The following is a 230118-nucleotide window of genomic DNA, read 5'->3' as shown; positions in this document are numbered from 1 at the left end:
TAGGTAAAACAAAAGTCTGCCCGTGCGATAACATGTTGATAAGACGCTGACTTTGCATACTAGGTTAGCTGATACCGGTCGCCGGAATAGACCATTCTGACCATCGAGACAATCTTGTTGCCCGACCAGGTTTTCCGGTTGACCTGAAAACAGGGGACGGTGCTCGCCAGCTCCAGAAAATGGCTGGTTTCAGGGGTGGAAAGGACGGCGCGAATTGTCTGTTCATGGGACAACATGGACAGGCTGTCCTGAATATATCGGCTGGTGGTCAGTCTGGAGAAATCCTGCTTGAGATAGTCCGGCAGCAGGGCCGGATTGACAAAGCGGTCCTCAAGCATGAGCGGATGGCCGTTTTCCCGGTGTACAATGTAGGATCGGAACACCTCGTCCCCTTCGTGAAGGCCAAGGGGCAGGGCGTCTTCGGCGCTGAGCGGTTCTGCCTGATGAAAATGAACCTGTGCCTGATGCAGGCGGCCTTCATCCCGGATTGCCTGATCGATATCCTTCATTTCAACGGTAATCCTGCCCTGGGGCGGTTTGGCGACGAAGGTGCCAACACCCTGTATGCGATCGAGAACCCCCTCCTGTGTCAGTTCCCGCAAGGCCCGGTGAATGGTCATGCGCGAGATTCCCATCTCTCGGACCAGGGTATGTTCCGACGGAATCTGGCTGTGACAGGGCCAGTCGCCGTTTTTGATCCGTGATTTCACATAAATCTTGACCTGTTCATACAGCGGCTTGGGCGAATGCCCCGGATTGATGCCGGTTTTCCCTGTGGTTTCGATGATCATTCTTCATACCCCTTTTTGAGCGTGTTCCGGGTAAGAACGACCATCGCGTGTAATTTGTGAAAAGTTGTGCAGGCTGGATAATTCTCAACAGGGGATAAATTTTGCTTGAACGATCATTCCAAATAGGGCTAAGCTTAAATTTGATCAAAGCCATTTACACACATCGGTTGATGATCACACAAGGCCCACTCCGAATTTTTGCGCCCCTCGGAGTGGGTCTTATTTTTCCCCTCCCCTGAACTTTTCCGGCCCCTCGCCACAGAAATACTTGATCGCCCGGGTGTCACTCTTCATATAAGGGGCAGCGTAATTCAAAGTATGTGAGATTGGAAAAGATGACGGAAAAAACGCATGAGTTTCAGGCTGAGGTTGCTAAACTTCTGCATATTGTCGCCCATTCCCTCTACAGCCAGAAAGAGATTTTTCTGCGCGAGCTTGTCTCGAACTCCTCGGATGCTTGCGACCGCTTGAGATACGCGGCCCTGACGGCCCCGGACCTGATCGAGGATGATCCTGATTTCAAGGTTGTGCTGGAGATCGACAAGGAAGCGCGGACCCTGACCATTTCCGATAATGGTATCGGCATGACTGAACAGGAGATGATCGACAATCTGGGCACCATTGCCCGGTCGGGCACCTCCAACTTCGTCAAGGACCTGAACGAGGACGCGGCGAAGGATGTAAGCGTGATCGGCCAGTTCGGCGTTGGCTTCTATTCATCCTTCATGGTTGCCGACAAGGTTACGGTGACAAGCCGCAAGGCCGGTTCAGACACGGCCCATACATGGTCTTCCGACGGGCACGGGTCCTTCACCATTGATACAGCGGAGCGTGCGGGCCGGGGCACCACCATTGTCCTGCATATGAAGGAGGATGCGGCGGAATATCTGGATCCGCATCGGGTTCGGTCCGTCGTCAAGACCTACGCCGATCATATCGCCCTGCCGGTGATCCTGAAAGCCACCGAAGAAGACGGCGAGGATGAAACCCTGAATACGGCCAGCGCCTTGTGGACCCGCCCGAAATCAGAGATCAGCGACGAACAATATACCGAATTCTATCACCATGTGGCCCATGCCTTCGATACACCATGGATCACCCTGCACAGCAAGGTGGAAGGGGTTATTGAATACAGCCTGCTTCTGTTTATCCCGGAACAGCGGCCGTTCGACCTGTTCAATCCGGAGCGCAGCTCCAAGCTGCAACTTTATGTGAAGCGGGTCTTTATCACGGATGAATGCGAGGAATTGATCCCGCCTTACCTTCGCTTCCTGCGGGGGATCGTGGATTCCGAGGATCTTCCCCTCAATGTCAGCCGGGAAATGCTTCAGAACAACCCGGTTCTTCGCAAGATCCGGTCCGGGCTGGTCAAGAAGGTGCTGGGCGAACTGGAAAAGCGGGCCAGCAAGGATACGGACGGATATCTGGCCTTCTGGTCCAACTTTGGGGCCGTCCTGAAAGAGGGTATCTATGAGGATATGGAAAACAGCGACCGGATTTTGAAGCTGGCGCGGTTCCACAGCACCGCATCCGACACCCCGATCAGCCTTGCCGATTATGTCTCCCGCATGAAGGACGGGCAGGAAGCCCTGTACTATATTTCCGGGGATGACCTGAATGCCCTTCGCAAAAGCCCGCAGATCGAGGGTTTCAAGGCCAAGGGGATCGAGGTCCTGCTGCTGGACGATGCGGTCGATAATTTCTGGCTGAGCCGCCAGTCCGAGTTTGATGGCAAGCCGTTCAAGTCCGTCACCCGCGGGTCCGCTGATCTGGACAAGGTCAAGAGCGCCGAGGAAGACGACAAGGAGGACACGCAGGAGGAGAGCCGCAACCTGTCCACCCTGATTGCCTGTTTCAAGACAGCGCTGGAAGGGCAGGTCAAGGATGTGCGCGAATCCGTTCGCCTGACCGACAGCCCGGTCTGTCTGGTGGCCGATGACGGCGATATGGATATCCATCTTGAGAAGATGCTGAAGGCCCACAACCAGTTCGACGGGGCCGCATCACAGCGCATCATGGAAATCAATCCCAAGCATGAACTGATCCTGAAACTGGCCGAAAAGCTGGATCAGGATAGCAATCAGTCCGATGTGGCGGAGGATGCCGCCCTGTTGTTGCTGGATCAGGCCCATATCGTTGAAGGCGACCCGATTTCCGATCCGGTTGCGTTTTCCCAGCGGATGGCCCGGTTCATGACATCCGGTCTGTAAAACGCGTCTTTTCAAAATCCGTTTTATCGGTAAGAGCGGCTTTCGGGCCGCTCTTTTTTTGTGCGAATAAAAAAGATATTCAATTTAAAATTGTATTTCCTATATATGGACTTCCAATAACGGGTAAACGAAACGGGAGCCATATAATGTTCATCCGTGTGAGAGGGGGGCTTGCTGTCCTACTGGTGGTCTTGCTGGGAGGATGTACGGCCCAGACAGTGTCCGGTGTTGTGACGGAGTTTGACGGCTTCGCCGGGGGGATTGGCCGCCTGACGGCGCTTGTGGAACAGCATTATGAGCGGGCGGAACAGCTCAACCGGCAGGCCCTGCGTCATAATATTGATTTCCAGATGGAACTGGGGTCCGACCCGGAAGTGACCACGCCGCCCCTGCTGGGCAAGGAAGACCGGAATGCCCGGCGCGCCGTTTTGCAGGCCCTGAATGAATATGCGAAAGCTGTTCAGACAAGCGGCGGGGCCGTGGGGACGCCCCCTGCCTTTCCCGATCTTGTCGCGGATATGAGCGAAATTTCCCGGATCAGTCCTGAAAATTTCTCCGTGGAGCAGACATTGGGACGGGTGCAGGAGCGCGATCTGCTGGCCACGGTATCGGGCCTTTCCATGGCCTTGACCGGTGACACGGCGCTGGAAAAGATACGGGATGTTCTGGTGACCTATCATCCACTTGTGGAAAAGGCGGGGCTGTTGCTGGTGTATGACCTTGGGTCCAGTCAGGATGAAAGTCTGGAATGTGAGTTGGGGACGATTGCCCTGATGGAGACGCCGACCCTTGAAACCCTGCAACTTTGCCGGGGGGGCTTGCGGGGCCTGACGGAACGGGCGGTAAAGTTTGATCTGTCCACGAGGCGGTCGCGGCTTGCCTTGATGGATGAAAGTGACGCTCGGCAGAAGCGCCGCAAGCCGGCGATCGTGGAGCGCATTCTGGAACTGGAGGAGGCGGGCCGTCAACAGGATGAGGCGCTGCGCCTTGCCCAGATGGCCCTGATGAAAATGATCGAGACCCACGGCCAGATGAAAGCGGTGCTGGAGGAGGAGGGCGGTAATCCAGCCCTTGCAGGGCGGGGCCCGGTCAATGGGGCGGGGGCGAATGCTTTCCTCTCTCTGGTGGCGAGGGCCGAGGACCAGAGCCGCAAGGCGGCGCCATTGCTGATGTCACCAACAACGGAGTAACCCATGAGCGAAACCGATAACGGAACGGCCTTGCACAGATTGCTGGCCCTGCAACAGGAATTCGAGGATGTGGATATTGGCAAGATGCCCCGGGAAAAGGCGGCCAATCTTCTTAATCTTCGGCGAATTGTCTATCTGGAGGTGCAGGCCCTTCAGGCCCGGGCCATGACCGGTACAACGGACCGCTATACGGCCCTGACCAGTGAGTTCAAGGCCAGTGAAGGATCGTTGCGTGCCCTTCGGGACTGGGCCGAGGAGGCCCGCAAGACCGATGCAATGGTCGGCAACCTGTTCAAGGGGCTGACCTTTGCACTCGGCCTGTTATAGGGATTGGGGTGTTGGCCTATTTCTTGTCCATGATCGGGTCGATAGGCCGCCGGGTCACGCTGTAACCGGCCTCGGCGGGGATGTTCAGGAACTTCCCTTCCGGGGTGACCTCCAGTTTTGGCAGAACGGAAACCGTTTTTGATGTGTCGGACTGGTGCAGGGCTTCTTCCGCAGAGCCAAACCGGCCCAGATGCTCCAAATTCATCAGGGTCGGGAAAATGATGGTGTATTTACCGTCTTGAGCCCCTTCGCGGGCCTCATTGGGGCCGATCCAGACGGAATCAACGGATTCCTCCCCATCGTGAACCGCCAGTTGTTCCGGCGGGGCAATGGCGACGAAGAAATGGGTGTCAAAGCGTTTCGGCATGAAGGTCGGCGTCAGCCAGTGGGAATAGTGGGCCAGCGTATCCGTGGCCAGCTCAAGATTTTCCGCCTTTGCCATGGTCAGGATATCGATGGCACCGGCCTGCATGTCCTTGCGGTACTGGTCGACCAGTGTTTCCAACCGGTCCGGCCCGATCAGCGAGGAGGACCCGATTTCGCGGGCCAGCAGGACGTTGCATTCCTCAAACGCTTCGCGGATCGAGGCGACCTTGAACGATAGTAGCGGATCGTCCGCGGGCTGGTCTTTCGGCAGGTGACGGACAAGATCGGGGTGGGAATCGCCGCGGTCCACCTTGCCGCCGGGAAAAACCAGGGCGCCAGAGGCGAAATCGATCTGATGGTGGCGGACCACCATGAAAACCTCAAGGGAATCGGATTGTTTCTTGCAGTCCCGAACTAGCAGGACAGTCGCAGCGGGCTTCAGGGGGGCGGGATCTTTTGTCATCATACCTTGCCATTCTTGTTTATTATTGTCTTTTTATACGCTGGTTGTCGGGGCCAAGGCAAGGCGGCTTGGGCGGTGGTCAGTCCAGCCGGATATCAAGGGCCGCCAGAATGGGGCCATGACCGTCTTTCTGGATCAGGATGGCACAGCCGTCGCGTTTTTTCAGGCGAAGCGTTGCGAGGTCGATTTCCACCGTCCCGGCAGTGCCGTCCCAGTCCCGAAGCGCGCGGAAATCATGCACCACGTTGTGATAGGTGATGGTGCGCCCGGCATTCTCGCCCCGCCGGATGGAAACGGTGCCGGTGTTGTCCAGTTCCGCCATCCAGATAACCGCCGAAATATCCCGCGCCGGCAGGCGAATATGCAGGCGGTCGCTGTCCATGTCCCACACAAGGGGCATGTCTTTGCCGTGGCCAGCGTGGGTTTGCAGGCTGTTTTCAAGGGCGGCCCTGTCAGAGCCGACAAAGTGATCCCGTCCGGCGATGATCATCTGCGGCGTATAGACATAGCGGGCGTTCAGGCGCTGCCGATAGGCGGTTTGCCGCTGATCGTTCCGGGGGTCGGCAAAGCTGTCCTTCCAGCCGATATAATCCCAGTAGGTGACCGCGAAGGACAGGCCCAGAATGCCGGGTCGGGAAGACACCTCGCCCAGCAACGCATCGGCAGGCGGGCAGGAGGAACACCCCTGCGAGGTATAGAGTTCCAGCACCGTATCCACCTGCTTGACGGTATCGGCCCCGGCGGTGCGGGATAACGGCAGGCCGAGGGCAACAGCAAGGACGAGGGCAATGGCAAGGGAGCAACGGAAAAACTTGGTCATGATGCGAGCATAGGGGCATTGCCCCTCACAGACAATTCACCCTTCGGTGAACGAAAAACGGCGGCCCGAAGGCCGCCGTTTCAATCAGGTCCTGATCCTGCACTCGGTTAGGAGGCGGACAGGTTTCTCAGAACATACTGCAGGATACCTTCGTGACGGTAGTATTCCACTTCGTCGAGGGTGTCGATCCGGCACAGCAGGTCGACATTGACGGTGGAACCGTCCGCACGGGTGATCGCGCAGGGAACGGTCATGCGAGGCTTGATACCGCCTTCGATGCCGGTGATATCAACGGTTTCCGTACCATCCAGTTTCAGGGTCTGGCGGGTGACGCCTTCCGGGAACTGGAGGGGCAGGATGCCCATACCGACCAGATTGGACCGGTGGATACGCTCGAAGCTTTCCGCGACAACGGCCTTGATGCCCAGCAGGCGAGTGCCCTTGGCAGCCCAGTCACGGCTGGAGCCGGTACCGTATTCCTTGCCAGCGAAGACCACCAGCGGAACACCGTCTTTCTGGTACTGCATGGATGCATCATAGATCCACTGCTGTTCCCCATCCGGCATGTGGCGGGTAACGCCGCCCTCTGTGCCCGGTGCAACTTCGTTGCGAAGACGGATGTTGGCAAAGGTGCCGCGCATCATGACTTCGTGGTTACCACGGCGAGAGCCATAGGAGTTGAAGTCTTTTTCCGGAACATTGTGGTCACGCAGATATTCACCTGCCGGGCTGTCTGCCTTGATGGCACCGGCCGGAGAGATATGGTCGGTGGTGACAGAGTCGCCAAGCAGGGCCAGAACACGGGCGCCCTGAATGTCGCTGAAACCGCCTGCGTCTTTCTGCATGCCTTCGAAATACGGAGGATGCTGGACATAGGTGGAAGCGGCGTCCCAGGTGTAGGTCTGACCTTCTGCAGTTTCAATGCTCTGCCATGCGGCGTCGCCGGCGAACACATCGCTGTAACGCTTTGCGAACATGTCCCGGTTCAGGGAGTCGCGAACAACGTCATGGACTTCCTGATTGGTCGGCCAGATGTCTTTCAGGTAAACCGGGTTGCCGTCCTGATCTTCACCGAGGGCATCCTTGGTGATGTCGATGTTCAGGGAGCCGGCAATGGCGTAGGCAACAACCAGTGGCGGTGAGGCCAGATAGTTGGCTTTTGCCTGCGGGCTGACGCGGCCTTCGAAGTTCCGGTTACCGGACAGAACGGAACAGGCAACCAGTTCGCCTTCGGCAATGGCGTTGGCGATCGGTTCTGCGACCGGGCCAGAGTTACCGATACAGGTTGTACAGCCGTAACCGACAAGGTTAAAGCCGAGCGCGTCCAGATCGTCCTGCAGGCCAGCTTCGACCAGATAGTCGGTCACAACCTTGGAACCCGGTGCCAGCGAGGTCTTGACCCACGGCTTGACTTTCAGGCCCTTGGCGCGGGCGTTGCGGGCAACCAGACCGGCGGCCAGCATCACACCCGGGTTGGACGTGTTTGTACAGGAGGTGATGGCCGCGATGATCACATCGCCGCTGCCAATGCTGTAATCGGTGCCAGCAACGGCAACCTTCTTTTCGATGCCGTCGTTGTTGCCGGACAGGGTCGGCAGGGCTTTCTGGAATTCAGAAGTGGCCTCGGACAGCAGAACACGGTCCTGCGGACGCTTCGGTCCGGCCAGGCTCGGCTCAACAGAGCTGATATCCAGTTCCAGCGTGTCGGTGAAGACCGGGTCCGGTGTATCGGCATCGCGCCACATGCCCTGTGCCTTGGCATAGGCTTCCACCAGCTTGACACGGTCTGCATCACGTGCGGTGAAGTTCAGGAAGTTGATGGTTTCCTCATCGATCGGGAAGAAGCCGCAAGTTGCGCCATATTCCGGTGCCATGTTGGAAATGGTTGCACGGTCGGCGAGGGACAGTTCGTCCAGACCCGGACCGAAGAATTCAACAAACTTGCCAACAACACCCTTGGCACGCAGCATCTGGGTGATGGTCAGCACCAGATCGGTTGCGGTGGTGCCTTCTTTCAGCTTGCCGGTCAGCTTGAAGCCGACAACTTCGGGGATCAGCATGGAGATCGGCTGGCCCAGCATGACAGCTTCGGCCTCAATACCACCAACACCCCAACCCAGAACGGCCATGCCGTTCACCATGGTGGTGTGGCTGTCTGTGCCGACGAGGGTATCCGGGTAGGCAACCTCGGAACCGTTCTGGTCTTCTGTGGTCCAGACGGTCTGCGCGAGATATTCAAGGTTTACCTGGTGACAGATGCCGGTTCCCGGAGGAACAACGCGGAAGTTGTTGAAGGCTTTCTGACCCCAGCGCAGGAAGGCATAGCGTTCGCCGTTGCGTTCCATTTCAAGGTCGACGTTTTCAGCAAAGGCGGAGGCGGAACCGGCCTTGTCAACCATCACGGAGTGGTCGATGACCAGATCGCACTGTGCCAGCGGGTTGATCTTTTTCGGATCACCACCAAGGTTCACCATTGCATCGCGCATGGCGGCAAGGTCAACAACCGCGGGAACGCCGGTAAAGTCCTGCATCAGGACGCGGGCCGGGCGGTACGCGATTTCGCGGTCGGCTTTCTTGTCTTTCAGCCAGCCTGCCAGGGCGTTTACATCGTCGGATGTGACGGTACGTCCATCTTCGTGGCGAAGCAGGTTTTCCAGCAGGACCTTCAGGGAAAACGGCAGACGGGATACGTCGCCAAGGCCGGCTTCTTGGGCGGCCGGAATGCTGTAGTAGTCGTATTTCTTTCCGTCAATCTCGAGTGATCGACGTGTCTTCAGGCTGTCGTGACCAGTTGTTGTCAACGCTTCGCTCCTTGCTCAGAATGGGAACGGGGTGGTGCCGGGGTTATTATGACACCAATGAATTATCGGCCCGTATGTGCCCCATTTTTCCAACTTTCTCAAGACTAAAGGTAAGATTCTCCCTGAAAGGGGCAAAAAATTGACAGGGAAAATGCCGGGGAAGGGCTGGCCGCTTACTCAACCCGAATGAGTGGCCGGGGGCCGGGCGCCGTGATTCCCGGCTGGAATATTTTTCATTTTGCCCAAAACTTGGCCAAAACGGCCGCCGCTGATCCGGGTTTGACGGGGGAGGGCCCGCCGCCGCACCGGTAAAATGCCGTCTTTTCTGCCCTTGAACAGTCGCGCCGTTTCAGTCCGGCGCGGGATGAGTGAAATTATTGCGGTAACCGGGGGAGCAAAACCCAGTTTATATTAACTAAACAAAAAATGACAAAAGACATCTAGTAATATTAATATTATGAAAATCTAAAAAATCAAGAACAGCGTGATATTATTCGTTTTATAAATCTTATATATATACTATTTGTTTATTTGAATAAATATATGGTTAGTATTTTTACTATTAATACAAACGCTTGTTCTTTTTATTTATTGTATATAGTTGTTTAATTAGGAAGTTTTTTTATTAAATAAGCAAATAATTGAAAATTTTCTCTTGACCTTTAGTGGCAATATTCGAATAGTGCAATTTAGAAGGCCTGAAAATATAAGCAGGTCTGGAAGACGGTGAAAAGCCGCACGTTTTGGGAGAGACGTCGACTAGGTGCACCTTTTCAGGGGAAGGTGCCGTCAAGGATATACACGGGAAGCGCAGTGTGTGCCTTCGCGCCCGTAGACCGACCGTTTCCTGGAATGTGGTGGCATTTTGTAACGCCTATGATGGGGAACAGGGAACCTATGAAAAGCGAAGTACAGGAGTGCGATACCTTCCCGAAATTGTTGCTGAGGAATGCCCGGCAACGACCTGACGCACCCGCTTTCAGAGAGAAGGAATTCGGCATCTGGCAGACCTATAGCTGGAAGGATGTCTATGAAAACGCCCGCGCCCTCGCGCTTGGTTTTTCAGAATTGGGGGTCAAGCGGGGGGATGCCATTGCCATTATTGGCTCAAACCGTCCGCAATTATACTGGGTGTTTGCCGCGGCTCAGGCCGTTGGTGCCTTGCCGGTGCCGATCTATCAGGATGGCGTGGCCGAGGAAGTCCAGTATGTTCTGGACCATGCCGAGGCCAAAGTCGTCGTGGCAGAGGATCAGGAGCAGGTGGACAAGGTTCTGTCCATCATGGATCAATGTCCGACCATCACCCACCTGATTTACAAGGAACCACGCGGGATGCGGCATTACACCCAGCCGTTCATCCTGTCGTATGAGGCCGTACAGGAAAAGGGCCGGGCCTTTGATGCCGCCCATCCGGGTTTCTATGAGGCGGAAGTGGACAAGGCGAAGGGCAGCGATATTGCCACGATCCTGTATACATCCGGGACAACCGGTCGCCCCAAGGGGGTCATGCTCAGTTTCGATAACATGGTGACCTGCGGCCGTTTGTCGGTTGAGTTCGAAAACCTGACCGAAAAGGACAAGGTTCTGTCCTATCTGCCCATGGCGTGGGTCGGGGACCACCTGTTTTCCTATTCACAGGCCTCACAGGCCGGCTTTTCCGTGAATTGCCCGGAAAGTGCGGAAACGGTTCTGACCGACCTTCGGGAAATCGGCCCGACCTATTATTTCGCGCCGCCCGCGATCTTCGAGAACATGCTGACACAGATGATGATCCGCATCGAGGATGCCAGCAAGATCAAGCAGAAGATGTTCCACTATTTCATCGATGTGGCAAAACGCTGCGGGGTGCAGATCCTGGAAGGCAAGCCGGTCTCGTTTCTGGATCGGCTGCTCTATACCATCGGGGATTTTCTGGTTTACGGGCCGCTCAAGAATACGCTGGGGTTCAGTGAAATCCGGGTGGCCTATACGGCCGGTGCCCCCATGGGACCGGAGGTTTTCAAGTTTTACCGCTCGCTCGGCCTGAACCTGAAGCAGCTCTATGGCCAGACGGAATCCTGTGCCTATGTCTGCATCCAGAATGACAAGGATGTGCGCCCGGATACAGTCGGGCCGCCCGCTCCGGGATGCGAGGTCAAGCTGGATGAGACGACGGGTGAGGTGCTGTATCGCAGTCCCGGCAGCTTTGTCGGCTACTACAAGAACGATGAAGCCACGCAGGAAACCAAAACCACCGATGGCTGGGTTCACACAGGGGATGCCGGGATCATGACCGATGACGGCCAGTTGAAGATTATCGACCGGGCCAAGGATGTGGGCAAGCTGGAGGATGGAACCCTGTTCGCCCCCCAGTATATCGAGAACAAGCTGAAATTCTTCCCGTCCATTTCCGAAGCGGTCTGTCATGGCGCGGACAAGGATACGGTCACTGCCTTCATCAATATCGATCTTGAGGCCGTGGGCAACTGGGCGGAACGGCGGGGCATTTCCTATACCAGCTATCAGGACCTTGCCAATCGGGACGAGGTTTACAGTCTGGTCAAGGAAGGGGTGGAGCAGGTCAACAGGGACCTTGCCATCGACAGTGAGCTTGCCGGTGCCCAGATCAGCCGTTTCCTGATTTTGCCGAAGGCGCTGGATGCGGATGACGGGGAATTGACGCGAACCCGAAAGGTGCGCCGCCGTATCGTGGCGGAACGCTACGGGACGCTGATTGACGCGCTCTTCTCCAATGATGAAACCGCCTATATCGAGTCTCAGATGACATTCGAGGATGGCCGGACTGGCGTTCTCAAGGCCACCGTCAAGGTCTGGGATGCTGAAACCTATCCGGCCGTTCGTGCCGCGTCTTAAATTGCAGGGATCGTAAAGTCATGGGAGTACATGAAATCAAACCCGGCGATGTCCTTCTGGCCGTGGAGGATATCAGCCTGTCTTTTGGCGCGGTTCGGGCAATTTCTGATGTCAGTTTCGATATCAGGAAAGGCGAGGTGCGGGCCATCATTGGGCCTAACGGTGCGGGCAAGACGTCGATGTTGAACTGTATCAACGGCTTCTATCATCCGCAGCAGGGAACCATCACCTACAAGGGACAAAAACGAAGCGCCATGAAGCCCTATGAAGCGGCGGCGCAAGGAATTGCGCGGACCTTCCAGAATGTGGCGCTTTTCAAGGGCATGTCGACGCTGGACAACATCATGACCGGCCGCAATCTGAAGATGAAATCCAACCTGCTGACCTCCATGATCTGGTGGGGCAAGGCCGAGAAAGAGGAACTGGAACATCGCCGCTTCGTCGAGGACATCATCGACTTTCTGGAAATCGAGGCCATTCGCAAGACCCCGGTGGGCCGCTTGCCCTATGGCCTGCAAAAGCGGGTTGAGCTTGGCCGCGCCCTGGCGGCAGAGCCGGAGCTTCTGCTGCTGGACGAGCCCATGGCCGGCATGAACCTTGAAGAAAAGGAAGACATGTGCCGCTTCATTCTGGATGTGAATGACGAGTTCGGAACAACCATCTGCCTGATTGAACATGACATGGGGGTGGTGATGGATATCTCCGACCGGGTCATGGTTCTGGATTATGGCGGGAAAATCGGGGACGGGGTGCCGGAAGAGGTGCGGACCAACCAGAACGTTATCGATGCCTATCTGGGCGGCGGTCATTAATCCGGTAGCGGGAGCGTGTAATGGAAGATTTTGTCATTGAATTCATGTTTTTCCTTGAGGTTCTGTTTAGCGGATTGTTGACCGGAACCCTGTATTCCCTCGTCGCACTGGGATTTGTCCTGATTTTCAAGGCCTCCGGGGTGTTCAACTTTGCGCAAGGGGCGATGATGCTTTTTGCCGCCCTCAGCCTTGTGGGCTTTCAGGAGATGCTGGGCGTTCACTGGACGGTGGCGTTCCTCCTGACGGTTGTTGTGATGATCCTGCTGGCCTGGTGTGTCGAGAAATTCGTGCTCGGCAAACTGGTCAATCAGGAACCGATCATCCTGTTCATGGCGACCATCGGGATCACCTTTTTCCTCGACGGTTTCGGCCAGACCCTCTGGGGCAGCGATATCAAGCCGCTTGATATCGGCCTGCCGACCGGGTCTCTCGATTTCGGGGGCATTTTCGTGGACCAGCTTGAACTGGTGGCCGGGGCGACCGCCGGGGGACTTGTTCTCGGTCTGGCGATTTTTTTCAACAAGACAAAGATCGGCCGGGCGCTCCGGGCGGTGGCTGACGATCATCAGGCGGCCATGTCCGTGGGGATTTCCCTTCGCAATATCTGGATCATCGTCTGGTCCGTGGCCGGTCTGGTCGGGCTGGTGGCCGGGATCATGTGGGGCTCCAAGCTGGGCGTCCAGTTCAGCCTGTCCCTGCTGGCGCTGAAAGCCCTGCCGGTTCTGATGCTGGGCGGGTTCACGTCGATCCCGGGTGCGATTATTGGCGGGCTGATCATTGGTGCAGGCGAAAAGCTGGCGGAAATCTATCTTGGCCCCTTTGTGGGCGGGGCGATTGAAAACTGGTTCGCCTACATGCTGGCGATGGTCTTCCTGCTGTTCCGGCCGCAGGGTCTCTTTGGCGAAAAGATTATTGAGAGGGTTTAGGGTAGATGTTTTATCGTGAAGCAGGACAGTTCAAGTCCTCCTACAAGGAAGATCAGGCCGTTTTCCCCATCCTTCAGGACCGGATCGGTATTGCCATTCTGTTGCTGGTTGCCTTCATCGGTATTCCCCTGTTTGCCGGGGACTACTTTGTCGGCGCGATCATGACGCCGTTCCTTATTCTGGCACTGGCGGCGGTGGGCCTCAATATCCTGACGGGCTATGCCGGGCAGATTTCCCTTGGGACCGGGGCGTTCATGGCGGTGGGGGCCTTCTCGGCCTACAAGCTGGCCACCTTCTCCATTGCTCTTGGCGGGGCCGAGGCAACCTTGCCGCTGATCCTGACGATCCTGCTGGCGGGTGTCGTGGCTGCGCTGGTCGGCGTGATGTTCGGTATCCCCAGCCTGCGCATCAAGGGTTTCTATCTGGCGGTGGCGACCCTCGCCGCGCAGTTTTTTATCGAATGGCTTCTGGTCAAGGTGGGCTGGTTCACAAACTACAGCCCGTCCGGTGTGATCACCGCCCCGCCGCTTGTGGTGCTGGGCTATGAATTCCATACACCGGCGGAAAAATACCTGTTCACCCTGACCTTTGTCGTGGTGATGGCCATGGCCGCCAAAAATCTCGTGCGCAGCCATATCGGCCGGGGCTGGATGGCCATCCGGGATATGGATATCGCCGCCGAGATCATCGGGTTCAGGCCGCTGCAGACCAAACTGACCGCCTTTGCCGTCAGTTCCTTCTTCTGCGGGGTGGCCGGGGCGCTGTGGGCTTTCGTTCATCTGGGCACGGTGGAGCCGGAAGCCTTTGGTATCAATCGGTCCTTCTCGATCCTGTTCATGGTCATCATTGGCGGCATGGGCAGTATCCTCGGTGCCTTTATCGGGGCCGCCTTCATTACCCTGCTGCCGATTTTCCTGAACAACGTTCCGCCCATGATCGGCTGGAATATCGGGGTGGATATGGTGGCCCATCTGGAGTTCATGATCTTCGGGGTGTTGATCATCTTTTTCTTGATTGTGGAGCCTCACGGGCTTGCAAGACTATGGACCATCGGCAAGGAGAAACTGAGGACCTGGCCGTTTCCATACTGACCCGTCTGGAGGCAGACGGATTTCGATTGCCCGGTGGTGCTATGCCGCATCCGGGGGAACAGTCTAACTGGGAGGAAAGACATGAGTTTGAAGAAATTTGTACTGGGTGCCGTTGGTGCTGCCGTTCTGGCGGCCCCGCTGGCCGCACCGGCCCCGGCACTGGCCGAGGATACGCTGTATCTGCCGAAGCTGGTTTATCGGACCGGTCCATTTGCACCGGGCGGCATTCCCACGGCCAATGGCGCATCCGATTACTGGGCCATGATCAACGAGCGGGACGGCGGTGTGAACGGCGCCCGTGTGATCTATGAGGAATGCGAGTTCGGCTACAACACCGACCGCGGGGTTGAATGCTATGAGCGGACAAAGACCAATCATGGCGGGGCCCTGATCTATCAACCGTACAGCACGGGTGTCACCTATGCGCTGACTGACCGGACGCGGACCGACAAGATTCCGCTTCTGACCATGGGATATGGTCGTTCGGATGCGGGTGTGGGAACCGCGTTCCCGTGGGTGTTCCCGCTGATGACCAACTATTGGGGTCAGGCCACCGGTATCTTCAAGTATATCAGCGAGCAGGAAGGCGGCATTGACGCCATGAAGGACAAGACCATTGCGCTGGTCTATCTGGATATCGCCTATGGTAAGGAATCCATTCCGATTTTCCGGACCATGTCCGAAAAGTTCGGCTTCACGCTGAAGGAATATCCGGTCACCTTCCCGGGGCTGGAGCAGAAAGCCACCTGGCTGCAGGTTCGCCGTGCCCGTCCGGACTATATCGTGATGTGGGGCTGGGGCGCCATGAACCAGACCGCGATCAAGGAAGCCGCCGGTATCCGCTTCCCGGCTGAGAAGTTCATCGGCAACTGGTGGGCCGGTGCCGAGCAGGACACGGTTCCGGCTGGCGATGCCGCCATCGGGTATAAAAGCGCGACCTTCAACGTGGCCGGTAAGGAATTCCCGGTCATTCAGGAAATTGTCAAGCATGTCTACGGCAAGGGCAATGGCGCTGGCGAGGAAAATGTCGGACAGGTTCTTTATAACCGCTCCGTCGTGACCCAGACCTTCATCCATGCGGGTATTCTGGCCGCGCAGGAGAAATTCGGCGTGAAAGCCATCACCTCGGAGCAACTGCGCTGGGGCATGGAGAATATCAAGATCGACGACGCAACAGCCGCCAAGATGGGCATTACAGGCATGGTGCCGAATATCGCACCGACCTGCGAGGATCATATCGGTGGTGGTTCCTTCTTCATCCAGCAGTGGGATGGCAAGAAATGGAATCTGGTGTCCGAGCCGATCGAGCCCATGAACGACCTTGTCGTTCCGGCCATGCAGGAAACTGCGGACAAATACCTGAAGGAAAAAGGTCTGGAACCGGCCACTTGTGGCTAATCAATACCTGCTAACCTGAAAAAGAGTGAGTCTTGCCAATGAGTGCACCGAGTAATCCACTTCTGAAGGTCAATAACATCGAAGTCATTTATGACCACGTTATTCTTGTCTTGAAGGGGGTATCGCTGGAAGTCGAGAAGGGGTCGATTGTCTCCATTCTCGGGGCCAACGGTGCCGGCAAGACCACAACTTTGAAGGCCATTTCGAACCTCCTCCGCTCCGAGCGCGGGGAGGTTACGAAAGGCTCCATTGAATATAACGGCGCCGATATCACCGCCAAATCCCCCGCCGATCTTGTTATGGACGGGGTGGTTCAGGTGATGGAGGGCCGCCATTGTTTCGAACATCTGACAGTGGAAGAGAACCTGTTGACCGGTGCCTATACCCGCAAGGGCGGGCGCTCCGTGGTCAATGCGGAACTTGAAAAGGTGTATCACTATTTCCCCCGCCTGAAAGAGCGGCGCAATTCACAGGCCGGGTATGTGTCCGGCGGTGAACAGCAGATGGTGGCTGTTGGCCGGGCCCTGATGGCCAAGCCGAGCCTGATCCTGCTGGACGAGCCGTCCATGGGTCTGGCCCCGCAACTTGTCGAGGAAATCTTCGAGATTGTCCGGCGCCTCAATGTGGAAACCGGTGTGAGCTTTCTGGTGGCCGAGCAAAACGCAACCATCGCACTGAAATATGCCCATTATGGATATATCCTTGAAAACGGGCGTGTGGTGATGGATGGTGATGCAACCGATCTTGCCAATAACGAGGACGTGAAGGAATTCTATCTCGGCCTTGGCGGGGACGGGCGGAAAAGCTTCCGGGATGTGAAGCATTATCGCCGCCGCAAGCGTTGGCTGGCGTAACGGCTTTGGACAGATAGCAAGTGGGGTAGAGATGACAGGCGCCGGTAAATTTTATGACGAACTGGAAACACGGGATGCGGCCACGCGGGAGCGGGAGCAGATGCAGGCCCTGCAGCAGCAGATTGCCCATGCTCGCGAAAATTCCGAGTATTTCGGTCAATTGCTGGCCGATGTGGACCCGGCCTCCATCACCTCGCGGGAGGCGCTGGCGACCTTGCCGGTGACCCGCAAATCCGACCTGATCGAGACCCAGCGAAATACGCCGCCCCTGGGGGGGCTGAACGGTCTGGGGATGGCCCAGATTGCCAATATCTTCATGTCGCCGGGCCCGATTTTCGAGCCGGGGGATATTCAGGGGGACTATTTCCGGATGGGCCGGGCCATGTGGGCCGCGGGTTTCCGCCCCGGCGATCTGGTCTATAACACCTTCGCCTATCACATGACCCCTGCCGGTCACATGATGGAAAGCGGCGCCCGTGCCGTGGGCTGTACGGTATTCCCGGCCGGTATCGGAAACACGGAAATGCAGCTTGAGGCCATCAGCACCCTGAAACCCCGCGCCTATGTGGGGACGCCGTCCTTCCTGCGCATTCTTCTGGAAAAGGGCCGCGAGGCCGGCCTTGATATGAGTTCCATCAAGGTCGCCAGCGTGGGCGGTGAGGCCCTGCCCCCGTCCTTGCGCACGGCGCTGCAGGATCTGGGGGTCGACACGGTGATCCAGTCTTACGGTACGGCCGATCTGGGGCTGGTTGCCTATGAAACCGATGCCATGGAAGGCATGACCATTGACGAGGGCGTGATCGTCGAGATTGTCCGCCCCGGAACCGGCGATCCGGTCGCTCCGGGTGAGGTTGGCGAAGTGGTGGTGACCACCCTGAACAGGACCTATCCGCTGATCCGCTTTGCCACCGGCGACATGTCCGCCCTGATGGAAGGGGAAAGTGCCTGTGGGCGCACCGGTCCCCGGATCAAGGGCTGGATGGGCCGGGCCGACCAGACCGCCAAGGTCAAGGGAATGTTTGTCCATCCGGGACAGGTTGTTTCGGTTCAGAAACGACATTCTGAAATTCACAAGGTGCGGCTGGTTGTGACCAGCGAGGACAATGTGGACCAGATGACCCTGCAGTGTGAGGTTGAAACCGGCACAGCCGATCTGCAGGCTGCCATTGAGGACAGCATTCAGGCTCAGTGCAAGGTCCGTGGCAGCGTGGCTTTTGTTCCTGTTGGCAGCCTTGCCAATGATGGCATGGTCATCGAGGACGCCCGAACCTACGAATAGGGGAACGGTCAAGGCGGGGGCGGCTACCTTTGGTCGCAGCACAACCGGTTGCGGTGAAACGGACAATCCTGTACTCAGGATCGAACCGAATTGTTTGCGAGCGCACCACTGACCATGAGCCTGACCGCTACTGACTTGACCTGTATCCGCGGAGACCGTCTGGTTTTCGACAAGGCGGCCTTGTCCCTGTCAGCAGGGCAGGCGCTTTGGGTCAAGGGCAAGAACGGGGCGGGCAAGACATCCCTGCTGCGGGTGGTTGCCGGATTGCTGAAACCGGCCCGTGGATCGGTCTGCTGGAACGGGATCGATATCCGCGAGGACCCGGACGCCTATCAGGGCCATTGTCATTATATCGGGCATCAGGATGCCTTGAAGCCGGTTCTGACGGCCCGCGAAAACCTGACCTTCTGGTCGACATATGCCGGGGTATCCCGGGTGGCCGAGGCGCTGGAGATTTTTGAGCTGTCGCGGATTGCGGACATGCCGGCGGGCATTCTGTCAGCGGGGCAGAAAAAACGGACCAATCTGGCCCGGCTTGTGGCCTCGCCAGCCCCGCTCTGGATTTTGGACGAGCCGATCAGTTCCCTTGATACCCATTATATCCGCCTGTTCGCGGACTGCCTTGCCGCCCATCTGAAGGACGGCGGCATGGCCCTGTTCGCCACCCATCAGGACCTGCAGGTCGATGGTGTTGGCTATCTGGACCTGAACGGCGGGGGGACGCGGGAATGATGGCGGGATTTCTGGGATTGGTACGCCGGGAATTGCTGCTGGCCTTCCGGCAGGGCAGTGCCCTGACCCTGACGCTGGCGTTCTTTGTCATTGCGGTGACCCTGTTCCCGCTGGGGGTGGGGCCTGAACTGAACATCTTGCAACGGATCGGGCCGGGTGTGCTCTGGGTGGGGGCGCTTCTGTCCTGCCTGCTGACCCTTGATCGGATGTTTCAGGCGGATTTTGAGGATGGCTCGCTGGACCTGCTGATGATCGGACGGGTCCCCGTTGAACTGGTGGTGCTGGCCAAGGTGGTGTCCCACTGGCTGACCTCGATCCTGCCGTTGATCCTGATCACGCCCTTGCTGGCGGTGTCGCTCAACATGCCCTTTGACGGGATTGTGGCGATGGAATTTGCCCTGTTGCTGGGATCACCGGCCCTCAGCCTGATCGGTTCGGTCGGGGCGGGATTGACCGTTGGGCTTCGGCGGGGTGGCGTCCTGTTGTCGTTAATGGTATTGCCCTTATATATACCTGTGTTGATATTTGGTGTTGCGGCGGTCGAGGCCGCCATTGCCGTGTTGCCCATGGCGTCCCATCTGTCGTTGCTGGCCGCAATGTCGCTGGGGGCGCTGGTTGTGTGTCCGGTTGCTGCCGCTGCGGCGCTGCGTCTGGCGGTGGACTGAGCAGGGCGAAGAATTGACAAGTTTTGGAGTAAAAGACCCGAATGGCCATTGATTTCCACAAATATGCGAACCCTACCCGGTTTCTGAGACTGGCGTCGGCTGTCTTTCCGTGGGTGACGGGGGCGGCTGTTCTGCTGTTGGTGACGGGGCTGTATATGGGCCTGTTCGTTGCGCCGGAGGATTACCAGCAGGGAGAGACTGTTCGCATCATGTTTGTCCATGTTCCGGCGGCGTGGATGGGAATGTCTGTTTATACCATGATGGCGGTTTCAGCGGCTGCGGGCTTGATCTGGAAACACCCTGTTGCGGACCTGTCTGCCAAGGCGGCGGCGCCGATCGGGGCCTGTTTCACATTGCTGGCACTGGTAACCGGCGCGCTGTGGGGCCAGCCCATGTGGGGCACCTACTGGGTGTGGGATGCCCGCCTGACCAGCATGTTGATCCTGTTGTTCCTGTATCTGGGATATATGGCCCTGTGGGGCAGTTTCGATGATCACTCCAAGGCGGCGCGGGCGGCGGCCATTCTGGTGCTGGTCGGCGCGATCAATATACCGGTCATCAAGTTTTCCGTGGACTGGTGGAACACGCTGCATCAGCCAGCCAGTGTGGCCACGCTGGACGGGCCGAAAATTCACGGTTCCATCCTGACACCGCTGCTGGTGATGGGGGCGGCCTATATGATGCTGTTCCTGTCCGTCTTCATCATTCGCGTCAAGGCCGAGATCATGGATCGGCGTCTGCAAATCATGAAGATCAGCCAGTTGCAGGAATAGAGGCCGGAAGCGCGGCAGGAAGAGGCGGGGGCCGGGCAAACCTCGCGGCATTGTGACGCATTGGCACCGGTTTGTACTGGTACAATCCACGCGAACACATATATTGACGAAAACCTGATGATTTAGGTCGGATTTGGAAGCAGGACATGGCAGAGTTTAACGAGTTTCTGGAAATGGGTGGGTATGCGGCGTTCGTCTGGCCGTCCTATCTGGTTTCCGCCGTTGTACTGACCCTTCTGGTTGTTTTCAGTGTCCGGCGATTGAGACGAATTGAACGGGACCTGAAACCGTTTGAGGAGCGCCGACAGGCCCGGCGCAACCGGACACGGTCTTCCCGAACGGAGCCTTTGAATGACACGTAAGAAACGGCGCCTTTATACTCTTCTTGCCGGAATGGGCGTTTTGGGCGTTGCCGCCGCGCTGGTTCTCTATTCCTTTGAAGACAGTCTGGTCTTTTTCCACAGCCCTTCCGATCTGGCTGAAAAGCCCGTGCCCGCGGGCCGGAGCTTCCGTCTTGGCGGACTGGTCGAGGAAGGGTCCGTTGAAAAGGACGGCGTGATCATCCGCTTCCGGGTCACGGATCTGGCGGAATCGGTGCCGGTGACCTATCGTGGGTTGGTGCCGGACCTGTTCCGCGAGGGACAGGGCGTTGTCGCCGAAGGCAAGCTGGATGAAAATGGCCTGTTTGTGGCGTCCAACGTGCTGGCCAAGCATGACGAGAATTACATGCCGCCCGAAGTGGCGGAAAGCCTGAGGGATGCCGGTCACTGGCAGCCGGAAGGGAGTAACTGATGGTTGCCGAGATTGGTCAGTTTTCCCTTATTCTGGCGCTGATTGCGGCCCTGCTGCAAGGCACCTTGCCGCTGTATGGGGCGCATCGGCACAACATGCAGCTGATGAATTTCGGCGGTAATGCCTCGCTGGTGCAGTTCCTGTTCCTGACCGTGGCGTTTATTGCCCTGACCATCGGGTATGTGACCAGTGATTTTTCCATCCTGAACGTTGCCAGCAATTCCCATTCCCTGAAACCCATGCTGTACAAGATCAGCGGTGTCTGGGGGAACCATGAAGGCTCGCTTCTGCTGTGGGTGTGGATTTTGGCCCTGTTCGGCTTTGCGGTTGCCGCCTTTGGCAAGAACCTGCCGGGAAGCCTGAAAGCCCGTGTGATTGCGGTTCAGGGCCTGATCGGTGTCGGGTTTCTGCTGTTTGTCATTTTCACGTCCAACCCGTTCGAGCGGATTGACCCGGCCCCGTTTGATGGCCGTGGCCTGAACCCGCTGCTGCAGGATCCGGGCCTCGCCTTCCATCCGCCGTTCCTGTATCTGGGATATGTGGGGCTGTCGGTCACTTTTTCCTTCGCCATTGCCGCCCTGATCGAGGGCAAGGTTGATCCGGCGTGGGCCCGGTGGGTTCGCCCGTGGACCCTTGCCGCGTGGGGTTTCCTGACACTGGGGATCGCGCTTGGCTCATGGTGGGCCTATTACGAGCTTGGCTGGGGCGGCTGGTGGTTCTGGGACCCGGTTGAAAACGCGTCCTTCATGCCGTGGCTGGCCGCAACGGCTTTGCTGCATTCGGCGATCGTGGTCGAGAAACGGGATACCCTCAAGAACTGGACGATCCTGCTGGCCATTGTCTCGTTCAGCCTGTCGCTGCTCGGCACCTTCCTTGTGCGCTCCGGCGTGCTGAATTCCGTTCATGCCTTTGCGTCTGACCCGACACGGGGTGTGTTTATCCTGATCTTCCTTGTGGCGGTGGTCGGGGGATCGCTGTTGCTATATGCCTTGCGGGCACCAAAGATGAAGGGCGGCGGTCTGTTTGCACCGATCAGCCGTGAAGGGGCGCTTGTCCTGAATAACCTGCTGCTGTCCACGGCGACGGCCACGGTTTTGCTGGGCACCCTGTATCCGCTGTTTCTGGATGCCTTCACGGGCGCCAAGGTTTCCGTGGGGCCGCCTTTCTTCAATTCCACCTTCCTGCCGCTGGCCATTCCGCTGGTAATCGCGATTGGGGTCGGGCCGTTGCTGCCGTGGAAACGGGCGGACCTGCGCGGGGTTCTGTCCCGCCTCAAGCTGGCGGTGCTGTCGATTTTTGTCATTCTGGGCCTGACCTGGTGGCTGGCAGATGGGGGACCGTTCCTGTCCCTGGTGGGTATGGCCATTTTCGCCTGGCTGCTGGTTGGGGCGCTGGTTGAATGGGCCGAGCGGATCAAGCTGTTCCGCACCGGTTTCGGCAATAGCTGGCGGCGGATGGTCAACCTGCCCCGCAGTGCCCACGGCATGACCATTGCCCATGTGGGCGTGGCGCTGGTGGTGCTGGGGATTACGGCTGCGGAAACCTGGCAAAGTGAGCGGCTGGAAGTCATGAAGCCCGGCGAAAGTGCCGATGTGGGTGGGTATACCTACCTGTTCAAGGGCGCCGAGCAGATCAAGGGCCCCAACTATGACAGTTTGCAGGGAACCTTTGTGGTCTCGAAAGACGGGCGAGAGGTTGTCACCCTGTATCCGGAACAGCGGGTTTATGCCAACCCGCCCATGGAAACCACCGAGGCGGCCATCTATCCCATGCTGTCCGCCGATCTGTATGCGGTGATCGGTGAACAGGATGGCAAGGGCGGATACGCAACCCGTATCTATCACAAGCCGTTGATCTCGTGGATCTGGATCGGGTCCATCGTGATGTTCATTGGCGGCCTGTTCAGCCTGAGCGATCGCCGTTTCCGGATCGGGGCGGCCCGCCGCAAACAGGTTCCGTCCGGTTCCGCGGCTTGAGGAGTAGAGTAACATGCGTCTTGGATTTCTGGCCCCGGTACTGACATTTGCGGTTATCGCCGCGCTGATGCTGTATGCGCTGTTCTTTTTGAACCCGAAGGAAATTCCCTCGGAACTGGTCAGCAAGCCGGCCCCGGAATTCCAGTTGGAACCGGTGCCGGGATATGGCCCCGGCCTTGGGACCAGTGATCTGAAACAGGGCAAGGTGGTGCTACTGAACGTGTTCGCGTCATGGTGTGTGGCCTGTCTGGCAGAGCATCCGCTTCTGGTGAAGCTGAAACAGCAGGGCGTTGTGGATATCTATGGCCTGAATTACAAGGACAAGCCCGATGCCGCCGCCAAGTGGCTGACCCGGCATGGTACGGCCTATACCCGGACGGGCATGGACCTGAAGGGGCGTGTCGGGATTGATTTCGGCGTGTACGGGGTGCCGGAAACCTTCATTATCGATGGTGAGGGGCGGATTCTGGACAAGATTATCGGCCCGATCACCGAACATGATCTGGAGACCCGCATCCTGCCGCGCGTTTCGGGAGAGAACGGGTGAGAGCATTCTTCTTCAGTCTGATCGTCGGAGGGGTCCTGCTGGCGGGGAGCATGGCTGAGGCCGTGTTTGTGGATGAACGCCTTGCCGATCCGGCAGAGGAAACACGGGCGCGGGAAATTTCAGAAGGAATCCGGTGTCTGGTCTGCCAGAACCAGTCCATCATGGACAGCAATGCGGACCTTGCCCGCGATCTGCGCGGCGTTGTGCGCGAGCGGGTTGCCGCAGGGGATACGGATGATCAGGTGCGGGACTATCTTGTGGTCCGTTATGGTGACTGGGTGTTGCTGAACCCGCCGTTCAAGATGAAGACAGCCCTGCTTTGGGTCGGACCTGCGGTGATTTTCCTGTTGGGTGGATTGGCGGCGATCGCGTTCCTGCGGCGCCGGTCTTCTGCTGGCGGGGGCGAAGCGGTCCAGCGTCTCAGCCCGGAAGAACAGGAAGAACTGGACCGCTTGCTGCGGGACGGGAAAGAGGATGATCGCGGATGATTTGGGTTCTGTTGCTTGTCTTGACGGTCGTCGCCCTGATGATCCTGATCTATCCGTTGTTGAAAAAGGATACGGAAGGGACGGCCCGTGTTAAGGGCGGCCTGACGGTCTATAAACAACAGCTTCAGGAACTGGAGCAGGATGTGGCCCGCGGTATTCTGTCCGGCACCGAAGCGGATCAGGCCCGGCTGGAAATTCAGCGCCGCATCCTGAAAGCCTCCCGCGAGAGCGGTGCCGGGGATACGCTTCGGTCTGCCAGAATGATCGGGGTGGCCATTGCCCTGATTGTGGCCGTTCCGGCGGCGGCGCTCGGTCTTTATTACCAGCTCGGCTCGCCGACCCTGAAGGCCCTGCCCCTTGCCTCCCGCGATATTCAGGCGGAAAAGCAGGCCCTTGCGTCTCAGGATATGGGCGGACTGGTCGCCAAACTGGCCCAAAAACTTCAGGAACAGCCCGACAATCTGGACGGTTGGATTCTGCTGGCCCGGTCCCTGTCACGCATGGGCCGATATGAGGAAGCGGCGAATACCTATCTTCAGGCCTTGCGGATCGCGCCGGATGACGCCGACCTTCTGGTGGGGGCAGGCGAGAATTTCTATTTTCTGGCCGATGGTGTGATGTCCGATGCGGCGATTAACGCCTTTGAGCGGGCCTATCAGATGAGCCCGGACCATCCCGGCGCCCGGTATTATATGGCCCTTCGGGAGGCCCAAAGCGGCAACGAGGAAAAGGCCCTGCAGGACTGGATTGCCCTGTTTGAGGACAGTGAGCCGGACGCCCCCTTCATGGAAATTCTGCGAAGCCGGATTGCCGACATGGGCGCCACGCTGGACCGGGATGTGAGTGAGCTTCTGGCCAGCAAGGGGCCGGTTGACGCCCCCGCCGTTGGTGCAGGACCGACCCGCGAGGATATGGAGGCCGCGGCCTCCCTGTCCGAGGAAGACCGTCAGGACATGATCCTGTCCATGGTGGAACGACTGGCCACCCGCATGGCAGAGGCCCCGGAATTCGACGGCCTGATGCGGTTGGGACAGGTTTATTCCACATTAAAGCAATTTGAAAATGCGGCCGATGCCTATGGACGGGCCAGCGGGATGCAGCCGGACAATCCCGGTCCGCTGGTGATGCAGGCCTTTTCTCTTGTCAAGGCAGGCGAGACGGCCGGAGCCGTGGTTCCGGAGGATGCCCTTGCCCTTTATCGCAAGGCGCTAACGCTGGATGACGATATCCCCGAGGCCCTTTGGTATGTGGGCGTGGCCGAGGCCGCTGCCGGCAACCGGGAGGAGGCCCTTCGCCACTGGAGGAAGCTGCAATCCGTGGTGCCGGAAGACAGTGCCCTGCACGGGAATGTGGAGAAAGCCATAAACGCCCTTCCCCAATGATTCGTGACTTGCTAGATTAGGAAAGAGTGAAAATTCATCCGTCTGGAAAGGGCGGCGGTCCATGGTCAGAATTTCAGGTACGCTTACCAGCAATGTGTCCTTGTCCGGCCGAATGGCGGGGGGGCAGTCCCATGCGGATCAGGGGGCGGTGCAACCTGTCCAGAAAAAGGAAAAACCTGCGGCCCTGTCCCCGCGTGAACCCGACCTGACATTCGAGGGCATCGGCCGGAGACTGGATATTCGAGCCTGACAGGTTCGCGGGCAGCGGGGTTGAAGGAAAGGAAGGGTCTCATGTCATCCTCTACCAATCCGACAGATTTCGGGTTTGAAAAGAAAATTCCCGATGGCGATACCATGGAGCGGCAGGTCTGCACGGATTGCGGCTGGGTCCATTATGAAAATCCCAAGGTGGTCGTGGGCTCTGTGGTGACGTTTGAGGACCGGTTCCTGCTGTGCAAGCGGGCCATCCATCCCCGCAAGGGCTTCTGGACCCTGCCCGCCGGGTTTATGGAACAGCATGAAACCACAGAGGAAGGGGCGCGGCGCGAAGCCCGCGAGGAGGCCAATGCGGATATCCGCATCCGGGACCTTCTGGCCGTTTACAACGTGACCCATATCAGTCAGGTCCAGATCATGTACCGGGCCACGCTGGACCGGCCGGAATTTTCCGCCGGAGAGGAATCGCTGGATGTGCGCCTGTTTTCATGGGACGAAATCCCGTGGAACGATCTGGCCTTTCCAACCGTGTATTGGGCCCTGCACCAGTTCCGCGACACGGCGCATGAAGACCGTATCGTTCCGTTTACCAATGCAGAAGGGGATATGTTGAAACAATCCCTTGAAATGCTGAAGCGCTAGGCGCTAAACATCCGGTTCATTTTGTTAGAAAAGGGGCTCCCTCACCATGACCTACTCCCTCGTCAAGGGCGCATTGGTCGCCGTTCTTTTTGTTGGCACTGCCGGTTGTGCGCAAGCCGATCTTCTGCAGGGCCTGAAAAACACGCTCAATAATGCGGCGGGTACGTCTTCCTCCTCCGCCTCCTCGTCCAGCCTCAGCGTGGCGGATGTGACCCGGGGCCTTAAAGAGGCGCTGAAGGTGGGCAGCGAGCGGGTTGTCGGCCAGTTGGGCCGTCAGGGCGGGTTTGAAGCGGACCCGGCGGTTCATATCCCCCTTCCGGATACCCTGCAAAAGGCACAGGCATTATTACGCCGGTTTGGCCTGTCCGGGATGGCGGACGATCTGGAAAGCCGGTTGAACAAGGCGGCCGAGGCGGCGGTTCCCAAAACCAAGGAGCTGATCTGGAAAGCCATTTCAGAAATGACGCTGGAGGATGCCAACAGGATCTATAACGGTCCTGATGATGCCGCGACGCAGTATTTTCGGAAGGTGGCAACGCCGGACCTGAAAGAAACCGTTCGCCCGGTCATTGCCGATTCCCTGAACGATGTGGGGGCCATTCGCGCCTATGACAATCTGGTGGGTGAGTTCCGGCAATATCCCTTTACGCCGGATATCCGCTCTGACCTGACCGAGCATACAACCGATCTGGCCCTTGAGGGATTGTTCCACTATCTGGCGGCGGAAGAGGCGGCGATCCGCAACAATCCGGTCAAGCGAACCACCGAAATCCTGCAATCGGTTTTCGGGCGCTGATAGCGGCTGCCCGGCCGGACAGGTTGCCTATTCGGCCGGGTTGTCCGGGTCCGTGACACCGTGACGGGACAGCAGGGGGACTTGCGCCACAAAGAAGATGAACGTCGCGGCGGTGAAGCCAAAGACCTTGATATTGACCCAGATATCGGTTGAGAAATTCCGCCAGACCAGTTCGTTGGCAATGGCCATGACACCGAAAAAGGTGATCAGGCGCAGGGTCAGCTTTTTCCATCCCGCATCATCCAGCGTCCAGAAATTCTGGAACAGGGCCTGCACGAAGGATTTTCCCATGGCCAGCCCGGCAATCAGGGCCCCGGCGAACAGGGCGTAAATGATGGTCGGCTTCATCTTGATGAAGGTGTCATCATTGAGATACAGGGTCAGGCCACCAAACACCGTGACAACGACCGCCGTGACCAGCGGCATGGCCGGCAGGGTCCGCTCATAGTAATAGGAAACCCCGAGCGAGATCAGCGTGGTGATCATGATGGCCCCGGTCGCCACATACAGGTCATACAGGTAATAGGCGCCAAAAAAGAGCAGGATAGGACCCAGTTCTGTTGCCGTTTTCAGGGCCTGCGGCATTTTACGCTGTGACATGGGGTGTCCTTTACTCGATCTCTTTATGTGTCGCGGAAACGGTTACGGCTGTTCGCTGCCACTGAGGGCGCGGGCAAAATCCATGGCCGCAAACGGTTGCAGGTCGTCAATGCCCTCGCCAACGCCGATGGCGTGGACCGGCAGGCCGAACTTGTCGGCAATGGCAACCAGAACGCCGCCGCGGGCGGTGCCGTCCAGCTTGGTCATGACAAGGCCGGTTACATCGCAGACCTTGCCGAAAATCTCGGCCTGGTTGATGGCGTTCTGGCCGGTGGTGGCATCCAGCACCAGAATGGAGGAATGAGGCGCATCCGCATCCAGTTTCTTCAGGACCCGGATGATTTTTTCCAACTCCGCCATCAGGTGACCCTTGTTCTGAAGGCGCCCGGCCGTATCAATCAGCAGAAGGTCCGTCCCGTTCGCCTTTGCCTGTTCATAGGCGGAAAAGGCAAGGCCCGCGGCGTCGCCGCCAACCTTTGTGGTCATGACAGGGGCGCCGGTCCGCTCCCCCCAGATGGAGAGTTGCTCGATCGCGGCGGCGCGGAAGGTATCCCCGGCGGCCAGCATGACCTTTTTCCCGGCATCGGCATATTGCTTGGCCAATTTGCCAATGGTGGTGGTCTTGCCGGAGCCGTTCACGCCAACCACCAGCACCACATGGGGTTTCCGGCTTTCATCCAGAACGAAGGGGCGGGTGACCGGTTCCAGAATGGCGGCAACCTCTTCAGCCAGCGCCTCCTTGATTTCGTCCGGGGCGATTTCCTTGTTATAGCGGGTCCTGGCAATATTGGCGGTGATCTTGGCGGATGTGCTCACCCCGATATCGGAGGTGATGAGCAGCTCCTCCAGTTCTTCCAGAACATCGTCGTCCAGCTTGCGCTTGGTGAAAATGTCGGTAATGCCGGTGGACAGGGCATTGGAAGACCGCTTCAGGCCTTCTTTCAGGCGACGGAACCAGCCTTTTTTCTCTTTTTTCTCTGTGTCAGTCATGACCCCGATCATGCTCCCCGGCTTGCAAACAGTTTCTTTCCGTCCGTTCCTGTGATGCGGACGCGGGCGATGGTACCCGGTTCGCTTTCAAAGTCAAAGGTCACGGGGGCATATTGTTCGGTCCGCCCGGTTGTCTCGTTTTCAACCAGCACGTCAAGGTCCTGTCCGACCTGACTTTCCAGAAACCGTTTCAGGTTGGCATCGCCTGCCGCCCGAAGGGCCGCGGCCCGTTCCTTGCGCAGATTTCCCTGCACCTGCGGCATGCGGGCGGCCGGGGTGCCGGGCCGTTCCGAATAGGGAAAGACATGGGTATAGGTAATGTCGCATTCTTCGACCAGCCGGACGCTGTTGGCGGCCATCTCGTCGGTTTCTGTCGGGAAGCCGGCAATGATATCGGCGCCAAACACCACATCGGGGCGAAGGGCGCGGGCCTTTGCCACAAAGTCATAGACATCCTTGCGAAGATGCCGCCGTTTCATCCGCTTGAGAACCATGTCGTCCCCGGCCTGCAAGCTGATATGGAGGTGGGGCATCAGGCGGGGTTCTTTCTCGATCAGCCGCCACAGGTCGTCATCGATCTCGACCGGGTCCAGCGAGGACAGGCGCAACCGTTCGATATTGGGGACGGCGGCCAGAAGACGGCGGCACATCTGGCCCAGGGTCGGTGTGCCGGGCAGGTCCTCGCCATAGGCAGTGATATCCACGCCGGTCAGCACAAATTCCCGATACCCGTTCCGGGTCAGGCTTTCCGCCTGATCCACAATGGCCCCAAGGGGAACAGAGCGGCTGTTGCCGCGGCCATAGGGAATGATGCAGAAGGTACAGCGGTGGTTGCAGCCGTTCTGGATTTGCAGGAAGGCGCGGGCCCGTCCGTCAAAACCCTCGATCAGGTGGCTGGCGGTTTCGGTGGCGGACATGATGTCGTTGACCTGCACCCGCTCGGCCTGCTCAAGACCGAAGGAGGCCGGTTCCAGTTTTTCCAGATTGCCGAGAATCTGGTCCACCTCTTCCATTTCCCGGAACTGGTCCGGGTTGGTCTGGGCGGCGCAGCCGGTGACAACGATTTTCGCGTCCGGGTTGTCCCGCCGGGCCTTGCGGATGGCCTGCCGGGCCTGCCGTTCTGCCTCGTTGGTGACGGCACAGGTATTGATGATCACGGCATTGGTCAGGCCTGCGGCCATAGCATGACCGCGCATGACCTCGGATTCGTAGGTATTCAGGCGACACCCGAAGGTAATCACTTCCGGGGCTTCAAGCGGCTTGTCCTGTCCCATCACATGGTTCCTTCCAGCAGGGATGTGTCCAGAATGCCCGTAAAGGAATAGGCCACGGCGCCGCCCATCAGGACCTCTCCGTCCGGGGTCAGGGCCATGTCCAGCGGTCCGCCGTTCAGATGCAGGATCGCTGCACCATCCGCAAGACCGCGCCGGGTGGCGGCGACAATGGTGGCGCAGGCGGCAGACCCGCAGGCCAGCGTAATGCCGACACCGCGTTCCCACACCCTGAGGCGGATGTGGCCGTCCTTCATCAGGCTGGCGACACTGATATTGGCCTTGGCCGGCAGCAAGGCGTCATGTTCAAGAACGGGACCCCAAGTTTCCAGATCAATGGCGTCCGCATCCTCGACAAAAAAGACGATATGCGGGTTGCCCATATTGACGCCGACCGGATCGGACAGCGGTCCGGCTTCCATGCGGATATGCAGGGTATCTTCCTCGCGGGCAAGCGGGATGTCCTGCCAGCCTGTTTTCGGCGTTCCCATATTGATCATGACATTGCCGTTATCCATGCGGCTTCCTTTCAGAAGGCCGGCAACGGTTTCGATCACCACCGCATCCTGATCCAGTTCTGCCATCATCAGATGGGCGACGCAGCGGGTCGCGTTGCCGCAGGCTTCCGCCTCGGTGCCATCTGAATTATGGATGCGCATGAACACATCGGCCCGGTCTGTCGGTTCCAGAACCACAAGCTGGTCATAGCCGACGCCGCGATGACGGTCGCCAATGGCACGAAGGGCGGCCGGGGTCAGCCGGGGATTCTGTTCGCGGCCGTCAATGATGACAAAGTCATTACCAAGGCCATGCATCTTTATGAATGAAAGCTGTTCCATATGCCGCGATATAGGCGTTTCGGGGCTTTCGGTCCAGAATTAACTTGTCTTGGGGCCGTGTTGGTATTGACTTTCCGGAGAAACTGTGGCTATTTCAGGCCACTCAAGACACCTGAGTAACCCAATATGTCCCCTCAAAGGGACGCCGTCAGTCCGCGAGTTTCGCGCACTGGCGTTTTTTGCGTTGATTGCTATTGGTGGCTTTGAAAAAGAATTTTGGCTTTGTTTTGAACGGGTTGTTGACCATATGTTCGAAAATTTGACCGGCAGACTGGGTGATGTTCTTGGCAAATTGACCAAGAGGGGATCCCTGAAGGAATCGGACGTCGACGAGGTAATGCGCGAAGTACGCGTCGCCTTGCTTGAGGCCGATGTGGCGCTGCCTGTTGTCAAGAGCTTCATCAAGAAGGCCAAGGCGAAAGCCGTCGGGACAGAAGTCCTGAAATCCATCAATCCCGGCCAGATGGTCATCAAGGTGGTCCATGACCAGCTTGTCGAGACCCTGGGCTCCGAATCGCAGGAACTGAACCTGATCGCGGTGCCGCCGGTTGTTTATATGATGGTCGGTCTTCAAGGGTCGGGTAAGACGACCTCGACGGCGAAAATCGCCAAATACCTGACGGAAAAACAGAACAAGAAGGTGATGATGGCGTCTCTGGACGTCCGTCGTCCCGCTGCGCAGGAACAGCTTCGTGTCCTGGGTGAGCAGACGGGAATCACCACCCTGCCCATCGTCGAGGGTCAGCAGCCGGTCGAGATTGCCAAGCGCGCCTTGCAGTCCGCACGTCTGCAGGGCTTTGATGTGGTCATGCTGGATACTGCGGGCCGGTTGCATGTTGACGAGCAGCTTATGGTCGAGATGCAGGCGGTTCACAGCGAATCGGCCCCGACCGAGACATTGCTGGTCGTTGACAGCCTGACCGGTCAGGATGCCGTGAACGTGGCGCAGCAGTTCAAGGAACGGGTGGATGTGACGGGTATCGTCATGACCCGTATTGATGGTGACGGTCGCGGTGGTGCGGCCCTGTCCATGCGCGAGATTACCGGTTGCCCGATCAAGTTGCTGGGTACAGGCGAAAAGCTTGATGAACTGGAAGTCTTCCATCCTGATCGTATTGCCAACCGTATCCTCGGAATGGGCGATGTGGTGTCGCTGGTCGAAAAGGCCGCGGCCACCATTGAAAAGGATGAAGCGGAAAAACTCGCCCTCAAGATGCAGAAGGGTGTGTTCGATCTTGATGATCTGGCCAGTCAGTTGCGTCAGATGATGAAGATGGGCGGAATGGGCAGTCTTGTCGGGATGCTTCCGGGCGTTGGCAAGATGAAAAAACAGCTCGAAAACGCCAATCTGGATGACAAGCTGCTGAAACGCCAGCTTGCCATGATCGAGTCCATGACGCCGAAGGAACGGCGTAACCCCAAACTTATTGCCGCGTCTCGCAAGAAGCGTATTGCTGCGGGATCCGGCATGTCAGTACAGGATGTCAACCGCCTGCTGAAACAACACAAGCAGATGGCGGACATGATGAAAAAGGTGAAGAAACTTGGCAATAAGGGTATCGCCCGTGGCGGCCTGCAGAGCCTGCTTCCCCCTGGTATGAAATTCTAGTTTTAAAGTATTGAACTGAGAGAAAGAGCGTAAGCTATGGCACTTAAAATTCGCCTCGCCCGTCAGGGTGCTAAAAAACGTCCCTTCTACCGGATTGTAGTCGCGGATGTTCGCAGCCCTCGTGATGGCCGTTACATCGAGAAAGTGGGTACCTACAACCCGATGCTGGCAAAAGACGACGAAAACCGCATTTCGCTTGACGCAGAGCGGATCCAGCACTGGATCGGTGTTGGCGCACAGCCGACTGATCGTGTTGCCGGTTTCCTCGCGGCTGCCGGTCTGTCTGAAAAGGTAGAGCGCAACAACCCGAACAAGGGTAAGCCGAAAGCCAAGGCACAGGAACGCATTCGCGAAGCTGAAGAAGCTGCAAAAGCTGCTGCTGAAGAAGCTGCTGCTGCTGCGGAAGCCGAAGCGGCTCCCGCTGAAGAGGCTGCTGAAGCTTAAGGATAACTGGCATGCCACAATCAGGCAGGCTCCTTCTGGGGGTCATTGTTGGGCCGCGAGGCATCCGGGGTGAAGTGAAGGTCAAGACCTTTACCGAACATCCGGAAGATATCGTGGCCTACGGACCGCTGGAAGATGCGACAGGAAAGACATGTTTCAATCTGGAACTTGTCGGATTTGCAAAATCCACCCCTGTCGTTCGGATCAAGGGTGTTGCAGACCGCAATAAGGCCGAGGCCCTCAAGGGGACAGAGCTGTATGTATCGCGGGATGTGCTGCCCGAAACGGAAGATGCCGACGAATTCTACCACGCCGACCTGATCGGGTTGGATGCGGTATTTGAAGACGGCACACGGTATGGCAAAATTCTGCGTGTGTGTGATTTTGGCGCAGGAGACATGCTGGAAATCGTCCCGGAGGGGCAGCGGTCGAAGGCAGGTGTCTTCATTCCGTTCACCCGCGAGATGGTGCCCGTTATTGATCTGGAAGCTGGCCGTGTTGTGCTGGATTTGCCCGAGGATTTCTTTGCAGAGCCGGAAAAAGTTTCTGGTGCTGCCGGGGAAATGGGCGAAAAATGAACGGGCAGTCTGCTGACGACGATATGTGTGCTGCCGAATTGAGAGAGGATGGACCGGTTACCCCTTGGGGCGCCCACGTTCTGACCCTCTTTCCGGATATGTTTCCGGGACCGCTGGGATTTTCACTGGCGGGCCGGGGGCTGGAGGCCGGAGCCTGGACGCTTCGAACCTCGAACATCCGGGATTATTCGGTGGGCAAGCATCACGTTGTGGATGACAGTCCCTTTGGCGGCGGCGCCGGAATGGTGATGCGGCCAGATGTGTTGGCAAATGCCATTGATGACGCTGTGGCGACATCAGGTGCCGACAAAAAGCTGATTTACTTCAGCCCCCGTGGCCGGGTCATGGATCAGGCCTATGTACGGGAGCTGTCGGAAGGGTCGGGGGCCATTATGGTTTGCGGTCGGTTCGAGGGAGTTGATCAGCGGGTCCTTGATGCCCGGAATATCGAGGAGGTCTGCCTTGGCGACTTCATCCTGTCCGGCGGAGAGGTGGCGGCTTTGGCGTTGCTGGATGCAGTTGTCCGGCTTCTTCCGGGGGTAACCGGAAACCAGGCGTCGCTCAGTGAAGAAAGTTTTGAGACCGGGTTGCTGGAATATCCCCACTATACCCGGCCTCCGGTCTGGGAAGGCCGCGACGTTCCGGAAGTGCTGCTTTCGGGGCATCATGAGAAAATTCGGGAGTGGCGGCAGCGCCAGTCCGAGGCATTGACGAAACAACGACGGGTGGACCTTTGGGAACGCTGGTCAGGTGATAAACTGAAATGAAGGTGAAAGCTATGAATGTGATTCAAAAGCTAGAACAAGAGCAGATTGAGAAATTGACTGCCGATCGTCCGATCCCGGACTTTCGTGCGGGCGACACCCTTCGCGTCCACGTGAAGGTTGTTGAAGGAACACGGGAACGTGTCCAGGTCTTCGAAGGCGTTTGTATTGCCCGCAACTCTGGCGGCATCAATGCAAACTTCACCGTTCGCAAGATCTCCTACGGTGAAGGCGTGGAACGTGTATTCCCGCTGTATTCCCCGCGGATCGACAAGATCGAAGTTGTTCGTCAGGGTATCGTTCGCCGTGCGAAACTGTACTACCTGCGCGAACTGCGCGGTAAGAAGGCTCGTATCCGCGAGCGCCGCGAAGATCGCAACGCGAAAAAAGCCAACGGCTAAAAAATACTGCCTGAAAATTTGGGCGGACCGGGTCCGGTACGGCTTTTGCCGTGCCGGCCATCGGTGTATAATGACATAAAATAATCCTGCCTGGAGAGGAACGCGACGATGGGTGAAGCGAAAACCCTGTATGACAAGATTTGGGATAGCCATCTGGTTGATGTGCAAGACGATGGTGCCAGTCTGCTCTATATTGACAGACATCTGGTTCATGAGGTGACAAGCCCGCAAGCGTTCGAAGGACTGCGGGTTGCAGGACGCAAGGTACGCCGTCCTGACGCGACCTTTGCGGTTGCGGACCACAACGTCCCGACCAAGGATCTGGACAAGGGCATTACCGATCCGGAAAGCAAGCTTCAGATCGATACCCTTGAAGCCAACACCCGTGACTTTGGCGTCAACTACTTCTCCATGACGGATGATCGGCGCGGTATCGTGCATATCATCGGGCCGGAACAGGGACTGACCCTGCCGGGCATGACGATTGTGTGCGGCGACAGCCACACCTCCACGCACGGGGCGTTCGGCGCTCTGGCGCATGGTATCGGCACTTCCGAGGTTGAGCATGTGCTGGCCACCCAGACCCTGATTCAGAAAAAAGCCAAGAACATGCGTGTTCTGGTCAATGGCGATCTGCCGGTTGGTGTGACTGCCAAGGATCTGGCGCTGGCGATCATCGGCAAGATCGGAACGGCCGGTGGAACAGGCTGTGTCATTGAATATGCAGGTGAAGCGGTTCGCTCGCTTTCCATGGAAGGGCGTATGACCCTTTGCAACCTGACCATCGAGGCAGGCGCGCGCGCCGGTCTGGTGGCTCCGGATGAAACAACGTTTGACTATGTCAAGGGCCGCCCTTACGCACCGAAGGCCGGTGCGTTCGAACAGGCCGTTGCCTACTGGAAAACCCTGACAACAGACGAAGGCGCAACCTTCGACAAGGAAGTTGTCATCGATGCCTCCGAGATCGTTCCCTATGTAACTTGGGGAACCAGCCCGGAAGATGCGCTGCCGATCACCGCCAATGTGCCGGCCCCGACCGATTTCCCGGATCAGGGCAAGCAGATCGCGGCTGAACGGGCCCTGAAATATATGGGTCTGACCGCAGGCATGAAGCTGACCGATATCGAGGTGGATCACGTGTTTGTCGGTTCCTGCACCAACGGCCGGATCGAGGACCTTCGGGCCGTCGCCGACGTGGTCAAGGGCCGCAAGGTCAAGGACACCGTGAACGCCATTATCGTTCCGGGTTCCGGTCTTGTTAAAATTCAGGCCGAAGAGGAAGGTCTCGACAAGATTTTTGTCGAAGCCGGCTTCGAATGGCGTGAACCGGGTTGTTCCATGTGTCTTGCGATGAACGCGGACCGCCTTGACGAAGGGGACCGGTGTGCCTCTACATCCAACCGGAACTTCGAAGGGCGTCAGGGCCGCGGGGGCCGGACTCATCTGGTCAGCCCGGCCATGGCAGCAGCAGCGGCAATTACCGGCCGTCTGACTGATGTGCGTGAGTTGTCGTAAGGGGGATAAAAAGATGGAAAAATTCACGAAACTCACCGGTGTTGCGGCTCCCATGCCGCTGGTCAACATCGACACGGACATGATCATTCCCAAGCAGTACCTGAAAACCATTCAGCGTGCCGGTCTTGGCAAGAACCTGTTCGCCGAGATGCGCTATGAAGCGGATGGCAGTGAAAAGGATGATTTCGTCCTGAACCAGCCTGCCTATCGCGGCGCGGAAATTCTGGTTGCCGGTGACAACTTCGGTTGTGGCTCCAGCCGTGAGCATGCCCCTTGGGCGCTGTTGGACTTCGGTGTTCGCTGTGTGATCTCCACCAGCTTTGCCGATATCTTTTACAACAACTGCTTCAAGAACGGTATCCTGCCCATCGTCGTTTCCAAGGCGGACCTGGAAAAGCTGATGGATGATGCCGGACGCGGTGCCAACGCGACCCTGACCATTGATCTGGAAGCCCAGGAAATCCAGGGCCCGGACGGGGGAACCATTGCGTTCGATATCGATCCTTTCCGCAAGCATTGCCTGTTGAACGGTCTTGATGATATCGGTTTGACCATGCAGAAGGCGGAAAAGGTTGACAGCTTCGAGGAACAGCAGAAGCTGACCCAGCCTTGGCTGCAGAACTAGTACAGGGGTAGGCTCTACCACAGGTTACACGAGAAGTGCCTCCCCTGACCCGGTTAGGGGAGCTTTCTTTTTTGAGGCCCCCGGTTCGGGGAGCCTTCTTGTCCATAGAAAAGGGAAGTAAAGAATAATGGCGTCCAACAAATCTCTTTTGATCCTGCCGGGTGACGGTATCGGCCCCGAAGCAATGACGGAAGTCCGTCGTATCGTCAACTGGATGGAAACCAATCGTGCGGTCAAGTTTGACGTGGATGAAGATCTGGTCGGCGGTGCATCCATTGATGCCCACGGCATTCCGATCACCGATGAAGTGGTTGAGAAGGCCCAGAATGTGGACGCCGTTCTGCTGGGTGCCGTTGGTGGTCCGAAATGGGACAACCTCGACTTCTCCATCAAGCCGGAACGCGGTCTGCTGCGTCTGCGTAAAGATCTGGAACTGTATGCCAACCTGCGCCCGGCAATCTGCTTTGACGCGCTTGTGGATGCGTCCAGCCTGAAGCCGGAACTGGTGTCCGGTCTGGACATCATGATCGTTCGCGAACTGACAGGCGGCGTCTATTTCGGCGAGCCTCGCGGGATCGAGGATCTGGGCAATGGTATTCGCCGGGGGATCAACACCCAGGTTTACACCACACCTGAAATTCACCGGGTGGCCCGCGTTGCCTTTGAACTGGCCCAGAAACGCAGTGGTCGCGTTGTATCCAGTGAAAAAGCCAACGTGATGGAATCCGGCGTTCTGTGGCGCGAGGAAGTCATCAAGATTCACGAAAGTGAATTCCCGGATGTTGAACTGAGCCACATGTATGCGGACAATGCCGCCATGCAGCTTGTTCGGGCACCGAAGCAGTTCGACGTGATTGTTACGGACAACCTGTTCGGCGACATCCTGTCCGACTGTGCGGCCATGCTGACAGGCTCACTGGGCATGTTGCCGTCCGCTTCCCTCGGGGATGTGGACGCACAGGGCCGTCGCAAGGCCCTCTACGAGCCGGTACACGGTTCCGCACCGGACATTGCCGGGCAGAACGTGGCCAACCCGATTGCGACCATTCTCTCTTACGCTATGGCCCTGCGCTATAGCTTCGATATGCCGGAAGAAGCCGATCTGATCGAAAAAGCCGTTCAGAACGTTCTGGCAGGGGGCATGCGGACCGCCGATATCATGGCGGAAGGCATGGCCAAGGTATCAACCACAACAATGGGCGATGCCATTCTGCGTGAACTTGACAAGTTGAGTGCTTAAACTACGTGTTAGTTCACTAAATTTAATAGTAAACCATATTCCGGGCGGTGCTGGTGCATCGCCTGGGACCTAGAAAAGAGATCAAAATCATGGGATACAGAGTTGCTGTAGTCGGTGCCACGGGTAATGTGGGCCGCGAGATGCTGAACATTCTGGACGAACGACAATTTCCTGTCACAGAAGTTACCGCATTGGCCTCTAAACGGTCAGCGGGGAAACAGGTTTCCTTCGGTGACAAGACCCTGACCGTCAAGGAACTGGATGGTTTTGATTTCACCGGCTACGACTTTGCGCTGTTCTCCGCAGGGGGATCCATTTCCGCGAAATATGGACCGATTGCCGCGTCACAGGGCTGTATTGTGATCGACAACTCGTCTCACTACCGGATGGACCCGGACGTTCCGTTGATCGTCCCGGAAGTGAACCCCGAGGCCGCCGCCGGATACACAAAGAAAAACATCATTGCCAACCCGAACTGCTCAACAGCACAGATGGTTGTGGCGCTGAAGCCGCTGCATGATGTTGCAAAGATCAAGCGTGTGGTTGTGTCCACCTATCAATCTGTTTCCGGTGCCGGGAACGACGCGATGGATGAACTGTTCAACCAGACGAAAGGCATGTTTGTGCATGACGAACCGTCACCGGAGAAATTCACAAAGCAGATCGCCTTCAACGTGATCCCGCATATCGATATGTTCATGGACGACCGCTATACCAAGGAAGAGTGGAAAATGGTGGTCGAGACCAAGAAGATCATCGATCCGGCCATCAAGCTGACAGCGACCTGTGTTCGTGTCCCGACATTTGTGGGGCACGCGGAAAGCATCAATATCGAGTTCGAAAACGAGCTGTCTGCGGATCAGGCCCGCGATATCCTGCGCGAAGCCCCGGGGATCATGGTGATCGATAACCCGGATGAAAACGGCTATGTCACACCTGTTGAATGTGTCGGCGATTATGCCACCTTCATTTCCCGGATCCGGGATGATGCCACCGTTGATAACGGCCTGAACCTGTGGTGTGTTTCCGACAACCTGCGTAAGGGTGCGGCCCTGAATACAGTTCAGATCGCTGAACTGGTTGGCCGCGAATACCTGAAAAAAGCCGCCTGACCTTTTCAGGCATCTCAGGAATGTGAAAGCCGCCCGGCATGTCCGGGCGGCTTTTTTTATGGGCCGCTTCCCGCCGCGGGACCCAAGGCCTTCCGATAGCCCTGTCACAGAGAGGAGCATTGTCGCGTCACAGTCTATTTGGGAGTTTTTAGATGTATCCAGTTTTTACCGAGGGCGAAAACGGCGAGAGCCAGACCCGTTATCTCAAGCCGGATTTTGAGGTCTATCGCAGAAATTGTGAAAAGGGACCGGATACCGAAAGTCATGTGGCGCTCGAACAGGGGTTTGCGTATGTGGTGCAGACGTTTGCCGAAAAAGGCAGGAAAATAAAAGAAGTGGAACTTGAGCGATACAGGGATGACTTCATCAATATGGCTGACTTCTTCCCGAGAGAATACCACCAATACATGATGCAGGCGTATATTTTGACAATGACGGGCGAAGACAAGGCATATCGCTTGGGCCTGATCCGTCAGGTGCTAAAGAACACAAAGATCAAGGAAGGTTTTGCCGAGTTAATCCTCGGATTGGGCTTTCTGCATCCGGCCGATTCTTCGTCATTTTTTACGGATTCAATTGTGTTTGAACTGGTCAGTCAAATGGATAGGGCAGAGCATATGGACGATCCGGAACATGAAAAATGTGCTGTAAAGAAGTTGGTGGGGGAACAATTTTACACATACCTTCGTATACAGCAGCGTGCAAAAAAAATGCGCCTGGATCGACGGCTCCCCGGATTTTACTCAACCTCTCCAATCGGTCAGGGAAGGATGCTTTTCAGAGTCCTTGCCGGGGGATATAGGCTGCAGCAGATTGATCAATGTATGCAGTGGGGCGATACCCTCGACGACCTTGAGAAGTTGAGTCGTATTGTGGCAAAGAGCTTTCGCCGAAAGCTGGAAGAGTTCGGCAATCTTGAGTTCAAGGATGTATTGGGAAACTGGCCTTCCTTGGTCCTTCCCAGGATTATGGGTGATCTGCCGCTCCTTAAAGGTGATAACAAGTTCAAGAATCATCTTTCGTGGCTATGGAGCTTGTCAGAAAAAGATTTTCGAAACCTCCTCATGTTTCAGGCCAGACATCATCGGAAGTATTTATGTCGCGGTTGGTTGAAAGGGGAGTTGGCGCAGCAATATGCGGGAATTGCGTCTTCCACAACTCACATCCTCAACGGAGTATGCTGGGGATTTGACCGGTTTACTGAGGCAGATCAGCAGGATGCAGAGCGTTCCTATTTCGACAGGGCGTTCCGTCAGGCCAAAGACGTATCAGCATCGCAGCGGCTTGGCGAAGAAAAAGAAGACGAAAGGGTGAGGAGAGGCTTTCGGGGCGTTATCGGTGAGGAACTCAATGAGCTGACGCCTGAAAAGCTGGATGAACTGGTCAGAAAAATCGAGGGAGGTGATGGGGAACGGAAGCGAAAGCCTGCCCAAGAAATAAAGGGAAGAAAGGGAAAGCCGAGACCAAAGGCCGGACCGTCTTCCAGAAAACACGAAGTTCCTGAATACAAGGAAGCACCGACCGAAGAAGAGAAAGAGGAAATCCGAATGCTTCCGGCTCGGCAGCATAGCCTTGCCGAGAAACATTCGCTGATGATGATCGAGGCATTCCGGAAAAGCGGGATCAGCCGTCTGAAAGCGACAGCATCAGATTTACAGTTTTACTTGGGAGGCGAGACGGTTTCAGAGGATCGTCGGAAAGAGGTTGAGGCGACAATTGAGGAATTGGAGCGGCTAAGGCACCGATTTGAGACACTGGGGAATCCAAAGACCTTGAAAAGTGAAACGTTGGGCATGTTAAACCTTGCCTTGGAAACGGGGGTTGCCAAGGGGCAACGGCTGCTGGGGAAAATTGTTGAAGACTATAAGAAAAAAAATGCAGGTTTGTTGGCCTCGGAAAAGCATGGAAGAGCGCTTCGGAGATTTGCAAATAAAGTCCAGGCCCATCTGAAGGGGAGCCTGTTACGGGAGGCCTTCAATCAGGGGGGAGAAATCGAGGTTTCACTGAAGCACCTGTCGCCGGAGGATATCCGGGAGTATTTTCACGGCCGGGTCTATGATCACGGGGGTGCCGTGGAATTTATATATCCAAAAAGCCGGCTTGCCCATAATGAGAGGCTGGGGACCTATGTTACCAGTGGTGGAGGTACACATAAGAATGATCGGCTCTTCTGTATCACCGTGCATCTTTGGAGGACGCGCGACGACGGTGCGGCACCTTCCCGACCCTTTACCCATTTTGATGACAGGGTATGGAAAGATCGGGATGTTCAGGCCGGGAACTCTTTTTATGTGCTGCACGTAAAGGAAGCCTGATCGGGGGATTTTGGGGACAGCGGCGGGGCTGTTAAAGTTGCCCCGCCGTGGCTCTTTGCGCAACTATGTTGCGTCGCAGCAAATATCAGGTATGATGCTGCCAAAAAAGAGTGTTAGGTCACCAAATCGGAGAAAATCCATGTCACAGTCCCTTCGTCCCCGTCGTTCTGTTCTGTATATGCCGGGGTCCAATGCCCGTGCGCAGGAAAAAGCCAAAACCCTTGCCGCAGATGGCCTGATCCTTGATCTGGAAGATGCCGTGGCGCCCAATGCCAAGGCGGAAGCCCGTGACATTGTCTGCCGGAATGCGGCGGAAGGCGGCTATGGCAAGCGGGAGATTATTATCCGGGTCAATGGTCTTGATACCCCGTGGGGACGGGAGGATGTGATTGCTGCGGCGAAAGCCGGTCCCGATGCGATTTTGCTGCCAAAGGTTGAGTCTGCCGCGCAGGTTCATGAACTGGAAGCCCTGATGACGGAAAATGGGGCGCCGGAGAGCACGAAAATCTGGTGCATGATGGAAACCCCGCTGGGTATCCTGAAAGCAGAGGAAATTGCCGCTTCCAGCCCGCGGGTTGACTGTTTTGTCATGGGCACCTCCGATCTGGTCAAGGATCTTCGGGCCCACCATACAGCCATGCGCCTTCCGGTGATCACGTCCCTCGGGCTGTGTCTTCTGGCCGGCCGCGCCTATGGGCTGACGGTGCTGGACGGGGTGTCCCTTGATCTGGCGGATGAAGATGGCTTCCGGGCATCCTGTGTGCAGGGGCTGGAGCTTGGCTTTGATGGCAAGACCCTGATCCACCCGAAACAGCTGGCCCCGACCAACGAGGTTTTTGCCCCGTCCGAGGAAGAGGTTGAGTATTCCCGCCGGGTGATCGAAGCCTTTGAACAGGCCGAGAAGGAAGGCAAAGGTGTTGTCCTTGTGGATGGCAAGCTGGTCGAGAATTTGCATGTTGAACTTGCCAAGGCCAAGGTCGCCCTGGCGGAAGCCATTGCGGAAATGGCTGCTTGAGGGGAATGAGAATGACAAAAGCAAAAACGAATCCCGGAAATTACTTCGAGGATTTCAAGCTGGGGCAGGTTCTTCGCCATGCCACGCCGCGCACCATCACCGAAGGCGATGTGTCTCTGTATACAGCCCTGTATGGTGGGCGTTTTGCCATGCAGTCGGCGGACAGCTTTGCCCTTGATTGTGGTCTTGAGGCGGCGCCGGTGGATGACCTGCTGGTGTTCCATGTGGTGTTCGGGAAAACGGTTCCCGATGTATCCCTGAACGCGGTGGCGAATCTGGGATATGCCAATGTGCGCTTCCTCGCGCCCGTCTATCCGGGGGACAGCCTTCAGACCGTGTCCGAGGTGATCGGGCTGAAAGAAAATTCCAACGGCAAAACCGGCGTTGTCTATGTCCGCTCCATCGGGACCAATCAGGTAGGCGAGGTGGTTCTGGATTATGTTCGCTGGGTTATGGTGCGAAAAGCGGATGCCGCTGCCCCGGCCCCTGAAGCCGCTGTGCCGGACCTGCCGGCTGTGGTTGATCCGGCAGGCTTCGTGTTGCCGGCGTCCCTTGATTTCCGCGACTTTGACACGGTTCTGTCCGGTTCTCCCCACTTCTTTGAGGATTATGAAGTGGGCGAAAAGATCGACCATGTGGATGGCATGACCATCGAGGAGGCCGAGCATATGATGGCCACCCGGTTGTACCAGAACACCGCAAAGGTCCATTTCAACCAGCATATGATGCAGAATGACCGGTTCGGAAAGCGCCTGATCTATGGCGGTCATGTGATCAGTCTGGCCCGTGGCCTCAGCTTTAACGGACTTGGCAACGCCCAGTTCGTGGCGGCGGTCAATGCGGGCTCTCACACCAACCCGACATTCTCTGGCGATACGATTTATGCGTGGAGCGAGGTTTTGGACAAGGCCGATGTTCCGGGCCGTGAGGATGCGGGGGCGCTGCGTGTGAGAACGGTGGCAACCAAGAATTTGCCCTGTGTGGAATTCCCCTTCAAGGGCGAGGACGGCAAGTATCTTTCCGATGTTGTTCTTGATCTGGATTACTGGGTGATATTGCCAAAAGCCACAATTGCGGTATAAAAGCCCATGTGTAGCCATGGTAAAGTTGACTTCATCTTTTCCAGGACTACAATCCAACCGCAAAAAATCCGACGTATGTTCAGTTTAAAGACTGCCTAGCTAGAGAGATATCATGGCGAATGTAGAAAGACCCCTGTCGCCGCATCTGCAGATATATAAACCGCAGATCACGATGGTCACGTCCATTACACACCGTATTACCGGTGTGGCACTGGGCGCCGGAACCCTGCTTTTGACCTGGTGGCTGATTGCCGTTGCCGCTGGTCCGGAAGCTTATTCAACCGTAAACGCATTTCTGACGTCCTGGTTTGGACGGCTGGTGATGTTCGGGTTCAGCTGGGCCCTGTTCTATCACTTGTGCAACGGAATCCGGCACCTGTTCTGGGACGCGGGCAAGGGGTTTGAACTGCCGACCATGCGCAAGACAGGCATGCTTGCCATCGTCATGTCCGTGGTTCTGACACTGTTGACCTGGGTTGTTGCATACGGAATCGGAGGCTGACCATGAGCATGAGAACACCTCTTAAAAATGTCCGCAGTCTGGGGTCCGCAAAAGACGGCACCACACACTGGTGGCACCAGAAAGTCACGGCTGTTGCCCTGATTCCCCTGTTTGTCGTTGCTCTGGCCTATGTGATCTCGCTGGTTGGTGCGGATTACGAGCGGGTTCGCTATGTGCTGAGCCTGCCGTTCACATCCCTGATCCTGCTTCTGCTGATCGGTATCACCTTCTATCACCTGAAGCTGGGCCTGCAGGTTGTGATCGAGGATTACATCCATTCTGAAATCAAGAAAGTTGTTCTGCTGATGCTGAACAGCTTCTTCTGTGCAATTGTTGGTCTTGCCGCAGCGCTGGCCGTTTTGAAGCTGGCGTTTGGGGGTTAATTAGATGTCTGAAGCCTATCCAATTATCGAACATAAATATGATGTGGTTGTCGTCGGTGCCGGTGGTGCCGGACTGCGTGCCACCATGGGCATGGCCCAGGCTGGCCTGAAAACCGCAGCGGTGACCAAAGTGTTCCCGACCCGCTCCCACACGGTAGCGGCGCAGGGCGGTATTTCCGCCTCTCTCGGCAACATGGGCGAGGATAACTGGCAGTGGCACATGTATGACACCGTCAAGGGTTCCGACTGGCTCGGTGACCAGGACGCGATTGAGTATATGTGCCGTGAGGCCCCGGCGGCGGTTCTGGAACTGGAACAGTTCGGCATGCCGTTCAGCCGGACGGAAGAAGGCAAGATCTACCAGCGCGCCTTCGGTGGTATGACCACCCAGTTTGGTGAAGGCCCTGCGGCCCAGCGGACCTGTGCTGCTGCTGACCGTACAGGTCATGCCATGCTGCACACCCTGTACAGCCAGTCCCTGAAATACGACACCGATTTCTATATCGAGTATTTCGCTCTCGACCTGATCATGGACAAGGACGGCGCCTGTAAGGGTGTTCTGTGTCTGTGTCTGGAAGATGGTACACTGCACCTGTTCCGCTCCCATATGGTTGTTCTGGCAACCGGTGGTTTCGGCCGGGCCTACTTCTCCTGTACATCCGCCCACACCTGTACCGGTGACGGCGGTGGCATGGTTCTGCGCGCAGGCCTGCCGCTTCAGGACATGGAATTCACCCAGTTCCACCCGACCGGTATCTACGGCGCAGGCTGTCTGATCACCGAAGGTGTGCGCGGTGAAGGCGGGTATCTGGTCAACGGCGAAGGCGAACGGTTCATGGAACGGTATGCCCCAAGCGCCAAGGACCTTGCCAGCCGTGACGTTGTCAGCCGGTCCATGACCATGGAAATCCGCGAAGGCCGCGGCGTTGGCGCCCGTAAGGACCACATCTATCTGCATCTGGATCACCTTGATCCGGCCATGATCGAGGAACGCCTGCCGGGTATTTCTGAAAGCGCCCGCATCTTTGCCGGTGTTGACGTGAACAAGGAGCCGATCCCGGTTATCCCGACCGTTCACTACAACATGGGCGGTATTCCGACCAACTATCACGGTGAAGTTGTTGACCTGAAAAACGGCAACCCGGATGCGGTTGTACCGGGCCTGATGGCTGTTGGTGAAGCGGCATGTGTGTCTGTTCACGGGGCGAACCGTCTGGGGTCAAACTCCCTGATCGACCTTGTTGTGTTTGGCCGTGCTGCGGCACTTCGTGCCAAGGACGTGATCAAGCCGGGTACGGCTCATGCACCGCTGGCTGACGATGCCTGTGATGCGGCCCTGTCCCGTCTCGACAAGTTCCGCAATGCCAATGGCGGTCAGTCAACGGCTCAGATCCGCGATGACATGCAGCGCGTGATGCAGGACGACTGTGCGGTCTTCCGGACAGGCGAATCCCTGCAGGCCGGTGTGAAGAAGATTGGCGAAGTTGAAAAACAGATGGCCGATATCAAGACCACCGACCGGTCCCTCATCTGGAACTCCGATCTGGTTGAAACGCTGGAACTGGACAACCTGATCCGTCAGGCTGTTGTGTCCATGACCGCTGCTGAAAACCGGAAAGAAAGCCGCGGCGCCCATGCCCGCGAAGACTATCCGGAGCGGGATGACGAAAACTGGATGAAGCACACCCTCACCTATCACAGCGATGAGGAAGGTGTCCGTCTCGACTATCGCCCGGTTCACGATTACACGCTGACCGACGAGATCGAGTATATCAAGCCCAAAGCCCGCGTTTACTAAGAGTTAGGGAAGCATATTATGGTTGAACTGGCATTACCTAAAAATTCAAAAGTAGGCACCGGGAAGGCTCATCCGAAACCGGAAGGCGCCCAGAAAGTGAAGACCTTCAACGTCTATCGCTGGTCCCCGGATGATACGGAAAATCCCCGCATCGACACCTATTATGTCGATCTGGACACCTGCGGCCCGATGATTCTGGACGGTCTGATCAAGATCAAGAACGAGATCGATCCGACATTGACATTCCGGCGCTCCTGCCGTGAAGGTATTTGTGGCTCCTGTGCCATGAATATCAACGGCACGAACACACTGGCCTGCACCAAGGGCATGGACGAGGTGGACGGGGATATCAATATCTATCCGCTGCCGCACCAGCCGGTGGTGAAGGATCTGGTTCCGGACCTGACCAACTTCTACGCGCAGTATGCGTCCATCAAGCCGTGGATGCAGACCCAGACCCCTCCGCCACCGGATCGGGAACGGCTGCAGTCCAAGGAAGATCGTGAAAAGCTGGACGGCCTGTACGAGTGTATTCTCTGTGCCTGCTGTTCCACATCCTGCCCGAGCTACTGGTGGAACTCTGACCGGTTCCTGGGCCCGGCCATCCTGCTGCAGGCGTATCGCTGGATCGCTGACAGCCGGGATGAGTTCACAGGTGAGCGTCTCGACAATCTGGAAGATCCGTTCCGGCTCTACCGTTGTCACACCATCATGAACTGTGCAAACACCTGTCCGAAGGGTCTGAACCCGGCGAAGGCCATTGCAGAGATCAAGAAACTGATGGTGGAACGTCGCGGTTAATCCGGCGACCTGACACGACATCAGCGTGCCCCGATGGGGTGCGGCGTTATCAGAAAGGCGGAAGGACCGAAGGGTCTTTCCGCCTTTTCCTGTTTTCAGGCGCGCCCCGTGCCCTATCTATTATAGCTTGAGGAGATTTTGGGGCGGCGGTGAAGGCCGCTGCCGGCGGAAATCCGTCCCGAGGGGGAGGCCATGCTGGATTATGCGTTCCGAAAGCTGATTGATGGCATGTCCGTGCCGGGCCTGTTTCTGATCCTGTTGCCGTTGACCCTGATCTATTGGCTGTTGACCCGGCGGCGGGGTTTGTTCCTTACCAATATCCTGCTGTTGATCTTCCTCAGCATTCCCCTGACCGGGAAAATCATCCTGAAACCGCTGGAGGTTGGCACCCTGTATCAAGATCTGGATGCGGCGTCGCTGACGGGGCGGGTGGATGTGGTCGCGGTGATTTCATCGGGGGTTCATATCGACCGTTATCTTCGCGAAGGGGTGCCCACACCCACCACCTTCTCGCAAGTTCGGCGGGCAGTGAAACTGTCGGACAGGCTGGGGGTGCCGCTGATCATTTCGGGGGGCTCCATTCGGAATGGCGGCCTTCGCGAGAGTGACTACCTGACCGGCTTGGCGGCGGGGCGTCCGAACGTTTACGCCACCGACGGGGCGGCGGGCACCATTGGCCATGTGCAGGATATTGCCCGCCTTTGCAAGGAGAAGGACTTCCGTCATCCGCTGGTCTTTGTGGCCGGTCACCATGCCCTTCGTACCCGCCTTGCCCTGCAAAGTTATGGGGTCCGGGATCCGCTTCTGGTATCGACGTTTCGGGATTCGGCGCTGCGCCTGAAGGATGTGGTCCCGAATTTCTCCGGGTACTTGTATTGGCGTCAGGCGATCAAGGAATATGCGGGTCTGGTCTATCATATCGCCGGGGGCCAGATCACCCTGTAGGGAAATGGCCCCGCCCAAAATCAGGATTTGGCCCTGTTCCTTTGATAAATTCCCTTTAGAAACGGATATCCTTTATTGTCAGGATGTTGAGTTATGTATATTCCCGCACCTTTTGCGGCCCTGCCGGGGCCTTTGCTGCGGGCGATCTTGCCCGAGGCCAGTTTCGCCCTGCTGATCACCAGTGATGACGCAGGCTTGCCCGTTGCCACCCATCTGCCGGTTGCCTATGACGCTGATGGTGGCGGCGAAGGCGGCCTGATCCGGGGCCATGTGGCAAAATCCAACCCTCACGGTGCCCTGTTGGACGGTCGCCCGGCCCTGATTGTATTTTCCGGCCCGCACGGATATGTGTCCCCGACCGATTATGCCACGGGCAATCAGGTGCCCACATGGCACTATCTGGCGGTTCATGCCTACGGCCCTGCGGGGACGGTTGAGGATGCGGACAGGGTGCGGGACATGCTGTCCCGCCTGACTGCGGATAACGAGCAGGAGCGCACCGACCCCTGGTCCCCGGAGCAGATGGAGGCGGGGCGAATCGAGGCCATGATGAAGGGGATTGTGGCCTTCGAGATGCGGGTTGAGCGTCTGGAAGGGCAGGCAAAGCTGGGCCAGCATAAATCACTGGCGGACCGGCAGGCGCTGGCCAACGCCGCCCGGGGCGGCGAGCTGGAGGAATGGCAGGAAAGAGTCGCCAAAGAAGGCGGACTGATTTGGTAAGGCGTGCGCCTTAGCCGACCAGTCCTTTCAGATAGTCTTCCGAGCGCATTTCCATGAGGCGGGAGACGGTTCGGGCAAACTCGAAATGTCCATCCCCGGCTTCGTACAGGTTGGTGGCTTCCACATCGGCGGACAGAACCAGATTGGCGCCGTTCTCATAGAGAATATCCACCAGTGTCACAAACCGCTTGGCTTCGTTACGATTGTGGGGGCCCAGCTTGGGCACATTGTCCAGCAGCAGGGTATGGAAATTCTCTGTCAGGGTCAGGTAGTCCGATGCCCCAAGGGCCACCGCACAGAGTTCCTTGAACTGGAAACGGGCAACCCCCCGCGCCGTGGTATGGGCGGTCAGCTTCCGGCCCTGGGTTTCCAGAACCCGGCTTTCCACGTCGGAGCCTTCGGTCAGCAGGGCGAAGGTGCGATCCATCTCGCGGTCAGCTTCCGGCCCCAGCGGACAGAAATAGACCGGGCTTTTGGACAGCCGGTCAAGCCGGTAATCCACGCCGCCCGACAGATGCAAAATATCCAGTTCTTCCTTGATCAGGGCGATGAAGGGCAGGAACAACTCGCGGTTCAGGCCGTTCTTGTACAAATCATCCGGCACCCGGTTGGACGTGGCAATCACCACCACCCCGTGGGAGAACAGCAATTCGAACAGCCGGCCCAGCAACATGGCATCGGCCACATCGGTAACCTGAAACTCATCAAAACAGAGCAGCCACGCCGCGTCCGCAATCTGTTTCGCCAGCGGAACGATCGGGTCGTCCCCCTTGCGCTGCGGGTCCTGCCGCCAGCCATGGATAAAGGCATGAACCTCCAGCATGAAGGCATGGAAATGGACGCGCCGTTTTTGTGTCACCGGGGCGGTGTCGAAGAACAGGTCCATCAGCATGGATTTACCCCGTCCCACATCGCCGTACATGTAAATGCCTTGCGGTGGTTCCACACGGGGTTTGCGGGCGCCCAGACGGAAAATGTCCGTCCAGTGTGCACTGGTTTGCGGATTATAATGCAGCAGACGGTTATGCAGGGTCTGCAGTTTTTCAACGGCAAGTTCCTGAAGGGGGTCGTGCTGGATTTTTCCTGCCTGGCGCAGTTCGCGGTAGGCGTCGAGGGGCCCTGAAGAAGTCATGCAAGCCTTAAAGCAATCTTGGGCTGTTCTGTAAAGGTCTTTGTTGTCCGGCCCTAAAACAGGCCGCCCTTGACCAGTCGGTCACGGAGGTCCGGTCGGTCAACAGCGGGCAGGGCGGCCGTGTTGGCGTCTGCGATGACTTCGCTACTGGCAACCGTTTCTTCCCGGTCACGGCGGGGCTGATAGAAGGCGACTTCCCGTTCCAGTCGCTGCCATCGGTGTTCATTGGGAACAAAGGCCACGCTTTCGGTGCTGACGATCCGCCCGGTCAGGGCGCTCAGAACCTTGTCACTGTTGGCGCGGGCGCGGGGATTGATGGCGGGCAGGTCCGTCTTGTTCATGGGCAGGTCGGCCAGTTGGACTTCCTGTCCGGCCGGGGTATCCAGCAGGCTGACAAGCCCCTTGAAGTCGCTTTGGGTGGCGACCGAATCTTTTGGCTCGCAAATGGCGCGGTCCTGCCGGAACACGCCTTCAAGGATGCGGCAATCCTGTCCGGTGGTGGCATCCATGGCCAGTTCCCCAAGGCCCTTGCCGGTCAGCAGCGCCGAGCCGATGGACCCGGCGGTCAGGATTTCCCCAAGCGTCAGCCCGGCCACAACCACCCCGGAGCAGCCGGACAGAAGCACGGTCAGGGCGAGCGGGGCGACAAGGTTTTTCAGAACGGGACGCATCACGGGAATCATGGGGCCAATCATTTTCCATCTGTTCAGATTCCGGCGACTGTATCAGGATAATCTTACCAACAACTTACCCAAAGCAGCCAATTTTACCCAAATTTCTATTCTTGATGGTTTTTGCCCACTGCCGATCCGATATTTCCGCTTTTTTTGTGCGCCAGCCTAAAAAAATAGTGGAATTGTCGGTTGCCTGTCTTGCTCTTGGAAGGGAAACGGGGTAGTACCCGTTCGAGTAATATCAACAGAGGACGATCTGTTGTTGCAGAGAGCCCTCTCAATAAATCCGGAGAATAGAATGGCTCGCAAAAAAATAGCGCTGATTGGCGGCGGAAATATCGGCGGAACACTTGCTCACCTTGCTGGACTCAAGGAGTTGGGCGATGTTGTCCTTTTTGATATCGTCGATGGTTTGCCGCAGGGTAAGGCACTTGATATTGCATCTTCCTCTCCAGTTGACCGGTTCAACGCGTCTTACGTCGGTGCAAACGACTACAGCGCAATCGAGGGTGCGGATGTATGTATCGTGACTGCGGGTATCGCCCGTAAGCCCGGCATGAGCCGTGACGACCTTCTCGGAACCAACATCAAGGTCATGCAGTCTGTTGGTGAAGGTATCAAGAAATACGCGCCGAACGCGTTTGTTATCTGTATTACAAATCCGCTGGACGCCATGGTTTGGGTCCTGCGTGAGAAATGTGGCCTGCCGCACAACAAGGTTGTCGGCATGGCAGGTGTTCTGGACAGTGCACGGTTCCGTCACTTCCTGGCTGAAGAGTTCGATGTATCCGTTGAAGACGTGACAGCTTTCGTTCTTGGTGGCCACGGCGACACCATGGTTCCCCTGACCCGTTATTCAACCGTTGCCGGTATCCCGGTGCCGGATCTGATCGAAATGGGCTGGACCACACAAGAGAAAATCGACGCCATCGTCGATCGTACCCGGAATGGCGGCGCCGAGGTTGTCGCTCTTCTGAAAACCGGTTCTGCGTTCTATGCACCGGCTTCCAGTGCCATCACCATGGCGGAAGCCTACCTCAAGGACAAGAAGCGTGTCTTGCCATGCGCGGCCTATGTTGATGGTCAGTATGGTCTTGACGGCATGTATGTTGGTGTTCCCACCGTTATCGGTGAGGGCGGCATCGAGCGTGTTGTTGAAATTAACCTCAACGAAGACGAGAAGAAGATGTTTGAGCATTCAGTCGATGCGGTAAAGGGATTGGTGGAAGCCTGTAAGGGCATCGATCCGAGCCTCGGCTGATAAGAGAAACAGGGGCGCAACTAAACGGTTGTGCCCCTTTTTTTGAGTGATATAGTCGACTTTTCATCATATATCCGACCAGCCTCCTCTGTATGCGCGTTGGAAGCTGATCCAAACAGGCGAATAGCGGAAGAATATGAATATCCATGAATATCAGGCCAAAGGCCTACTAGGTAAATACGGTGTGACCGTGCCGAAGGGCGGGGTTGCCTATACTGCTGAAGAAGCAAAAACAGTCGCACAGGAACTCGGCGGTCCTGTCTGGGTTGTCAAAGCCCAGATCCATGCGGGTGGTCGCGGTTTGGGCGGCGGTGTGAAAGTTGTAAAATCCATTGAGGAAGTGGTTGAAACCGCCAAGTCAATGATCGGGATGCAGCTGGTAACACATCAGACCGGACCGGAAGGCAAAGAGGTCAAGCGGGTCTATGTCGAGGAAGGGTGCGACATCGCACGCGAACTCTATCTGGGCGCCATCATCGACCGCGCCAAGGACTGCGTGACATTCATGGCTTCCACCGAAGGCGGGATGGAAATCGAGGAAGTCGCTGAAAAGACTCCTGAAAAAATCCACATGGTCAGCATCGACCCGGCAACCGGCATCCAGGCATTCCATGCCCGCAAGATCGCCTTTGCCCTCGGTCTGGAAGGCAAGCAGGTCAGCGCTGCGGTGAAATTCATCATGGCCCTGTACAAGTCCATCATCGACACCGATGCCAGCCTTGTTGAAATCAACCCGCTGGTCGTGACCGGTTCCGGTGACGTGATTGCGCTGGATGCGAAGATGAACTTCGACGACAACGCGCTGTACCGTCAGAAGGATATCGCCGAACTGCGCGACCCGGACGAGGAAGACCCGGCCGAACTGGAAGCTGCCCAGTATGACCTGAACTACATCAAGCTGGATGGTAACATTGGCTGCATGGTGAACGGTGCCGGTCTTGCCATGGCAACCATGGACATCATCAAGCTGAACGGCGGCGAGCCGGCCAACTTCCTCGATGTTGGTGGCGGGGCGACCAAGGAAAAGGTAACCGAAGCATTCAAGATCATCCTGAAGGATGAGAATGTTGAAGGCATTCTGGTTAACATTTTCGGCGGCATCATGCGGTGTGACGTGATCGCGGAAGGCGTTGTCGCCGCTGCGAAGGAAGTCGCCCTCAGTGTTCCGCTGGTGGTTCGTCTTGAAGGGACCAACGTGGACCTTGGCAAGAAAATCCTGGCTGAATCCGGTCTGCCGATCCTGTCTGCAGATGATCTCGGAGATGCCGCAGCCAAAATCGTAAAAGCAGTTAAGGAGGCGTCATAATGGCCGTTCTCGTCAATAAAGACACCAAGGTCATTTGTCAGGGTTTCACAGGCTCTCAAGGGACCTTCCACTCCGAGCAGGCGATTGCATACGGCACCAAGATGGTTGGTGGTGTGACACCGGGCAAGGGCGGGGAAACCCATCTGGACCTGCCGATCTTCAACACCGTTGAAGAAGCCAAGCACGTCACCGAAGCCAACGCCAGCGTGATCTATGTTCCGCCGCCGTTCGCTGCGGACGCCATTCTGGAAGCCGTTGATGCCGGTATCGAACTGGTTGTCTGTATCACCGAAGGTATCCCGGTTCTCGACATGGTTCGCGTCAAGCGCGCCCTGAAGAACAGCGGCACCCGTCTGATCGGTCCGAACTGCCCGGGCGTCATCACACCGGACGAATGCAAGATCGGCATCATGCCGGGCCACATTCACCGTCGTGGTAACGTGGGTATCGTTTCCCGCTCCGGGACACTGACCTACGAAGCTGTTGCCCAGACAACTGCGGCTGGCCTTGGTCAGTCCACCTGTATCGGTATCGGTGGTGACCCGGTAAACGGCACCAACTTCATCGACTGTCTGGAAATGTTCCTGCAGGACGACGAAACCGAATCCATCATCATGATCGGTGAAATCGGTGGTTCCGCCGAAGAGGAAGCTGCAGACTTCCTGAAGCAGTCCAAGATCAAGAAACCTGTTGTCGGGTTCATCGCCGGTGTTACCGCACCTCCTGGCCGTCGCATGGGCCACGCGGGTGCAATCATCTCCGGTGGTAAAGGTGGCGCCGACGACAAAATGGAAGCCATGCGCAGCGCAGGTGTTACGGTCTCTGACAGCCCGTCAGCACTTGGTTCAACTTTGGTAAGAGTTTTGAAAGGGTAATGTTGTAAGAGACCCTTTACAGCGAAACTCGATTTTTTAGGGGGCGGGTATTGTACCCGCCCAATTGACCGGAAATGTCTCAAACATTGGATAATTCTTCCTTCCTCACCGGCTCTAACGCTGGATTCATTGAGGAGCTCTATGCTCGCTATCTAAACGATCCTTCCTCCGTGGATAGCAGCTGGCAGCAGTATTTTCAGACCCTCGGCGATGATGCCGAGACCATCGTTGCCCAGAATCAGGGCGCTCCCTGGACCCCGGTAAACGGCATTCAGCCGGAAGACGAGTACGGGATTCTGGGGGATGCCGCCTATCGTGCCATCGAGGTTGCGGAAACCAAGGGCCTGCCGCTGCAGGATGTCCGGGCCGCCGCCGTCGACACGATCAGGGCGCTCATGCTGATCCGGTCTTACCGGGTCCGGGGCCATCTGAAGGCGCATCTTGACCCGCTGGGACTGGAAATTCCAAAAGAGCATCCGGAACTTGATCCGGCCTCCTATGGCTTTGCCCCGGAAGACTGGGATCGGGAAATCTTTATCGATAACGTCCTTGGCCTTGAAACCGCGACGATCCGGGAAATCCTGGACATCGTCAAGCGGACCTATTGCGGCTCCATCGGTGTGGAATTCATGCACATCCAGGAACCCGACCAGAAGGCCTGGATTCAGGAACGCATTGAAGGCCGTCACAAGGAAGTGACCTTCACGCCGGAAGGCAAGATTGCGATCCTGCGCAAACTGATCGAAACCGAAGGCTTCGAACAGTTCCTCAACGTAAAATACACCGGCACAAAGCGCTTCGGCCTTGATGGCGGTGAAGCCATGGTTCCGGCCATGGAAGGCATTATCAAGCGCGGCGGACAGCTGGGCGTGAAGGAAATCGTTCTGGGCATGCCGCACCGTGGCCGCCTGAACGTTCTGACCAACGTCATGGCAAAACCGTTCCGGGCTGTTTTCTCTGAATTCCAGGGCAATCCGGCGAACCCGGAGGATGTTGAAGGCTCCGGTGACGTGAAATATCACCTCGGTACCTCATCCGACCGCGAATTCGACGGTAACAACGTCCACCTGTCCCTGACAGCCAACCCGTCCCATCTGGAAGCCGTGAACCCGGTTGTTCTGGGTAAGGCCCGTGCCAAGCAGGCCCAGATCGGCAGTGATGTGGGCGGTCAGGTCATGCCACTTCTGTTGCACGGTGACGCGGCCTTTGCCGGTCAGGGGATCGTGGCAGAATGTTTCGGTCTGTCCGAATTGAAAGGGTACCGGACTTCCGGCACCATCCATTTCGTGGTCAACAACCAGATCGGCTTTACGACCAGCCCGAAATATTCCCGGTCCAGCCCCTATCCGTCCGATGTGGGCAAGATGGTTCAGGCTCCGATCTTCCATGTGAACGGGGATGACCCGGAAGCGGTTTGCCATGTGGCAAAGATCGCAACCGAGTTCCGCCAGCAGTTCCAGATCGATGTGGTCATCGACATGTTCTGTTATCGCCGCCACGGCCATAACGAAGGGGACGAGCCGGCCTTCACACAGCCGCTGATGTACCGCACCATTGCGCAGCATCCGACCACCATGCAGATCTATGCCAAGAAGCTGATCGCCGAAGGCGTGGCCACCGAGCAGCAGATCGAGGGTTGGGTCAAGGAATTCCGCGACTATCTGGAAAAGCAGTTCGAGACAGCCAACAGCTTCAAGCCGAACAAGGCCGACTGGTTCGAAGGTCGCTGGCAGGGCTTCGAGCGGGCCGATCAGGGTGCCCGCCGCGGCGCGACTGCCGTCCCGATCGACGAACTGAAAGCCATTGGTGAAAAACTGACCAATGTGCCGGAAGGGCATAATGTTCACCGGACCCTGCAACGGGTTCTGAAGAACAAGAAGAAAATGTTCGATACCGGGGAAAACATCGACTGGGCCACTGCCGAGGCTCTGGCGTTTGGCTCCCTGCTGAAGGAAGAATACCCGGTTCGCCTGTCCGGTCAGGACTGTGGTCGTGGTACCTTCTCCCAGCGTCACTCCGTGATTGTGGATCAGGTTACCGAAGAACGGTATATCCCGCTCAACAACCTTGGTGAACAGCAGGCCCAGTACGAAGTGATCGACAGTCTGCTGTCAGAAGCGGCGGTTCTGGGTTACGAGTATGGTTACAGTCTGGCCGAACCGAAGGCGCTTGTCCTTTGGGAAGCCCAGTTCGGTGACTTCGCCAACGGTGCACAGGTCATCATCGACCAGTTCATTTCCAGTGGTGAAGCGAAATGGCTCCGCATGAGCGGTCTGGTCATGTTGCTGCCGCACGGTTATGAAGGGCAGGGACCGGAGCACTCCTCCGCCCGTCTGGAACGGTATCTGCAGATGTCTGCCGAAGACAACTGGCAGGTCGTCAACTGCACCACACCGGCCAACTACTTCCACGTTCTGCGTCGCCAGATTCACCGGAAGTTCCGTAAGCCGCTGGTGGTCATGACCCCGAAATCCCTGCTGCGTCACAAGATGGCTGTGTCCACTCTTGAGGAAATGGGTCCGGGTTCCTCCTTCCACCGTGTCCTGTATGACAACGACAAGGTGTGCGAGGACAAGGATGTCCGCCGGGTCGTTATCTGCTCTGGTAAGGTGTACTACGACCTGCGCCAGCGCCGCGACGAACTGGGCCTGACCGATACTTTCTTCCTGCGTCTGGAACAGCTTTATCCGTTCCCGGATGAAGCCCTGTCCGATGAACTGAAACGGTTCACCCACGTGGAAGAGGTTGTCTGGTGTCAGGAAGAGCCAAAGAACATGGGTGCCTGGACATTCGTTGAGCCCCATCTTGAAGAAGTCTTTGCGGCCATCGGGATGAAGAATGTCACCCGTGCCCGCTATGCCGGTCGGGCCGCTGCTGCGGCCACGGCAACGGGTCTTCTCAAGAAACACAATCAGCAACAGAGTGCACTTGTAGATGATGCCCTTGGCATCAAAGCCGAGTAGGAAAGAAGCAACATGACGGTCGAAATTCGCGTCCCCGTACTTGGGGAATCCGTAACGGAAGCTACTGTAGGTCAATGGTTCAAGCAGGTTGGCGACGCTGTTGCCAAGGATGAACCCATTCTTGAACTGGAAACCGACAAGGTCACCCTTGAGGTGAACGCCACCGAGGCGGGCCGACTGGAAGAAATCATCGCCGCAGAAGGCGAGGATGTCGAGGTTGGCGCGCTGCTGGGTCAGATTGCTGCCGGTGCTGCTGGTGCAACTTCCGCCCCGGCTCCGAAAGCGGCTGAAGCTCCGGCACCGGCGGCTGCACCTGCTGCTGCAGCCCCGGCGCCTGCCGCTCCTGCTGCGGCTCCGGCCCCGGCAGTTGCTGCCTCTACCGGTCCGGCGGAAGTTCTGCCGGCTGCACAGAAGCTGATTGATGAAAACAACCTTGACGTTGCCAGGATTCGCGGCACCGGCAAGGATGGTCGCATTACCAAGGGGGACGTTCTGGAAGCCCTTGAAAATGGCGGTGCATCTCCGGCGGCTCCGGCCCCGGTTGCAGCGGCGCCTGCTGCTGCGGCTGCTCCGACAGCACCGGCCGGTCCCCGGTCCGAGGCTGTCCGCGAAGAACGTGTCAAGATGACCCGCCTTCGCAAGAGCATTGCTGCCCGTCTGAAAGATGCCCAGAACACAGCGGCCATGCTGACCACCTATAACGAGGTGGACCTGACCAACCTGATGGCCCTGCGGGCGGAATACAAGGACCTGTTCCAGAAGAAACATGGCGTCAAGCTGGGCTTCATGTCCTTCTTCACAAAGGCCTGTATCGCTGCGCTTCAGGAACTGCCTGCGGTCAACGCCGAAATTGAAGGCGATTACATCGTCTACAAGAACTACTACCACATGGGTGTTGCCGTCGGGACACCGAACGGTCTGGTGGTTCCGGTTCTGCGCGATGCCGATCAGATGAGCTTTGCCGAAGTTGAAAAAGGCATTGCCGATCTTGGCCGCAAGGCCCGTGATGGCAAGCTGAGCATGGCTGATATGCAAGGCGGAACCTTTACCATCTCCAACGGTGGGGTTTATGGTTCGCTCATGTCATCGCCGATTCTCAACGCGCCGCAGTCTGGTGTTCTTGGCATGCACAAGATCCAGGAACGGCCGATGGTTGTCGATGGCGAGATCAAGATCCGCCCCATGATGTATCTGGCACTGTCCTATGACCACCGGATCATCGATGGCAAGGAAGCGGTTACCTTCCTCGTTCGGGTGAAAGACGCCCTTGAGGATCCGCAGCGCCTGCTGCTTGATCTCTAGACGTTAATTAGACACTCCCTGGAGGGGGGATAAATGAGCGAAGATATTTTTGATCTGATCGTCGTTGGTGGTGGTCCGGGCGGTTACACAGCCGCCATCCGGGCCTCACAGCTTGGTATGAAGACAGCCTGCGTTGAAAAGCGCGGTACCCTTGGCGGTACCTGCCTGAACGTTGGGTGTATTCCGTCAAAGGCGTTGCTGCGGTCTTCCGAACTGTTCGAGGAAGCCCAGCACGATTTTGAAAATCGCGGCATCAAGGTCGGTTCTGTTGAACTGGACCTGAAAACCATGCTGAACCAGAAGGACACCACGGTTGAAGGCCTGACGCAGGGGATCGAGTTCCTGTTCAAGAAGAACAAGGTCACCTACATCAAGGGTGCCGGCACCCTGCAGGGCGGCGGCCGTGTTGAAATCAGCGGCGATGAAGACAAGGTCATCAAGGGCAAGAACATCCTGATTGCCACCGGTTCTGAAGTGACACCGCTTCCCAACGTGGAAATCGATGAAAAACAGATCGTTTCTTCCACAGGCGCACTGGAACTGCCCAAGGTGCCGAAGAAACTGGTTGTCATCGGTGCCGGTGTGATCGGTCTTGAGCTTGGAACTGTCTGGCGCCGTCTGGGTGCCGAGGTAACTGTGGTCGAATTCCTTGATCGCATCCTGCCCGGCACAGACAACGAGGTTGCCAAGACCACCCAGCGTATCCTCAAGAAACAGGGGATCGAGTTCAAGCTGGGCAAGAAGGTCACCGGCGCCAAGAAGAGCAAGTCTTCCGTGACCCTGACCATGGAACCGTCCAAGGGCGGTGACGAGGAAACCCTGACCGCCGATGTGGTTCTGGTTGCCATTGGCCGCCGTCCCTACACCAAGGGTCTGGGGCTTGAGGATCTGGGCGTGGAAACCGACAAGGCAGGCCGCATCATCGTGGACAAGACCTTCAAATCCAGCGTCGATGGCGTGTATGCCATTGGCGATGTGATCGAAGGTCCCATGCTGGCGCACAAGGCAGAGGACGAAGGTGTTGTCTGTGTTGAAATGCTGGCCGGTCAGAAACCGCACATCAACTACGATACCATTCCGGGTGTGATCTACACCTGGCCGGAAGTGGCCACGGTTGGCAAGTCCGAAGAGGACCTGAAAGCTGCCGGGATCGAGTATAACGTGGGCAAGGTGCCGTTCATGGCCAACAGCCGGGCCCGGGCCAATGGCTTTACCGAAGGGTTTGCAAAAATCCTGGCGGACAAGAAAACCGACAAGGTTCTTGGTGTTCATATCGTCGGACCGGATGCCGGAACGGTTATCCATGAATGCGTTCTGGCCATGGAATTTGGTGCCTCCGCCGAGGATATCGCGCGCACCTGCCATGCTCACCCGACCCTGAACGAAGCGGTCAAGGAAGCAGCGCTTGCCGTTGCCGGACGTACATTGAACAGTTGACCTGATTCGGAATTATCAGGAAGATGACGGGGCCGGTCCAGTGGATCGGCCCTTTCCTGTTAACACCGGCATATCCGGCCCCTCAACGATAAGAAAAAGGAAATCCCATGAAACTTTGCCATAGCCCTACCTCCCCTTTTGTTCGGAAAGTGATGGTGACGGCCCATGAACTGGGGCTGGTTGATCGTCTTGATCTGGTAAAGCCTGACATTTCTGACATTTTCAAGGGTATCAACCCTGAAAACCCGCTGGGCAAGATCCCCAGCCTGCAGTTGGAAGACGGGTCCCTGATTTTTGATTCCATTGTGATTTGTGAGTATCTGGACAGCCTGTCCGACACCGCAACCCTGTTCCCTGCCGACCCGCTGGACCGGGCCCGTGTTATGACCCTGCATGCCATTGCCAACGGCATGACCGATGCCGCCTATCAGCGCCGCATGGACAGCAGCGCCATGCCCAAGGGCGAAGGGTCCCCAACCTGGAATGCCCGCCTTCAGGTCGCCATGGAGCGGTCTCTGGATGAGTTGGAGAACAAGATTGATACCTTCAAGGGTCGTCTGGATATCGGCACCATCGCCATCGGCTGCGCCCTCGGATATCACGATCTTCGCTTCAGCGCCGAAAACTGGCGGGAAGGACGCCCGGAACTGACCGCATGGTATAACGAGTTCAGCGCCCGTCCGTCCATGCAGGCGACCCAGCCGCCCGCCAGCTAAGCATTGATGCCCGCATGTCTCCCGTTTATCTGACAACCTTTCTGTGTCTCGCAGAGGTGCTGTCCATGTCTTCCTTTGCGACCTTCCCGGCCCTGATGCCCCATTTCTTTCAGGAATGGGGGCTGTCAGGGACCGAGGCCGGATGGATAAACGGGAGCTTTTTCGGCGGGTTCACCCTTTTTGGTGTGCTTGCAACCACCCTGACGGATCGCATCGATGCCAGACGGATCGTGATTGCGGGATGCCTTGTGGGGGTGGTCGGGGCCTTGGGGTTTGCCGTCTGGGCCGATGATTTCTGGTCTGCCCTGCCGTGGCGGTTCCTGTCAGGCGCCGGACTGGCCTGTACCTATATGCCCGGTCTTCGCATGTTGACCGATCGCCTGCCCGCAGGTGACCAGTCGCGGGCCATTGCCTTCTATACGGCTTGCTTTTCCACCGGATCGGCAGTTTCCTTCCTGCTGATCGGGCAGATGCAACGCTGGTTCAGCGCCGACATTGCCATGATGTCCGCGATTTTCGGGCCGCCCGCCGCGCTGGCGGTGATCCTGTCCGTGACGGGCGCCCGGCCCAACCACCAGCCAAGGGCTTGGCGTCAGTTGCTCAATTTCCGGCCGGTCGTCGGAAACCGCCAGACCATGGGATATGTGATCGGTTATTTCTGTCACACCTTCGAATTGATGGCCATGCGGTCTTTTCTGGTGGCCTTTTTGACCTTTGCCGCCTTTCTCGACAATACGCCGTCCTGGCTGGATATCAGTGTGATTGCCGCCCTGATTATTTTCCTTGGCCTGCCGTCCAGTGTCCTGGGCAATGAACTGGCCCTGAAAATCGGCCGCCAGAAAGCCATTACGGTGATCATGCTGCTGGCCCTTGCCACCTCGCTTGGGGTGGGCTTTACGGCGGGATTGCCCTTCTGGATCGTCATTGCGGTTTCGGCCCTCTACGGGTTTCTGGTGACCGCCGATTCGTCGTCCCTCACATCGGGGGCGGTGGCCAGTGCCCCGGCTGATCTGAAAGGGTCAACCATGGCCATGCACAGTTTCGTCGGGTTCAGCGGGGCGATGATCGGCCCGATCGTGGCCGGTTTTGTACTGGATGCCAGCGGGGGCCATGAAAGCACTGTGGCGTGGGGACTGACCTATGTTGCCATGGGGCTGGTTTCTGCCCTGGGGCCGTTTGCCATCCGTCTGGCAAGGCCATAGCCGGGCGTCTGTTCCCGTCACCTCCCGGTCGCCAGTCCGGGCCACCAGTCCCTGATCACCGGGTTTTCGGATGGGCACTGTTATAGACAGCCAGCAGGGTACCGTCATCAAGGTCGGTATAGCGCTGTGTGGTGGTCAGGGACTTGTGTCCCAGCAGTTCCTGAATGGCGCGAAGGTCGCCGCCGCCTGACAGAAGATGGGTGGCGAAACTGTGACGCAGGGCGTGGGGCGTTGCCGTTTCCGGCAGGCCCATCTGGCGGCGGAGTTCCTGCAGGCGCATCTGAACCGTCCGGGCGCCAAGCCGCCGTCCCTGCTTTCCAAAAAACAGCGGGCTGTCGGCATGAAAATCGAACGGGCAGGCAGCGGCATACTCATCGATGGCGCGCAGGACAATGGGCAGCACCGGGACAAGGCGTTCCTTGTTGCCCTTACCCACAACCCGAAGGACATCGCCGGTGGGCCGGGTCCGGTAATCCAGATCAAGGGCCTCGCTGATTCGCAATCCACATCCGTAAAGCAGGGTAAAGACCGCCGCATCCCGAAGATCAACCCATTCGGGCCGGTTGACGGTTCCGGGCTGACCGGCTTTCGCCAGCAGATCAAGCGTGTCCTTCTCGTTCAGGGGGCGGGGCAGGCGCTGCGGTTTCCGGGGCGGGCGGATGGTTTTCAGATACGGATTATGGATCAGGCCGCCGCGATCCAGATAGCGGAACAGGCTGCGAACCGAAGACAGCACGCGGGCAAGCGAGGAAGGGGACAGGCCCTCATCGCGGCGAAAACTGAGAAACGCCCGAAAGTCGGCGGCGCGCAGGGCTTCCAGATCCTTGAGTTCAGGCTCCCCCCCCAGATGGCCGGTGAGGAAGGCCAGAAAATCGCCCGTATCCCGTTCATAGGCTTCGAAGGTGTGGGGGCTGACCTTCTTTTCAAAGGCCAGCCAGTCTTTCCAGGATTGAACCGCCTTGGCAAGCGGGGGAAGGGCGGCCATCGGCGCTAGATCGCCGTGTGTTCAGCCCAGCTTTGCAGGCAGGCCTGAACACATCCTGCAAAAAAGCCGAGAAGCTCGGTGCCCTGTTCCTCGTGAAAATGCCCGGTCTCGCGGCTGCCAATGGCCAGCATGGCCGGGGCGTGCAGGGATGGGATATCCAGCAGAATTCTGGCATCGGATCGCACAAGGTCGGTGGCCGCGCCGAAGACGGCCGGGGATTTGGGGGCGTCGGCACGCATGATAATGCGCCGACCTTGCCAGTTGGCCTTGCCGATACTGCCGTTTTTCAGCCGTTGCAGTCCGGTCATGGCCGGCACGGGAATGGGGCTGTCCTCAACACAGAGGGTCATGACATCCACTTCCAGAATTTCCGGCAGGTCCTGTGTCAGGATATGAACGAAATGGCCGAAGCTGGTGGCGGACAGCAGCGTCTGAACGGCCGCGTGAACCATGCTCTGGGTATGGGCGTTCTGCCGGGCCGCGGCGACAAAGGCCTGTAGCTGGCTTTTGAGGGTTTTAACCTCGCGCTGCAAGCGATCCAGAAGAAAGGATTGCATATCCACCACCCCCTCGCCGGACACCCGGCTGGGCGGGGTCAGGCCGGCAAGAAGGTCGGCATTGTTTTCCAGAAAGTCCGGATGGGCGCTAAGCCAGTCCCGGACTTCCTGTTCGGTTGGGGTCGAGAGGGCATCCACCGGGGATGCTTCTTGTTCACCAGTGCTGTCTGACACCTTTTGTTTCCCTGATTAAGAGGTTCCTGTCAGCAAGTTGCAGGCTTAGCCGATGATCTTCTGACCGGTTTTTTCCCAGTCTGCCAGAAACGCGGCCAATCCCTTGTCGGTCAGCGGGTGTGAAACAAGCTGTTTCAGGACCTGCGGCGGCACCGTACAGACATCGGCACCCATCAGGGCGGCCTCGACGATGTGGGTTGGATTGCGGATGGAAGCCACCAGAACTTCTGTCTGCAGGGCGGGGTAGTTGCCATAGATCTGGACGATGTCCGAAATCAGGTGCATGCCGTTTTGCCCGATGTCATCAAGACGGCCCACAAAAGGCGAGACATAGGTTGCCCCGGCCTTGGCGGCCAGAATGGCCTGTGCAGCAGAGAAGCAGAGCGTGACATTGACCTGTGTTCCGGCGCGGGCCAGTTGTGAACAGGTTTTCAGGCCAGCCATGGTCAGCGGCACCTTGACCGCGATATTCTCGCCAAGGCCGGCAAGGCGCTTGCCTTCTTCCAGCATGGTTTCATAGTCGGTAGCGGCCACTTCGGCACTGACCGGGCCATCCACGATGGAGCAGATTTCCCCGATAACCTCGAAAAAGTCCCGGCCGGTCTTGGCGACCAGTGACGGATTGGTGGTGACGCCGTCCAGCAGCCCTGTATCGGCCAGTTCGCGAATTTCAGCAGTATCCGCCGTATCAACAAAGAATTTCATATGTATGTCTCGATCCTGAAAAATGACAGGGATGTTGGTTTCTCTTCGCCATTTATATCGGGTTTACGGATCAAGGACAATCGAAGGCTTGGAAGAAAAGCCCGGATTGATTAGGCTGGCCCCGAGTTAGCAATACTGCGCAGAGTTTCGGTTGCCGCCCTGTTATGAACGATTCCAGACAAAAAAGACGCGTCGAGGTCATGCTCCCCATGAGTATCGGGGAGGCGTATGACTATGAGGTGCCGGATCATCTGGGCGTGACGATGGGCCAGTTTGTGAAAGTCCCCTTTGGCCCCCGTGAGGTGACCGGGGTGGTCTGGGGCGAGGCGGTCAATTCCAAGGTTGCCGCCAACCGGATCAAGGCCGTTCAGGAATGTCTGCCTGTCTCTCCGCTGCCTGCGGAAAGCCGGGAGTTCGTGGACTGGGTGTCCCATTACACCATGCAGCGACCGGGCCGGGTTCTTCGCATGTGCATGAATGTGCCTGAGGCTCTGTATCCGAAAGCGCCCCGAACCGGCTACCGGCGGACGGGGGCGGCCGTGGACAAGATGACACCGGCCCGGCGCCGGGTTCTTGAGGTGCTGGAGGGGAGGGTCGCCAGAACCACCGCGGAAATTTCCGACATTGCCGGAGTCAGTTCCTCGGTCATCAAGGGGCTGGCCGACAAGGGGGTGCTGGAACCCGTTTCCCTGCCCGCGGAGGAAACCATACCCGTTCCGGATGCGGAACATCCCGGATTTGACCTGTCCGACGCCCAGCAGAATGCCGCCGACATTTTTCGGGCTCGTGTTCAGGCCGATGATTTTTCGGCCCTGTTGCTGGAAGGGGTGACCGGTTCGGGCAAGACGGAGGTCTATTTCGAGGCCATTGCCGAATGTTTGCGGCAGGGACGGCAGGCTTTGGTGCTGCTGCCGGAAATCGCCCTGTCATCCCAGTGGCTGTCCCGCTTTGAGGCGCGGTTCGGGGTCAAACCCGTCGAGTGGCATTCCGATCTTGGGCAGGGCAATCGCCGCCGCAACTGGCGCGCCGTCATTGAAGGCGAGGCAAAAGTGGTTGTCGGCGCACGCTCTGCGCTGTTTCTGCCCTTTGCATCCTTGGGACTGGTGGTAGTGGATGAGGAGCATGAGGCGTCCTTCAAGCAGGATGAAGGGGTTCCCTATAATGCGCGGGACATGGCCGTGGTTCGCGCCCGGATCGGCAAGTTCCCGGTCATTTTGGCGTCGGCCACGCCGTCCCTTGAAACCCTGACCAATGCAGAAATGGGACGGTATCAGCATATCCGGCTGGCCTCGCGCTTCGGGGTGGCGGTTCTGCCCGCTGTGGAACTGGTCGATTTGAAAGAACATCGTCCGGGGGCACAGCGCTGGATTTCGGAACCCTTGCGCCTTGCGGTCGAGGAAACCCTGAAAAGCGGCCAGCAGGCCATGCTGTTTCTCAACCGCCGGGGATATGCGCCCCTGACCTTGTGCGATACTTGCGGGCACCGGTTGCAATGTCCCCATTGCAGTGCGTGGCTGGTGGAGCACCGGATGCTGCGGAAGCTGCAATGTCACCATTGCGGTTTTTCCAGTCCGCTCCCGAAGGAGTGCCCGGAATGTCAGGACGAGGACAGCTTCAAGGCTTGCGGGCCGGGTATCGAAAGACTGGCCGAGGAAGCCGAGCTTCTGTTCCCGGACGCCAATATTGCCATGATCGCCAGTGATACCCTGAGCGGCCCCAAGGCGGCCGCCGAATTTGTCGAGGCCATGACGGAAGGGCAGATCAATCTACTGATTGGGACCCAGATCGTGGCCAAGGGATATCATTTCCCGGCCCTGACACTGGTTGGGGTTGTGGATGCGGATCTGGGACTTGCCGGCGGCGACCTTCGGGCTTCGGAGCGAACCTATCAGTTATTGTCGCAGGTTGCGGGTCGTGCTGGCCGGGCAGAGCATCCCGGCAAGGTGATCCTGCAATCCTATATTCCCGAACATCCGGTGATGGAGGCGCTGGTCCAGCAGGACGCGGCGGCCTTCTTTAATTCCGAGCGGCAATCCCGGGAAAGTGCCGCCATGCCTCCCTTTGGCCGGTTGGCGGCGCTGGTCCTGTCCAGTCCCGACCCCGAATCAGTTTTTTCCTTTGCAAAAAATTTGTCGCGAATCGCTCCCCACGGGGATCAGTTCCTGATCATGGGTCCGGCACCGGCACCCCTGTCGATGATCCGGGGCCGACACCGGTATCGTTTCCTTGTGAAAACCGCAAAAAATGTCCAGATTCAAAAATTGATCGGACAGTGGTTGAAAGGAATAAAAGTTCCATCCAACGTCCGGATGCAGATTGATATAGACCCTTATAACTTCATGTAAAAATGAACCAGAAAAGCCTCATTTGTGAAAAATTGGTGAATTTTGGCCAATAAACTGGTGCCGGGGATATTGCCACTCACAATTCACTGTGCTAAGAACCCGGTGCCTTTCTACAGGGGGCTTTGTAAAGGCAACCTGAAGATGTGGGTAAATCTAATTTTCGTTCGGCGCGATTTTGCGCTGCAATTTTCAGGCTTGGGGATCTTTCCTTGTCAGCTGAGAACACAAAAGTTTCCGGTATCGCTGGCCGATATGCGACAGCACTTTTCGATCTTGCTTCCGACGCGAAGCAGGTAGACGCCGTTGCTGCCGATCTGGCTACGATCAGAACATCATTGGAAGAGAGTGCGGATCTCGCCACTCTCGTCCGCAGTCCACTTATCGGTCGGGATGACCAGGCGCGCGCCATGACAGCTGTGCTTGAGAAACTCGGGGTAAGTGATTTGGTTCGTCGTTTCGTCGGGACAGTTGCGCAAAATCGTCGCTTGTTCGCCTTGGCGGATATGATTGAAGGCTTTGGTCGGCTCGTCGCCGCAGAGCGGGGTGAGGTTGTTGCCAAGGTGGTTTCTGCCAAGAAACTGACCGTGAAACAGACTGAAGCCCTTTCCAAAACACTGAAAGCCTCCATTGGCAGCGACGTCTCAATCGAGGCCGAGGTCGATGAGGGTCTGATTGGCGGATTGGTAGTTAAAGTCGGTTCACGAATGGTCGATACGTCGATTAGAACCAAGCTTCAAAATCTTAAGTTTGCGATGAAAGGGGTTGGGTGATGGACATCCGCGCCGCAGAAATTTCCGAAATTCTTAAGCAGCAGATTGCGGGTTTTGACACGCAAGCTGAAGTTTCAGAAGTTGGTCAGGTGCTGTCCGTAGGTGACGGTGTTGCTCGTATTTACGGTCTGGACAAAATTCAGGCTGGTGAAATGGTTGAGTTCCCGGGCGGCATTAAAGGCCTGGCACTGAACCTTGAATCCGACAACGTTGGTGCCGTGATCTTCGGTAGTGACCGTGACATTAAAGAAGGTGACACGGTTAAACGGACAGGCGCCATTGTTGAAACAACAGTGGGCAAGGGTCTTCTGGGGCGCGTTGTTGACGGACTGGGTAACCCGATTGACGGCAAAGGCCCGATCGAAGGTGGTGAAACCCGTCGTGTTGACGTGAAGGCACCGGGCATCATGCCGCGTAAATCCGTGCATGAGCCGATGATGACCGGCCTCAAATCTGTCGACAGTCTGGTTCCGATCGGACGTGGACAGCGTGAGCTGATCATTGGTGACCGTCAGACCGGTAAGACAGCCGTTGCTGTTGACGCCATCCTGAACCAGAAATCTGTCAACGCCTCCGGCGACGAGAGCAAGAAGCTCTACTGCGTATACGTAGTTGTCGGCCAGAAGCGTTCCACCGTTGCCCAGGTTGTGAAGACCTTGGAAGAAAACGGCGCCATGGAATACTCCATCGTTGTTGCCGCGACCGCTTCCGATCCGGCTCCGCTCCAGTATCTCGCACCGTTTACCGGTTGTGCGATGGCTGAATATTTCCGTGACAATGGCATGCACTCCCTGATCATTTACGATGATCTGTCCAAGCAGGCTGTTGCTTACCGTCAGATGTCCCTGCTGCTCCGTCGTCCGCCAGGACGTGAAGCATACCCGGGTGACGTTTTCTACCTCCACTCCCGTCTGCTGGAACGCTCTGCGAAGCTGAACGAGGACAATGGTCTCGGCTCCATGACCGCTCTGCCGGTTATTGAAACCCAGGCTGGTGACGTTTCCGCCTACATCCCGACCAACGTGATCTCCATCACCGACGGTCAGATCTTCCTGGAAACCGAACTGTTCTATCAGGGTATCCGTCCGGCGATTAACGTTGGTCTGTCCGTGTCCCGTGTGGGTTCTGCCGCGCAGACCAAAGCCATGAAACAGGTTGCCGGTACCATTAAGCTGGAACTGGCCCAGTATCGTGAAATGGCTGCCTTCGCCCAGTTCGGTTCCGACCTGGACGCAGCGACACAGAAACTGCTGGCCCGCGGTGCTCGTCTGACCGAGCTGCTGAAACAGCCGCAGTATTCACCGCTGACCATGGAAGAGCAGGTTGTTGTTATTTTCGCAGGTGTTAAAGGCTATCTGGACCGCATCGAAGTGTCCCAGATCGGCGACTACGAAAAACAGCTTCTGACAGAAATGCATGCAAAACATCAGGATCTCCTGGACACAATCCTTTCCGAAGGTGCCCTGTCTGGCGACTCTGAAGAGAAGCTGCACGGCATTCTGGAAAGCTTCACAACCACTTTTGCGTAACCTTTGAGCTGAAAAGGGGGTAGCCGGAAATGGCGAACCTTAAGGAACTCAAAAATCGGATCACCAGCGTCACGTCGACGCAGAAAATCACCAAGGCCATGAAGATGGTGGCCGCGGCGAAACTGCGTCACGCTGAAGAGGCTGCCAACTCCGCCCGGCCCTATGCCGAGCGGATGGAAAGCATGATGGTGTCCCTTGCGGCCGGTCTGGAAGGTCGCGAGGCGCCTCGCCTCCTTCAGGGCTCCGGTTCCGATCAGAAACATCTGCTTATCGTTGCGACGGGTGAGCGCGGACTGTGCGGGGGCTTCAACAGCTCCATCGCCAAGGCCGCCGCTCAGCGGGCTGAAAAACTGCTTGCCGAAGGCAAGGACGTTCAGATCCTGTGCGTTGGCAAGAAGGGCCGTGATGCTCTGAAACGCAGATATGGCCGTTTGATTATCGATTTTGTCGACCTGTCCGGTTCAAAGCGGATCGGGTTCAGTGACGCGCAGCCGATTGCGCAGCGGGCACTGTCCATGTTCGATAATGAAGAATTTGACGTTTGTACCCTGTTCTACGCCAAGTTCGTTTCCGTTCTGACACAGGAAGTAACCGCACAGCAGCTTATCCCTGCCTCCATCCCTGAAAAGGCTGAGGGCGAGGAAAGCGAAGTCGATTACGATTACGAACCGGAAGAAGGCGAAATTCTGGACGAACTGTTGCCCCGCAACGTGTCCGTTCAGGTCTATAAAGCCCTTCTGGAAAATTCAGCGTCCGAACAAGGCGCGCGGATGTCCGCTATGGACAACGCGACACGGAACGCCGGGGAAATGATCGACAAGTTGACCCTGCAATATAACCGTGAACGTCAAGCTGCTATTACCAGCGAGCTGATTGAGATTATTTCCGGTGCGGAAGCCCTCTAGGGCTTTCCATCGGGTGTTTTGAAGATTTAAGTGACCCTTTAGGGAGCATTGAAATGGCGAATAAGTCTGTCGGCAAAATTACCCAGGTGATGGGTGCCGTCGTGGACGTTCAGTTTGACGGTGAACTGCCGAAAATTCTGAACGCCCTTCATACTGATAACAACGGCCAGCGTCTTGTACTGGAAGTTGCCCAGCACCTTGGTGAGAACACAGTTCGTACCATTGCTATGGACGCGACTGAAGGTCTGGTCCGCGGTCAGGAAGTTTCCGACACTGGTGATGCGATCCAGATGCCGGTTGGTCCGGAAACACTGGGACGTATCCTGAACGTAGTGGGTGAGCCGGTTGACGAACGCGGTCCGGTCAATGCGAAATCTTCTGCACCGATCCACGCTTCTGCCCCTGACTTTGCCGACCAGTCCACAGAATCAGAAATTCTGGTAACCGGTATTAAGGTTGTTGACCTTCTGGCACCGTACGCCAAGGGCGGTAAGATTGGTCTGTTCGGTGGTGCCGGTGTTGGTAAAACCGTTCTGATCATGGAACTGATCAACAACGTTGCCATGGGCCACGGTGGTTACTCCGTGTTTGCCGGTGTTGGTGAACGTACTCGTGAAGGTAACGACCTTTACTACGAAATGATCGAAGGCGGCATTATCGACCTCGAAGGCGACAAGTCCAAAGTGGCCCTCGTATACGGTCAGATGAACGAGCCTCCAGGAGCCCGTGCCCGTGTTGCTCTGTCCGGTCTGACAATCGCGGAATATTTCCGTGATCAGGAAGGTCAGGACGTTCTGTTCTTCGTTGATAACATCTTCCGCTTCACACAGGCAGGTTCCGAAGTGTCCGCGCTTCTGGGTCGTATCCCGTCTGCTGTGGGTTACCAGCCGACACTGGCAACCGACATGGGCGCCCTGCAGGAACGTATTACCTCCACGAACAAGGGTTCCATTACCTCTGTTCAGGCAATTTACGTCCCGGCCGACGACTTGACTGACCCGGCCCCTGCAACATCCTTCGCCCACCTTGATGCGACAACCGTTCTGTCCCGTCAGATCGCCGAGCTTGGCATTTACCCGGCTGTGGATCCGCTGGACTCCACATCCCGTATGCTTGACCCGGCCGTCGTCGGTGACCGTCACTACCGTGTTGCCCGTCAGGTTCAGGAAACCCTGCAGACATACAAGTCCCTGCAAGACATCATCGCCATCCTGGGTATGGACGAACTGTCTGAAGAAGATAAGCTGGTCGTGGCCCGTGCCCGTAAGATCCAGCGTTTCCTCTCTCAGCCGTTCCACGTGGCCGAGGTCTTTACAGGCGCACCGGGTAAATTCGTGAAGCTTGAAGACACAATCGATGCCTTCGAAGCCATCGTTGCCGGTGAATATGACGATCTTCCGGAAGCCGCCTTCTACATGTGCGGTGGTATCGAGGAAGTTAAGGAAAAAGCCGCCAAACTTGCTGCGGAAGCAGCTTAAGTCTGACGGTTCGAAGGAGAGCGAATAATGGCTGAATTGGTATCCATGGATTTGGTTTCGCCTGAGAAGCTTTTGCTCTCGGATGCTTATGAAATGGTTGTTGTGCCGGGCGCAGAAGGAGACTTCTCCGTGATGGCCGGGCACACACCGATCACCGCAGTCTTGCGTCCCGGCGTGATCTCCATCTATGAGGGAGACACGGAAAAGGACCGCATTTTTGTCAACGGCGGGTTTGCGCAGGTCGCAGACGACAAGATCACCGTTCTGGCAGAAGAGGCAATTCACGTGGCTGATCTGGACCGCAAGGATCTGGAACAGCGCATCGCGAATGCGGCTGAAGATATTGAGGATGCAAAAGATGATGAAGTCCGGCGCAAGGCGCAGGAAAACAAGGATCATCTTGAACAGCTTCTTGAAGCACTGGGATAAGTTTCCTGCGAGAATGATTAAAAGGGGCCCTCGGGCCCCTTTTTTTGTGCCGAAATCCGGGGCGGATGAGGGCAGGCATGGCTTGGGGGTTGGCAGACCCTGCCGCCTGTGCCAGAATCGGGTAAACTGATGGGGGGAAAGCACGTGACTGGCGAAACAGCAGGCAAGGCCATTGTCATCGGGTCGGGGATTGCGGGCCTTCTTGCCGCACGGGTCCTGTCGGAGCGTTTTGCCGAGGTTCATGTCCTGGAGAAAGACGCGGAACCTGTGGCGCCAACGCCCCGCAAAGGGGTGCCGCAGGGACATCATGTGCATGTGCTGCTGAACCGGGGCGAAACCATCCTTGAAGACCTGTTTCCGGGTTTTCGCAAGGCCCTTCTGGACGGGGGATCGGTTCCGGCCACACTGGGCCGTGATGTGAACTGGCATGTGGCCGGTCGGTGGATGCCGAAATTCGATAAGGGCATGGAAACCTTTTTCCAGACCCGCCCGTTTCTGGAACAGGTCATCAGAACCTTTGTCTCGGCCATCCCGACCATCCATTTTCATTACAAGACGGCCGTCACAGGGTTTGACTATGCGGAAACGGGCTCTGTCCGGTCCGTGCGGGCCCGGACACAGGACGAGGAACAGGAAGTTGCATTGGAGGCCGACCTCTTTGTGGAGGCGGCGGGCCGGGGCACACGTCTTGACCAGGAATTGCAGGCCGCGGGATTTACGCCCGTTCCTGCCACCCGGGTGGAGGTGGATTTCGCCTATGCCAGTGGCCTGTTCCGGTTGCCCCCGTCAGAAAACCGGGACTGGCGGGCCATGCTTATCTATCCCAAGGCGCCCGAGGAAACACGGGCGGCGGCCATTGTCCCGGTGGAAGGGGACCAGTGGCTAGTAACTGCCGCGGGCTATAATGGCGATCATCCCCCGCTGGACGCGGCCGGCTTTATGGCCTTTATCGGCACCCTGTCCCAGCCCCATATCCACACCGTCCTGCAAGATGCGGAACTGCTGGGCCCCATTCGTCCGTTCAAATTCAAGGCCGGGGTGCGCCGTCATTTTGGTGGTTCAAACAGGACGCCGGGCAACCTTCTGGTTCTTGGGGATGCCATTTGCAGTGCCAATCCGTTCTTTGGACAGGGGATTGCCGTGGCCGCACAGGAAGCCATGGTTCTCCGCGATCTTGTTAAGACCCATGGTCATAGCCCGGCGGCATGGCCGGATCGGGCGCAGAAGTCTTTCTATCGGGATATTGACCGGATTCTGGATATATCCTGGGGCCTCGCGATTGGGGAGGATTTGAAATATCCGTCCACGTCGGGGAAAAAGCCGTTTGGATTTGCAATCAGCCGGTTTTTCAAGGATCGGGTCATGTCGTCCAATGACCCGGATGTGGCGCGGCAGTTTTATCGGGTCATGCATTTTGCCGAATCGCCCCTGACCCTGCTCCGGCCCCGGATTCTGAAGGCCCTTTTTCGGGGGGCATAGGCCGGATTTGGCAAGCCCTTGAAAGTGGAGTAAGTTGAAGATCGCTAGGATTAATGTAAAAATAAAGACACTTAAGAATGTATTTACCAATCCTAACGTAAGGTTTTAATGGGGCTTTATCAAAGTAGGGAAGTTACCAGGTTTTTGGTTTCGGGACGTAGCATGTTTGCTAACAAGATCGCCGAGTATTTCGGTGAGGGCAAATTCAGGATCAATGCACTAACCCTTCGGTTCGCGGACCGAAAGGAGGAAGCCTCCTACCATCATTCCGAGCTGCAGAAAGCTCTTCCGATCATGCGTCTCGCCCTGTTTGGGGCGATTATCATTTATGCGGCCTTCGCCATTCTGGATGCCTATATCATCCCGGAAGCCCTTGCGGCGGCGTGGTTTATCCGGTTCGCCATTGTGGTCCCCATTTTCTTTCTGGCGGCCATTGCGACCTATTCACCGGTTCTTGGAAAACATGCCCATCCTATCGGGGCCTTCTGCATGTTTGTGTCCGGGTGCGGCGTAATTGCCATGATCGGGCTGTCCGACCCTGTTGGCGGGGCCGGGTATTTTGCCGGACTGGTGCCGGTGCTGATCTATTGCTGCTGTATTCCGCCGGTTCGCTTCCTGTTTGCCCTTGTGGTCACGGTGCTGCTGGTCAGTTTGTATGAACTGACCGTACTGGTCTTCAACCCCGCGCCCTTGGAACTGGTCCTTGAGAACAGCTTCTTTCTGGTTTGTGCGGCGTTGATGAATATCTTTGCCAGCTATATTCAGGAACTGGCCCGGCGCCGGGACTATATCAACATGCGCCTGCTGGACGAAGAACGGCAGAAGAGCAATACACTGGCGGATACGGCCCAATCGGCCAACCATGCGAAATCGGAGTTTCTGGCCATCATGAGCCATGAATTGCGCACTCCGCTCAACGCCATTATCGGCTTTTCAGAAATTCTTGAGAAAGAGATGTTCGGTCCGCTCGGGACAGAACGGTACAAGGAATATTCCCGCGATATCAAGAGCAGCGGCAAGCACCTGCTGAGCATCATCAACGACATTCTGGACCTGTCCAAGGCCGAGGCGGGCAAACTGTCCCTGCAGGAGGCACCGCTGTCCCTTGTGGATGTGGTCAATTCATCCCTGCGGATCCTGCGGGACAAGGCAGCGGAGAACGGTATCCGCATTGCCTTTGATATCCCGGCAGAGGATCAGGTGGTGCTGGCGGATGCGCGCCTGATGTCGCAAGTGTTTCTGAACCTTTTGTCCAATGCAGTGAAATTCACCCCCAAGGGCGGATCGGTGACCATCAGCTTTGCCCGCACTTCCGAGGGCGGGATGGATGTGCAGATCCGCGATACAGGGATCGGGATCGATCCCCGCAATATCGAGAAGGTTTTTGCCCCCTTTGTGCAGATCGAAAGCAGCCTTGCCCGGTCTTATGAGGGGACGGGTCTGGGCCTGCCGCTCTCAAAGAATGTGATGACCCTACATGGCGGCGGCATCATTCTGGAAAGCGAGCTTGGCATTGGAACGACCGCCCATGTCCTGTTCCCGGCAGAGCGGTATATGATCAAGGCCAACGAGGAAAATCCGCTTCGGCAGGCCAACGGCTAGCCCGCGGATCTCCCCGGTGGTGATCGCCGGTTATTCCGGCTTTTTCACTTCCAGAATATGGCAATGACCTGTTGAATCCGGCAGGACCCGAAGGGTCGCGTCGGCGGGCAGGTTGACCGCCATGTTCAGCATTTCCTCTTCGGTGCGATATTCAAGCTGCCAGTCCGTGATGAACTCGACCTGCCATTCCAGACTGATGTCAGAGTCTTTCATGCTGCCGATCAGCAGGGTGCCGCCGGGACGCAGGCTGGCATACAGGTCATCCACCATTTTGCAGGCCCGTCTGTCGGTCAGATAATCCACCAGACCAACCGCATAGATCAGGTCCTGCTTGTCCAGTTTTTCGAACAGGGCACCGGTTGCCAGAAACTCAACGAAGGTGGCATGCAGGCAGTTCACCGAGGCCCGGCCATCCAGCCGAACCACTTCGGGATAGCTGTTCTTGTAGGCATAGGACAGGGCATCGTGATCCTGATCGATCAGGGTGAAATGAACGGGCAGGGGGATTTCCTGATTTTGCAGGAAGTTGGCAACCTCCTGCGCGGGGCCGCAGCCAAGGCTGGCGGCGCGGAATTCGGTCTGGCCCTCGGCGGCGGCCTGTGCGGCCAGTTCGGCGATTTTCTGTTTCACCATGGTCATGCGGGCGGCGATGAACTCGCCCGTACTGGTGCCAAGCCGGTGACACAGCTTGTCATAGGCCGTGTCCCCAAGCAGCGCCAGATTATAGGCATAGTTCATGACCTCGTAGTCGCCGGGATAGCCCAGCGGCTTTTCATAGGCCCGTCCCCAACTGGCGCCGGTGACAAGTTCCGGGGTCAGGGTTTTCTCCGTATAGGCCTTGGCGGCTTGCATGGCTTCCGGGTTACTGCGCATGCTGTTGACGGTGACCATGGCCCGTTTGGACAGCTCTTTCCAGCGGCTGTGAACATGCTGTTCGCATTCAATGATGACATCGTTGATCCGGGATTCCCGGCGCGGCGAGTCAGACTTGAATTCCTGTTCCACCTTTTGCAGGGTCTGCCGGGCAGAGCGTAGCAGATACAGTGCGTCAGCGACGATTTCCTTGTAATCCGCCGGTACCAGTGAGGACTGATCCAGCAACCCGGTGCGGATATGACGGTTCAGGGCCAGATCGTCATGGGTTTCAATGATCTTCTGGATATCAAGATAGCCGTTGGTCAGTTCAAGGGCGACCTTCTTGCGGTCACTGACATCGGCAATCCTTGAGATTTTGCCCGTGCCCTGAAACACCTCATCCGCGCCCAGTTTCAGGGACAGTGAGAAATCCTCCTCCTCGCCGGTTTGCCATTCACTGGTTGCCGGGGCAAGGAAGCTGAGGCCGCTCATGCTGAGGTCATAAATTTCAAAGGTCCGGTCCCGGAGCTCAATCACCGGGGAAATATCCCGGAGGATGGTCGAGGCCTTGAAGCGTTCAGCACGGTAAAAAACCCGGCGTCCTTCGCCGCCAGTCAGTTCTTCGTAATGTTTCATGTTATCCCCAACTCCAAATCACGACAGAAATCTACGAAACACAAGGGTCGGTATATTCGACTGTCGGGTTTTTGGGGCTTGTCGGCTCAACAAAAACGGACACTACAGTCACACCGTCTGATCATATGTTGAGCCTGTATTCTGTTTTAAAGGCTCTCTATTTCAATTCGTTAACAAAATACTAAGAAAGAGTTGCCGGTTATTGTCAATAAAAAACAAATACTTATTTGGATTTAGGGGGAGTGTGGTGCGGAAAGCACTATATATGGTGACTCTCAAGCACTTCCTGTTCAGGTAGAGGTAGTAATTTAAAATCCTCGCAACCCGATTATTAGTCCGATTGAATGTATGGTGTGAATCGTTCCACCAGAATTTCGTAGATGTCCTTCTTGAACGGAACGATGCGCTTTGGCAGTTCCGATACCTCCAGCCACCGCCATTCGGAAAATTCCTGATGCTCGGTAAAGATGTTGATGTCTTCATCCGCGCCTGTCAGTTGGAACAGGAACCATTTCTGCTTCTGGCCCCGGTATTTTCCTTTCCAGACCTTGCCGATCAGGTGGTCAGGAAGGTCATAGGTCAGCCAGTCCGGCAACTCGTAAATAAGCTCGATCTTGTCGGTCCCGATTTCCTCAAGCACTTCGCGTCTGGCGGCGGTCAGCGGGTCTTCGCCCGCGTCAATCCCGCCTTGTGGCATCTGCCAGTGGTCGGAGGCCATATCGATCCGCTTGCCGACAAAGACCTGCCCGTGCCTGTTGATCACCATCATTCCGGCACAGGGGCGATAGGGGAGGTCTTGTACGGGGGTCATTGGAATTCCTGTCTGTTGACGGCGGCGGAAACGGGCACGAGGGCAAATCCCTTTCGGGACAGGGTCTGGGCCCAAACCTGGAGGCGCTCCAGTGTCACCGGATAGGGATAGCCGATCCCGATCGCGGTACCGGTATAGCGGGCGATACGTTCCAGATCGGCAAGGCGGGCGTCAATGGTGGCCCGGTCAGCCTTGTGATCCAGAAAGCGGTTATTGATGGCGACGGGCAGGTTGAGGCTGGCAGCAAGGGGCCCAGCGACGCTTTTAGATGAGGTCCGGCCGTCAAGGAACAGCAGGCCGCGCTCCTTGAGGACTTCCAGAACGGGCTGGATATCCTCGGCCGAGGCGGTGAATTTTGACCCCATCTGGTTGGTCACGCCCGTATAGCCGGTAAAGCGGCCCAGCATCCATTCAAGGCGATTGATATTTTCCTGATCGGTCAGGCTGGTCAACAGGCTTTGCGGCCCGGGATCGTTGGCCGGATAGCCGAACGGTTCCATGGGCAGTTGCAGCAATACCTCGTGCCCCGCAGCGCGGGCCTCTTCAATCCAAGCCTGCAAATCCCGGGCATAGGGGTTGAAGGACAGGGTAACCGCCCCCGGCATGTTCTGGATGGTGGAGCGGGTCGCGGGCTGGCTCATGCCCATTTCACTGATCACGATGGCGATCCGCGGGCGTTCCATGGGATCGGCAAACGGTCGGGCATAGGTGCGCCACGGCAATTGCCCTGAGGGGCCGATCACAGGCAGCAGGCCGTGGGCCGATGGGCGGGTCAGGTCCGGGTGGGGGACGGGCGACAGAGAGAGGTCGATATCTCCCGGTATCGCTGATTGTTCAGTCTTTTCCGTCTTTCCGGCGTCTTCCCCCTGTTTCACGGCGTCGGCTGTTCCCGGCTTTTCCGCAGGCTCCTTGGGCGCTGCATCTTCGGCCTGTTGCGGGGCTGGTGCGGCTTCCGGCTTCGGTGTGGCCTCTGGTGCCGGAGCGGGTGTGGTCCCATCCGCAGGCTTGTTGGGGGTGGGTTCAGGGGCGGGTTCCGGCTCCGGCTCCGGGCTGACAGGCGCGGGTTGCGCGGCAGGGGCCTGTTCTGTAGCAGGGTCCGCACCGGGCTGTTCTTCGGTGGGGCTGTCCGGTGTCGGTGATGCCGGTTCGGATGCCGTGTCACCTGCGGCGGCGTCACCGGATGTGTCTTCGGGGGATGTGGCGGCGGGGGATGTGTCATCGGCGGGGGGCGCCGGGACAGGCGTTCCGATGACGGCGGTGGCAGGACTGCTGTCCGATGCCGGCGGTTGTTGTGACACAGACCAGTAAATCCAGCCCGCAGTACCGGCAAGCGCCAGAAACAACAGGATGTTCAAAACAGTCAAAACCGACATCCGTCTTGGGGATGCCGGTTCTGTCTGGTTATGGTTGTCCTTCCCACGCACGGTAAACTACATCACTCCGGGCTTATGGTTGTCGGGGACTTAAAATCCCTTTTTTGCAAACAGGGATACCCCGCGCAGCAGGTCTTTTGCCCGCAGCAGCTGGTAATCCTGCATGCCCTTGTCTTCTCCATCGGCTGCGTCGGCCTTGCCGTCGGAATCCAACTCTGTGCCATTGCTCAGGTGATTTCTGAGGTCGGCTTCAGAACGGCGTCCTTCCGGCTCCAGAATTTCAAGGCGCGACTGGCGGACCTCGATATCCGGTGTGATGCCCTTGGCCTGAATGGAAATACCGGAGGGGGTGAAATAGCGGGCTGTCGTCATGCGCATGGCCCCGTCCCCCTGCAGCGGCACGATGGTCTGCACAGACCCTTTGCCGAAGCTCTTGGTTCCCAGAATAACCGCCCGGCCATGATCCTGCAGGGCGCCGGCAACGATCTCGGAGGCGCTGGCGGAACCGCCATTGATCAGAACCACGATGGGCTTGCCATCCACGATATCATCGGATGTGGCGTTGTACCGCTGGGCATCGTTCGGGTCGCGGCCCCGGGTGGATACGATTTCCCCTTTTTGAAGGAAGGCGTCACTGACCGCGATGGCCTGATCCAGCAGTCCGCCGGGGTTGTTGCGAAGGTCAAGAACCAGACCCTTGAAGTCGTCCCCGGCCTGTTCCTTCAACTCACCAACAGATTTGCGAAGACCGTTGTCGGTCTGTTCGGTAAAGCTGGAAATCCGCACATAGGCAATGTCATCGTCAAGCAGCCGCCCGCGGACAGACTGAACGGTAATCACGGCCCGGGTGACGGTGATCTCGATCGGCTCTTTCACATTTTCACGGCGGATGGTGATGGCGATGTCGGTGTCCACCTCGCCGCGCATCCGTTCGACGGCTTCGGACAGGGACAGTCCCAGAACCGGTTCGCCGTCCAGATGTGTGATATAGTCACCGGCCTGAACGCCGGCCTTTGCGGCAGGGGTGTCATCGATGGGGGTCACGACCTTGACCAGGCCGTTTTCCATGGTCACCTCAATGCCAAGACCGCCGAACTTGCCGCGGGTCTGGACCTTCATGCCCTGATAGTTCTTGGGGTTCAGGTAGCTGGAATGGGGATCAAGGGAGGCAAGCATACCATTGATCGCAGCCTCAATCAGGGCAGCGTCATCCACTTCCTCAACATAATCCTCGCGGATCTTGGCGAACACATCCCCGAACAGATTAAGCTGACGATATGTTTCCGAACTGGCCTCGACCTCTCGTTCCGGGGTCGTCAGAATTGTCAGGGACAAGACGACAATTGCGACCGCCGTCAAGCTCGTAAACACGTATCTCATCATCCACTGACCTTTCTACTTCCTGCCATTAGCCAGGGCACCGGGTTGACCGGCGTTCCCTTATCTCTCAATTCCATATATAGGGTCGGATTTTCATCATTTCCGCTATTCATTTGTCCGACCGGCTCGCCCGCCAGAACAAGTTGTCCAACAGCACCTTCAATCGACCCCAATCCTGCCAGAAGGGTATGATACCCCTCCCCATGATCAATAATCAACAAAAGCCCGTAATGACGAAACGGTCCGGCAAAGGCAATTTGCCCATCATAGGGTGAAACTACCACAGCGTCGTTTCTTGTTTCTATCACAATCCCATTTTTTTTGTTCGCGGAACGCTTGTTTCCAAAGCTGGAAACGATCCGCCCGCCCACAGGCAGCGGCAGGCTGCCCTTGACCTTGGAAAACGGACGCCCGGACCCGAGGGCGGCGAGGGACTTGCTGGCCTCTGCCGGTGAGACCCGCTTTCCGGCAGGCGTCTCCTGACGGGGAGCTTCCGCTTTTCTGGACGGGACCGGCGTCGGGATTGAGGCGACCGACTGGCCACCCGTCTGCCGGTTTTTCGCGGCATCGGCGCGGCGTTTGGCCTCGGCTTCTGCCTCGGCCCGTTGGCGGGCGGCGGCTTCCTGCTGCAGTTTTTCCTGCCGGGCGATTTCCTTGGCGATGCGCTGGCGCTCCGCTGCAAGGCGCTGCTTTTTCTCTTCTTCCAGCCGCAGGATCAGGGCCTCGAAATCACGGGCTTCCTGACGCAACTGTTCCTGTTTGCGGGCTTCCCGCGTGCTTTGCTGGCGAAGGGAGCTTTGGGCCTCGTCCTTGGACTTGAACAGGGCGTTCAGGGTTTCCTGTTCTGACTGGCGGCTTTCCTTCAGATGCAGGAAGTTCTTTTTTTCTTCCAGATGCTGATCCCGAAGAGAGGCAAGGGTTTCCAGTTGCTGGCTAAGCTGGTCTGCCTCCCGTTTCAGTTCGGGCACCGCCGATTTCAGAAGCACCGAGGTGCGCAGGCTGTTGATCAGGCCTTCCGGGTTGCCGATCAGGGTGCCTTCGGGCTGACGGCTGAGCTGCAGGAGCGCGGACAGGGTCTCGCCCAGATTGTCATGTTGCTGGTTGAGGGCGGCAAGGGTCTGGTTTTCGATATCCCGGATATCCGCCAGCCGCTGTTCTGTGTCGATCAGGTCCCGGTCCAGCCGTGTCAGCTTGGTGGCAACGGAAACGGCTTTTTCCTTGATGGACCGGATTTCAGAAGACAGCAGGTCCAGCCGGGCGGACAGGTTTTCCTGCCGCTCGCTGGATTGTTCCATGGCTTTCTTGAGACGCGCCAGTTCCTCATCGGGGCTGGCCGCTTGGGCAACCCCGCCGGAAAAGAGCATGAAAAGGGTCAGGGCGGCGGTGATCAACCCCGCCCTGGCAGAAGCGGTATTTCCGGTCTCAGGAAACCGCACGGCGGGTCCGGTCCGTATCACCGGGGCTGGCCAGGTTCCGTCCGGTCATGTCTTCCGGGACCGGCAGGCCCATAAAGCCGAGAACGGTGGGCGCCACATCCGCAAGGGTGCCGTTTTCAAGGGACAGGTCGCTGTCGCCTGCGGCCAGCACAAAGGGAACCAGATTGGTTGTATGGGCCGTATGCGGTTTGTGGGTTGTCTGGTCTTTCATCAGTTCGATATTGCCATGATCCGCCGTGACCAGCATAACCCCGTTCGCCGCTGTGACGGCTTCGGACAACTGGCCGATGCAGGTATCAATGGTCTCCACGGCCTTGATGGCGGCTTCCATGACACCCGTATGGCCGACCATGTCGGGATTGGCGAAATTGACCACGATCAGGTCGAAACGGTCGCTGCGGATCGCGTCCAGCAGTTTTTCAAGAACCTCCGGCGCGGACATTTCCGGCTTCAGGTCATAGGTGGCGACCTTCGGGCTGGGCACCAGAATGCGTTCTTCCCCGTCAAAGACGGTTTCCTCGCCGCCGTTCAGGAAAAACGTCACATGGGCGTATTTTTCCGTTTCCGCAATGCGAAGCTGTTTGCGCCCGGCCATGGCCGTCACCTGACCCAGTGTGTTCTTGACCTCAACCGGTGGGAACAGGGCCGGAACGATGGGGGCAAGGGCGGCGGAATATTCCACCATGCCGACAATGGTGGCCAGCTTGGGCATGGTTCCGCGATCAAAGCCGTCAAACGGCTCGTCCGTAATGGCGTTCAGCATCTGGCGCGCCCGGTCGGCCCGGAAGTTGGCCATCAGGAAGGCATCGCCGTCCTGCATCCCGGCAAATCCGTCCAGAATGCGGGGTTTCAGGAATTCGTCGGTTTCCTCATGGTCGTAGGCGTCCTGAATTGCCGCGACCGGATCGGTTACGGCGGCACCGGTGCCGTGGAACATGGCGTTGTAGGACAGGATGACCCGATCCCAGTTCATGTCCCGGTCCATGGCGAAATAACGGCCACAAAGGGTGGCAATGCTGGCGCCCGGAATGGCGGCGAGAGCTTCGGCAACCTCTTTGACATAGTCGGCGCCGCTGGTGGGCGGGGTGTCGCGCCCGTCCATGAAGCCGTGCAGATACACGCGGATACCGGCATCGGCAACGATCCGGGCCAGGGCAACCATGTGATCCTGATGGGAGTGAACACCGCCGGGGGATAACAGCCCTGCAATGTGGCAGGCGCCGCCTGTTTTTTTCAGGGTGTCGATCAGCGTGTTCAGTTCTGCGTTTTTCGCAAGTTCGCCCGTATGGATGGCCCGGTTGATGCGCGGCAGGTCCTGCAGGATGACCCGGCCGCTTCCGATGGTCATGTGACCCACCTCGGAGTTGCCCATCTGCCCTTCGGGAAGACCCACATCCTCGCCGGACGTGCCCAGCAGGCTCATGGGGCGGGTGGCGACCATGCGGTCCCAGTTCGGGGTGTTGCCGCGAAGGATGGCATTGTCGGCGGCGTCGGTCCGATGTCCCCAACCGTCCAGAATGCAAAGAAGGACGGGGCGTTTTTCCTGTACGGGTGTCTGTGTGCTCATAATTCTGCAGTTATACCGGTTGCTGGTCTATAAGGCTAATATTTTCAAGGGGGTGCCGCCGGGCGTCATGCCCGGTGATAGGGATGGTTGGTCAGGATGGAATGGGCCCGGTAAAGCTGTTCCGCAAGCAGGCCCCGCACCATCAGGTGGGGCCATGTCATCTTGCCAAGGGACAAAAGATGATCCGCCGCGTTGAGGGTGCTTTTGGAATGACCGTCCGCCCCGCCGATCAGAAAGGCGACATCCTGTATGCCTTCATCGGCAAACCGCCCGAGAAGGGAGGAAAACTCGACGCTTCCATATTCTTTTCCGCGTTCGTGAAGGGCGATTATTCTGGCGCCTTTGGGAACCGCTTTCATGAGGAGTTCCGCCTCCCGTGTTTTCAACTGTTCCCCGGAGAGAGGTTTCTTTTCCTCTACTTCCTTCAGGTCCAGTTTCCAGGGAAGGCGTCCGGCATATTCGGAATAAAGCGATTCCAGAGGACCGCCGCGAAACCTGCCAACGCTGGCAATGGTAAGGCGCATCCGTTTCCTCCTGTATCATCAAGGTGGCCGAAGCCACCCGGATGTTAGTGTGTCATTTCCGCCGGGGCGTTCGGGGACCAGATTTTTTCGAGATTGTAGAAATCCCGGACTTCCGGCCTGAACAGGTGAATGATCACGTCTCCGGCATCGACAAGAACCCAGTCACAGTTGGCCTTACCCTCAATCTGGGGGGCACCGTAACCGGCTTCCTTGATGCGTTCTTTCAGGTGATCCGCCATGGCACCTACCTGACGGGAGGAGCGGCCATTGGCAATAACCATATAGTCTGCGAAGGAGGTTTTTCCTGAGAGGTCGATGGAAACAACATTTTCCGCCTTGTCGTCCGAGAGAATTTCATGGACCAGATCGCGGAGTTTCAGAACTACAGCTTGTTTAGCTTTCATAATAAGGGTTTATATATTCCAAAATGATTAAACCGGATACTTGTCCTTAATGTGGGGGTAATCAGCATCAAGAGCAAGACTTTCCTTAGTTTATCCGGTTTTTTCTTATATCCGTGCTACTTAATTTGAGCTTTGTCTGCGGCAGGAAGATCCAGCAGGGGGCCGTCCGGTTCGCAAATCGGGAATCGGGCTTGCGCGAGGCAGGGGGAAAGACCCGCACATGCCTGTAAAGGCTGGCCGCTTTTCCGGACAGGGCCCGGTAGGTATAGCCGGGCCGATCGAACACTGCTACCGGCACCTGTTCAAAGATTTCCTGCCATTTATACCAGCGGGTGATCTGGATCAGGTTATCCGCGCCCATCAGCCACACAAAGTGGTTCTGGGGATAACAGGCTTTCAGCCGGGCGAGGGTGTTGGCGGTATAGGTCTCGCCCAGCCGCTTCTCGAAATCCGATATTCGAATGGCGGGATGGCCAGCTACTTTCTGTTCGGCGGATTGCAGACGGGCTGCGTAATCGGCCATCCCTTCCGTTGATTTCAGCGGGTTCTGCGGAGAGACAAGCCACCATACCTGATCCAGCCCGAGAGAGCGCAGGGCCGTCAGGCTGATCTGGAGGTGACCATCATGGGCAGGATTGAACGAGCCGCCCAGTAATCCGACTTTCAGCCCCGCCATGCTGCCTCAGGGCCGGGTCTGGCCCGTGCCCCTTACCTGGTATTTATAGCTGGTCAGCTGTTCCACACCGACCGGGCCACGAGCGTGCATTTTCCCGGTGCTGATCCCGATTTCCGCACCCATGCCAAATTCGCCGCCATCGGCAAACTGGGTCGACGCATTGTGCAGGACAATGGCGCTGTCCACTTCGTTCAGGAAGCGGGCAGCCGCAGTGGCATCCTCGGTGATGATGCAGTCCGTATGGTGCGAACCATATTCAGCGATATGGGCCAGCGCCTGATCCATGCCGTCCACGATCCGGACGGACAGGATGGGTTCCAGATATTCCGTGGCCCAATCTGCCTCGGTCGCGGGGACGGCGGCGGGCATCCGGGCGCAAACGTCTTCGTCACCGCGAATCTCACATCCCAGTTCCACCAGTTTGTCGAGGATGGGCAGGAGGTGGGTGTCCGCGACGGCCCGGTTGACCAGCAGGGTTTCCGTGGCCCCGCAAATGCTGACCCGGCGCATCTTGGAATTGGCGACCAGACTGACGGCCTTTTCAAGATCGGCCTTTTCATCCACATAGACGTGTACCAGTCCATCCAGATGGGAAAAGACCGGAATGCGGCTTTCCTTCTGGACCCGTTCAATCAGGCTGCGGCCCCCGCGGGGGACAATCACATCGACGGTTTCTGACATGGTCAGCAACTTGCCAACCGCCGCCCGGTCCGTGGTCGGAATGATCTGGATGGAGGCTGCGGGCAGACCGGCTGCGGACAGACCATCCTGAAGACATTCCCAGATGGCGCGGGAGGAATGATAGCTTTCTGATCCGCCCCGCAGGATACAGGCATTGCCCGCCTTCAGGCTGAGGGCGCCGGCATCGGCGGTTACGTTGGGACGGGATTCGTAAATGATGCCAATCACACCGAGGGGCACGCGCACACGGGAAATTTCAAGGCCGTTGGGCCGATCCCATTCCGCAATCACATCGCCGATGGGATCGGGCAGGGCGGCAATAGCCTCAAGCCCCGTGGCAATGGCGTCGATCCGCTCTGCTGTCAGTTGCAGGCGGTCCAACATGGCCTCGGACAGGCCTTTGTCGCGGGCGGCGGCAAGGTCTTTTTCGTTGGCGGCAAGAATGTCGCCGGTGCGGCTTCGCAGGGCTTTCGCCCCTTCCAGAAGCGCGGTGTTCTTGGCGTCCGTCGGGGTCAGTGACAGTGTCTGGGCCGCATCTTTTGCGTTGCGTCCCAGTTCCTCCATCACGCTGTCAATTGACTGCCCTTCTGTAATGTTGGAAAAAACTGTCATAATCTCGTATCCGATCTACTTCTGTGTTCAGTTCAGTTCAGTTCAGTTCAAGGCAAGCTCGTCGCGATGAATCATTTCATCCCGGCCAGAATAGCCGAGTATCCGGGCGATCTCACCACTTTTATAGCCTTTGATTCGGGCGGCGTCCTCTGATGAGTAGGCCGATAGGCCGCGCCCAAGCTCCCGTCCATCCTTGGCATAGACGGTCAGGCAGTCGCCACGTTCAAACGTTCCGGTAACCTCCAGCACCCCGGCGGGGAGCAGACTTTTGCCGCGGCCAAGGGCGGCTTCCGCCCCTTCATCCACGACAAGGGTTCCAAGGCTGGTCAGGCTGCCGGCGATCCATTTCTTGCGGGCGCTGCGGGGGGTGTCCTGCGCCACAAAGCAGGTGGTGCGGGCCCCGTCCTCAATGGCCTTGAGGGGATGAGACCGCTTGCCGCTGGCGATAAACATGTGACAGCCGGCGGCGGTTGCGATTTGCGCCGCCTTCAGCTTGGTCACCATGCCGCCGCTGCCCACATTGGTTTGCACCCCGCCGGCCATGGCAAGGATCGCGTCATCCAGAACCGCCACTTCGGGAATATGGGCTGCGTTCGGGTTGGTGGTCGGGTCACTGTCATACAGGCCGTCCACGTCACTCAGCAGAACCAGACAATCGGCGCCGATCATCTGCGCCACACGGGCGGCCAGACGGTCATTGTCGCCATAGCGGATTTCACTGGTGGCCACCGTATCGTTCTCGTTGATCACGGGAATCGCCCCAAGGCTCAGCAGGGTTCCAAGCGTGCTGCGGGCGTTCAGGTACCGGCGCCGTATCTCGGTGTCGCTCAGGGTCAGCAGAATCTGGGCGATGTGGATATCGAAGGTGGCGAGGATTTCCTGATAGGCGTGGGCCAGTTGAATCTGACCCGTTGCCGCCGCCGCCTGCTTTTCCTCCAGCCGCAGGGCCCCGGTTTTCATACCCAGAACCCGACGCCCGATGGCGATGGAGCCGGAGGAGACCAGCAGGACTTCCTGTCCGCGGGCCCGCATTACGGAAATATCCTCGGCAAGGGCTGTCAGCCATTCGCGGCGAATCTCACCGCTTTCCTGTTCGACCAGCAAAGCGGATCCGATCTTGATCACGACCCGCTTTGCCTTGGTGAAACGTGAGGTCAGGGTTGCCATGTCTTGGGTTCTTCTCCGGCTTCTTTACGAGCAGCTTCTTCTTCTTCGGCTTTTTCTTCCTGTTTGTCCCGGTTGATGATTTCCAGCAGGGCAAACAGAACCTCGTCCACCTTGTCGCCTGTCACGGCGGAGATGGTCATCACTTTCTTCCCGGCGGCCTTTTCCAGTTCGGCCACCTTTTCCTCGATTTCCTCATCGAGAAGCGAATCAATCTTGTTCAGGACCAGAATCTCGTCCTTTGCCGCAAGGTCCTGGGCATAGGCTTCGAGTTCGGTGCGAATGGTTTTATAGGCACCGACCACATCTTCCTGAGTGCCGTCCACCAGATGCAGAAGAACGCGGCAGCGCTCCACATGACCCAGAAAACGGTGGCCAAGGCCGATTCCCTCGGATGCGCCCTCGATCAGGCCGGGGATGTCCGCCAGAACGAATTCCTTGCCGCCAACACCGACCACGCCCAGTTGGGGAACCAGTGTTGTAAAGGGATAGTCGGCAATTTTTGGCCGGGCCCGGCTTGTGGCGCTCAGGAAGGTGGACTTCCCGGCGTTGGGCAGGCCGACAAGACCGGCATCGGCGATCAGTTTCAGGCGCAACCAGACCCAGCGGTCCTCGCCGGGCCAGCCGGGTTCAAAACGCCGGGGCGCCCGGTTGGTGGAGGATTTGAACGCCGCGTTACCGCGTCCGCCATCGCCGCCCTTACACAGGACAAGGCTCTGGCCGATCTCAGTGAAGTCGGCAATCAGGGTTTCGTTATCCTCTTCAAGGACCTGCGTTCCAACGGGAACCTTCAGAATCACATCAGGTGCCGCAGGGCCGGTCCGGTTCCGGCCCATGCCGTGGCCGCCATTCTTGGCCTTGAAATGCTGCTGATAGCGGTAATCGATCAGGGTGTTCAGCCCCTCGACGCATTCCACAATCACGGAACCGCCGCGCCCGCCATCGCCCCCGTCGGGGCCGCCGAACTCGATATATTTCTCACGGCGGAAGCTGAGCGAACCGGGCCCGCCATTGCCGGATTTCAGATAAACTTTTGCCTGATCTAGAAACTTCATGGAACCAGTCGCCTGTCTGTAGATTGAGGAGGGGGGAAGGGGCAGCGGATATCGTAGCCGGAAACAACAAAAAGGGGAATGGTCGGACCATTCCCCTTCTTCAATCTCTAAAAATCCGTGATCGGTGGCTTATCCCTGGCCGTCTACGGATACATAGATTTTTCCGCCACTTTTCTTGGTGAATTTCACTTTACCTTCAGTAACGGCGAAGATGGTATGATCCTTGCCCATGCCGACATTCTCACCCGGGTGCCATTTGGTACCGCGCTGGCGCAGAATGATGTTGCCTGGGATTACGACTTCACCGCCGTATTTCTTGATGCCAAGGCGGCGACCTGCGGAGTCGCGACCGTTACGGGATGAACCGCCAGCTTTTTTATGTGCCATCTAGCTTACTCCTCGGTTTGGGCGTCAGCGTCCTGCTTGGGAGCTGATTTCTTTGCCGCTGCTTTTTTCGGTGCCGCTTTCTTGGCGCCGGACGCTGAAATGTCGGTAATGCGCAGAACAGAGATGTCCTGGCGATGACCGGCTTTACGGCGATAGTTTTGGCGACGCTTTTTCTTGAAAACAACGATCTTGTCAGCGCGAGCCTGCTCAAGAAGGGTTGCTGATACTGTCGCACCTTCGAGCACTGGTGAACCCAGAGACAAAGCACCGTCGTCACCGCTGATAGCCAGAACGTGGTCCAGCTCTACGTTATCGCCGGCTTCGCCTGCGAGGCGTTCTACCTTGATAACATCGTCTTTGGCGACTTTGTATTGCTTGCCGCCGGTTTTGATCACTGCAAACATGGCTGATCCGTTTCGAACATAATGAATGGCGCCGAGACGCTTGCCCAGCACACCGCAATTGAAGGGCGCAATATATCCATGACCTGTTGTAAGTCAATACGATTCAGTTACGGATATGAAGTTTTTGTTTCAAACCTCGTTTTCGGGGGTGAATCCGGGGAAAAGAGCGGGAAAAAACATGCCGGGGTTGTGGGGGGTGCCCTTGCGATACGCATATGAGGAAAAGGTGGGGTGGGGAAAAGGCCCGAAACCGGGCCGAAAAATTGAATCAGGCGGGGGTCTGGGGATTTACCTGATGCAAGTAATGTTATAATGTAACCCTTTCGATCCTGAACCAACTGGAAGAATCCCATGCATCTTTGTCATGAACATGAGGTGTGCGTTGAAACGGCGCTGGCCACCGCAGACCAGATCTGTGAGGAGCGGGGCGTGCGTTTTACGGATATTCGCCGCCGCGTGCTGGAACTTGTGTGGGAGAATCATGGCTCCGCCAAGGCCTATGACCTGCTGGAACGGCTGGGCGGGGAATATAGTGCCAAGCCGCCGACCGTCTACCGGGCGCTGGAATTTCTTCAGGAAAACGGACTGGTGCACAAGATCAACAGCCTTAACGCCTATGTAGGGTGCAGCCATCCGTTGCAGCATAAGGATTGTTTCTTCCTGATCTGTTCCCGCTGCAACGAGGTCCAGGAATGCTGTACAGAGCCGGTGGCCAATGCGGTCTGGCAGATGGCAGCCAAAAGACATTTCAAGCCGCGCCATACGACCCTTGAGATCGAGGGTCAGTGCCAACAATGCCAAGTGCAGAACTGAGTTGATGGAAAATCTGATTTCGGCCAAAAATGTGACGGTCATTCGCGACCGGCAAACCATTCTGGATGATGTAAGTGTGGATGTGGGGGCGCGAGACTTCCTGACCATTATCGGGCCCAATGGGGCGGGCAAGTCCATGTTGCTAAAATGCCTTATGGGCTTTTACGCCCCGGACAAGGGGCATGTGACAACCCGGCCGGGTCTGCGTGTGGGGTATGTACCGCAGCGTCTGGTGGCGGACCCGACCATCCCGATTACGGTCCGGCGGTTCCTGACCTTGCGGAAAAAGGTGAAACAGCAGGAGTTGGACCGGGTAATCGCCGAAACCGCGATCGAGCCCTCACTGAACAAGCCGCTGGCGGTGCTGTCGGGCGGCGAGTTGCAGCGGGTTCTGCTGGCACGGGCGTTGTTGAATGACCCGGAGCTTCTGGTTCTGGACGAACCGGCGCAGAATCTGGATATCACCGGGCAGTTGGCCTTCTACAAACTTCTGGAAACGGTTTATCGGGAACGTAATATCAGTGTCCTGATGGTGTCCCACGATTTGCATCTGGTGATGTCCTCCACCCGGAATGTGCTTTGCCTGTTCCACGAGGTCTGCTGTATTGGTGAGCCAAGGACCGTGACCCGAGACCCCGAGTTTATCTCGCTTTTCGGCCCGGACATGGCACAACTGATGGCGAGCTACCAGCATCATGACCATCATGCCCATTCTCATGGTCATTCCCACGATCATTCCCATGCCGACGCCTGTCGTCACCCTGAACCCTCCCCGCAAACGACCGGCGAGGAACAAACAGATATCCCTTCGGCGAAAACGGAAAGCTCCTCCCATGCCTGATCCTTTTGTATTGCGTGCCCTTGCTGCCGGTATCGGCATCGCGTTGATTGCAGGGCCATTGGGATGTTTCGTGGTGTGGCGGCGGATGGCCTATTTCGGGGATTCCCTTGCCCATAGTGCCCTGCTTGGGATTGCGTTGGGGCTGCTCACCGGTATCAGCAGCAATCTGGGGACGGTGCTTGTCTGCTCCGGCTTTGCGCTGATTCTTCTGTGGCTTCAACATACCCGGGTCTTTGCGACGGATACGTTGCTGGGGATTTTGGCCCATGCGGCCCTGTCCCTTGGTATGGTCGCCATCAGTTTCGCTGACAATCAGCGCTTTGACCTGCATTCCTATCTGTTCGGCGACATCCTGACCGTTCAGGTTCGGGACTTGTACTGGATTTACGGCGGGGGTGCGGTGGTTCTGGCCCTGCTGTGCCGCAACTGGCTGTCCCTGACCCTGATGACCATTCACGAGGATCTGGCACGGGCAGAAGGGGTTCGGACCTTCTGGGTCAATTTGATGCTGATGATGTTGATGACCATTGTGGTTGCGGTGTCGATCCGCATTGTGGGCATTCTTCTGATCACGGCGCTGTTGGCTATTCCAGCCGCAACGGCCCGGCAGTGGGTTCGCAGCCCCGAAGCCATGGCCATTCTGGCGGCGCTGTTTGGCTTGGTTGCCGTATTTGGGGGAATTTTCGGATCGGCCTATCTGGATACCCCGACAGGCCCGTCCATCGTGACGGCGGCAACGATCCTGTTTGCGGTGCTGTTGCCCCTGTCCGCCCTTCTGAAAAACAGGTTTTCCTTCTGACGGTTTTTGATACCCTGTCAAAAATATCTGATGGGGAGGAAGAAATGGGACATCCGGTAATTGACAGATGGCACGAGGTCATCAAATCCGGGGATATCAAGGCGCTGGAAGCACTGCTGGATGACGAGGCGGTCTTCCATTCGCCGGTGGTTTTCACGCCGCAGCGGGGACGCCGGATCACTACCCTATATCTGGCCGCCGCCTTTCAGGTGCTGGGGGGATCTTCCTTCAAATATTTGCGAGAAGTGATCGGGGAGACGGACGCCGTTCTTGAATTCCAGACGGAAATCGACGGTATCACGATTAATGGCATCGACATGATCCAATGGAACGACGCTGGCAAGATCACCGATTTCAAGGTGATGGTCCGGCCGCTTCAGGCCATCAACAAGGTGCATGAAAAGATGGGCGAGATGCTGGAGAAATACCAGAAGGCTGCGTCCTGATCGTAGCCGCCTGCTAGTCGGGGATGGAGAAGGTCAGGCGATCACTGACCGCCTCCATCACGATAAAGGTGCTGGTATGCTGTACCTGCGGCAATTGGGCGATGGTGGTGCCCAGAAACTGTCGGTATTCGGCCACATCCCGGGTTCGAACCTTGAGAAGATAATCAAAATTTCCGGCAATCATGTGACAGGCCTGAATTTGCGGAACCCGTTTGACCGCCTGATTGAATTCCTGAAGGGCGCTGGTGGTGGTGTCTTTCAAGGTGACCTGCACAAAGGCAATATGGCCCGCCTCCAGCCGGGTGGGGTCCAGATAGGCGCCATATCCCTGAATAACGCCCGAGGCCTCCAGACGCCGGACCCGTTCAATGCACGGGGTTTTGGACAATCCCACCCGGTTTGACAATTCGGTCATGGTGATTCGCCCGTCTGTCTGAAGTTCTTTCAGTATTTTCTTGTCTATCTTGTCCATTTGACCGTTTTCGTGCTGATTGACAGGAAAGTTGTCATGTTTCCCGATAGTATACAGTAATATCGTGTTTATATTATCAATTATTTGGTCATATTTACTGTTTTGATTGCCCTATCTTAGACTCTATACCCGCCGACACCGGCGGTTGTGGTCACCCGGTCGCTTACAAGAGGGCACTTTCATGACTGTTCCATCCGGCTCGCATTCCGCTTTACTGCGTTCCCGTATTAACGCGCATTTCATCTGCAACGAAGACAAGGCCCTTCAGGAACTGGAGCAGTATCTGGATCTGCCCGAGGAACATCGCCGCCGGATCGAGGATGAGGCGTCGGAACTGGTACGCCAGCTCAGGCGGGCGAAAAAGCCGGGAATGATGGAAACCTTTCTTGGGGAATATGGCCTGAGCACCGAGGAAGGCGTCGCCCTGATGTGTCTGGCGGAGGCCCTGCTGAGGGTGCCGGACGAGGATACCATCGATGCCCTGATCCAGGACAAGATCGCCCCGGCGGACTGGGCGCGTCATGTGGGGCATTCCAGTTCCCCCCTTGTCAATGCGTCCACATGGGCCCTGATGCTGACCGGCAAGGTGATCGCCCCGACCAAGGCTGAGGACTGGGACGTGGTACAGAATGTTCGGAGCGTGATCCGCCGGGTGGGGGAGCCGGTGATCCGCAAGGCGGTTGCCCAGGCCATGAAGATACTGGGGCACCAGTTCGTTCTGGGGCGCACCATTGCCGAGGCCGTGGAACGCGCCCGGGGCATGGAGCAGAAGGGGTATCAGTATTCCTACGATATGCTGGGAGAGGCAGCCCGGACGGGGCGGGATGCCAAGAAGTATTTTCTGGCCTATTCAAAGGCGATTACCGGATTGTCGGAACGGGCCGCCGACCCCGATATCCGCAATAATCCGGGCATTTCCGTGAAATTTTCCGCCCTGCATCCCCGCTATGAGTTTATGCAGTGGGACCGGGTCATGAAGGAACTGGTGCCCCGGGTTTCCAGTCTGGTGCAACAGGCAAAGAACGCCCAGATGGGGTTCAATGTGGACGCCGAGGAAGCGGACCGGCTGGATTTGTCACTGGATGTGATCGAGGCGGTCCTGTCCGACCCCGACCTTGCCGGATGGGACGGGTTCGGCGTGGTGGTGCAGGCCTACAGCCCGCGGGCCTTTTATGTGCTGGACTGGTTGTATGACCTGTCTGTCCGCCTTGATCGCCGGATCATGGTGCGGCTGGTCAAGGGGGCCTATTGGGATACGGAAATCAAGCTTGCACAGGTGGGCGGACTGGACGGGTATCCGGTATTTACCCGGAAGGCGGCAACGGATGTCAGCTATATGGCCTGCGCCCGGAAACTGCTGTCCATGACGGACCGCATCTATCCCCAGTTTGCAACCCACAATGCCCACAGTGTTTCCGCCATTCTGGAACTGGCGGGGAGCGATCTGGACGCGTTCGAGTTTCAGCGCCTGCACGGCATGGGGGAGGCCCTGCATGATCTGGTGCGCGCCAACAGGAAAACCCGTTGCCGGATCTATGCGCCGGTCGGGGTGCATGAAGATCTTCTGGCCTATCTGGTCCGGCGACTGCTTGAGAACGGGGCCAACAGCTCCTTCGTCAATCAGGTGCTGGACGAGAAGGTCCCGGCCCGGCATGTGGTCCGCGATCCGGTGACCCGCTTACAGGAAGAGCGGAAGAAACACCGGAGGACCCTGCCGGAGCCGGCCCATATCTATGATCACGGCCGGCAGAATTCCGCCGGGATCAACCTGCCGAACCCGGATGTGATGGCCGCCTACGAGGCGGGCCGCACCGCGTTCCGGGACACCGTCTGGCAGGCGGGCCCCATCGTCGGGGGGCAGATGACGGCCACGCCGGACAGGCCGGTTTACAATCCTGCACGTCTTGACGAACAGGTGGGCCTGACCGTCGATGCGAGCGAGGCCGATATCACGGCGGCGCTGGAACTGGCCGGAGGGGCCGGGCGGGACTGGGCCGCGACGCCGGTTTCAGAACGATCAGCCGCCTTGGGCCGGATTGCCGACCTGATGGAGGAAAACCGGATCGAACTGATGTCCCTTTTGATGCGGGAAGCGGGGAAATCCGTTTTCGATGCCATCAATGAACTGCGCGAAGCCGTCGATTTCTGCCGCTTTTACGAGCTGGAGGCAGGCCGGCTTTCCGAAGGGCCGGAGTTTGGCCCTTGCGGCACCTTTGTCTGTATTTCGCCGTGGAATTTCCCGCTGGCCATTTTTACAGGTCAGATCGTGGCGGCGCTGGTCACAGGCAACGCGGTGATCGCCAAACCGGCAGAGCAGACCCCGCTGGTGGCGGCCCGCCTTGTGGGCCTGATGCACCGGGCCGGAATTCCAGGTGATGTCCTGCATCTTCTGCCGGGGGACGGGGCCGTGGTTGGGGCGCGGCTTGTGTCTTCACCGGATATTGACGGCGTCTGTTTTACCGGGTCCACGGAAACGGCCCGGCTGATCAATCGCAGCATGGCCGCGCATGGGAACCCCTTTGCGCCGCTGATTGCGGAGACAGGCGGACTGAACGCCATGATTGTGGATTCAACCGCCCTGCCCGAGCAGGCCGTCCGCGATATTGTGGCTTCCGCCTTCCAGAGCGCAGGCCAGCGCTGTTCGGCGCTCAGGGTTCTGTATGTGCAGGAAGATGTCGCCCCCCGCATTCTTGAGATGCTGGAAGGGGCCATGGATGAATTATGTATGGAAAACCCGTGGAACCTGTCTGCCGATCTGGGGCCGGTGATTGATGCGGAAGCGCGGGACGGGATCGCCGATTATTGCCGCGAACAGGAAGCCGCAGGCCGCCTGATCAAAAAACTGCCGGTTCCGGCGCGGCTGCAGGGACAGGGGTATTTTGTACCCCCGACCGCCTTCCGGGTTACCGGGATCGCGGAGATGGAAAAAGAGGTTTTCGGGCCTGTTCTGCATGTGGCCACCTATAAGGCGGGGGAGATTGAACGGGTGGTTGAGGATGTGAACCGGGCCGGATACGGCCTGACCATGGGGCTTCACACCCGCGTCGATGGCCGGGTGCAGGATGTGGCCCGACTGGCGGCTGTGGGCAACCTCTATGTCAATCGCAACCAGATCGGCGCGGTGGTCGGGGTGCAACCCTTTGGCGGGGAAGGCCTGTCCGGCACCGGCCCCAAAGCGGGCGGCCCGCTTTACCTGCATCGGTTCCTGTGCCTTCGAAACGAAGGGGATGCACCGGTACAGGGCGGGTCAGAAGATCAGGCCGCAAACGCCCTTGAGGCACCTGAGGGTGCGGACCTGTCCCGTGTTCTGGATGCCTGCCGGACTGCCCGCTTGAAATGGGAAGGCACAGAGGATCGCCTGTCCCTGTTGGCGGGATATGCGGATCGGCTTTCCGGTGAGGCGGCCGGGGCCGTCAGGTCGGCCCTCACCCGGCAGCAGGAATACCGCCAGACAACCCGTGAATTGAACGGCCCGACCGGCGAGGCCAATACCCTTGATGTCATCGGGCGCGGGGTCTTTGCGGTTGTTGGGGCCGGGGATGATTGGGCTGATCTACTGATCCCGTTGTTGCTGGCTGGCAATGGCGCCCTTCTGGTGAATGCCTCACCGGAGGCTGAGGCCGGGCTTCAGGCGCTGGAAGGGGCGGGGCTGCCGTCCGGGATTGTGCGCCCCGTTCGGGTAGCCGATTGCGTTCGGGCAATGGGGACGCTGGAGAAACTGGCCGGGGTCGTCGCGGCGGGGATTCCCTTGGGCGAGGCGCGGAAAATCAGGCAGACGCTGGCGGACCGGGACGGACCGTTGCTGCCGCTTCTGCCGGGCGGGCGCGATTGGCGGGCGTTTGTCCATGAACGGGCCTTGTGCGTGGATACGACCGCATCCGGCGGTAATGCTGCCCTTCTGGCGTCTGTTGAGGGGTAGGCGCCGGTAGAGGAAAGGGGCGGCATACGCTTCGAGGGGGCTGGCAGGTAGGGCTCTAGCCCCCTCGGAGCAAGTCAGCCTTTTAACTTAATTATTTAGTTTCTTTTTCTTCCTAACTCATTATTTACCTTGCAGATGCTAGCGTGGCAAAATTGGTAGAGGTAATAAGGATATAGATTGGCGCGGAGCCTTGTCTGACAGGGCGAAAATGCTGATTCTGATGAGGAATGAAAAGACTTGTTGTGACATCGTCAGTCCTTCTGGGCCTGTTGGCCGGGGCGCTTTTGATACTGGAACAGTATCTGGAGCGAAAGGAACTGGAGAGTGAAAGGCGGATCTTCAAGGAAGACGTCCTCTTGGAGGCTCGGGATTTTCGCAACGGCCTTGCCTCCCACATCAGCGAGAGTTTTTTCCTGTTATTCGGCATGCAGGCCTATATCAACGCCAACCCTGATCTCAGTCAGGAAGAGTTTGAGAAGCTGGCTGCCTCGGTTCAGAATACCAAGCCGATTATTCGCAATATTGCCGCGGCCCCCAATCTGGTGGTTCGCTATATGTATCCCTTGAAGGGAAACGAGGCGGCGCTGGGGCTGGATTATCGGACGGCCCCCCTGGCCCAGCGGGAAGCCGCCTTTCGGACCATCAAGGAAGGCAAGGTCGTTCTGGCCGGGCCGGTTGAACTGGTTCAGGGCGGGCAGGCCTTTGTTACCCGCATCCCTGTTACCTTGAACAGCCCGACCGGCGGCACGGAAAGCTGGGGCTTTATCGCGGCACCGATTGATGTCAATGCCCTGTTCCGGGAGGTGGGTCTTGCCGACTTTACCCGAAAATACAAGCTGGCGATTCGGGGGGTGGATGGTCTTGGCGCCAAGGGGGCGGTCTTTTATGGGGAGCCGGCCCTGTTCGACGATACAGATAACAGCCTGTTTCTGGATGTGGGCCTGATCAACGGGTCTTGGCAAATGGCGGTTATCCCGCAAGCCGGGTGGCCGGTGAAATCAGAGCAGTATCTGACCTATCGATGGCTGACTTTCGCGGCCTTCGTCTTTTGCCTGATTATCTGGTTCTTTGCCATTCTGTATGTGCGGGAACAGATGCTGGCGCGGCAGCGGAAAGCCGCGGCCTTTCGGGAAAAGTCAGAGTTTCTGGAAATGCTGACCCATGAAATCCGCTCTCCTCTGCAAGGGGTGCTGGGGGCCCAGAAATATCTGCTGGATCAGGGCATTGAGGAACCCATGCGGTCGGTTGTCGGAACAGCGCATCAGTCGGGTGAATATATTATCAGTCTGATCAACGACTATCTTGACCTGCAGCGGGCCGAAAGCAAGACCATCGCCATTTACAAGGCGCCCGTCGATGTTCGGGAGATGTTGGCGAATGTGCGGAGCGTGGCGGAGACAGGCCGGAAAAACAATCCGGTGACCCTGCAGGTGAATGTGGCAAATCCTGTCCCGCGCTTTGTGTTGCTGGACCGGAAAAAAACGGAACAGATTCTGGTCAATCTGGTTGGAAACGGTCTGAAATTCACACAGGAAGGGTTTGTCTCGGTCATTGTGAACTGGGATGAAAACGGCGAGAATTCCTATCTGGTTCTGACGGTCGAGGATACCGGCGTCGGGATCAGCAGTGAGGATATCGAGACCCTGTATGACCGTTTTGTGCGGACCGAAGACGCCGAGAAACGCGTCGGGTCCGGGCTGGGGCTGTCCATTACCAAATCATTGGTGGAAGCCATGGGCGGCACCATCAATGTGACAAGCCAGCGGGGGTCCGGAACGGCCTTTACGGTTCGCCTGCCCTGTTGCAGGGCTGCAGAACCCGGGCCTGCCCCTGAGGCCGCGCCCTCTTCAGACAGGGGTCTGTTCGAGGTCAGGAACAGGCCTGTGACCGCCAGTGCAGGTTTCAAGTCCCTGAAGGTCTTGGCCGCAGACGATATCGTTGTAAACCGGATCCTTCTCAATGCCATGCTGTCGCCGCTGGTTCATTCCGTGGTGCTGGTGGAAAATGGCCAGCAGGTTCTTGATGCGCTGGACGAGGGAGACTTCGATCTGGTGATCATGGATGTGCACATGCCTGAAATGAACGGGATCGAGGCCACCCGGCTTATTCGGCAGGGAGAGCGATATCGGAACATTCCCGTTCTGGCACTGACCGGCGATGATACCGAGGAAAACGACCGGGAACTTATTGGGGCCGGCATGACGGCGGTGCTGAAAAAACCGATCAATCTGGAGGCGGTCCTTCAGGCCATGCGGCAGGCCGTTGGCCGGCAGGAGGGCGCGTTTGAGCAAGGGCATCCGCATCCACCGCAGACGGGAACCGCCTGACATTGCGGCCGCCGGCGGGCCTGAACGGATGTCAGGCCGCTGTCAGCGTCATCGGTATCGTCAGTTTTTATCGGTGCAATTGGCGTAAAAGGTGGTGGTTGCGGGCCAGTCGGAAAAGACCCCGATCACCCCGACATCCCGGGCCAGAATATCCAGAACTTTCAGCATGTCCCCATCAGACCGGATCGCCGGTTTGACGGTTTTATAGTACCAGCCCCCGCCATTTGTCAGCGGGCCGGACCGTTCCAGACTCCACGCGATGATATCAAGACCGGCCTCTCTGGCCTTGCGTGCATAAAGGGAGGGAATGATTTCCCCGGTATCGTCCAGCGATAACAGCATCCAGATCGGCGGAGCAATGATCTTCAGGCCCATATCCGCCAGCGCCTGCATGGAGGGGGAGAAGGAGTTGGGATCGTCCGGGCGAATCTGCTTTGACCGTCCGTCCAGATAGACTGCCTGCCGCCCGAAATCGGGTTCGGTTTCGATCCAGAAGCGAATATCTTCCAGATTGAAGGACTGAAGATAGACCCGGGAGGGGTCAATATTCCGGGCCTTGTAATCCTCAACCAGTTTGCGGGCGTAGTCCTGTTGGCTGAAATCCCCGTCAAACGGCATGGATATCTGGGGGGCTTTCAGTTCCGGTGTGAATTTGGCCCCGGCCCGATCGATCAGGTTCAGACTTTCCCCATGGGTCATCAGGGTTCCGGTCGCACTATACAGATCGGTGCGCCAGTCGGCTGTGCCGCGGACATACTCTTCCGGCGTGGTTGCCTGTTTGTTGACGCCGTCCATCTTGCCTTTCAGGGTGCGAAATTCGGCAAGGGTGATATCCGATGTGCAGCATTTGGCCGAGGCGGCAGCACCCGTCGCAGGGTCCGCAGGCTGAAACGGCTGGGTGCATTTTCCGGCCAGTTCAGGCTTGAGCAGGATATCCGTTGTCGCCTGCAAGTCGCACTGGGAATGACGGCAGACCAATTCCCGGTCCTGGGTAAAGGTCACATCGCATTCCACAATCCCGGCGCCCATGGTCAGGGCCGCCTGATAGGACTGGCGGGTATGTTCGGGGAACTGCAGCGGGGCGCCCCGATGGGCAATGGAGAAATCCGACCGATAGAAAGGCCCGGCCTTGCAGGCTTCCAGCCTGTCTTTGAGGGCCCCCGCCTCCAGTTGCTCCAGAAGATAGAAAGGGCGCGGTCCCAGTTGCGCCGGAATATCGGTTTCCGCCTGTGCGGGGGCGGGCAGCAGAAACAGAACGGCAAGGCCCGTCAGGCCGATGGCCTGTCGCACGCGACGGAAAAAGGACAGACGGCCCATAACGGTTCCTTTCAGATCGGGAAATACGTCACTCCGGTGTGACGCGGGAGAAGGACAGAACCAGATTACTGTAACGGGAATCCGCCGTGACGTCTTCTCCTATCCAGTCGGGAAGTTCAAAGCTGTCATCCTGATCGGTCAGTTCAATTTCCGCAATAATCAGGCCCTCATGGGCGCCCTTGAATTCATCGATTTCCCAGACGTGATCGTCGGGGGTGGCCACATAATGACGGATCTTTTCAATGACAAGGCCGGTTGCCTTGCCCATCTGGGCGTCCACATCCTCGGCCGGAATCTGGTATTCGTATTCCTCGCGGATCAGGGTATCCGTGGAGCAGGAGGAGTATTTGAGCGTGAGGTATCCCCGGTCGCCCTTTTTGCGAAGCCGGACCGTGGGTTCATGGTCCAGCCCGGTCAGGTAGAACTGGACAATATGGTCCGATTTGCTGGACAGCTCTCTCCACCGGTCGGAAGCCACCAGAAATTTTTTCTCGATTTCCATTACTTGATACATCCTTCAAGTGCATTTTCCCACATGCCGGCAAGAGACGTCAGACGGTCCGTCGGGTCAAGCCGCAGGCGGGTCGGTTCGATGGGGTGCGGGCCTGATCCGGCAAGTTCGGCAATTCGGAATGAAAACACGAAATCGGGCGGATAACCCATGCGCAAGTCTGTAATTGTCGCGTATTGCCCTTTGATGTCATAGGAAAAAAATCCATCCGTAAACCATTCAAGGCGCTGGACAGACGGCGGCGGCGTATATCCCGGCAGGCTTTTCAGGCGATCCCGACGGGATAAGGCCGTGATGGTGCAGCGGTCCAGCGGTCCGGTCAGGCCGGTTGTCACCGCAGTATCCGATACGCCCAGAACCTGCCAGACCAGTATGTTGAACGGGGTCGGCTGGACATGGACCTTCATGTCCTGAAAGCGGGGGTCAGCCTCGGCCCGGGCGGTGATGCTGGTATGCAGCACCACGCCAAGGCACAGATATGCCGTGCTGAGGGCAAGGGTCCCCCTGTTGATGGACAATCCTTTTGAACCCTTGTTTCTGGTCACAAATGCCGCCGCCACCCCGGCCAGTAACAGAAGGGTATAGAGCGGATCAATGATGAAAACGGCGGGGATGGCAAGGGGCGGTGCCACCTCGAACGGCCACAGAACCTGGGTGCCATAACTGGTCAGGCTGTCCAGCAGGCTGTGGGTGGTCAGGGTCAGCCAGACCGCCAGCAGGACAAGCCGTTTATGGTCGCGGGTCCGCCTGCTGACAAAGGCAATGAGCAGCATGATGACCGGGGCGACAAGGGTTTGCACCAGAAAGGAATGGGAAAATCCCCGATGGTGGGTCATCGCCTCAATGGGGTCGATAAAGGGAACAAAGGTGTCAAGGTCCGGCAGTGTGGCGACCGTGCCGCCAATCACAAGGGACCGTGCCACGCCCACCCGGGGGCCAAGAATCGCTCCTGTAATGCTGGCGCCCAGCAGGAATTGTGTCACCGAATCCATACGCTTCCTTTATTCCGGTGTGTCAGGTTCCGGGAAGTGTATGAAGAGGTTCGGTAAAATGCAATGCAACTGCCGTGTCTTGTGAGCCGACCCCCGGCGCGGATTACGGATAGGCCTGATTGGCTGCCTGTGGATGGGCCAGCGGAGCCTGCCGCCGAAGCATGGCGATTTGCTCCTGCAGGATGCCCGGTTGTTCAATCTCCAGACTTTCCAGCATGTCCTTTATCCGGTAGCGCCAATCGTGCCGTTGGCGCATCTGGCGGATATTTTCCTGCCCGATTCTATCCAGCTCCTCCGGGGCGCTAAGCATGCCGAGAATATAATCGACTGCCTTTGCCGGGTTTTCGGGAAGGTCAACGGTGGCGTTGTCCCAATCCAGAAGGGCCTTGGCCTCGTCTGTTTTCGGGGCCTGTCCGATGACAACGGTGCCGGTCGCAAGGCTTTCATACCACCTTGGCCCGACGAAGGAATGCTTGGCGCGGTTGCCGGGATTATAGAACAGGGCATCGAAGGTCAGCGACAGCCGTGACATGCGCAGCAGGTGCCAGAACTGTTCCCGGTACCGTTTCCAGTCCAGAAGCCCGGCGGACACCATGCTGTTGGTATGGAAGTAGACATGGGGGCTGCCAGGGCGGTTCATGGTGTCCGCCAGCAGGTTGTTGACGCCCGGCTCCTGACGGCCAAAGCCGTTGACGGATATCCATCTTTCCTGCCCTTCATGGGCCACGTTCAGGACATCGACGGCAATGGGGGAATAGTGAAACGGCCGGTCCAGCATGTTCGACAGGGCGGACAGGGTTTCCGGGATGGGGCCAAAGAAGTGATCGACCTTTTTCAGGGCCGTGTAGCGGGGCAGCAGATGCTTTGCCGCCGGCAGGTGAAAATATTGCAGGTCATGCACATAGGCCCCGAAGACATAGGCGGCGGTCTGTTTCGCCTGAATACCCAGTTTCTCCATCATCTGGATGGTGATGGCCAGTTTTCGGAAGTTGTTGGTGACAATGAAAACGGCGTCATATTCCTTGCGGTTGTTGAAACCGTTCTTGTTGAGATTGGTCGAGGATGGAGAGAAATGCTGTTTTCCCAGCAGCAGGAAATCCGCATCCAGCGCCTCGTGAATCGTATCCTCAAGTTCAAAGGCGCAGCAATCTGCAAAATCGGAGAAGACATCGCGTGCACTGACCATCAGTAGTTTTGACATTTTCTTCGTGCCCCCGGCATTCGGTTGTCGTTATCGGTTTCTTTCTTTCTAGATTGTCCTGATTTCCGGGGTCAGGCCCATGGCCTGTATGTCCCGTGTGATTTCAGGTTCGTATATGTCGTTCATGATGATGACCTGCTCCGGCTGAAGCTGTTTCAGGTCGTTCGGGTCGTGAATACGGACCCCGAGGCCGGGCGCATATTTGCCATGCCGATTGGGGTTGATATCCACCACCATATCGATCTGATCCACCATCCCGAGGGTGGTCAGAAAGGCGACGCATTTTGACCCGGACCCCCAGACGGCGATTTTCTCTCCCCGTTGGCGGGCGTCCTTGATCCGGGTCTTCCAGCCAGACAGTTTCCCCTCGATCCGGGACAGGAAGGTCTGGACCATCGCCTTGGTGGCGGCAACATCTTCCTCGATGGCCAGTGTCTTGCCGGATAACGGGCCCGGCCGGGCCTCCAGAACCAGATACTGGTTGTCATATTCCAGCCGCAGGTCAAGAAGGTCGAAGCCAACCTTGCGGGCCAGACGGGCAAGGGTTCCCGGCGTGAAATAGGAGCAATGCTCGTAATAGATATCCTCGAACGCGGCGGTTTCCAGAACCCGCATCATATCGGGTATTTCGATCATGACGGGCACGGGCGAGCCTTGCGTGGCTGCCTTGCGGATCAGGGCGGTGAAATCCCGCACCGGCTGGACATGCTCCAGCGTATGACGGGTATAGATGAAATCGGCGGGAATATCCGTGTGTTCGTCGCCGTAATAATCATTGATAAAGCGAAGCCGATCGGCCGCCGTGGTCTTGACCCGGCCTGCCACGGCGCTGGGGTCGATGCCGACCCCCCGGTTATTGCCAAGCTCACACATCAGCGCAAGGAAATCCCCTTTCGAGCATCCCACCTCGACCAGGGTCTTGTCATGAATGTCATACCGGTCGATCAACCCCCGCGCCAGATCCCCGGCAAAACCGTTGAAGGTGGGTGAAAAGCTTTGCTGGTCTTCATAATTGGGCGCATAGGTAGACCATTGGGGGTCAAACAGCAGATTGGTGATAAATCCGCAGTCTTCGCATTGGGCCAGTTTGACGTCCCCTCGCGGAAAGGCTTTCGCCTCCTCCGGGTTGTCCAGCATCAGGCAGCTATGGACAGGGACGTCAGCCACCTCGTAGAAGGCGGTCAGGGTGGTGCCCGCACAGGCCGGGCAGGATGTCAGTTCATTGGTCACGGTCGATCCCATCCTTGGTCTGAGTTACAGGGACTTGTTCTGGACAGGGCCATTGACGATACCGGGCGTGGGAACAGGCAGAATGAATTGTCCCCCCTGACCGGCAAACCGGCTTTGGTCCTTCATGATTTCATTGGCAAAGTTCCACGCCAGAATCATCACGTAATCCGGCGGGTTGTCCGCCAGCCAATCGGGATGGCGGATTTCCAGCGCGGTGCCCGGCATGAACCAGCCCTGCTTGTTTTCATTCCGATCCAGAACACAGTCCAGATACCCATCCTCGATATCCAGATAATGCAGCAGTGTCGTCGCCTTGGCCGCGGCCCCATATCCGGCAATCCGCGCATGGGTCGCCTTCAGGCCGTCCAGCAGGATATGCAGGTCTGTCTTGATGGTGGAAAGGCGGTCCTTGAAGGCGGTGAAATAGGCGGGACGGGTGATATGGCACGTCCGTTCCTCCGCCAGCATGTCCCGAAGGGTGCTGCTTTGTCCTTCCCCGCCTGAAATATAAAGCCGCAGGCTGCCGCCGTGGATGTCCGTATGATCCACATCATTCAGATGCAGTCCGTGCCGTTCAAACAGCGGGATCAGGCTGGACAGGGAAAAATAGCAAAGATGCTGGTGATAGATGGTGTCGAATTCGCAGTGGTCCACAAGGTCCTTCAGGTAGGGGGCCTCGATAACGGCTTGTCCGTCCGGCTTCAGGATCGTGGCAATGCCCGCCACAAAACCGTTCAGGTCAGGCACATGGGCCAGCACATTGTTGGCAAGAAACAGATCGGCCTGTTTCCCCTCGTCCGCCAGCTGGCGGGCCAGATCGGCGGTGAAGAAGGTATTCAGGGTGTGGATACCGTTGGCGTTCGCTACGGCTGCCGGGCCTGATGCCGGATCAATCCCCAGAACCGGAATGCCATGATCGGCAAAGACTTTCAGCATGTAGCCGTCATTGCTGGCGGCCTCCACCACAAGGCTGTTTCTGTCCAGCTTCCGCTTTGCGATCAGGTTTTCGGCGCTGCGCCCGAAATGACGGAGCAGGGCTGGCGAGACAGAGGAATAATAGGGGTAGTCGCCGCCGAACAGAATGTCGGGAGAGACGGTTTCCCGTATCTGGGCCAGCCCGCAATCCGTGCACTGGGTCAGTGTCAGCGGCGCCCGATATTGAGGATAGGCCAGTTGGTCGTGCCGCACCAGTTTGTCGGCAAGCGGTGTCTCGCCGAAATACTGGATGTCAGTCAGATGGTCGGACTGGCAGGACCGGCACCGGTCAATCACTGTGGTTTCGGGAAGCAGGGTCTGTCCGTTGAAGGTCATCTCGTTCATCTCACTGCTCCTGCCATCTTAATTCCGGGGACAATTTCCCGGATGCCAGCAGGGATTTCACATGGGCGATGCGCTGATAGGCGTCCCCCTCGAATTCCTCCAGCGTCAGGGGCGTATCCGTAAAGGCCTGATAGAGTTCCTCAACCCCTTTCTGGGCGGACCATCGGGGCTGGAAACCGGGCAGGGTTTTCAGAATCTTGCTGCAATCCACCCGGTAACAGCGCTTGTCCGGGCCAGCATCAGGGGCATAGGCCACCTCGCAACCGGGAACGGTGTCCTTGACGAACTGGGCCAGATCACGGATGCGGTAATTGTCCTCGTTGCGGCCCACATTGAAGGCCTCCCCATTCACAAGCGCGGGGTCCGCTTCCAGAACGGCGATGAAGGCGCGGGATATATCCTCGATATGCACAATCGGGCGCCAGGGGGTGCCGTCGCTCTTGATGTAAATCTGGCCGGTGGTGACAGCCCATGCCACCAGATTGTTGAGCACCAGATCAAACCGCAACCGGCAGGAAACCCCATAGGCCGTTGCATTTCTGAGGAAGGTGACGGTGAAGTCATCCCGTGCCAGTTTCGAGAGGGCCTGTTCCACCCGCACCTTGGAAACCCCGTAGGGTGTGACCGGATTGAAGGCGCTGTCCTCGTTCAGCCAGTTATCCCCGGACGCCCCGTAGTTGGAGCAGGAGGACGAGAAGATAAACCGTTTGACCCCGGCGTCGCGGGCAAGGCGGGCCAACCGTTCCGAGGCTTCGAAATTGATGCGTTCGGTCAGCGACGGGTTCAGGTCGCCAAGGGGATCATTGGACAGGCCCGCCAGATGGATGATGGCATCAAACCCTTCAAGATCCTCCTGTTCCGCATCCCGCACATCCTTGATGATTTCCGGTATCGGAACCGGGTGCCCCCCGTAATCGCAGGATCGGAAAAGATCGCTGTCAAAGCCGGTCACGTCATATCCGCGTTCCAGCAGCAGGGGAACCAGAATCACACCGATATACCCTTTATGTCCTGTGACGAGTACTCTCATAATCTGTGGCTCCATGAATTCCAGGGTGCCTGTCCTGACGCCCACATTTCTTCCAATCGTTTCTTGTCGCGGATCGTGTCCATGCACTGCCAGAAGGACTGGTGGCGATAGGCCATCAACTGTCCGTCCCGGGCCAGCCGTTCCAGCGGTTCCTTTTCAAACTGGGTGTCGTCGCCCTCGATATAGTCAAAGACCTCTGGCTCCAGCACAAAGAAGGCGCCGTTGATCCAGCCTTCGGATGTTTGCGGTTTCTCGGAAAATTCGACAATCTGGTTCCCTTGCAAATCCAGATGGCCAAAGCGGGCCGGGGGCCGCACGGCGGTCAGGGTGGCCAGCTTCCCGTGGGATCGGTGAAATTCAAGAAGCGTGTTCAGGTTCAGGTCGGAAACACCATCGCCCCATGTCAGCATGAAGGTTTCATTGCCCATATGGGGTTGCAGGCGCTTGATCCGCCCCCCTGTGTTGGTGTGCAGGCCCGTTTCGACAAGTTCAACGGTCCAGTCCGGGGCACTTCTGTGGCATTGACTGATTTTGCCGGATCGCACGGCCACGGTCAGGTCCCCGTCCAGTGCGGAATATTCAGTCATGAATTTCTTGATGATGTGGCTTTTATACCCTAAGGCAATGACGAACTGGTCATAGCCATAGGAATGATAATGCATCATGATGTGCCACAGGATGGGATGGCCGCCGACTTCCACCATTGGTTTAGGCTTGGAAACGGTTTCTTCTGAAAGTCTCGTTCCGAGTCCCCCGGCCAGAATACCTACTTTCATGGTACAGATTTCCCCTCAAGTTGGATCTGTTTTGGTCTTTTTCCTGATCGCCTCAGGAGTTATATCAAGAACATCTAAAATAATATTTCAGATAAACGTAATGTAAATAAGGGGGGCGGGAAAAAAATAGCGGGGTGGCCCGCTCCATTTCTGAAACTCCATATGGCTCAATGCCTTGTAGGATCGAGAAAAGATTCATGATCTTCTTCTCCCGATCAGGGACGGAGCAAAGGCAAGAGGGTGCTGGCCCGTTTTCTTGTCCGGTTTTCGCTAATGCGGTCAGGAATGGCGGTAAAAATCAGGCGGGAAAAATTTGGCCCGGCCCCCATTCTGTCGGTCCTTTTTTGTGCCAGTTCACCCTTGAAGAGTGAAGGAATTGGATCAACAATGGGGATCTCAAATATCGCCGAATGCCCTGACTTTCGGGGATTTTACAACCAAAGGGCGTCTTGATGGCACAGGGTATAAAGCGTTTTCTTGTTATTCATAATCCGACAGCGGGACAGGGCAACCGGAAACGTTTGCTGCGGGCGCTGGAGGTCATGAAGCGGGAAAACTGCGAGTTTGTTATACATCAAACGGAATTTCCGGACCATGCGGTTCAACTTTCCCGAGGGGCCGCAGAGGACGGGAACTGGACAGCCGTTGTGGCCGCTGGCGGGGATGGGACCATCACGGAAGTGGCGCGGGGATTACGGGGCAGCGGGGTGCCGCTGGGGGTTATTCCGCTCGGCACGGCGAATATTTTCGCGCGGGAAATCGGCGTTGGAACAAGTGTGGAAAAGGCTGTTCGGATCCTGTTGGCGGCAGAGCCGGTTGCGGTGACACCGGGCCTTGCCGGGGGGCGGCGGTTCCTGCTGATGATTGGCGCGGGATATGACAGCCTTGCCGTTCAGGCGCTGCGCTCGGACCAGAAACGGAAATGGGGGGCGGTGGCCTATCTTCTGGCGGCCTTGCGGGTGCGCAGCCGGTTCCATCAAATGGTGGTGGATATTGATATCGCCGGACAAAGACACTCGGCCGCTGCCGCGATCATCACGCGGGCGCGAACCTATGGGGGACCGTTCCTTTTGGCCCCGGATGCAGGGTTGCAGCAACCGGATCTGCAGGTGGTCTTGCTGAAACGGGGTGGGTTGCTGGCCGCCATCGGATATGGGCTGGCGCTGGTCACGGGGCGCCTGTCCCGCCTCAAGTCGGTCGAGATGCTGGCGACAAGGGGGCCTGTTTTGCTGACGTCCCCCGAAGAGATGCCCTGCCAGACGGATGGGGACAGTGACCGTTTCGCACCGCTGGAAATCATGCTGGATGACCAACCGCTGAATGTTTTGGGGGCGTTTGCACGGCCACTGAAACAACCGACGAATTGTCTGGTGCCGGGCAGGCGGTAGGGGTAAGTTCCGCACAGGTCATTCTTGGGGAAGGTGCTGATGCAAACTCCGTCCTATGGGTACCGGGCGGCTCATTGGCGCCTGTCCGGATATTATGTCGCTTTTTTCTCCGTCTATGCGATCACAATTCCGTTGTGGCCCCGTTGGCTGGAAGGGCAGCTTCCGCTTGAGTTTGTCGGGGTGGTTCTTGGCGGGGCATATTGGGGCAAGCTATTGTTTGTTCCTGCCACATCCTGGATTGCCGATCGGATCGGGCGACGGCGGCCCCTGTTGGTGGCGCTTGCGCTGATCCTTTTGGGGGGCGTGCTTCTTCTGCCCCTGTTTGACCACTGGATTTTCTATGCCCTGATCTGGGGGATTGCCGGGGCGGCGCTGTCGTCGGGGGTTCCCCTGTCCGATGGATTGACCATGCGCGCCAGTCAGCTTTTGGGGATCGAGTTCGGCAAGACCCGGAAATGGGGATCGATCAGCTTTATTGTCGCCACCCTGCTGGTTGGCTTTTGTGTGGATCGTTTTGGTCTGGACGCCATTTATGTGGCCCTTGTGGTGACCTCCTGCCAGTTGGTGGGCGCGGCCTTTTGGGTGCCCGGATTACAGACCCGCCCCAACAAGGCGGGTGTGCCCTTTTTCAAACCGCTGGTCCTGCCGAATTTTCCCCTGTTCGTATTGACGGTTTCCCTGCTGATGTCCAGTCATGCGGCCCTGTACGGGTTCAGTGCCATTCACTGGAAGGCGCTTGGTTATTCCAACACGACTATTACCCTGCTGTGGGTTTTGGGGGTGGTGGCGGAAATTTGCATGTTCAACCTGTCAGGCCGCCTGATTGGCCGGTTCGGGGCCATGCCCATGATCAGTCTTGCGGCCCTTGGCGGGGTTGTGCGCTGGACGTTGCTGGCATGGGGCACAAGCCTGCCGGTTCTGGGCCTTGCGCAGCTTCTGCACGCCTTTACCTTTGCGCTGCTTTATATGGCCCTGATCGGCTATATGACCAAGCGGGTGCCGCCCGATATTTCCGCCTCGGCGCAGGGGCTGTATGACAGCCTGTCGATGGGTATTTTCTTTGGCTTCCTGACCATGCTGGCCGGATACCTGTTCGGGATCGATCCGGCCTACAGTTTCCTGTTGATGACCGGGTGCAGTGTTATCGGCTTTGGCCTGTCCCTTGTTCTGCTGGTGCGGGTCCGCCGATTTGAACGGGAACAGTCGCCGGTCAGCGCGCCCAGTTGACGGGCGTTGAGACAAGGCTTTTGAAAATGTCCGCGGTGGGTTTGATGCTGTGGATACGGTCCAGTCCTTCCCCGGCAAAGACCCCCATGATGCGGGTATCACCGTGCTGGACGCTTTGCGTATAACCGGCGACCACGTCCGCTTTTTCCGCGTCAAGCGAAGCCTCATTGCCGTGCCATTTCCGGGTGAAGTCGTTGCGGATGGCCCGAACTGTATAGGGCGCGGGCCAGTCCAGATCGCGGGCCACATCGAATACGGTGGTGCGAAGGGTGTCATCGCCCCCGTTATCGATCAGGGCCTGCTTGGCATGGGGATGCCCGAGTGCTTCCGGGCTGGCGAAAAAGCGGGTGCCGATCAGGGCGCCGGAGGCCCCAAGGGCGGCCGCCGCCTGCAGGTCCGCATTGTCAGTCAGGCCCCCGGCGGCAAGAACCGGGATGTCCGGTAAAGCGTCCCGAATGGCGGGCAGCAGGCTGAACAGGCCACGGCTTCCCCCGTGGCCGCCGGCCTCACTCCCTTGGGCGACGAGGATATCCGCGCCCGCCTTGGCAGCATGCCGGGCATGGGCCACGGTCTGGACCTGACAGATGATTTTTGCACCGCTTTTGCGGATGGCCGGAACAAAGGGGGCCGGGTCGCCAAAGGACAGCATCACCGCAACAGGATTATGGGCCAGCACCCGGTCCAGCAAAGCCGGGTTTTGGGCCAGACGCCAGGTAATGAACCCGATGCCGGTTCGTGTATTGCCAGCGGCGGGGACTTCCTGCATCACCCAGTCATCCATGGCATATCCGCCCCCGATCAGGCCAAGGCCCCCGGCGGTTGAGACCGCGGCGGCAAGCGCGCCGCCGGATACGCCTGCCATGGGGGCAAGCAGGATGGGATGCTCAATATCCAGCAGGGTGCAGACGCTGTTTCGGGTTTTGGTCATCGGGTGGGTATCCTGTCGTTGACGGGTTTGTCGATCTTATCGGTGTCGGATCGATGCGTCCAGTGCGTCCAGTGCGTCCAGTATGGGGCCTTTCATCAGGAAAAGGGGCTGTCGGAAAATTCGGCGCCCGGCGCGTTCTGGACGAAACGAACCATATCCTTTTCAAAAATGGCGGCGGTGATCCGGCCTTTTTTCAGGTAACTGCCCGTATCGATGGCCAACCGATGGGGGTAGAGTTCCGGCTCGAAGCGGTTCGTGATGGAATGGCCATGAACCACAATCCGTTTTTGTCGGGGACCGGACCAGTCGAGGAAAGGCCCCCGGATCCACAACAGGTCCGCTTCCTTCTGGTCCTTCATCTTGCGCTCCATCCGAATACCGGCATGAACAAAAATGAACGGTCCCTGTTTCTGGAAAAGCTCAAGCGACTTGAAAAAATCCCGATGGGCAGGGGGGACCGCGGTCTGAAATTCATGGAGTGTCGCCTTCAGGTCGGTCCCTTTTGACGGGGTTTTGATGCCTCCGTTCAGATAGCTTGCAACGGTTTCCAGCCCGCCGTTTCTGATCCAGACCTTGGCATCGGCCTCGGGATCGGCAAGGGCGTTCAGCAGCAGCACCTCGTGATTGCCTTTCAGGAAATGAACACGGGCGCCAGCATTGGTTGCCTTCTCCCGAAACGCGATCAGGTAGTCGATAAGCTGTGCGGATTGCAGGCCCCGGTCCACATAATCCCCAAGAAAGATGATCGTTTCAAAGGCTGCCGGGTTCTTTTTCCGATAGGCGCGCAGGTTTTTAAGGACACTCTTGAGGCGGGGAAGTTGTCCATGCAGGTCGCCGATTGCAATGATGCGTTCGCCGTCGGGCAGGCGAACCGGCAACTGTTTTTTCTTGAGGGAGCCAAAGATCATGCGGTGCCAGAAAGATACATTAGGTCTAAAAACAATTCATGCCTTGCCTGTTCACCCTATCCTAGCATGGCGCCGGAACAAGATACAGGGGAAGGCTCATATGTGCATTTCCGACACGCTTGCAATCGTTCATGGGCAGGACTAGATAAAACTCCTGTTCAGGGGGCGACACTCGTGATAGTCCCGAAACAGCGATACCGTGACTGAATTGAGACGATCCGGAGAGTAATTTGTCAGAGACCGAGCCTTCGACGGTGAATGAAACCAGAAAGATGGACCTTTCTGCCCGTTATCTTTTTGGCCGTCTTCTGCGGGATTATGTGTTTCAGTATAAATGGCGGCTGGTGGCGGCCATTCTGTTCATGATCGTCAGTGCCATGACCACGGCGGCCACCGCCTTCATCATGAAGCCGATCGTGGATGAGGTTTTCTTCGAACAGAACGCCGATGTGATCTGGCAGACGACGCTGGCTGTTGTGGTGATCTTCGGTTTGCGGGGGGTGGCCACCTATGGGCAGGCCTTCTTCATGAACTGGGTTGGCACCCGTGTTGTCTCGGATATTCAGTTGGCCCTGTTCCGCAAGCTGGTCATGGCCGATCTGGCGTGGTTCCATGCCAACCCGACGGGGCAGCTTATCTCGCGGTTTGTTTATGATGTGAACCAGTTGCGACTGCGCACGACCCAGCTTCTTGTGGTCCTGACAAAAGACAGCCTGACGGCGATTTTCCTGATCGGGTCCCTGTTCTATTACGACTGGAAGATGGCCCTGATCATCTTTATTGCCCTGCCGCCGGGGGCGCTTGCCATCCGTCAGCTTGGCCGCCGCGCCCGCAAGGCCGCCCATAATGTGATGGACCAGACCGCCAGTTTCAGTTCCTTCCTTGAAGAGACCTTCCACGGCATTCGGGTCGTCAAGGCCTATGGTCAGGAAGAAGAGACGAAAGAGCAGGGCAAGGAGGTCATCCGCAGCCGCTTCCGGTATGAGTTCAAGTCCCTGCGCATTCAGGCAACCAGCAGCCCCATTGTGGAAGGACTGTCCGGGTTGATGATTGCCGGGGTGATCCTGTACGGGGCCAGCAATGTGGTGGCGGGGAACACCACACCGGGGACGTTTTTTGCCTTTATCACGGCGGCCATGCTGGCCTATCAGCCGATCAAGAGCGTGGCCAAGATTGCCCCGCAGATGCAAAACGGTCTGGCGGCGGCACAAAAGATTTTCGAACTGCTGGATGTGACGCACAAGGTTGTGGACAAGCCCGATGCGGCCCCGCTGGAGCTGCACAAGGGCGAGGTCGAGTTTCACAATGTGGCCTTTTCCTATGATGCGGATGAGCCGGTCCTGAAGGATATCTCCCTGAAAATGGGGGCCGGAAAGCGGATTGCGCTGGTGGGGCCTTCGGGGGGCGGAAAATCAACCATCCTGAACCTGATCCCGCGCTTTTATGATGTGACATCCGGGGATATCACCGTTGATGGCCAGAATGTGCGGGATGTGACCCTGAAATCCCTGCGCGAGAATATCTCCCTTGTCAGTCAGGATATCTTCCTGTTTGACGATACCATCCGGGCCAACATCGCCTATGGGTCACCGGATGCCACCGACGAGCAGGTGCAGGAAGCGGCCCGCTCTGCGGCGGTGCATGATTTCATTGTCTCTTTGCCGAACGGATACAACACCCGTGTGGGGTCGGACGGGGTGCGCCTGTCTGGCGGGCAGAAACAGCGGATCGCCATTGCCCGTGCCATGCTGAAGGATGCCCCGATCCTGTTGCTGGACGAGGCCACCTCGGCGCTGGATACGGAATCAGAAAGAAAAATCCAGACTGCCCTCGGTCATCTGATGGAAGGGCGCACATCGCTGGTGATCGCGCACCGCCTGTCCACCATTCTGGATGCGGATACCATTTATGTGATTGTGGATGGTCAGGTTGTCGAGGCAGGCAATCACCGCGACCTGCTGATCCATGGCGGGGTTTATGCCGACCTTTACAGCAAGCAATTCGCGCTGGACAGCAATGTACTGCCCCTGACGGACACGCCGTCTCAGGCCTGATCGGGCCGGGGCAGGCGCTTCCAGAAACGCTCCACTTCCTCCAGAACCCGATCCAGCGGCAGGACATCTTTCCCGGCATGGGGGTCGTTTTCCGGCATGTCCGCAATGGGAATGCCGGCAGGATCACCAATCAGGCACAGGGTCTTGTCCCCCACAGGGCCATAAACATCCGGCTGTCCGATCCCGAACAGACCAACGGTGGGGACGTTGACCGCAACGGCCGTATGCATCAGGCCGGAATCATTTCCAACAAACAGGGCAGCGCGGGACAGAAGACTGGCGGCCTCCATAGGGGTGGTTTTTCCAACAAGGTCGATCACCTGTTGGTCCGGCAGGCCCTCCACCACGGGCATGGCCTGCGCCTGCTCTCCGGGCGCGCCAAAGACCGCGATCCGGGCACCGGGAAGAATACCATCCGGGGCTGTCAGGGCCTCGGCAAGGGCGAGATATTTCCGGTGGGACCATTGCTTTTGATAGAAATTGGCCGTGGGGGCCAGCGCGATAATCGGGCGGGGGTCCTCCGGCCAGTTTAAAAGCCGGTCCGCCGCCGCCTGTTGGGCGGGTGTGGACAGGATTTTCGGCGGGACGGGCCGGTCAAGGCCGATCAGGCGGGCATTGGCCATGGTTTTGTGAACCCCTTCCATGCCGCCCGGCCAGATGTACCGGTGTTTTGCCGGCAGGAAGCCCAGCAGGCTGGCGCGGAAATCCACAATCCGGTGCCACCGCCGGAACCCCAGTTCCCACGCGGCCTTGGGCCAGTGCATGCTGTATTTCAATTTGCGGATGGGGATTACCCGTTCCACCCCCGGAATGGATTCGAAAATGTCTTTCGGGATGTGACCGCAGACGACGGTGACAGGAATATCGGGCTCTTCCGCAATCATGTGATGCAGGATTCCTGTGGTCAGAACCGCATCACCCAGACGGTTGGAGGTAACAAACAAACTGCGCTTCATTGCGGTTCCCGTAGTGGTCTTGTCCGGAAAAATCGATTAAAGAACTGCTTTTATACGATATTCGCCGGTTCACTCACGCTTTTTCTTTGGAAGGGGTTTTTGCTTGATGACATCCACACCCTGGTCCAGACAGGCCTTTTGGCTGGTCCGGCATGCGCCGGTGAACAGTTCCGTTCTTTATGGTCAGCAGGATGTGCCAGCGGACCTGAAGGACCCGGCACCCTTCCGCTGGCTGGCGGCGGCGCTGCCCCTGCAGGCCCGGTGGATCAGCAGTGATCTGTCCCGATGCCGCGAGACGGCACACCGCATTCTTTCCGAGCGGGATGCCCCCCCATCGGTGACGGAAGTAGCGAGTCTTCGGGAGCAGTCTTTCGGGGAGTGGGAAGGTTTGACCTATGATCAGGCCCGCGATCGGGACCGGGATTTCTATGACCGGTTCTGGGAAAGCCCGGCAACCAACAGGCCCCCCGGCGGAGAAAGTTTCACGGATATGCAGGCGCGGGTCCTGTGCGCCCGCGATGCCCTGCCGGAAGTCGGGGATCATGTGATGGTGGTCCATGCGGGAACCGTGCGGGCGATGGTCGCGGATGCCCTGTCCCTGTCGCCCGATCGGGCGCTTGCGCTGGGGATTGAGCCGTTATCCCTGACCCGGCTTGTCCGATACAGGGATGGCCAGTCCACCCAGTGGCAGGTGGACTGGATCAACAGAATACCGGGTTAGAGCGCGCCTTCGGTAACCCCGGCGTCGGCGAAGCTGGCCATGCCGTTATGGGTGGCAATGGCCCCTTTCAGGATGCCAAGGGCCAAACCGGCGCCGGAGCCTTCCCCAAGCCGCATCCGCAAGGTGAGAAGCGGCTCTTTCTTCAGCAGTTGCAGCAACCGGACATGGCCGGGTTCAGCCGACATGTGGCCGGCCACGCAATGGTCAAGGGCGGTGTCCTGAAGACGGGCGAGGACCGCCGCCGCTGCGCAACAAACGAACCCGTCCAGAATGACGGGGATTTGCTTGTGCCGGGCTGCCAGAATGGCCCCGGTCATGGCGGCCAGTTCCCGCCCGCCCACATGCTGCAGGGCGGCAAGGGGATCGGCCAGTTTGTCCCCGTGCAGGGCAAGCGCCCGGTCGATGGCCCCGGCCTTGACATTGATCCCTTCCGGCGACAACCCCGTTCCGGGTCCGGCCCAGTCGGCTCCGGTACCGCCGAAAAGCGCCGCCGCCAAAGCCGCCGCAGAGGTGGTATTGCCAATGCCCATTTCCCCGACAACAAGGGTGTCGGTTGTGTCGTCCACCGCATTCCATCCTGTCTCAAGTGCCTGGGCGCAGGCCTCCTCCGTCATGGCAGGGACCAGCGTGAAATCTTCTGTCGGGGTGTCCAGATCCATGGGAACAACCGAGAAACGGGCGCCGAACGCTGTTGCAAGCTGGTTGATGGCGGCACCGCCCTGCTCGAAGTTGGCAACCATCTGGTGGGTGACTTCCTGCGGGAAAGCCGAGACACCCTGCGCACAGACACCGTGGTTGCCCGCGAAGATGATAACCTGTGGGCGTGAAAAGCTGGGCGGGTGCTGCCCTTGCCAGCCTGCGGCCCAGACGGCCAGTTCCTCAAGCTTTCCAAGAGACCCGGCAGGCTTGGTCAGGGTGGCGTCATGACGGGCGGCGGCACTGGCGGCGTCCTTGTCAATTTCGGGAAGGGTTTCAATCCTGCTGCGAAAGGTTTCCAAAGAGAGGAGGGGCATCGCATGGTCCTTTGTTACTGAATACGGCAAACGAAAGAGGCTCATTCTAGACATGGACAGCCGAAGTGCAATGCGTTCGGTGATGGGCTTGAGAATGGGGGCAAGAGGCGCGGCTAGGTATTTCTTGGTAGTTTTGTGGCATAAATGTTACAAACGAATCATGCTTTGGAAAAACACTGCAGTTCGGAAAAGTCTGGATAATGAGTGATATAAGCTGCTTTTTTGTATGGATACACATCCAGTAGGGGTGTTTATTGATTTATTTAAACGCTTTTCGTGTAATATAGACTGTACAAGACATAAGTCTTTTGGGATAGATGTATTGAGTAGCTGTAATTTCTAATACACAATATTTTTTTATGTTTCAGGAAAGTATTTCCATCAGTCGATAAGGGTCTATGGATTGTCGAAAGAATATTCGTGATTTTCGAATAATGCCGGGGAAGCAGATTTTATGCTGGTAAAAGCCGAGAGCCGGTGAAAAAATGGATAAGCGGTAGGTACGCGTTGATTGGTGAAGTATAGGGACAGGGTAGAATGCAGAATGACAGTACCGATCAGTTAAGTGAAGAAATTCGTGACAGGATCGAATGTAAGGTAAAGTGGTTTAATACGGCAAAGGGCTTTGGTTTTGTTGAGCCTCTTGACGGTTCCGGGGATGCTTTTGTTCATATCTCTGTTTTACAGAGCAAGGGACTACAGGGACTTCCGGAAGGGGCGCCAATTGTTTGTGATCTGTCCAGGGGGGAACGGGGACAACAGGTACAGCGCATTTTGAATTTGGGGCCTGCACCGGCCCTGCAATTGAAGGATGGCGAAGGCTCCCTGATTGAGGGGACCGTCAAGTTCTTCAATTCTGAAAAAGGCTTCGGTTTTGTAACCCCCGATGATGCAAGCCGGGATATTTTCGTTCACATGAAGGCGTTGGAAAAATCCGGTCTGGGGATGCTGGAAGCGACCCAGCGGGTCCGGCTCAATGTGAAAGATGGTGAAAAAGGACCTCTGGCGGAAGGCGTTGAATTGCTCTGATCCGACCCTGACGGTCCAGTAAGAAAAGCGGGCTTCTACCGGTTGTGACCGGCAGAGGCCCGTTTTGCATTTGGCTTTCCGTCTTGGCGCGGGGCCGCAAATGGGTTGCGCTGGGGCCGCAAACAAGGCATTCTCCTGCCAAAAGGGTGAGCGTTAGGTCCCTGAAATTAATAACAAGAATCAATCAGGAGAAATGTCATGTCGGGTATTTTGTCGGGAATTCGTGTGCTGGATTTCGGTCGCTATATTGCCGGACCCTATTGCGCAACCATCTTGGGCCAGCTTGGGGCGGAAGTCATCCGGATCGAGAAGATCGACGGCAGTGAGGATCGCTTTGTCACACCGGTAACAGAGAACGGCGAAGGCGGTATTCTGCTTCAGGTCGGTCACGGTAAAAAGGGTATGACCCTGAACCCCATGAAGCCGGAAGGGCGCGAGGTCGTCAAGAAGCTGATTGCAACGGCGGACGTGGTTGTCGCCAACCTGCCGGTTCAGACGCTGGAGGCCATGGGCCTTGATTATGACAGCCTGAAAGCCATCAAGGAAGATATCATCCTGACCCATCCGTCCGCGTTCGGCGACGTGGGGCCATACAGCAACCGCGTCGGGTTCGACGGTGTCGGTCAGGCCATGTGCGGCGCCATGTATATGTCCAGTGACGGGGATGAGCCGCGGAAACTGTATGGTCCGTGGGTTGACTTCTCGACCGCCATGGCAAGTTGCATCGGGACCCTTGCGGCCATCATGCACCGTCAGGCCACAGGCGAGGGGCAGGTGGTCAACAGTTCCCTGTTCGGATCCTCCGTGCTGATTTCCAGTGTGGCCCTGCTGGAGCAGTCCTTAACTCAGATCAACCGTGTCGGGACCTCGAACCGGGGTCAGAATGCCGGACCCGCAGATACGTTCAAGACCAAGGATGGATGGGTGCTGGTGCAGGCGATTGGCTGGCCTTTGTTTGAACGCTGGGCCAAGCTGATGGGTGAAGAGCAATGGCTTGAGGATCCGCGTTTCAAAACCGATCAGGATCGCGGCGACAATGGTGCCATCCTGTCGGAACGCATGGCGAAGTGGTGCGCCGAACGGACCAGCGAGGAAGCCCTGTCCCAGTTGGAAGCGGCACGGGTTCCCTGTGCCCCGGTCCTGTCACCGCAGCAGGTGCTGGAAGACCCGCATCTCAAGGCCATGGGATTGCTGAAAGAAGTGGATTACCCCGGCGCCAGCGGCAAGGTGCCGGTGACGGATTTCCCGGTCAAGCTGTCTGCCTGCGATATTTCCGTTCGCAAGCGGGCCCCAACCCTGGGCGAGCATACAGACGACCTGATGAAGGAACTGGGATATTCCGAGGCGGATATCACCGACCTGAAATCCAAGCGGGTTATCTAGGAAGAACAGGGACGGGCCGTCACTCTGTCGGCCCGATCCACCCTTGCAGGAAATTATCCAGCCACAGACGCATGTCGTTATCGTAGGCCTGCCGGTCCGCCAGATGCTGATCGGCGGGTTTGGCACCCGGTTCCACCAGCATATGGGAGGCCTTTTTCAGCCACCGGCGGTTCATGGCCTCGGTGACCTCCGGGTGAAACTGGATGCCATAGGCTTTTTTGCCAAACCGGAAAGCCTGATTCGGAAACAGGTCCCCCGTCGCCAGCAAGGTGCAGTCCCGCGGTAAGTCGAACCCTTCCTTGTGCCACTGGAAGGCATTCAGGTGTTCCGTGAAATAGTGGGTTCCGGCCTCGGTTGGCTCAACCCGGTAATATCCAATTTCCATACATCCCGCCGGGTGCCGGGTGACATCGGCCCCAAGGCAACGCGCCATGATTTGGGCGCCCAAACAGATCCCGAAATAGGGGCGTTCTGCCGCCAGCAGTTTATCCACAAAGGCGGTTTCTTCCCGGATAAAATCCTCGTGGTCGTCGTTGGCGCTCATGGGGCCGCCAAAGATCACCGTTGCGGCATGTTCGTGTGGGTCGCTTGGAAGGGGGTCGCCGATTGCGGGGACCCGCATGTCAAGTTGGTAGCCAAGGGTCCGCAAGGCTTCCCCGACCCGGCCGGGGTCGGATGTGGCCTGATGCATGACAAGAAGGACTTTTTTATCGGGCATGAAATCAATCTGACAAATAAGCAAATGGGCGGATATCAATCCGCCCGATACAGGTTACATGGCGCTGATGCCGCCATCAAGGACCAGTTCCGCCCCGGTCATGAAGCGGGATTCGTCCGAGGCAAGATAGAGGATGCCATAGGCGATATCGTCCGGTTCACCTAGATGGCCGATGGGGATTTGCCGGGCCAGCTTGGCGTAGCCTTCCTCGCGTCCCGCCTGTTTCAGGATATCGTCCAGAATGGGTGTCTTGACGAAGGTGGGATGGACGGAATTGCAGCGAATGCCGTTCTTCTTGCGCGCGCAATGCAGGGCAACGGATTTGCTGAGATGCCGGACCCCGGCCTTGGCGGAATTATAGGCCGCCATGTTATGCCCCGCGATAATGCCGGCAATGGACGAAATATTGACGATGGAGCCAAGCCCCTCTGTCTCCTCCATATAGGAAATGGCATATTTACAGCCGAGGAAGACCGAGTCGAGATCAATGGCATGGACCCGTTTCCATGTGGCGAAATCAGTATGCTCCACGTCTGACCCGTCGCCAATTCCCGCGTTGTTGACAAGGATATTCAGGCCGCCAAAGGTGGCTTTTGTCTCCGCCAGCACGTCCTGCCAGCGCTGCTCGTCGGTCACATCATGCTGCAGGGCAAGGGCGCCCTCGCCGATCATGGCAGCTGTCTCTTGGGCGCCGGCCTCGTTGATATCTGTCACGACAACACGGGCGCCTTCACGGGCCAGCATGATGGATGTGGCCCGGCCAAGACCACTGCCCCCGCCGGTAACAAGTGCGACTTTTCCGCTTACTCTTCCCATAATTCCCCCTGTTCGCCTGCGCGCTGGGCTTGTCAGGCATTCTTGTTATTATTAAACAGTGTCAGTCTACTTCTCTCGAACTATGACTCAAGATAATATACAGAACCGGGCCTTTCTGGCCCCGTTTGCTGAATGGAATGGTTGATTACGCTGCTATGAACAAGACATCGTCCCACGAACTTCCGGCATGGCTGTGGCTGTGGCTGGTTCCCGTATTGTTGATCGTTCAGTTGATTGTTCGGGCGATTTCCCCTGAATTTGCCAACACTCATTTTAGCGGCGAACTGGGGATTGTTGAAAATATCACCGTGGTCATCCTGATCCCGGCAATTTTCCTGTCCCTCTATCTGGTTGCAAACCGCCGCTATCTGCCGGCGCGCTGGATGCCGTTCTGGTACGGGATGCTGGGGCTGGCCTGTCTTTATTTTGCGGGCGAGGAAGCAAGTTGGGGACAGCACTGGTTCGGTTGGGAAACGCCTGAAGGGTTCAAGGCGCTCAACGATCAGGGCGAAACCAACTTCCACAACATGTCCTCGTGGCTGGACCAGAAACCAAGGCTGATTGTGGAATTGTCCGCGATCATTGGCGGCGTGATTCTGCCGATCATCCGAAAGCGGAGGGGCATCGTCTATCCTGAGGGCAGTTGGCAGGCCCTGTTCTGGCCCACATGGATTTGTTTGCCGGTGTCGCTGTTCATCGGTCTGATCAAGCTGCCGGACCGGTTGATCGGGGGGCAGAATATCCCCTATCCTTTCAACCTGCGGGTCAGTGAAACCCAGGAGGCCTATGTGGCCATGGCGTTTTTCCTGTATTTTGCATCGGTGGCCATTCGCGTTTATCGCCAGAAAAAAGGATAGGATCATGAAAAAGACCCCGAAGAACGTTCTGTTGCTGATCGGGGTTCTTGTCATGGGGATGCCGGGGCCGGTTTGGGCGTCGGCATTGGCGACACGGGATACGGATGTGGTCGGGGCGGAAATCCGTATTTCGCCGGGCGACCTGCCGGCGCCTTATGAAACCCCCTCGGTTGCGAACAGTGTCAGAAAATATAAAGGCGGTGCCCATGGCACGCTGGACCTGCCGCCCGGGTTCCGGGTCAATGCCTTTCGGGACGATCTTGACCATGCCCGCTGGCTTGAGGTGCTGGAAAACGGTGATGTGCTGCTGGCCGAACCGAGGCGCGGGGCGATCCGCCTGCTGCGGGACGCGGACGGCGACGGACAGGCCGAGATAAAAGAGACCTTTCTTGCCAATCTGGACCGGCCCCACGGCATGGCAGTGGTGGGTGATTGGCTCTATATCGGCGAGGCCACGCAGGTCCGCCGGGTTCCCCTGAAACTTGGGGATATGGTGCCTGCAGGCCCCGTTGAAACGGTGACGCCGAAAGGCTCCCTTGGGGATGGCCGGGGGCACTGGACCCGCAATCTCGCCTTTAACAGGGCGGAAAACGCCCTTTATATTTCCGTCGGCAGTCGCGGCAATGTGGCCGAAGAGCCCTTGCCCCGTGCCTCAATCCAGAGGTTGGGCCTTGCCAGCGGAAACATGACCACCTTTGCCGAGGGGCTCCGGAACCCTGTAGGAATCGCCTTTTATCCGGGGACGGGGGATCTTTATACGGTTGTGAACGAGCGGGACGGGTTTGGCGATGAACTGGTGCCCGACTTCCTGACCCATGTGCGGCAAGGGGCATTCTATGGCTGGCCCTATGCCTATATCGGCGCGAATCCCGACCCGGATTACGGCGACCGGTCCCCGGACAAGGTGGCCCGGACGGTTATCCCCGATGTGCTGTTCCGGTCTCATTCCGCGCCGCTTGGGCTGGCCTTCGGGCCGGAGAGCGGCTTTCCCGAGGCGTACCGAAAAGATGCCTATGTCGCCCTGCACGGATCATGGAATGCGGCGGACCCGCGAGGCTACAAGATTGTACGGGTTCCGTTTGAGGATGGCCGCCCGAGCGGGGCCTATATCAATTTTGCGGTCGGGTTCCGGGTTGGGGAGGGCAGTCCGCCCAAAGCGTGGGGGCGTCCGGCGGGCTTGGCCTTCGGGCGGGACGGGGCCTTGCTGGTGGCGGATGATGTCAGCCAGACAATCTGGCGGATTTCCTATGATCCGTCGGCCCTCTGATTCGGATTGAGGTAGACTCTTGTTCCCGCTGGCGATATATGATGAAGCCATCGTCATTGCCCCGAAAGGGCGGTGAAAACAAAGACATTTTAGGATCATTCGCCTGGAAGAGACCAAATATGAGTTGGACCGAAGAACGCATCGAGAAATTGAGAAAACTCTGGGGAAGCGGGAAAACCGCTGCGGAGATTGCGGATGAACTGGGCGGCGTGACGCGGAATGCGGTGATTGGCAAGGCGAACCGTCTTGGTCTTTCCACCAAAACCACCACTGCGGCAGCAGCGCCAAAGCCAAAGAAGAAAGTGGTGCCGGCGCATCGGGCCTGCCAGTGGCCGATCGGGCATCCGGGGGAACAGGATTTCCATTTTTGTGGGGATGAAGCGGTTCCCAGCAAGCCCTATTGTCTGAAACACTGCAACATGGCCTATCAGTCGAAAGACAACAGCTAAGATCAGCAGACCTACCGGACCAGTGTTCCCAACTGGTCCGAGGCGCTGTCATATGTGTGACGCACAAATTCGCCAAGGCGTTTGATCTGCACGTTCATGCGTCCCCCCTGTCCGGGGGTATACAGATAGCCGATTTTCTCTGACCGGGTGGGGCGGCCCGCCGCATCCTTTTCCGTTACGATGGTTCCGAATCTTGTATAGGCGGCCGTCTGGCCCCCGGTGGTTCGGTCCCAGCCCAGTAATCTCCCCTGATCATCATAGCGATAGCGGTCCTGCCAGTTCCGGCGGGGAAACAGGCGTGGATCGGCATATGCCCCGGCCTGTCCCTTTTCCGTATGATCCAGCCACACAAGATTTCCCGATTCGTCATAGCGTCTGGTCTGCTCGGGCGGATAGAGAAACGTTATGAAGGATGGGGCGGAGATATGCTTTCCATTGTCAGCAAAAACCCCGATATCCACCCGGTTTGATCGGTCGAGCGGGCCGGACGCAGGCCGGATGCTGTCCTGCCATGAAACGGTGATGCGGGCGGATTGTCCTGCCTCGCCCTCCGGGGTGATGCGGATCAGGTTCGGGTTCCCTTGCAGAACAACCCAGCGATACCGGTAGGGGGCATCGCCGCCGGGCAGGGCGGGGGAGCGCGCCGTGACGTGAAGTGTCTTGTCCCGGTCCGTGTAGCGGATGACCCGTCCGATGGCGGCATGGCTGTCGAACAGTTTTTCGGTCAGGTCCGTGGTGAAACCATCGATGCCGGGGGCCGGCCGGTTTTCTGACAGGACCTCAAGCTGGACTGCGTGCGGAACGTCGCGGGCCTTCAGGCGATTGGCCAGCAGAATCATTTTCATGACATCCAGATTGGCAGCCTGAAAAACCGGGGGATGGGCCTTGCCGGTCAGGTAATCCTGTTCACCGACAACCGTGCGCTGGCCCAGGCGAAAGATCATCTGCACCGCAGGAATGAGGCGGGCCGTCCGGATCAGCTCTTGTTTCTCGGCGGGTTGGAAGGCGGCAAGGATGCTGACGATCGCTTTCAGGAAGGGCAGGTCCGAACCGGATTTCCCCTCGGTGGCCAGAAGGTAGGGCGTGTTCGCCGTCAGGATATCGCCGTATTTCCGGCTGTAATCCTGCACCGCAGGATAGATATACAGGTGATTGGCCAGATATTGGATGTTCAACAGGCGGGGAATGCCCTCGGTGGTGTAGGCAAGGCGCGGCAGGCTGCGCCAGACGCTGCCGCCCGTCACCGCAGTTGAGGAATTGCCGATGGTTGGCGCGTTGAACAGGATGGAAGTGTTCAGCCCGTAATCCATGTTGCGCTGTTGGATTGCAGGATCGTGGGACAGGAAGGACAGTTGCGGGAAGTCCTTTTGGGACAGGGTGGAATGCCCCCGGTCCCGGTTGTCATAAAGGTCCCCAATATTTCCGGCGGCCCTGCCCTCGGCAAACCATGTGTTAAGCGTTTGGGCGACCGGGCTGCCGTCGGTGCGGACCTCATGGGGAAAGCCAGATTTGTCCGCTTGCCGGAACACGGTGCGAAGCATCCCAAGCCGGGGGTCCCAATAGGTGTTCTTTGCCGTTACAGGGGCCCGTCCGCCGGCAAGGGGCAGGGCGTCTGTTGGTTTGCTGAACCGGGCGGCGGCCTTCTTGTCGGATGGTGTGGCCGCCAGCAGGGCCTGAAACCGTTCGTTCTTTTCAAGGGGGGCAAAGGCCGGGTCCTCCGGGATCAACTTTCCTGCCGGGAAACCGACCGCCACGGCCTGTTCCAAAGCGGCGAGGGCGTCCTCCATCCGTCCGTTCCGGGCATGGAGGGAGGCCAGCATGTAATGGCTTTCCCCATGCCACGGATACCGCCTGAGAAGATGCGTCAGGGCCGTTTCCGCCCGTGCATGATGTCCTGCCCTGATCAGGGGAACAATTTTTCGAAGCTGGGCCGAAATGGCGGGCAGGTCAAACAGCGCGTCCTCTTGCGGTTGGGATGGAGGGGCGGCCGATGTAAGAGAGGGCGCAACGAACAGCATCACGCCAAGGCAGGCGGGTGCGATCCTGAAACTGGAAAGGAACCGTTTGTCCTTATTCCCTGTTCCGGCGGCCATGGGACTATCGTCAGACCAGACGGGACAGGTCGAGGGGCTGTTTGTTGCCGAGCCACAGGGCGAAGTCTGAATGATCGGCGAGGTCGTTCCCGGTCAGTGGATGGATCAGGACATCCAGATCCTTGTGGTTCAGCATCAGCCACGGCACAAGCCGTTCAAATTCGGCGATGGAGAAGGCGACCTGATACATGGAAATCGGGTGAGGGCCGACCGGTTTGTCATGCCAGCGCCCCAGAATGACCTCGAATTTGCTGCCCATGATCTCGCGGATTTTCTCGGCCTGTCTGCGGGTTTCCGGGGTGTAGTAGATATGGGCGTGGTAGCCTTCGATATTGGAGATGGGGGTGCTCACGATACAGTCCTTGATTTCTGCGGGTCGGCTTTCTTCTGCTGATGCCTGACAAGTATAGGACGAGCAGGGGGGCTTTGTTAATCGTTGAAGGGTGACTTTTTCAGGTTTTGCTTCTACTCTTTTCCCACAGGTGAGGAAAAGGGCCTGTTTGGGATCAGGCCCTTCAGAACAAATAAGAAAAAAGGAGCGCCCTGATGTCCTATCAGCACATAACCTATGAAGTAGAAGACGGTATTCTGGTCATTACGTTGAACCGGCCGGACAATATGAACGCATTCACCTCGATCATGCGGGATGAATTGATTGATGCCTATGACCGGGCCGATGAGGACGATTCCGTTCGGGCCATCATCGTGACCGGCGCGGGCCGTGCCTTTTGCGCCGGAGCCGATCTTGGCAAGGGGAAGGAAACATTCGATTATGACGCCCAGGGCGTCACGGCCGAGACCAAAGTGCACCGCGATGGCGGCGGTCAGGTAACCTTGCGCATGTTCCAGTGCAAGAAACCCATTATTGGCGCCATCAACGGGGCCGCCGTCGGGATCGGAGCGACCATGACCCTGCCCATGGATGTGCGGATTGCCTCGACACAGGCGCGGATCGGGTTTGTTTTCTCCCGCCGGGGGATTGTACCCGAAGCCTGCAGTAGCTGGTTCCTGCCAAGGGTTGTCGGAATTTCACAGGCGCTGGAATGGGTTTATTCCGGTCGGGTGTTCCCCGCTTCCGAGGCGAAAGAGGGCGGACTGGTCAAGTCCCTGCATGAACCGGAAGACCTGATGGTGGCGGCTCGGGAGTTGGCGCGGAGCTTTATTTCAGAAACTTCTGCGGTTTCCGTGGCGCTCAGTCGTCAGATGATGTGGCGCATGCTGGGGGCGGATCACCCCATGGAGGCCCACAAGGTGGATAGCCGGGGCATTTACCATATGGGGCAAAGCCCGGATGTGAAGGAAGGGGTGACGGCCTTCCTTGAAAAACGCCCGGCCCGATTCACCATGAAGCCCTCCAGCGACATGCCGCCTTATTATCCGTGGTGGCAAGAGCCTGAATTCGAGTAGGGATCAGATGAAGGCGTCATATTATGTAATCAGCATGTGGTGTGGTTGTGTGATTTGGCGCCTTATGTCACATATTCGGAAAATGTCACAAAAAGATGACCGAGAATCCCCCGTTTTTCCCTAATATGCCCAATTAGCGCCATGTTTTTTTGGAGAATAGGCTGCGTCGAAAGGAACACACGGCATCGGCACAATAGCGAAAGAGCCGAGCGGTGTTCCCGGATGGCGCCCCGGATACGAAGTATTGTATGCGGGTCTATTTATTGCCCAATCAGATAGGAGAGGGGACTCTTCATAAAAACATGGTTTCAGCCAGCTAGTCGGATTAAGGCCGACCGGCAGATCGTCCACATCCATATTAGCACCTCTTGAATGTAAGAGGTAAGGAAAAGTAGCTCCCTTTAAATTAGGGGGTGCGAACAGTGCGCGGGTAATCTTTCTCTATTACTGTAGTGACGAAATAAAGCGTCAATAGTTTTAGAGTAAAGATTGCGATGCTAGCTTTTCGCGATGGTATAATTTTGCAATTTGTAAATTTTGGCATTCAAAAAGTTAATGTATTTTGTTTCCTTTTTGAGTGTGTACAACTTTTTGTAGTTTAATCAGTAGTTTGATTTCTTTTTTATTGCAATTTTATATTTAATATTTTTGTGGCTGGTAACCTTTTATTTATGAGTTGTTCCTAATTTCTTCTCCTTGCTAGTTGATGTACCTCGCGGGCCCGCAATTTCGGTGCCCGCAATCTGGAGAGAAAATCGAATGAGTTCTGCAATCTCGAATTCTGTTAATGAACTTTTTAATCAATCTGCCACCCATTTCGGAAAAGGTGTTGTAAATCTGGGCCGTGATGCCTCCCTGTTTGGAATGCAGGACTTCACCTTGAGTGTCACGTTCGAGCTGAACAGCTTGAACGGTGGAAATCAGGCTCTTCTCTGGAACCATATGCAATACAGCATTGAAGTTCAGAATGACGGTTTGAAAATCGCCATTCGGACGGCTGATGGTTCTTTGGACTATATTTCTGTTCCGGGTGTTTATACCGAAGCAGGCTGGCATGATGTTCAGATCATCAATGACGGTGCCAGCAACACCCTGAAAATTGTTGCCGATGGCGCCGTTGTCTATCAGGGCGATTCCAGCAACTATGAACTGAGCGCTCCCAGCCATTGGGATGTGACCGCTGGTGGTACGCCTTGGGGCGGTGAACTGGACGGCCAGATCGCGGACGTTTCCATTCTGGATGAAGCCGTTGAAATCGACGCGAATTCAACCATTGATGAGCGCATGTTTGCGCTGGATGAAACAGACACAGCGGCGAAGATTGACCCGTCTCTGGTTCCGGATACAGGCGATACCGGTACGGGTACAACCGACCCGACAGCGCCGACCCTGTCCGATGAGGAATATCTGGCCAACGCTGTGGCTGACTTTGGCGATGGCATGGTCAATCTGGGCCGCGACCCGTCCCTGTTCGGGTCTGACAAGCTGACCCTGAGCGCGACCTTCTCGCTGGACAGTCTGGACGGCGGCAAGCAGACCCTTCTGTGGAACCACATGCAGTATGGCATTGTTGTCAACGATGACGACCTGCAGATTGCCTTCCGCAAGGCCAATGGCCAGTTGCAGCGGATCACCGTTCGCGATGTTTTCCAGGAATCCGGCTGGCACGACGTGCAGGTGGTATTCGACAAGGAAGCCAATAGTCTCGAATTTTTCGTTGATGGCGAATCTGTGTATAGCGGCAGCGCGAAAGGTCTTGAACTGTCCGGCCCGAAACACTGGGATGTAACGGCGGGTTCAACCCTGTGGGGTGATGAATTCCACGGTGACATCGCCGATATTTCCATCATTCATGACGCTGTCGATGTGGATGGATCACAAAGCCTTGTCGAACGCATGTACGACATGGATGAAAAGGATACCAGCATCAAACTGGAAACACCTTTTGGTGGCACGGAAGAGCCGACCGACCCTGTGGACCCGGTTGATCCTGTCGATCCGGTTGACCCCGTCGACCCGGTTGATCCGGTTGATCCGGTTGAACCGACCGACCCGACGGACCCGTCCGGTCCGACCGAAAGCGAGATCGACCAGCTTGAAAAGGCTGCCGACCAGTTCGGTGCCGGTGTGGTCAATCTTGGCCGGGACCCGTCCATGTTTGGCATGAAGAATGCGACCTTGAGCGTGACCTTCTGCATGGACAGCCTGACAGGCCCCAAGCAGTCCCTGCTGTGGAACCACATGCAGTATGGCATCAACATCAATGGGAACGACCTTCAGGTGGCCCTGCGTCAGACGGACGGTACCCTGCGCTATATCAGTGTTGCCGATGTGTTTGACACAGCTGGCTGGCACGATGTGCAGGTTGTCCTGAACGGCGATGAAGGCACGGTTGAATTCTTTGTGGATGGACAGAGCGTCTATTCCGGCTCCAGCAATGGTCTTGATTTCTCCGATCCGTCCCATTGGGATGTGACCGCAGGCGGGACCCCGTGGGGACAGGAATTCCAGGGCGAGATTGCCGACGTGTCCATTCTGGATGACGCCGCCGATATTGATGGCAGCCAGTCACTGGTTGACCGTATGGAAGAACTGGATGCGGCAGAAGGCGACAGCGATGGCGGTAATACAACCGATCCGGTTGAGCCGACTGATCCGGTTGACCCTGTTGATCCGGTCGATCCGGTTGATCCCGTCGACCCGGTTGATCCGGTCGATCCCGTTGACCCTGTCGATCCGGTTGATCCGGTGGAACCGACTGATCCGACAGAGCCGGGCAATGGCGGCGATGTGATCTATGTATCGTCAAAAGCCGAATTGCTGGCAGCTCTGACATCCGCCAATGCTGGCGCGACGATCATGCTGAAAGCCGGTGACTATGTCGGGCTGTCCCTGAAGGGGATCAATCCGGCACAGGAAATCACGATCATGTCTGCGGACCCGGCAAACCCGGCCCGTATGGCCAATGTGAATATCGAAGGGTCCAGCAACCTGAGTTTTGAAGGCATCGACTTCCGTGCGGACAGCATCGGCGAGACCTTCTGGAACATGTATATCGTCCGGACCAAGAATGCGGATGGCATCTCGTTCGACAACTGTGACTTCTTCGGGGGCGCAGGTCAGCAGAATGCTGGTATGATCGGTTTGTTCGCGGATCACAGTGACAACATTTCCGTGACCAACAGTGAATTCTACAACACCACACGCGGTGCGCTGTTCGATACGGTCAATGGCCTGAATGTTTCCGGCAACGATCTGCATGATATCCAGTCTGACGGGTTGAACTTCGTCGGGGTTCAGGATGTGCTGATTGATGGCAACAACTTTGCGGATTTCTATCCGATTGGCGAAGATCACCCGGACTATATCCAGTTCTGGCTGGTTGGTGCGGATCAGAACTCCGAGAATGTGACCATCAGCAACAACTTCATGGCGCAGTCAGGCGGTGATCCGGTACAGGGTATCTTTATTACGGCAACATCGCCTTATACCAACAAGAACTTTGTTATCGAGAACAACGTTGTTTATCAGTCCGCCTATCACGGGATCACCATTTCCGGTGTGGACGGGTTGCAGCTGAACAACAACACGGTCATCTCGCACACGGATACAAACCGTGACACATGGATCAAGGTGGACAATGCGACCAATGCCGAAATCTATGACAACATCACCAACGCCTTGCTGATGGGCAATGCTCCGGGTGCGGTTATCAATGGCAACATCATTACCAAGAATGACGGTATTGGCGGCATTCACTATGATGACCTGTTCACAGGCGATCTGAACTTCACGTCTGATGATCCGATGCTGTTCGAACCGAAGCCGGGCTATGACGCCGGTGCGGATGTTGGAATTCTGGTTGCGGACAAGGATGGCCTGACCGGTGACAGTGGCAACAACACCATTGTGGGTACGGACGGTGCGGATGTGATCCGCGGGTTCGCCGGCAACGACAACCTGAACGGTGGTGCCGGTGCCGATATCCTGAACGGTGGTCTTGGTCGGGATATCCTGACCGGTGGCACAGGGGCAGACACATTTGTCTTCTCCAGCGAGCAGGACTCTCCGGTTGGGGCTGGCCGTGACAAGATCATGGATTTCAACGCGATCAGTGCAAACGAGAAAATCCATCTGGATGGCCTTGTGAAGAACAGCTTCAACTTTATTGGTGATCAGCAGTTCTATGCACCGGACATGTCACACCTGAGCAAGACCGAGCTGCTGGAATCTGCCGCGAATGCCCTTGGTGACGGCACGATCAATCTGGGACGGGATCCGGGGTTCTTTAACCTGGATGACATGACCCTGAGCGTGACGTTCGATCTGAACACCCTTGGGGGCGGTGCCCAGGCGTTGCTCTGGAACCACTTGCAGTATGGCATTGTGGTCAACAACAACGATCTGGAAATCACCCTGCGCCAGACCGACGGAACAACCAAGACCACCGTGTTGCAGGATGTTCTGAAGGAAACCGGCTGGCACGACACACAGGTTGTTCTGGACAAGTCAGCGGGAACGCTGGAAGTCTGGCTGGACGGTGAAAATATCTATAAGGGCTCTGGTGCCTCTGTGGATATCGGAAGCTCCGGTGGCTGGGATGTAACAGCGGGGTCAACTCTCTGGGCCATGCCGCTGGACGGTGAGGTTGCCGATGTCAGCATCCTTGATCAGGCTGTAGACATGAGCCAGGCGGCGGACAACACCTTCGACCGCACCGAGTTTGTGGACCAGTATGATGACCTGCTGGAAATGGATCTGGGTCTTGAGCAGACACAGGCCCGCTTCGATGACGCCACAGACATCCTGTCCATCGATCTGGACGGTGACCAGATCGCGGATATGGAAGTGGAACTGGTCGGGGTCAACCTGAAGGATCTGGATCACTCAGACTTCAGCTTCTAAAGACCCGCTCATCAACTTTGATGATCGACTAACAGAGATGGTCTCCCTCGCAAGAGGGGGGCCATTTTTTATTGTGCGGTGTGTCTTATCTGGTTTTGGTGCCACTGACGATGACCTGCCGGGCGAGAAACTCGTTCATCAGCCCGAAACAGAGGGTGGCAAGGCCCCGCTCCAACCGGCCGCTGAACTGGTAGTCCGGCGGTGATGCAGTGATCAGGTGGGTGCCGTACCAGCGTTCCACCAGCTTGCGGGTGGTAATGCGAAGATGGGTGCGGTCGAAAATACCGGCATCCCGGTCGGGAACCACACCTTTCAGAAACAGCGCGTGAAAGACCGAGTAATGCCGGAAATTCGGGATGCTGATGATGATCCTGCCGCCGGGGCGAAGCAGCGGCAGGCATTGCGCCAATGTTGCCTCGGGATCGACCAGATGCTCCAGGACATCGGACAGAATCAGGCAGTCAAACTGTTGCCCCTGTAATTTTTTTACCCCGTTTTCCGCCGTATCCACGATGACATCGATGCCGTTCAGGCTGGCCCGGCTGGCCGCTTCCTGTGACGGTTCGATACCGACAACGCGGCAGCCCTTTTCAACCAGTTCGCGTTCGGTCCGGCCTTGCCCGCACCCAATGCTGAGCGCGCTGGAAAGGGCATCGGGGACATGGGCCAGAACATCGGATCGCAGATGTCCGAAATATTCTGGGGTCTCCTGAAGGGAGGGGGGGTTTTTCAGTTTCTGGGAGCCGTTGGCTATCATTGCGGGGTCTCGCCGTTGGTTATTGTTAAGTGGTTCCAATACAGTCCTTGAATAATATATCTCACTTATCTAATTAACCAAACTGAAGTGCGTGATGCAGCCTGTGTCGTTGATTGTTTTTCACGTTGCGTACTGCCTGTTTCCCGGAACCAAAGCGGGGTCAGCAATGAACCAACGGAAAGCACTGCAAACGGAACAGTGTCGGGTGAACCGACCTCTTGCCCCTGACAAAATCCTGTTTGTATCGAAATATGATCCAACAACGGCGCGCCACTGGTCGGGAACGCCGCATTATTTCTGGCTCCATCTGGAAAAGCATGTGGGCGGGCCGGTGCATGTGTGCCGCCCCACGTCGCTTGGCTGGTTCCGGCTGGTCTCGAAAGTGGTCCGGCGCCTTGCGGCCCTGACCGGGAAGACAGGGGTCAATCTGACCCGGTCCCGGTTTTATGCACGGCGGATCGGGGCGGAGGTTCAGCGCGAGATCGAGAGGGTAGAGCCGGCGATTGTCGTTGGCGTGGCCGCCTCCATTGAACTGGCGGGGGTCACGACAGACGTGCCCATCATCCATATGACGGATGCCACCTTTGCCGCGGTGGTCGGGTTCTATCCCGAATTTAGCGGGCTTTGGAAATGGCTTGAAAAGCAGGGGGAGGACATCGAGAAAGCCGTTATCGACAAGGCGGCTGCGGTGGTCTGTACTTCCCGTTGGGCGTCGGATTCGGTTGTGCGTGATTACCGGGCCAATCCGGCAAAGGTGCATACCATCCTGCAGGGGCCCAACATCGAAAAGGTTCCGGCCCTGTCGGAAAGGGACCTTGCCCGCAAGTTTGGCGGCACCTGCAGGATCTTGTTTGTCGGGCGGGACTGGAACCGGAAGGGCGGCGATTTCCTGCTGGAGGTGTTCGCCTGTCTCCGGGCAGCGGGGCTGAACGCGGAACTGACCATTGTCGGTTGCCGGGACCCGAAAATACCGGACAGCAGCCAGATTACCGTGCTTGAGGATATCAACAAGGACGAGGCGTCAGAGCGGCGCCTGTTCGACCGGGTATTTGGCGAGGCTTCTTTCTTTGTATTGCCCACCCGGGCCGAGGCGTTTGGTGTGGTCTATGCGGAGGCGGCCGCCTACGCGACCCCATCTGTGGCGCCGGATATTGGCGGGGTTGGCAGCGTGATCAAGGATGGGAAGACCGGGGTCCTGATGCCGGAGGATGCCTCGCCGGAGCAATATGCAGACCGAATTCTGGCGCTTTGGGAGGACAAGGAAACCTTGTTCAGGATGTCCCGTCAGGCCCGGCATTTTTTTGAGACAGACCTGAACTGGGATCATTTCACCCGCGAGTTTCTGACCGTGGTGGATCAGGTCACGGACGATCACGATTGAGGCAAGCGGGCCGGATCAATTTTCCATTCCGCCCGCCGTTTCCAGACTTCCGCCCAGACCCGGGATTTTTCCGACGAGGCCCGCCGCCCAAGGAACGAGGCCAGTTTGTGCAGCCAGATGCGGGACAGCGGCCACATGGACAGCAGGAACAAGCCGGGTTTTTGGGTGGATTTCGGAAAATGCCGGGCGATCAGCAGTCCCTTGGACCGGGTTAGGCGAATGAGCTTGTCCGGCGGGTTATTCTCGGACGCGCCGCCGATATGGACAATGGTGGCTTCCGAGGTGACGCGGGGGCGGGCCCCTTTCTGGCGGGCCCGAAGGCACAGGTCTGCTTCTTCTCCATACATGAAAAAGGCCGGATCAAAGCCGCCCAATTCTTCCCAGAAGGCGCGTTCCAGCAGCAGGAAACAGCCGGATACGATATCCACTTCCCGCTCCCCTTCCCGGTTCCAGCCGCCAATTCGTTCCGGGTTGAACAGGGTGGAATGGAAAAACAGGGCGGTCAGCCCCAACGCCTGACACAGCAGCGCCCAAAGGGATTGCCGCGACCAGCAGGAACTCATGTTCAGTTGCCCGTCGGGAAACAGGGTGCGTCCCCCCCAGATGCGGGCATCCGGGGTGGCAGCAGCATAATTCATCAGCTTGTCGATGGCCCGGTCCAGAACAACCGTGTCGGGGTTGAGAAGAAGGAGGTAGCGCCCGGTGGCCAGACGGGCGGCTTCATTGTTGCCGCCAGCAAAGCCCAGATTGCGGTCTGACCGGATCAGGGTAATCCTGTCCCCGAATTCCGCCTCGATCGCATCGGCAGACCCATCGGTTGACTGGTTGTCGAGAAGGATGATTTCAAATGTGTATTCAAGGGTTTGCCGAAACACGGAACGCAGGCAGTCCAGCGTCAGGTCACAGGTGTTATAGCTGATGATGATGATGGACAAATCGGGTGTCGCCTTTTCCGGGGTCATGGTCGGTGCCTCCTTTATCCTGATTGTGGTCGGGTTGCTGCCTTTGTGGTGGCGGTTTCATGCTGTCCTGCCTTGACGAAGATGGCGAAGACGGTCACCGACGCCCCCAGCAGGATATTGCTGAGAATGAGGGGTGGGCCGAACAGTCCCACGGACAGGCTGGTGACATTCAGGGCGACCAGACCGGCGGCGAAGCCGAAAATCAGTTTGCGGCTTTTGGTGTGGGAGGTGGAGCGGAAGGCCTTGACGGCAAGGCGGATCGCAAAGACCTGAGCCGCGAGATAGAGGAACATGGCCATCAGGCCGCTGAAAAAGGCCAGCACAAGGAAATGATTGACGATATCCAGCGACGCCTGTCCGCCGATTTCGGCAATCCAGTGATCCGTGCTTTTCCCGCCCATGCCAAACAGCCAGTATTCATTGAGATGGTTGAGCATCACCTCCAGAAGGCGGGTTCTGTACCAGGCGGTGCCGCCGCTGAGGCCAAGATAATTGATCATGTGATAGAAATGCCGGTCCGAGGCAATCTCGATCAGCAGCGCGAAGCAGGCCAGCGCCCACAGGGCGGGCTTGATCAGCGATGTTCTCTTGTAGAAACTGTTGAAGAAAATCAGGGTGGCGCAGCCGATCCACGGACCGCTGGACAGGGAGGTGAAGGCGGCAACAAAGGACGCGGCAACCCCTGCCAGTGCCAGAAATCTTGAGCGCACCACATCGCGGACAGACCACAACATGGCTGCGACCAGCATCATGGCCATGCCGAAAAAGATGGATACCGAGGTGCTGGCCTTGGCACGCAGGAAGCCCAGCCGAAACTCATAGGTCTGGCCGATCCCCTCCCAACTGCGGAATTGTTCCAGCGCCTGATAGGGGGAGTAGTAGGTGGTGGATTCAAGGACACCCATGGCGCACATGAAAAAGGCGGTCAGCAGCAGGGGCAGGGTCATGGCCTTTAGGTCCTGTGCATTGCCGATGGACCAGCGGGCCACGAAATAGATCAGGACCGTATCCAGCCCGGCCCCGACCATGCGAAGAGGGGTTGGTTCGCCCCCGGCCATGGCGGCGGCAAAGATCCCCCAGAACCAGCTTGCCAGAACCAGATAGTCAACCGGCAGAAAGCGTGTCGACAGGGCGCGCCCGTTGATGAAATAGCGAATGAAAAGGGTCAGGGCGACAAGCCGGGGGGCGGACATTTCCGCCACGCCCATGCTGATGCGAAGATATTCCGGCCAGACAAGCGTGGCCGCCACCACCAGCCCAAGCCCCATACCGGGCCGGACAAACAGGGCAAGGACACTGAACGCGACGGAAACAAGGGCGGTATAGGCCAGCATTCAGGCCTCGCTTTCCGGCCCATTGGCAGGGCGGTTGTCCACTGTTTCCCGGATCAACCGGGCAACCTGTGCGGCCTTGGAGGACCACGAATGATCCCGCACCCGATCGCGCCGGGCCGCGGCCTCGCCCGGATGATCAAGGGCAAGACGAATGGCGTTTGCAAAATCGGGGGCCGTTCGGGCGATGGCAATATGGTCGCGGAAATGGTCCACTTCGGGGAACCATGTACTGACCACGGGCCGACCAACCGCCAGATATTCCTTCATCTTGACGGGGTTGCAGGCCCTGATCCACTCGCTGGTGTTCCAGGGCATGATCAACACATCACAGGCCGCCATATAGCGCGCCACCTGATCATAGGGGCGCTGGCCGAGGAAATGGACGTTGGGGAGCGGGCACCAGCCGTCCGGCAGGGAGCAGGCACCGACCATCACGAACTGGATATCCGGCAGGAATTTCGCGACCTCGGTAAAAAGGGTTGGGTCGAAGGTGTGGGCATCAATGCCGCCGATAAAGCCGACACGGGGGTGGCTGATGGATGCCAGATCGGCAGGGTCAGGCCGGGTGGGGGTGCTAGCCTGTCCGGCAGCCTGAAACAGGTCGAAATCCACACCATGATCGACAAAACCCGCCTTGTGACAGTCTTTCTTTTCCGCCTCGAACAATTCGCGGGCACAAAAAAGCACAAGATCGGAACGGTCTTTCAACTGATGGTCAAAGCCCCGGATACGCTCCGGATCAACCCCGGCATAATTCTCGAAACGGTCGGTTCGCTGATAAACCTGAAAGACAGGCCTGAGGGACGGAGCAATGCTTGCGGCGGGGGGGCAGGCGACCCAGACAAGCGGGGAATGAATGCCGCACCGCCGCGCGGCATATTTGACCTGCAGGCGAAGGGCGGTGCGGGCAAGCCACCGTCCCAGCCCGCTTTTTCCGCCGCCGGGCAGGGTCAGGGGGCTGAACACGGTAAAACCGGGGCGAATGGTCACAAGGCCGTTGCCGATGCTTTTCAGTTTGCGCCATACACGGGTCAGGAACATGCTGCCTTCCGACATTTTGGGCGCGCGCATACCGATTGAGTTGATATAGAGAACCGGGTGGGAGCGGCTAAACTCCCGCATCATCTGCAGATCATAGTGCCCCCGGTTGTGGTACCACCAATCCACACCGCCAAAACAGATCACGCCATCAAAATCCTGTTTCAGGATCTGGGCGGGGGCCTGTTCGCAGGAAAGCTCCATGTCACCGCCCCCTTCCCGCATGAATGAAATGGCGGAGGGACTCTATCAGGGCAGGGTCGGCAAAATCGCCGATTTTCTGCATGTTCCCCCCTGGTGGGCGGGCTATGATCCCGTCCAGCGTGGCGGTGAGGGCCTGATCGTCTTCTGCAACAAAAAGGCCGGGTTTGCGTCCGAAATGCCGGGCCGTTGCCATCTGGTGATCGTTGCGGGTTTCCCGTAAATGGCCGCGCCGGGGCACAATGACCAAGGGCTTTGAAAGGCTGAGCGCGGTGATAATGGTCCCCATCCCCGCATGGGCCACGACCAGACTGGCCTGTTCAAAATGCCGGGTAAACTCTGCGGGACTCAGGAATTCCTGCCAGTCATAGGCGGTGGGGCGATAGCCGTCCGGCCCCAGGGCGGCCAACTGGCCAAAGGCGGGGATGGCGGGGTTGGCCCGGCACCAGTCGTCAAGGGCATGGGCAAGGCGGTCGAAGGAACGTTCATGGCCAACGGTCAGGAAGATCATAGGACGGCCCCCTTGTAATCCGGTTTGTCCCGATCGGGCGACGCGCCGCCGCCTGAGCCGCCGGACAGGTGCTCCCATTGTGTCAGCCACAGGTCGGCAAAGGATTTTGCCTTCTGGCCGGAGAGGGACATTTCCTCTGCGTTGGCGATGCTGTCGATCCAGATGGTGCGGGATCGCAGGATTTTCCCAAGAAGCAGGGCAAAAAAGCCGGGGGCCGCGCCGGTGGTGACAATCACATGGGGCCTTTCCCGGATCAGGATCGCCAGAATTTGCGCGCATTGCCTGATCAGATCGGCTTTCTTCCAGCGGTTGGCCTCAATGATTTTATAGAACCGGGGAGGGCGTTGTTCCCGCCGCCGGGCATCCTCCATGACGTCAGGTTCATACTCGGCCTTGGACGTGACATAGGCCACATGGCAACCGTCCCATGCGGATCGTAACCGTTGTAGTTGAACCCAGTGTCCCCCGGCAGATGATATGGCCAGAATACGAAGTGGTTTCAGACGATTGCGGTTTCCTGCTTCTTTATTGTTGGACATTTATGGTCCTTGTAACAAGTTTTTGTAATGGAAGGTGTTCATCAATCCTGCTACCAGATAATAACTATAGATTAGGAAAGTCTAATTGGAAGGCATTCACTTCAAACGGTTGAAAAATGGCACCTTGCTTCTGCTGGGGGGGGAGGGGGTTTTCCAGATATGCGGGTTTCTCAGGAACCTTGTGGTGGCTCGGGCCATTGACCCTTCCGACTTTGGTATTGCCGCGGCCATTGCCATGGCGGCCAGCTTCGTTGAAATTCTTGCCGGACTGGATGTGGGGCGGTTTCTGACCCGCAAGCAGGACAAGAATATGGAAGAATGGCTGGGCATCGCCCATGGGGTTGCTGTCATGCGGGGGGTTATCACGGCAATCCTGCTGGGGCTTTTTGGCGGCCTGATCGCCGATTTTATGAAAATGGGGGCCTATAGCTGGGCTTTTCAGGCAATTGGTATCGTTCCGTTATTGCGGGCCCTGTCCAATTACAGCCTGTGGGTGGAACAACGGAATTTCAATTATAAATCCTTTGTTGCCTGCCAGACCATTCCGCAGGTGATCACGCTGCTGGCGGCTTTTCCCGTCCTCTATTTTGTTGAGGATTACCGCACCCTTCTGTTGCTGTCGGTGCTGAACGCGGGCCTTTACTGCCTGACATCCCATCTGGTCGCCGGGGAGAAATACCGGATATTGGTCAATGCGGACAAGTTCCGGGAGCTCAGCAGCTATATCATTCCCCTGTGGATGGATGCGGCCTTGATGTTCGCGGTCCTGCAGGGGGAGAGGGTGATTGTTGTGCGGGAGTTTGGCGCCGCGCTGGCCGGGGTCTATTCCGTCGCATTCATGCTGTCCTGGACACCGGCGGCGGTTCTCAGCCGATTGGGGCAGTCCATCGGGGTGCCCCATTTCTCCCGTATTCTGGATAAACCTTCAATGCTGGCGCGGGACTATTGGCTGATATCCTCCATCACCTTTTCGCTGGCGATCGGGTTTGTGGCGGTGTTTGCCCTTTCCTCCTCCTCCATGATTACTTTTGTGTTCGGCGATGCCTATGAAGCGCCGGCCCTGCTGATCATTCTTCTGGGGGCGCATTACGGGTTTCGGATTGGCCGCATTCCACCGACCATTGTCATTCTGGCCCATGGCCGCACCCGCAGTATCGCACAGGCCAACCTGATCCGGGTGGTGGGGGTAGGGGTCTCGTGGGTGACGGCCCTGTCCACGGGGTCACTGACCTCGGTCTTTTTTGCGGCGGTGTTGTCGGAATTTCTGGCCATGTTGATCCTGATGGTGGCCGTTCGGCCGATTGCAGGCTTTTTCTCCGGCATCCTGACCTTTACCTGCTCGGTCATTCTGGGGCTTTGCTTTCTGGGCCAGTATTGGAGCCAGAGCCCGGTTTTTCAGGCCAATGCGGATTGGGTCAATCTGGGGGTTGCGATTCTGGTGGGGCTGGTTCTGATCCTGGTCAACTTTTTGATCCTCATGCGGATGCAGCCCGAGGTGTGGGGCCTTGTGAAACGAAAGTTGCTTGAAAATTCAACAGACTGAGGCTGAACAGAGGGGCGGAGGCCGATCTCGCCACATTAAAAAAGCCGTGAAATTTTACAGTTTGTTGGAAATCGGTGTGAGGATGCAATATATTAAAAAATACTTAAATAAGTATAAAAATTATATACTTAATCAATTAGGTCCGTTCGTAGCGTTGGCGACAGTATGCCGGGTTTTCAGGATTACCACTGTTCGGGAACAGGGGGCCAAATTCATTTAACCGTGTTGCTTTTTGGCTGATGACCTCCCCGGCAGAAACCGAAAGAAAATTCAAAATGCAGGAACGCTTGAGGGAAAGGTGCGTTCAAAGCCACTCCGTTCATTTCTGACTCAAGCCACAGGCATAGGGAAAGCTGGTGACGCGCATGAACTGGAAAATTTGGGGAAACGGTTTTCGGGGATTCAAGGGGGTCTTGCTCTTGGGGGGGCTTCTCTTTTTCCTGTCGGCTTGCGACTCTCCTGAAGAAAAGGCCCGTTCACATTATCTGAACGGGCTGCAACTTTTTGAAGAGGCGAATTTCGTCAAGGCAGGGCTGGAATTCAGGAACGCCCTGCAGCTTGATTCCGGTCTGGCGGATGCCTGGTATCATCTGGCATTGGTCGAGGAAAAAGCGGGCAATGTGCGTGAATATGCCGGGGATCTGCAAAAAACCATCGAACTGGACCCCAATCATCTGCTGGCCCGGCTGAGAATGGGGCGGCTTCACCTCTATTCCGGGCGGCTGGACAAGGCGTCCAGCGAGGCGGAACTGATTTTGCGGCTGGCACCGGAGCGTGCCGATGTCTGGGCCTTCAAGGCGGGGGTTGCCCTCAAGAAACAGGAAATCGACACGGCGCTGGATGCTGCCGGGAAATCCCTTGCCATTGACCCGGCCAATGTGGATGCCACCATGGTGGTTGCCATTCGGAAAATTGCGGATGGCGCACCCGAGGAAGCCATCGCCATTGTCGACAAGGTGCTGGAGACCGTGAAGGTCAATGTGCCCCTTCAACTGACCAAGATGCAGGCCTATGAGGAGATGGGGGACACAGAAGGGATCGAACGCATGTTCCGCGAGTTGATCGCCGCCCATCCCAAGGACCTCCGCTATCGCAACAAGTTGGCGAAATTCTATCTGAAGCAGGGGAACCACCAAAAGGCAGAAGCGGAACTTCGGCAGATCATCGCCGAAAACCCGGACGATGCGGGGGCCCGGTTGACCCTTGTCAATTTCCTGAGAAACACGGCGGGCATGGATGCGGCAATGACAGAATTGCAGGCAATCTCGAAGGCCTACCCCATGGTTCAGCTTTACCGTTTTGCAATGGTGGAGGCGTTTCTTGTCCAAGCCCGGGAAGATGAGGCCTTGCAGGTTTTGCAGACCGTTATCGATCAGGAACCGCAAAGCCGGGATGGTTTGAAGGCACGGGTAAAATCGGCTGAAATCCGGCTGAAACGGGGCGATCGGGATGCGGCCCTGAAGGAGATTGAGAATGTCCTGGCGGCGGATGCCGGCAATACGGAGGCAATTGTCCTGAAATCCTCGATCCAGTTGGAAGAGGGGGATGTGGAAACCGCGATTATCAATCTTCGTACGGCCCTTCGAAGCCAGCCGGATCATCCCATGGCTACCATGTTGCTGGCCCGGGCTCATGAACTGAACGGGGCGCTGGAACTGGCCGAGGAGCGCTTTGACGCTGCGTTCAAAAGCTCCCTTGCCGATCCGCGTGTGGCCTATAACTTCACACAGTTTCTGTTGCGCCAGAACCAGCTTGACCGGGCCGAGACGATTTTAACCCGGTCCTTGCGGGTCTATCCCACCAATGCGGTGTTGCTGACCAATCTTGCCCAGATCCGGTTGATGAAACAGGACTGGAAAGGGGCGGAACAGGTGGCCGAGCGGCTCAAGGCCCTCAGTGCCAACAATATTATTTCCGACCAGATCATGGCCAAAACCTATGCGGGACGGAATGAACTGGAAATGAGCCTGAAAGCCTATGAGGATGCCTATGCCAAGGCTCCCAGCGGGATCAACTCGATGGTGTCCATCGTCAAGCTGAAGGTGCGCAATGGCCAATCGGAAGACGCCCTCGCCTTTCTGGAGGGTATCCGCGAGCGTGACCCGGACAACTTCCATGCACGGCTGCTCTATGGGCAACTGGTTGCCGGAAGTGGCCGCACGGAGGATGGGGTGATCGAGGTTGAGAAGGTCATTGCCGATTTGCCAAGAGAGCCGGCCGGATATTTCGCCCTGTTCTCGCTGTACGCCAAGGTCGGTGATATGCCGCAGGCGGAAAAGGCCCTTGATCGGGGGCTGGAGGCCGTGCCCGACAATTTCGCCCTGAATTTCGCACAGGCAAACCTGTATGAGAGCCGGCAGGAATATGATCGGGCCATCGCCGTTTATGACCGCATGGCGGAAAAACAGCCCGGTTCCGATATTGTCATGAACAATCTGGCCAGCCTCATATCGGCCCATCATGACGACGAGAAATCCCTCAGAAAGGCTTATGGGTACGCCAAGCGGTTCAAGAACTCACCGGTTCCGCATTTCAAGGATACGCTGGGCTGGATTCACTACAAGTTGGGAGAAGTGGAATTGGCAAAACCGTTGTTGGAAGAGGCGGTCCGCAAGATGCCGGGTATGCCGCAGCTTCGATATCATCTGGGGATGGTTTATCTGGCTGTCGGTGCCCGGAAACAGGCAGGCGAGCAGTTGGAAGAAGCGCTCCGGCTGGCAGAGACAAGCGAGTTTCGGGAACGCAAAGAGGCTGAGCGGGTTCTGGCAGAATTGCGGGAGCCACAATGATTTCAGCGTTTTGTGTCCCGGTTTGTGTGCGCTGGTTGCTTCAAGAGATGGTCGTGATTAACAGGACAGGGTGACAGTATGTATGAAGACTTCTATCGGTTGAACCGGAAGCCGTTCTCTATTCTTCCTGATCCCGATTACCTGTATTGGGGACGCAGTCATTCGCTGGCCTATGCCATGCTTGAATATGGTGTGATGAACCAGGCCGGTTTTACGGTTGTTACGGGCGAGATCGGGTGCGGGAAAACAACCCTGATCCGTCACTTGCTGAACAAGCTGGACCGGGACTACACGGTGGGTCTGGTCTCCAACATTCAGGATGGGGACTTGCTTGAATGGGTTCTGTCCTCTTTCGGGCTGCCTTATGAAAACCGCTCCCACGTGGCCTTGCATGAATTGCTGCAATCCTTTCTGATCGATCAGTATTCCCACGGAAAACGGACCATCCTGATTGTGGACGAGGCGCAGAATCTGGGAACCCGGTTGCTGGAGCAGCTTCGCCTGCTCTCCAATATCAATGCGGATAATGACCAGTTACTGCAATTGATTCTGGTCGGGCAGCCGCAGTTGAAAACCCTGTTGCAGCGCCCGGAACTGGCCCAGTTTGCCCAGCGGGTTGCCTCGGACTTTCATCTGGTGCCCCTGTCCCTGCAGGATGTGGAGAAATATATCCGTCATCGTCTGGAGGTGGCGGGCCGGTTTGACGATCTGTTCACGGATGTGGCCTGTGAGCGGATTTTTGAGGCCAGCCGGGGCATTCCCCGCCTGATCAATATCCTGTGTGATACCTGTCTGGTCTATGGCTATGCCCAGCAGGCGGAGCGGATCGACAGCGCCATCGTGGACGAGGTGATCACGGACAAGAAGACACACGGGGTCTTCAATGCAGGGGGGAGCGAACCCGGCGAGACCTCTTCCGGCCCGGTTGAAGAAGAGAAAGACAGCCGGGCCACGGTTCAGGGGCCGGTTCGGATACAGGACAGGGAGGGCGAGCCCGCCCTTGTCATCAATGACCGGGAGCTCGCCAGATTGTTGCTGTCCAAGCTGCAGACCTAGGACGGGCAGGGCCGGTGGATCAGAAACTCTTTGTCAGGGACAGGGTGATGGCATTTTCCCGAAGGTCGCTGCCATCGGCGGAGTCCCGATCGAAGAAGTTATAGGATGCGGAGGCAATGAAGCCCCGGCCAAAATCATAGTTATAATAAAGGCCAAGCTGGTAGGTGGTATCCTTGGCCAGCGCATTTCGCCCTTCCAGAACCTGTGAATAACCGGCGGTCATTCCCGCATTGGCGCGGAAGGTTAGCTGGCGGTTATACTTGCCATCAACCGACACAACCTGATCGTCGGACCCGTCGCTCAGGAATTCCCGCTTGATCAGGCTGGATGTGACGGAATAGGTGTTCCGCTCCCGCGTTCCGACCCATTCAAGCGCAAGGGTTGAGGATTTGGTGACATCATCCACATAGTCGGTGATGACGAAATTCGGCTTGTAGAGCTGCCCTTGCGGATCGAACAGTTCCGTGTTGGTCAGGCTCTGATCAGCGGTGGCCACGGTTACCTTGTAGCTGGCGGTCAGGGTATCCAGACTGGTCAGGGCATATTCCGCATCCATATCGACCACCGGATCACCATAGCGATATCCCAGTTGAACGCTGACATCCGTGCGCGGGCTGGGGGTCCAGCGCAGGCCGGCACCGCCAAAGACGCCGCTGATCTCGTCGTCATCCACGTTATCAACGGCAAAATCGTCATATCCAAGGGTCCCGAGAAGGGCAAAACGACTGTTCAGCGGATACTGGATCGTCCCTGTGGTTGAGTTCTGGTTGAATTCATCCCCGTTGTCGGCCTCGGACTTGACCGTCCCGGCATCCCAGGTCCAGTTATAGTCGGCAAAGCGGGTTCCGCTTTCCACGGTAACCCGGAACTCATGGGTCTTGCGGTCTTCCGGCTCGATGCTGGTGCCGCCCACATTGGGTTCGGAGAACCGGGTTTCGGAATAGCTGTACCGGGCGATGCCTGCCGCCCAGTTGCCAAAATTCTGTACATAATACGGGCTGATCTGGCCGTTGAAGACCTGTGTCCGGTCGCTGCCAATGGTCCGGTCCGTCGCCGCCTGATTGCCGGAGCGGGCCAGTGTTTCTTCGGTAAAGCTGAGGCGCCCATCCACGAACACATGGTCCTCGAACAGTTCCACATTACCGATCCCCAGCATTTCCTGGGTGTAACCGTCCAGTTCGTGATACTTGGCGTAATAATCCTGCGAGATATTGTAGGAGGCGTTCAGGCTGGCCCGGCGGCTTTCCCCCTCAATGGTAATGCCCGCATCCAGACTGGTGACAAAGTCGCTTTTCTCGTTGGACGGGGTTCCGAAGGCGTTGTCCGTAAACTGTTCGCTGATCCCCACATAGGGCGTGAACGTCCATTCGTCCGCAGCAGCCGAAAGCGGGGCGGTCAGGGCAAGGACACCGGTGACAAGCGCAGAATATTTCAACACATGATACCGAATTTTCTGATCTGCATTTACAGGGGAGTCCCCCATTACGACATTTTTCACAACCTGAACCGCCAAATATTTGTTTTTACTTTTGAAATCACTTTCCGGATTTTCACGAAAAAATCTAGAAGAAACTTTCCGGAATGATAATGATATCCCCCGGTAACAGGGGAACATTGGCAGAAACGTCACCATCCAGCAACAGATCGGCCAACCTGACCCGGTAGGATTTTTCAACACCCGCTTCCCGGCGCACGATAACGGACCGGTTGCCGGCCGCAAACTCTGTCATGCCGCCCACCGCGATCAGGGCATCCAGAACGGTCATCCGGTCATTGAAGGCAATGGCCATGGGCTGTACCGCCTGCCCGACAATGCGGACCTGCTGGCTGTAGGGGCCTGCGAATTCAATGACGGACACGGTCACCACCGGATCAACCACATATTTCGTCAGTCGTTCCGTAATGTTCCGGCCCAATTCCTCGGGTGTCTTTTCAGAGGCTTGCATATCGCCGATCAGCGGCGTGGAAATCTTGCCATCGGGGCGGACAGGCACGGTGACGGTAAGGTCAGGGTTTTGCCAGACAAAGATGTGAAGTTCGTCTCGCGGACCGATCACATAGTCCGGGGCCGAAGCAAGGGTGTCCGGCGCGGCGCCAGAAAGTTCAGGCTGGGATGCGCAGCCGGATAGGAACACTGACAGAAACGCAATACAGGACACTACCAGGGCTTTTCTCAGGGATATGCTCTTGTTCATGAATGCCTCCCGTTGGTCAGGATTGAAATGTTCTTGAGTGATACTCCAACATTAAAATCTGCTGAAGTATAGGCGTAGGCAGTTCCAATACACAACTTATTGAAATTGAAATATAGTAAAGAACTAATGCAGCGTTGTTTTAAGGCAACGGTTTTTGCAGGTCTCTGTCCTCTGCGGCCCTGTTTTCGCCGGGTTTTCTTTTTCGGTCCGGCTTTCCTATATGAATGACAGCACCACTCGGAGTCGACCGCAGGATATTCCGGTGACGAAACAAAAAAACACGCTGCTTTCAGATACCCTTCGAAAGTGCAACCGGGTTTTCCTCGGGGTTGCCCTTTTCGGCCTTGCCATCAATCTGCTGATGCTGACGGCGCCGCTCTTTATGATGCAGGTGTTCGACAGGGTCATTTCCAGCCGAAATACGGATACCTTGCTGATGCTGGTCATCATCGCGGCCGTGTCGCTGCTGACCATGGCTTCGCTGGAAGGGGTCCGGTCCTTCGTTCTGGTCCGGTTGAGTAGCTGGCTGGACAAAAAACTGGGCGGGACCGCCCTGAAGGCCAGTATCAACAGCACCCTGAAACAGGGAAAAGAGCCGAATATTCAGGGGCTGCGGGATCTGTCGACGGTTCGGAATTACCTGACCGGGGCCAGCATTTTCCCCATTCTGGATGCGCCTTTCGCGCCCGTTTTTCTGGGAATTTTGTTTTTGCTGCATCCTTATCTGGGGGCGATTGCCACCCTTGGAGCGGTTTTTCTGTTCGGTCTGGCACTGGCCAATGAGATGCTGACCCGGCGCCCGCTGATGGATGCAGGCAAGTACAATATCGCGGCCATGAACCACGCCGAGGCATCGGCCCGCAATGCGGATGTAATCGCGGCCATGGGGATGATGCCCAACCTGATCGGAAAATGGCACAAGGAGCATCTGGGCGCGCTGGAGCAGCAGGGCAAGGCAAGTGATCTTGGCGGCATGATCTCGGCTGTGACCAAGTTTATCCGAACCTTCCTGCAGATCACGGTTTCTGCGGTGGCGGCCCTGCTGGTCATTCAGGGGGAGATGACGGCCGGTGCCATGATCGCCAGTTCCATCATCATGGGGCGGGCGTTGGCCCCGGTTGAGCAGGCGATTTCCACCTGGAAAGGGTTTCTAGGCGCCCGGTCCGCCTATGGGCGGCTGAGCACCTTGCTAGAGGATGCGCCGATCAGTGACAAGTTCATGCCGCTGCCCCGCCCGGCCGGTCATGTGAGTGTGGAAGGCGTGACCTATATCCATCCGGGCAGCACCATTCCGGTGCTTCGCAATGTGAATTTCAAGTTGCAGGCCGGGGAATCGCTGGGTCTGATCGGCCCCACGGCATCGGGGAAATCCACGCTGGCCCGAATTCTAGTCGGCAATATCACCCCGCGCACGGGCCATTCCCGTCTGGACAATATGGATGTTGCCGAATGGGCGGCAGATGACCGGGGCCGGTATATCGGCTATCTGCCGCAGGATATCGAGCTGTTTTCCGGCACCATCCGCGAAAATATCGCCCGTATGGGAGAGGGAGACCCGGATGACGTGGTTGCCGCCGCCAACAAGGCCGGGGTGCACCAGATGATCCTGCGACTGGAAAAGGGGTATGAGACGGAAATCGGCGATGGCGGGGCGGCCCTGTCCGGCGGACAGCGCCAGCGGATCGGGTTGGCCCGGGCGCTCTATGGGAAACCCAGCCTGCTGGTTCTGGATGAGCCCAACGCCAATCTGGACAATGCAGGCGAATCCGCCCTGATGGAGGCCATGCGAACCCTCAAGCAGGAAGGAGCGACGGTGATTGTTATTGCACACCGGCCCAATGTGCTGCGGGAGGTGGATAAGGTTCTGGTCTTGCGGGGCGGCACTGTCGATGATTTTGGCGATCGGGATGCGGTGCTGGAACGCCTGCAGGGAACGCCGCCCCTGATCGCAGCAGGCGGCGGCGAGGCAGAAGACAAACAGGCCGCCCGGCAGGTCCGTATGGCGCAACTGAACGCAAAAAAGACCGGTGCCGCCGGTCGGTCCGCGTCGGGACGGGGGCGGAAGGCTGGCCGGAAAGACAGCTCCGGCGTCATCTCCCTTGGAGGCCCCCCGATGGACGGCGAAACGGGAAAGGGATCCCCCCCTGAACTTACGGATGATATCCGGCAGGAAATCCGGGCGCTGGCAGGCCGGGACCTGTCCGATCAGGAAGTGGAGGAAATCTATGGCCTGTACACGGCCGGACGGCAGGATGAAATGATGAAGCGATTGAAGGAGAGCGAATAGGTCATGTGGAAACGGGAAGGGGCCCCCGGCACTGGTGAGGTGATCGGGGTTTCACGGCCGGTCATTGCAGGGCTGGTGATTGTCTTTCTGTTCTTCGGGGTTTTCCTGGGATGGGCGGCATTTGCCCCGCTGGGCAGCGCGGCTATTGCCCGCGGCACGGTCAGTGTTGAGGGAAACCGCAAGACCGTTCAGCATCTGGAGGGCGGTATTGTCGGCGAAATTCTGGTCAAGGATGGGGATTTCGTCAACAAGGGGCAGGTCCTGATCAAGCTGGATGAAACCCAGGCGCGGGCCTCTCTTGCCATTTTGTCGGGTCGGAAAACGGTCGCCCTTGCCGAGCAGGCCCGCTTGATTGCAGAGCGGGATCGGGCGGACAAGATCACGTTCGATCCGTGGCTTCTGGAGCGTCAGGACGAGCCCAACGTGAGGGAGGCCATGCTGGGTCAACAGAATATTTTTGAGGCCCGCCGACTGGCCTATGAAGGGCAGATCACTATTCTGGAACAGAAAATCGCTCAACTTGATGAAGAAGTGATCGGGCTGGAGGGGCAGATCGCCTCCGCCGAGGAGCAACTGGCCCTGATACAGGATGAATTGAAGGATGTGGAAGAACTGGTGCGCAAGCAACTGGCCAAGCGAACCCGCCTCAGGTCGCTGCAAAGAACAGCGGCGGAACTGACCGGCGTCAAGGGCCAGAGCATCGCCAAGATTGCTCAGACAAAGCAGGCCATTGGGGAAATCCGGTTGCAGATCACGGAACTTGGAAATTCCGTCCTGAACGAGGCGGTGGCCCAGCTTCGGGATGTGCAGTCGCTTCTGTTTGATCTGAGCGAGCAGGAACGCTCGGCGCTGGATATCCTCAATCGGACCGAGGTGCGGGCGCCGAACAGCGGCCTTGTCGTCAATCTGCAGGTATACACCACCGGCGGCGTGATCCAGCCGGGCAGCGCCCTTCTGGATATCGTGCCGGTCGATGAAAAGCTGGTGGTCGGGGCCGAAGTGAACCCGACAGATATCGAATCCGTGCATATCGGGGCCAAGGCGCAAATCCGCTTTCCCGCCTTCAGCCAGCGGTCAACCAAACCGGTGGATGGCACCGTGGTCAGTGTCTCGGCAGACAGTCTTCTGAATGAGCGGACAGGAACCTATTACTATCAGGCACAGGTCGAGATCGAGAGCCTTGAAGGGTCAAACATCTCGCTGGAACAGCTTCGACCGGGCATGCAGGCGGATGTAATGATTGCAACCGGGGAGCGGACCGCACTGGATTACTTCCTTGATCCGATCCTCGCCAGTTTCTCTCGCGGTATGACCGAGCAATAACCGGCGCGCCTGTTGCTACCTCAATCCGGGACATAGGCGGGCAAAATTCGGAACACCTCTTGGGTAAAGCCCGCCAGCCGCTTTTCCGCTTCCGGGATTTCCTGTTCCGAGCGCAGCGGCAAGGACAGCCGGATCAGGGCACCGTCCGTCCGGGATGAGGTCAATCCCCCCCAAAGCAGGTTAAACTTTGCCATATATTCATTGGCGATGAAGGTGCCCCGCTGCTGGAACCAGTAATAGACCAGAAGTTTCTGGTCGCCCTTGCCGATCAGAACCCGGTTTATGGGGACGGTGGTGTCGCCGCGGGGCAGGGAAATGGTTTGCAAATCCTCGATCTTCCATCCGCCGGAAGGGATGCAGACCCGCGGGGAATGAGGGGTCTTCCCCGCCGACTGCTGTTCGTAATATCCGGCAAACAGGGTGATGGGCGGGCCTTCCCCGGTGCGGTAGTGGCCGAGAAAATAATCACTCAGTTGCAGGATTTCCTGTTCAACGCCGGGCAGCAGGTCTTCCTCGGCGATCATGCCGTTGATCTTGAGGGGGAAGCTGTTGAACGATGCCCGGGCCGGGATGCTGGGTTCCAGATGGCGCAGATAAGTGGCAAGGGGCAGGAACAGGATGCACAGGATCAGGGCGACAGTGACCGGAACGAGGGCCATGGGCGCCGGTTCCCGGCCTGTGGGTTCGGGCACGGACATGACACCCCTGCCAAGGCTTTTTCTTTCGGATCGTTTCAGGGTTATCCAGCACAAGCCTAGGGTGACAACGAAAGAAAACAGGAAGAAGACCCAGCCTTCGAACAGGTGAAAGAAGCCTTCCGAAATGCCCATATCCGTGATTTCAACAAACAGGCCGGTCAGGAAAATCCGGACACTGTTCATGATAATGGCGACCCCGGCGGCAATGCCGACAAACAGCCCCCGCTTCCAGAGGGGGATGTCGAACAGCATGGCGGTCAGGACCCCGAGGCCCACCATGGGGTACAGGTATCTTAGCCCGCTACAGGCCTCGGCGACCTGCAGGCGCAAGGTGCCAAGGTCAATGATGTTGCCGTCCTGAAAGACCGTCACCCCGACCCAGCGAAGCCACGAAACGCTGAGGTCGGAGGAGAACAATTGCAGCCCGTAGGACAGGTTTGAATTCAGGAAGCTGGGCGGGGGGACAACAAAGGGCAACAGGATCAGGGACGGAAAGACAAACCGGGCATAGGTTACGCCGCCAAAGGTCAGGAAAAGCCCGAAAATCAGCAGCAGGAAACCCAGATGGCGGGTATTCTGGATGCCTGCCTTGATGGACAAGGCATAGACGAAAACGGCCAGAAGGATGGCCCCGACCCCAAGAATAGTGCCGCGCCGATCCGGATAATCCAGCAACACCCGGCGTCGCCATAACAGGTACAGCGCGACCAGAAACATCAGCGGGCCGTGGCTGAACTCTTCCTGCCGGAGCCACGCGGACCATAATTGTTCGGCATCGGGAATATACAGGATGGAAACCAGCGTCACCGCCGCAATCAGAAGCAGCTTTCGCCAATTGACGATGCCACCCGAAATCCTTGCCATATGTTCAACCGGTTCAATGCCACTCATGGGATGTTCCCTGCCTTGCCGATCCAGCGGCTTACTCAGTAATAGACCTGATGCTTTTCCGTTGATTTGTTGAGGACAACGCCCAGCAGGTTGTCTGCCTTCAGCTTTCTTTGGGCTTCCTTGACCTCGGTCGGGGAGCTTTGCCCGCTGGATACCACCAGCAGAACGCAGTCCACCTGCGGCAGGAAGGCGATGGTATCGTCACTGGCCAGAAGGGGCGGCAGGTCAAAGATCACGATCCGGCTGTCATACCGGTCCCGAAGGTCCGCCACCAGCGATTTGACCGCCCCCGATGTCAGGGTCTCGGTCGAGGTGCGAATGGGGGTCATATGGGGAAGGACAACCAGATGGGGCACATCCGGGTTGACCAGTATTTCCGACAGCGGCACCGTACCGGCCAGATAGTCGGTGATCCCTTTTCCCTCGGGCAAGCCCAGATATTCGGCAACCTTGGGTTTTCTAAGGTCGAAATCCGCCAGCAGGGCGGTTTTGTCGGTTTGCTTGGCAATGCTGAGGGCCAGATTGATGGCCACAACCGTTTTGCCGCAACCGGGCGTTGGCGAGGTAATGGCCAGTGTCTTCCATCCTTCCATCTGCATGCGGGACAGGATTTGTGTGCGCAGGATGTCGAAGTGAACGGTGTCGGCGTCTTCGCCTGGCAGGACAATAATCCGGTTGGCAGACAGATGGGCAGGATCCGGTTTTACAACGCGGGTCTGCTCATAGGAAAAATCCAGCGTTTCTTTTTCCACCTGCCATGCCCGCCCTTTCGGTGACAGGCGGATACTTGATCCCAGGTGCTGCGTTTCCCGGGCTTTCGAAATGGCCTCTTTGATGCGCTCCATACCCAACTCCTAGAAATTCATCAGTCCCAATCCCTGCAGGACGGACCAGATACGGTAAAAAATAAGGTCAATCGGTTTGTAAAGGTAATGCATGCTGACCACCCCGGCGCCGAGAATGCCAAGCGGGACGATGGCAAGCATAAGATAGCCGACAATGCGTTTCCGGTTGTCGCTTGGCGTGCGGATATAGGGGATCGAGGCAAGCGGCGGTGCCTTGATCAAGGCTTCCAGTTCAGAAAGGCTGCGCACCCGCTTGTCCAGCAGTTCAAACAGCAGCACGACCCCAAACCCGACCGCAGCGGCCAGAACCCCGCCAGCAGCCACAATCTTCATCTTGTTGGGCCAGACCGGGTCTGTCGGTTGAAGGGGCGGTTCAAGAAGGGTAAAGCGTTCCGCCTTCTTTTCCGTTTCCAGATTTTGGGCAACTTCGGCGGTACGCTTCTTGGTTTGCAGTTCCTCGTATTTCTGCAGGACCTCCTGATAGGTGCGGGTCAGGTTGATCAGGCCCCGCTCCACCTCGGGTGTTTTCAGGATCAGGTTTTCGATGTCGGCTGCCTTTGTGCGCAATTTCGCGATATTGGCTTCATAGACGCTGATATTCTGGGCCGTTGTGGAAATTCGCACCCGCAGCTTTTCTACCAGTCGGCTGAACAGGGCGTCACTTGCACTGCCGGCGCCGCTGGTTCCCTTGGTTTCTTCATTGGCAATTTTCTGCTCAAGGGCGGCAATCTTGCGTTTCAGCGCCTTGATATCCGGGTGGGCCGCCGTCAGGCGGGAGGACGCGATGGACAATTCGTTGTTCAACTCCTCCAGCTCATTTTCCAGATTGGATTTCAGGGACTTGATCGGGGTAGAGCCGTCCAGGGTCTGGCCTTCGCTGGCGGCGGCCAGTTCAATATCCAGAAAGCGTCGTTCCTCCCGCAGCGAGCTTAGCTGCTGTTCCAGCGAGCGGATTTCATTTTCCGTTCGCTCCAGCATGGCCAGTTTCAGGTTCAGGTGTTCAGGTAGGCTCTGGTTGTTGCGGCGCTTATATTCGGAAATGGCCGCTTCGGCTTTTTCAAGCTGGGCTTTCAGTTTCTGGGTTTCCTGTTCCAGAAATTCCGTGGTTTCCGTTGCCCGGGCGGTTCGTGTCTTTACATTTTCGCTCAGGAACAGGGTGACAAGTTCGTTGGCCACCTGTGTCGCCACCACGGGCGACTTGTGCCGGAACGAGACCTTGAAGGCGATGGTCTGGCGATTGCGGCCATCGGAATTGATCACTTGCAAGCCGACCAGCCGCTGCATTTCATCCACCAGCTTTGTCGGGGACAGTTTTTGCCGCTTGTCCGCAAAGACCCCGTATTTGTCGATGATCCGCAGCAGGTTGGCGCGGGTCATCACCCGCTGCTTGATGATGGTGATCCGCTGGTTGGGGTCTGATGTGACGGTGGACTGGACCAGTTCTGTCGGGATTTGCTGGGATTCCACCAGCACGGTGCCGGAAGACTCGTATTTCGGCGTCAACAGCATGGCAATCACAACGCTGGCAATGCCGATAACAAAGGCGGGGATCAGGAAATGCAGATAGCGCCGCCGCACGATCCCCAGAATTTTGTGCAGGTCCAACGCGCTTTTCTGTTCTTCCTGATAGAAAAAGTCTGTTGTCATTGGCGTGTTGCTTTCCAGTTCAATAGGCGTTCCGGTGGACAAAGCCGACAAAGGCCGTCATCACGAGGATCTGCAGGTCAAACATCAGGGACCAGTTTTCGCAGTAATAGGTATCGTGCTGGACGCGGGCCTCCATCTTGTCGAGGGTGTTGGTTTCCCCGCGATAGCCGTTGACCTGCGCCCATCCGGTAATGCCGGGCTTGACCTTGTGGCGGGCAAAATATCCGTCGATCAGGGCGGCATATTCCTCGTTATGGTCAACGGCGTGGGGGCGGGGGCCAACCAGCGACATGGTGCCCAGCACCACATTCAAAAGTTGCGGCAGCTCATCAAGGCTGGTTCGCCGAATGATCCTTCCGACCCGTGTAATCCGGGGATCGTTTTTCGAGGCTTGAACCGTGACCGGCGCATCGCCGCAATCGGTATACATGGACCTGAACTTGTAAATCTCGAAGATCTGGTTGTTATAGCCAAACCGCTTTTGTTTAAACAGGACAGGACCCTTGCTTTCCAGCTTGATGGCAATGGCAATGGCCAGCAGGACCGGCACGGACAGGATCAGCAGCAGGGTGCCCAGAATTCGATCTTCCAGCCACTTGATGGCGACCTTCCAGTCGGACAGGGGGGAATCCACCACCTCGATCATGGGAACGCCTCCGAAATGATTGGGGGATGGCTTGTTGGGAAACCGGAACCCCACCAGATCGGAAACCAGATGGATATGGGTCGGCAATTCGCGAAGCTGGCGGACAAGATCGACCTGCCGCTCATCGGCGGTCCAGGGCAGGGCAATGATGATGTCGTCCACCTTGTAGGTGCGGACAAACCGTTTTAACTGGTCCATGTTTCCAAGGATCGGATAAGGGCCAATATGCCCCTCGTTGCGGGTTTTACGGTCATCGAAAATGCCGACAATTCGCTGCATGGACGGGGTGTGCTGGGTCAGTTGCTCCATAAGCCGTTCGGCCTGTGGCCCGGCCCCGAAAATGATCACGTTCCGCTTGCACAGACCCTTTTCGATCAGGGTGGAGACAACAAAGAAGCCGACGATCCGGCTGACCACCACCAGCGTGAAAGACGAGAACCCGAAACTGTACATCCAGATGCGGGAGAAATTGTCCGAGATTTTCAGGGAAAAGGCCACCGCCAGCAGCAGGAAGAAAGCGGTCGCACAGCAAACAGACAGGCGCGACAGGCTGATGAAGGGGGACAGGATCGCGGAAAAGGAGAATATTCCTGCAAAACGGCCGATAAAAAGATAGCAAAAGGCGATGAAGCAAATGGCGAATACATAAATTTCGCGCATATAGAGAATATCGCCGATGACTATGGAATAGGAAGCGAAACCGGCCACAACAAGAAGAAAGCAGTCCGTGAACCCGAAAATGCCGGTCAAAACAGAAGAAGAAAGCGGATAGCCGGAAATGCGGCTGTTGTCTGTCTTCCCCTGTTCGATCGGTAAGGGTTCTTCAAAACTGACAGTTTTCATGCCCTCTCCATCATGTTGTGCAGTCTCGAAATATTAATATAATCTAATGAAAATGATTTTCTTGGTTAATGAAACATAAAAATCAAAATTTTAATAAACTACTAATATAATGAGTATGCCCTTCGAATGAGAGCAATTCAGGGTGGTTCAAAAGGTTGAATTTTCTGTTTTGCTGGAGGTATTTATTGATTTTCGGGAATTGCGGTGGATCATGCACCCGTTCTGGTACGGTACGGGGGAGATAGACAGAATGACGAGCACACAGAGGGTCGATGCGGGGCCCGTATTCACACCCGGTCTTTGGGTCTGGGCGGGGCTGGTGGTTCTGATTACGGTGGGGTCGCTCCTGCCGGTGGGGAACCTGCCCCAGACGGCCTCCCTGATATCCGATAAAATCCAGCATGTCGGCGGGTACGCCCTGTTGGCAGTGGCGGCCTGCAGCGCCGCCCGGCTTAAACGTGTTGTTCTGCTATTGTTGGGGCTGTCGTTGCTGATCGGTGTGGGGATTGAGTATCTGCAACCGCTGACGGGCCGGATGTTCGAATATATGGATATTGTCGCCAATGGTGCCGGATTGTGTGCAGGCATGGCCCTTTTCAGGGGATTTCAGGGCCTAAAGAAAAAACTTATAGTAGAAAATAATTGAATATTTACACCTTATGGTTATCTCCCGGTTTTGCTGTCGTCACAGCATCAGGATCAGGAGAGTATATGGTGAACAGGAAAATTTTGATAATCGGTGCGGTGCTGGCAGCAGTTGTGCTGGTGGCCGGGGGGATTTACCAGTTTCTCGGCAGCGGCCTTACCGAGGCTGAACTGAAACTTGAACTGCAGAAGCAGATCAGCGAGGCCATCGGTGGGGATGATGTTTCGGTCGGGCCTGTAACGCTTGATACCTTCGCCGGGGAAGGGACGGTCCGGGAACTGACCATCCACAAAAAAATAGCGGACAAGGGAACAGTCTTTATCCATTTTGCGAAGATCGGCTTCAAATACAATCCGTGGAGCCATTATTTTGGTCCGGTTGAGCTGGAAACGATTGAGGTCGCCAATGTTTATTCGATGTTTGATGTGCGGGCGACAGGAAATGGCCTTGAAGCGTTTCTGACCTATTTGGGGGCGCGTTCTGCGTCACCTCGGGATCAGGGCGGGCCGCGTTTCACCGCAGAGAGCGTCAAAATCGGCAAGGCGAAACTGGAGGCCAACCTCAAGATTTCGAACCGCACGGTGCGACACCTCCTGACCATGGACCCCTGGGTTTCCGGGCCCCTCGTGAAAGAGGGCGGCTTTACCGTATCGGAACTGATCAAGGAGGGCATGGGCCAGTATGGCAGCCGCCTTGTTAAAAAGACCAGCAAGCTGAACGATCTGGTGCAGGTTCGCTAACGCCGGTGCAATAATACAGCAAATACCCTGTGCGAATGCGGGCGGCCCCGTTTGAGGTCTTGCCCTCATTCGCATTGGCTATTAAATGTAGGGCAATTGTTTACAAGGCAAGGAACGAACATGGCTTCCGTCGTGCATCTGATTAGTACAATTATCCAGATCTTCATCTGGTTGCTTATCGCCAACGCTGTCCTTAGCTGGCTGATCGCGTTTAATATTGTCAATACAAGGAACCAGTTCGTCGCAACGGTTGGTGAATTTCTGTACAAGATCACCGAACCGGCATTGCGCCCCCTTCGCAAGGTGATCCCCAATTTCGGGGGAATTGATATTTCCCCCATCGTTCTGATCCTGATCCTGATCTTTATCCAGAACCTGATGTACGAGTATCTGTTCCGGTTATGACCTTGCCGATCACGGTTACCAAACGCGGGGTTGTCCTGCAGGTCAGGCTGACGCCCAATGCGTCTGATAACCGGGTTGAAGGAATTGCGGAAGATGCGGAGGGGAACAGCCGGTTGCGGGTCCGTGTAACGGCTGTTCCTGAAAAGGGAAAGGCCAACAAGGCGCTGGAAAAGCTGCTGTCCCGGTTTCTGGGATGTTCGAAAAGCGATCTTGAGATCGTCAGCGGCCAGACGGACCGGAACAAGAATATCTGTATTGCAGGAGACGTGGAAACCACCACCCTCATGGTGGAAACCGCGCTCAAGAAAGTCATGTAGTGAGAATGAGACATTCAACGGAACGATATATCCAGTTCGCAAAAGCGCTGCTGGTGGGCGCGCTGACCGGGGTTGTGGGCGCTGTTGTGCTGGTGGCCCTGCCGGGGGCGGCCCTGATCATGGTGGTCGGGGCGCTGGGGCTGGACTGGGACCTGTCGTGGTTCCCGTCGGTTGCTACCCTGATGGCGCTCGGTGCGCTGTGCGGAGCCGGGTTCGCAGGTATCCTTTATATCAAGGACCAGTATGTTCCCTATGTGGAGAAGGTGCCCGACTTTGAACGGGATGACGACGACCTGACCGGAAGCGGCACAGGATATTGAGGGGTCCAAGTCTTTCAGGATCCGGGCATTAAAAAAAGGCGGCACACAGGCCGCCCTTTTTCATGGATTTTTCTGAACCGGATCAGCTTTTCTGACGGTGCAGCAGACGCAGGCGCAGGGCGTTCAGCTTGATAAAGCCTTCCGCGTCGCGCTGGTCGTAAACGGTGTCTTCCTCGAAGGTCACATGCTCCATGGAATAGAGGGAGAACTTGCTCTTCCGTCCAACGACGCTGACACGACCCTTGTAGAGTTTCAGGCGGACAACACCGGCAACCTTTTCCTGGCTCTTGTCGATCAGGGCCTGCAGCATTTCCCGCTCCGGAGAGAACCACAGACCGTTATAGATCAGTTCCGCATAGCGCGGCATGATATCGTCCTTCAGGTGCATGGCACCGCGGTCAAGGGTGATCTGCTCGATGCCGCGGTGGGCTTCCAGCATGATGGTTCCGCCGGGTGTTTCGTAGATACCACGGGATTTCATGCCGACAAACCGGCCTTCGACGAGGTCAAGACGGCCAATGCCATTGGCGCCAGCAACCTTGTTGAGGGCGGTCAGCATTTCAGCCGGGCTCAGGCGTTTGCCATCAAGGGCAACAGGATCGCCCTTTTCATATTCAATCTCGATATAGGTCGGGGTGTCCGGGGCTTCTTCCGGTGACACGGTCCGGGAGTAGACATACTCGCCGGCTTCTTCCCACGGATCCTCAAGCGCCTTGCCCTCGGCAGAGATGTGCAGCAGGTTGGCATCGACAGAGAACGGCGCCTCGCCGCGCTTGTCTTTGGGGATCGGAATCTGGTTCTTTTCAGCGAAATCGATCAGCTTGGTCCGGGAGTTCAGGTCCCATTCCCGCCACGGGGCAATGACCTTGATGTCCGGGTTCAGGGCGTAATAACCCAGTTCGAAACGAACTTGGTCGTTGCCCTTGCCGGTTGCGCCGTGGGCCACGGCGTCAGCGCCAACCTCGCGGGCGATTTCGATCTGGCGCTTGGAGATCAGCGGCCGGGCGATGGAGGTACCCAGCAGGTACTGGCCTTCATAGACGGCGTTGGCGCGGAACATCGGGAAAACGAAGTCGCGCACGAATTCCTCGCGCAGGTCATCAACATAGATTTCCTTGATGCCCAGCATCTCGGCCTTGGCGCGGGCAGGTTCAAGTTCCTCTCCCTGACCAAGATCGGCGGTAAAGGTCACCACCTCACAGTTATAGGTTGTCTGCAACCATTTCAGGATTACGGAAGTATCAAGGCCGCCTGAATAGGCCAGAACGACTTTCTTGATGTCTTGAGACATGGCGTATTACCTTCAAAGGAAAACTTGTTTGATAACGGTTTGATGCGCGAAAATAGGCGAAAAATACCGGTTTCGCAAGGGGAGACGCGAAATACCGGAATTCGGTATTTCGCGGTTGTTCAGTCTGTCTTATTTCAGGAAGCGGTAGCGCGGCGCTCAGCGGCGCTTTGCTTTGTACTGGCTGATTTCAACTGGCCGCAAGCCGCCATGATGTCCCGTCCGCGGGGCACCCGCACAGGGGAGGAATAGCCCGCATCATTGACGATCTTGGCAAAGCGGTGGATCGCATTGTTGCTGGAACATTCATACTGGCTGCCGGGCCACGGGTTGAACGGGATCAGGTTGACCTTGGCCGGAATGTCCTTCAGCAGGCGCACCAGCTCGCGGGCATCGGCCGGGCTGTCATTGATACCGTCCAGCATCACATATTCAAAGGTGATGCGGCGGGCGTTGTTGCTGGCCGGATAGTCTTTACAGGCCTGCAGCAGTTCCTTGATGGGGTAACGCTTGTTGATGGGCACCAGCACATCGCGGATTTCATCGGTGACCGCATGCAGGGAAATGGCAAGGTTGACGCCCAGTTCATCCCCGCACTGACGGATTTTCGGCACCACACCGGAGGTGGACAGGGTAATCCGCCGCTTGGACAGGGAAATCCCTTCGCCGTCCATGATGATGCTGAGGGCCTTGGCCACATTGTCATAGTTGAGCAGGGGTTCGCCCATGCCCATCATGACAATATTGGAAATCATGCGGTTGCCCTTGGGGCTCGGCCATTCACCGATGGTGTCGCGGGCGACCAGCATCTGGGAGATGATTTCACCGGCGGTAAGGTTGCGGACCAGCTTCATGGTGCCCGTATGGCAGAAGCTGCAGGTCAGGGTACAACCCACCTGACTGGACACGCAAAGAGCGCCCCGGTCTTCTTCGGGAATATGAACCGATTCGACTTCCTGCCCATCCGGGAACTTGACCAGCCATTTGCGGGTGCCGTCCACGGATTCCTGAAGGCTGGTGATTTCCGGCCGATCAACAGTGAATTTTTCCGGCAGGGTGGCCCGCATCTCTTTCGAGATGGAGGTCATGTCCTCGAACCGGGATGCGCCGCGATAATACAGCCAGTGAAAGAGCTGTCTTGCGCGCATTTTGGCGCTTTTCTCGGCTTCGCCTTCCTCGATCAGGGCCGCAGCAATTTCCTTGCGGGTCAGTCCGATCAGGTTCTTGCGAATAGCCAGCAGTTCAGGCTGCCGATCGACAGCCTCTACATCAGGTACCAGATGTTCCATGGGTCAATAATACTTCTAAAAGTTCAGGCGCACACGGCGCGGCGCTTAGCTGCAGCTTTTTCTAATCTGCTTATGCGCTGCTGTAAAGCCCTGTAATGAATAACTGTCTGTTGTGACGGTGCCGCGGCTGGATGTGCCGGTAACGGTCAGTTTTGATCCATTGCGGAAGGCATTGATCAGTTTGGCGTCGCTTTCCCCATCGGGAACCCAGGCCACATCCTCATCGGTGGCAAGGATGAAGTTCTGGTTGCCAACGGTGAATTTGACGGTCGACTGGTCCTTGTAGGGATAGCCGGTCACGTGGCTGATCTCTTCCTTGGACTTGGATTTGGGGCGGTGGGTAATCATCAGGTAGATGTCACCGCGATTGGCATTCTTGGGCAGGGACTTGGTCGGGCGGGAGAGCATGTAACAGACCTTCTCGCCATTTTCCAGCCAGGTATAGGCCTGCCAGTCCTTGAAGATGCCAATGGAGCGCGGGTCGGCTTCGTTAGCGACAGCAACAGAGGCGGAAACAATCAAGCCAATACCGGCAAGGGGAGAAAGGATGTTTTTAAACAGAGATTTTACCATGTGCTCGCGATACCTGGTTTTAGGTCCATTTTTCAACATGCTGATCCGCATGTTACTCAATTTCAGCCGGATTTGAAGAAAAGAGTTGTCTCTTTACTTTTCAACTTTCGGGATGCGTTTCAAGGGGGCACCCTGAATATGGTCCGGCACCGGCACCGGTTTGCCCAGTTCGCTGGTCGGGCGGGTGGCGAACCGGCCGTGGCTGACGATCCGGTCATACATGACAATGGCGCCTGCCGTAGCCACATTCAAACAGAACTTTGTCGGAATTTTGATGAAGTAGTCGCACCGTTCCTGCAGGGCAGGGGACAGGGAACCCCGTTCCCGGCCCAGAATATAGGCGGCGCTGATGGGGTGATAGAAGCTCGGCAGGTCCTCGGCTTCATCCAGAAGCTCAACCCCGACAATCTTGCAGCCACGGGGCAGCATCATGTCATCCAGCGTGTCGAAATCGTACCACGGGATGTTGCGAGGCGCGACACTGGTATCGGATCTGGCTTTACGGACGGAGTATTCTGCGCCGACGGTAAAGACAAAACCGGCACCGAAGGCATGGGCCGTTCTGAAAAGATTGCCGGCGTTCATGGGCTTGCTGATCCCCTCGACGCCGATACCGAAATAACCTCTACTCATTCATGAATTTCCTTAACGCACGCTTGGAAATGGGCTAACTAGAAGTGATATTTTCCATTGATATCCCAGAACAAACCGGAGCCCACGCCCCATGACTAACCGATCTGGACAGAAAAGCGCAAGACCCGCTATTCAAGTGACGGTCAGAAGAGGGACGATGGTGGAAAGTGTGCATCAGGTGAACGCGGCCGTTATGGACGCGGCCGGCACGCTGCTTCATCGCTGGGGCGATATTGAAAAACCGGTCTATCTGCGCTCTGCCATCAAGCCCATTCAGGCCCTGCCCTTCGTGGAAAGCGGGGCGGCGGACGCCTGCAACGCCACGGACAGGGAAATCTCGCTCGCCTGTGCGTCCCACACCGGAGAGGACATCCATGTGGACGCGGTGACCGCGTGGCTGGACCGGTTGGGTCTTGGGATTGAGGATCTGGAATGCGGGGCCCACTGGCCAAGCTACCGCCCGGCGGAACGGGCGCTTGCCGCCCGCGGGGAACAGCCGACGGCGGCCCATAACAACTGTTCCGGCAAGCATACCGGTTTTCTGGCGACGGCCCGCCATCTTGGGGAGCCCTTGCAGGGATATATCCATCTGGATCATCCGGTGCAGCAACGCATTGTCCGGGTACTGGAGGATTTCACCGGGCTGGACCTGTCACGGGCGCCGATCGGTATTGATGGCTGTTCGATCCCGACCCTTGGCGTGCCGCTGGATCGGGCTGCGCTGGCGATTGCCCGGTTTGCCGACCCATCCGCCCTTGGCGCGGAGCGGGCGGCTGCCTGCCACCGTATCCAGCAGGCCATTGCCTGCGAACCGATGATGATTGCCGGATCGGACCGGTTATGCACGGCCCTTAACGGGTCGGCCCGGGGGGCGGTCATTGCCAAGGTCGGGGCGGAAGGCGTCTATCTTGCCGCCTTGCCGAAACTGGGGCTTGGCATTTCCATGAAAACCGTGGATGGCACCACACGGGGCTGCGAAGCGGCCCTTGGGGCGGTGCTGGAGACCCTGGGGGTCATGACAGACGAAATGCACACGGCAATGGACGGTTTCACCCGACCGGTCCTGAAAAACTGGAACGGGTTTGAGGTCGGCCAGATTGAGGCCCACCTCGATGCGGCGCAACCGGAAGGCTGAACTCGGCATTCGGAAATTGACCTTTTGGTCGGGTTGACGCTAACTTGTGTGCAGCGCAAAAAATATGCTCTTGGATAAACCATAAAAAGAATGAAACGGGGACGTTATGAAAGCTCTAGTCTGTAAGGAATTTGGTGGTCCGGATGATCTGGTGCTCGAGGATGTGGCAGAGCCGACCATCGAGCCGGGCAAGGTCAAGATCGAGATTCACTCGGTTGGCCTGAATTTTCCGGATACCCTGATGATTGCCGGTAAATACCAGTTCAAACCTGCTTTTCCCTTCTCTCCGGGCATGGAAAGTGCCGGGGTTGTGACGGAAGTGGGCGAAGGGGTCACCCGGATCAAGGTCGGGGACCGGGTTATGGCCAATCACGGCTTTGGCGGTTTTGCCGAATATGTGCTGGCCCCGGAAGAAGCCACCTATGTGCTGCCGGACAACATGCCCTATGATCAGGCGGCTGGTTTCCCGGTTACCTATGGCACCACCTATCATGCGCTGGTTGACCGGGCCCAGATCAAGCCGGGCGAGGTTCTTCTGGTTCATGGCGCTGCCGGTGGCGTTGGCCTGAACGCTGTTGAAATCGGCAAGGCGCTGGGGGCGACGGTTATCGGTACGGTCGGGTCTGACGAGAAAAAAGACATTGTTCGCCAGTACGGGGCCGATCATGTGATCAACTATTCCACCGAAAGCATTCGCGACCGGGTCAAGGAACTGACCGATGGCAAGGGCGCCGACGTGATTTACGATCCGGTGGGCGGCGATGCGTTCGATCAGTCCATGCGCTGCATCAACTGGGAAGGCCGCCTGCTGGTGGTCGGGTTTGCATCGGGCCGGATTGCGGAACTGAAAACCAACCTTGCCCTGCTCAAGGGCTGTTCCGTCATGGGTGTGTTCTGGGGTGAATTTGCCCGCCGTACGCCAGAGGCCAACCGGGCCAACTTCGAAACCATGCTGAAAATGGTCGAGAAGGGGGATCTGAAACCACACGTATCCCATCATTTCCCGTTGGAACAGGGCGGCGAGGCCATGAAGGCCCTTCTGTCCCGCAAGACCACCGGTAAAGTTGTCATTACCGTCAAGGACTGAAGACGTGGAAACAGGGAGGAAAGGTCGGGACCGGGCGGTTCGCCGTCAGTATGAGGAATTTCCGTATCCTCCCCGTGACCCGCAAGAGGAAAAGAAGCGGCTGATTACGGGAAGTCCCAGTCACATGAACGAGGTCAACCACTATATTTTTGGTGGCGGACGGGATTTCTCAAAGCCGTTCCGGGCGCTGGTTGCCGGCGGCGGAACCGGGGATGCGGCCATTATGATGGCGCAGCAACTGGCCGACCGGGGCACCGGCGGCACCGTGACCTATGTGGACCTGTCCACCGCCAGCCGCAAGGTTGTCGAGGAACGGGCCCGCGTTCGCGGACTGACCAATATGGAATTTCATACTGGTTCCCTGCTGGACCTTCCGACCATGGGGTTTGCGCCGTTCGATTATATCGATTGCTGCGGAGTGCTTCATCATCTGGAAAGCCCGGAAGAAGGGTTGAAGGCGCTTGAGGCGGTTCTGGCCGAGGACGGCGGCATGGGGCTGATGGTCTATGCGACCCTTGGCCGAAACGGTGTCTATCCCGTCCAGAACGCCCTTCGCACCCTTGTCGGGGATGAGGCGCCGGGAAAACAGGTGGCCCTTGCCCGCAAATTTGTGGACGGGTTGCCGAAAACCAACTGGCTGCTGCGCAATCCGTTTGTGGGGGACCACAAACTGGGTGACGACGCGGCCTTTTATGATTTGTTGCTGCATCCACGGGATCGCAGTTATCTGGTGCCTGAGGTTATCGAGCTTCTGGGCACCGCCGGGATGGAACTGGTCAGCTTTATCGAGCCGGTTCGCTATGACCCGGCGGTCTTTATCAGGGACCCGGAGTTGCAAAAGCGGCTCAAGACCCTGACCCCCGTTGAAAAGGCCGCAGTGGCGGAGAATGTGACCGGATCGCTTAAAACCCATCTGTTTTATGTGAAAAAACAGGGACGGGCGGATGGTGCAACCGCCAGGATTGCCCCGCATATGATCCCGGTTCTGAAAGACGGCAACCCGCCGGAGGTACTGGCCCGGGCCTTCAAGGGGAAAAGTTTCAAGGTGGGCTTTGACGGCGAAGAGGTCATGCTGCCCCTGCCGGACCATATTTCCCGCATTGTGGCCCTGTTTGACGGCAACAGGACGCTGGCGGATATCCAGACGGAACTATCCCTGAATTGGGAGGCCTGCCGCAAGCAGGTTGCCCCGGTTATCCGGTTCCTGAACGGGCTGAATATCTTGTGGCTGCGGTCATCCCGGCCTGACTGATCCGGGGCCCGGTTCCGGGGCAGACGGCCAGAAAAAGCTGTTATTTGGTCGTTTGCTTGGGTATTAATCTTGGAAAACTACAGGGTAGGGTTGCAGGCTGGCCGTATGGTGGCCTCCGCAAGGACAGACAATGACAGAGGCGGAAATCCGCAAGTTGGGACCGGGTCTCAGCTTGGGAAGGGGCCTCAAGTTAGGAAAGGGTAGGAGTCATTTAATGGCAAACAAGACTTATGCAGATGCAAGCAGTGCGCTGGAAGGCCTGCTGTTTGATGGAATGACCATCGCCGCAGGCGGTTTCGGTCTGTGCGGTATTCCGGAAAACCTGATCGCGGCCATCCGCGACTCGGGCGTCAAGGACCTGACCATTTATTCCAACAATGCCGGTGTCGATGATTTCGGTCTGGGCCTGCTGCTGGAAACCCGTCAGGTCAAGAAGATGGTTTCCTCCTATGTGGGGGAGAATGCCGAGTTCATGCGCCAGTATCTGTCCGGCGAACTGGAACTGGAATTCAATCCGCAAGGAACACTGGCTGAGCGGATGCGGGCCGGCGGTGCGGGTATTCCCGGTTTCTATACCAAGACCGGTGTCGGAACCCTGATTGCGGAAGGCAAGGAACATAAGGAATTCGACGGCGAGACCTATATTCTTGAGCGCGGGATTGTGGCCGATCTGTCCATTGTCAAGGCGTGGAAAGGCGATACACAGGGCAGCCTTGTCTATCGGAAGACCGCCCGGAACTTTAACCCCCTTGCAGCGTCTTGCGGCAAGGTGACCGTGGCCGAGGTCGAGGAACTGGTCAATGTGGGTGAGTTGGAGCCGGACAGCATCCATACACCGGGTGTGTATGTTCAGCGTCTCCTGAAGGGGGATCATGAAAAGCGCATCGAAAAACGCACAATTCGGGAAGCCTGATAGAGGAGAAGACAATGCCTTGGGATCGTAATCAGATGGCTGCCCGTGCAGCACAGGAACTTGAAGATGGAACCTATGTGAATCTCGGGATCGGGATTCCCACACTGGTCTCCAACTATATCCCGGAAGGGGTCGATGTGACCCTGCAGTCGGAAAACGGCATGCTGGGCATGGGGCCGTTCCCGACCGAGGACGAGATTGACGCCGACCTGATCAACGCCGGTAAGCAGACCATTACAGAACTGGACCGGACCAGCTATTTCGACTCTGCCCAGAGCTTCGCCATGATCCGCGGTGGCCATATCGCGCTGTCCATTCTGGGCGCGATGGAGGTTTCGGAAACCGGTGACCTCGCCAACTGGATGATTCCCGGAAAGCTGGTCAAGGGCATGGGCGGTGCCATGGATCTGGTCGCTGGCGTGAAGCGGGTTGTGGTCATCATGGACCACACCAACAAGGCCGGCGAAACCAAGTTGTTGAAAGAATGCACCTTGCCCCTGACCGGCAAGGGCGTGGTTGACCGCATTATCACCAATCTTGGGGTGTTTGATGTGGTTGAAGGGGGGCTGAAGATTGTTGAACTGGCCCCGGACCTGACCCGTGACGAGGTTGTCGCCCAGACCGAGGCGACGATTGTCGGCTGATACGGCAACGACAATCATTGAAAGAGGAGAGGGTCGCCGTTGGCGGCCCTTTCTTTTTGGGCGGACCCATACGGAAATAGGTACAATTTCCATTTTTGATCGGGAAAAGTGGTTTGGTGCATATTGCTTGTTCCAATTTGTAAGCATGCGAACTAATATGGCGGCATGACAACTATCAGATCGATGCTCGGGCCCTTCTCCCGGGCTCCAGCCGCCGTTCAGGCGGCTCTTTTAATGACTGCAGCATGCTTTTTTCTGGCTGTCCTTGGTGGCTTGATCAAGGGACTGTCCAATACGGGCATGCATGTCTTCGAAATTGTGCTTCTGCGGAACCTGGCCGGGTTGGTGGCGCTGGCCCCGTGGTTTATCCGTACCGGCGGCAAGGGGCTGAAGACCCAGCGTTTCGGGCTGTTCTCGATCCGCAGTTTCTTCGGCTTTGTGTCCATGCTGTCGTGGTTCTATGCGGTAACAGTGGTGCCGCTGGCCGAGGCGGTGGCGCTCAACTTTACCGCCCCGATCTTCGGGACCCTGCTAGCGATTATCTTCCTGAAAGAGGTTGTCCGCCTGCGCCGCTGGATCGCCATTCTGGTGGGCTTTGCCGGGGCCATGATTATCCTGCGGCCGGGCGCCATTGAACTTAATCCGGGGACCTATGCGGCGATTATCTCTGCGGCGACCATGGCCTGTTCGGTTACCTGTGTGAAAAAGCTGTCGGCGACGGAAAGTTCACCGGCCATTGTGGCCTGGACCCAGATCCTGATCATCCCCATGTCGCTGGTGCCCGCCCTGTTCGTGTGGCAAACTCCAACCTTGGAACAGATGTATTATGTGGTCGGCATGGGTGTTTGTGCCACGCTTGGGCATCTGATGTTCACACGGGCGTTCTCCCTTGCGGATGCGACCTATGTGATGCCGTTTGATTTCTTCCGTCTGGTTTTTGCCGCGGTGATCGGTTTCATGTTCTTCTCGCAGCAGCCGGACATGTTCGTCTGGATCGGGGCGGCGGTGATTTTCGTCTCGGCAGTCTATATCGCCTATCGGGAGGCCCGAACGGCATCGGAACGCCGCCGGGCGGATCTGGAAGGTACCATCAAGGCTCAGGCAAAGGCAGGCCCCCAGTCGTGATCGCCATCCGTACCCTTCGTCATTCATGGTTGTCCTATTGGGAACAGATACCGGACAATGGGAAGGGTGCGTTATGGATGTTGCTGGGGGCGCTGCTGTTCTCCTTCATGAGTGTGGGGATCAAGCATCTGGGGCAGGAACTGGACAGTTTCCAGATCGGTTTCCTGAGGGCCTTTATCGGGCTGATCGTGGTCTTGCCTTTTGCCTTGCGGGGCGGCATCCGGCCCCTGAAAACACGGGTTTTCAAGTTGCATCTTGCCCGCTCCCTTGTCGGGGTGACGGCCATGCTGTGCAGTTTCTACGCCATCACCCAACTGCCGCTGGCGGATGCGGTGGCCCTGAATTTTACAAAACCGCTGTTCCTGATCCTGCTGGCCGTTCTGTTTCTGGGCGAAAAGGTTCGCTGGCGGCGCTGGCTGGCGACGGCGGTGGGGTTCTGCGGTGTCATGGTCATGGTGCAGGCCAATCTGGAAATGGGGCTGGCGTCCGGGGTGGCCCTGTTCGGTGCAATGATGGTGGCGCTGGTTTCTGTATTCCTGAAAAAGCTGAGCCGGACCGAGGCGCCGACCACCATGATGTTCTATTTCGGGGTGATCAGTTCCCTCATCGCGCTTGTCCCGGCCCTGTATGTCTGGGTGCCCCCGACAACGGAACAGTTGCTGATCCTGCTGGTAACGGCGGCGGTGGGCTCCTGCGGGAATTTTTGCATGATCCGGGCTTTTGCCGCGGGGGAAGCAACGGTTGTCGCCCCGTTCGACTATATCCGGCTGATTTTCTCAGGCATCCTCGGTTTTGTGATTTTTAGCGAGGTTCCGGGCCCGTGGATGATTGTCGGGGCGGGGATCATCATCAGTTCCAGCCTGTATATCATGCAGCGAGAGGCCGCTCTTCGGAAAAAGCCGACAGGGGATTCAACACCGCTGGATAGCTGACGGATCAATCCGCCCCGGCGGTTTCCTTTTCCTTGTTCAGGAAGCTGCGCGCCTTGTCCCGGTGCTCATCACGAATGTTTTTCTGAACGGTTGCCATGGCGGCGGCAAGGACGCTGGCATCATCGGTAAAGCCAAGACCGGCGATAAAGTCGGGGATGACATCGGTCGGCAGGATGAAATAGGCCAGTGCGCCGAAAAGAACCGCTTTCACAAAGGCTGGGCTTTTCGAATCCATGGCGCAATAGAAGCTGGCGGTCACATCCTCGGCGAAGGGGATCTTGCCCAGATTGCCCCGCAGTTTCTGCGCGAAATCCCGCATGACAAGTTTCTTGTCCTGCTGCATCTTTTCCGCGTCAAACGCCGCCATTTTTTCATCATCCTGTTGCATGCTCCTGTATATGTCCCCGATCCGGAAGGATTGCAATATCCCTGCCTTTTCTTTTTTCATCGCAGCGTGTATTCAGAAGCATCGGTTAATAAAGAATAACATGCGTTGGAGAGAGAAATGGATATCGCGTCAAAAGCTGCCATCGTAACGGGCGGTGCTTCCGGTCTGGGTCAGGCGACAGCTCGCAAACTGGCGGCAGCCGGGGCAAAGGTTGCCATCTTTGATATGAACGAGGAAGCCGCCAAGGCCGTTGCCAGTGAAATCGGCGGTGTTGCGGTTCCGGTCAACGTGGCCGATGATGCGTCCGTCGAGGCGGCGTTTGAAGCGGCCCGTGCGGCCCACGGCCCGGCCCGTATTCTGGTCAACTGCGCCGGCATTGGTCCGGCGGCGAAAACGGTCTCCAGCAAGGGAATGCACCCGCTCGACAAGTTTCAGCAGGTGATCAACGTCAACCTGATCGGCACCTTCAACTGCATTCGCCGGGCGGCGGATGACATGTCGAAAATGGACCCCATGGAAAGCGGCGAGCGCGGCGTTTGCATCAATACGGCTTCTGTTGCGGCCTATGACGGGCAGATCGGTCAGGCCGCCTATGCGGCGTCCAAGGGCGGTATCGTCGGCATGACTCTGCCGATTGCCCGTGACCTGTCCAGCGTCGGTGTGCGGGTCATGACCATTGCACCGGGCCTGTTCAAGACGCCGCTTCTGCTGGGTCTGCCGCAGGAAGTACAGGATTCACTGGGCGCCAGCGTTCCGTTCCCGAGCCGTCTTGGCGATCCGTCCGAATATGCGGCGCTGGCCTGTCATATTGTCGAGAACCAGATGCTGAACGGGGAAGTGATCCGTCTTGATGGTGCCATTCGCATGGCGCCGAAATAAGCCTGCTTCAAACGGGGGCGGTGCCGGTCAGGCGCCGCCTGCCTTGTCCATGAAGGCGGCGAGGGTGATGTCCTTGTCCGTGACCCCGCCCGCATCATGGGTGCTGAGGGTGACCTCAACCCGGTTATAGACGTTGAACCATTCAGGGTGATGGTTCATGGCCTCGGCCTTCAGGGCAACCCGGGTCATAAAGCCAAAGGCCTGATTGAAGGTCTTGAAGGTAAAGGTCCTGTGAATGGCGCTGCGTCCCTCTACCGGTGTCCAGCCTGTCAGGGTCGCCAGTTTTTCCGCCATCTCCTGATCCGTCAATTTTCCGCTCATGGGTCCCGATCCCTTTTCCTGCCTGATTTCTGCTTCGCGCCCGGTGAATATAGGGGTATATGTTGCCATAGGAAAACCCCGTGTCGGAAAATGCCATGGTTCGCGTTCTTTTTGTCTGTCTTGGAAATATATGCCGCTCCCCCTCGGCGGAGGCGGTGTTTCGGGATCTTGTCGCCCGCGAAGGCCTTGAGGGTCAGATCGGGACCGATTCTGCGGGGACCGGTGCATGGCATATCGGCAATCCGCCCGATCCCCGCGCCCAGCAGGTTGCGGGCCGGTATGGGATCGCCATGGCGGATCTTCGGGCCCGTCAGGTAACCACGCGCGATTTCGCGGATTTCGACTATATCCTTGGCATGGATAACAGCAATCTTGCCAACCTGCATCGCCTGCGTCCCGAAAGCCACGCGGGGCATGTCTCGCTGATGCTGGATTTCAGTGACGCGGCGGATGGTGAAATCCCGGACCCCTATTACGGGGACCTGTCCGATTACGAGGCGGTGTTCGAGCTGTTGCTGCCGGCCGCACGGGGATTGCTTGACCATATTCGATCAACCCACAACCTTTAGTGATATTTTCAAAACATGACAAAAATCAGCGAAGTCAGCCGTAACTGGTGGCATGAAGAAACCGAGGGCGTTGCCTTTACCCATGCGCTGGATATGAAAAAGCTGCATGAAGAGCAAAGCCCGTTCCAGAAAATCGAGATATTCGAGCATGAAACCTTTGGCCGTGTCCTGACCCTTGACGGGCTGGTGCAGGCTTCCGAGGCGGATGAGTTCATGTATCACGAAATGGCGGTTCACGTTCCGCTGCTGGGTCGGGAGCGGCGCGAGGCCAGTGTCCTGATTGTGGGCGGCGGCGACGGCGGTATCCTGCGCGAGGTCCTGAAACATGATTTCGTGACCCGTGTTGTGATGGTCGAGATCGACGAGCGGGTTGTTGAACTGTCAAAACAGTATCTGGGCATCAACGGGGATTATGATGATCCGCGGGCGGAACTGGTGATCGGGGACGCCGCCGATTACATGCGGAAGGCCCGTGCCGCCGGCGACAAATTCGACCTGATCGTGCTGGACCTGAGTGAGCCAGTCGGGCCGTCCTCAACCGTTTTTACAGAAGAATTCTGCGAGAATTTCTCGGCCTGTATCACGGATGACGGGGTGGTGCTGGACAGCGACAGCATCTTTGTCGGCAAGGACCGGGCCTATTTCCTGCAGGAACTGTGCGGTGACAAGGACCAGAACCTGGTCTCCATCATGCAGAACCGGAAACTGCTGCCGCATGTATCGGGCTACCGGTCCATCGTTCAGCTTTACCCGGCCGCCGAGTTCGGCTTCTTCCTGTACAGCAAGGACGGGCATGACTATTCCCGCCCGGTGAAGGAACATGTGGGCCGTCACTATAACCCGGCCCTGCATACAGGGTCCTTTGCCCTGCCTACATGGTGGAAAACCAACCTGGGTTTCTAGGGCGTATCGTCCGCCGCAGGGTCGGGGGCCAGGTCGAAGGTCATTTCCTCGTGATAGATGGCCCCCGTATGGGCCAGATGGCTTGAGTAAAGCGAGAAATGGTCCACCTGAAAGGGTGGTATCCTGAACAGGGCCTGATCGGTCAGGAACCGCCGGACCCGCTCGTACGGGGAATTGTGGACGCGGGCCAGTGTGATATGCGGGCGATAGCTGCGCTCTTCCAGCTTGATGCCCGCTTCTTCAACGGCCTTGATGATTTTCCGGTTGAGCCGGGACAGGCTGTCGTTCTTTTTCACGCCCGCCCAAAGAACGCGGGGATGGCGGGTGCTGCCAAAGACCCCGACCCCTTCAATGGAAAGCTCAAAGGCCGGATGGTGTATCCGGCCGAGAGCCAATCCGATATCCATCATGCGGGGGCTGTCCACCTCGCCAATGAAGGCGAGGGTGACATGATCGTTGTCTTCCGGAATCCAGCGCGCCTCGGGGACCCCCCGTTTCAGGGCGGCCACCTGTTGCTTGACGGTGTCGGATAGTCCCAAGGCAACGAAAAGGCGCATGTCTGTCTCCTGTCCTCAGGGGCAGGGGTAGGGATGCTGGTTGTGGATTTCTTCCATCTTGTTGAGAATGTCCTCTGAAAGCTCAATGTCAATACTGCCGATATTGGCTTCCAATTGGGTCAGATTTGTTGCACCGATGATATTCGCGGTGACAAAGCGCCGGGAATTCACATAGGCCAGTGCCATCTGGGCCGGGTCAAGGCCAGCCTCGCGGGCCAGCGCCACATATTGCGCCGTGATGTCATGCGCCGTTTGCGAGGTATAGCGCTGGAAGCGGGTGAACAGGGAAAAGCGCGAGCCTTCCGGCATCTGGCCGTTCAGGTATTTCCCGCTCAGCATGCCCATGGCCAGCGGTGAGTAGGCCAGCAGGCCGCAATCCTCGCGAATGGAAACCTCTGCCAGACCCACTTCATAGGATCGGTTCAGCAGGCTGTAGGGGTTCTGCACGGACACCATCCGCGGCAGGCCGTGTTGTTCCGCCAGTTGCAGATAGCGCATGGTGCCCCACGCGGTTTCGTTGGACAGGCCCACATGGCGTACCTTGCCCGACTTCACAATGTCGCCTAGCGCCTGCAGGGTTTCCAGAAGATCGGTTGTGTCCTCCTCCTCGGCATGGGTGTAGCCGAGCTTGCCGAAGAAGTTGGTGCTGCGTTCCGGCCAGTGCAACTGGTAGAGGTCGATATAGTCTGTTTGCAGGCGTTGCAGGCTGGTATCCACCGCGATTTTAAGCTGCTTGGCATTGAGGCGCGGTGTTTCGCCGCTGGCGCGGAAATAGGTGGCATCAGAAGGGCCAACGGCCTTGGTGGCAAGGATCACGTCGTCGCGGCGTCCGCGGGCTTTCAGCCATGTGCCGATATACTGTTCCGTGCGGCCCTGTGTTTCCGCCTTGGGCGGGACAGGGTACAGTTCGGCTGTATCAATGAAGTTCACGCCCTTGTCCAAGGCGAAATCAAGCTGTTCGTGGGCTTCGCTTTCCGTGTTCTGTTCGCCCCACGTCATGGTGCCAAGACAAATGACACTCACATCCAGACCGGTCCGGCCCAGTTTCCTGTATTCCATTTTTCTTCCTGTAATCTGATTACTGTTTGGAGAGTTGCGTGTTGCGTTCATTCTGAAGGAAAGACACAACGAATGGCAGTATTTTTTCAACGATGATGCTCACCCCTTCGCGGTTGGGGTGAATGCCGTCTTCCTGATTGAGCGAGAGGTCCGCCGCTACCCCGTCCAGAAAGAAGGGGTAAAGGGGAATGTCATATTTGTCGGCGAGGGCGGGAAACAGGCTGTCAAATTCGGCCCCGTATTCAGGCCCCATGTTGGGCGGCGCCTTCATGCCGGTCAACAGAACCGGCAGGTTCCGCGCCTGCAGTTTTTCAATGATGGCGCTGAGATTCTGCCGGGTGACTTCCGGTTCGATCCCGCGAAGTGCATCATTCGCCCCCAGTTCCAGAATGACAAAATCGGCCCCGCCCGCCAGCGCCCAATCCAGACGTTGCAGGCCGCCGGTGCTGGTGTCCCCGGAAACGCCGGCATTCTCTACCGTCACGTTCAGGCTCTTCTGCCGCAGTGCCTCCTGAAGTTGAACGGGAAAGGCCTCTCCCGGGGGCAGGCCATATCCGGCGGTCAGGCTGTCACCAATGGCAACAATCCGGATACTGTCCTGACCTTTGGCCGTAGATGTGGTAACAAAAAGGGCCAGTGCCACAATCATGGCATTGAAAAACACGGCAAATTTGCCATATGCGAAAGAATCATTCACAAATCTAGACATTGGGATAACCGTGCCTCATTCGCCGATCGTTCAACTGGAAAATATCTTTCTCACACTTAAGTCTGAAGCCGGGCCTGTCAATATCCTTCGCGGAATTGATTTGACGGTTCAGGAGGGCGAGGCTGTCGGAATTGTCGGCCCGTCCGGGTCCGGAAAGTCCACCATGATGTCCGTTCTGGCCGGGCTTGAAAAACCGACAAAGGGGTCGGTAACGGTTGCCGGACAGCGGCTGGACAGCATGAGCGAGGATGATCTGGCCCGCTTTCGGCGGGACAATGTGGGTATTGTTTTCCAATCCTTTCATCTGGTGCCAACCATGACAGCGCTTGAGAATGTGGCCATTCCGCTGGAATTGTCCGGGGTTCCCAACGCGTTCGACCGGGCCGGGGAAAAATTGCGGGAAGTCGGTCTGGAAGGCCGGGCCACCCATTATCCATCGCAACTTTCCGGCGGCGAACAGCAACGGGTCGCGTTGGCACGGGCCATGTGTACACAGCCGAAAATCCTGTTGGCGGACGAGCCAACCGGGAATCTGGACGGGGCAACCGGTGACTTGATTGTGGATCTGTTATTTGCACAGCATGACGCCAGCAACACTACCATGCTGTTGATTACACATGACGAACAACTGGCTGCCCGCTGCGACCGGGTGGTCCGGGTCGAGGATGGCCGGGTGTTCGATACAGCCATGGCGGATGCAGAATGATCGCCCGGAATGTTGACAGTGTCGGCCCGACCGGAGAGCCCTTGTCGCTGGCCCTGAAATATGCCCTCCGGGATTTGCGCGGCGGTTTGAAAGGGTTCCGCATCTTTATCGCCTGCCTCATTCTGGGGGTGGCGGCCATTGCCGGGGTCGGGACCCTGTCCAGCTCCATCAATGCCGGATTGCAGGCCAACGGGCGGGTCATTCTGGGCGGTGATGTGGATTTGCGCCTGACCTCCCGCCCGGCAAGCCCGGAAGAATATGATTGGATCACCCGGCAGGGAACCGTCAGTGACATGCAGATGCTGCGGGCCATGGCCCATGCGGTTGATAACCCCTCAAGGGTCCTGACGGAACTGAAGGCGGTTGACGGTGTTTATCCCCTGTTTGGCAGCTTGAATGTGGACGGACAGACGGTGGACGGCAAGATGCTTCAGGGGGTGCTGGGGCCGGAAGGCGGACCGTTCGGGGCGCTGGTTGAAGGCACGCTTCTGGACCGATTGAAACTGGCGGTGGGCGACAAGCTGCGTATTGGCGGGTTGGAAGTGACCGTGCGCGGTATCATCCAGTCTGAACCGGACAAGGCCAGTCAGGGCATGGCGCTGGGGCCTCGGGTCATTATCTCGACCGAAGCCCTGAAACAGACGGGACTGATCCAGCCGGGCAGCCTGATCCGCTTTCACTACCGCCTTGACCTGAACGAGGGAACATCCATCGCTGACTTTCGCGGGCAGGTGATGACCGCCCTGCCGGATGCAGGGTGGCGGATTACGGATTCGTCCAACGGTGCGCCGGGCATCAAGCGGTTCGTGGACCGGGTGGCGTTGTTCCTGACGCTGGTCGGTTTGACCGCGCTGATTGTGGGCGGTGTTGGTGTGGGCAATGCGATCCGCGCCTATCTGGATGGCAAGATCCCCTCCATCGCTACGTTGAAATGTCTTGGGGCCAGCAGCCGTTTCATTTTCAGGATGCATTTCCTGCAGGTATTGATGCTCGCCTTCATGGGCTCCCTGATCGGGGTTCTGCTTGGCCTTGGCGGGGCGTTTGTAGCCTCGAAATTTCTGGCGCAGGCCTTGCCCGTCCCGGCGGTGGTGACCCTGCAATGGCAGCCGTTGGCGCTGGCCATGACCTATGGATTACTGACGGCTAGCCTGTTTGCGATCTGGCCGTTGGCCCGGGCGCGGGAAACACCGGCAGCCTCCCTGTTCCGGGATGCGTTTTCCCGCCATCGCTGGCCGCGCCCTGCCTATCTGGTGATGATGGGGCTGGCCTTGGCCTTTCTGATCGGACTGGCCATTGTAACCGCTGAAGAAAAAATCTTTGCCATCGGGTTCGTGGCGGCGGCGCTCGGGATTTTTGCCCTGTTATTCGGGGTTGGGTATCTGGTTCAGTTCGTGGCGCGTCAGGTGCCGCGCTCCCGCATTCCCTATTTGCGGCTGGCCATTGCCAACTTGCACCGGCCGGGCGCGGCGACGGCCAGTGTGGTTCTGTCACTGGGCCTCGGGCTGACGCTGTTTGTCACGGTGGCCCTGATCGAGGGCAACCTGCGGGCACAGGTGCAGGACCAGCTTCCTGAAAATGCACCGGCCTTTTTCTTTATCGATATCCAGAATGACCAGTTGGACAGTTTCGTTGAAACCGCCAGCAGCCTGAAGGGGATCAGTGACATTAATCATGTGCCGAACCTGCGGGGCCGGATTGTCCGGGTCAATGGCGTCCCGGCGGCAGAGGTCGCGGTGGCATCCGATGTGAAATGGGTGCTGCGCGGGGACCGGGGCCTGACCTATTCCCGGACCAAGCCGGTCAATGCCATTGTGGTAAAGGGGGAATGGTGGCCGGAGGATTATCAGGGCAAGCCACTGATCAGTCTGGATCAGGATGCGGCCCGTGGCATGGGGCTGGATATCGGCGATACCCTGACGGTTAATGTGATGGGCCGCGAGATTACCGGTGAAATCGCCAACCTGCGGGAAATCGACTGGTCAACGCTGGCCATCAATTTCGTGATCGTCTTCGATGCGGGAACCCTGACAGCGGCCCCGCACAGCCATCTGGCTACGGCCAAGGCGGACGGGGAATCAGAAGCAGAGCTGTTCAGGACCATCACCGGGCAGTTTTCCAATATCTCGGTGGTCCGCATGAAGGAGGCCTTGCAAACCGTCTCCCGCATTCTGGAGCAACTGTCGTCAGCCGTGACAGCAACAGCGTCCATCACGCTGGTGGCGGGTGTTTTCGTGCTGGCCGGGGCCTTTGCCGCAGGCCACAGGAAGCGGGTCTATGATGCGGTGATCCTGAAAGTTCTGGGGGCCACACGGCGGGATATCTTCAAGACCTTCCTGATCGAATATGCCCTGATCGGGTTGGTGACGTCCCTGATTGCGGTGGCGGCCGGGTGGGTCGCGGCATGGGTGGTGATCACGGAAATCCTGGATGCCAAATGGACCCATTTGCCGGGGACAGTGGCCGGGACAATTCTTGTCAGCGTGACGGTGACGCTTCTTTTCGGGATGTATGGATCATGGCGGGCCTTGGGGGAAAAGACGGCCCCGGTACTCCGATCGGACTAATTCACCGATTTCCCTTGAAATTTAACTCTTTTTCTCCAATATGTAGTTCAAATATAGAACCTTTAGGGTAGGAATAATGGCAACCGATTTCTCGAGATTGAATACCGCCAGAGCAGGTACTGTTGATCAGGCCGTTCTGGATGAGGGCCTTCGCGCCCATATGCTGAAAGTTTACAACTACATGGCATCCGGTCTGGCATTGAGCGGGGCTGTTGCTGCGTTCACTGCAAGCTCTCCGGCGTTCTTTAACCTTGTTTTCGGAACACCCCTGCACTGGGTTGTCATGCTGGCACCGCTTGGCCTGCTGTTCGCCATGAGCCGGGCAAGCAATTCCACGCTGAAAGTCCTGTACTGGGTCATGGTCGCCACCTTTGGTGTTTCCATTTCCTGGATTTTCCAGGTCTATACATCCGAAAGCATTGTCCGGGTGTTCTTCATCACGGCGGCCACCTTTGGAACCATGAGCCTGTTCGGCTACACCACCAAGCGTGACCTGACCGGCATGGGATCTTTCCTGATGATGGGCCTGTTCGGCATTATCATCGCCTCTGTGGTAAATATTTTCATGCAGTCCGAAATGATGCACTTCGTTGTGTCTGTTCTGGGTGTGCTGATCTTCACAGGCCTGACCGCGTTTGATACCCAGCGGATCAAGTCTGAATATTACCACGGTCACGATCAGGAAGTTCTGGAACGCGGCGCCATCTTCGGTGCGGTTTCCCTGTACCTCAACTTCCTCAACCTGTTCATGATGCTGCTGAGCCTGCTTGGCAACCGCGAATAGGAAAGACAAAATTTCCAGAAAAAAGCCCGGCCGTCGCGCCGGGCTTTTTTTGTTGTTTGCCGCAATATCGAATATGGGTTCACATTGCATTCGGGAATGATAAGATAGTTTGAAAACAAACTACTTTTAAAAAGAAGAAAGACACGGGTAATGCGGATTCTCATTGCAATGATGAAACATGAAACCAACACTTTTTCTCCGGTGGTGGCAGATTGGAAGCGGTTTCAGGATTGGGGGGCCCATCTTGGGGAAGATGCATTAAAGGCCTATGAAGGGACTGCCATGCCCATGGGCGCCTATATCGATCTGGCGCGGGAACGGGGCGCGGAAATTGTGACCCCGGTCGCCGCCGAGGCCATGCCCGCCGGCATGGTCACCACGGAAGCCTATAACAATCTGGTGAACCCCATTCTGGACGCGGTGCGCGAAGGCGTGGATTGCGCCATGCTGGATTTGCACGGGGCCATGGTGTCCGAGGTCACGCCGGACGGGGAAGGCACATTGCTGGAGCGTATTCGCGAGATCGACCCGGACCTGCCGATTGCCGTGACCCTTGATCTGCACTGTAACCTGACAGACAAGATGGTCAGCAACTGCACCACCCTGATCGGCTACAAGACATACCCCCATGTGGATATGTACGAGGTGGGGATGCAGATCGGCCGGGCCCTGCTCGACAGCATGGAAGGCAAGGTTGATCCGGTCATGTCATGGGGCAATGTCCCGCTTCTCAGCCAGACCCTGTGTCAGGGAACGGATGATGAGCCGATGGCCACCCTGATCCGCCTTTGCCGTGAAGCCGAACAGGAACCCGGCGTGCTTGCCGCGACCGCGTTTGGCGGCTTTGCCCTTGCGGATATGAAAGATTCCGGCAACTCCGTGATTATCGTGACAGACGGCGACCGCGCACAGGCGGATCGTATCCGCGACCGCATTCTTGCCAAGGCGTGGGAACTTCGCGAGGATTTCATCTATAAACACTCTCCGCTGGAAGAGCGGGTTGCCGAAGCAAAAACCATGACCGATGGTCCGGTCATTCTGCTGGATCATGCGGACAACTGTGGGTCCGGTGCAACGCAGGATGTGATGACCGTTATTGCGGAAATCCTGCGTCAGGACCTTGAGGATGTGGCCGTGGCCGCCGTATGGGACCCGGCAGCCGTTCAGGAAATGCAGAAGGCCGGCATCGGCAGCAAGATCACCCTGAAGCTGGGCGGAAAATCCGACATGCCGTCAATTGGCGAGGTCGGGGAGCCGCTTGAGGTCACCGGGACGGTCAAGGTTCTGACCAACGGGGAATGGACAGTACATGGCCCCATGTATACGGGCGTCAACGTCTTTATGGGCCCGACTGCGGTTCTGGATACGGGCAATATGGAAATCGTGATCGTGTCCAACCATCACGAGCCATGGGACATTGGTGTGTTTACCTCTGTCGGGATCCAGCCCCAGCACAAGCGCTATCTGGTCCTGAAAAGCCGGATCCATTACCGGGCCGGATTTGCCCCGATTGGCAAGGCGACCCTGACACTGGACGGCAAGGGGGTTACCACCTCCGACAATAATTTGCTGGACTACAAGAATGTTCGTCGTCCAATCTATCCGCTGGATCTGATCAACGAGGCGTGAGGACGGGAATGCAGGATTTATACGGCAACAGGGTAACAACCACATCCGCAGAAACAATCGATGCCATTGATCGATTTACAGAAAGCCTGATCGGATATGGAACGGACTTTGGGGCTGTATTTCCTGCATCGGACAATGATCCGGACTGCGCCGTTGTGGCGGCGCTGGCCGGGTTGCTGGGCCTGTTTATCGAAACACCGGACCGGCTGGATATCGCTGGCCGGTATTTTGCACGGGCGCGGGACGCCGCCGGTCAGGGGACAGAGCGGGAACAGCTTCTGGTCGGTGCCCTTTTGGCCATGCAGGACGGGGATATTGCAAAGGCCCTGAAACTGCACCGGACCCTGGCGGAACAATATCCGCAAGACCTGCTGTCGGCCAAGATCGGCCAGACCCATTACTTCAATCTTGGCGATGATGACGGCATGTTGTGGCTGGCCGATCAGGTGATGGATGCCCATCGCGATACGGCCTATGCCCACGGCATGAGGGCGTTCGGCCTTGAGCAGATGAGCCGCCTTTCCGAAGCCGAGGAAGAGGCGCGCCGGGCGACGGACATGCAGCGCCGGGAGCCTTGGGCGCATCATGCGGTGGCCCATGTGATGATCACGCAAGGGCGGCTGGACGACGGTATTCGCTGGATGGAAGCCTTAAGCGGCGAATGGGAAGACTGCAATTCCTTCATGTATACCCATAACTGGTGGCATCTTGCGCTTTTCCATCTTGAAAGCGAGGATTTCAGTGCCGCCCTGTCCCTGTATGACAAACATGTGTGGGGCCGGGACAAAACATTCAGTCAGGACCAGATCAACGCCATTTCGCTGCTGTGGCGGTTGGAACTGGCCGGTGTGGATGTGGGGGACCGATGGGCCGATGTGGCCGATCATGTGGCCGCTCGCACCTTCGTCAATGACCAGCCTTTTCTGGATATGCAATATGCCTTCGCCTTGGCGCGAGGCGGCAAGATGGAGGCGCTGGCAACCCTGATGGAGGGCATGAAGCGCCGGGCGGAAGGGGCACCCGCCCTGATCCGTATCGCGTGGCAGGAAGTGGCCCTGCCGGCAACCGAGGCCTTTGTGGCCTATGCGCGGGGTGATTATGGCGGCACCCTGTCCGCGTTGGGATCGGCCCGTGCCCAAATGCAGAAGATCGGCGGCAGTCACGCCCAGCGGGACCTGTTTGAACAGGTCTGGATCCACAGCCTGATCAAAAAGAAGCATTTTGATGAAGTGCTGCCGCTGTTGGAGCAGCGTGTGGCCTTCCGGGCACCGGTGAAGCTGGACCAGTCGTTGCTGCGGAATGCGCAAACGCAGGCGGCACTTTCCTGAGGGCGAGGGCGTCAGTCGATCGATTGAAGCCGTTTTTTATCGAAGACTTTCAGCACCTGAGACAGGGTTTTCCCCCGTTTCAGGATGCGCCCGTTTTGGCTGAGAACTGAAAAGGCCCCCTGACGGTTGGCGAGTTTCGGCTCTTTCGCAATACGGTAGACAGGCTTTTCCGTGGTGCGGTGATAGATGGCAAAGACACAGGAATGCCGGTCATGCCCAATGGCATAATCACGCCATTCTGCCTTGGCAACCATCTGGCCGTAGACCTGAAGAATCTGGCTGAGTTCAATTCTGTCGAAGAAAACAGGGAGGGGCGTTTGTCCCGGTCTGGCTTTCTGCACCGACCGGGCGGACACGTGTTCGTCGAAACTGACTACCTCGCTCATTCAAACTCCCGCCTTTTGGAATAAGTGTTTCCTATCTGGCGTCCAAGGTCAAGTATTGTGACATGGCAATCGCACTACTATTCTATATATGATCCCTATGGACAAAAAGAATGCGGAAAGGGACTGAAATGGCGGAAAAAGTGAACAAGAGTGACGCGGAATGGAAGGCGCAACTGACGCCGGAACAATTCAAGGTGACGCGGAAGAAAGGGACCGAGCGGGCTTTTACCGGAGTCTATCATGACAACAAGGAAGCGGGTGTCTATGCCTGTATCTGTTGCGGGGAGCCGTTATTCTCGTCCGAGACCAAGTATGATTCCGGGACAGGCTGGCCCAGTTTCTGGCAGCCCCTTGCCCCTGAAAAGGTCGGCGAGGTCGAGGATCGAAGCCTGTTCATGAAACGGACAGAGGTGATCTGTAATGCCTGTGATGCGCATCTTGGGCATGTTTTCCCGGATGGCCCGCAACCGACGGGCTTGAGATACTGCCTGAATTCGGCGGCGCTCGATTTCAGGAAACAGGAAGACTAGGGCCGCCCTTGCCATCGGGGCGGCGGCCCCTTGTCGTCACGCGCTTTCGGTTTCTAGGCCGTGGCGCGCTGGATCATTTCCTCGGAATAGTGACAGGCGGCAAAATGGCCGCCGTCTTCCACCTGCCGGAGGGCGGGGGTTTCTTCGGCACATTTGTCCGTTGCCATGGGGCAGCGATCGCGGAAGGCGCACCCGACCCTTCGTTCCGTCTGACCGGTGACGGAGCCGCTGAGGCGGATGCGATCCCGTTTCTTGCCCGCCGCCGGCTGCGGAACCGCGTCCAGCAGAATGCGGGTATAGGGATGCGCCGGCCGTGCAAACAGGTCCTCGGTCTTGCCCTTTTCCACGATGGAGCCGAGATACATCACGGCAACCTCGTCACAGAGATATTCCACAACCGCCAGATCGTGACTGATGAACATATAGGTGACGCCAAAGTCATCCTGCAGGTCCCGCAGCAGGTTGAGAACCTGCGCCTGAACCGACACGTCAAGGGCGGACACCGGTTCATCGGCGACAATCAGGGACGGACGGGTGATCAGGGCGCGGGCAATGGCGATACGCTGCCGCTGTCCGCCGGAAAATTCGTGGGGATACTTGCTGACATCCGTTGCCTTCAAGCCGACCGAGGTCAGAACCTCGGCCACCCGTTCGTCTTTTTCCTGACGGGACAGGCGCCCGAGGGCAGCCAGTGGTTCGGCGACGATGCGGCCAACGGTGTGGTGCGGGTCAAGCGAGCCGTAAGGGTCCTGAAACACCATCTGGAAATGCTGACGGTGCGGCCGTAATTCGTTGAAGGACAGACCGACAACCTCTTTGCCCATGATTTTCACGGAACCGGAATCTGTTGATTCAAGCGCCATGACATTGCGGGCCAGGGTGGATTTTCCGCAGCCGCTTTCCCCGACGATGCCGAAACTTTTACCCTCTTCAATGGAGAAGCTGACCCCGTTCAGAGCATAGACATAGCGCGGCGGTGCCGTCAGGCTTTCTTTCGGCAGCGGATAATGGCGAACCAGATCGGTGACTTCGAGAACTGTCTTGGTCATGTATAAAGCTCCCGCGAGCGTGCCTCGATGGCCTGCTCAAGATGATGACAGAGGACCTGATGATGGGGGCCAAGCTCTGATCGGGGGGGCGGGGTATTCCGGCAGATGTCGGTGGCCAGCGGGCACCGGTCTGTGAAGGTACAGCCCTTTGGCAGATTGACCAGATCGGGAACAGTGCCCGGAATTGTCGTCAGGCGACCCTTTCGCCCCAGACCCAGTTTGGGCATGGCCGCGAACAACCCTTGGGTATAAGGGTGGGTCAATTGTGAGAAGATCTGCTCGGTCGAGCCGCTTTCCACCACGGTTCCGCCATACATGACCACAACCTTTTCCGTATTTTCGGCAATGACGCCAAGGTCGTGGGAAATGAGAACCAGCGACATGCCTTCTTCGGCCACCAGTGTCTGGATCAATTCCAGAATCTGATCCTGGATTGTCACGTCAAGCGCAGTGGTTGGCTCGTCCGCGATCAGGATGTCCGGTGAACAGGACAGGGCAAGGGCGATCATCACCCGTTGGCGCTGGCCGCCGGAAAGCTGGTGGGGATAGTTGTAAATCCGCTCTTCCGGGTTGGGAATGCCGACCCGGTCCAGCAGGCGAATGGCCTGCTCGAAAGCCTCGGCCTTTGACAGCCGTTTATGAAGACGCAGCGGTTCCATAACCTGACGGCCCACCGTATGAACCGGGTTCAGGGACGTCATGGGTTCCTGAAAGATCATGGCCATGCGGTTGCCGCGAATGGTGCAAAGCTCCCGCTCGGATTTTTCCAGCAGGTTTTCCCCGTTCAGGAGGATACTGCCCTCTGTTGTGGCATTCTCCGGCAGCAGCCCCATCAGGGCCAGTGCCGTCATGGATTTGCCGCAGCCGCTTTCCCCGACGATACCAAGGGTCTGGCCCTTTTCCAGCGTCAGGTTCAGGTCCCGGACCGCACGCGCAGGGCCGGAAGCTGTCTGAAGATTTACGTTCAGGTTGTTTACGGTAAGCAAAGTCATTCTAGCGCTTCCTGCTCAGGCGCGGATCAAGAATATCCCGCAGTCCATCCCCCAGAAGGTTCAATCCGAAGACCGCAAGGGCAATGGCGGCACCGGGATAGACAGCCTGCATCGGGTGAAGGAACATAAGTGTCTGGGCTTCGTTCAGCATGCGGCCCCAGGATGGGTGCGGCGGCTGGGTTCCCAGTCCAAGATAGGACAGGGCAGCCTCTGCCAGAATGGCGAGGGCGAATTGGATGGTCGCCTGCACGATAATGATCGAGAGGATGTTCGGAAGCACATGTTCAAGGGTGATGCTGAGCTTGTTCTTTCCGGAGGCCCGGGCGGCCATGACATATTCACGGGCCCAGATCGCATTGGCGGAGCCCCGTGTCAACCGGGCGAAGACCGGGATGTTATAGATGCCAATGGCAATGATCGAGTTCACGCCCCCCGGCCCCAGAATGGCCGTGATCATGATGGCGGACAGGATCGCCGGAAAGGCGAAGGAAAAGTCGCTGAGCCGCATGATCAATTCTTCGGTCCAGCCCTTGCGGGCAGCGGCAAGAAGGCCAAGGCCAACGCCGGCAAACAGACCGATGGACACGGCAACAATCCCGACCGTGATGGAATTCTGGGTGCCGGTCATCAGCATGGACAGGACATCCCGGCCGAACTGGTCGGTGCCCAGCAGGTGATCTGCGGACGGGGTCAGGAACCGGTCCTTGATGACGATGTCATAGACCGTACCCGGCGTCCAGAACAGGGACACAATGGCACAGACCAGCAAAAACCCGGTGATGGTTCCGCCAATGACAAAGCTCCGGCTTTTGGCACAGCGGGAAATAAAGGAATTCGACGCAGTATTACTCATAGATCATGGGCCTTCAGGCGCGGGTCGATAACAGCATAGAGAAGGTCAACGACAAAGTTTGTCACCACGACCATACCTGCCAGCATCAGAACCACATTTTCCACTACGATGGTATCGCGGTTGTTGATGGCTTTCAGGACCGTGGAGCCAAGGCCGGGCAGATGGAAAACATTCTCGATGACAACGGTTCCGGCCAGCAGGTTTGCAAATTGCAATCCCATGACGGTCAGAACCGGGATCATGGCGTTCCGAAGAACATGCAGCCACAGGGTTGCCCGGCGGCTGAGGCCCTTGGCGCGGGCTGTCCTGACATAATCCTCACGATACACTTCCAGAACAGAGGAGCGCGTGATCCGGGCAAGGATGGCGCCCTGAACGGTTGCAAGGGCAATGGCCGGCAGCAAAAGCGCCTTGAAGCAGGCCCAGAAACCGGCTTCCCATCCGGGGAAACCGCCCGGTGGCAGCCAGCGCAAATTGACCGCAAAGAAAATGATCAGCAGGACGGCAAGCCAGAAGTTCGGGACGGAAATCCCAAGCTGGCTGAACCCCATCAGGGTGATGTCGCTGGTCTTGTTGTGATTGGCCGCAGCGTACAATCCGATGACAAGGGCCAGGGTCACGCTCAGAATCATGGACATGATCGCCAGCGGGACGGTGATCTTCAGGGCACCTTCAACCAGTTCCCAGACCGGAACCTTATAGGCATAGCTGTTGCCCAGCTCTCCTTGCAGGAGGCCGAAGATCCAGCCGAAATAGCGTTCAACCGCCGATTTGTCGAGGCCCAGCTCTTTTGTCAGGGCCTGAATGGCATCCTCGGACGCATCGACGCCAAGAATGACCAGCGCCGGATCGCCCGGCAGGATTTCCATGACGGTAAAGATGACCACTGACGCACCCACAAGGGTTGCCAGCAGTGTCAGGAACCGTTTTGCAAAAAAAACACTCATAAATCTGTCAGACTGGTAATTATATTAGGCCAAAGGCCAGTTTCTTATTAAATTATGATCACACACTATCCAGCATATTGTTTGTAGTCAATCATTCTCGTACATGGCAATATGAATTGAATGATCTATCAGTGTATCCTATTTTTCAGGGCAATTCAGGTGAAAACGACCAGAGGTGGTGTTTTGCCGCAAAATGCCTTGTGAAGCCCCGGCGAGTGGCCTATTTTTCCATCATGAGCGGCATCAGATCAATACTGTTCCACAAGGGACACACGCGATCCGGGTTGACGGGAAACCGTATCGGGCCGATCCGCCTGTTTTTTGCCCTGATTGCCGTTTTCCTCAATTTTCTGGTTCCCGTTACCCATAGTTCGCTGGCCATGGCCGATACCGGCAGTGCGTTGGTTGAGGTTTGTACGGGCGGCGGTATCAAGGTGGTGCGCATGGAGGTGCCGGTTGTCACCCCTGACGCTGACGCGGCGGCGGAGACCGGCGCCGGGATGCTGTGCGATGCCTGCCCGGATTGTCCGGTTTGCCAGTTTGGCGCCGTTCAGGTTGCGGCGCTGTCCCGGGTTGCAGAAACGGTTCCCTTTGAGGTGGCAAGCGGCCCCCTGCAGGGGCCATATTCCCCGCCTTCCCTGCGGGAAGGGCCGCCCCGGTTCTGGCCTGAAACACGGGCTCCTCCGGTTCTCTGACAGACTGCCTATCCCATTACCCGCCTGTCCGCAGGCGGTCTTTCGTCATTTCCATATCCATTTCCGGTCTGGCCGGAAATTTTAAACAGGTGAAACCATGAATAAGGTTTTTGCATATGCCGTTGCCCTGCTTGTTATTGTCGGGCTGACAATCGCCGCGTTGGTCTTTACCGGCGTTCTTTCGGGGCCGGGTCAGAAGTCCCGCTCCGGTATTATCGCCGGGGCACCGCAGATCGGTGGCCCGTTCGAGCTGGTGAACCACAAGGGTGAAACTGTCACCGACAAGGACTTTCAGGGCAAGATGATGCTGGTCTTTTTCGGGTATACCTTCTGTCCGGATGTCTGCCCCACTGAAATGCAGACCTTTGTCCAGACCCTGGACCTTCTGGGAGAGGACGCGGATCAGGTAACGCCTGTCTTTATCACGGTGGACCCGGAGCGGGACAGCGTGGATGTGGTGCGTGAATTTGTGGCTGCCTTTCACCCTGCCATTGTCGGTCTGACCGGAACCCCCGAGCAGATCACACAGGTGAAAAAGCAGTATCGTGCCTATGGTCAGAAAGCAAACAGCGAAGACAAGGAATATTATCTGGTCGATCACACATCCTTTACCTACCTGATGGGTAGGGATGGTTCGCTGTCCACTGTTTTCTCCTATGGCACCACCGCCGAGGAAATGGCGAAAGTCATTCGAGAACAACTTTGAAACAGAAAGTGAAAACGATGAATTTCGTCAAGATGATTGCCGTATCGGCACTGGCTGGCGTCGCCATGATGTCCAGCCTTCACACCCCTGCCTTTGCCGCCGGGGAAACGTCCCAACTGACAGCAGAGGATGCGTGGGCCCGTTCCCGACCGGCTTCTGCAAAGGTTGGCGGGGCTTATGTGACCCTGATTAACAACGGCAAGACGGATGATCGCCTGATCGGGGCGCAGTCTCCCGTTGCGGACAGAACCGAACTTCATACCGTGGAAATGCAAGACGGCATGATGAAGATGATGGAGGTCAAGGACGGCATCCCGGTTCCGGCAGGGCAGACAGTCGCCCTGAGGCCGGGCGGACTGCATGTCATGTTCATGGGGCTGAAAGAGACGATGGAGGAAGGCAAGACATTTCCCCTGACTCTGACCTTCGAACATGCCGGCGACAAGCAAGTGACCGTACAGGTTCGTGCTGCCGGGGCCATGAAAAACATGCCCCATGGCTCAATGAATCAGGGTGGCTCCATGAACCATGGCGGCTCGTTGAATCAAGACGGTACCATGGGTGGGGGCACAATGCCGCATATGGGAACCGATAAGGGACATATGGGGCAGGGCGAGATGCAGAAGCAGCATTCCAACTGATGCCTGACGGGGAGAGGCGGTTGCGCCTCTCCTTCTTTTCTGCTGTCCTACTTTCGGCAGATTACCTTGCTGCAGAGGATCAGAACGTGGCGGTCGCCTTGACGGCCAGTTCCCCTGCCGGACCCCGCGCCCAGATTTCCGCCGTATTGTCATCGATCTGCTTTCCGCAGAGCATGAACGGACCCGTATCATAGATCGGGTTGACGTTCCGAAACGCGAAGGTCTTGAGCGGGCGGCCACCCATCCGTTCGGTTGCCAGTTTCATCAGCAGTGTGCCGATCAGCGGGCCATGCACGATCAGGCCGGGATATCCCTCTACCTCGGTGACATATTTCAGGTCATAGTGAATGCGATGCCCATTATAGGTCAGCGCGGAATAGCGAAACAGCATGACCGGGTCCGGGGTGATGGTTTCCGACCAGTGTTCGTCTGTCGGGGCCTGTTCCGGGGCCTTCTGCGGTGCGTCTGGCTGGGCGGCGTCCCGATAGACGATGTCATGTTCTTCGGTGATATGCTGACCGGCAGAACTGGTCAGGGCATGTTCCACGGTGACAAAGACCAGTTTTCCGGTGCGGCCCTGTTTTTCCGCCACGGACTTGATCGTTGATGTCTTTGTGACGCAATCCCCAACCGTCAGGGGCGTATCAAAGCGGAGCCTGCCTCCCGCCCACATGCGGCGGGGCAGGGAGACGGGCGGCAGGAACCCGCCCTTGTAGCTGTGACCGTCCTCGGCAAGGTTGGATTGCCGGGTTGTCGGCAGGAAATAGAACCAGTGGCCGCCGGGGGGAACACTTGCCGGGGCAGGCCCTTCCTGATCCATGAGGGCCGCAAAACCATCCAGAGCCTGTTGATGGATGATTTCTTCGCGGCTTTCGCTTTTGCCGATCCAGTTTTCGAGTGGTTTTCGATTGTCTGTCATTTTATCGTTTGCTTTTTTTATTGGGAATAGCAGGATACGGTAACAGTTATTAAGCGTAAACAAGATTAGGCGGTGATGCTGCCGGGGATCCGGTCCAAACTGCCAGACAAGGCTCCCGAATTGGTTTTTAACCCTGATAATTCCGTGCAACTTGCCCGATTGGTGGTGACGTCCGAACAGGATGTGGAGGCTGTCGCCAGAACCATTTTCACGGAATCCCAGAAACATCTGCGCGCCAATTTCGACCTGTTCCTGAAAACAAGCGACGCTGCGGCCTTGATGCAAATCCGCATCGGGCTCAGGCGGCTGCGGGTGGCCATGCGGGTGTTCCGCTCCATCATCCATCCCGAGGTGCGCAAGAAGTTTGATCGGGAATTCCGGTATTTCGGAAGCATTCTGGGAGAGGCGCGGGATATGGATGTCTTTTTGACCGATATCCTGAAGGAAAAATGCCCGGTGCCGGCATATGAGGCCGCCTATCAGGAACTTCGGCTTCACGGTGAGGCCATGCGGCAGGAGGAATATGACCTTATTCGCCGGGACTTGTCCGGGGGGCGGTTCTCGGCCCTGCTGAAAGAGTTCGATGCGTGGTCCGACAAGAACTGGAAAAAGAAACTTGGGAAAACGGCCACGCGGCAGTTGGATCAGCCCATTGTCCCCTTTGCCCTTCAGGTGATTGAGGATGGCAAGGCGGAACTCCTCAATATGGGGGAGGACATTATGGAACTCTCCACCGAGGAGCTGCATCAGGTGCGCAAATATGTGAAGCGTTGCCGCTATCACCTGCGGTTTTTCTGGTCGTTGTTCGAGTCTGAGAGAATTGCTGTCGGGTACCGCCTGCTGGCCGAGATGCAGGACATTCTGGGGCATGTGAACGACGTCAAGGAAAGCCTGAACATGCTGGCCCGGCTGGGGCGGCAGGTGCGGGCGGAACTGCTGGTTGATGTGCTGAACGTGATTGCTCGCGAAATCGTCGATGCCGGCGAGGACATTGATACCAATCTTGGGCAGTTCCACACCCTGTGGCGACGCTATGAGGCCTTCAACGTGACAGAGGATGATCTTCTCTGATCGACGGCGGGGCTATCCCTTTTCGGACCGGAACGGCAGCAGGATCATCCACAGCAGGCTTTGCCGGCGGTTGTCCTGATAATCGGTGAGGCCGATGGTCATCCCCGTCTGTCCCGCATCCGGGGCCGCCTTGTAGGTGCCGAAAAGCCGGTCCCACAGGGAAATATTGAACCCGAAATTGGCGTTATGTTCGCGGCGGTTGATCGAGTGGTGCACCCGGTGCATGTCCGGGGTGACCACAAACAGCCGGAGAACGCGGTCGAGGCCCGTTGGCAGGCTGGCATTGGCATGGTTGAACATGGCCATGGAACTGAGAATAATCTCGAACAGGATGACCGCCACGACCGGGGGCCCCAGAACAAGGATCACCCCCAGCTTGATCCCCATGGACAGCATGATCTCGACCGGATGAAAGCGGGCACCAGTGGTAACATCATAATCCACATCCGCATGGTGAACCTTGTGCAGGCGCCAGAACAGGGGCACCGCATGAAACAGCACATGTTGTCCATACACCACCAGATCCAGAACCACGATGGCAATCAGGGTGGCGGGAACAAGCGGCAGGTCCAGCCAGTTCAGAAGGCCCCAGCCGTTGGTTGTGGTGATGGCGGCAAATCCGGCGGCCAGAACCGGAAAGGTGAAGCGCAGCAGGAAGGAGTTAAACACCGTCAGCCCCAGATTGTTGAGCCAGTGCCAAAGCCGGGGGACCGTCGGGGTCCGGGTGGGGCGCAGGGTTTCCCACATGCCAAACAGCACAAGGGAGCCAAAGAAAAAGCCCATGCGCACAGAAGGTTCGTGTTCCAGCAGGAAATCCGACATTTTGAAGCCACCATGTTTACTCACGCCCGAACCCTATTATACAGTCTGCCTTCCTGTTCCATATTCACTTTTTTGACAGAAGGCCCTTAACCCGATGACGTATCTTGAAAATGGTTCCGGTCAGGATGGATATCGCATTGTGCTGGCGCATGGCGCGGGTGCCCCCATGGACAGCCCGTTCATGGACTATTTTGCGGAAAATCTTGCCGCCGCCGGGCACCATGTGATCCGGTTCGAGTTTCCCTATATGGAACTCCGGCGGCAGGAGGGCAGCAAGCGCCCGCCGGACCGGCAACCGAAACTGCTGGACCGCTGGCGTGAAGTGATTGAGGCCGTTGGGCCAGCCAGTGATCTGGTGATCGGCGGAAAATCCATGGGCGGGCGCATGGCGTCCCTGATCGCCGATGAGATGTCGGTGGGCGGGCTTGTCTGTCTTGGCTATCCGTTCTATGCACCGGGAAAGGCGGACAAGCCCCGGACGGAGCATCTGGAAATTCTGAAAACGCCGACCCTGATTGTACAGGGGGAGCGGGACAGCATGGGCAACCGGACAGCGGTTGAGGGCTATTCCCTGTCATCTGCCATACAGATGTCATGGCTTCCCGATGGGGATCACAGCTTCAAGCCCCGCAAGGCGTCCGGCAGAACCGAAGAGCAGAACTGGCAGGACGGTGTCGCAAGAGTGAGCGCGTTTGTTCGCTCCCTTGGCTGAGCCGGTCCCTTGTCTCGTGATGGAGTGTTAGTGGGACGGCGGGGGCCTAGCTGTTTTCGGCCCCTTCCAGATGGCGGACAGTGTCACTGAGACAGTTAAGCACCGGCAGGGCGCGCTTGAAAATGGCCAAGGGGCCATGAACCCGGATTTCCTGAACCGTATCCGGGGCGGATTTCGTCCTGACCAGCTCTGCGGTCAGCCAGTGGGCCCCTTTTTCATCGGCCCGCAGGGTATAGCTTTCGGCCTGCGTTTGCGCGCCCGTCCGCAAATCCACAACCAGTGTATCCGGATGAAGGACATCCAGCAGGTTGTCCTCCCCCTCTGCGATCAGGGAGGGAGCATCGGACCCGCCTGCCAAAATCAGGATGGTCCCACCGGCCGTTTTCTCTGCAATCTCGGCGGGAGACTGGCACAGGTGAAAGCCGCTGCGAGCCAGTTCATAGCGAATGGAGGGCGTCCGACTGTAGATAAATGTCGATGCCCCTGCGGACAGAATATTCCGGGCCATTGGTGTGCCAGTGGGTCCAACACCGACAAATCCGACGGCCATGCCTTTCAGTAAGCCCATACCTTCCCCCGATGTATTCACTATTCATTTTATAAGAATAATATTATCAAAGGGGGCGGTTGGCAAACTGATAGTTGAAGGAGGGTGCCCGTTACAAGCGGACGAAGCGTACGGCGGTACCCCGTTCGATGGCGGCAGCGTTCAACCGGTCGATATCAAGTTCGTGACGGATTATCTCCAGAAGGCGCAATTCTTCCTGACTGAGTTGTTGGTCACAGACCGCCACATCACAGGCCAGAGCATAGGCCAGATCGTGCAGCTTTTTGGGCAAAACAGCCTTGATCTTGCGAATGAAGACTTCCAGATCCTCGTTATGGACCATGTCGACAATGGAGCGGGTGTCGCCGACCAGATGATCTTCGTCGTAATTTTCAAAAACGGGCAGGGTGCCGATGATTTTACCGATCATGTTGAATTCCCGGTCTGTCATATCGCCATCCGCCGCCGAGACGAGAACCATCGTCGAGATCAGGGCGGTGTGAAGACTGAGTGACATTGCATAAACTCCCTTTTATATGTGAGTTCTCAAGATAAGAACTTCACAGCGTCATATCCACCTTATTTTTCCGACTTTCATTTTCTTTTTCCGCAATGAAATTCCGGGTCAGGGCAATGGCGTCCTTCAGACCAAGGCGCAACACTTCCACATCCGGCGGAAACGCATTGGTCAGGCGGGTGGGCATCATGCTGTCCAGCATGACAAAGACCCCATAATCCGTTTCCCGCCGCAGCAGGCGCCCATAGGCCTGCTTCAGTTTCAGGCGGGTCAGACGATCATCATAGCGGCTGCCGCCAAAGGCTTTCTTGCGGGCTTTATGCTTGATATCAGGGCGCGGCCAGGGAACACGATCGAACACGATCAGGCGTAAGGACCGACCCGGTACATCAACGCCATCCCGCACCGCATCGGTCCCCAGCAGGACAGAGCTTTCCTCCTCGCGGAAGATATCAACAAGGGTGGAGGTGTCGAGGGCATCCTGATGCTGGGCGAACAGTTCAATGCCCGCATTGGCAAGCGGGGTGCGGATTGCCTCATGCACTGCCCGAAGCCGCCAGATTGCGGTGAACAGCCCCAGCCCCCCGCCGCCAGCGGCCAGAAACAGTTCCCGATAGGCGCTGGCCACGTCCCGCATGTGGTCGCGGCGGACATCGGTAACGACAATCACCCGTGTGCGGTCCTTGAAATTGAACGGGGATGCCAGATGGGTGCGGCGCGGCGGCAGGACCAGATGGCTTGTCCCGGTCCTGAAATCCGCCGATTGCCAGCCATCATCGTCTTCCTCGCCCGTATTGTCTTTCAGGGTGGCGGAGGTGATGACGGCGCCGTGGGATTGCTTGAGAAGGGTTTCCGCAAACGGGATGGTGGGGTCAATCCAGCTTCGATAATATCCAAGGTCCATATCCCGCCCCCCGGTTCGGTCAATGGCGAACCAGTCGACAAAGTTTTCGGGCGTTGGCTCGTTCAGGTGTTTCAGCATGGATTGCCACGGATTGATCATGGTGTTGACGCGGCGGGCCAGCCCCTGAACGGCAGCCTCGATCCTGAAACGGGTGGCCGTGTCCAATTCGTCGGCCTCTTCATCCAGTCGGTTCAGAAGGGATTTTGACACGGTGGTCAGGGGTTTGGACAGGTCCCCAAGGGCATTTTCCAGCCCATGCGCGGCCTCGTCCAGACCGGGAACGAATTCGGTCGCCCCGCATTCGATGGTGTAGGGGCTGTCCGGTTGACCGGAACGCGCCATGACCTGAGAGCGCACATGCAGGAGGAAATCCTCCATTGGTCCGTTGGGGGTTCCGTCGCCAAGACGGGACAGCCAGCCTTCATGGGGCAGGCGGCGCGAGGCCTGAATGGCCTGTTGCAGGGCGTCATGGCCTTCCTCATCCTCGCCAAGGATATCGGAAATACGCTTTTCCAGCCCTCGCATGCGGCCTTTGCGGGCGGTGTCGCTGCCGGAAATCCAGCGGCGAAGTTCGCTGCCTTCCTGCCCGGTCAGATGGGCGGAAAAGGCGCTGTCCGCAGCGTCGAAAAGATGGTGGGCCTCGTCAAACACATAGCGTTTGGGCAGGTGCGGATCATCGGGGCGGGTGGCGGCGTTGATCATCACAAGGGCGTGGTTGGCAATGACGATATCCGCCTTCCGGGCCTTGCGGGTGGACCGCTCGATAAAGCATTTCCGGTAATGGGGGCAGGCGGAATAGATACATTCACCGCGTCGGTCGGCGAAGCGCATGATCCGGCCGGCCCCGATCAGTTCCATCAGCCAGTTGGGGAAATCGCCGCCCATGTCCCCATCGCGGGTGGCAAGGATCCAGCGGGCAACAATGCCGAGAATGATCTGTTCCCCGGCGCGGGCAACACCGCCCTGCAGGGCTTCCTCGTAATTGAGAAGGCAGAGATAATTCTCGCGCCCCTTGCGGACAACGGCGCGGACATTTTTCTGCCCCTTGTCCGGGTAGAGCTTGTCCAACTCGTCATCGATCTGGCGCTGCAGGTTCTTGGTATAGGTGGAAATCCAGACGGCGGCACCGTTCTTTTCCGCCCACAGGCTGGCCGGGGCGATATATCCGAGTGTCTTGCCCGTGCCGGTTCCGGCCTCGGCCAGAACGATGTTGGGTGCCCCTTCCTGATCGCGGGGGATGAAGGCACCCGATGCGGCGGCACTGAATTCAGCCTGCTGGGGGCGGGTTTCCGCCTGCTCATGCAGCAGTTCCTTTAGCCGCTCCCGCGCCTCGTTCTCACTGACCGGTTCGTCATCGGGCGGCGGGTCAGGGGCAAAGTCAGGCCATTCTTCCAGCTTTTTCCAAATGTCCAGACCGCCAAGGGGTGTGGTTTCAGATGGCATCCCAAGGGCCGCCAGTACCGATGGGCCCCAGTTCCATCCGGCCCGTCCCATGGTCATGGCAATCTCGGCGGCGGTTGCCCGGTCCTTGCCGCGCAACTTGGTCAGATGTTCCAGCATCAGGTTGACGGCGCTGAACAGGGACAGGGCCTGTTCCTCCAGATCGTCCGAGACGGGCAGATCAAGCGCCCGGGCGATGCCGCGGGGGGTGGGCAGGCACTGGCGCGCCGGAAAGGTGAAGGCGAACAGTTCCAGAATGTCAAAGGCGGTGAAGGGCGCCAGATCCAGACGCCGTGCGGTGGCCAGCCGGTGGACCAGCAACGGGCTGGCATCGGAGGCCTTGCGCTGGGTTTCCGCAAGCGATTCTTCCGCGATCTCCCCGTCGGCGGTCAGCCAGATGGATTTGTCCCCGGAAGTGACCAGAACGGGCACATCCGGAAGCCGGATTTCACCACCATTTTCAGGAATTTTCTGTTCTTGGTCGGAAACTGACATGACTGCTGGCTAAAATGATCCCGTATCGTTGACGCAATCACTTTGTACGCCTAAATTCCGCCGACCACAAATATTGGAGAGTAAATTAATGGCAACGGACGCTGAAATCGCACTGTCGAGTAACTCCTGGGCATTTGCCGAGGCGAAAAAGCTTGTGGACCGCTATGCGAAAGAAGCCCCCGAAAAAGGGTATGTCCTGTTCGAAACCGGGTACGGTCCTTCCGGCTTGCCCCATCTTGGCACGTTCGGCGAGGTTGCCCGTACGTCATGGGTTCGGCATGCCTTTTCCATCCTGTCTGATATTCCCACACGCCTGATCGCCTTTTCTGACGATATGGATGGCCTGCGCAAGGTTCCGGACAATGTCCCGAACCGGGAACTGCTGGCCGCCAATCTGGAAAAGCCGCTGACACAGGTGCCCGACCCGTTTGGCACCCATAACAGTTTCGGTGAGCATAACAACGCCCGCCTGATAGCGTTTCTGGACCAGTTCGGGTTCGATTACGAATTCCGCTCCTCAACCGAATGCTATAAATCCGGCGAGTTTGACGAGACCCTGAAGCTGGTTCTTGAAAAATATGACGAGGTCATCAACGTCATTCTGCCGACCCTCGGCCCGGAACGGCGCGCCACATATTCACCGTTCCTGCCGGTCTGTCCGCGGACAGGCAAGGTTCTGCAGGTTCCCATTGTCGAGCGCGATCTGGACGCGGCAACCGTTTCCTATGATGATCCGGAAACCGGCGAGCGGGTAACGGTTCCGGTCACCGGCGGTCATTGCAAACTGCAATGGAAAGTGGACTGGGCCATGCGCTGGCATGCGCTGGAAGTTGATTATGAAATGGCTGGCAAGGACCTGATCGACAGTGTGACCCTGTCCAGCAAGATTGTCCGCATCCTTGGGAAACGCCCGCCGGAAGGGTTCAACTATGAACTGTTCCTGGATCAGGAAGGCAAGAAAATCTCCAAGTCCAAGGGCAATGGTATCACCATCGAGGAATGGCTGACCTATGCCTCACCGGAGAGTCTGGCGCTGTATATGTACCAGAACCCGAAGAAGGCAAAACGGCTGCATTTCGACGTGATCCCGAAGGCCGTGGACGAATATTTCACCTTTGTCGAGAAATACGCCGAGCAGGATGCAAAACAGCAATATGGCAACCCGGTCTGGCATATCCATAATGGTAATCCGCCGACCGAGACCGTGCCGATTTCCTTTGGTATGCTGCTGAACCTTGCGGCCGTGGTCAATGCCCATGAGGCCTCCGTTCTTTGGGGCTTCATCACCCGCTATGCGGACGGGGCCACACCGGAAAGCAATCCGGTCCTGAACAATCTGGTGGGATATGCCATTGCCTATTACCGTGACTTTGTCGCACCGGCCAAGAAATACCGTCTGCCGGACGAGCAGGAAACGGCAGCTCTGAAGCAATTGGTGGACATGCTGCGGGAACTGGAACCCGGCGTTGAGGCCGGCGATATCCAGAATATCGTTTTCCAGGTCGGCAAGGATCATGAATTTGAAAACCTGCGGGACTGGTTCAAGGCGCTCTATGAAACCCTGCTGGGTCAATCACAGGGGCCGCGCATGGGGTCCTTTATCTCCCTTTACGGGGTGCCGGAAACCATTGCCCTGATCGAACGGGTTCTGGCGGGCGAGGATCTGGGCGCCAATCAGGACTAACCACCAGCGTTTATCCATAAAAAAAGCCGCGTCCCGGAGGAGGCGGCTTTTTTTGTGTCCGGCAAGGATCAGAAAATCTGGCTGGCCTTGGAAAATTCCATATACATGTCGCGCAGTTTCTTGGCGACCGGGCCCGGCTGGAATTCCTTGTCCTCGATGCGGGTGACAGGCATGACCTTGCCATAGTTGCCGCTGTTGAAGACTTCGTCAGCCTGCATGATATCGTCGCGGGACATATAGGTTTCGGAAACCTCGATCCCGGCGTCCTTGCAAAGCTCAATGACCCGGCGGCGGGTGATGCCGGCAAGGAAGCAACCGTTGGGTGCGGGTGTGAAGGCAACGCCGTCCCGAACCGTCCAGATGTTGGAGGTGGCAAATTCCGCCACATTGTTGTTGGCATCCATCATGATGGCATTGTCAAAACCCAGATCGCGGGCAATGGCAATGGCGCGGCCGGAATTGGGATACAGGCAGGACGCCTTGGCGTCTGTCGGGGCCATGTTTCTGGCCGGGCGGCGCAGCGGCGAGAAGTGGGCGGAAAAACCGCCTGCATCCGGCATGGGGCTGTCATAGACCGCCAGAATGAATTCGGCACTGTCCGGGTCCGGGTCGATAAAGCCGCCGCGGGCAAAATACATGGGGCGGATATACAGCTCGGATTCTTTTGGCAGCTTTTTGACGGCTGTCTTGCAAAGTTCGATGATTTCACCGGTCTCAAGGGTGGGCTTCATCCCGAGGGCCAGCGCGGAGCGTCCCAACCGGTCGCAATGCAGGTCCAGATCCGGGGTCATGCCCTGAAAGGAGCGGGCGCCATCAAAGACAGTAGAGGACATCCAAAACGCGTGATCGGCAGGGCCGATAACCCGGGGGCTCTCGTCTGACCATTTGCCGTCGTAAAAGTAAACACCAGCCATTCCGAGCAAATTCCTTAATTGTGATAGTGAAAGTAACCAGCTTTCCATTTATCAGATATTATGGAAGGAGTGCAAGGCAAGTGAACCCGGCTTTCCCGGTCCGTGCTTTTGATCTGTTCAAAGCCGGGCGATTTGGATAAGTTCCGGGCCAGTTTCTGGCTTTTGCGGGGGAGAGAATGACCTTTATCTATCATATGGCAGACAAGGAAGACTGGGCCGCGGCCCGGCATGCGGGCTTTTACGCCGGTACGGCCAATGACAAGGCGGACGGTTTTATTCACTTTTCCACCGGCGAGACCGTTGTTGGCAGCGCGGCAAAACATCGGGCCGGTCAGGAAAACCTGATTTTGCTGACGGTTGATTCTGATGCCTTGGGGGATGCCCTGAAATGGGAACCGGCACGGGGCGGCATTCTGTTTCCGCATCTTTATGGTCTTCTGGACCCTGCGCTGGTCCTGCGCGAAGAGCCGCTGCCCCTTGGCCCCGATGGTTTGCATATTTTCCCGGCCGGGATCAAGGAATGACATCCATGTATAAAATCCTCTCTCCCCTGCTGTTCACCCTTGATGCCGAGCGGGCGCATAATCTTTCGCTGACGGCGTTGAAAAGCGGCCTTGTCCCGTCCGTGGGCCCGGTGACCAGTGACCGGTTGGCGACCACGGTTTTCGGCCTGACCTTCCCAAACCCGGTTGGCCTGTCCGCCGGATATGACAAGAACGGGGATGTTCTGGACCCGCTTGCCGGGCTGGGCTTTGGCTTTGTTGAGGCAGGCAGCGTGACACCCAAGCCGCAGGCCGGCAATCCGAAGCCCCGTATTTTCCGCCTGAAAGAAGATCGGGCGGTGATCAATCGCCTCGGGTTCAACAATCGCGGGCTGGACGCGGCGGAAGCCAACTTCAAGCGCCGCAAGGGGACCGGTATTGTCGGTGCCAACCTTGGGGCCAACAAGGACAGCGAAGACCGGATCGGGGACTATGTCGCGGGCCTGAAGCGCCTTGCCCCCCTGTCCGATTACGTCACCATCAATATCTCGTCGCCCAACACACCCGGCTTGCGGGCCTTGCAGGGGCGTGGGGAACTGGAAGACCTGTTGGGCCGCATGATGGAAGCCCGGTCCAGCCTGCCGGATGCGGGCAGCCGATCCATTCCGTTGCTGCTGAAAATCGCCCCCGACCTGACCGAAGAGGACAAGGCGGATATCGGCGCCGTGGCGCTGGACATGAAGCTGGACGGCCTGATTATCAGCAATACCACCATCACCCGGCCGGAAACTCTGAAAAGCCCTTACCGGCAGGAAATGGGTGGGTTGAGCGGTGCACCGCTGAAGCCTTTGGCGCTGGGATTGCTGTCGGATATGTACCGGATCACTGGCGGGAAGATCCCGCTGGTGGGTGTCGGGGGCATCCAAAGCGCCGAGGATGCCTATAACCGGATCCGGGCCGGGGCATCCCTGATCCAGTTCTATTCCGCGATGGTGTATGAAGGGCCGTATCTTGCCCGTAAAATTGCGGAAGGTCTTGATGCGCTTCTGGTGCGGGACGGCCATGCCTCTGTGGCTGACGCGGTCGGCGCTGGAAACCCCCTTTAAAGGCCTGATCCCCTATTCTTAAAAACTGGGGGGCGTGCAGGCGGAAATGACGATGGCATCTTCCTCGCCAACACAGCGGAAGCGATGGGGCCGGTGGCTTTCAAAATAGAAGGCGTCACCGGCTTTCAGAATTTTTCTCTCGCTTCCGACGGTGACCTCCAACCGGCCCTTGACCACAACGCCCGCTTCCTCCCCCTGATGGGAGAGAAGGGTGCGCCCCGTATCCGCACCGGGGGCGTAATGTTCATGCAAAACCTGCAGGGCCTTGCCGGTCAGGTCGCGCCCGATCTGTTTGTATTCGATATTGCCTTCGGTGATGGGGGTCAGTTCACTGGCCTGAAAGAAAATTTTCCGGTGGGAGGAAAAGTCATTTGCAAAGAATTCCGACAGGGCTATGGGGAAACCGTCGAGTACTTTTTTCAGGGATCCGACCGCCGGGCTGGTCCGGTTTTGTTCAATGGCCGAGATGGTGCCGTTGGTCACTCCGGCCCGTTTGGCCAGTTCCCGTTGTGACAGGCCATGCTGTTCTCGCAAGGATCGAAGTCGGGCTCCCAGGTCAAAGTCCATTACACGCTCCCATGATTCGAAAAAAGTGTTTATTATTTTAAACAGGAAAACCGGACAGGAAAGTGATAAATGGCGGGATTCCAAGGAATGTTTTTTTGCTTGTGTATTTTAATGGCCTTGATACCGTTCCAGCCAACAACCAACCGGGAGAAGTGAAATGACCAATACATCAGGGACAGCGTCCAACAATCTTGACGCCTTCTGGATGCCATTTACGGCCAACAGGCAATTCAAGGCGAACCCGCGCATGCTGGTGAGCGCCAAGGGGATGCACTATACCAATGCCGAGGGCGGCAAGGTGCTGGACGGCACGGCCGGACTGTGGTGCGTCAATGCGGGGCATAGCCCGGACCGGATCGTCAAGGCGGTCAGCGAACAGATCGCGGAAATGGATTACGCGCCAGCCTTCCAGATGGGGCACCCGAAAGTCTTTGAACTGGCGGCCCGGATTTCGGCCATGTTGCCCAACGGGCTGGATCATGTGTTCTTCACCAACTCCGGCTCCGAGTCCGTGGATACGGCGCTGAAAATCGCGCTGGCCTATCACCGCGCCAAGGGGGATGGAACCCGGACCCGCCTGATCGGTCGGGAGCGGGGCTATCACGGCGTCGGGTTTGGCGGCATTTCCGTCGGCGGCATTGTTGCCAACCGCAAGACCTTTGGCACCCTGCTGACCGGCGTTGACCATATGCCGCACACCCACCTGCCGGAAAAGAATGCGTTTTCACGGGGTATCCCGGAACATGGCGGCGACCTTGCCGATGAACTGGAGCGGATTGTCACCCTGCATGATGCGTCCACCATTGCCGCGGTGATCGTGGAGCCGGTGGCCGGGTCAACCGGCGTGATCCTGCCGCCAAAGGGATATCTGCAGCGGCTTCGGGATATTTGCGACAAGCATGGCATCCTGTTGATCTTTGATGAGGTGATCACCGGTTTTGGTCGCCTTGGCGCGTCTTTCGCCACGGAATATTTCGGCGTCAAGCCGGATATGATCACGATGGCAAAGGGCCTGACCAGCGGCACCATCCCCATGGGCGGTGTGATCTGCTCCAAGGAAATCTACGATACCTTCATGAACGGCCCGGAAAACATGATCGAGCTGTTCCACGGTTATACCTATTCCGGACATCCGGTCGCGGCGGCCGCCGGTCTGGCAACCCTGGACGTCTACAAGGAAGAAGGACTGTTCGAGCGGGCCAATGATCTGGCCGGATACTGGGAAGATGCGGTTCACTCCCTGAAAGGGGCGCCGCATGTGATTGATCTTCGGAACCTGGGGCTGATTGGTGCCATCGAACTGGAGCCGATCCCCGGCAAGCCGACCGCCCGGGCGTTCGAGGCCTTCCTCAAATGCTACGAGAAGGGCGTCCTGATCCGGACCACGGGCGATATCATTGCCCTGTCACCGCCGCTGATCATCGAAAAAGAGCATATCGACCAGATTTTTGATACCATCCGCACGGTATTGGGGGAGATTGCATGAATTTAGGCAAACAGGAGACGACTGCATGTTGATAGGTGTGCCAGCAGAAATAAAAACACTGGAATCCAGAATTGGAATGACCCCTGCGGCTGTTCGTGAGGCGGTGGGGAACGGTCATGAGGTCCTTGTTGAAAAAGACGGGGGCATTCGGATCGGTTTGTCCGACGAGGATTACCGTCAGGCTGGCGCAAAAATCATTGATACGGCAGAGGAAATCTACGCCTCTGCCGAGATGATTGTAAAAGTAAAGGAACCACAGCCTCATGAATGCGAACTGCTGCGTGAGGGACAGGTCCTGTTTGCCTATCTGCATCTTGCACCGGACCCTGACCTGACACAGGCCCTGTTGGCATCGGGCTGTGTGGGGATTGCCTATGAAACGGTGACCAGCCCGCGGGGTGGGTTGCCGTTGTTGGCCCCGATGAGTGAGGTGGCCGGCAGGATGTCCGTTCAGGCCGGTGCTCACTGTCTTGAATTGCGGCAGGGCGGTGCCGGTGTGCTTCTTGGTGGTGTGCCGGGCGTTCCGGCGGCCGAGGTGGTTGTCCTTGGCGGCGGGGTCGTTGGGGTCAACGCGGCCAGAATGGCAATGGGGCTGGGCGCCAATGTCACGGTTCTGGACAAGTCCCAGACGCGACTGGCGGAATTGGATGCCCTGTATGGGCCGCACCTGAAAACCATCTATTCCAATGATGAAACCGTGGAAGAGTATATCTCGAAGGCGGATCTGGTGATCGGTGCGGTGCTGATTCCGGGGGCCATGGCGCCCAAGCTGGTCAAGCGTAGTGACCTTGCCAAGATGAAGGATGGGGCCGTTGTCGTGGATGTGGCCATTGATCAGGGCGGATGTTTTGAAACATCCCGGCCCACAACCCACCGCGAGCCGACCTATGTGGTGGATGGCGTGGTGCATTACTGCGTGGCGAACATGCCGGGCGCGGTGGCCCGGACATCGACCTTTGCGCTGAACAACGCAACCATGCCCTTTACCATGGCGCTGGCCAACAAGGGATACCGGGCGGCGCTGGCGGAGGACCCGTATCTTCTGGAAGGGTTGAATATTTATACGGGACGGGTCACCAACAAGGCCGTCGCCGATGACCTGAAGCTGCCCTATACCCCGGCAGCCGAGGTGATCCGCGGGTGACCCGGAAACAGATGAGCAGGACAGGGCGGTTTATCCGCCCTTTCTTTTTGCCAAAACCGGTTTCGAATAGCTACTTTTCGAACTATTAATTTGCGAACGACTATCATAATGAGTTGCCAATAGGGTTTTGGCGTGATAAAAATTCGGCTATTAATAATCATTCTTAATAGTATTTGAGGAACTTTAATGCGCCTTTCAGCCCTCGCCCTGGCCGCCGCCGCAGCAATCAGCGGCATGACCGCCTCCGCGGCCGCCTATGCCAAAGAAGTCAATTTGTATTCCTACCGTCAGGAAAAGCTGATTCGTCCCATTCTCGATGATTTCGAAAAGGAAACCGGGATCAAGGTGAATGTTGTGTTCGCCAAGAAAGGAATGCTGGAAAGGCTCAAGTCCGAGGGGATGAACAGCAAGGCCGATGCCATTCTGACCGCTGATATCAGCCGGTTGATGGCGCACAAGACCGCCGGGGTCCTGCAACCGGTTACCTCCGATGTGCTGGCGCAGAATATTCCGTCCCAGTACCGCGACCCGGAAGGGTTCTGGTATGGCCTGACCGTGCGGAGCCGGGTCATTTTCTATGCCAAGGACCGGGTGTCTGCGACGGACCTGTCCACTTATGAAGATCTGGCCGAGGCGAAATGGAAGGGCCGCCTTTGTGTTCGTTCCTCCAGCAACGTCTACAACCAGTCCCTGCTGGCCTCCATCATTGCACATAGCGGCGTTGAAGCTGCGGAAAAATGGGCAGAGGGGATCCGTGAAAATCTGGCCCGCAAGCCGCAAGGTGGTGACCGGGACCAGATCAAGGCAGCCGCCGCCGGCGAATGTGATGTTGCCATCGGGAATACCTATTATTACGGGGTGATGCAGAATTCCACCGATGAGGCGCAACTGGATGCGGTTCAGAAAGTCGCCCTGTTCTGGCCAAATCAGAACGATCGCGGTGCCCATGTGAATATTTCCGGCGCGGCGGTTACCAAGGCCGCCAAGAACAAGGACGAGGCGGTCAAGCTGATCGAGTTCCTGTCTGATACCAAGGCACAGGAATTCTATGCCTCTTCCAACTATGAATATCCAGTCAAGGCCGGGGTCAAGCTGGACAAGACCGTTTCCAGTTGGGGTGACTTTAAGGCAGATGCCATTGGTCTGGACAAGGTTGCCGATCAGCAGGCAGAGGCCGTTAAGGTTTTTGACCGGGTTGGCTGGCGCTAAGCTGTTCGGATAAACAGGAAAAGGGGGCTTTTTGGCCCCCTTTTTTGTTATGGCGGCGGCAGGGTCAAAACAACCTCGAAGCCGCCTTCTTGTCCTGTCGCAGGCGAGTGTATTTTCAGGCGACCGCCCGCTCGCCTTGCTATTGTATCGGCAATGGCAAGCCCGATACCGAAGCCGTCGGATCGGGCCGCCCCTCTTGCAAACCGTCTTTTAAGGGTGGTGAGGGTGTCCGGATCAACGGCCGGTCCGCCGTTGATGATCCGTATGTCCTGTTCCGGGGTGATCCTGAGGATCACCGGTGTGTCAGCGGCGCCATGTTTCAGGGCATTTTCAACCAGATTGCGGATCAGGATACCAAACGCATCGGGATCAAGCCGCGAGATCAGCGGCAGATTAGCCGGATTTTCAAGTCTGATCCTGTCCGTTCCGGAAACGCGACTATAATCCTCGGTCACATGGGGCAGGATCGCCATCAGGTCCGTTGGTGTTTCGGCAAGAACGCCGCCCCCTTCTGCCTTGGCCAGTTGCAGCAGCTTTTCTGCCAGTCGGGAAAGCCCTTTCAGGGCCCCCTCAATTTGCTGCGCCCGCGCCAGAATGTCGGCATCGCGGGTTTCGGCCATCAGCCGCTGGGTCTGGGCCAGCGCGGCGGCCACGGGGGTGCGAAGTTCGTGGGCGCTGTTGGCGGTGAAATTTCTTTCTGCCTCCAGCGAGAAACGCAACCGTTCCATCAGGATATTGACCGCATCGGCCAAGGGGGCAATTTCTCGCGGCAAACCGGTGCCTTGGACCGGTGACAGGTCTGCGCTGTTTCGGCGTTCTATTTCCTCGCGGAAGCGGACAACCGGTTTCAGGGTGCGCCGAACGAACCAGATCACGGCAAGAAGGGTGGCCGGGACAAAGGCAAACAGGGGCAGAAGCATGGCCATGATGGCTTCGAAGGTGGCTTCCTTGCGGTGGGCGAGCGGTTCCGCGATTTCCAGAAACAGGGTCCCGCTAACCGCGCTTTCACCGTAAATACGGTGGGTTTTCGTGTTGCGAAAGCCGGTCGCGGGTCGGGCCGGGAAGATATCCGGGTTTGCATCATGGGACTGGATCAACAATGTGCCGGACCGGTCCCGTACCAGATAGGTCAAAAATTCTTCATGCCGGTCAAGGGCTTCGACGGTTCGGAAGGGCGCGGTTCTGTCCTGCCGGATGATGTCGGTAACAGCCAGTGGCAGAATGCGCTGGGCTGTTTCCTGCAGGGCGCTGTCAAAGGCTTCATCCAGTTCATGCCGGACAACAAGCGCAGAAGCGGCGAGCGCCGCCAGCCACAGGAAGGTAACCCCGATGGAGATGCCAATGGCAAGGCGGTTTTGCAAACTGGGGCGGGACGTCATGAGGGGTCAATCCTGTAGCCGAGACCGCGAACGGTCGTGATGGTCGCATGGCCGAGTTTCTTGCGCAGGCGACTGATATGGACTTCCACCGTGTTGCTGTCGAAATCCGCATCGAAATTGTATAACCGTTCCTCAAGTTTTGGTTTGGAGAGGATCATCCCCCGGCGCTGAAGAAGGGCCTCAAGGACAATCCATTCCTTGGCGGTCAGGTGGATCGGCTCCCCCTCCCGCTCGGCCGAGCGCAGGCCAAGATCAATGGCAACGTCGCCCAACCGGATCACAGGGTTGGGATTGCCACCATATCGGCGTGACACGGCGGCGATGCGGGCGGTCAATTCCGACAGGTCGAAGGGTTTGACCAGATAGTCATCGGCCCCGGTATTCAGGCCGTCGATGCGGTCTGTTATCTGGTCGCGTGCTGTCAGGATGATGACGGGGGTGGTCTTGCCTTCCGTGCGCAGGCCCCGCAACAGATCGAGACCTTTCCCGTCGGGCAGCATCAGGTCCAGCAAAACAAGATCATAATCCGCGCCGCCAAGATTGTCGTAGGCCTCTGTCAGGGTGGGAGCCCAATCGACGGCATGTCCGTCTTCCGCCATATGGGCGTAGACCGCATTGCCAAGCGTCTTGTCGTCTTCAATCAGAAGGATGCGCATCTGTCGTCTTCCGGTTTCAGTGTCAGTGTTTTCAGACTGAGGTCTTACTAGTGGCACCTGACGTCAACCTGACGCAAATGAATTTTTGCCATCTTCAGGTCCCCGTCAGGTTCGTTTTCCATATTGGCTTCAGATGTTGATCCATAAAAGGAACCCTATGATGAAAAAAGTCCTGCTTGTTACCCTTGTCGCCTGCGGTGTTTCAGGGATGTCCACGGCCTATGCCAGTGATGACAAATGTTCGGTTCCGCTGTCAGAGTGGCAACCTCGTGAAGCCTTGCAGCAGAAGCTGGAAAAGGACGGCTGGACCGTCAAGCGGATCAAGACCGATGACGGCTGCTATGAAGCCTATGCCATTGACGAGAAGGGGCGCCGGGTTGAGGTCTATTTCAATCCGAAGACCTTCGATATGGTGAAAATGAAGGTTGAGGACTAGGCCGATGGAACCAACGGAAGCAACGGAGCCGACGGTCAAGGTCTGGGACCCGTTTGTTCGGGTGTTCCACTGGAGTCTGGTGGCGGGGGTTGCGCTTGCCTGGCTAACCGGGGATGAACTGGAACGGGTTCATGAATGGACCGGATATTTCATTGCCGCCCTGTTGGCCGCCCGTGTGATCTGGGGCGTGGCAGGGTCGCGATATGCCCGGTTCATGCAGTTTGTCCGCCCCTATCGGGAACTTCGGGCCTATGCGACGGAAACCCTGCAAGGCCGCGAGAAGCGGTATATCGGCCATAACCCGATGGGGGGATGGATGATCATTGCCTTGATCCTGACCCTGTCCGGTACCGCCCTGACAGGGTGGATGACCACAACCGATGCCTTCTGGGGGATCGAGTGGGTGGAGGACCTGCATGAAGGGCTGGCCAACACCATCCTTCTTCTGGTGGCGCTGCATGTGGGCGGGGTTGTTTTTGCCAGCCTGCGACATGGCGAAAACCTTGCCAGAGCCATGCTGAACGGGCGTAAAAGATCGCCGGAGCCATCGGATATCGTCTGAAGAGGAAAGGGCCCTTTTGCAAGGGCCCTTTTTCTTGTCAGGAAGGGTTGAAGACGCGGTTCAGGGCGGCAATCCCCTCGTCGATCGCCGTGTGGGCCGCATCAACCACACCGCCAAGATTGATAAAGCCGTGAATCATGCCTTCATAATCGGTGTAATGAACCGCGATGCCGGCGTCTTTCAGACGGCTGGCATAGGCCGCCCCTTCATCGCGAAGGGGGTCGAAGCCGGCGGTCTGGATCAGGGCCGGGGCAACGCCTTCAAGCGACGGCGCGAGCAAGGGCGAAGCCCGCCAGTCTTCCCGGTCTGATGGCTGGCCGAGATAATGGTTCTGGAACCAGTTCATCAAATCGCCCGTCAGGAAATACCCTTCGTTGAAGTCCTGATGAGACGGGGTGTCCATAATCATGTTGGTCGCCGGATAGATCAGCCATTGAAACAGGGGGGCAGGGCCTTCTTCCTGTGCCTTGGTCAAGGCAACAACCGCACTCAGGTTCCCGCCGGCGCTGTCGCCGCCAACGGCAACACGGTCTGGGTCGCCGCCATACCCGGCAATGTTGCCAAGGGTCCAGTCGAAGGCGTCGATGGCATCATGAACGGCCGCCGGGAATTTGTGAGCCGGCCCCATGCGATAATCGACGGATACAACGATCATCTTCCCAAGGTTACTGATCTGTCGGCACAGGGCGTCGTGGCTGTCCGGGCTTCCAATGACCCAGCCGCCGCCGTGATAATAAATCAGGACCGGCAGCCCTTCCGGATGGGTAATCGGTTGATAGATCCGTACCGGAATGCTGCCGTCCCGCCCCGGAATTTCAAGGTCGAGGGACCCGGCGATAGAAACATTTTTCAAAGCGAGGGTTTTCGCCCGCACTTCATAGGCGGCTTTTGCGTCCTCGGCGCTCAAATCTTCCAACTTGGGAAGTCCTGCTTCTTCGGCCTTGTCGAGAACCCATTGGGCCTGGGGATCCAGTGCCATTTTACGCCTCCGCTTTCAATTTTTTCTCGACAAAGAACAGCCTGTCCTGACCCCAGAAGATTTCGCCGTTGATCACATAGCTTGGGGCGCCGAACACGCCTTCTGCCACGGCTTTCTTCTCGTTGGTGAGATATTGTTCCATATAATCGGGGTTGCTGCTTTTGCTGAGAAGGTCGGCGCCGTCCATGCCGGCCCGGTTGGCAATGGCGACGCAGTCGTCTGCATCGGCGAGGTTCATCTCATCCATCCAGACGCCCGCCATAAAGGCACCGGCCAGCTTGACCGCGTCCAGACCTTGTTCCTTGGCGGCAATGACCATCAGGACCGCTGTTGTCTGGTCAACGGGAAAGTGTTTCGGCTCCAGATTCATGTCGCAGCCCAGTTCCCTGGTCCAGCGGATCAATTCCTGCATCCGGTATGCCTGACGCACCGGGTGCCTTTTGGGCAGGGGCAGGCCGCCGGTTTCACTGAAAACCTTCGAGAAGTTCACCGGAATGATATTGAGGTCCGCGTGGTATTTTTGGGCAAGGTCGCTGATGCGCTGATGTCCAAGAAATGTCCAGGGAGAGAACAGGCTTACATAATAGTCAATTTTGATTGTCATTGTTTGTATCCGACTGAAGAGCGCCGGATTGATATTGACGGTCCTGTTTGTATTTGTCTACTGCCGGTTGGTTGCGGCGACCGCTTTCACAGATTGGCAGTGCCCTGCGCCATCAGCATGGCCTGGGTTCGGTTTTTCACATTGAGAATTCTGAAAATGGCGGTGATATGGACTTTCACGGTTCCTTCTGAAAGAGACAGGATATCCGCGATTTCCCGATTGCTTTTTCCTTCGGCGATCAATGTCAGAACCTCACTCTGACGCCGGGTCAGAAGGGTTGCAATGGAGTCCTGTATCATGGAACTGACAGGCGATCGGGCCCACCAGTCCGTTTTATCCGGCCGTCCGCCAAGAAGCAGGGTTTCAACCACCGAGCAATAGGCCCCCTTGGGTGAGGTCTTGCCGATAATGCCCCGGATATCGGAATTTTGCAGGGTGCTGGTCGCAACAGGATCAGGGGTTTCCAGAACGACAAGGAACGGCGTGTCCGGGAACCGTGTATCGAGGGAGATCAGGGGCGCGCAGTCCGCCTCATCGGAAAGGTTGGTGCCGGCAATGACAAGGTCCGCCGGGTGGGTGCTCATTATTCTTGGGATTTCATCCAGTCGATCCGTTTCCGTGATGCGTAAAGGAGGGGAACAGGTTTCCCTGACAACCAAAATCAGGCTCTGCCGAAACAAGTCATGCTTGTCGGCGACAATGACGTGCATCTAGTACGTATCCCCGGAATTTACCTGTAAAAAAGCCATCAAGAAGCAAGCTCCCTGCCTGCAATCCGGCGGACGTTAGCGGTATGACTGCTCGTTGTATAGAAGAAAAACAGGCCTGCAATTATCGTAAAGCTATTGTTCCGAGAATTCGAAAAGGTGTTAAAGGTCAATGGGGTAAGAGTTTCTCCATCAACTCTTCAATGCTGAGCCCCTTGGGATAGTTGTATATGAGGGCGATCTCGTCGATCAGGCGGTTCTGGTCCCGCACGCCGTCCGCACGGGGGTTCAGTCGTTGCAACCGCCGGGTTTCGCGTAAAGTCGTCTTGAAGGCCGGATACAGGTAGGGTGGGAGAAGGGCGCGCTCATACAGGCGCTTGAAACCGTCATAGCTGTCCGAAGAGATGAGGGAGGTGACGCGCTTGATGGAAAAGCCGGTAAACTGGGACAGGGCGGCGGCAAAGAACGAGAAATCCCCGGACAGGAGAGAGCGCAGCATGAGGGTTGCTGTCAGGCGGCCATCGGCCTCAAGCTGGACGGCGGCACGTTTTTTCTCGACGATGCTGATGCGGCGGGCGATTTGCCCGACCAGAGCCTGTTCGCGGGCATTGGCGGTGATCTGTTCGGCGATTTCCTCGGGCACCAGACCGTTTTGCAACAGCTCCTGCTTGAGGCTGGCCGAAACGATTTTACAGAGCCGGCCAACCGTTTCGCGGGACAGGTCAGGACGCCGGACCAACAGCGTGTGAACAGACTGGTCGGTGCTGAATTCAAGGATAATGGTCTGGTATCCGGCGTCACTGATGCGGGCGCCGGGATTTTCCAGACACCGGCAGATAACACGGCCGGTTCCCTTTCTGATCAATGTATCGGTCACCGGTTCGGGCAGGGTCTTGCGCTCGCTTACGGCCAGTTGTTTGGCCTCGCTGGCACTTTCAAGAATATCCATCAGGTCCCGGTCGGTCAGGGCCGGGGAAAAAGCCAGAATGGGGGTCGCCACCTCCTCCACATCCATGGCCAGTTTCAGGGCGATGTCACGGGGCAGGCCCTCAAAATCCTTGAGGGTGCGTGCAATGGTGGCCCGGACGGTGGCTTCCACGTCATTGATCAGGAATTTCAGGATCAGTTCTGCCAGCCGCAAGTCATCGCCGCCAAGGGACGGGGAGGCGTAGTCATTGGCAACAGTCTGGGCCGTGAGCAGCCGGGAACTGGTGGCCATGTTCCTGAAAACGCGCTCTATGCGGTCATTCGCATCCAGACTTGAAACATCCATTGTAAGGCTCTGGTCCATACGCCCGAGATTGTGGTTCTGGTGAAAATTGAGCCTCAGGATAGCATTTAACTAAATAACAAAAACTTAATATCAGTATTGCTTTTAGTGACAATTGTAGGCGTTTCCGGTCCTACATAAATCCTTTCAGGTCCTTGAACTGGCGGACCGAGAAGGAATCCGTCATGCCGGAGACAAAATCGGTTACCTCCAGAATCCAGTCATATCGGGACTTTTGTGTTTCCGACCGGGCGTTGAGAAGATTGATCACCACGGATGATTTGGGGGACGGTTTGGTTCCGTTGTTGCGGAATTCCTCCCATTCCATATTGGCGGTGAACAGGGCATCCAGAATGGTCGAGATAATCTCGGTGCCGCGCAGTTCCGCCTGAACCCGTTCCCGGTGGTTGAAGATCTGGTTGCGGCATAGCTGCTCGATTTCCTGAAACACGCCGGCATGGCTGGAATGCTTCAGCAGGTCGCCCTTGTAGGTTCCTTCCAGAATTTCCGATTCATGGTCCGCAAAGATTTCCGAAACCTCGCCGATCAGGCGGCCGATACATTTGGCCCGCAGGTACGAGATTTTCTCGGAATTGTCCGTAAATTCGGAATACCGTTTCGGGGCCCGGCCCAGAATGCGCAGCATCAGCGATTCCGTTTCCGCAAATTCAAGACGCCCCAGCTTGAAGCCATCCTCGATATCGACAACCGAATAACAGATATCGTCGGCGGCCTCGACCAGATAGGTCAGGGGGTGGCGGCACCAATAGGTTTCCTTGCCGCGCTGGATCAGGCCGATTTCGCGGGCCACTTCGCGGAACTGGTTCAACTCCGATTGCATGATGCCGAATTTCTTGCCGGCCGCATCCCCTTCAAGAGGTTTCTGCACATCGGAGGTGCGGGGATATTTCATGAAGGTGCCAAGGGTGGCATAGGTCAGGCGCAGGCCGCCCCGGTTCCGCCAGTTTTGCAGCTTGGTCAGAACCCGAAACCCCTGGGCATTGCCTTCAAAGCGAAGAAAATCCTCTTTCTGGGCGGCGCTGAGCGGGGAAAGATCGCCCCGCGCCAGCGGTACCGTCTTGAACCAGTGCCGGATGGTATCCTCGCCGAAATGGCCAAACGGGGGATTGCCGATGTCATGGGCCAGACAGGCGGCGGAGACAATATGACCAAACTCTGCCGTGTTGTAGCCCTTGTCGCGAAGATGACGGTCAATGATAATCTGCCCCGCATTGGCCCCAAGCGAGCGGCCCACGGAGGCCACTTCCATGGAATGGGTCAGGCGGGTGCGAACATAATCGCTTTCTGCAAGGGAATGGACCTGCGTCTTGTCCTGAAGCCGCCGAAAGGCAGAGGAAAAGACAATCCGGTCCTGATCCTTGTGAAAGGGGCTGCGGGAGGCTTCGATCGGTTCGTTCTGGTCCTGACCAAATCGTTTGGTGGACAGCAGTTTGTTCCATTCCATCATTTTCGGAGAGCTTTCCAAGGGGTGACCGGACGCCGAGGGGTAAATCCGGTCAGGGGCATGGGGGATGTTCCAGTGTTCAGGGGGACAGGCGGCATTCTATATCCGGCCCCAACCGGGATAGGTCAGAATCAGGTCGGCCAGCAATTCCCGGTTTTGCCGATCCATGGCATGGATCATGGTGGGAATGCTGCCAATACCTTCCCCGAAGACGCGGTCGGCCTCGTCCCCTTCCCAAAGGGCGACCAGAACCATCAGCATGCGCCTTTGGGCATGGGAAAGCTTGATACCACCGGGCGAATCCCTGTCTTCAATGATCCGTTCCATATCCGGATACAGGTCGTAATGGGTCGCCGCATTCTCAACTTCTCCCTGCGTTGCCGCAAAATACCGTTCAAGTTGATTATATTTAATGCTTTGTTTAAGTATTATGGTGAACTCTTCTTCAAACAATTGAGTTCCCTTTCCTGCGGTATTGGGTACAGTAAGGTTACACAGTAAGTAAAGAGAACGTGTTAGGCAATGAGTGAAAAGCGCGCCCTCATCATAGATGATGAGAAGATGTTTGCGGACTTTGTACGCCAGGTCGCAGAGGGAATGGGATATGTCGTTGAGGTCACCGACCAGGCGGAAGATTTCAAGGAATCTTTCCTGAGGTTCGACCCCACCGTGATCATTCTGGATATGGTCATGCCGGGTGTCGAGGGGATTGAGCTTGTCAACTGGCTGGCGGAAGTCGGTTGTTCGGCGCGGATCATGGTCGTGACCGGGTATAATCCGCATTATGTGGATTTTGCCAAGACCATCGGCAGCGCCCGCGGCCTTGTCTCGGTGCAAAGCTATACCAAGCCCATCAGCCTTGCCGACCTTCGCAAAGCCCTTGCCTGATCCCTTTTGAAAGGTTCCTGTTGAAAACAGCGTCAAGCTGTGAAAAAATCACTCCCAATGTTGCATCCCTTGGTGGATGGAATGTTCTCAGGGCAGGGTGAAAGTCCCTACCGGCGGTAAGAACAGATGTTCAAGCCCGCGAGCGCCCGCATCATGCGGGGTCAGCAGATTTGGTGAAACTCCAAAGCCGACGGTCATAGTCCGGATGGAAGAGAACATGAAAAAGAACCGCATGGGGACATGCGTCTTCTTTGATGTTTTGCCTTGAGTTTTTGATAACCTTAAACAGAGGCAAAATAAAATGACAAATCATGTAACGGGTTCACAAGAAACCCTGTCTCCGGTCAAAAGCTCAAATCCCGAAATCGCTGTTATTCAGGCAAACTGGCACATTGATATTGTGTCGCAGGCCACCAACAGTTTTACAGACGATCTGGAAGCTGCCGGTATCAACCGGCGCGCCATTTCGGTTTTTGACGTGCCCGGCAGTCTTGAAATTCCGCTGATGGCCCAGAAACTGGCCGAGACCGGTCGCTATGACCTGATCATGGCCACGGGCCTGATTGTGGATGGCGGTATCTATCGGCATGACTTCGTGGCCGGTACCGTGCTGGATGCCATGATGCGGGTCCAACTGGATACGGGCGTTCCGGTCCTGTCTGTTGTCCTGACACCGCATAACTTCCAGGAAGTCCCTGCCCATATGGATTTCTTCCGCGAGCATTTTGTGCTGAAGGGGAAAGAGGCCGCAAACGCCTGTTTGCAGACCCTGTCCAATATGGCCCTTTTCTCTGAGGAAAAGCGCCTCGCGTCCTAAAACGTAAAACGTAAAAATTAAAACGGGAAGCGGTGTCCGTGGGGTCCGCTTCCCGTTTTGCGTTCAGGGTTCCCTTTATCCGGCGGGCGCCTTTTCCCAGTATTTGTCGCGCAAAAGCCGTTTATACAGTTTCCCGGTCGGGTGGCGGGGTAACTCGGGCGAGAAGTCGATGGAGCGCGGGCATTTCACATGGCTGATATGATCCCGGCAGAACCGGCTCAGTTCTTCGGCCAGCGCCTCCCCGGCATCGTCCATATTCATGGGCTGAACAACCGCTTTCACTTCCTCGCCGAAATCCTCGTTGGGAATACCGAATACGGCCACATCGAAGACTTTTGGATGGGTGATCAGGTGATCCTCGATCTCCTGCGGGTAGATATTCACCCCGCCCGAGATAATCATGTAGGCCTTTCTGTCGGTGAGGTACAGAAAACCGTCCTCATCCACATGGCCCACATCGCCAAGGGTGCTCCAGCCTTTTGAGTTGTAGCTTTCCTGCGTTTTGTCCGGATCGTTGTGGTAGGAAAAATCCTTGCCGTCAGAGAAATAGATCGTGCCCGTCTCCCCGGTGGGGACTTCCTCGCCATCCTCGCCGACAACATGCAGAACGCCGATCACGGCGCGCCCGACCGTTCCCGGATGGTCCAGCCATTCCTGCGGCGTAACGGTGCAGTATCCGTTTCCTTCCGTACCGCCGTAATATTCAAAGATGATCGGCCCCCACCAGTCCAGCATCTGCCGTTTGACTTTCTCGGGGCAGGGGGCTGCGGCATGGATCGCGAACTCCAGACTGCTGATATCATATCGCTTGCGGGTTTCTTCCGGCAGCTTGAGCAGGCGGATGAACATGGTGGGAACCATCTGGGTGTGGGTAACCCGGTGCTCCTGAACCAGCCGCAGATAGTTTTCAGGATCGAACTTGTCCATGATGATGGTGGTGCCACCAAAGCGGTGAACCCGCATGTTATAGCGCAGCGGGGCCGCATGATAGAGCGGGGCCGGAGACAGATAGGTCAGCCCCTCCCGGAAGCCATAGAGCATGCGAAGCACGTTATATAGGCTGTCATCCGTGCCGATGGGGTTGCCGATTTCGGCCGGTTTGACCCCCTTCGGCTTGCCTGTGGTGCCGGATGAATAAAGCATGTCCGTCCCCTCGCACTCATCGGTGAGCGGAGCGGTGGGCATATCCTGAACCGCCTCTTCAAACGAGCGATAGTCAGATGTGCTGTCGTCCAGCATGAAGCGGGTTTCAACATGGGACGTTGCCGGGACGACGGCCGCGGCAAGGTCGGCATTGGCCTTGGAGGTGAGAAACAGTCGGGCGCCGCAGTCGTTGATGATATAGGCGGCTTCTTCCGGGGAAAGACGGGATGAAATGGCTGTGTAATAGAGGCCTGCTCGTTGTGCGGCCCAGCAGATTTCAAAAAAACGGGGATGATTTTCAAGAAGGAAGGCGATGTGATCGCCGATTTGCAGTCCAAGAGAGCGGAACAGTTGCGCCCCCTGATTTGATCTCAGGTCAAGGTCCCGGTAGGTGGTTGTCTCGCCTGTATTGGCCATGAGAATGGCAATCTTGTCCGGATGCTCCCGGGCGATATCCCTTATGTGCATATTTTCCCCCCTTATCTGGAAATCTGGTGCACCTCTTTTTTCTTTTCAGGCGGCTTTTGCGCCTTTGTACTTCTGTACTGAACATCGTCTTTATTCTTGCCTTCTTGTCTTTTTAGGCGGGAAACGCCTGATTTCTTTTTCTTTTTTGTTTTCAGGCGTTTCCCGTATCAGGATCTTATCAGTAGGATTTCGGCAGGCCGAGAGCTTTTTCAGCGATATAGCAGAGGATCAACTGAGGGCTGACCGGAGCGATCCGGCAGATCATGACCTCGCGCATCAGGCGCTCAACCGTGAATTCCTTGGCATAGCCGACACCGCCATGGGTCATGACGGCCTGTGTACAGGCCTTGAAGCCAGCCTCGCCGCCCAGATACTTGGCTGCGTTGGCATAGGTACCGGCTTCCAGCCCGTTGTCGTAGAGGCTGGCTGCTTTCATGGCCATCAGAAGCGCCGCTTCCAGTTCCATCCAGTTTTCCGCAAGCGGGTGCTGGATCGCCTGGTTCTTGCCGATCGGACGTCCGAAGACTTCCCGTTCCGCCGCATATTTGGCCGCCCGCTTCAGGGCATTGATGCCAAGGCCGACGCCTTCAACACCCACCAGAACCCGTTCCGGGTTCAGGCTGTGCAGCAGGTACTGGAAGCCTTTGCCTTCTTCACCGATCAGATCCTCTTTCGGGATCGGCAGATCGTTGATGAAGATTTCGTTGGAATCGACAGATTTCCGGCCCATTTTCTCGATGACCCGGACATCGCAATAGGTGCGGTCCAAATCCGTATAGAACAGGGACAGGCCTTCAGTGGCCTTCTTGCACTGTTCTTTCGGGGTGGTCCGGGCCAGTAGCATGATCTTGTCTGCTTCCTGACCGGTGGTGGTCCACATTTTCTGGCCGTTGGCGATGTATTTTTCACCGTCCCAGACGGCGCGTGTCTGGATGCTGGTGGTGTTCAGGCCGGCGTTAGGCTCGGTCACGCCAAAGCAGGACTTGAGCCGGCCGTTGATCAGGTCCGGCAGCCAGCGTTCCTTCTGCTCGTCATTGCCGAAGACCACAATCGGGTGCGGGCCGAAGATGTTGATATGAATGGCAGAGGCCGCAGACATCCCGCCCGGGGACTTGGCAACCTCGTGCATCATGATGGCCGCCTCGGTCACACCAAGGCCAGCCCCGCCATATTCTTCCGGCATGGTGATGCCAAGCCAGCCGGCATCGGCCATGGCCTTGTGGAAGTCGAGCGGGAAGTCACCGGTCCGGTCCTTCTCGCGCCAGTATTCATCGTCAAATTTTGCACAGAGGGCAGCCACATTCTCGCGAATGGCTTCCTGCTCTTCGGTAAAAGTGAAGTCCATAAGGGTCTCCTGTTTCTTCTTGTTCTTATTATATGGGGCGGTTAACCACGCTGATTGAACCGGCGCCCAACCAGGGCAGAGGCGATATTGACTTTCTGGATGTCAATTGTACCGCCTGCGATACCCCAACCCCAGCTGTCACGGAGACGCTGTTCCATGCCATAGGACTTGGAATACCCGTAGGCCCCCAGAACCTGAAGCGCGACACCGCAAACATCGCGGCTGATTTCGTTGGCAAAGCACTTGGCCAGACTGGAATCTTTCAGCGACGGCAGGCCGTCATTGGCTTGCTGCGCGGCCCGGTGAATCAGCAGGCGGGACGCCTCCAGCTTCATGGCCATTTCCGCCAGCTTGATCTGGATCGCCTGGAAATCGACGATGGGCTTGCCGAACTGCTTGCGTTCCTGGGAATATTCCAGGGCATGGTCAAAGGCCGCCTGGGCGATGCCAAGGCACATGGTGGCGTTACCGCACCGTTCCAGATCGAAGGCTTCCATCAATTTGGGAAAGCCGCCAGCCGGAACGATTTCGTTTTCCAGCGGTACTTCCACATCATCGAAGAAGATATCGGCGCTGGGAACGCCGCGGAAGCCCATCAGCTGTTCGCGTTCGCCGAAGGTCAGGCCCTTGGTGCCCTTTTCAACAAACACGGCGCCAATACCCTTTGCACCGGGGGCATCGGACATGCGGCTGTAAACCACATACCCATCGGCATGACCACCGCCACTGCACCAGCGTTTCTGGCCGTTGATGGTGTAGCCATTGTCGGATTTGACGGCCTTGGTTGTCAGGTCTGTCAGGGCGGAGCCGGCTTCGGGCTCGGACATGCAGACGGCGACAATTTTCTCACCGCGGCAGACCGCCGGGATGATTCTTTTCTTCACGGCCTCAGAGCCGAAATGCTCAAGAGCCCGAACCGGACCCACAGAGCTTTCGAAGACAGGGAAGGCGACAGCGGCGGAGACCTTGACAAATTCCTCAAGGACCAGCAGGGCCTCGATGTTACCAAGGCCGAGCCCGCCATATTCCTCGGAGATATTGATGCCGAGAAAGCCCAGTTCACCATACCGTTTCAGCCAATCATGAGGAACCGGTTCGTTTTTTTCTTCCAGTTCCTTGGCAAGATCCGCAAGTTCGTTTTGAGCGAACTTGCGGGCTGTTTCCTGCAATTCCAATTGATCATTGGTATACGAGAAATCCAATTTAGATGCTCCTTTTGTTTTTTTTCTTGAGCAGAGGGAGGGGTGTTTCGGTTACCAGTTTACCCCATGGTTTGTGGTAACCAAAGAACGATTTGCGGGAACACCAGCAGTACCGCCACCGTGATCACGTCTGCCACGAAGAACGGACCGATCCCCCGGAACACATCCTGCAACGGGATGGCAAGGGATTTGCCGTTTTCGTCCCTGAGGTCTCGCGAGACCCCGGCCACGACAAAACAGTTCAAACCGATGGGCGGTGTGATCAGGCAGATTTCAGCCATCTTCACAACGATGATCCCGAACCAGATCGGATCGTATCCCAAGGCAATCACGGCCGGATAGACAACAGGCAGCGTCAGGATCAGCATACCGATCGCATCCATGAACATCCCCAGAACCGCGTAGGCCAGCAGGATACAGATCATGATCAGCAGCGGCGGCATGTCGAGGGTGACAACCCAGTCGGCAAAGGCCGTGGGCAGCCCGGCGAAGCCGAGGAACCGGACAAACAGGAACACACCCCAGATCAGGGTGAAGATCATCACGGTCAGCTTGGCTGTCTCGATCAGGGCCTCATGAAGACGGCCACTCATCTGGTTGAGGGCTTTTTCCCGATAGGCACGATAGATATAGATGCCAAAAACCACCATGGCGCCAAGAGCACCGGCTTCGGTCGGGGTCGCAGCACCTGTATAGAGGGCCCCGAAGATAATCCCGATGACGATAAAGATCGGCAGGGTTCCCGGAATACTTTCCAGACGTTCCTTCCAGGTGAAACCGGTTACGGATCGGCCCAGTTCCGGCTTGATCTTGCACATGATGATGATCAGCGCGGCATAGATCAGGGCGGAAACGAGGCCCGGCAGGAAACCGGCCAGCAGCAGGGCGCCAACTGATTCCTCAACGATAATGGCGTAGATCACCAGAATCGCACTTGGCGGGATCAGCGAGGCGAGCGTACCACCCGCGGCAATAACACCGGCGGTCAGGCGCGTGTCATAGCCTGATTTCAGCATGTCCGGAATGGCCACGCGAGAGAAAACCGCAGAGGTGGCCGTTGATGCACCGGATACGGCAGCAAAGCCGGCGGTGGCAAAAACGGTTGCGACGGCAAGACCGCCCGGAACCCAGCCCAGCCAGCGGCGGGCAGCTTCAAACAGTTTGGTGGTCAGTCCTGCATAGAAGGCAAGGAAGCCGATCAGGATAAACAGGGGCAACACTGACAGTGGATAGGTTACCGTTTTGGAATGGGGGATTGTCCCGGCGATTGCCGCGGCCACATCCCAGTTCTTGAGGGCGAGAAGCCCGAGAAAGCCGGTCAACGAGGCGGCAACAAACACGCGCACACCCAGAAGGACCATAACAATAAGCAGGCCGACACCCATCAGCCCGATTGTGAAATTACTAAGTTCAGGCATTAGTTTTTACCCCCGATAGACTGATTGTCGGCATGATTTTCCCGAAGGCTTTCTTCGGCATGCATGATTTCCTCTTCCGCTTGCGTTTCCGCATCCTTGATCAGGGGAACCGCAATTGGTTTGGCATCAGGGTCTTTGACAAGGCGCAGGTATCCGATCATCTGGATGATCAGGCGAACCAGAAGAACGCCAAGGGCAACCGGAATGATCAGCTTGGCTGGCCATGTGGGGAGCTGAATATCAATGGTGCTGTCGCCAAAGCTGAAGGCGCGCATGAAGTGGTTGTAGGAGTAGGGAACAAGCACAGCCACGATAAAGATGGAGAGAGCCGTGCTGATGGCTTCGGCAATCCAGTGGGCCCGTCCGGAAATGCGTGAGATCAGCAGTTCCATGCGGACATGGGCGCCAACACGCTGGACGTAGGAGATGGACAGGACGGCAAAGCCAACCATGGCCACTTCAACAATATCAATATACCCGTAAATCGGGTTGCGATAGACGGTCCGCAGGATGATCTGGATTACCCCCAGAAACATCAGGATAAAGACGAGGAAGCCAGCAAGGAAATTGAGGGAGTTTTCTAGTTTCGACCAGAGGCTGTCGATGCGTTCCAGCCAGTGTCCAGAACTGTCAGTCATGGGAAGTCACCATTTTGAAAGGTTACCGGGGCAGAAAAATCTTCTGCCCCGGATTGATCGTCAGGAGGGAAAAAGGTTGGGCTTTAGAAAGTTTTGCCAACCGCAGCGAACATGCTTTCAATCAGGCCACGAGCATCAAATTTGCTCTGGTTTTCCTCGATCCATTTTTCGATAACCGGCTTACCGGCCAGACGGCGGAATTCTGCCAGAGTTTCCTCGGAATAGATGACTTCGGTCATCTGGCTTCTCAGCATGGGCAGGTTCTTGGCATCGATGTCGATATATGCCTGAATCTGGTGCTTGATAACGTCTTCCTTCACGTCTTCCAGAAGCTTCTTGTACTGGTCTGGAAGAGACTCGTAGGCGTTGATGGAGAACAGAACCGGACAGTCAGAGGTTCCCGGTGACAGGTTCGTGGTGAACCAGTCGGTCACTTCCGGCAGCTTGTAGGCTACGTGGGCGTAAGAGAACGGGAAGGACGCTGCGTCCATGGTGCCCTGCTGTACGCCAGTGTAAACTTCTGTCGCGGTGGATGTGGTCGGGGTTGCGCCCAGAATGGTCATGGCATCCGCCACACCACCACCGGCACGAACGGTTTTACCCTTCCAGTCTTCCAGCTTCAGCGGCGGCTCACCGCGGCCCATGATTTCATACTGCGGCAGGTATGAAGAGGTGTAGAGCATGGCGTTCCACTGGGCCATTTCCTTCTGGACGGCCGGGTGGGCATAGACAGCATCACGGATCTTGCGGTTGTCTTCCCAGTTGCTCATGGGCAGGAACGGCATGGTCAGGGCCATCAGGGCCGGGTTCTTCTGCGGAGAGTAGAAGTTGCAGAGCATGGCGCTTTCGAAAGCATCCACGGCAATACCGTCGAGGTTTTCACGGGACTTGGAAAGGGCGGCACCATAGTGCAGCTGGATCTGGAATTTTCCGCCAGTCCGTTCCTTGACAAGTTCGGACAGCCGTTCAGCACCAGCGGTAATCGCCCGCGGGTTGCCCCACAGGGACATGTTCCATTTTACCTTGGGGCCGTCGACCATTTCTGCTGCATGGGCACCGAAGGCAAGGCCGGCAGCAGTGGCAAGGGTTGCCACAGACAGGATTGTCTTTTTGATCATTGGATTAGTTTCTCCCTAGTTACTAAGTTTTTGTTTATTGATTTTCGTCAAATAAAGCATGGTTTTCGGCTGAATTCAACTTTCTGTTCGCATGGAGAGGGATTCAGAGGGCTTTTCCCGCTCAAAGGGACAGGCGTTGACGGCTTTTTGAGTGGCCATCCACCGGCAAAGTGCAATAGATAAGGGGCAAGACGGGCCCTGCTTCCATGAAGTATGCGGGGCTTGGTCGGTATTCGGATTTCAGGACGGAGAGTGGGTCGATGCGACCAACCAGACCAACTTTGATTATTGTGGGGCATGGCTCCTCCACCTCCAAGGCTGCCGAGGTGGCCGCGCGGGAGCATGCGGAAACCCTGCGTCAGAGCAATCGGTACGGCAGCGTTCTGGTTCATTTCCTGACCGGGGGCGGTCCGGTGCCGGACTTGCCTGCCGGAGAGGTCTTTATTCTTCCCTTCTTCATGAGCGAGGGGTATTTCGCCCGGCGGAAAATCCCGGAGGTGTTCGGGCTTGTGAGCGGGGAACGTCATGAGCCGGAGCGGAGTCTTTACCAGTGTGATGCGCTGGGGGTTGATCCATTCCTTGCGGAAATCCTGAAGCAGATGGCGGGCGAGGCCTGCCGGACGCTGGGGATCGCGACAGGGCAGGCGCATGTGGTGCTGGCGGCTCATGGCTCGAAATCGTCGGGGGCATCGCGCGAAGCCGCCCTGTTCCAGCAGGGGGAACTTGAAAGAATCGGGGACTTTCGTGCCGTTTCCAGCTTTTTTCTGGAAGAGGCACCGGGATTTGAGGATTTGATGAGGGGCCGCAAGGAGGATCAGGCACCGGTTATCGTGCTTGGCCTGTTTTCTGCGGCCGGGCCGCATGCTTCTGTGGATGTGCCAGCCGCCTTGACGGCGTGGGAACAGATGGAGAAGGCCGCAGGCAACAGCACATTGGCAGAGGTTCACTATGCCGGGGTTGTGGGTGTCAGGCCGGAAGTGGTGCGGTTGATCCAGGAAAGTGTGACCCGTCGCTATGCGGCGCCGGTCCGGGGCGCTAAATAAGTGAGGTAGGTCGACCCGCGAAACAGTGCGAACAGACCACAGTTCCCGGCCGAATATCGGGAAAATGTCGGAATCATTTGAGATTTCCTTTTATTTTTTGTATTGCAGAGAGAGTTTTTACAACGAGGTCCCTTACGGATGAATGATCGCAAGTCTTCCAAGCCTGTACGCAAGAATATTGCTGCAACAGTAAAGTTCTTTGACGAAGCCAAGGGTTTTGGTTTCGTTTCTCCTGCTGACGGTTCGCCGGATGCTTTCGTGCATATCTCCGTTGTGCAGGATACGTCCTATACTGAATTCACCGAAGGAATGCGCATCGTTGTCGATCTGGTCGAAGGGGATCGCGGCCCACAGGTTGCCGCAATTCATGAACCGGAAGGCGGCGCTGCCGGGGATGCCGGGACGCTGGATGAAACCGAGGTGGATGGTATCGTGACCAGATTTGTGCCCGAGCACAGATACGGCCTTGTGACCCCGGAGAACGGCGGGGCCGACATTTTCTTCCACACCAACATGCTGGAGCGTTCGGAAGTTGACATGGACAACTTCGGTGTGGACGCCAAGGTGAAATGTGTTGTCCGGCGGGGGCTGAAAGGTCCGATCGCAGACAAACTTGAAGTACTTTAATCAATCGGGGACATTATGACACGTTCTGAAACCCTCCGGGTTCAACGCTATCTACGAGAAAAGTTTGGCAATGAGGAATTCATTGTCCAGGAACGCCGCCCTTCCGACGGATCAGCGGAAGTGTTGCTGGGGGATGAGTTTATCGGCGTTGTCTTCCGGGATGAGGATGAAGGCGAGGTTTCGTTTGATTTCCATATGAGTATTCTGGCGATGGACTTGCCCGAAACATCCTGATTCTTCGGGGAAGAAACGATTTTTTAAGACCCGGTATCGTCTCCTGATACCGGGTTTTTTTACGTTTGGGGGGAGGCTATCCTTTCAGGCTCCCGCCAGAAGAGATTTCAGGGAAAAGGGTTTTCGGCAATGGTTCGCGGTTTTTTCAGGGTGGTATGGTTTCTGTTGGCCTGCAATGCGTGGGCCAGCGGTTCGGCCATGGCCGCCCCGGACATGATCGAGCTTGCGATCAGCGGCGATGCGGGCAGCCGGTTTGCGGGGGACTGTTACCTTCTGTCCCGGTCCGGCCCGGAAAAGCGGCATCGTATCCGCGGAACCGTTCCCACTAAAATCTGGCTCCCGGCGCAGTCCGTACGGTGCAATATTGAAAAAATCTCTCCGGCGGATCAGGTGATTGTGTCCCTGAGCCGGGCAGGAAAAGAAGAAATCAGCCAGCTTGGCAGGCCGCCCTTCCGGTGGGTTGTGGTCACCAGTTCCGGGCCATGGGGCAAGGCGGCTGGCGGCACCTTTGCGGCCCGGCCCATCCTTCGCCAGTAAAAGGCGCGCCAAAGCCCGCATACCGGGAATTGGCGTTATGTGGGTGCCCTTGTTGCAAGAATGTCGACAGTCCTGCCGAATTCGAATACAGCCTTATTCCCTGCCATAATTATGTCACTAATTGTTGATTTTAATGTTTTAATCCATATTATTTTGTCTAAATACTGGATTACAATTGCAATGCGGTATTTGTGTATCGCGTTTTCATCACGTAACCGGGTGCCAACAGAATTTCTGTTTAATCCGAACCAAACAAGCCAACGATCTTTCTGATTGAGGGGACAAATATGAACAACTTTATGACCTACGCGGTACTGGGCGCCGCTTCCCTGACCCTTGCTGCATGTGGCGGCAAGCTGGGTGAAGCAGAACGGATGGAAGCTGCGGGTTCCACTTTCGACAAGGCACTGTACGCAGACTATATCAGCCTTTCCAAATCAGAATATGGTGAAGGCGACTATACCGATTCTGACCGGTTTGCCGAAAAGGCCGCCATGGCAGCGGTTGGCGAAACCCCGGCCCCGTATGATCCGGCCAAATGGCAGATCCCGTCCGACCGTCAGGCTGTCATGAACGGCGCACATCAGCGCCTGGTTGCCGCTCTGGCGGGGACTGCCAAGGACAAGGCAACGACCGATCTTGCTCGCGCACAGACCAGCTTTGACTGCTGGGTTCAGGAACAGGAAGAAAACTTCCAGCCTGACGATATCGCCGCTTGCCGCGATGCCTTCATTGCTGCCATGGACGCAGTAGAGAAGAAAACCATGGTTGCCGCTCCGGCTCCGAAACCGGCTCCGGCTGTCATGGATGCCAAGACCTGGGAAGTCTTCTTCAAGTTTGACAGCACCGAAATGCTGCCGGGCTCTTCCGAGCGTCTGCAGGCCGCTGTTGCCTACGTGAACAACTTCCAACGTCCGCGTATCACCATTGCCGGTCACACCGACACCTCCGGTCCGAGCGACTACAATCAGGCTCTGTCCGAGCGTCGTGCGGAAGCCGTCGCCATTTCCGCCATGGACATGGGAATGGATCCGAAGAATGTCATCATGCGCAGCTTCGGCGAACAGAAGCTGAGCGTTCCGACAGAAGACAACGTTCGTGAGCAGAAGAACCGCCGTGCAACCATTACGGTTGAAAGCAAGTAATCTGACGGGGCAGGGCTTTCGAGCCCTGCCTTTCACGAAAGGTAGATGTACATGAAGAATGTGATCAAGGCTCTGGTAGGAACCGCTGGCGTTGTCGTCATGGCTTTTACGATTTCCGCCTGTTCCCCGGAAGTGGGCAGTAAGGAATGGTGTGAGGACATGAAGGAAAAGCCGAAAGGTGACTGGACACCGAACGAACTCACCGACTTCACCAAGCATTGCGTGCTGTAACGGCCCTGTATGCTGTAAGGGTCCTGATGGGACCAACCCGAATGCGGTCACCATTCCCGAAAAAGAATGGTGACCCCGGCAGGACTCGAACCTGCTACCCCCAGATTAGGAATCTGGTGCTCTATCCTGATGAGCTACGGGGCCAAAGCGGACAGTATTGAAGACTTAGTCCACCTCCGCTTTCTTTTATCGTTTTTGATTTTGTAATCCAAGTATTTTGTCAGTCCCCTTGGGTTTGTTGACTTTCCGTGCCGGATTGCGTGCGTTTTTGCCCCTTTCCTGACGGGAAAATGACCTCGGAACTGCCGTTGCATAAATAACACAATTGGGGGCGAATTGTTTGACGGAAAACGACTGTGACGGCGGTCACTTTCTTTTATTCATGATTTGTCAGTACAAGTTTCCTGTTCCCGACTTTCGGGATCACGGGTTTGGAAACAAACCTTCCCTCAATAGTATCAATGTCCTGTTCTGTTTCGACAGGCGGGGTGGAGAATGACATGAAAAAAGTTATCCTGGGCACAACTGCCCTCGTAGCTGCTTCCGCAGTCGCCGCTGGCTCTGCAAGCGCAGCTGAAGCGATCAAGCTGGACCTCGGCGGTTACCTGCAGTCCTCTTTCGTAGTGGCAGACTACGACAAGGGCGACCAGCTTCCGACTGACGTTCGTCACGAAGGCGAAGTTCACTTCACTGGTAGCACTGTTCTGGACAACGGTCTGGAATTCGGTGTCAACATCCAGCTCGAAGCTTACACTGCTGGCGACCAGATCGACGAAACCTACATGTTCGTACAGGGTTCTTTCGGTCGTGTTAACGTCGGTTCCGAAAACAGCGCAGCATACCTGATGCACTACGCGTCTCCGGATCCAGTAATCGCATGGTCCCTGAACGACCCGAACGCTGAAGCTGCTGGCTTCACAACTCCGTCAACTGCTCCGACCGAGCAGAGCGACGCAGACAAGATCACCTACTTCACACCGCGTTTCTCCGGCTTCCAGTTCGGTGCGTCTTACACTCCGGACTCCGACAAGGAAACCGGTGGTGCAGCTGATGCATCTGACCCGATCCTGAACGAAGGCGCACGTGACGAAGCTTACAGCATCGCCGTAAACTACACGAACACCTTCAACGAAGTTTCCGTTAAGGCATCTGCTGGTTACGACATCCTGACTTCTTCCACAGCTGACGACATCGAAGAAATCTCTCTCGGTGCACAGTTCGGTGTTGCTGGCTTCACATTTGGTGGTGCATGGAAGCGCACTGAAAACGATTCTGGCATCAACGACCGTCAGCGCGACGACTACAACGTTGGCGTAACCTACGGTCAGGGTCCGTGGCAGGTTGGCGTTCAGTACGCTCGTGTTGAACTGGACGACGCTGTAGACGGAACTCTCGACGCTGTTGTCGTCGGTGGTAACTACGTCCTCGGCCCGGGAATCACCGCATTCGGTGGTGTACAGTTCTTTAACGGTGAAGACGCTCTGGTTGGCGCTTCCGGTAGCGAAGATGCAACTGTCTTCTTCGTAGGTACAGCTCTGTCCTTCTAATTGGACCGGTTGACCAAAGAACGAAGGGCAAGCCTCGCGGCTTGCCCTTTTTTTGTGTCCGAAGGGGTGAGCCTGGGCCCACCCGCAGGGGAAAGGCGTCAGGCGCCTTCCTTACCGACAATGGTGATGGAGCAGATATTCTGATGCGGGAAGCCCCCAAGGTTATGGGTCATCCCGAAGATAGGCTCCTGACTCCGTTGGCGCTCACCGGCGCGGCCCTGCATCTGCAGATACATTTCATAGATCATCCGCAAGCCAGAGGCGCCGATGGGGTGACCAAAGCATTTCAGGCCGCCATCGATCTGGCAGGGGACCTTGCCGTCCGCGTCAAAGAAACCGTCCATGATGTCAAAGACAGCCCGCCCTTCACCGGAAATGAACAGGTCTTCCATGGTGACCAGTTCGGTGATGGAGAAGCAGTCGTGAACCTCGAACAGGCTGATCTGTTCACGCGGATTGGAAATGCCAGCTTCCTCGTAGGCCCGCTTTGCCGCTGCCCGGGTGGTGACAAAATGGCTGCCATCCCAGGAGTTATGCTGCGCTTCACGGCCGTTTGAGGCGGAAAGCTGCATGGCCTTCACTGTCACCAGATCCTTCTTGCCAAGGGCCTTGGCGATTTCCGGTGTGGTAACAATGGCAACGGCCGCCCCGTCACTCACGCCGCAGCAATCGAACAGCCCAAGGGGCTCTGCGATCATCGGGGCGTTCATGACCTTGTCTTCGTCAATGCGGTTGCGAAGATGGGCCTTTGGGTTCTTGGCGCCGTTGTCATGGCTTTTCACGGAGATATGCGCCATCGCCCGTTTCAGGTCCATGGCACTGACATCATGCTTCGCCCGGTAGGCGGTGGCAAGTTGGGCAAAGGAGCCGGGGGCGGATGCGTTGGCCCAGAACAGGTCGTTGACAGACCCGCGGTTCCGCTGCGGCAGACCGCCATAGCCGGTGTCCTTCAGTTTTTCGACGCCCACGGCAAGGGCGATGTCACACGCCCCGGAGGCCACGGCATAGGTGGCGCCTCGGAAGGCTTCCGAGCCACTGGCGCAATAGTTTTCAAGCCGGGTAACCGGAATGTTCGGAAGGCGGAGGGCCATGGACAGCGGAACCGCTGACTTGCCCACATGCTGTTCCTCGATCCCGGTGCTGAACCAGGCGGCGTTGATCTGGCTTTTGTCGATGCCGGCATCCTCGATGGCCTCGATGAAGGCCTCGACGATCAGGTCTTCCGCGTTGTCGTTCCAGCGTTCGCCGAAGGCGGAGCAACCCATGCCCAAAATAGCAACTTTATCCTTGATTCCCGATGCCATCGGTTATTCTCCCTTGCTCTGCGGGTTCACAGGCGTCGCTTTCCAGAAGTAGCGCCGGAATCCCCGGTTATCGTCATAGTCCTTGACCCGGAACATCATCTTCATGTTCGTGCCCACTTCCAGTTCCCCTTCCGGGTCAATGTCGGTGAAATCAGCCATCAGGCGTCCGCCGCCCTCGAACTGAACCATGCCGTAGTAGGCAGGCGGGTTCGGCGAGAAGGTCAACCGGTCAGCCGTAAAGGAATTGATTTTCGCGACGCGGTCCGCAAAAGGATAATCCTCCTGCGTGTCAATGGCGCCGCAATTCTCGTTCACGCAGATATTGCTTTTCGGGAACTGGGCCGTGCCGCATTTGGAGCATTGTCCGCCGACCATGCCCTGCGCCATTTTCCGGTTCCGGTACAAGGTGGTCAGGCCGGTGTTCTTGTCCACTTCGGCGCGGATGCCAAGATCAAGGGTCACCAGCTTGTTGAAGGCCTGGAACTTGGCGTAGTTGGTTTCCGCCCGGCGACGGGCGAGAGAGCCGCTGATCCCCTGACGCGGGGCCAGTTTTGAAATGGCGTCGGTCACTTCGAACAGCAGGGCATCGCAGCCCTGACCAAAGCTGGCAACCAGAATCTTGTCGCCCGGCTTTGCGGTTTCAAGGGCATGAACCAGCATGACAACCGCATGGGCGGTGCCTGTTTCGCCGCAATTGGCCTGCAGGTTGTCGGCAACGGACTGTTCCGGAAGGCCGAGCTTCTTGGCAAGGCTGGCGGCAACGTTGCGGGCTGCGGACGGGAAGCAGAAAGTGGTGATGTCCGTTGCGGAAACACCGGTTTTCTCCAGCAGGGCTGTCACGGCTGCGGGAACGATCTTGAAATATCCCTCATCCCGGATCCAGCGTTCTTCCCACTGATAGTCATAGGACGCCTGTTCACCGCGGTAGTGATCGACGAAATCGACCGCTTCGGTGTGGCTGCCCACAAAGCGGGTAATAACATCGCCAGAGCCGACCATCAGGGCGGCGGCGCCATCCCCTGTGGTAAACTCAAGGGTGCTTGCGCCTTTTGTATGGCGCTTTTCCGCAGTGGTGAACAGGATCGGTTTCCCCGCATTCCCTGACATTTGTAGGGCAACCGTCAGGCCGGATGTGCCCGCCCGCTGGGAGGAGGCAAAGTCAAGGGTCTGGATGCCGCTGCTCAGGCTCAGGGCATCGGCCACAATGCCGGCATTCTGGCGATCGAGAAACGGAAAGGTTGTCGAGGCCATATACAGGCCGGACAAATCGTTTCGGTCATGATCCGCAAGGCAGTCCCGCGCCGCCTCGACGGCCATGGTCACGCTGTCCTCGTCCCAGTTGGCCATGGAGCGTTCCCCCTTGGAGAGGCCCTTCAGGCCGGGGTTGATCCAGGCATGTGTCTTGAAAATTTCGCTTCGCTGTAACCGGCTTTGCGGAATGTAGCCACCATAGGCCAAAATTCCAACTTCCACTCTTGCCTCCTTCAATAGTTGTTTTTGATTGTACGGATGCGTCTCGTCAAATTTGGTCAAGTATGTTTCAGGTCGCGTAACGTGAGGGGTGTCAGTCGCCGCGTCTTGCTCCCGTTCCCCGGTGGTCAGGTCCGCCCTTGTTTTTTTGCTTGTTTCGGGTGGGCCTGCAATCGGGTAAATACCTTGGAAATCTAATGCCAGCCATGTTAATAAGCAAGCTAATTATTATCTAGCGTACTAATGGTGCGGGATACAGTTGCCCGTTCAGGGTGGGGGTGTCCGATCACCGTCTCGGACGGAAAAAGGAAAGCAAGACGTATGGATTACAAGGATCACAGAGCCGGTTTCGTTTTCAGCGATATTGCCCGTTTCCGGGCGCGCTTGTTCGACAGGTTGCTGGAGCCTCATGGATTGACCACCTCTCAGGCGTGGGTGCTGGCCCAGCTTTTTATCGAGGATGGCCTGCCACAATCGGAAATTGCACGACGGATGGATGTGGGGACCGTCACCGTGGGGGGGCTGGTTGAACGGCTGGAAGTCCGCGGACTGGTGGAGCGCCGGGTGGATCCTGTGGATCGGCGTATCAAGCGGGTCTCCCTGAAAGAGGCAGCGCGCCCCATTGGCCGGGTCCTTGCTGCGTGCGGTCAGCAGGTGAATGAAATTGCCGGCGCCGGTCTGGATGACGAGGAAGCCCGGCGCTTGATGGGAAGCCTGCTGAAGGTGCGGGAAAACCTGTTGCATGCCCTTGAAAATGGCGAGGATTTGAAGAACGCCACGGATATTGTTCTCGACCGAACGCCCGAAAAACGCTGAGGGTGCTCTTTGGAAAAATAAACTGTCGGCGGCGTGGCGACCTCCCGCCCTTTTTCGGAAAATGATAACTCTTCAGAAAATGATAATAAATACCGGTGGTTGTACGCCTTTGTGAGTGGTATTGTCTGATAAGTTTTTCTCTTATTTGACGATGTGACTGCTGCCATGAAAATTCTGTCTGAGAACTGTTCATCCCGCTCCTCTGTTGCAACGAGACACTTTTTTGCCCTGATGGCAACCGTGAGCCTGCTGGGCTTGTGTCTCCCTGAGCAGGCTCTGGCGGGCGGGGGATCCGCGGGATCCGGCGAGAATGTTGGTGGTAGTGCCGGTTCTGGGGGAGCCGGAGGCGCTGGCGGTTCGATCGCTCAGGCCGGGGAGAGTGGTGAACAGAGTAGTTTTGGCGTTGCGGGCGGTGCCGGCGGCGCGGCAGGAACGCTCGGCAACGGTGGTGATGGCGGGGACGGAGGGGATGGTTCTTTTGCCAACTCAAGTCTGGGCGAAAGCGGCGGCGGCGGCGGCGGCGGCGGCGGTGGGTATTATGGTTTGTTTCTCTCTGCTCCTGGGTTCGATTACACGGCTACCGCATCCGTGCAGGGCGGACATGGCGGTAACGGTGGAGACGGTTCAAGCGTTTTCCATCCGCAGGCCCACGGCGGCGGCGGTGGTGGCGGCGCGGGCGGGGATGGGTTTCATGTGGTGGACGCCGGGACTGTGACTATTAATACCGGTGTGAACGTCTATGGCGGGAACGGTGGCGATGGTGGTCTTTCAGGGCAAGGTCTGCCGGAACATGACGGCAGCGGTGGCGCTGGCGGTGCAGGTTTTGTGCAGGGTAGTGAGGCTGAGTTGAAAAACCACGGTACTGTGCGTGGCGGCGATGGGGGTGTCGGGGGCGGCATGGTCCGGGATGGCCGGGGGGGCACAGGTGTTGTACTGTCGGCTGGATCCTTGCTTAATTGGACCGATGGTTCAATATTGGGGGGCGAAGGTGGCTCTGGCGGGGCCGGAGTTGAGATAGAGGATGCTACCCTATGGAACTACGGTTCCATAACCGGTGGGGTGAGCCGCAGGATTACCTCTCCGCAGGGAGGGACCGGTATCATCGCAAATAATGTTACTATAATTAACATGGGGACGATTTCAGGGGGGGATCATACCGGTGGTGGCGCGTTGGGCGATGCCGTCCGGTTTATCGGTGGGACTAATGAGTTCTTGTTGTACGGAGGAGCAAGTGTCACAGGGCGGGTTGTTGCTCACAGCAATGCGGATAAGTTCTTTCTGTCCGGCGGTACGAATGACAGCTTCGATGTTTCCCTGATCGGGGATCCGGCAGATCCAACGAAGAAATATGTCGGATTTGGTACTTTTTGGAAGTATGGGACTGCCAACTGGACCCTGACCGGAACGGGCAATCAGGACTGGGTGAT

Annotated in this window: 216 protein-coding genes, 1 tRNA gene, 2 pseudogenes and 1 riboswitch; of the genes and pseudogenes, 125 read left to right on the top strand and 94 right to left on the bottom strand. The window is 57.2% G+C overall.

Translation table 11 applies throughout. The features are described 5' to 3' along the window. Positions 1-59: 59 nt before the first annotated feature. Positions 60-791, bottom strand: coding sequence for a UTRA domain-containing protein (locus tag FQB27_RS15935; RefSeq protein WP_169562061.1), 732 nt, complete (start codon positions 789-791; stop codon positions 60-62). Positions 792-1126: 335 nt separating this feature from the next. Here FQB27_RS15935 and htpG point away from each other — a divergent pair, with 335 nt between their 5' ends. The 3 genes from htpG (at position 1127) to FQB27_RS15920 (ending at position 4518) form a co-directional block, all read left to right on the top strand. Next, a complete protein-coding gene (gene htpG, locus FQB27_RS15930) occupies positions 1127-3001 on the top strand; it encodes a molecular chaperone HtpG (RefSeq protein ID WP_169562060.1) in 1875 nt (624 codons plus the stop codon). A gap of 146 nt (positions 3002-3147) precedes the next feature. Next, positions 3148-4191 (top strand): hypothetical protein, encoded by a 1044-nt coding sequence (locus tag FQB27_RS15925; protein ID WP_169562059.1) that lies wholly within the window; start codon positions 3148-3150, stop codon positions 4189-4191. Between the two features lie 3 nt (positions 4192-4194). After that, complete coding sequence (locus FQB27_RS15920; RefSeq protein ID WP_169562058.1) at positions 4195-4518, top strand: hypothetical protein; 324 nt, start codon at positions 4195-4197, stop codon at positions 4516-4518. Positions 4519-4534: 16 nt separating this feature from the next. Here the strand turns inward: FQB27_RS15920 and FQB27_RS15915 are convergent, their stop codons facing one another. The 3 genes from FQB27_RS15915 to acnA all read right to left on the bottom strand — a co-directional run bounded on the left by FQB27_RS15915 (position 4535) and on the right by acnA (position 8968). Continuing rightward, positions 4535-5350, bottom strand: a complete 816-nt coding sequence (locus FQB27_RS15915) for an NUDIX hydrolase (RefSeq protein ID WP_169562057.1) — start codon at positions 5348-5350, stop codon at positions 4535-4537. Between the two features lie 76 nt (positions 5351-5426). Beyond that, the gene (locus tag FQB27_RS15910) at positions 5427-6167 is read right to left on the bottom strand and encodes a DUF1223 domain-containing protein (protein ID WP_169562056.1); all 741 of its coding nucleotides are present in this window, start codon (positions 6165-6167) and stop codon (positions 5427-5429) included. Between the two features lie 107 nt (positions 6168-6274). Next, the gene (gene acnA, locus FQB27_RS15905; RefSeq protein ID WP_169562055.1) at positions 6275-8968 is read right to left on the bottom strand and encodes an aconitate hydratase AcnA; all 2694 of its coding nucleotides are present in this window, start codon (positions 8966-8968) and stop codon (positions 6275-6277) included. Positions 8969-9865: 897 nt separating this feature from the next. Here acnA and FQB27_RS15900 point away from each other — a divergent pair. The 19 genes from FQB27_RS15900 (at position 9866) to FQB27_RS15810 (ending at position 27190) form a co-directional block, all read left to right on the top strand. Then, a complete protein-coding gene (locus tag FQB27_RS15900) occupies positions 9866-11821 on the top strand; it encodes an AMP-binding protein (protein WP_206374741.1) in 1956 nt (651 codons plus the stop codon). 20 nt (positions 11822-11841) lie between these two features. After that, a complete protein-coding gene (locus tag FQB27_RS15895) occupies positions 11842-12633 on the top strand; it encodes an ABC transporter ATP-binding protein (protein WP_169562054.1) in 792 nt (263 codons plus the stop codon). A gap of 20 nt (positions 12634-12653) precedes the next feature. Continuing rightward, positions 12654-13559 (top strand): branched-chain amino acid ABC transporter permease, encoded by a 906-nt coding sequence (locus FQB27_RS15890; RefSeq protein ID WP_169562053.1) that lies wholly within the window; start codon positions 12654-12656, stop codon positions 13557-13559. A 5-nt stretch (positions 13560-13564) separates the two neighbouring features. Next, a complete protein-coding gene (locus FQB27_RS15885; protein ID WP_169562052.1) occupies positions 13565-14650 on the top strand; it encodes a branched-chain amino acid ABC transporter permease in 1086 nt (361 codons plus the stop codon). 81 nt (positions 14651-14731) lie between these two features. Further along, positions 14732-16048 (top strand): ABC transporter substrate-binding protein, encoded by a 1317-nt coding sequence (locus FQB27_RS15880; protein ID WP_169562051.1) that lies wholly within the window; start codon positions 14732-14734, stop codon positions 16046-16048. Between the two features lie 38 nt (positions 16049-16086). Then, the gene (locus FQB27_RS15875; protein WP_169562050.1) at positions 16087-16902 is read left to right on the top strand and encodes an ABC transporter ATP-binding protein; all 816 of its coding nucleotides are present in this window, start codon (positions 16087-16089) and stop codon (positions 16900-16902) included. Between the two features lie 31 nt (positions 16903-16933). Further along, positions 16934-18181: a phenylacetate--CoA ligase family protein gene (locus FQB27_RS15870; protein WP_169562049.1), complete on the top strand. Its 1248-nt coding sequence runs from the start codon at positions 16934-16936 to the stop codon at positions 18179-18181. A gap of 90 nt (positions 18182-18271) precedes the next feature. Further along, entirely contained in the window at positions 18272-18913 is a 642-nt protein-coding gene (ccmA, locus tag FQB27_RS15865) for a heme ABC exporter ATP-binding protein CcmA (protein WP_206374739.1), read from the top strand. After that, positions 18910-19578: a heme exporter protein CcmB gene (ccmB, locus tag FQB27_RS15860; protein ID WP_169562048.1), complete on the top strand. Its 669-nt coding sequence runs from the start codon at positions 18910-18912 to the stop codon at positions 19576-19578. Before ccmA ends, ccmB begins: the two co-directional genes overlap by 4 nt. A 41-nt stretch (positions 19579-19619) precedes the next feature. Continuing rightward, positions 19620-20351, top strand: a complete 732-nt coding sequence (locus tag FQB27_RS15855; RefSeq protein ID WP_169562047.1) for a heme ABC transporter permease — start codon at positions 19620-19622, stop codon at positions 20349-20351. A 146-nt stretch (positions 20352-20497) separates the two neighbouring features. Next, positions 20498-20713, top strand: coding sequence for a heme exporter protein CcmD (gene ccmD / locus FQB27_RS15850; RefSeq protein ID WP_169562046.1), 216 nt, complete (start codon positions 20498-20500; stop codon positions 20711-20713). Then, a complete protein-coding gene (gene ccmE / locus FQB27_RS15845; protein WP_169562045.1) occupies positions 20703-21143 on the top strand; it encodes a cytochrome c maturation protein CcmE in 441 nt (146 codons plus the stop codon). The genes ccmD and ccmE overlap by 11 nt, the downstream gene beginning before the upstream one ends. After that, a complete protein-coding gene (locus tag FQB27_RS15840) occupies positions 21143-23119 on the top strand; it encodes a heme lyase CcmF/NrfE family subunit (RefSeq protein ID WP_169562044.1) in 1977 nt (658 codons plus the stop codon). Before ccmE ends, FQB27_RS15840 begins: the two co-directional genes overlap by 1 nt. Before the next feature lie 13 nt (positions 23120-23132). Then, complete coding sequence (locus tag FQB27_RS15835) at positions 23133-23666, top strand: DsbE family thiol:disulfide interchange protein (protein WP_169562043.1); 534 nt, start codon at positions 23133-23135, stop codon at positions 23664-23666. Further along, positions 23663-24154, top strand: a complete 492-nt coding sequence (locus FQB27_RS15830; RefSeq protein WP_284347903.1) for a cytochrome c-type biogenesis protein — start codon at positions 23663-23665, stop codon at positions 24152-24154. The genes FQB27_RS15835 and FQB27_RS15830 overlap by 4 nt, the downstream gene beginning before the upstream one ends. Beyond that, positions 24151-25536 (top strand): c-type cytochrome biogenesis protein CcmI, encoded by a 1386-nt coding sequence (ccmI, locus tag FQB27_RS15825; RefSeq protein ID WP_169562042.1) that lies wholly within the window; start codon positions 24151-24153, stop codon positions 25534-25536. Before FQB27_RS15830 ends, ccmI begins: the two co-directional genes overlap by 4 nt. Positions 25537-25597: 61 nt before the next feature. Next, positions 25598-25786, top strand: coding sequence for a hypothetical protein (locus FQB27_RS15820; protein WP_169562041.1), 189 nt, complete (start codon positions 25598-25600; stop codon positions 25784-25786). A gap of 41 nt (positions 25787-25827) precedes the next feature. Further along, positions 25828-26394 (top strand): NUDIX hydrolase, encoded by a 567-nt coding sequence (locus FQB27_RS15815; protein WP_169562040.1) that lies wholly within the window; start codon positions 25828-25830, stop codon positions 26392-26394. A 46-nt stretch (positions 26395-26440) separates the two neighbouring features. Then, positions 26441-27190, top strand: a complete 750-nt coding sequence (locus FQB27_RS15810) for a DUF4197 domain-containing protein (protein WP_169562039.1) — start codon at positions 26441-26443, stop codon at positions 27188-27190. 27 nt (positions 27191-27217) lie between these two features. On the opposite strand, the gene FQB27_RS15805 is transcribed toward FQB27_RS15810, so the two are convergent. Genes FQB27_RS15805 through dapF form a run of 4 tightly spaced genes read right to left on the bottom strand, consistent with a single transcriptional unit; the run spans position 27218 to position 30890 of the window. After that, positions 27218-27790 carry a septation protein A gene (locus FQB27_RS15805; RefSeq protein WP_169562038.1) on the bottom strand — a complete coding sequence of 191 codons (573 nt, stop codon included), beginning with the start codon at positions 27788-27790 and terminating at the stop codon, positions 27218-27220. Between the two features lie 42 nt (positions 27791-27832). Next, entirely contained in the window at positions 27833-28780 is a 948-nt protein-coding gene (gene ftsY, locus FQB27_RS15800) for a signal recognition particle-docking protein FtsY (RefSeq protein ID WP_240953554.1), read from the bottom strand. 8 nt (positions 28781-28788) lie between these two features. Next, positions 28789-30054 carry a tRNA (N(6)-L-threonylcarbamoyladenosine(37)-C(2))-methylthiotransferase MtaB gene (gene mtaB, locus FQB27_RS15795; protein ID WP_169562036.1) on the bottom strand — a complete coding sequence of 422 codons (1266 nt, stop codon included), beginning with the start codon at positions 30052-30054 and terminating at the stop codon, positions 28789-28791. Then, on the bottom strand, positions 30054-30890 hold the full coding sequence (dapF, locus tag FQB27_RS15790) for a diaminopimelate epimerase (protein WP_169562035.1): 837 nt from the start codon (positions 30888-30890) through the stop codon (positions 30054-30056). The genes mtaB and dapF overlap by 1 nt, the downstream gene beginning before the upstream one ends. A 247-nt stretch (positions 30891-31137) precedes the next feature. On the opposite strand from dapF, the gene ffh reads away from it, so the two are divergent. The 18 genes from ffh to FQB27_RS15700 all read left to right on the top strand — a co-directional run bounded on the left by ffh (position 31138) and on the right by FQB27_RS15700 (position 48739). After that, complete coding sequence (gene ffh / locus FQB27_RS15785) at positions 31138-32499, top strand: signal recognition particle protein (RefSeq protein ID WP_169562034.1); 1362 nt, start codon at positions 31138-31140, stop codon at positions 32497-32499. A gap of 36 nt (positions 32500-32535) precedes the next feature. Then, entirely contained in the window at positions 32536-32943 is a 408-nt protein-coding gene (gene rpsP, locus FQB27_RS16905; protein ID WP_169562033.1) for a 30S ribosomal protein S16, read from the top strand. Positions 32944-32954: 11 nt separating this feature from the next. Continuing rightward, the gene (rimM, locus tag FQB27_RS15775; protein WP_169562032.1) at positions 32955-33521 is read left to right on the top strand and encodes a ribosome maturation factor RimM; all 567 of its coding nucleotides are present in this window, start codon (positions 32955-32957) and stop codon (positions 33519-33521) included. Between the two features lie 23 nt (positions 33522-33544). Next, complete coding sequence (gene trmD, locus FQB27_RS15770; RefSeq protein ID WP_348540537.1) at positions 33545-34288, top strand: tRNA (guanosine(37)-N1)-methyltransferase TrmD; 744 nt, start codon at positions 33545-33547, stop codon at positions 34286-34288. Positions 34289-34299: 11 nt separating this feature from the next. Further along, positions 34300-34686, top strand: coding sequence for a 50S ribosomal protein L19 (rplS, locus tag FQB27_RS15765; RefSeq protein ID WP_169562081.1), 387 nt, complete (start codon positions 34300-34302; stop codon positions 34684-34686). A 108-nt stretch (positions 34687-34794) separates the two neighbouring features. Further along, complete coding sequence (gene leuC / locus FQB27_RS15760) at positions 34795-36201, top strand: 3-isopropylmalate dehydratase large subunit (RefSeq protein WP_169562030.1); 1407 nt, start codon at positions 34795-34797, stop codon at positions 36199-36201. 13 nt (positions 36202-36214) lie between these two features. Beyond that, positions 36215-36826, top strand: a complete 612-nt coding sequence (leuD, locus tag FQB27_RS15755; RefSeq protein WP_169562029.1) for a 3-isopropylmalate dehydratase small subunit — start codon at positions 36215-36217, stop codon at positions 36824-36826. A 127-nt stretch (positions 36827-36953) separates the two neighbouring features. Then, positions 36954-38066 carry a 3-isopropylmalate dehydrogenase gene (leuB, locus tag FQB27_RS15750; protein WP_169562028.1) on the top strand — a complete coding sequence of 371 codons (1113 nt, stop codon included), beginning with the start codon at positions 36954-36956 and terminating at the stop codon, positions 38064-38066. An 89-nt stretch (positions 38067-38155) separates the two neighbouring features. After that, positions 38156-39178, top strand: coding sequence for an aspartate-semialdehyde dehydrogenase (locus tag FQB27_RS15745; protein WP_169562027.1), 1023 nt, complete (start codon positions 38156-38158; stop codon positions 39176-39178). Between the two features lie 152 nt (positions 39179-39330). After that, complete coding sequence (locus tag FQB27_RS15740) at positions 39331-41493, top strand: hypothetical protein (protein WP_169562026.1); 2163 nt, start codon at positions 39331-39333, stop codon at positions 41491-41493. Positions 41494-41632: 139 nt separating this feature from the next. After that, a complete protein-coding gene (locus tag FQB27_RS15735) occupies positions 41633-42508 on the top strand; it encodes an HpcH/HpaI aldolase/citrate lyase family protein (protein ID WP_169562025.1) in 876 nt (291 codons plus the stop codon). Between the two features lie 11 nt (positions 42509-42519). Continuing rightward, the gene (locus FQB27_RS15730) at positions 42520-43590 is read left to right on the top strand and encodes a MaoC family dehydratase (RefSeq protein ID WP_169562024.1); all 1071 of its coding nucleotides are present in this window, start codon (positions 42520-42522) and stop codon (positions 43588-43590) included. Positions 43591-43702: 112 nt separating this feature from the next. Then, positions 43703-44092, top strand: a complete 390-nt coding sequence (gene sdhC, locus FQB27_RS15725; protein ID WP_169562023.1) for a succinate dehydrogenase, cytochrome b556 subunit — start codon at positions 43703-43705, stop codon at positions 44090-44092. A gap of 2 nt (positions 44093-44094) precedes the next feature. After that, positions 44095-44475, top strand: coding sequence for a succinate dehydrogenase, hydrophobic membrane anchor protein (gene sdhD, locus FQB27_RS15720; RefSeq protein WP_169562022.1), 381 nt, complete (start codon positions 44095-44097; stop codon positions 44473-44475). 4 nt (positions 44476-44479) lie between these two features. Beyond that, positions 44480-46273 (top strand): succinate dehydrogenase flavoprotein subunit, encoded by a 1794-nt coding sequence (gene sdhA / locus FQB27_RS15715; RefSeq protein WP_169562021.1) that lies wholly within the window; start codon positions 44480-44482, stop codon positions 46271-46273. A gap of 18 nt (positions 46274-46291) precedes the next feature. Further along, positions 46292-47074: a succinate dehydrogenase iron-sulfur subunit gene (locus tag FQB27_RS15710; RefSeq protein ID WP_169562020.1), complete on the top strand. Its 783-nt coding sequence runs from the start codon at positions 46292-46294 to the stop codon at positions 47072-47074. A 192-nt stretch (positions 47075-47266) separates the two neighbouring features. Beyond that, entirely contained in the window at positions 47267-48019 is a 753-nt protein-coding gene (locus tag FQB27_RS15705) for a YdcF family protein (RefSeq protein ID WP_169562019.1), read from the top strand. Positions 48020-48112: 93 nt separating this feature from the next. Beyond that, positions 48113-48739, top strand: a complete 627-nt coding sequence (locus FQB27_RS15700; RefSeq protein ID WP_169562018.1) for an FMN-binding negative transcriptional regulator — start codon at positions 48113-48115, stop codon at positions 48737-48739. 10 nt (positions 48740-48749) lie between these two features. Here FQB27_RS15700 and zapE read toward each other — a convergent pair whose 3' ends face one another. Both zapE and FQB27_RS15690 read right to left on the bottom strand, forming a co-directional pair. Next, the gene (gene zapE, locus FQB27_RS15695; RefSeq protein ID WP_169562017.1) at positions 48750-49871 is read right to left on the bottom strand and encodes a cell division protein ZapE; all 1122 of its coding nucleotides are present in this window, start codon (positions 49869-49871) and stop codon (positions 48750-48752) included. Positions 49872-49924: 53 nt separating this feature from the next. Next, positions 49925-50545 (bottom strand): hypothetical protein, encoded by a 621-nt coding sequence (locus FQB27_RS15690; protein WP_169562016.1) that lies wholly within the window; start codon positions 50543-50545, stop codon positions 49925-49927. A 298-nt stretch (positions 50546-50843) separates the two neighbouring features. Here FQB27_RS15690 and mdh point away from each other — a divergent pair, with 298 nt between their 5' ends. The 8 genes from mdh (at position 50844) to FQB27_RS15650 (ending at position 61607) form a co-directional block, all read left to right on the top strand. Beyond that, the gene (mdh, locus tag FQB27_RS15685; protein ID WP_169562015.1) at positions 50844-51806 is read left to right on the top strand and encodes a malate dehydrogenase; all 963 of its coding nucleotides are present in this window, start codon (positions 50844-50846) and stop codon (positions 51804-51806) included. A gap of 136 nt (positions 51807-51942) precedes the next feature. Further along, positions 51943-53112, top strand: a complete 1170-nt coding sequence (gene sucC / locus FQB27_RS15680; protein WP_169562014.1) for an ADP-forming succinate--CoA ligase subunit beta — start codon at positions 51943-51945, stop codon at positions 53110-53112. Further along, positions 53112-53987 carry a succinate--CoA ligase subunit alpha gene (sucD, locus tag FQB27_RS15675; protein ID WP_169562013.1) on the top strand — a complete coding sequence of 292 codons (876 nt, stop codon included), beginning with the start codon at positions 53112-53114 and terminating at the stop codon, positions 53985-53987. Before sucC ends, sucD begins: the two co-directional genes overlap by 1 nt. Positions 53988-54061: 74 nt before the next feature. Beyond that, a complete protein-coding gene (locus FQB27_RS15670; RefSeq protein WP_169562012.1) occupies positions 54062-56950 on the top strand; it encodes a 2-oxoglutarate dehydrogenase E1 component in 2889 nt (962 codons plus the stop codon). A 12-nt stretch (positions 56951-56962) separates the two neighbouring features. Further along, positions 56963-58252, top strand: coding sequence for a 2-oxoglutarate dehydrogenase complex dihydrolipoyllysine-residue succinyltransferase (gene odhB / locus FQB27_RS15665; RefSeq protein WP_169562011.1), 1290 nt, complete (start codon positions 56963-56965; stop codon positions 58250-58252). Positions 58253-58285: 33 nt separating this feature from the next. After that, positions 58286-59689 carry a dihydrolipoyl dehydrogenase gene (gene lpdA, locus FQB27_RS15660; RefSeq protein ID WP_169562010.1) on the top strand — a complete coding sequence of 468 codons (1404 nt, stop codon included), beginning with the start codon at positions 58286-58288 and terminating at the stop codon, positions 59687-59689. A gap of 107 nt (positions 59690-59796) precedes the next feature. Next, positions 59797-60405: a glutathione S-transferase family protein gene (locus FQB27_RS15655; protein WP_169562009.1), complete on the top strand. Its 609-nt coding sequence runs from the start codon at positions 59797-59799 to the stop codon at positions 60403-60405. A gap of 14 nt (positions 60406-60419) precedes the next feature. Then, positions 60420-61607 (top strand): MFS transporter, encoded by a 1188-nt coding sequence (locus FQB27_RS15650; protein WP_277346090.1) that lies wholly within the window; start codon positions 60420-60422, stop codon positions 61605-61607. Positions 61608-61662: 55 nt separating this feature from the next. Here FQB27_RS15650 and FQB27_RS15645 read toward each other — a convergent pair whose 3' ends face one another. Genes FQB27_RS15645 through fsa form a run of 3 tightly spaced genes read right to left on the bottom strand, consistent with a single transcriptional unit; the run spans position 61663 to position 64028 of the window. Beyond that, complete coding sequence (locus tag FQB27_RS15645) at positions 61663-62592, bottom strand: tyrosine recombinase XerC (protein ID WP_169562007.1); 930 nt, start codon at positions 62590-62592, stop codon at positions 61663-61665. 5 nt (positions 62593-62597) lie between these two features. Then, positions 62598-63323: a DUF484 family protein gene (locus FQB27_RS15640; protein ID WP_169562006.1), complete on the bottom strand. Its 726-nt coding sequence runs from the start codon at positions 63321-63323 to the stop codon at positions 62598-62600. A gap of 45 nt (positions 63324-63368) precedes the next feature. Beyond that, positions 63369-64028, bottom strand: coding sequence for a fructose-6-phosphate aldolase (gene fsa / locus FQB27_RS15635; protein WP_169562005.1), 660 nt, complete (start codon positions 64026-64028; stop codon positions 63369-63371). 164 nt (positions 64029-64192) lie between these two features. On the opposite strand from fsa, the gene FQB27_RS15630 reads away from it, so the two are divergent. The 8 genes from FQB27_RS15630 (at position 64193) to FQB27_RS15595 (ending at position 74565) form a co-directional block, all read left to right on the top strand. Continuing rightward, complete coding sequence (locus FQB27_RS15630) at positions 64193-66373, top strand: primosomal protein N' (RefSeq protein ID WP_169562004.1); 2181 nt, start codon at positions 64193-64195, stop codon at positions 66371-66373. Between the two features lie 143 nt (positions 66374-66516). After that, on the top strand, positions 66517-67143 hold the full coding sequence (locus tag FQB27_RS15625; protein ID WP_206374735.1) for a F0F1 ATP synthase subunit delta: 627 nt from the start codon (positions 66517-66519) through the stop codon (positions 67141-67143). Then, the gene (atpA, locus tag FQB27_RS15620) at positions 67143-68672 is read left to right on the top strand and encodes a F0F1 ATP synthase subunit alpha (RefSeq protein WP_169562003.1); all 1530 of its coding nucleotides are present in this window, start codon (positions 67143-67145) and stop codon (positions 68670-68672) included. Before FQB27_RS15625 ends, atpA begins: the two co-directional genes overlap by 1 nt. Positions 68673-68701: 29 nt before the next feature. Beyond that, positions 68702-69577: a F0F1 ATP synthase subunit gamma gene (locus FQB27_RS15615; RefSeq protein ID WP_169562002.1), complete on the top strand. Its 876-nt coding sequence runs from the start codon at positions 68702-68704 to the stop codon at positions 69575-69577. Between the two features lie 53 nt (positions 69578-69630). Continuing rightward, entirely contained in the window at positions 69631-71055 is a 1425-nt protein-coding gene (gene atpD / locus FQB27_RS15610) for a F0F1 ATP synthase subunit beta (RefSeq protein WP_169562001.1), read from the top strand. A 27-nt stretch (positions 71056-71082) separates the two neighbouring features. Further along, positions 71083-71484, top strand: a complete 402-nt coding sequence (locus FQB27_RS15605) for a F0F1 ATP synthase subunit epsilon (protein ID WP_169562000.1) — start codon at positions 71083-71085, stop codon at positions 71482-71484. Positions 71485-71628: 144 nt separating this feature from the next. Then, complete coding sequence (locus FQB27_RS15600; RefSeq protein WP_169561999.1) at positions 71629-72963, top strand: NAD(P)/FAD-dependent oxidoreductase; 1335 nt, start codon at positions 71629-71631, stop codon at positions 72961-72963. Between the two features lie 162 nt (positions 72964-73125). Further along, complete coding sequence (locus FQB27_RS15595) at positions 73126-74565, top strand: sensor histidine kinase (protein WP_169561998.1); 1440 nt, start codon at positions 73126-73128, stop codon at positions 74563-74565. A 30-nt stretch (positions 74566-74595) separates the two neighbouring features. Here the strand turns inward: FQB27_RS15595 and FQB27_RS15590 are convergent, their stop codons facing one another. From FQB27_RS15590 to rplU, 14 genes are all read right to left on the bottom strand, one after another. After that, positions 74596-76056 (bottom strand): hypothetical protein, encoded by a 1461-nt coding sequence (locus FQB27_RS15590; protein WP_169561997.1) that lies wholly within the window; start codon positions 76054-76056, stop codon positions 74596-74598. A gap of 331 nt (positions 76057-76387) precedes the next feature. Next, entirely contained in the window at positions 76388-76867 is a 480-nt protein-coding gene (locus tag FQB27_RS15585) for an RNA pyrophosphohydrolase (RefSeq protein WP_169561996.1), read from the bottom strand. Further along, a complete protein-coding gene (locus FQB27_RS15580; RefSeq protein ID WP_169561995.1) occupies positions 76864-78231 on the bottom strand; it encodes a divergent polysaccharide deacetylase family protein in 1368 nt (455 codons plus the stop codon). The genes FQB27_RS15585 and FQB27_RS15580 overlap by 4 nt, the downstream gene beginning before the upstream one ends. A gap of 99 nt (positions 78232-78330) precedes the next feature. After that, on the bottom strand, positions 78331-79620 hold the full coding sequence (locus FQB27_RS15575; RefSeq protein ID WP_169562079.1) for a S41 family peptidase: 1290 nt from the start codon (positions 79618-79620) through the stop codon (positions 78331-78333). Further along, positions 79620-81011, bottom strand: coding sequence for a murein hydrolase activator EnvC family protein (locus FQB27_RS15570; protein WP_169561994.1), 1392 nt, complete (start codon positions 81009-81011; stop codon positions 79620-79622). The genes FQB27_RS15575 and FQB27_RS15570 overlap by 1 nt, the downstream gene beginning before the upstream one ends. Before the next feature lie 31 nt (positions 81012-81042). Continuing rightward, entirely contained in the window at positions 81043-82623 is a 1581-nt protein-coding gene (gene gpmI, locus FQB27_RS15565) for a 2,3-bisphosphoglycerate-independent phosphoglycerate mutase (RefSeq protein WP_169561993.1), read from the bottom strand. A 65-nt stretch (positions 82624-82688) separates the two neighbouring features. Beyond that, entirely contained in the window at positions 82689-83147 is a 459-nt protein-coding gene (gene rlmH, locus FQB27_RS15560; protein ID WP_169561992.1) for a 23S rRNA (pseudouridine(1915)-N(3))-methyltransferase RlmH, read from the bottom strand. Positions 83148-83191: 44 nt separating this feature from the next. Continuing rightward, positions 83192-83551, bottom strand: a complete 360-nt coding sequence (gene rsfS / locus FQB27_RS15555) for a ribosome silencing factor (RefSeq protein ID WP_169561991.1) — start codon at positions 83549-83551, stop codon at positions 83192-83194. Positions 83552-83636: 85 nt separating this feature from the next. After that, positions 83637-84227, bottom strand: a complete 591-nt coding sequence (locus FQB27_RS15550) for a nicotinate-nucleotide adenylyltransferase (protein ID WP_169561990.1) — start codon at positions 84225-84227, stop codon at positions 83637-83639. A gap of 6 nt (positions 84228-84233) precedes the next feature. Then, the gene (locus tag FQB27_RS15545) at positions 84234-85520 is read right to left on the bottom strand and encodes a glutamate-5-semialdehyde dehydrogenase (protein ID WP_206374731.1); all 1287 of its coding nucleotides are present in this window, start codon (positions 85518-85520) and stop codon (positions 84234-84236) included. Between the two features lie 42 nt (positions 85521-85562). Further along, positions 85563-86687 (bottom strand): glutamate 5-kinase, encoded by a 1125-nt coding sequence (gene proB / locus FQB27_RS15540; RefSeq protein ID WP_169561989.1) that lies wholly within the window; start codon positions 86685-86687, stop codon positions 85563-85565. Then, entirely contained in the window at positions 86675-87739 is a 1065-nt protein-coding gene (gene obgE / locus FQB27_RS15535) for a GTPase ObgE (RefSeq protein WP_169561988.1), read from the bottom strand. Before obgE ends, proB begins: the two co-directional genes overlap by 13 nt. Before the next feature lie 129 nt (positions 87740-87868). After that, the gene (gene rpmA / locus FQB27_RS15530; protein ID WP_169561987.1) at positions 87869-88126 is read right to left on the bottom strand and encodes a 50S ribosomal protein L27; all 258 of its coding nucleotides are present in this window, start codon (positions 88124-88126) and stop codon (positions 87869-87871) included. A 5-nt stretch (positions 88127-88131) separates the two neighbouring features. Then, complete coding sequence (gene rplU, locus FQB27_RS15525; RefSeq protein WP_169561986.1) at positions 88132-88530, bottom strand: 50S ribosomal protein L21; 399 nt, start codon at positions 88528-88530, stop codon at positions 88132-88134. Between the two features lie 351 nt (positions 88531-88881). On the opposite strand from rplU, the gene FQB27_RS15520 reads away from it, so the two are divergent. From FQB27_RS15520 to FQB27_RS15505, 4 genes are read left to right on the top strand one after another with little or no spacing between them, the layout of a single operon-like run. After that, positions 88882-89343, top strand: a complete 462-nt coding sequence (locus tag FQB27_RS15520) for a transcriptional repressor (protein ID WP_169561985.1) — start codon at positions 88882-88884, stop codon at positions 89341-89343. Between the two features lie 4 nt (positions 89344-89347). Beyond that, a complete protein-coding gene (locus tag FQB27_RS15515) occupies positions 89348-90184 on the top strand; it encodes an ATP-binding cassette domain-containing protein (protein WP_169561984.1) in 837 nt (278 codons plus the stop codon). Continuing rightward, a complete protein-coding gene (locus FQB27_RS15510; protein ID WP_169561983.1) occupies positions 90177-90983 on the top strand; it encodes a metal ABC transporter permease in 807 nt (268 codons plus the stop codon). The genes FQB27_RS15515 and FQB27_RS15510 overlap by 8 nt, the downstream gene beginning before the upstream one ends. Before the next feature lie 44 nt (positions 90984-91027). Then, positions 91028-91429, top strand: a complete 402-nt coding sequence (locus tag FQB27_RS15505) for a nuclear transport factor 2 family protein (RefSeq protein WP_169561982.1) — start codon at positions 91028-91030, stop codon at positions 91427-91429. A 13-nt stretch (positions 91430-91442) separates the two neighbouring features. Here the strand turns inward: FQB27_RS15505 and FQB27_RS15500 are convergent, their stop codons facing one another. After that, positions 91443-91901 carry an Lrp/AsnC ligand binding domain-containing protein gene (locus FQB27_RS15500; protein ID WP_169561981.1) on the bottom strand — a complete coding sequence of 153 codons (459 nt, stop codon included), beginning with the start codon at positions 91899-91901 and terminating at the stop codon, positions 91443-91445. A gap of 181 nt (positions 91902-92082) precedes the next feature. Between FQB27_RS15500 and putA the strand changes: the two genes are divergently transcribed. Beyond that, positions 92083-95820, top strand: coding sequence for a bifunctional proline dehydrogenase/L-glutamate gamma-semialdehyde dehydrogenase PutA (gene putA / locus FQB27_RS15495; protein ID WP_169561980.1), 3738 nt, complete (start codon positions 92083-92085; stop codon positions 95818-95820). A 227-nt stretch (positions 95821-96047) separates the two neighbouring features. Continuing rightward, positions 96048-98147, top strand: a complete 2100-nt coding sequence (locus tag FQB27_RS15490) for an ATP-binding protein (protein WP_169561979.1) — start codon at positions 96048-96050, stop codon at positions 98145-98147. A gap of 60 nt (positions 98148-98207) precedes the next feature. Here the strand turns inward: FQB27_RS15490 and FQB27_RS15485 are convergent, their stop codons facing one another. The 8 genes from FQB27_RS15485 to rfbF form a co-directional block, all read right to left on the bottom strand. Beyond that, positions 98208-99464 (bottom strand): glycerophosphodiester phosphodiesterase family protein, encoded by a 1257-nt coding sequence (locus FQB27_RS15485; RefSeq protein ID WP_169561978.1) that lies wholly within the window; start codon positions 99462-99464, stop codon positions 98208-98210. A 28-nt stretch (positions 99465-99492) separates the two neighbouring features. Beyond that, complete coding sequence (locus tag FQB27_RS15480) at positions 99493-99966, bottom strand: CYTH domain-containing protein (protein WP_169561977.1); 474 nt, start codon at positions 99964-99966, stop codon at positions 99493-99495. After that, positions 99966-100967, bottom strand: coding sequence for a metal-dependent hydrolase (locus tag FQB27_RS15475; RefSeq protein WP_169561976.1), 1002 nt, complete (start codon positions 100965-100967; stop codon positions 99966-99968). The genes FQB27_RS15480 and FQB27_RS15475 overlap by 1 nt, the downstream gene beginning before the upstream one ends. Positions 100968-101070: 103 nt before the next feature. Then, positions 101071-102168 carry a glycosyltransferase gene (locus FQB27_RS15470; protein ID WP_169561975.1) on the bottom strand — a complete coding sequence of 366 codons (1098 nt, stop codon included), beginning with the start codon at positions 102166-102168 and terminating at the stop codon, positions 101071-101073. A gap of 48 nt (positions 102169-102216) precedes the next feature. Then, positions 102217-103410, bottom strand: coding sequence for a class I SAM-dependent methyltransferase (locus tag FQB27_RS15465; RefSeq protein WP_169561974.1), 1194 nt, complete (start codon positions 103408-103410; stop codon positions 102217-102219). Positions 103411-103422: 12 nt separating this feature from the next. Continuing rightward, entirely contained in the window at positions 103423-104718 is a 1296-nt protein-coding gene (locus FQB27_RS15460) for a class I SAM-dependent methyltransferase (RefSeq protein ID WP_206374729.1), read from the bottom strand. Between the two features lies 1 nt (position 104719). Further along, positions 104720-105748, bottom strand: a complete 1029-nt coding sequence (locus tag FQB27_RS15455) for an NAD-dependent epimerase/dehydratase family protein (RefSeq protein WP_169561973.1) — start codon at positions 105746-105748, stop codon at positions 104720-104722. Further along, positions 105745-106524, bottom strand: a complete 780-nt coding sequence (gene rfbF, locus FQB27_RS15450; protein ID WP_169561972.1) for a glucose-1-phosphate cytidylyltransferase — start codon at positions 106522-106524, stop codon at positions 105745-105747. The genes FQB27_RS15455 and rfbF overlap by 4 nt, the downstream gene beginning before the upstream one ends. 452 nt (positions 106525-106976) lie before the next feature. On the opposite strand from rfbF, the gene FQB27_RS15445 reads away from it, so the two are divergent. Continuing rightward, the gene (locus tag FQB27_RS15445; protein ID WP_169561971.1) at positions 106977-107912 is read left to right on the top strand and encodes a diacylglycerol/lipid kinase family protein; all 936 of its coding nucleotides are present in this window, start codon (positions 106977-106979) and stop codon (positions 107910-107912) included. 39 nt (positions 107913-107951) lie between these two features. Further along, positions 107952-109139, top strand: a complete 1188-nt coding sequence (locus tag FQB27_RS15440) for an MFS transporter (protein ID WP_169561970.1) — start codon at positions 107952-107954, stop codon at positions 109137-109139. Here the strand turns inward: FQB27_RS15440 and FQB27_RS15435 are convergent. Both FQB27_RS15435 and FQB27_RS15430 read right to left on the bottom strand, forming a co-directional pair. Continuing rightward, positions 109123-110067 carry an NAD(P)H-dependent flavin oxidoreductase gene (locus FQB27_RS15435; RefSeq protein WP_169561969.1) on the bottom strand — a complete coding sequence of 315 codons (945 nt, stop codon included), beginning with the start codon at positions 110065-110067 and terminating at the stop codon, positions 109123-109125. The two genes, FQB27_RS15440 and FQB27_RS15435, sit on opposite strands and share 17 nt — an antisense overlap. Before the next feature lie 95 nt (positions 110068-110162). Then, on the bottom strand, positions 110163-110975 hold the full coding sequence (locus tag FQB27_RS15430; protein WP_169561968.1) for a metallophosphoesterase: 813 nt from the start codon (positions 110973-110975) through the stop codon (positions 110163-110165). A 272-nt stretch (positions 110976-111247) separates the two neighbouring features. On the opposite strand from FQB27_RS15430, the gene msbA reads away from it, so the two are divergent. Further along, the gene (gene msbA, locus FQB27_RS15425; RefSeq protein ID WP_169561967.1) at positions 111248-113029 is read left to right on the top strand and encodes a lipid A export permease/ATP-binding protein MsbA; all 1782 of its coding nucleotides are present in this window, start codon (positions 111248-111250) and stop codon (positions 113027-113029) included. Here the strand turns inward: msbA and FQB27_RS15420 are convergent. Continuing rightward, positions 113020-113985 carry a glycosyltransferase family 9 protein gene (locus tag FQB27_RS15420; RefSeq protein ID WP_169561966.1) on the bottom strand — a complete coding sequence of 322 codons (966 nt, stop codon included), beginning with the start codon at positions 113983-113985 and terminating at the stop codon, positions 113020-113022. The genes msbA and FQB27_RS15420 overlap by 10 nt on opposite strands. A 106-nt stretch (positions 113986-114091) precedes the next feature. Here FQB27_RS15420 and FQB27_RS15415 point away from each other — a divergent pair, with 106 nt between their 5' ends. Continuing rightward, positions 114092-114706, top strand: coding sequence for a histidine phosphatase family protein (locus FQB27_RS15415; RefSeq protein WP_169561965.1), 615 nt, complete (start codon positions 114092-114094; stop codon positions 114704-114706). Here FQB27_RS15415 and cobT read toward each other — a convergent pair. Then, complete coding sequence (cobT, locus tag FQB27_RS15410; protein WP_206374727.1) at positions 114703-115719, bottom strand: nicotinate-nucleotide--dimethylbenzimidazole phosphoribosyltransferase; 1017 nt, start codon at positions 115717-115719, stop codon at positions 114703-114705. The two genes, FQB27_RS15415 and cobT, sit on opposite strands and share 4 nt — an antisense overlap. A 537-nt stretch (positions 115720-116256) precedes the next feature. On the opposite strand from cobT, the pseudogene FQB27_RS16595 reads away from it, so the two are divergent. From FQB27_RS16595 to FQB27_RS15400, 3 genes and pseudogenes are all read left to right on the top strand, one after another. Beyond that, positions 116257-116472 (top strand): annotated as a pseudogene (locus tag FQB27_RS16595) (cold-shock protein); the annotation flags it as partial. A gap of 21 nt (positions 116473-116493) precedes the next feature. Next, positions 116494-116748 carry a cold-shock protein gene (locus FQB27_RS16590; protein ID WP_348540538.1) on the top strand — a complete coding sequence of 85 codons (255 nt, stop codon included), beginning with the start codon at positions 116494-116496 and terminating at the stop codon, positions 116746-116748. A gap of 198 nt (positions 116749-116946) precedes the next feature. Next, positions 116947-118131, top strand: coding sequence for a CaiB/BaiF CoA transferase family protein (locus FQB27_RS15400; RefSeq protein WP_169561962.1), 1185 nt, complete (start codon positions 116947-116949; stop codon positions 118129-118131). Positions 118132-118150: 19 nt separating this feature from the next. On the opposite strand, the gene FQB27_RS15395 is transcribed toward FQB27_RS15400, so the two are convergent. Both FQB27_RS15395 and FQB27_RS15390 read right to left on the bottom strand, forming a co-directional pair. Continuing rightward, complete coding sequence (locus FQB27_RS15395; RefSeq protein WP_169561961.1) at positions 118151-118849, bottom strand: glutamine amidotransferase-related protein; 699 nt, start codon at positions 118847-118849, stop codon at positions 118151-118153. Positions 118850-118903: 54 nt separating this feature from the next. Continuing rightward, positions 118904-119665, bottom strand: a complete 762-nt coding sequence (locus FQB27_RS15390) for an SDR family oxidoreductase (protein ID WP_169561960.1) — start codon at positions 119663-119665, stop codon at positions 118904-118906. 155 nt (positions 119666-119820) lie between these two features. On the opposite strand from FQB27_RS15390, the gene FQB27_RS15385 reads away from it, so the two are divergent. From FQB27_RS15385 to FQB27_RS15375, 3 genes are all read left to right on the top strand, one after another. Continuing rightward, the gene (locus FQB27_RS15385; protein WP_169561959.1) at positions 119821-120522 is read left to right on the top strand and encodes a hypothetical protein; all 702 of its coding nucleotides are present in this window, start codon (positions 119821-119823) and stop codon (positions 120520-120522) included. 4 nt (positions 120523-120526) lie between these two features. Continuing rightward, positions 120527-121789 carry a PQQ-dependent sugar dehydrogenase gene (locus tag FQB27_RS15380; protein ID WP_169561958.1) on the top strand — a complete coding sequence of 421 codons (1263 nt, stop codon included), beginning with the start codon at positions 120527-120529 and terminating at the stop codon, positions 121787-121789. A gap of 119 nt (positions 121790-121908) precedes the next feature. Further along, a complete protein-coding gene (locus FQB27_RS15375) occupies positions 121909-122238 on the top strand; it encodes a GcrA family cell cycle regulator (RefSeq protein ID WP_169561957.1) in 330 nt (109 codons plus the stop codon). A gap of 11 nt (positions 122239-122249) precedes the next feature. Here the strand turns inward: FQB27_RS15375 and FQB27_RS15370 are convergent, their stop codons facing one another. Both FQB27_RS15370 and FQB27_RS15365 read right to left on the bottom strand, forming a co-directional pair. Next, positions 122250-124331 carry a tetratricopeptide repeat protein gene (locus tag FQB27_RS15370; RefSeq protein WP_169561956.1) on the bottom strand — a complete coding sequence of 694 codons (2082 nt, stop codon included), beginning with the start codon at positions 124329-124331 and terminating at the stop codon, positions 122250-122252. A gap of 10 nt (positions 124332-124341) precedes the next feature. Beyond that, entirely contained in the window at positions 124342-124683 is a 342-nt protein-coding gene (locus FQB27_RS15365; RefSeq protein WP_206374726.1) for a DOPA 4,5-dioxygenase family protein, read from the bottom strand. A gap of 194 nt (positions 124684-124877) precedes the next feature. On the opposite strand from FQB27_RS15365, the gene FQB27_RS15360 reads away from it, so the two are divergent. Then, positions 124878-125738, top strand: coding sequence for a crotonase/enoyl-CoA hydratase family protein (locus tag FQB27_RS15360; protein WP_169561955.1), 861 nt, complete (start codon positions 124878-124880; stop codon positions 125736-125738). A gap of 759 nt (positions 125739-126497) precedes the next feature. Beyond that, a complete protein-coding gene (locus FQB27_RS16835) occupies positions 126498-130643 on the top strand; it encodes a LamG-like jellyroll fold domain-containing protein (protein ID WP_169561954.1) in 4146 nt (1381 codons plus the stop codon). An 85-nt stretch (positions 130644-130728) separates the two neighbouring features. Here the strand turns inward: FQB27_RS16835 and FQB27_RS15350 are convergent, their stop codons facing one another. Then, positions 130729-131400 carry a class I SAM-dependent methyltransferase gene (locus FQB27_RS15350; protein WP_169561953.1) on the bottom strand — a complete coding sequence of 224 codons (672 nt, stop codon included), beginning with the start codon at positions 131398-131400 and terminating at the stop codon, positions 130729-130731. A 205-nt stretch (positions 131401-131605) separates the two neighbouring features. On the opposite strand from FQB27_RS15350, the gene FQB27_RS15345 reads away from it, so the two are divergent. Next, complete coding sequence (locus FQB27_RS15345; RefSeq protein WP_169561952.1) at positions 131606-132781, top strand: glycosyltransferase; 1176 nt, start codon at positions 131606-131608, stop codon at positions 132779-132781. Here the strand turns inward: FQB27_RS15345 and FQB27_RS15340 are convergent. The 5 genes from FQB27_RS15340 to FQB27_RS15320 are packed head-to-tail and all read right to left on the bottom strand — an operon-like array spanning position 132772 to position 137366. Further along, positions 132772-133743 carry a glycosyltransferase family 2 protein gene (locus FQB27_RS15340; RefSeq protein ID WP_169561951.1) on the bottom strand — a complete coding sequence of 324 codons (972 nt, stop codon included), beginning with the start codon at positions 133741-133743 and terminating at the stop codon, positions 132772-132774. The two genes, FQB27_RS15345 and FQB27_RS15340, sit on opposite strands and share 10 nt — an antisense overlap. 14 nt (positions 133744-133757) lie before the next feature. Further along, positions 133758-135077, bottom strand: coding sequence for a hypothetical protein (locus FQB27_RS15335; protein ID WP_169561950.1), 1320 nt, complete (start codon positions 135075-135077; stop codon positions 133758-133760). Continuing rightward, complete coding sequence (locus tag FQB27_RS15330) at positions 135078-136319, bottom strand: glycosyltransferase (RefSeq protein WP_169561949.1); 1242 nt, start codon at positions 136317-136319, stop codon at positions 135078-135080. Between the two features lies 1 nt (position 136320). Beyond that, entirely contained in the window at positions 136321-136827 is a 507-nt protein-coding gene (locus FQB27_RS15325) for a glycosyltransferase (protein WP_169561948.1), read from the bottom strand. Beyond that, positions 136824-137366 carry a glycosyltransferase family protein gene (locus FQB27_RS15320; protein WP_169561947.1) on the bottom strand — a complete coding sequence of 181 codons (543 nt, stop codon included), beginning with the start codon at positions 137364-137366 and terminating at the stop codon, positions 136824-136826. Before FQB27_RS15320 ends, FQB27_RS15325 begins: the two co-directional genes overlap by 4 nt. A gap of 85 nt (positions 137367-137451) precedes the next feature. Here FQB27_RS15320 and FQB27_RS15315 point away from each other — a divergent pair, with 85 nt between their 5' ends. From FQB27_RS15315 to FQB27_RS15305, 3 genes are all read left to right on the top strand, one after another. Further along, on the top strand, positions 137452-138909 hold the full coding sequence (locus tag FQB27_RS15315) for an oligosaccharide flippase family protein (RefSeq protein WP_169561946.1): 1458 nt from the start codon (positions 137452-137454) through the stop codon (positions 138907-138909). A gap of 419 nt (positions 138910-139328) precedes the next feature. Continuing rightward, positions 139329-141698 carry a tetratricopeptide repeat protein gene (locus FQB27_RS15310; protein ID WP_169561945.1) on the top strand — a complete coding sequence of 790 codons (2370 nt, stop codon included), beginning with the start codon at positions 139329-139331 and terminating at the stop codon, positions 141696-141698. A 78-nt stretch (positions 141699-141776) separates the two neighbouring features. After that, a complete protein-coding gene (locus FQB27_RS15305; RefSeq protein ID WP_169561944.1) occupies positions 141777-142754 on the top strand; it encodes an ExeA family protein in 978 nt (325 codons plus the stop codon). A gap of 19 nt (positions 142755-142773) precedes the next feature. Here the strand turns inward: FQB27_RS15305 and FQB27_RS15300 are convergent, their stop codons facing one another. Continuing rightward, positions 142774-144192, bottom strand: a complete 1419-nt coding sequence (locus FQB27_RS15300; RefSeq protein WP_169561943.1) for a TIGR03016 family PEP-CTERM system-associated outer membrane protein — start codon at positions 144190-144192, stop codon at positions 142774-142776. Between the two features lie 124 nt (positions 144193-144316). Beyond that, entirely contained in the window at positions 144317-144949 is a 633-nt protein-coding gene (locus tag FQB27_RS15295) for an XrtA/PEP-CTERM system exopolysaccharide export protein (RefSeq protein WP_169561942.1), read from the bottom strand. Positions 144950-145211: 262 nt separating this feature from the next. Between FQB27_RS15295 and FQB27_RS15290 the strand changes: the two genes are divergently transcribed. After that, the gene (locus FQB27_RS15290) at positions 145212-147236 is read left to right on the top strand and encodes a type I secretion system permease/ATPase (protein WP_169561941.1); all 2025 of its coding nucleotides are present in this window, start codon (positions 145212-145214) and stop codon (positions 147234-147236) included. A gap of 3 nt (positions 147237-147239) precedes the next feature. After that, positions 147240-148559, top strand: a complete 1320-nt coding sequence (locus FQB27_RS15285; protein WP_169561940.1) for an HlyD family type I secretion periplasmic adaptor subunit — start codon at positions 147240-147242, stop codon at positions 148557-148559. A 20-nt stretch (positions 148560-148579) separates the two neighbouring features. On the opposite strand, the gene xrtD is transcribed toward FQB27_RS15285, so the two are convergent. Genes xrtD through FQB27_RS15265 form a run of 4 tightly spaced genes read right to left on the bottom strand, consistent with a single transcriptional unit; the run spans position 148580 to position 154129 of the window. Then, positions 148580-150148 carry a VPLPA-CTERM-specific exosortase XrtD gene (gene xrtD, locus FQB27_RS15280; protein WP_169561939.1) on the bottom strand — a complete coding sequence of 523 codons (1569 nt, stop codon included), beginning with the start codon at positions 150146-150148 and terminating at the stop codon, positions 148580-148582. A 35-nt stretch (positions 150149-150183) separates the two neighbouring features. Beyond that, entirely contained in the window at positions 150184-150993 is an 810-nt protein-coding gene (locus FQB27_RS15275) for a CpsD/CapB family tyrosine-protein kinase (protein WP_169561938.1), read from the bottom strand. Between the two features lie 9 nt (positions 150994-151002). Then, positions 151003-152640: a GumC family protein gene (locus FQB27_RS15270; RefSeq protein ID WP_169561937.1), complete on the bottom strand. Its 1638-nt coding sequence runs from the start codon at positions 152638-152640 to the stop codon at positions 151003-151005. Between the two features lie 19 nt (positions 152641-152659). Further along, positions 152660-154129 carry an undecaprenyl-phosphate glucose phosphotransferase gene (locus FQB27_RS15265; RefSeq protein WP_169561936.1) on the bottom strand — a complete coding sequence of 490 codons (1470 nt, stop codon included), beginning with the start codon at positions 154127-154129 and terminating at the stop codon, positions 152660-152662. Positions 154130-154379: 250 nt separating this feature from the next. On the opposite strand from FQB27_RS15265, the gene FQB27_RS15260 reads away from it, so the two are divergent. From FQB27_RS15260 to FQB27_RS15240, 5 genes are all read left to right on the top strand, one after another. After that, on the top strand, positions 154380-154775 hold the full coding sequence (locus FQB27_RS15260; protein ID WP_169561935.1) for a VanZ family protein: 396 nt from the start codon (positions 154380-154382) through the stop codon (positions 154773-154775). Between the two features lie 65 nt (positions 154776-154840). Then, a complete protein-coding gene (locus FQB27_RS15255) occupies positions 154841-155515 on the top strand; it encodes a hypothetical protein (RefSeq protein WP_169561934.1) in 675 nt (224 codons plus the stop codon). 120 nt (positions 155516-155635) lie between these two features. Next, positions 155636-155920, top strand: a complete 285-nt coding sequence (locus FQB27_RS15250) for a YggT family protein (protein WP_169561933.1) — start codon at positions 155636-155638, stop codon at positions 155918-155920. Further along, positions 155917-156237, top strand: coding sequence for a DUF167 domain-containing protein (locus tag FQB27_RS15245; RefSeq protein WP_169561932.1), 321 nt, complete (start codon positions 155917-155919; stop codon positions 156235-156237). Before FQB27_RS15250 ends, FQB27_RS15245 begins: the two co-directional genes overlap by 4 nt. Positions 156238-156242: 5 nt before the next feature. Then, positions 156243-156557, top strand: coding sequence for a hypothetical protein (locus FQB27_RS15240; protein WP_169561931.1), 315 nt, complete (start codon positions 156243-156245; stop codon positions 156555-156557). A gap of 82 nt (positions 156558-156639) precedes the next feature. Here FQB27_RS15240 and FQB27_RS15235 read toward each other — a convergent pair whose 3' ends face one another. From FQB27_RS15235 to FQB27_RS15220, 4 genes are all read right to left on the bottom strand, one after another. Then, complete coding sequence (locus tag FQB27_RS15235) at positions 156640-157848, bottom strand: argininosuccinate synthase (RefSeq protein ID WP_169561930.1); 1209 nt, start codon at positions 157846-157848, stop codon at positions 156640-156642. 134 nt (positions 157849-157982) lie between these two features. Beyond that, positions 157983-159134, bottom strand: a complete 1152-nt coding sequence (gene rlmN, locus FQB27_RS15230; RefSeq protein ID WP_169561929.1) for a dual-specificity RNA methyltransferase RlmN — start codon at positions 159132-159134, stop codon at positions 157983-157985. 45 nt (positions 159135-159179) lie between these two features. Beyond that, positions 159180-159707 (bottom strand): invasion associated locus B family protein, encoded by a 528-nt coding sequence (locus FQB27_RS15225; RefSeq protein WP_169561928.1) that lies wholly within the window; start codon positions 159705-159707, stop codon positions 159180-159182. Between the two features lie 93 nt (positions 159708-159800). Further along, positions 159801-160340, bottom strand: a complete 540-nt coding sequence (locus FQB27_RS15220) for an RNA methyltransferase (RefSeq protein ID WP_169561927.1) — start codon at positions 160338-160340, stop codon at positions 159801-159803. A gap of 136 nt (positions 160341-160476) precedes the next feature. On the opposite strand from FQB27_RS15220, the gene FQB27_RS15215 reads away from it, so the two are divergent. The 7 genes from FQB27_RS15215 to FQB27_RS15185 all read left to right on the top strand — a co-directional run bounded on the left by FQB27_RS15215 (position 160477) and on the right by FQB27_RS15185 (position 167428). Beyond that, complete coding sequence (locus tag FQB27_RS15215; RefSeq protein ID WP_206374724.1) at positions 160477-161475, top strand: asparaginase; 999 nt, start codon at positions 160477-160479, stop codon at positions 161473-161475. Positions 161476-161581: 106 nt separating this feature from the next. Then, a complete protein-coding gene (locus FQB27_RS15210) occupies positions 161582-162562 on the top strand; it encodes an NADPH:quinone oxidoreductase family protein (RefSeq protein WP_169561925.1) in 981 nt (326 codons plus the stop codon). Between the two features lie 4 nt (positions 162563-162566). After that, complete coding sequence (locus FQB27_RS15205; protein WP_206374722.1) at positions 162567-163814, top strand: class I SAM-dependent methyltransferase; 1248 nt, start codon at positions 162567-162569, stop codon at positions 163812-163814. Between the two features lie 214 nt (positions 163815-164028). After that, positions 164029-164727 carry a CoA transferase subunit A gene (locus FQB27_RS15200; RefSeq protein WP_169561924.1) on the top strand — a complete coding sequence of 233 codons (699 nt, stop codon included), beginning with the start codon at positions 164029-164031 and terminating at the stop codon, positions 164725-164727. A gap of 14 nt (positions 164728-164741) precedes the next feature. Further along, positions 164742-165371 (top strand): CoA transferase subunit B, encoded by a 630-nt coding sequence (locus FQB27_RS15195; RefSeq protein ID WP_169561923.1) that lies wholly within the window; start codon positions 164742-164744, stop codon positions 165369-165371. Between the two features lie 234 nt (positions 165372-165605). Further along, complete coding sequence (locus FQB27_RS15190; RefSeq protein ID WP_169561922.1) at positions 165606-166496, top strand: DMT family transporter; 891 nt, start codon at positions 165606-165608, stop codon at positions 166494-166496. Next, a complete protein-coding gene (locus tag FQB27_RS15185) occupies positions 166493-167428 on the top strand; it encodes a DMT family transporter (RefSeq protein WP_169561921.1) in 936 nt (311 codons plus the stop codon). The genes FQB27_RS15190 and FQB27_RS15185 overlap by 4 nt, the downstream gene beginning before the upstream one ends. A 4-nt stretch (positions 167429-167432) precedes the next feature. Here FQB27_RS15185 and FQB27_RS15180 read toward each other — a convergent pair whose 3' ends face one another. After that, on the bottom strand, positions 167433-167816 hold the full coding sequence (locus FQB27_RS15180) for a YkvA family protein (protein WP_169561920.1): 384 nt from the start codon (positions 167814-167816) through the stop codon (positions 167433-167435). Positions 167817-167933: 117 nt separating this feature from the next. Between FQB27_RS15180 and FQB27_RS15175 the strand changes: the two genes are divergently transcribed. Continuing rightward, a complete protein-coding gene (locus FQB27_RS15175) occupies positions 167934-168695 on the top strand; it encodes a 3-hydroxyacyl-CoA dehydrogenase (protein ID WP_169561919.1) in 762 nt (253 codons plus the stop codon). A gap of 27 nt (positions 168696-168722) precedes the next feature. On the opposite strand, the gene FQB27_RS15170 is transcribed toward FQB27_RS15175, so the two are convergent. After that, on the bottom strand, positions 168723-169016 hold the full coding sequence (locus FQB27_RS15170) for a 4a-hydroxytetrahydrobiopterin dehydratase (protein ID WP_169561918.1): 294 nt from the start codon (positions 169014-169016) through the stop codon (positions 168723-168725). Between the two features lie 95 nt (positions 169017-169111). Here FQB27_RS15170 and FQB27_RS15165 point away from each other — a divergent pair, with 95 nt between their 5' ends. After that, on the top strand, positions 169112-169585 hold the full coding sequence (locus FQB27_RS15165; protein ID WP_169561917.1) for a low molecular weight protein-tyrosine-phosphatase: 474 nt from the start codon (positions 169112-169114) through the stop codon (positions 169583-169585). A 15-nt stretch (positions 169586-169600) separates the two neighbouring features. After that, positions 169601-170488, top strand: coding sequence for a spermine/spermidine synthase domain-containing protein (locus FQB27_RS15160; RefSeq protein ID WP_169561916.1), 888 nt, complete (start codon positions 169601-169603; stop codon positions 170486-170488). Here the strand turns inward: FQB27_RS15160 and thpR are convergent. Genes thpR through FQB27_RS15145 form a run of 3 tightly spaced genes read right to left on the bottom strand, consistent with a single transcriptional unit; the run spans position 170485 to position 172813 of the window. Then, positions 170485-171045 carry an RNA 2',3'-cyclic phosphodiesterase gene (thpR, locus tag FQB27_RS15155; protein WP_169561915.1) on the bottom strand — a complete coding sequence of 187 codons (561 nt, stop codon included), beginning with the start codon at positions 171043-171045 and terminating at the stop codon, positions 170485-170487. The genes FQB27_RS15160 and thpR overlap by 4 nt on opposite strands. 15 nt (positions 171046-171060) lie before the next feature. Beyond that, positions 171061-172104: an NADP(H)-dependent aldo-keto reductase gene (locus tag FQB27_RS15150; RefSeq protein WP_169561914.1), complete on the bottom strand. Its 1044-nt coding sequence runs from the start codon at positions 172102-172104 to the stop codon at positions 171061-171063. Positions 172105-172123: 19 nt separating this feature from the next. Continuing rightward, a complete protein-coding gene (locus tag FQB27_RS15145) occupies positions 172124-172813 on the bottom strand; it encodes an arylesterase (RefSeq protein ID WP_169561913.1) in 690 nt (229 codons plus the stop codon). Positions 172814-172823: 10 nt separating this feature from the next. Between FQB27_RS15145 and FQB27_RS15140 the strand changes: the two genes are divergently transcribed. The 5 genes from FQB27_RS15140 to FQB27_RS15120 all read left to right on the top strand — a co-directional run bounded on the left by FQB27_RS15140 (position 172824) and on the right by FQB27_RS15120 (position 179824). Next, the gene (locus FQB27_RS15140) at positions 172824-173519 is read left to right on the top strand and encodes an ABC transporter ATP-binding protein (protein ID WP_284347914.1); all 696 of its coding nucleotides are present in this window, start codon (positions 172824-172826) and stop codon (positions 173517-173519) included. Then, the gene (locus tag FQB27_RS15135; RefSeq protein WP_169561911.1) at positions 173516-176083 is read left to right on the top strand and encodes an ABC transporter permease; all 2568 of its coding nucleotides are present in this window, start codon (positions 173516-173518) and stop codon (positions 176081-176083) included. Before FQB27_RS15140 ends, FQB27_RS15135 begins: the two co-directional genes overlap by 4 nt. A 76-nt stretch (positions 176084-176159) precedes the next feature. Beyond that, the gene (locus tag FQB27_RS15130) at positions 176160-176867 is read left to right on the top strand and encodes a Bax inhibitor-1/YccA family protein (protein WP_169561910.1); all 708 of its coding nucleotides are present in this window, start codon (positions 176160-176162) and stop codon (positions 176865-176867) included. Between the two features lie 168 nt (positions 176868-177035). Then, positions 177036-178496: a M81 family metallopeptidase gene (locus tag FQB27_RS15125; protein ID WP_206374717.1), complete on the top strand. Its 1461-nt coding sequence runs from the start codon at positions 177036-177038 to the stop codon at positions 178494-178496. An 8-nt stretch (positions 178497-178504) separates the two neighbouring features. Beyond that, entirely contained in the window at positions 178505-179824 is a 1320-nt protein-coding gene (locus FQB27_RS15120) for a tetratricopeptide repeat protein (protein ID WP_169561908.1), read from the top strand. Positions 179825-179835: 11 nt separating this feature from the next. Here the strand turns inward: FQB27_RS15120 and FQB27_RS15115 are convergent, their stop codons facing one another. Continuing rightward, positions 179836-180210 (bottom strand): DUF2794 domain-containing protein, encoded by a 375-nt coding sequence (locus FQB27_RS15115; protein WP_169561907.1) that lies wholly within the window; start codon positions 180208-180210, stop codon positions 179836-179838. Positions 180211-180338: 128 nt separating this feature from the next. Here FQB27_RS15115 and msrB point away from each other — a divergent pair, with 128 nt between their 5' ends. After that, a complete protein-coding gene (msrB, locus tag FQB27_RS15110; RefSeq protein WP_169562074.1) occupies positions 180339-180740 on the top strand; it encodes a peptide-methionine (R)-S-oxide reductase MsrB in 402 nt (133 codons plus the stop codon). 53 nt (positions 180741-180793) lie between these two features. Here msrB and FQB27_RS15105 read toward each other — a convergent pair whose 3' ends face one another. From FQB27_RS15105 to FQB27_RS15090, 4 genes are read right to left on the bottom strand one after another with little or no spacing between them, the layout of a single operon-like run. Beyond that, positions 180794-181789, bottom strand: a complete 996-nt coding sequence (locus FQB27_RS15105) for an ABC transporter ATP-binding protein (protein ID WP_169561906.1) — start codon at positions 181787-181789, stop codon at positions 180794-180796. Continuing rightward, the gene (locus tag FQB27_RS15100) at positions 181786-182781 is read right to left on the bottom strand and encodes an ABC transporter ATP-binding protein (RefSeq protein ID WP_169561905.1); all 996 of its coding nucleotides are present in this window, start codon (positions 182779-182781) and stop codon (positions 181786-181788) included. Before FQB27_RS15100 ends, FQB27_RS15105 begins: the two co-directional genes overlap by 4 nt. A gap of 1 nt (position 182782) precedes the next feature. Further along, the gene (locus tag FQB27_RS15095; RefSeq protein ID WP_169561904.1) at positions 182783-183634 is read right to left on the bottom strand and encodes an ABC transporter permease; all 852 of its coding nucleotides are present in this window, start codon (positions 183632-183634) and stop codon (positions 182783-182785) included. Beyond that, a complete protein-coding gene (locus FQB27_RS15090) occupies positions 183631-184581 on the bottom strand; it encodes an ABC transporter permease (protein WP_169561903.1) in 951 nt (316 codons plus the stop codon). Before FQB27_RS15090 ends, FQB27_RS15095 begins: the two co-directional genes overlap by 4 nt. Before the next feature lie 200 nt (positions 184582-184781). Between FQB27_RS15090 and FQB27_RS15085 the strand changes: the two genes are divergently transcribed. From FQB27_RS15085 to FQB27_RS15075, 3 genes are all read left to right on the top strand, one after another. Further along, positions 184782-185276 (top strand): DUF2946 family protein, encoded by a 495-nt coding sequence (locus FQB27_RS15085; RefSeq protein ID WP_169561902.1) that lies wholly within the window; start codon positions 184782-184784, stop codon positions 185274-185276. Between the two features lie 97 nt (positions 185277-185373). Beyond that, on the top strand, positions 185374-185982 hold the full coding sequence (locus FQB27_RS15080) for an SCO family protein (RefSeq protein WP_169561901.1): 609 nt from the start codon (positions 185374-185376) through the stop codon (positions 185980-185982). A 17-nt stretch (positions 185983-185999) separates the two neighbouring features. Further along, positions 186000-186623, top strand: a complete 624-nt coding sequence (locus tag FQB27_RS15075; RefSeq protein WP_240953559.1) for a copper chaperone PCu(A)C — start codon at positions 186000-186002, stop codon at positions 186621-186623. A 79-nt stretch (positions 186624-186702) separates the two neighbouring features. Here the strand turns inward: FQB27_RS15075 and FQB27_RS15070 are convergent, their stop codons facing one another. Next, positions 186703-187542: an HTD2 family dehydratase gene (locus tag FQB27_RS15070; RefSeq protein ID WP_169561899.1), complete on the bottom strand. Its 840-nt coding sequence runs from the start codon at positions 187540-187542 to the stop codon at positions 186703-186705. Positions 187543-187686: 144 nt separating this feature from the next. On the opposite strand from FQB27_RS15070, the gene FQB27_RS15065 reads away from it, so the two are divergent. Continuing rightward, positions 187687-188613, top strand: a complete 927-nt coding sequence (locus FQB27_RS15065; protein WP_169561898.1) for a CHAD domain-containing protein — start codon at positions 187687-187689, stop codon at positions 188611-188613. A gap of 12 nt (positions 188614-188625) precedes the next feature. Here the strand turns inward: FQB27_RS15065 and FQB27_RS15060 are convergent, their stop codons facing one another. Then, positions 188626-189459, bottom strand: a complete 834-nt coding sequence (locus FQB27_RS15060; protein ID WP_206374715.1) for a sterol desaturase family protein — start codon at positions 189457-189459, stop codon at positions 188626-188628. Between the two features lie 70 nt (positions 189460-189529). On the opposite strand from FQB27_RS15060, the gene FQB27_RS15055 reads away from it, so the two are divergent. Further along, positions 189530-190147: an alpha/beta family hydrolase gene (locus FQB27_RS15055; RefSeq protein ID WP_169561897.1), complete on the top strand. Its 618-nt coding sequence runs from the start codon at positions 189530-189532 to the stop codon at positions 190145-190147. A 46-nt stretch (positions 190148-190193) separates the two neighbouring features. Here FQB27_RS15055 and FQB27_RS15050 read toward each other — a convergent pair whose 3' ends face one another. The 3 genes from FQB27_RS15050 to FQB27_RS15040 form a co-directional block, all read right to left on the bottom strand. Next, on the bottom strand, positions 190194-190715 hold the full coding sequence (locus FQB27_RS15050; RefSeq protein ID WP_169561896.1) for an NAD(P)-binding domain-containing protein: 522 nt from the start codon (positions 190713-190715) through the stop codon (positions 190194-190196). A gap of 91 nt (positions 190716-190806) precedes the next feature. Beyond that, positions 190807-191211 carry a tellurite resistance TerB family protein gene (locus tag FQB27_RS15045; protein ID WP_169561895.1) on the bottom strand — a complete coding sequence of 135 codons (405 nt, stop codon included), beginning with the start codon at positions 191209-191211 and terminating at the stop codon, positions 190807-190809. Between the two features lie 43 nt (positions 191212-191254). Then, complete coding sequence (locus tag FQB27_RS15040; RefSeq protein WP_169561894.1) at positions 191255-194050, bottom strand: ATP-dependent DNA helicase; 2796 nt, start codon at positions 194048-194050, stop codon at positions 191255-191257. A gap of 88 nt (positions 194051-194138) precedes the next feature. Here FQB27_RS15040 and FQB27_RS15035 point away from each other — a divergent pair, with 88 nt between their 5' ends. Continuing rightward, positions 194139-195734 (top strand): lysine--tRNA ligase, encoded by a 1596-nt coding sequence (locus FQB27_RS15035; RefSeq protein ID WP_169561893.1) that lies wholly within the window; start codon positions 194139-194141, stop codon positions 195732-195734. A 68-nt stretch (positions 195735-195802) separates the two neighbouring features. On the opposite strand, the gene FQB27_RS15030 is transcribed toward FQB27_RS15035, so the two are convergent. Further along, positions 195803-196648: a branched-chain amino acid aminotransferase gene (locus tag FQB27_RS15030; protein WP_169561892.1), complete on the bottom strand. Its 846-nt coding sequence runs from the start codon at positions 196646-196648 to the stop codon at positions 195803-195805. A 176-nt stretch (positions 196649-196824) separates the two neighbouring features. On the opposite strand from FQB27_RS15030, the gene FQB27_RS15025 reads away from it, so the two are divergent. Beyond that, a complete protein-coding gene (locus FQB27_RS15025) occupies positions 196825-197172 on the top strand; it encodes a DUF952 domain-containing protein (RefSeq protein WP_169561891.1) in 348 nt (115 codons plus the stop codon). Next, positions 197169-198236: a quinone-dependent dihydroorotate dehydrogenase gene (locus FQB27_RS15020; RefSeq protein WP_169561890.1), complete on the top strand. Its 1068-nt coding sequence runs from the start codon at positions 197169-197171 to the stop codon at positions 198234-198236. The genes FQB27_RS15025 and FQB27_RS15020 overlap by 4 nt, the downstream gene beginning before the upstream one ends. Before the next feature lie 18 nt (positions 198237-198254). Here the strand turns inward: FQB27_RS15020 and FQB27_RS15015 are convergent, their stop codons facing one another. Beyond that, the gene (locus FQB27_RS15015) at positions 198255-198803 is read right to left on the bottom strand and encodes a cupin domain-containing protein (RefSeq protein ID WP_169561889.1); all 549 of its coding nucleotides are present in this window, start codon (positions 198801-198803) and stop codon (positions 198255-198257) included. Between the two features lie 157 nt (positions 198804-198960). Between FQB27_RS15015 and aptA the strand changes: the two genes are divergently transcribed. The 3 genes from aptA to FQB27_RS15000 all read left to right on the top strand — a co-directional run bounded on the left by aptA (position 198961) and on the right by FQB27_RS15000 (position 202642). Beyond that, positions 198961-200289 carry an omega-aminotransferase AptA gene (gene aptA / locus FQB27_RS15010; protein ID WP_169561888.1) on the top strand — a complete coding sequence of 443 codons (1329 nt, stop codon included), beginning with the start codon at positions 198961-198963 and terminating at the stop codon, positions 200287-200289. A gap of 25 nt (positions 200290-200314) precedes the next feature. After that, positions 200315-201433 carry an alanine dehydrogenase gene (gene ald / locus FQB27_RS15005; protein WP_169561887.1) on the top strand — a complete coding sequence of 373 codons (1119 nt, stop codon included), beginning with the start codon at positions 200315-200317 and terminating at the stop codon, positions 201431-201433. Positions 201434-201619: 186 nt separating this feature from the next. Continuing rightward, on the top strand, positions 201620-202642 hold the full coding sequence (locus FQB27_RS15000; protein ID WP_169561886.1) for a Fe(3+) ABC transporter substrate-binding protein: 1023 nt from the start codon (positions 201620-201622) through the stop codon (positions 202640-202642). A 47-nt stretch (positions 202643-202689) separates the two neighbouring features. On the opposite strand, the gene FQB27_RS14995 is transcribed toward FQB27_RS15000, so the two are convergent. Together FQB27_RS14995 and FQB27_RS14990 are read right to left on the bottom strand one after the other, a co-directional pair. Beyond that, positions 202690-204021 (bottom strand): ATP-binding protein, encoded by a 1332-nt coding sequence (locus tag FQB27_RS14995; RefSeq protein ID WP_169561885.1) that lies wholly within the window; start codon positions 204019-204021, stop codon positions 202690-202692. Beyond that, on the bottom strand, positions 204018-204677 hold the full coding sequence (locus FQB27_RS14990) for a response regulator (protein ID WP_169561884.1): 660 nt from the start codon (positions 204675-204677) through the stop codon (positions 204018-204020). The genes FQB27_RS14995 and FQB27_RS14990 overlap by 4 nt, the downstream gene beginning before the upstream one ends. 157 nt (positions 204678-204834) lie before the next feature. Here FQB27_RS14990 and FQB27_RS14985 point away from each other — a divergent pair, with 157 nt between their 5' ends. Next, positions 204835-205113: a PepSY domain-containing protein gene (locus FQB27_RS14985; RefSeq protein WP_206374713.1), complete on the top strand. Its 279-nt coding sequence runs from the start codon at positions 204835-204837 to the stop codon at positions 205111-205113. A gap of 4 nt (positions 205114-205117) precedes the next feature. Further along, the gene (locus FQB27_RS14980) at positions 205118-205675 is read left to right on the top strand and encodes a cytochrome b/b6 domain-containing protein (RefSeq protein WP_169561883.1); all 558 of its coding nucleotides are present in this window, start codon (positions 205118-205120) and stop codon (positions 205673-205675) included. Positions 205676-205712: 37 nt separating this feature from the next. Here the strand turns inward: FQB27_RS14980 and FQB27_RS14975 are convergent, their stop codons facing one another. The 6 genes from FQB27_RS14975 to FQB27_RS14950 form a co-directional block, all read right to left on the bottom strand. Next, complete coding sequence (locus FQB27_RS14975) at positions 205713-206654, bottom strand: alpha/beta hydrolase (protein ID WP_169561882.1); 942 nt, start codon at positions 206652-206654, stop codon at positions 205713-205715. Position 206655: 1 nt separating this feature from the next. Continuing rightward, positions 206656-207258 carry a 2-hydroxychromene-2-carboxylate isomerase gene (locus FQB27_RS14970; RefSeq protein ID WP_169561881.1) on the bottom strand — a complete coding sequence of 201 codons (603 nt, stop codon included), beginning with the start codon at positions 207256-207258 and terminating at the stop codon, positions 206656-206658. Positions 207259-207344: 86 nt separating this feature from the next. Next, entirely contained in the window at positions 207345-207968 is a 624-nt protein-coding gene (locus FQB27_RS16830) for a response regulator transcription factor (RefSeq protein WP_169561880.1), read from the bottom strand. A 166-nt stretch (positions 207969-208134) separates the two neighbouring features. Then, on the bottom strand, positions 208135-209238 hold the full coding sequence (locus FQB27_RS14960; protein ID WP_169561879.1) for a DUF2336 domain-containing protein: 1104 nt from the start codon (positions 209236-209238) through the stop codon (positions 208135-208137). A 130-nt stretch (positions 209239-209368) separates the two neighbouring features. Then, positions 209369-210703 (bottom strand): deoxyguanosinetriphosphate triphosphohydrolase, encoded by a 1335-nt coding sequence (locus FQB27_RS14955; RefSeq protein WP_169561878.1) that lies wholly within the window; start codon positions 210701-210703, stop codon positions 209369-209371. A 96-nt stretch (positions 210704-210799) separates the two neighbouring features. After that, positions 210800-211153, bottom strand: a complete 354-nt coding sequence (locus tag FQB27_RS14950) for a hypothetical protein (RefSeq protein ID WP_169561877.1) — start codon at positions 211151-211153, stop codon at positions 210800-210802. Positions 211154-211222: 69 nt separating this feature from the next. Here FQB27_RS14950 and FQB27_RS14945 point away from each other — a divergent pair, with 69 nt between their 5' ends. Next, positions 211223-211588, top strand: a complete 366-nt coding sequence (locus FQB27_RS14945; RefSeq protein WP_169561876.1) for a response regulator — start codon at positions 211223-211225, stop codon at positions 211586-211588. A gap of 79 nt (positions 211589-211667) precedes the next feature. Next, positions 211668-211809, top strand: a riboswitch (FMN riboswitch). Positions 211810-211889: 80 nt separating this feature from the next. Continuing rightward, positions 211890-212405: a 6,7-dimethyl-8-ribityllumazine synthase gene (locus FQB27_RS14940; protein ID WP_169561875.1), complete on the top strand. Its 516-nt coding sequence runs from the start codon at positions 211890-211892 to the stop codon at positions 212403-212405. Between the two features lie 75 nt (positions 212406-212480). Here the strand turns inward: FQB27_RS14940 and FQB27_RS14935 are convergent, their stop codons facing one another. From FQB27_RS14935 to dctP, 6 genes are all read right to left on the bottom strand, one after another. Further along, on the bottom strand, positions 212481-214016 hold the full coding sequence (locus tag FQB27_RS14935) for an AMP-binding protein (protein WP_169561874.1): 1536 nt from the start codon (positions 214014-214016) through the stop codon (positions 212481-212483). Between the two features lie 178 nt (positions 214017-214194). Next, positions 214195-215361, bottom strand: coding sequence for an acyl-CoA dehydrogenase family protein (locus FQB27_RS14930; protein WP_169561873.1), 1167 nt, complete (start codon positions 215359-215361; stop codon positions 214195-214197). Positions 215362-215402: 41 nt separating this feature from the next. Continuing rightward, positions 215403-216563 (bottom strand): acyl-CoA dehydrogenase family protein, encoded by a 1161-nt coding sequence (locus FQB27_RS14925; protein ID WP_169561872.1) that lies wholly within the window; start codon positions 216561-216563, stop codon positions 215403-215405. Between the two features lie 59 nt (positions 216564-216622). After that, a complete protein-coding gene (locus FQB27_RS14920) occupies positions 216623-217981 on the bottom strand; it encodes a TRAP transporter large permease (protein WP_169561871.1) in 1359 nt (452 codons plus the stop codon). Beyond that, positions 217981-218619, bottom strand: a complete 639-nt coding sequence (locus FQB27_RS14915) for a TRAP transporter small permease (protein WP_169561870.1) — start codon at positions 218617-218619, stop codon at positions 217981-217983. The genes FQB27_RS14920 and FQB27_RS14915 overlap by 1 nt, the downstream gene beginning before the upstream one ends. An 83-nt stretch (positions 218620-218702) precedes the next feature. Beyond that, entirely contained in the window at positions 218703-219737 is a 1035-nt protein-coding gene (dctP, locus tag FQB27_RS14910; RefSeq protein ID WP_169561869.1) for a TRAP transporter substrate-binding protein DctP, read from the bottom strand. A 260-nt stretch (positions 219738-219997) separates the two neighbouring features. On the opposite strand from dctP, the gene FQB27_RS14905 reads away from it, so the two are divergent. The 6 genes from FQB27_RS14905 (at position 219998) to FQB27_RS14880 (ending at position 223554) form a co-directional block, all read left to right on the top strand. Then, positions 219998-220780, top strand: a complete 783-nt coding sequence (locus tag FQB27_RS14905; protein WP_169561868.1) for a CbiX/SirB N-terminal domain-containing protein — start codon at positions 219998-220000, stop codon at positions 220778-220780. A 138-nt stretch (positions 220781-220918) separates the two neighbouring features. Continuing rightward, positions 220919-221407: a cold-shock protein gene (locus FQB27_RS16955; protein ID WP_169561867.1), complete on the top strand. Its 489-nt coding sequence runs from the start codon at positions 220919-220921 to the stop codon at positions 221405-221407. Positions 221408-221422: 15 nt separating this feature from the next. Beyond that, the gene (locus FQB27_RS14895; RefSeq protein WP_169561866.1) at positions 221423-221641 is read left to right on the top strand and encodes a DUF3126 family protein; all 219 of its coding nucleotides are present in this window, start codon (positions 221423-221425) and stop codon (positions 221639-221641) included. 129 nt (positions 221642-221770) lie between these two features. Further along, positions 221771-222178, top strand: coding sequence for a hypothetical protein (locus FQB27_RS14890; RefSeq protein WP_169561865.1), 408 nt, complete (start codon positions 221771-221773; stop codon positions 222176-222178). Between the two features lie 287 nt (positions 222179-222465). Then, positions 222466-223323 carry an OmpA family protein gene (locus tag FQB27_RS14885; protein WP_169561864.1) on the top strand — a complete coding sequence of 286 codons (858 nt, stop codon included), beginning with the start codon at positions 222466-222468 and terminating at the stop codon, positions 223321-223323. A 51-nt stretch (positions 223324-223374) separates the two neighbouring features. Beyond that, positions 223375-223554: a DUF3012 domain-containing protein gene (locus FQB27_RS14880; RefSeq protein WP_169561863.1), complete on the top strand. Its 180-nt coding sequence runs from the start codon at positions 223375-223377 to the stop codon at positions 223552-223554. Between the two features lie 67 nt (positions 223555-223621). On the opposite strand, the gene FQB27_RS14875 is transcribed toward FQB27_RS14880, so the two are convergent. Further along, positions 223622-223698: transfer RNA gene (locus FQB27_RS14875), tRNA-Arg, on the bottom strand. Positions 223699-224054: 356 nt separating this feature from the next. Here FQB27_RS14875 and FQB27_RS14870 point away from each other — a divergent pair. After that, positions 224055-225101, top strand: a complete 1047-nt coding sequence (locus FQB27_RS14870) for a porin (RefSeq protein WP_169561862.1) — start codon at positions 224055-224057, stop codon at positions 225099-225101. A 98-nt stretch (positions 225102-225199) separates the two neighbouring features. Here FQB27_RS14870 and FQB27_RS14865 read toward each other — a convergent pair whose 3' ends face one another. Together FQB27_RS14865 and FQB27_RS14860 are read right to left on the bottom strand one after the other, a co-directional pair. Next, positions 225200-226405, bottom strand: coding sequence for an acetyl-CoA acetyltransferase (locus FQB27_RS14865; protein ID WP_169561861.1), 1206 nt, complete (start codon positions 226403-226405; stop codon positions 225200-225202). Between the two features lie 3 nt (positions 226406-226408). Continuing rightward, positions 226409-227878 (bottom strand): hydroxymethylglutaryl-CoA synthase family protein, encoded by a 1470-nt coding sequence (locus FQB27_RS14860; RefSeq protein WP_169561860.1) that lies wholly within the window; start codon positions 227876-227878, stop codon positions 226409-226411. Between the two features lie 318 nt (positions 227879-228196). Between FQB27_RS14860 and FQB27_RS14855 the strand changes: the two genes are divergently transcribed. Both FQB27_RS14855 and FQB27_RS14850 read left to right on the top strand, forming a co-directional pair. Further along, the gene (locus tag FQB27_RS14855) at positions 228197-228691 is read left to right on the top strand and encodes a MarR family winged helix-turn-helix transcriptional regulator (RefSeq protein ID WP_169561859.1); all 495 of its coding nucleotides are present in this window, start codon (positions 228197-228199) and stop codon (positions 228689-228691) included. Positions 228692-228946: 255 nt separating this feature from the next. Further along, positions 228947-230118, top strand: a pseudogene (locus FQB27_RS14850) (hypothetical protein); the annotation flags it as partial.

Source organism: Sneathiella chinensis, from assembly GCF_012720115.1.
Lineage (GTDB): Bacteria > Pseudomonadota > Alphaproteobacteria > Sneathiellales > Sneathiellaceae > Sneathiella > Sneathiella chinensis.
This window is presented reverse-complemented; position numbering and strand designations above follow the sequence as displayed.

Coding starts and splice junctions, on each gene's coding strand:
- FQB27_RS15710 (WP_169562020.1), top strand. CDS start 46,292: ATGGTTGAACTGGCATTACCTAAAAATTCAAAAGTAGGCACCGGGAAG.
- FQB27_RS15455 (WP_169561973.1), bottom strand. CDS start 105,748: ATGAGAGTACTCGTCACAGGACATAAAGGGTATATCGGTGTGATTCTG.
- FQB27_RS14895 (WP_169561866.1), top strand. CDS start 221,423: ATGACACGTTCTGAAACCCTCCGGGTTCAACGCTATCTACGAGAAAAG.
- FQB27_RS15130 (WP_169561910.1), top strand. CDS start 176,160: ATGGCAACCGATTTCTCGAGATTGAATACCGCCAGAGCAGGTACTGTT.
- FQB27_RS14935 (WP_169561874.1), bottom strand. CDS start 214,016: ATGCACATAAGGGATATCGCCCGGGAGCATCCGGACAAGATTGCCATT.
- ffh (WP_169562034.1), top strand. CDS start 31,138: ATGTTCGAAAATTTGACCGGCAGACTGGGTGATGTTCTTGGCAAATTG.
- rfbF (WP_169561972.1), bottom strand. CDS start 106,524: ATGAAAGTAGGTATTCTGGCCGGGGGACTCGGAACGAGACTTTCAGAA.
- FQB27_RS15375 (WP_169561957.1), top strand. CDS start 121,909: ATGAGTTGGACCGAAGAACGCATCGAGAAATTGAGAAAACTCTGGGGA.
- FQB27_RS15590 (WP_169561997.1), bottom strand. CDS start 76,056: ATGAAACATTACGAAGAACTGACTGGCGGCGAAGGACGCCGGGTTTTT.
- FQB27_RS15460 (WP_206374729.1), bottom strand. CDS start 104,718: ATGAACGAGATGACCTTCAACGGACAGACCCTGCTTCCCGAAACCACA.
- rlmN (WP_169561929.1), bottom strand. CDS start 159,134: ATGGAACATCTGGTACCTGATGTAGAGGCTGTCGATCGGCAGCCTGAA.
- FQB27_RS15445 (WP_169561971.1), top strand. CDS start 106,977: ATGGCACAGGGTATAAAGCGTTTTCTTGTTATTCATAATCCGACAGCG.
- FQB27_RS15195 (WP_169561923.1), top strand. CDS start 164,742: ATGCCTTGGGATCGTAATCAGATGGCTGCCCGTGCAGCACAGGAACTT.
- FQB27_RS14855 (WP_169561859.1), top strand. CDS start 228,197: ATGGATTACAAGGATCACAGAGCCGGTTTCGTTTTCAGCGATATTGCC.
- FQB27_RS15395 (WP_169561961.1), bottom strand. CDS start 118,849: ATGCCCGATAAAAAAGTCCTTCTTGTCATGCATCAGGCCACATCCGAC.
- leuC (WP_169562030.1), top strand. CDS start 34,795: ATGGGTGAAGCGAAAACCCTGTATGACAAGATTTGGGATAGCCATCTG.
- FQB27_RS15835 (WP_169562043.1), top strand. CDS start 23,133: ATGCGTCTTGGATTTCTGGCCCCGGTACTGACATTTGCGGTTATCGCC.
- FQB27_RS15655 (WP_169562009.1), top strand. CDS start 59,797: ATGAAACTTTGCCATAGCCCTACCTCCCCTTTTGTTCGGAAAGTGATG.
- FQB27_RS15875 (WP_169562050.1), top strand. CDS start 16,087: ATGAGTGCACCGAGTAATCCACTTCTGAAGGTCAATAACATCGAAGTC.
- FQB27_RS15360 (WP_169561955.1), top strand. CDS start 124,878: ATGTCCTATCAGCACATAACCTATGAAGTAGAAGACGGTATTCTGGTC.
- rplU (WP_169561986.1), bottom strand. CDS start 88,530: ATGTTTGCAGTGATCAAAACCGGCGGCAAGCAATACAAAGTCGCCAAA.
- proB (WP_169561989.1), bottom strand. CDS start 86,687: ATGGCAACCCTGACCTCACGTTTCACCAAGGCAAAGCGGGTCGTGATC.
- msrB (WP_169562074.1), top strand. CDS start 180,339: ATGGCGGAAAAAGTGAACAAGAGTGACGCGGAATGGAAGGCGCAACTG.
- FQB27_RS14880 (WP_169561863.1), top strand. CDS start 223,375: ATGAAGAATGTGATCAAGGCTCTGGTAGGAACCGCTGGCGTTGTCGTC.
- rlmH (WP_169561992.1), bottom strand. CDS start 83,147: ATGCGCCTTACCATTGCCAGCGTTGGCAGGTTTCGCGGCGGTCCTCTG.
- FQB27_RS14980 (WP_169561883.1), top strand. CDS start 205,118: ATGGAACCAACGGAAGCAACGGAGCCGACGGTCAAGGTCTGGGACCCG.
- FQB27_RS15260 (WP_169561935.1), top strand. CDS start 154,380: ATGACGAGCACACAGAGGGTCGATGCGGGGCCCGTATTCACACCCGGT.
- FQB27_RS15330 (WP_169561949.1), bottom strand. CDS start 136,319: ATGGAGCTTTCCTGCGAACAGGCCCCCGCCCAGATCCTGAAACAGGAT.
- FQB27_RS14955 (WP_169561878.1), bottom strand. CDS start 210,703: ATGATGGAATGGAACAAACTGCTGTCCACCAAACGATTTGGTCAGGAC.
- dapF (WP_169562035.1), bottom strand. CDS start 30,890: ATGGAACAGCTTTCATTCATAAAGATGCATGGCCTTGGTAATGACTTT.
- aptA (WP_169561888.1), top strand. CDS start 198,961: ATGACCAATACATCAGGGACAGCGTCCAACAATCTTGACGCCTTCTGG.
- FQB27_RS15870 (WP_169562049.1), top strand. CDS start 16,934: ATGACAGGCGCCGGTAAATTTTATGACGAACTGGAAACACGGGATGCG.
- mdh (WP_169562015.1), top strand. CDS start 50,844: ATGGCTCGCAAAAAAATAGCGCTGATTGGCGGCGGAAATATCGGCGGA.
- FQB27_RS15700 (WP_169562018.1), top strand. CDS start 48,113: ATGTATATTCCCGCACCTTTTGCGGCCCTGCCGGGGCCTTTGCTGCGG.
- FQB27_RS14945 (WP_169561876.1), top strand. CDS start 211,223: ATGAGTGAAAAGCGCGCCCTCATCATAGATGATGAGAAGATGTTTGCG.
- FQB27_RS15020 (WP_169561890.1), top strand. CDS start 197,169: ATGACATCCATGTATAAAATCCTCTCTCCCCTGCTGTTCACCCTTGAT.
- FQB27_RS16830 (WP_169561880.1), bottom strand. CDS start 207,968: ATGCACGTCATTGTCGCCGACAAGCATGACTTGTTTCGGCAGAGCCTG.
- FQB27_RS15380 (WP_169561958.1), top strand. CDS start 120,527: ATGAAAAAGACCCCGAAGAACGTTCTGTTGCTGATCGGGGTTCTTGTC.
- FQB27_RS15400 (WP_169561962.1), top strand. CDS start 116,947: ATGTCGGGTATTTTGTCGGGAATTCGTGTGCTGGATTTCGGTCGCTAT.
- mtaB (WP_169562036.1), bottom strand. CDS start 30,054: ATGGGACAGGACAAGCCGCTTGAAGCCCCGGAAGTGATTACCTTCGGG.
- FQB27_RS14920 (WP_169561871.1), bottom strand. CDS start 217,981: ATGCCTGAACTTAGTAATTTCACAATCGGGCTGATGGGTGTCGGCCTG.
- trmD (WP_348540537.1), top strand. CDS start 33,545: ATGTGTGCTGCCGAATTGAGAGAGGATGGACCGGTTACCCCTTGGGGC.
- rpmA (WP_169561987.1), bottom strand. CDS start 88,126: ATGGCACATAAAAAAGCTGGCGGTTCATCCCGTAACGGTCGCGACTCC.
- FQB27_RS15210 (WP_169561925.1), top strand. CDS start 161,582: ATGAAAGCTCTAGTCTGTAAGGAATTTGGTGGTCCGGATGATCTGGTG.
- FQB27_RS15615 (WP_169562002.1), top strand. CDS start 68,702: ATGGCGAACCTTAAGGAACTCAAAAATCGGATCACCAGCGTCACGTCG.
- FQB27_RS15275 (WP_169561938.1), bottom strand. CDS start 150,993: ATGGAGCGCATCAAAGAGGCCATTTCGAAAGCCCGGGAAACGCAGCAC.
- FQB27_RS15440 (WP_169561970.1), top strand. CDS start 107,952: ATGCAAACTCCGTCCTATGGGTACCGGGCGGCTCATTGGCGCCTGTCC.
- FQB27_RS15080 (WP_169561901.1), top strand. CDS start 185,374: ATGAATAAGGTTTTTGCATATGCCGTTGCCCTGCTTGTTATTGTCGGG.
- FQB27_RS15265 (WP_169561936.1), bottom strand. CDS start 154,129: ATGAAAACTGTCAGTTTTGAAGAACCCTTACCGATCGAACAGGGGAAG.
- msbA (WP_169561967.1), top strand. CDS start 111,248: ATGGACCTTTCTGCCCGTTATCTTTTTGGCCGTCTTCTGCGGGATTAT.
- FQB27_RS14970 (WP_169561881.1), bottom strand. CDS start 207,258: ATGACAATCAAAATTGACTATTATGTAAGCCTGTTCTCTCCCTGGACA.
- atpA (WP_169562003.1), top strand. CDS start 67,143: ATGGACATCCGCGCCGCAGAAATTTCCGAAATTCTTAAGCAGCAGATT.
- FQB27_RS15890 (WP_169562053.1), top strand. CDS start 12,654: ATGGAAGATTTTGTCATTGAATTCATGTTTTTCCTTGAGGTTCTGTTT.
- FQB27_RS15735 (WP_169562025.1), top strand. CDS start 41,633: ATGTCACAGTCCCTTCGTCCCCGTCGTTCTGTTCTGTATATGCCGGGG.
- FQB27_RS14990 (WP_169561884.1), bottom strand. CDS start 204,677: ATGCGCATCCTTCTGATTGAAGACGACAAGACGCTTGGCAATGCGGTC.
- FQB27_RS15170 (WP_169561918.1), bottom strand. CDS start 169,016: ATGAGCGGAAAATTGACGGATCAGGAGATGGCGGAAAAACTGGCGACC.
- FQB27_RS15385 (WP_169561959.1), top strand. CDS start 119,821: ATGAACAAGACATCGTCCCACGAACTTCCGGCATGGCTGTGGCTGTGG.
- FQB27_RS15350 (WP_169561953.1), bottom strand. CDS start 131,400: ATGATAGCCAACGGCTCCCAGAAACTGAAAAACCCCCCCTCCCTTCAG.
- FQB27_RS15035 (WP_169561893.1), top strand. CDS start 194,139: ATGGCAACGGACGCTGAAATCGCACTGTCGAGTAACTCCTGGGCATTT.
- FQB27_RS14995 (WP_169561885.1), bottom strand. CDS start 204,021: ATGACGTCCCGCCCCAGTTTGCAAAACCGCCTTGCCATTGGCATCTCC.
- FQB27_RS15165 (WP_169561917.1), top strand. CDS start 169,112: ATGGTTCGCGTTCTTTTTGTCTGTCTTGGAAATATATGCCGCTCCCCC.
- FQB27_RS15090 (WP_169561903.1), bottom strand. CDS start 184,581: ATGAGTGTTTTTTTTGCAAAACGGTTCCTGACACTGCTGGCAACCCTT.
- rplS (WP_169562081.1), top strand. CDS start 34,300: ATGAATGTGATTCAAAAGCTAGAACAAGAGCAGATTGAGAAATTGACT.
- FQB27_RS14930 (WP_169561873.1), bottom strand. CDS start 215,361: ATGGACTTCACTTTTACCGAAGAGCAGGAAGCCATTCGCGAGAATGTG.
- FQB27_RS15070 (WP_169561899.1), bottom strand. CDS start 187,542: ATGACAGACAATCGAAAACCACTCGAAAACTGGATCGGCAAAAGCGAA.
- FQB27_RS15510 (WP_169561983.1), top strand. CDS start 90,177: ATGCCTGATCCTTTTGTATTGCGTGCCCTTGCTGCCGGTATCGGCATC.
- obgE (WP_169561988.1), bottom strand. CDS start 87,739: ATGAAGTTTCTAGATCAGGCAAAAGTTTATCTGAAATCCGGCAATGGC.
- FQB27_RS15500 (WP_169561981.1), bottom strand. CDS start 91,901: ATGGACAAGATAGACAAGAAAATACTGAAAGAACTTCAGACAGACGGG.
- htpG (WP_169562060.1), top strand. CDS start 1,127: ATGACGGAAAAAACGCATGAGTTTCAGGCTGAGGTTGCTAAACTTCTG.
- FQB27_RS15470 (WP_169561975.1), bottom strand. CDS start 102,168: ATGTCAAAACTACTGATGGTCAGTGCACGCGATGTCTTCTCCGATTTT.
- FQB27_RS15745 (WP_169562027.1), top strand. CDS start 38,156: ATGGGATACAGAGTTGCTGTAGTCGGTGCCACGGGTAATGTGGGCCGC.
- FQB27_RS15485 (WP_169561978.1), bottom strand. CDS start 99,464: ATGGGCCGTCTGTCCTTTTTCCGTCGCGTGCGACAGGCCATCGGCCTG.
- FQB27_RS15420 (WP_169561966.1), bottom strand. CDS start 113,985: ATGAAGCGCAGTTTGTTTGTTACCTCCAACCGTCTGGGTGATGCGGTT.
- FQB27_RS14865 (WP_169561861.1), bottom strand. CDS start 226,405: ATGGCATCGGGAATCAAGGATAAAGTTGCTATTTTGGGCATGGGTTGC.
- FQB27_RS15115 (WP_169561907.1), bottom strand. CDS start 180,210: ATGAGCGAGGTAGTCAGTTTCGACGAACACGTGTCCGCCCGGTCGGTG.
- FQB27_RS14915 (WP_169561870.1), bottom strand. CDS start 218,619: ATGACTGACAGTTCTGGACACTGGCTGGAACGCATCGACAGCCTCTGG.
- FQB27_RS15575 (WP_169562079.1), bottom strand. CDS start 79,620: ATGAGATACGTGTTTACGAGCTTGACGGCGGTCGCAATTGTCGTCTTG.
- FQB27_RS15885 (WP_169562052.1), top strand. CDS start 13,565: ATGTTTTATCGTGAAGCAGGACAGTTCAAGTCCTCCTACAAGGAAGAT.
- sucD (WP_169562013.1), top strand. CDS start 53,112: ATGGCCGTTCTCGTCAATAAAGACACCAAGGTCATTTGTCAGGGTTTC.
- ccmB (WP_169562048.1), top strand. CDS start 18,910: ATGATGGCGGGATTTCTGGGATTGGTACGCCGGGAATTGCTGCTGGCC.
- FQB27_RS15255 (WP_169561934.1), top strand. CDS start 154,841: ATGGTGAACAGGAAAATTTTGATAATCGGTGCGGTGCTGGCAGCAGTT.
- FQB27_RS15015 (WP_169561889.1), bottom strand. CDS start 198,803: ATGGACTTTGACCTGGGAGCCCGACTTCGATCCTTGCGAGAACAGCAT.
- FQB27_RS15100 (WP_169561905.1), bottom strand. CDS start 182,781: ATGACTTTGCTTACCGTAAACAACCTGAACGTAAATCTTCAGACAGCT.
- FQB27_RS14940 (WP_169561875.1), top strand. CDS start 211,890: ATGACAAATCATGTAACGGGTTCACAAGAAACCCTGTCTCCGGTCAAA.
- cobT (WP_206374727.1), bottom strand. CDS start 115,719: ATGCCCCTCCTCTCTTTGGAAACCTTTCGCAGCAGGATTGAAACCCTT.
- dctP (WP_169561869.1), bottom strand. CDS start 219,737: ATGATCAAAAAGACAATCCTGTCTGTGGCAACCCTTGCCACTGCTGCC.
- FQB27_RS15465 (WP_169561974.1), bottom strand. CDS start 103,410: ATGGGATCGACCGTGACCAATGAACTGACATCCTGCCCGGCCTGTGCG.
- FQB27_RS15705 (WP_169562019.1), top strand. CDS start 47,267: ATGCTGGATTATGCGTTCCGAAAGCTGATTGATGGCATGTCCGTGCCG.
- putA (WP_169561980.1), top strand. CDS start 92,083: ATGACTGTTCCATCCGGCTCGCATTCCGCTTTACTGCGTTCCCGTATT.
- FQB27_RS15415 (WP_169561965.1), top strand. CDS start 114,092: ATGACATCCACACCCTGGTCCAGACAGGCCTTTTGGCTGGTCCGGCAT.
- FQB27_RS14890 (WP_169561865.1), top strand. CDS start 221,771: ATGGTTCGCGGTTTTTTCAGGGTGGTATGGTTTCTGTTGGCCTGCAAT.
- rimM (WP_169562032.1), top strand. CDS start 32,955: ATGCCACAATCAGGCAGGCTCCTTCTGGGGGTCATTGTTGGGCCGCGA.
- FQB27_RS15595 (WP_169561998.1), top strand. CDS start 73,126: ATGTTTGCTAACAAGATCGCCGAGTATTTCGGTGAGGGCAAATTCAGG.
- FQB27_RS15515 (WP_169561984.1), top strand. CDS start 89,348: ATGGAAAATCTGATTTCGGCCAAAAATGTGACGGTCATTCGCGACCGG.
- FQB27_RS15135 (WP_169561911.1), top strand. CDS start 173,516: ATGATCGCCCGGAATGTTGACAGTGTCGGCCCGACCGGAGAGCCCTTG.
- FQB27_RS15220 (WP_169561927.1), bottom strand. CDS start 160,340: ATGAGTAGAGGTTATTTCGGTATCGGCGTCGAGGGGATCAGCAAGCCC.
- FQB27_RS14985 (WP_206374713.1), top strand. CDS start 204,835: ATGATGAAAAAAGTCCTGCTTGTTACCCTTGTCGCCTGCGGTGTTTCA.
- FQB27_RS15810 (WP_169562039.1), top strand. CDS start 26,441: ATGACCTACTCCCTCGTCAAGGGCGCATTGGTCGCCGTTCTTTTTGTT.
- FQB27_RS14885 (WP_169561864.1), top strand. CDS start 222,466: ATGAACAACTTTATGACCTACGCGGTACTGGGCGCCGCTTCCCTGACC.
- FQB27_RS15340 (WP_169561951.1), bottom strand. CDS start 133,743: ATGACCCCGGAAAAGGCGACACCCGATTTGTCCATCATCATCATCAGC.
- FQB27_RS15180 (WP_169561920.1), bottom strand. CDS start 167,816: ATGCAACAGGATGATGAAAAAATGGCGGCGTTTGACGCGGAAAAGATG.
- FQB27_RS15920 (WP_169562058.1), top strand. CDS start 4,195: ATGAGCGAAACCGATAACGGAACGGCCTTGCACAGATTGCTGGCCCTG.
- FQB27_RS15025 (WP_169561891.1), top strand. CDS start 196,825: ATGACCTTTATCTATCATATGGCAGACAAGGAAGACTGGGCCGCGGCC.
- FQB27_RS15805 (WP_169562038.1), bottom strand. CDS start 27,790: ATGTCACAGCGTAAAATGCCGCAGGCCCTGAAAACGGCAACAGAACTG.
- rpsP (WP_169562033.1), top strand. CDS start 32,536: ATGGCACTTAAAATTCGCCTCGCCCGTCAGGGTGCTAAAAAACGTCCC.
- fsa (WP_169562005.1), bottom strand. CDS start 64,028: ATGAAATTCTTTGTTGATACGGCGGATACTGCTGAAATTCGCGAACTG.
- FQB27_RS15370 (WP_169561956.1), bottom strand. CDS start 124,331: ATGGCCGCCGGAACAGGGAATAAGGACAAACGGTTCCTTTCCAGTTTC.
- FQB27_RS15490 (WP_169561979.1), top strand. CDS start 96,048: ATGAAAAGACTTGTTGTGACATCGTCAGTCCTTCTGGGCCTGTTGGCC.
- FQB27_RS15480 (WP_169561977.1), bottom strand. CDS start 99,966: ATGGAAATCGAGAAAAAATTTCTGGTGGCTTCCGACCGGTGGAGAGAG.
- FQB27_RS15390 (WP_169561960.1), bottom strand. CDS start 119,665: ATGGGAAGAGTAAGCGGAAAAGTCGCACTTGTTACCGGCGGGGGCAGT.
- FQB27_RS15030 (WP_169561892.1), bottom strand. CDS start 196,648: ATGGCTGGTGTTTACTTTTACGACGGCAAATGGTCAGACGAGAGCCCC.
- FQB27_RS15910 (WP_169562056.1), bottom strand. CDS start 6,167: ATGACCAAGTTTTTCCGTTGCTCCCTTGCCATTGCCCTCGTCCTTGCT.
- FQB27_RS15925 (WP_169562059.1), top strand. CDS start 3,148: ATGTTCATCCGTGTGAGAGGGGGGCTTGCTGTCCTACTGGTGGTCTTG.
- FQB27_RS15650 (WP_277346090.1), top strand. CDS start 60,420: ATGTCTCCCGTTTATCTGACAACCTTTCTGTGTCTCGCAGAGGTGCTG.
- FQB27_RS15145 (WP_169561913.1), bottom strand. CDS start 172,813: ATGTCTAGATTTGTGAATGATTCTTTCGCATATGGCAAATTTGCCGTG.
- gpmI (WP_169561993.1), bottom strand. CDS start 82,623: ATGAGCACACAGACACCCGTACAGGAAAAACGCCCCGTCCTTCTTTGC.
- FQB27_RS15125 (WP_206374717.1), top strand. CDS start 177,036: ATGATGAAACATGAAACCAACACTTTTTCTCCGGTGGTGGCAGATTGG.
- FQB27_RS15245 (WP_169561932.1), top strand. CDS start 155,917: ATGACCTTGCCGATCACGGTTACCAAACGCGGGGTTGTCCTGCAGGTC.
- FQB27_RS15815 (WP_169562040.1), top strand. CDS start 25,828: ATGTCATCCTCTACCAATCCGACAGATTTCGGGTTTGAAAAGAAAATT.
- FQB27_RS15325 (WP_169561948.1), bottom strand. CDS start 136,827: ATGATCTTCCTGACCGTTGGCCATGAACGTTCCTTCGACCGCCTTGCC.
- FQB27_RS15435 (WP_169561969.1), bottom strand. CDS start 110,067: ATGACCAAAACCCGAAACAGCGTCTGCACCCTGCTGGATATTGAGCAT.
- FQB27_RS15175 (WP_169561919.1), top strand. CDS start 167,934: ATGGATATCGCGTCAAAAGCTGCCATCGTAACGGGCGGTGCTTCCGGT.
- FQB27_RS15880 (WP_169562051.1), top strand. CDS start 14,732: ATGAGTTTGAAGAAATTTGTACTGGGTGCCGTTGGTGCTGCCGTTCTG.
- FQB27_RS15285 (WP_169561940.1), top strand. CDS start 147,240: ATGTGGAAACGGGAAGGGGCCCCCGGCACTGGTGAGGTGATCGGGGTT.
- FQB27_RS15320 (WP_169561947.1), bottom strand. CDS start 137,366: ATGTCCAACAATAAAGAAGCAGGAAACCGCAATCGTCTGAAACCACTT.
- FQB27_RS15670 (WP_169562012.1), top strand. CDS start 54,062: ATGTCTCAAACATTGGATAATTCTTCCTTCCTCACCGGCTCTAACGCT.
- FQB27_RS15430 (WP_169561968.1), bottom strand. CDS start 110,975: ATGATCTTTGGCTCCCTCAAGAAAAAACAGTTGCCGGTTCGCCTGCCC.
- xrtD (WP_169561939.1), bottom strand. CDS start 150,148: ATGAGTGGCATTGAACCGGTTGAACATATGGCAAGGATTTCGGGTGGC.
- FQB27_RS15235 (WP_169561930.1), bottom strand. CDS start 157,848: ATGTCTCAAGACATCAAGAAAGTCGTTCTGGCCTATTCAGGCGGCCTT.
- FQB27_RS16955 (WP_169561867.1), top strand. CDS start 220,919: ATGAATGATCGCAAGTCTTCCAAGCCTGTACGCAAGAATATTGCTGCA.
- FQB27_RS15840 (WP_169562044.1), top strand. CDS start 21,143: ATGGTTGCCGAGATTGGTCAGTTTTCCCTTATTCTGGCGCTGATTGCG.
- odhB (WP_169562011.1), top strand. CDS start 56,963: ATGACGGTCGAAATTCGCGTCCCCGTACTTGGGGAATCCGTAACGGAA.
- FQB27_RS15605 (WP_169562000.1), top strand. CDS start 71,083: ATGGCTGAATTGGTATCCATGGATTTGGTTTCGCCTGAGAAGCTTTTG.
- FQB27_RS15335 (WP_169561950.1), bottom strand. CDS start 135,077: ATGCTGGCCTATACCGCCCTTGTTTCCGTCGCGTTCAGTGTCCTTGCC.
- FQB27_RS15240 (WP_169561931.1), top strand. CDS start 156,243: ATGAGACATTCAACGGAACGATATATCCAGTTCGCAAAAGCGCTGCTG.
- FQB27_RS15820 (WP_169562041.1), top strand. CDS start 25,598: ATGGTCAGAATTTCAGGTACGCTTACCAGCAATGTGTCCTTGTCCGGC.
- ftsY (WP_240953554.1), bottom strand. CDS start 28,780: ATGACTGACACAGAGAAAAAAGAGAAAAAAGGCTGGTTCCGTCGCCTG.
- lpdA (WP_169562010.1), top strand. CDS start 58,286: ATGAGCGAAGATATTTTTGATCTGATCGTCGTTGGTGGTGGTCCGGGC.
- FQB27_RS16835 (WP_169561954.1), top strand. CDS start 126,498: ATGAGTTCTGCAATCTCGAATTCTGTTAATGAACTTTTTAATCAATCT.
- ccmE (WP_169562045.1), top strand. CDS start 20,703: ATGACACGTAAGAAACGGCGCCTTTATACTCTTCTTGCCGGAATGGGC.
- FQB27_RS15630 (WP_169562004.1), top strand. CDS start 64,193: ATGAACGATTCCAGACAAAAAAGACGCGTCGAGGTCATGCTCCCCATG.
- FQB27_RS15160 (WP_169561916.1), top strand. CDS start 169,601: ATGACAAAAATCAGCGAAGTCAGCCGTAACTGGTGGCATGAAGAAACC.
- sucC (WP_169562014.1), top strand. CDS start 51,943: ATGAATATCCATGAATATCAGGCCAAAGGCCTACTAGGTAAATACGGT.
- FQB27_RS15505 (WP_169561982.1), top strand. CDS start 91,028: ATGGGACATCCGGTAATTGACAGATGGCACGAGGTCATCAAATCCGGG.
- leuB (WP_169562028.1), top strand. CDS start 36,954: ATGGCGTCCAACAAATCTCTTTTGATCCTGCCGGGTGACGGTATCGGC.
- FQB27_RS15900 (WP_206374741.1), top strand. CDS start 9,866: ATGAAAAGCGAAGTACAGGAGTGCGATACCTTCCCGAAATTGTTGCTG.
- FQB27_RS14960 (WP_169561879.1), bottom strand. CDS start 209,238: ATGGATGTTTCAAGTCTGGATGCGAATGACCGCATAGAGCGCGTTTTC.
- FQB27_RS15295 (WP_169561942.1), bottom strand. CDS start 144,949: ATGAACAAGAGCATATCCCTGAGAAAAGCCCTGGTAGTGTCCTGTATT.
- FQB27_RS15475 (WP_169561976.1), bottom strand. CDS start 100,967: ATGGATTCGGTGACACAATTCCTGCTGGGCGCCAGCATTACAGGAGCG.
- FQB27_RS15855 (WP_169562047.1), top strand. CDS start 19,620: ATGGCCATTGATTTCCACAAATATGCGAACCCTACCCGGTTTCTGAGA.
- FQB27_RS14905 (WP_169561868.1), top strand. CDS start 219,998: ATGCGACCAACCAGACCAACTTTGATTATTGTGGGGCATGGCTCCTCC.
- FQB27_RS15120 (WP_169561908.1), top strand. CDS start 178,505: ATGCAGGATTTATACGGCAACAGGGTAACAACCACATCCGCAGAAACA.
- sdhD (WP_169562022.1), top strand. CDS start 44,095: ATGAGCATGAGAACACCTCTTAAAAATGTCCGCAGTCTGGGGTCCGCA.
- ald (WP_169561887.1), top strand. CDS start 200,315: ATGTTGATAGGTGTGCCAGCAGAAATAAAAACACTGGAATCCAGAATT.
- FQB27_RS15935 (WP_169562061.1), bottom strand. CDS start 791: ATGATCATCGAAACCACAGGGAAAACCGGCATCAATCCGGGGCATTCG.
- sdhA (WP_169562021.1), top strand. CDS start 44,480: ATGTCTGAAGCCTATCCAATTATCGAACATAAATATGATGTGGTTGTC.
- FQB27_RS15075 (WP_240953559.1), top strand. CDS start 186,000: ATGAATTTCGTCAAGATGATTGCCGTATCGGCACTGGCTGGCGTCGCC.
- FQB27_RS15225 (WP_169561928.1), bottom strand. CDS start 159,707: ATGGTAAAATCTCTGTTTAAAAACATCCTTTCTCCCCTTGCCGGTATT.
- FQB27_RS15040 (WP_169561894.1), bottom strand. CDS start 194,050: ATGTCAGTTTCCGACCAAGAACAGAAAATTCCTGAAAATGGTGGTGAA.
- ccmI (WP_169562042.1), top strand. CDS start 24,151: ATGATTTGGGTTCTGTTGCTTGTCTTGACGGTCGTCGCCCTGATGATC.
- sdhC (WP_169562023.1), top strand. CDS start 43,703: ATGGCGAATGTAGAAAGACCCCTGTCGCCGCATCTGCAGATATATAAA.
- FQB27_RS15200 (WP_169561924.1), top strand. CDS start 164,029: ATGGCAAACAAGACTTATGCAGATGCAAGCAGTGCGCTGGAAGGCCTG.
- FQB27_RS15055 (WP_169561897.1), top strand. CDS start 189,530: ATGACGTATCTTGAAAATGGTTCCGGTCAGGATGGATATCGCATTGTG.
- zapE (WP_169562017.1), bottom strand. CDS start 49,871: ATGACTTCTTCAGGGCCCCTCGACGCCTACCGCGAACTGCGCCAGGCA.
- FQB27_RS15740 (WP_169562026.1), top strand. CDS start 39,331: ATGTATCCAGTTTTTACCGAGGGCGAAAACGGCGAGAGCCAGACCCGT.
- FQB27_RS15000 (WP_169561886.1), top strand. CDS start 201,620: ATGCGCCTTTCAGCCCTCGCCCTGGCCGCCGCCGCAGCAATCAGCGGC.
- atpD (WP_169562001.1), top strand. CDS start 69,631: ATGGCGAATAAGTCTGTCGGCAAAATTACCCAGGTGATGGGTGCCGTC.
- FQB27_RS15895 (WP_169562054.1), top strand. CDS start 11,842: ATGGGAGTACATGAAATCAAACCCGGCGATGTCCTTCTGGCCGTGGAG.
- FQB27_RS15520 (WP_169561985.1), top strand. CDS start 88,882: ATGCATCTTTGTCATGAACATGAGGTGTGCGTTGAAACGGCGCTGGCC.
- FQB27_RS15250 (WP_169561933.1), top strand. CDS start 155,636: ATGGCTTCCGTCGTGCATCTGATTAGTACAATTATCCAGATCTTCATC.
- FQB27_RS15270 (WP_169561937.1), bottom strand. CDS start 152,640: ATGACAACAGACTTTTTCTATCAGGAAGAACAGAAAAGCGCGTTGGAC.
- FQB27_RS15105 (WP_169561906.1), bottom strand. CDS start 181,789: ATGACCAAGACAGTTCTCGAAGTCACCGATCTGGTTCGCCATTATCCG.
- thpR (WP_169561915.1), bottom strand. CDS start 171,045: ATGCGCCTTTTCGTTGCCTTGGGACTATCCGACACCGTCAAGCAACAG.
- FQB27_RS15730 (WP_169562024.1), top strand. CDS start 42,520: ATGACAAAAGCAAAAACGAATCCCGGAAATTACTTCGAGGATTTCAAG.
- FQB27_RS15550 (WP_169561990.1), bottom strand. CDS start 84,227: ATGGCGGGGCTGAAAGTCGGATTACTGGGCGGCTCGTTCAATCCTGCC.
- FQB27_RS15095 (WP_169561904.1), bottom strand. CDS start 183,634: ATGAGTAATACTGCGTCGAATTCCTTTATTTCCCGCTGTGCCAAAAGC.
- FQB27_RS15150 (WP_169561914.1), bottom strand. CDS start 172,104: ATGGAATACAGGAAACTGGGCCGGACCGGTCTGGATGTGAGTGTCATT.
- ccmD (WP_169562046.1), top strand. CDS start 20,498: ATGGCAGAGTTTAACGAGTTTCTGGAAATGGGTGGGTATGCGGCGTTC.
- FQB27_RS15045 (WP_169561895.1), bottom strand. CDS start 191,211: ATGTCACTCAGTCTTCACACCGCCCTGATCTCGACGATGGTTCTCGTC.
- FQB27_RS15915 (WP_169562057.1), bottom strand. CDS start 5,350: ATGATGACAAAAGATCCCGCCCCCCTGAAGCCCGCTGCGACTGTCCTG.
- FQB27_RS15305 (WP_169561944.1), top strand. CDS start 141,777: ATGTATGAAGACTTCTATCGGTTGAACCGGAAGCCGTTCTCTATTCTT.
- FQB27_RS15585 (WP_169561996.1), bottom strand. CDS start 76,867: ATGACCCCCGTACAAGACCTCCCCTATCGCCCCTGTGCCGGAATGATG.
- FQB27_RS15545 (WP_206374731.1), bottom strand. CDS start 85,520: ATGACAGTTTTTTCCAACATTACAGAAGGGCAGTCAATTGACAGCGTG.
- FQB27_RS15050 (WP_169561896.1), bottom strand. CDS start 190,715: ATGGGCTTACTGAAAGGCATGGCCGTCGGATTTGTCGGTGTTGGACCC.
- rsfS (WP_169561991.1), bottom strand. CDS start 83,551: ATGAAAGCTAAACAAGCTGTAGTTCTGAAACTCCGCGATCTGGTCCAT.
- FQB27_RS14975 (WP_169561882.1), bottom strand. CDS start 206,654: ATGGCACTGGATCCCCAGGCCCAATGGGTTCTCGACAAGGCCGAAGAA.
- leuD (WP_169562029.1), top strand. CDS start 36,215: ATGGAAAAATTCACGAAACTCACCGGTGTTGCGGCTCCCATGCCGCTG.
- FQB27_RS15645 (WP_169562007.1), bottom strand. CDS start 62,592: ATGGCCGCCCTTCCCCCGCTTGCCAAGGCGGTTCAATCCTGGAAAGAC.
- FQB27_RS14870 (WP_169561862.1), top strand. CDS start 224,055: ATGAAAAAAGTTATCCTGGGCACAACTGCCCTCGTAGCTGCTTCCGCA.
- FQB27_RS15190 (WP_169561922.1), top strand. CDS start 165,606: ATGACTGCAGCATGCTTTTTTCTGGCTGTCCTTGGTGGCTTGATCAAG.